The organism is Rhizobium sp. P28RR-XV (genome assembly GCF_012641385.1).
Lineage (GTDB): Bacteria > Pseudomonadota > Alphaproteobacteria > Rhizobiales > Rhizobiaceae > Rhizobium.
Genome location: NZ_JABAIG010000010.1, coordinates 166,540 through 359,909 on the forward strand (window position 1 = coordinate 166,540; position 193,370 = coordinate 359,909).

Sequence of the window (193,370 nt, forward strand, 5' to 3'; positions counted from 1 at the left end):
TGTCTGCCTGGAGGCCCTGCACCTCTATACGGAACTGTCGCAGCTCATCCGGCTCTGCATCGACGGCTCGTTCGATCCGCAGAACGCGCCCTCGGGGCTGATCGAGCTGGTCTGCCGCGCCGGCGACTGCCCGGATATCCGCACGCTGGAAGCGGAGCTGAAGCGGCTGTCAAAGGCGGTGCGGAAGATATTCCAGGCGACCGTTGAAAGCTGATCAACCCTGATCCGGGATACGGATCGCGATGACGGTGCCGATGCCTTCGCGGGAGCGGATGCGCATGCGGCCATGATGCAGCACCGTCAGCGATCTGGAAATGGCGAGCCCGAGGCCGGAGCCTCCCTTGCTCTTGGCATATTGGCTCTGCACCTGTTCGAAGGGCTGGCCGATCTTGCTCAGGGCCGATTTCGGAATGCCGATGCCCGTGTCGGCGATGACAAGCATGACAGCATCTTCGACTTTGCGCGTGCGAACCGCGATACGGCCGCCGTCATTGGTGAATTTCACGGCATTGGAGAGCAGGTTGAGGACGATCTGCTTCATTGCCCGCCGATCGGCACTCAGCTTGATCTCGGAGGAAATGTCCTGCTCGACGAGAATGTTCTTCTGAGCGGCCGGGATGCGGGTGAAACGCAGGCACTCCTCGATGAGCGGTGCGAGATTGATCCGCTCGCAGGAGAGCTTCATATGCCCGGCTTCGATCTTGGACATGTCGAGAATGTCGTTGATGACATTAAGCAGATGCTTGCCGCTGTCGTGGATATCCTTGGCATATTCGTCATAGCGGGTCGAGCCGAGCGGACCGAACATCTGGTCCTGCAGGATTTCCGAGAAGCCGAGGATGGCGTTGAGCGGCGTGCGCAGCTCATGCGACATGTTGGCGAGGAATTCCGACTTCGCTCTGTTGGCCGCTTCGGCCCGTTCCTTTTCCGCGAGATAGTTCGCATTGGCGGTCGAAAGCTCGGCCTTCTGCCGCTCCAGGATTTGCCGCGAGGCGGAAAGATCGTTGATCGTTGCCATCAGCCGGCGTTCGGACTCGCGAAGGCGCTCCTGATTGCGCTTCAGCTGCGTGATATCAGTGCCGACGGAAACGAGCCCGCCGTCGCGGGTGCGGCGCTCGTTGATCTGCAGCCAGCGCTCGTCGGCCAGCTGCACTTCCGTCGTTTGCGAATGGCTGATGCGCCCGGGATCGACGATGCGCCGCTCAATGACCGGCCGCGCTGCCGCCGCGTTGACGACGGCGCGCTCGGTGCCGGGCACGAGCACGTTGTCGGGCAGGCCATAAGCCTGCTGGAAATGCGCGTTGCACATGACGAGGCGGTCGTTCTTGTCCCAAAGCACGAAGGCTTCGGAGGTGCATTCGATAGCATCGGCCAGCCGTTGGTCGGCTTCGGCATAACGCTGGGCCAGCCGGTGCTGCTCGGTCACGTCCATGGCGATGCCGATCATGTGCACGCGGCCTGAATTGGTGCGAATGACCTGGGCGCGGGCGCGCATCCAGACATAGTGCCCCTTAGCATGGCGGATGCGCAGGATCTGGTCCACCTGGCCGGCATTGCCGCGGGTGACGGAGCGGGCGAGCAAATGAAGGCTGTTGTCATCCGGGTGCATCAGCCGCGCCGCGTCCGTGAAGGCGAGAGGCTTGTCGGCGGCAGGCATCCCCAGCATGTCGTACATCGAGCGCGACCAGAAGAACTTGCGGCTGGTGAAATCGAAATCCCAGAGACCGCAGCGGCCGCGCGAAAGTGCCGTCTCGACCCGCAGGTTCGATTCGAGGAAGATTTCGTCCGCGTCCCGGGCGCGTTTCACCTGGGTATAATAGGCGTAAAGAATGACAAGCAGGATGGAGGATATGCCGGCAAACAGCGTGACGTTCAGCGTCAGCTCGTCGCGCCAGAGCTTGTCGATCTGATCCATCGATGCCGCCGACAGGATGAAATCGCCTTTGTCGCCTATCAGGGAAATCGCCGCATAATAGGGCTCGCCGCCGATCATCGTTTCGATCACGCCGGCATGGTCGCCGAAATTGCGGATGGCCGACACTTCGGGAAAGAAATCGGAAATCAGCATGCCGATATAGCCCGAGCCGGCGGCCGACGAGCCGAACACCCGCCCGCTCGACTGCACGAGCAGCACGAATGCGCCGGTATCCAATCGATCCTGCGGCAGATAGGAGGCCAATTTCCGCTCTGCGCCGCTGCGGTCGCCGGCCTGGAACAGGCTGGCATCGTTCGAAAAGGCGGCGGATGCGGCGGCGATGGAAAGCGAAGTGGTGCGGCGGGCCGAAGCCGCCATCCGGCTATGTTCCGTGATCATGCCGAAGAAATGCGAGGCGGCAACGACCATCAGGAAGGAAACGATGAGGACCGGAATGATGCGCTTGAGAATATGTTCCGTTTGCGGAAAACGACGCGAGATCGTCTCCACACGCACCCCGGTTCGATCGGTAACGCCGCTATGCCAGGACTTCAGACCGTCGAAATTAACACGCAGCCGTCCATCGGCCGCGGTTGCCCGCCGCACGTCCACCATCGCTTTAGCCTTGTCCCTCGTGCGATTCGCTGCGCCGCTCGCCCGAATCTGCCTTAATGAATCATTCGTGATTCGGCTTGTCCAGAGGGTGCGGTAAAACTTTCTTAACCATCTGCGATTTCAGCGTATTTTGCACACGCAGCGGTAAGTTGCGCATATTCGGGACTCGCTGGAGATGAAAAGGCCGATGCAAATCAGCCTTTGAGATCGGTGCGCGAGGAGATCGCAATCACTCCTTCAGGATGCGGTCCACGATGTCGCGCACATCGGTCGAAAGGTTGTTCGAACGTTCGATCCGCATCAGCGCCGAGCGGGCATGGTCGGCACGCACTGGCTCCAGCAGGCGCCAGGAGCGCATCGATGTTAGGATACGGGCGGCGAGCTGCGGATTGCGCGGATCGATCTCAAGGATCTCGTCGGCCAGGAAATGGTATCCGGCGCCGTCTGCCCGACCGAAGCCGGTCGGGTTCGCGAAGACGAAGGTGCCGAGGACTGCACGTACACGGTTCGGATTGGTTCGCTTGAACAGCGGCGTCTCCATCAGCAGCCGAATGCGCTCCAGCGCGCCAGCGCCAGGGATTGCGGCCTGAATGGCGAACCACTTGTCGATAACGAGCGCATTGTCCGCGAAGCGGTCGCGGAAATGCGCAAGCGCCGCCGCCGTCTCGGCCGTATCAGGGAAGCGCTGCGCCAGAATGGTCAGCGCGGCGCTGAGATCGGTCATATTGTTCGCAGCATCATAGGCGGCCTTCGCTCTCGCCGGCGTCTCGTCCAGCTGCGACAGGTAGCCCAGCGCCGTATTGCGCAAGGCGCGTCGGCCGGCACTTGCCGCATCCGGCGTGAAGACGCCTGACGTCTGCATGCCGTCATAAAGCGCGGTGAAGACCTGTTTTCCGGCCTCGGCGACACGCTTGATGATCGTCTGACGCGCGGCATGAATGGCATCCGGATCGTTATTGCCGCCAAGCTCGCGGGCAATATCGGCCTCGCTCGGCAACGCAAGCGCCTGGGCACGGAATGCCGGCTCCAGGCTTTCGTCCGCCGCCGCTGCGAGCAATGCATCGGTGAAGGCCGAATCGCAGGTGATGTCGATGCCCTGGCGAGCAGCGCGCACCGCCTGCAGCAGGTTGGGCAGGCCAAGGTCGATCAGCGCCTGCCAGCGGGCGAAATGATCGGTCTCGTAGCGGGCGATCAGGGCGAGATCGCGGGCGCTCTGGCTGAATTGCAGGTTGATCGGCGTCGAGAAGCTGCGATTGAGCGACAGAACCGGCCGCGAGGGAATGCCATGGAACGTCACTGCCTGCGTCTGCTTCGTCAGGTGCAAGACATCGTCGGTAAGTTCCGCGCCGGCGACGGAGGCAGGCGTAATGACAGCGCCGTCTTCGGCAAGCAAGCCCATGCGCAGCGGGATATGCATCGGCTTCTTGGCGGTCTGGCCAGGCGTTGCCGGCACCATCTGCTCAAGCGACAGAGTGAACGTCTTGGCATCGGCATCGTAGGCGCCGGATGCGGTGACGAGAGGCGTACCCGCCTGATGATACCAGAGCGAAAACTGCGTGAGATCGCGGCCGCTGACATCCTCGAAACACCTGACGAAATCTTCGATGGTGACGGCCTGTCCGTCGTGCCGATCGAAATAGAGGTCCATGCCCGTCTTGAACAGATCGCGGCCGAGCAGCGTTGCGATCATGCGCGTGACTTCACTGCCCTTCTCATAGACTGTCGTCGTATAGAAATTATTGATTTCACGGTATTTTGTCGGGCGAACCGGGTGAGCGAGCGGGCCACTGTCTTCCGGAAACTGTTCCGATTTCAGGTGGCGGACTTCGGCGATGCGCTTGACGGGACGCGAACGCTGGTCGGCCGAAAATTCGTGATCGCGATAGACGGTCAGACCTTCCTTGAGGCAGAGCTGGAACCAGTCGCGGCAAGTGATGCGGTTGCCCGTCCAGTTGTGGAAATATTCGTGGGCGATGATCGCTTCGATATTGGCGTAGTCGGCATCGGTCGCCGTCTCGGGATCGGCGAGCACGTATTTGTCGTTGAAGACGTTGAGACCCTTGTTCTCCATCGCGCCCATGTTGAAGTCCGATACGGCGACGATCATGAAGATATCGAGATCGTATTCGCGGCCGAACCGCTCTTCGTCCCATTTCATCGAGCGCTTCAGCGCATCCATGGCGTAGGCAGCACGCGGCTCCTTGCCATGTTCGACATAGATCTTCAGCGCGACTTCGCGGCCGGTCATGGTCGTGAACGTATCCTCGACGACACCGAGGTCGCCGGCGACGAGCGCGAAGAGATAGCTCGGCTTCGGATGCGGATCGAACCAGGCGGCGAAATGCTTACCTTCGCCATAGCCGGCGCCGCCGAGGAAATTGCCGTTCGACAGCAGCAGCGGATTGGCGGCCTTGTCGGCAATGATGTTGACCGTATAGGGGGCGAGAACGTCAGGTCGATCCGGGAAATAGGTGATGCGGCGGAAGCCTTCGGCCTCGCACTGCGTGCAATAGATGCCGTCGGTACGGTAGAGGCCCATCAACTGCGTGTTGGCCTCGGGATTGATCACGGTCGTGATCGTCAGCTCGAAAGGCGTACTGTCAGGCAGATCGCGAACGGTCAGGCTTTCCGGCGTGGCGTCATATTGTTCGGCCGGAAGTTCGCCCTGGTCGAGCAGCAGCCCGGACAAAACCAGTTCGTCGCCATCGAGCACAAGTGGTGCTTTCGGATCGATGCCTCCCCGCCGATGGAAGATCAGCCGCGCTTCGACCTTGGTTTCGGTTGGATGCAGATCGAAGGTAAGGTCCACGCGTTCCAGAACGAAGTCGGTGGGACGGTAATCTGCCAGATTGACGATCTGGCCGGTGTCTGTTCGCATGGTCTATCCTGATCAGGCTAAGCTATGGCGGGTGCAGTCCGAAGCCTTCCTCGGACTGAAGGTGTCGCATCATTACATCGAAATCTGAACCAAAGTTAAAGTCATGTCACGACATCAATATGTTTTGTTATGGCACAATAAGTATTCGCCCCGCAGCCTGTCTTCGTTTCAGGTTGAATGCAACATCCTGAATGGATGTCTGATTGATCAGATGTTTCCGCCTGCATTTGCAGGCTGATGCTACAGTTGCTACCATCGCGCTCAGGGGATCATCATGGCTGCACTACTAGGGAATGCAGGCTGGAAACAATAATTTAAAGTAAATTATTTGTTTAACTTCTTGCGATATAAGGGCGATTGCATAACTATAGCGTGCTATTAAATGTCGGAATTATGATCGATTCCGGTGAATTCGTTCACAAAAATGAAACATCCTCTTTTTGTCGCTGATTTGAAATGGGCACCCCAAGGAGGCCCGATTGAGTTTTTCCATCGAGCAGCTTGCTCGTCATCCCAAATTCGTCGCGTCGTTGCGCTTTCTTTCGGAGGCGTTACGCAACCGTTACGACAATGGTCCGAGGATCGCGCGCATGCTCGCCTCGCATCAGCGCTGGCTTCTGACGCAGACGGCCTATGCGCTTCACCTTGAGCACGACGCTGCCGTTCCCGGCTCGGGGCTGACTGTCGTCGCGCTCCGCGATCTCATCACGCAGTATCGTGTCGCCAGCCGCAATACGGTCTTGAGCTTCGTCGAAGAGCTGCTGACCTATCGGTTTCTCGAACTGGCTCCCGGCCCCGTTCGCCGCCCCCGCCGTTATGTGCCGACGGAGATGAGCTTCACCGCGATGTTCAGTTGGTATCTCGCCAACCTGACCGCGCTCGATTTGCTTGACGATGGCGAGCGGGCTGCGGCTCTCGCCGCCTCGCCGGCGCTGATGGATCTTGCCCAGCCGCGTATGGCGCGCAATTGTCTGGAAATGGAAATCTGGCGTGAACCGCCCGAATGTATCGGCCTGTTTCTCTGGACGGAAGCCGGCGGCCTTGTCGTCGATTATATCATGTCGAAACTGGATCTCACCGAGGAGGGAGACAGGATCGACATCGGCCGCGTTGACGCGCGGGCGCTGGCCGCCCACTTCATGATATCGCGAACCCATCTGCAGCGTCTGTTGCGTAAATCCGCCGAGCGCGGCGACATCGGCTGGCACGACGAGGTCAAGAAGACACGTATGTGGGTGTCGCGCGATTTTCTGAATCAATATTGCGGATGGCAGGCCGTGAAGCTGGCTGCGATCGACGAGGCTTTCGCATGGGCGCGATCCACTGTGGGGCGCTCCGATCCAAGCTAGGGCATGTCGCTTAAAACCGATTTCCACTTTTCTTGGAATTGCTGCGAAGGACCAGGTCGCTGGCTTCGACCCTCAAGCCGTGGCTGCCAGGCGGGCGTTCCACCCGCGAGATCTCAAAGCGGAATGCTTGCCGAAGCCCGCGCGGTGCCTGTCTCGCGGCAATCGCCCTTGCGGAAGTTGCGCGCGTGTTCAAATTCCTCGGCAGCGCGCACCGCAGCGCCGATATGGCCGACCGAATCTAGCAAGGCGATGAGTGAACGCAAACCGCAAGACATGATGTAATTCCTGATAGTCAAACGCTATGCTGCGGCGCCATTGGCGCCTGTGTTCAGCAGGTACGGAAATCTGCAAAGATGGCCGTCGGCCGGCTGACGCGCGCCGAAACGCCGGTGCCTCGCGCAATCATCTGCTCATTGGCGGCGATGCCGAGGTTGCGATGTCCATTTATTGCGCGCACGGGCTCGACAGCGCGGCGCAGGGTATCAAACCCGCAGTGAATAGGGCGAAAACGTGCAGTCATGGCCTTGGTTCCTTTCGATTCCTCCCAAGACACCATTCTATATTGCAGTGCAGCATTGATTCTGCAATGCACAACGTGGTAAGACTGATATGCCAAAAATGCATGGCTAACGTCATTTTTCGGTAATCGTGGCGAAAATCAGCCTAATATTTCAGCGTCGATATAATTTTTGAAGGCCAGCAAGTCGTTCCAGGCCAGCCGCTTGTTGATCGGCGCGGTCAGCAATTCCTGGGGATGGAGACTGGCGATCGCCGGCACGGCCCGACCGAGAATGCTTAATTCGCGCCACTGTCCACGCAGTCCATGAATGGTTTCGCCCCCCCCGAAGAAGTAGCGGGCGGTGAAGTTACCGAGCAGCAACAGGGCCTTCGGCTCGGCAAGCGCAATCTGCCGTTCTATGAACGGGCGGCATATCTCGATTTCGGGAGCGGATGGCGCACGGTTGCCGGGCGGCCGCCACGGAATGACATTGGCGAGCAGAATCCCGTCGCGTTGCAGGCCGATGGCGGCCAGCATCTTGTCCAGCAACAGGCCGGCGCGGCCGGAAAACGGTGCGCCTTCCCTGTCGTCGTCGGCGCTCGGCATCGGGCCGATCACCATGATTCGGCCTTCCGCCGTACCGCTCGCGAAGATCGTCGAGCGGGCGCTGTTCTTGAGATTGCAGCCGTTGAAGGCTTCGATCGCGGTTTTCAGCTCGCTGAGCGACCGCGCGCTTTCGGCGGCGAATCGCGCCTGTTCCACGGCCTGCTCATCGGGAATGGCGGGCGCGGCGCGCGGCGGTGCTGCAGCAGGCGCAGCCGGCTTCGCGGCCTGGCGACGATCAGGCTGTGCCCGCGTCGCAGGTACCGGAGCTTCGGCCCGGGGCTGCGCTGCCCGCGCGCCTTGCCGCGCGGCGCGCATGGCTTCGAACTCGGCAAACCGATCCACCGGCTGCTCTTCCAGCAACCAATCGACACCGGCATCCGCATGGAAATGCAGAAGGGCGGCAAGCTCGGCCGGGGAGAGATCGCTGGCGGAAATCATGGACGAACTTTAGCCAAAGCAGCGCAGAAACGGAAGGGTCGAGGAGCCTGCTATCTTACGCCGTCCACTGGGCGATATCGTCGCGTTCGCCGATCAGGGCAAGCCCGTGGGCGATCGACAGCAGTTCGCCGCCCGTTTCGATGTGCTCCTGACCGAAGCGTTCGGTGAATATCCGCCGCACAGCCGGCACGAAGGATGTGCCGCCTGTCAGGAACACCTTGTCGATCGCGTCGGGCGATGTGTTCGTGGTCGTCAGCACGTCGTCCAGCGCGCCCTCGATGCGGGCAAGGTCGTCGGCAATCCAGCTCTCGAAATCAGCCCGGCGCACATTCTTGCGGCCGGCCTTTCCGAGCGGCGGGAAGTTGAATTCCGCTTCTTCCTCGCTGGAAAGGGCCATCTTCGTCGCCGATACGGCCTGGTAGAGCGGGTAGCCTTCGTCATGCTCGACGAGTTCGATGAAGGTCTCCAGCTTTTCCGGCTCCAGGCTGCTGCGCACCAAGGTCTTCAGGTCGGCATACTCGCGCGAGGTCTTGAAGATCGAAAGCTGGTTCCAGCGCCCGAAATTGGCATAGTAGGAGGTGGGCATTTCCAGCAGCTTGTCGAAGCTCTTGAAGAAGCTGCCCTTGCCGATCGCCGGCGAGACGATGTTGTCGATCATCCTGAAATCGAAATGATCGCCGGCGATGCCGACGCCCGAGTGGCCGATAGGGGTGGCGGTCAGCTTTCCAGCCTGCGTTTCGAAGCGGATCAGCGAATAGTCGGTCGTACCGCCGCCGAAGTCGGCCACAAGCACGGTTGCGTCCTTCTTCAGATGCTGGGCGAAATAGAAGGCGGCTGCCACCGGTTCGTAGACATAGTGGACTTCCGGAAAGCCGAAGCGCGTCAATGCCGCGTTGTAGCGTTGCGTGGCAAGAGCGGCGTTCGGATTGGCGCCGGCGAAATGAACAGGGCGGCCGGTGACGATGCGGGAAACATCGCTCGGCCAATTGTCTCCGGCATAGGCACGCAGGCGCCGCACGAAGATCTCCATCAGGTCTTCGAAGCTGTGGCGCTTGGCGAAGATCAGCGTGCCCTGGAAAAGCGCGCTTGCGGCAAAGGTCTTGATCGACTGCAGGAAGCGACAGTCGCCGGGATTGTCGATGAATTGCCGGATGGCGGCGTGCCCGGCTTCTACCTTCAATGCTGCCGCGCCAAGCCCAGGATCCTTCATGAAGGAGAGCGCCGTGCGCATGCTGTCGGCCGTGCCGGCTGCGCTATGGAAGACGACTGATTGTGTCGCGGCTCCGTCGGCCATCGCCAGGACCGTGTTCGTGGTGCCGAAGTCGAAACCAAGCGCCCGAGCCATGCCCGCACTCCCTTCCGTCGAAATTGTCTGGATTGGGGCCAAGCCCCTGTGAGGCGCATGACACGCCCTTGCCGCAAAGAGCGCGCGTCATGCCATGGCTGAACCTCAAGTTCAAGACGTGAGTTTTTTATTTTCGCTCGTCGCTGTATCCGTCGCGAGAGCTTTACGGGCGAAGCGCTTCGGCTCGCCCCAAAGGAAACGGGCGCTTTCGGCGCCCGTTGCTGTCACTCGGCTGCGATGGCCGCTGGCGGTTCCTTATGATGCGGGTCCTTATCCTTGCGTTTGCCGAGCCGCCCAAGGAAGTCGCTCAGGCGGTTCATCTCAAGGAAGATAACCGGGGTGATGAACAGCGTCAGGAGCTGCGAAACCACCAGGCCGCCGACAACGGCAATGCCGAGCGGCTGACGGAGCTCGGAGCTCGCGCCGCCGCCGACCGCGATCGGTAGGGCGCCGAGCAGGGCACAGAAGGTCGTCATCATGATCGGACGGAAACGGCGCACGCAGGCTTCGTGGATCGCTTCCGATGGCGACATGCCGGAAGACGAGCGAAGCGTTTCGAGCGCCACGTCGATCATCATGATCGCGTTCTTCTTGACGATGCCGATCAGCATCAGGAGGCCGATCAGCGCGATGATCGACAAGTCGAAGCCGAAGACCTTCAGGGCAAGCAGCGCGCCGAGAGCGGCTGCCGGCAAGCCGGAAAGAATGGTCAGCGGATGGATGAAGCTCTCATAGAGAACGCCGAGCACCACATAGATCGTCAGCACCGCGGCAAGGATCAGATAAGGCGTGCTGCCCTGCGACTGCTGGAAGATCTGGGCGGTGCCGCCATAGGACGTGAAGACGTCCGCCGGCATGTTGATATCCTTCTTGATCTGCTCGATCTGTGCCGTGGCATCGCCGAGCGCTTCGCCGGCCGGCAGGTTGAAGGATACGGTGGTCGAGACGAGCTGGCCCGTCTGGTTAATGGTGACAGGGCCTGTCTTGCGCTCGACATGGGCGAAGTTCGACAGCGGAACGAGCGCGCCGCTCGCCGACGCGATCTGGATTTCCTGAAGCTTCTGGTCGTCCCAGGGCTTGCTCGTGTCGAACTCGACGATCACGTCGTAGCTGTCGCCGGTCGACTGGATCTGCGCGGCGGTAAAGCCGCCGAAGCCTTCTTCCAGCGAGGTGCGCAGCTGGTTGTTGTTGATCCCGTATTGGGCCGCCTTTTCGGTATCGACGACGATATTGGCCTGCAGGGCGTTATTCTGCTCATCCGAGGCGACATCCGTGAAGCGTGGATCGCGGCGCATCGCGTCGAGCATCTTGTTGGCCCAGAGATTCGTCTGGTCGGCGCTCAGCGCCTGGATGACGAGCTGGTACTGGCTGGCCGTCTGGCGGCCGCCGAAGCGCAGGCTCTGCTGCGGGGTGATGTAGGCCTTCAGGCCGGCGATCTTGCCGATGCTGGCGCGCAGCTCCCGCAGGGTCTGATCGAGCGGCTCGCGCTGGTCTTTCGCCTTCAGCTCGACATACATGGTGCCGTTGTTCAGCGGCTGGCGCGCATTGCCGCCGACGATGGACATGACGTGGGCAACGGCTGGGTTCTGTTTCACCAGCGCGGCGGCCTGGTTCTGCAGGTCCTGCATCGCCGGATAGGAGATATCCTGCCGGGCCTGCGTCGAGATCGTCAGACGTCCGATATCTTCCGTCGGAAAGAAGCTTGCGGGCAGGACCATGAAGAGGTAGGCCGAAAGCGCCACCGAGCCGAGGAAGCTCAGGAGCACCGTGCCGCGATGGCGCAGGCACCAGGCAACGCCTCGGTCGTAGCCGCGCTCAATCCAGTCGAAGCCCATATTGAAGAGGCGCACCGGGTAGGGCGGCTCGCCATGGCCCGCCGACAGGCGCGAGCTGAGCATGGGCGTGACGGTCAGCGAAACGACGGCCGAAGACACGATGGCGATGGCGACGACCATGCCGAATTCGTTGAAGATGCGGCCGACGACGCCGCCCATCAAGAGGATCGGGATGAACACCGCGATCAGCGAGATCGACATCGAGATGATGGTGTAGCTGACTTCGGCCGACCCCTTCAGCGCCGCCTCGAGTACCGGCATGCCCTCTTCGACGTGCCGCAATATGTTCTCGAGCATGACGATGGCGTCGTCCACCACGAGACCGACCGCAAGCGTCAGGCCCAGCAGCGAGATGTTGTCGATACTGTATCCCAGCACATACATCATGCCGAATGTCGCAATCAGCGACAGCGGCACGGCAAGGCCTGGGATGATCGTTGCCGTGACGTGACCGGTGAAAAGATAGATCACCAGCACGACAAGGCCGATCGTCAGCATCAGCGTGAATTTGACGTCGGAAATCGCATCGCGAATCGGCTGCGCCGCATCGTTCATGACCGTCGTCTTCACCGATGCCGGTATTTCCGCATGCAATTGCGGCAGCTTGGCATTGATGGCATCGACTACGTCGACCGTATTGGCATCCGGCTGGCGCTGGATGGCGAGAATGATCGCGCGCTTGCCGTCATACCAGGAGCCGGTATTGGTGTTCTCCACGCTGTCCTGCACGTCCGCGACGTCGCTAAGATGGATCGGCGCGCCGTTTGGGTTCGCGATGACAAGCGAACGGAATTGCTCGGCACTGGTGCGCTGGGTATCGGAATTGATGGTCATGCTCTGCGAATTGTTCTGTAGAGTACCGACCGGAACCTGGCTGTTGGCGTTGACAAGCGCATTGTTGACGGTGTCGATGCCGATGCTGCGGTTCTGCAGCTTGGCGGGATCGACTTCGACGCGTACGGCATAAGTCTGGGCGCCGAAAACAGTGACTTCCGCCACGCCGGGCAGCGTCGAAAGCGACGGCGAGATGATATCTTCGGCGATCTCGTCGAGCTTGCTGCGCGGCATCGTATCGCTCTGCACGGCCAGCAGCATGATCGGCGCATCCGCGGGGTTGGTCTTGCGGTAGCTTGGCGGCACGGTCAGATTATCAGGCAGCTGTCGGGTCGCGTGCGAGATTGCCGCCTGAACGTCGGCAGCCGCGGCATCGATATCGCGGTTGAGGTCGAATTGCAGCACGATGCTGGTGTTGCCGAGCGAGTTGGTCGATGAGATTTCGCTGATGCCGGGAATCGTCTCGAACTGCTTGATCAGCGGCGTCGAAACCGATGTCGCCATGGTCTGGGGCGAAGCACCATTCAACTGCGCAGTGACGTTGATGGTCGGGAAGTCGACTTGCGGCAGGGCGGCGACGGGAACGAGCTGATATCCCGCCAGGCCAGCCATAACCACACCTAGCGCCAGAAGCGTCGTCGCGACCGGCCGCCGGATACAGAAGGCGGGAATCATTGCTTTGCTCCGACAGAAATCGTTTCGGTTTTCTGACCCGACTGATCGTCAGCCGAGGCGACTTTCTGCGGCGTGCCATCGTTGAACTGCTCGACGACGCTCTGGCCGTCGTTCAGCTGCACCTGTCCTTCGGTGACGACATGGTCGCCTTCCGAGAGGCCCTTGGCGACGGCTGTAAATGCACCGTTCTGTCGGGCAACGGTGACCGGCGTCAGATGCACCTTGTTATCCTTGACGACATAGGCAAAAAAGCCTTCCGGGCCAGGGCTGATCGAAACCGTGGGCGCGACGATGACCGGCTGGTTGTCATTGAAGTGCACGACGATGTTGACAGACTGGCCGGGCCAGATGGCGCCGTTCGCGTTGTCGAACTTCGCCTTGGCGAGAATGGTGCCGGAAGCCGCATCGACCTGATTGTCGTAGAAGCTCATGGCGCCTTGGCGCGTCTTGCCTTCGGCCGACCGCGGCACGGTGCTGACCGGCACGGCGCCAGTCTTCATGGCCTCTTCGAGTTCGCGAAGATGGCTTTCCTGCAAATGGAACTTGACGTAGATCGGGTCATATTGCGCGATCGAAACAATCGCGGTCCCGGCGCTGACATAGGCGCCGACGCTGAGCTGCACATCGCCGAGGCGGCCGTCATACGGTGCCCGGATTTCGGTATGCTCCAGAAGCACCTGGTCGGATGTGAGCTGCGCCTTGTCGCCGTTGACTGTCGCGACGGCCGTATCGCGCGCCGCAACCGCCTGATCGACCGTCTGCTGCGTGCCGGCATTGTTGAGCAGGTTCTTGGCGCGGGCAAGCGCTGCCTCCGCCTCGACGAGGGTAGCCTGATCCTTGGCGAGATTTGCCTTATCCTTGTCGACCGAGGCCTGCGCGGTGCGCGGATCGAGCTTGGCAATCAGGTCGCCTGCCTTGACCATGGCGCCATCCTGCGCCTCGATCTCGGTGATCAGGCCGGCTTCCTGCGCCGCGACGGTGGTGGTGTCCTGTGCATCAGCCCAGCCGGTGGCTGTCACGTCGTTCGGCAGCGACCTTTTTGTGACGGCAACGGTCTTGACGGCAGTGGGAGCGGCTTCGCGCTTGTGACTGCCCGCTTGCGCCGTCTTACTGGCGTCTTTGGTTTCTGCGGATGCTTGATCGACAAATGCGGAAAGGAAAGGAATACGGTCGCGATAGCCCCAGGCAACCAGGGCTGCGACGACAAGAAGGCCGAGGGGAAGCCAGAATTTTTTCATATTAAAGAACCGGTCGAGGCGAGTTGCAGGAAGCGCGATGACGTTGAAGTGTATTTATTGCGTCGCACAACAAAGACGAGCTTCGCCGCAATCCATCACATCGCTGTTACCGCTAACGTTCGGTAATTCTGTCCCTATAACGTGAATTCGTGAACGCTGATCCACCGCAATTTACCACAGTTCGCCGGCACGAAAAATTAAAGCTTGGAAAGCTTTGGAATTGCTTCCGCTTGTGCAGTGCAACAAACAGTCAATTGGCTATTTTTTGATTGCCGTTATGTAATAATTGGACGGCTGTGTGGCGGGGTACAGTATTTATAGTGGAGAAGCAGGTCGCAAACCTCATGGCAGGCGCCATCGTCGCTCACGCAAATGTGTTGTCGGGGCCGGTTTAGCCAAGCCCCTTCTTCGTTCGTGGTTGGGACTTCAAAGGGAGCGCGCAGCCCCTCCGTCGCAGCGGACCAGCGTTCCCGTGACATAGCTTGCCGGTTCGCTGCAGAGGAAGGCGGCCGTTGCAGCGAATTCTTCGACACGGCCATAGCGGCCGACGGGAATGCGCTGCTGGCGCTCGGCGCTGACGTCTTCCAGGCTCCGGTTTCCGCGTTTGGCTGCGGCGGTATCAAGCTCGGCCAATCGGTCGGTGGCGATGCTGCCCGGCAGAAGCATGTTCACCGTGATGCCATGCGCGGCCACCTCGCTCGCCAGCGTCTTGCTCCATCCGGCCAGTGCCGGCCGCAGCGTGTTGGAAAGCGCGAGGTTGGGAATGGGCTCGATGACGCCGGAGGAGGCGACCGTGAGAATGCGTCCCCAGCCTTGGGCCTTCATGTCAGGAAGCAGGGCGTTGGTGAGGGTAATGATCCGCGACACCATGGAGACGAAATAGGTCTCCAGCCGGTCCGCGGTCATATCCTCCGTCGTTCCGGGCGTCGGGCCGCCGCTATTGTTGACGAGAATGTCGATGCCGCCGAGCTTCTCGGTCGCAGCCTTAGTGACGACATCAACGAAGTTCTCGTCGTTGAGATCAGCCCAGATCCAGTCTGCCCGACCCTTGCCTTCGGCGTTGATGGCCTTGCAATTGCTTTCGAGCCTTTCGCCACTGCGGCCGCAGAGCAGGACGTTCACGCCCTCGCGGGCCAGCGCCACCGCGATTCCATGGCCGAGCCCCTTGGATGAGGCAAGCACCAGCGCGCGCTTTCCGCCGATACGAAGATCCATCTCGATCACCCTTCATGCTATCCGCAATTTCCTGATCGGCTCTTATAGAGCGCCATCGAGCGATTATGGAAGTCACGCTCCGGAGATGGCGATAAATACCTTCAGAATATTGACGTTAACGTAAGGGTAATTTAACTTGTTTTGCGCGCTGGACGAATTGGAGGATTGCCTGTCGCTTCCCGGCTCGACAATCCTCTCCCGTTTTGACAAGAGATAAACGAAACGGGGAAGACGCCCAAGGGGATAAGGCTGTGATCCGATATCATCGGACGCCGCCAAGCGGAGAAGATGAATGACTGACGCGAGCGAGCTGCCGGAACGCGAGAGCATGGAATTCGACGTTGTGATTGTCGGCGCAGGCCCTGCGGGGCTTTCGGCGGCGATCCGGCTGAAGCAGATCAACCCCGATCTGACCGTCGTCGTGCTCGAGAAGGGGGCCGAAGTCGGCGCGCATATCCTGTCGGGCGCCGTCGTCGATCCGATCGGCATCGACCGGTTGCTGCCGGGCTGGCGCGAAGAGGAGGGCCATCCCTTCAAGACCGAGGTGACGGACGATCACTTCCTGTTCCTGGGTCCCGCCGGCTCCGTCCGTCTGCCGAATTTTATGATGCCGCCGCTGATGAGCAATCACGGCAATTATATCGTCTCGCTCGGCAATGTCTGTCGCTGGCTAGCCGAGAAGGCCGAGGCTCTGGGCGTCGAGATCTATCCCGGCTTTGCCGCGACCGAAGTGCTCTATAATGACGAGGGCGCCGTCATCGGCGTCGCCACCGGCGACATGGGCATCGAGAAGAACGGCGAGCCCGGTCCGAACTATACCCGCGGCATGGCATTGCTCGGCAAATACGTGCTGATTGGCGAGGGCGTGCGCGGCTCGCTCGCCAAGCAGCTCATTGCCAAGTTCGATCTGTCGCGGAACAGCGATGTGCCGAAGTTCGGCATCGGCATCAAGGAACTCTGGGAGATCAAGCCGGAGAACCACAGACAAGGCCTCGTGCAGCACTCCTTCGGCTGGCCGCTCGGCATGAAGACGGGCGGCGGCTCGTTCCTCTATCATCTGGAGGACAATCTCGTCGCCGTCGGCTTCGTCGTGCACCTGAACTACAAGAACCCCTATCTCTATCCTTTCGAGGAATTCCAGCGCTTCAAGACGCATCCGGCGATCCGCGGCACCTTCGAGGGCGGCAAGCGCATCTCCTATGGTGCCCGCGCCATCACCGAAGGCGGATATCAGTCGGTGCCGAAGCTGACCTTCCCGGGCGGCGCGCTGATCGGCTGTTCGGCCGGCTTCGTCAACGTTCCTCGCATCAAGGGTAGCCACAATGCGGTACTATCAGGCATGCTGGCGGCCGACAGGATCGCCGAGGCGATCGCGGCCGGCCGCGGCAACGACGAAGTGATCGAGATCGAGAACGAATGGCGCGCCTCCGACATCGGCAAGGACTTGAAGCGCGTCAGGAACGTCAAGCCGCTGTGGTCGAACTTCGGCACGGCGGTCGGCGTGGCGCTCGGTGGCCTCGACATGTGGACGAACCAGCTCCTCGGCTTCTCCTTCTTCGGCACGCTGAAGCACGGCAAGACGGATGCGCAGAGCCTGGAGCCGGCGGCGAAGCACACGAAAATCGACTATCCGAAGCCGGACGGCGTCTTGACCTTCGACCGCCTCTCCTCGGTGTTCCTGTCCAACACCAATCACGAGGAAGACCAGCCGGTGCATCTGCAGGTCAGGGATATGGCGCTGCAGGTATCGTCGGAACACGATATCTATGCCGGCCCTTCTACGCGCTACTGTCCGGCGGGCGTCTATGAGTGGGTGGAGAAGGACGGCAAGGAAACCTTTGTCATCAACGCTCAGAATTGCGTCCACTGCAAAACCTGCGACATCAAGGATCCCAACCAGAACATAAACTGGGTTCCGCCGCAGGGCGGTGAGGGACCGGTCTATCCGAATATGTGAGATGCAATGACCGGGATCGGGCAAAAGACCTGGGTGATTCGTTCAGCCAGGGCCGACGAGCTGCACTTGCTCGCCGCTATCGAGATCGATGCCTTTGGGGCTCTGCACGAGGCCGGCGCGGTCGCCTGCGAGCCGACGTCGCTGCCTCTCAACGTGTTGGAGCAATCCCGAGCAGAAGACTTGCTGTTCGTAGCTGTCGACGGCGACGACCGGCCATTCGGTTTCCTCGCGGGCATCCGCAAGGACGGTTCCGTTTATATCGCCGAAATCGATGTCGTCAGGCGCTGGCAGAAGCAAGGCGTCGGGCGCCGGCTGATGGAGGCTGTGATTGCAGCGGCCAGAACACAGGGTGCTGCTGGGGTTACTCTGACGACAGATCGTCAGGTAGCCTTCAACGCGCCTTTCTATGCCTCGATGGGCTTTCGCATCCTGGAGGGTGAGGAAAGGCCGGCCGTCCTCACGCAGATTCTGGAGAATGAGGTTGCCCACGGCGCCGATCGGCTCAGGCGTGTGGCTATGGCGCTTCGTTTCTGATCCTTGTTCCAAGGCTTGCATCGGAACAAATAGAAATAGAGCGGTTCGGCATTTAGCCGAACCGCTCTATTTCTCCGCGAGAGGCGGATTAGTGCTGGGCAGCCTTCCGGGCGAGTAAGCCGGTGGAGAGGGCAACGCCGGTGCCGGTCACGATTGCTGCAGCAATGCCGGCTATTCCGATTTCTTCGCCGAGCAGGAAGCCGCCGCCGATCGTCGCGAGAACGGGGGTGATCGCGGTGAAGGCCGCGGCCTGTGTGCCACCAAGAGCCTGCACGGCAAGGCCGTAGGCGAGGGTGGCGGCAAGGCCGGACAGCAGGCCTTGGCTGACGATCTGCAGGCCGATTTCAGGCAGCGGCACCGAGGTCAGCGAGCTGCCGAAGATGGCGGCCAGCCCGACATGGATCAGGAACGACCAGACGGCGATGATGGCGCTCGATTGCACGGCGTTGAGCCCGGAGCGGCGGAAGGCATGGGTGTAGCTTGCCCAGAGTACGGCCGACAGCGGCAGCAGCGTGAAGCCCTCCCAGGAGATCTGCACGCCGTAGAGGCTGCGGGCAAGCAGGATCACGACGCCGGCGACGATGCCGCCAAGACCGAGCCAGCGGGTGATATCAAGCCGCTCGCGAAAGATCAGCACGCCGATCAGCGCGGTTGCCAGTGGCATGGAGCCGCCGAGCAGGATACCGGCTGACGAAGCGGGCGTGAATTGAATGGCGAGCGTGGTCAGCTGAAAGAAGAGGGCACCGGAGCCGCAGACCATCAGCGCCAGCAATTTCAGCGGCACGCCTTTCGGCAGCAGGCCTGTCCGCCACCAGACGGGAGCCAGCACCAGCGCCGGAACGCCATAGCGCAGCAAGCCAAGGTCGATCGTGCTCATCTGGGTCTCGGCGGTATGGCGGGTGGCCAGGATCCAGTTCGCCCAGATCAAGACGGTGACGACAGCACCCGCATAGCCGATCGCGGTAGGGGTTGCCTTGTGAGTGGAGAGAGACAAAGCGGTCATCGACATATCCTTTCCAATTATCCGGTTATCGTTCGAATGAGGAAAAGATAGCGCCGAAGGCCGAGGCATGTCCTTGCTAGTTATGGCTGAAAAATCATGCTATCAGCAATAACCTGCCAATATTGGCAACTGGATTTATTGGATATGCCAAAACTGGATAAATTCGATATTGCGATCCTCAACTGCCTGCAACAGGATGCGCGGGCGACCAATGTCGAGATCGCCGAGCGCGTAAACCTCTCGCCATCGCCCTGCCTGCGGCGCATTCGCAATCTGGAAAAATCGGGGCTCCTGCGTGGCTACCGCGCCGATATCGACCGCAAGGAGGCCGGTCTCGGCCTGACGGTTTTCGTGGAGCTCAAGGTCGGCCATCATTCGAAGGAGAATTCGGAAGCGCAGCAGGCCGCATTGCTGGCCATTCCGGAAATCGTCGCCTGTCATCTGATTTCGGGAACCGCCGATTTCCTGGCGGAAGTCGTGGTGGAGGATCTTGCCGCCTACGAAAAGGTGATGTCGGAGAAGCTTCTGGTCCTTCCCGGCGTGGTCGACCTGCGCTCGAATTTCGCGATCCGGACCCTCAAGACCAATGGCGTGCTGAAACTGCCTGCGCCGGAGTGAAAATGAAAAGGGGCCGCTGCCGGCCCCTTTGTCGTGAGAGCTTTATTATCCTCAGAGCATCGTGCCGCTGAGGATCAGCAGGGCGACCGAGAAGTAGATCACCAGGCCAGTGACATCGACCAGCGTCGCGACGAAGGGCGCCGATGCGCTGGCCGGGTCGAGCCGCAGCTTCTGCAGAACGAATGGCAGCATCGAGCCGGCGAGCGAACCGAAGGTGACGATGCCGATCAGGGCCGCAAAGACGGTAAAGGCGACCAGCTGCCAGTGCGGGCCATAATCGAACAGGCCGATATTCTGCCAAAGGACGATGCGGGCGAAGCCGACGAGGCCGAGGATCGCGCCGAGCACGATGCCCGTCGGCAGTTCGCGGAACGCCACGCGCCACCAGTCGGAAAGCTTGAGTTCGCCGAGCGCCAGCGCCCGGATGATCAGCGACGTTGCCTGGGAGCCGGAATTGCCGCCCGAGCTCATGATCAGCGGGATGAACAGCGTCAGCACGACGGCCTTTTCCAGCTCGCCCTCGAAGTGCTGCATCGCGCTTGCCGTCAGCATTTCGCCGAGGAAGAGTGCTGCGAGCCAGCCGGCGCGCTTGCGGATCATGCCGGCAAAGCTGATCTTCATGTAGGGCTGGCCGAGTGCTTCCATGCCGCCGAACTTCTGGGCGTCCTCGGTCGTATCGGCGATCATCGTGTCGATGACGTCGTCGACGGTGACGATGCCGAGCATCATGCCCTTGTCATCCACGACCGGAAGCGCCAGCAGATCGTGGCGGCGGATCAGGCGAGCGACATCCTCCTGCTTCATCAGCGGCGGCGCCGTGACCGGCGTGCCCTTCTGCGCCACGGTGAGGATACAGGCGTCGGGCTCGCCGGTGATCAGGCGACGCAGCGTCACGACATGCAGCAGCACATGCGTCTCGTCGTCGAGGACATAGATGGCATAGACGGTTTCGCGGGAGCGCTCGACCTGGCGAACGTGATCGAGCGTCTGTGCAACGGTCCAGCTGGCGAGAACGCTGACGAATTCCGTCGTCATGATGCCGCCGGCCGTGCGCGGCGGATAGCCCATCAGCCCCTGGATCGCTAGCCGGGCATGCTCGTCGAAGGTGGCGAAGAGCCGGGTGCGCGCCTCGACATCCATTTCGAGCAGCACGTCGGCGACGCGGTCGTTGGACATGCCATGCAGCAGCCGCGCGGCATCGCTGTTGCTCATGACTTCGAGGATGGCAGGCGCGTTGCGAAGTTCGGGCCGGTCGAGAATGCGCACAGCGCGCTCTTCCGGCATCTTGGCGAGGATGCGCGCAGCCTCGGATGCCCCAAGCGCATTCAGCGACTCGACACGCTCGGCGATGGTTACGGCACGGTTGTTATTGATGAATGCGCGCGCGGCATTGCCTGCCCGCACGGGAAAGCTGTTTACGTTCATTATAGCTCGCCTTTCCGGTCGATCCGCCGTCGTAGCGGATCGTGGCGAGCCGACAGGAGTCGGTTAGTGCACGAATGCTACTGACGGCAAAGGCAATCGACTACTACTGTCGCTAGGCATCGAAAGATGGCTCCGGTTGATCGGTATGGAAAACGCTGTTCCCCACGTGCGGAGAAGTCGCGCCGAAGGAATAAAAAGTCAAGAGGTGGACGCGCCTAAACGCGCGATCCTGCGATAAAAATTTGCTTAGGTGGCTGCAAATTTTTGCGATGCAACAAAACCTAGCGCAAATGCGTTAAGACAAGACGGTCGGGCGACATGCGCCCGACCTGATCTGTCGCGAATATTGGTCACTCAGAAACCGGCCAGAACGACCTTTCCCTTCATCTTGCCGGTCTCGACGAGGGCATGCGCCTTCTTGAGATTGGCGGCATTGATCGTGCCCGCGGTCTCGGTCAGCGTCGACCTGATCTTGCCGGCATCCACCAGTTCGGCGATCTTCGTCAACAGGTTATGCTGCTCGATCATGTCGGCAGTGTTATAGAGGGGGCGAGTGAACATCATCTCCCAATGGATCGATATCGCCTTCCACTTGAAGGGCACGACATCGAGCGTTTTCGGATCGTCGATGAGGGCGAACCGGCCCTGGGCCGCGATGGCCTCCGCGATCGAGGCGATGTGATCCAAGGTGTTGGTCGTGGAGAAGACGAAAGCGGGGGCGCCGATGCCAAGCGCCTCGATCTGCGGTGCAAGCGGTTTCGAATGATCGATGACGTGATGGGCACCGAGTTCCTTCGCCCAGACCTGCGTTTCCGGCCTGGACGCCGTGGCGATGACGGTGAGATCGGTCAGCGCGCGCGCGATCTGGATGGCGATCGATCCGACGCCGCCGGCGCCGCCGATGATGAGGACTGCATTCGCCGCTCCGGGGACGGGGTCCTGAACCTTCAGGCGGTCGAACAGCGTTTCATAAGCAGTGATCGATGTCAGCGGCAGAGCAGCTGCGGCCGGAAAATCGAGGCTCTTCGGCTTGGCTCCCACGATGCGCTCGTCGACCAGATGAAATTCCATATTCGAGCCCCCGCGATTGATGGTGCCGGCATAGAACACTTCGTCCCCTGGCTTGAACATGGTGACCTCGGGACCGACGGCCTTGACGATGCCGGCTGCGTCCCAGCCGATAATCTTGTATTCGCCCTCGGTGGGGGCGACGCTGGCGCGGACTTTGACATCGACCGGATTGACCGAGACGGCTTTCACTTCGACAAGGAGATCGCGGCCCTTGGCCTCGGGTGTCGGCAGATCGATATCGATCAGCGATGTCTCGGCGGAAATGGGGTGAGGATGCTGGTAGGCGACTGCACGCATGGGAGAAGCTCCTGGTTTTGTTGCACAGAGGCTAAATGCGCATTATGGTTAGAGGGCGCAAGAATGCACAAATTCTGTACGTAAGTACAAAAAGGATACTGTCGATGTCACTTCCCCGCTCCAAGCTTGTCGGGAATTTTCCAGGATGTCCGGTCGAGGCGACGCTGAGCCTTCTCGATGGCAAATGGAAGGGAGTTGTTCTTTTTCATCTGATGGAGGGAACACTGCGTTTCAACGAGATTCGTCGCAAGCTGCCGTCGGTGACACAGCGGATGCTGACGAAGCAATTGCGGGAATTGGAGGAATCCGGGCTGATCTCACGCACCATCTTTCCGGTCGTGCCGCCGCGCGTCGATTATGCGCTGACGCCGCTTGGCGCCAGCCTGGGACCGATCATCAAGGCGATGGCGGTATGGGGCGAGGAGAATGTATTCTGCCACGACGGGCGCCAGCAGCTCGCCGCACCGGGAATGTCATGCGTGTCCGGTGCGACGCTCCAGGCCAACTGAAATAGCGAAGACGGCAAGACCGCCAACGGAGAGGACCGCGCCGACATAGCCGGTCGCAGCAGCCGTGAAGCCCCAGGAGATTACCAGGCCGCCGAGCCAGGCGCCAAGCGCATTGGCGATGTTGAAGGCGGAATGGTTGGAGGCGGCGGCCAGCGTCTGCGCATCCGCCGCCACATCCATCAGGCGCGTCTGCACGGCCGGACAGGCAGCAAAGCCGCAGCCGATCAGGAAGACGCAGATGCAGAGCATGACGGGATTGGCAGCCGTCAGCGAGAAGAGCGTCATGATGACGATGTTGAAGATCATCATGCCGCCGATCGTGCCCTTGATCGAGATGTCGCCAAGTCGCGAGCCGACGATATTGCCGACATTCATACCGATGCCGAAGAGCGCAAGCACGACAGGCACCATGGCGGTGCCGAGGCCGGCGACCTCGGTCGTCGTCGTGGCGACATAGCTGAAGATGGAGAACATGCCGCCGAAGCCGACCGCGGCGACGCCAAGCGAAAGCCAGACCTGGATGCGCTTCAGCGCGCCGAGCTCGCGGGTGATGCTGGCGCCTTCCTCGACCTTGTCCCTCGGCAGGAACAGGGCGATGAGCAGCATGGTGACGAGACCGACGCCGCCGACCATCATGAAGGCAGCACGCCATTCGAGCAACTGGCCGAGGAAGGTGGCGATCGGCGTGCCGATCAGCGTCGCGATCGTCAGGCCGAGCATGACCTGCCCGACGGCGCGCACGCGGCGATGGACTGGCACCATGGAGGCGGCAACCAGCGCCGCGACACCGAAATAGGCGCCGTGCGGCAGGCCGGTGACGAAGCGCAGCGCTGTGAAGCTTTCGAAGGTCGGCGCGAAGGCGCTGGAAATATTGCCGGCGGCAAAGATCGCCATCATCAGCAGGAGCAGCGTGCGCCGAGCCATCTTGGCGGCGAGCACGGCGATAACAGGCGCACCGACGACGACGCCGAGCGCATAGGCGCTGATCACATGGCCCGCTTCCGGCGTCGTGACGCCGAAGGTGTCGGCGACGTTGGGCAGAAGTCCCATAATGACGAATTCGCCCGTACCGATGCCGAAGCTGCCGACGGCCAGAGCCAGGGTCACCAGCGCGATGGCGGTGCGCGACGGCGCTTCGATGATGGCCTGGCTATCGAGGGCCTCGACGGAAATATCGCTCACGGAAACTCCTTGGGCGGCACACCAAGGGGAAGCGCCGCGATCGGGCAGCGAACCCCGCATTCGGCGCTCAGTGCATCAGGACGAAATAAGGAACTGGAGGGGCACGAACATGCCTCGCGCGATACTATCGATGAGGCCGCCACTGCTGTCGCGTGCATTTTTTGCAGTGCAGCATGTCGCGCGGCGCATAAGTGCGCGCTGCACAATCCGACGGGAGCTAAGGATTCTTGAAATCGCCTCGTCCGGGACCATTTGTGGAAGAAGCGCACGGGGTTTCAGCCCTTATTGAGATGAAGACTACGGAAAATCCGAGAGCCCCATGAAACTGATCGGCTTTTTCAATCGAGATGGCGGTACTTTCCGCACGACTGATATGGCGGCCTATGAGAGGACAGCGGAGCAGGTCTTCCGCGACGCCGGACATGATTTCGAGGCTGTGGTCGTGGAGGGCCGCGATATCGTCTCGGCGATGGAGCGCGCGGCGCGGCGCGACGATATCGACGGTATCGTCGCCGGCGGCGGGGATGGCACGATTTCGGCCGCTGCCGCCATCGCCTGGAAGAACGGCGTCGCCCTTGGCGTCATTCCGGCCGGCACCATGAACCTCTTTGCCCGCTCGCTGCGCCTGCCGCTCGACATCTGGCAGACGCTGGGCGTACTCGCGCGAGGCGAGGTCGACAATGTCGATATCGGCAGTGCCAACGGGCGCGCTTTCGTGCATCAGTTTTCGGCGGGCCTGCATGCGCGCATGGTGCGTTATCGCAACGGCTATAGCTATCGCTCGCGCATCGGGAAGATGTCGGCCAGCACGCGGGCCGCTTTCGGCGTCATCGCCAATCCGCCGGAATTCGACGTCGATTTCGAGGCCGGCGATATTCGCGAGCGCCGGCATGTCTCGGCGATCTCCGTTTCCAACAACCCCTTCGGCGCCAACGCGCTGCTTTATGCCGACAGCCTGCGCAGCGGTGAGCTCGGCTTCTACACCGCAAAGCCCCTGCGGCCGCTCGGCGTTGCCCGTCTCGCCATCGACATGTTGCGCGGCCGCGTTCGCGAGAACAACGATGTCATGGTCATGCACGCGCCGCAGGTGCATCTGCACTTCCCGAAGCTACGCCATCTCGCCAACTGCGTCATGGACGGCGAACTCCTGCCGCTCGAGCGCGACGTGACGCTCAAGGTTCATCCCGGCGAACTCAAGGTGATGGTTCGGGAAGGGACCGCCGCCAGCATCGCCCGCGAGGGCGCCGTCGACAACGTCGCCATCTGAAGCGCTTAAATGCGGGGCAGGTAGGTCCGGTAATCGAAATCGGAAACCGTGCGCAGGTGGCGGATCGCTTCCTTATGCTTCGTCTCGCCGTAAAGCCGCTGATACCGCTCGCCGAAAATGTCGGCAATGAAGGCGGAAGCGCGGAAGCGCTCGACCGAGGTCAGAAAATCATGCGTCAGCCGCGGCGCATCGGCCGGCACATGAGACGGCGTCGTTTCCTCGCCGGGGTCCAGGTCGTTCTGCAGGCCGAGCAGCATGCCGCCGAGGATTGCCGCTAGCATCAGGTAGGGATTGACGTCGGCGCCGGCGACGCGATGCTCGATGCGCGCTCCCGGTCCATCCTTCTCGGGAATGCGTACGGCGGTGCCGCGATGGCCAAAGCCCCAGGTGAGATCGACGGGGGCAAACGAGCCCGGCTGGAAGCGGCGATAGGAATTGGCATAGGGCGCAAAGACTAGCTGTGCTTCCTGCAGCGTCTGCAGCAGTCCCGCGCAGATCGACTTCAGTCTCTTCGGCTCGCCGCCTTCCGCGTCGAGGATATTGCGGCCCCGAGTGTCGATGATACTGGCATGCACATGCAGCCCGGAGCCGGCATGATCGGTATAGGGCTTGGCCATGCAGGTCGATTTCAGGCCGTGCTTTCGCGCTGCCTGCTCGGCCACGCGCTTCAGCATGATGCAGTCGTCGGCGGCGGCAAGGGCATCCGGGCAATGCAATAGGTTGATCTCGAACTGGCCGGGGCCGAACTCCGCCGTCGTCGCATCCGCCGGCAACCCTTGCGTCCTCGCATAGCTGCGCAGCGTTTCGAGGTAATCGTCGAGGAGGTCGACGGCATCCATGTCGTAAAGCTGGAAGCCGTTCGGCTCGTCCCGATAGGTCAGCGCTGATGGCGGCGACGGGATGCCTTTTTCGCGCCAATCGCCGGCCAACAGATAGAATTCCAGCTCGGTTGCGACGACGGGCGTCAGGCCGAGCGCCTTGTAGCGATCGAGCACGGCCGCAAGAATGGCGCGCGGATCCTGAAAGCTCGGGCTGCCGTCAAGCTCATGCATGGTGGCCAGCACCTGTTTGGACCCAGATGGCGCCCAGGGCATATCGACGAGCGTGCGCGGGTCCGCAACGCAGTCCCCGTCGGGATCGCCGATCGTCAGCGACAGTCCGGTAATATCGTCATTGTCGTCGCCCCAGATATCGAGCGATTGCGTCGAGGTCGGCAGCCGCACGGCGCCGGACCAGACTTTCTTTTCGGCCGAAATCGGGATCTGCTTGCCTCTGAGCCGGCCGTTCATGTCCGAGATCAGCACTTCGATGCGCGCGTTACCTTCGGTTGCGTTGTCGGCCGCCATGCTCTTGTAAATCCCCAATGCTCACGGCATGGTCGTAAACGATGATAGCTTCCAGTCAAGTCTGGCCATGCTGCGGCTTCGTGCCAGGTCCCTCATCCTAACCCTCTTCCCGCATTTGCGGGCAGAGGGACACAACAGTGCCGGCCGTACCCAAAGCGGACAATTCGGCACTTTAACTCCCTCTCCCCGTTCGACGGGGAGAGGGCTGGGGTGAGGGGCCTGGCACATAATCGCATCGTTGGCGGATTTGCCTGACAGGCACCGATCTCAATAAGGTTACAGCCATGCCAGATACGTCCAACCGCTCCAATCTCGCCGCCCTCGATGCCGCCCATCACCTCCATCCCTTCGCGGACATGAAGAAGTTGAACGCGGACGGCGCGCGCGTCATTCAGCGGGGCGAGGGTGTCTATATTTTCGACGCAGAAGGGCGGAAGTATCTGGATGGGTTTGCCGGCCTCTGGTGCGTCAACATCGGCTACGGCCGCACTGAAATCGCCGATGCTGTTTCCAGGCAGATGAACGAGCTGCCCTATTACAACACCTTCTTCGGCACCACGACCACACCGGCGACGCTTCTCGCCGAAAAGGTCTGCGCCCATGCCGGGCCGCAATTCAACCATGTGTTCTTCACCAATTCCGGTTCCGAGGCCAACGATACCTGGTTCCGCATGGCCAGGGTCTATTGGGGCGCCATGGGTAAGCCGACGAAGAAAACCATCATTGCCCGCAGGAACGGTTATCACGGCTCGACCGTCGCCGGCGCCAGCATGGGCGGCATGAAATATATGCATGAACAGGGGGATCTGCCGATCCCGGGCGTCGTCCATATCGGCCAGCCCTATTGGTATGGCGAGGGCGGCGATCTGTCGCCGGAGGACTTTGGCCTCAAGATTGCGCGCGAACTCGAGGCGAAGATCGACGAGCTGGGCGAGGATAATATCGCGGCCTTCATCGCCGAGCCGGTGCAGGGCGCCGGCGGCGTCATCATCCCGCCATCGACCTATTGGCCGGAGATCTCGCGTATCTGCAAGGCGAGGAACATTCTGCTCGTCTGCGATGAAGTCATCTGCGGCTTTGGCCGTCTCGGCGCATGGTTCGGCCATCAGGATTTCGGTGTCGAACCCGATCTCGCGCCGATCGCCAAGGGCCTGTCGTCAGGCTACCTGCCGATCGGCGGCGTGCTTGTGAGCGATCGTATCGCCGACGTGCTGATCAATGAAGTCGGCGAATTCAACCACGGTTTCACCTATTCCGGCCACCCGGTCTGCGCGGCCGCCGCTCTCGAAAACCTCAGGATCATCGAGGAGGAAGGACTGGTGGAGCGCGTGCGCGACGACATCGGCCCTTACTTCGCCAAAGCCTGGGGCAGCCTTGCCGATCACGACATGGTTGGCGAAGCGGTCAGCATCGGCTTGATGGGGGCATTGCAGCTTGCCGCCGACAAATCGACCCGCCGCCGCTTCGAAAAGCCGGACGCAATAGGTGCGGCAGTGCGCAACCATGCCCTGGCGAACGGCCTGGTGCTGCGCGCCACCGGCGATCGCATGCTGGCCTCGCCGCCGCTCGTCATCAGCCATGAGGAAGTGGATGCGATGGTGCGCATCGCGCGCGACGCTCTCGATGCCGTCTGGACGGACGTGAAATCGTAACTAGAGCTTGGCCGTTGGTGCCGGTACTTCCCATTTGCCCGCCTTGTGAAGGGCAAGCGTCAGCGCGGCGACATGGATCATCTGGATCATTTCCCCTCCAGCGCCAGCTCGATCGCCTGCCGGATCGGCATGCGGATCAGGCGGATGCGCTCGGTCGGGTCATCTGCCGGCTTGGCGGCTAGTTCGACATTGCGGGCAATAACGATATGCGCGAGATTGGTGTGCGTGGCCGGATTGGGCGCAAGCTTGCCGACATACTCCCAATCGCGGGAGGAAAGACCGGTTTCCTCGCGCAGCTCCCGCGCCGCCGCCTCGACCGGGCTTGCATCGCTCGCATCCATGGCCCCACCGGGAAGCTCGAGCGCCACAACGCCCAATCCGTGACGATACTGCTGAACGAGATAGATGTGATCCTCGGCATCGAGCGCGATGATCTCGACCCAATCGGGATATTCCAGCACGTAAAAGGGCGCAATCTCCGTGCCCTCCGCCGTCACGCAGGTGTCGGCGCGGACTTTCAGCCAGCGATCATGAACCAGATGCGTTGAGTTCGTCGTCCGCCAGGGCGGAAGATCCGCGGTGTCGGATAGAAGGCTGGCGATCTCGTCTTTCGGGCTCACGCGCGGTTCAGCTCCTGTTTCGGATGGGTCCGGGCATAGGTGAGAGATGCCTAGAGCATGATGCCGAAAAGTGTAGGCGGTTTTCGGACGACATCACGCTCTACTTCTTTGATTCTAGAGCGGATTCAGATTTTAGGTCGAACAGACCTAAAATCATCCGGCTCTAGGCATCCTGATGATTACGGTCGAAGATCTTGCGCACGATGTAGTTCGGCGAGAGATCGTCGCGATAATAGATGCGCGCGATCATTTCGGCGAGAATGCCCGTGGTGATCATCTGCACCGACGACAGGAGCAGCACGACGCCGACCATCAGCAGCGGACGGCTGCCGATATCGTCGCCGAAGATGAACTTGTCGATGAAGAGCCAGAGCAGGATCAGGGCGGCGAGCGCGCCGAGCCCGAGCCCGAGCGAGCCGAAGAAATGCCCTGGCCGCGCCTTGTAGCGCATGAAGAACATCACCGACAGCAAATCGAGAATAACGCGGAAGGTGCGGGAAATCCCGTATTTCGACGTGCCGTGCTGGCGGGCGTGATGGGTAACGGGGACTTCGCCGATGCGCGAGCTTGGTACGACGCCGGCGACCCAGGCAGGAATGAAGCGGTGCATCTCGCCCATCAGCTTCACCTGCTTGATGATCGAAGCGCGATAGATCTTCAAGCTGCAGCCATAGTCGTGCAGCTTCACGCCGGTGATGCGGCCGATCAGGTAGTTGGCGCACCAGGAGGGGATCTTGCGCAGAAGCAGCCCGTCCTGACGGTTCTTGCGCCAGCCGACGAGCAGGTCGAGCTGCCGCCGTTCCAGCTCCTCGACCATCGAGGGGATATCCTTCGGGTCGTTCTGCAGATCGCCGTCCATGGTGGCGATCAGGCGGCCGTTGGCCGCATCGATGCCGGCCTGCATGGCGGCCGTCTGACCGAAATTGCGCTGAAGCTCAACGATGCGCAGCGTCAGCCCGTCGTGCGAAAGTGAGCGGCGCGCGTTTGCCAGCGTCGCATCCGTGCTGCCGTCATCGACCAGGATCAGTTCCCAGGATTTGGCAAAGCTCGTCATGGCGGAACAGATGCGCTCGATCAGCGGTCCGACGCTTTCTTCCTCGTTGAAGACGGGCACGACCAGCGAAAGCTCGAGGGGGCTTGCCGTATCGGCCTGGGGGAGGGTCGACTCTGCCGTTGTCTGCAACACTTCTTTCTCCTAAAAGACCGGCAGTACCTGCCGGACGAAACGAGCGAGAAGTCCGGTTTCAGCTTCCGCTCGCCTTTGGGTGCCCTAACTACATGAAGACTCCGACGGTTGCCAGCCGACAGAATTGGTTTATTCGCAACCGAATGACGCTGCTGACGCTCGCCGTCGTCCTTGCTTATGCCGGCTTCATCGAATGGTTCTGGGGCTGGAGTTCCATCCTGGCGCAATGGGCCAAGGTCGGCGCCTTGCCGATCCTTCTCGCCCTGGTGCTTCTGACAGGCACTTACTTCCTGCGCACCTGGCGCATCTACGACTATTTCCCGAAGGAAACCGCAGGCCATTTTGCGGCGTTGTTCCGCGTCACGCAGGTTCATAATCTGCTGAACATCATGATGCCGTTCCGCACCGGCGAGACCAGTTTCCCGGTACTGATGCGCTCGGAATTCGGCATTCCGCTGGCGCGTGGAACCTCGGCGCTGTTCGTCATGCGGCTGCTCGACCTGCATGCGCTGCTGGCAGCCGCAGGCATCGGCCTTGCGCTTGCCGCGCCCTATCATGTCCTGGCCTGGATCGCATGGGGTGCTTTCCTGCTGCTGCCCGTTGTGGGCTTTGCTTCCCGCCGGCCGCTGATCCGCCTTGCGGCCCACATCCTGCCGAAGAAGGCGCAAGGTCTGGTCCACGAGCTGGAACGCGGCTTGCCGATCGATATCGGCGCTTTTGCGCGCGCCTGGCTGACGACGGTGGTCAATTGGCTGGTAAAGGTCGTCGTCCTTGCCTGGGCGCTCGGCCTCATGAACGTCACCCCGCTTTCGGCAAGCTTCGGCGGCGCACTCGGCGGTGAACTGTCGTCCGTCCTGCCTGTGCATGCGCCGGGTGGTGTGGGCACTTATCCGGCCGGCATCACCGCCGGAGCCATGGCCTTCGGTGCCTCGGGCGAGAAGGCGGCGATTGAAAATCTCGCCCAGGCCAGCATCAATGCCCACCTGCTGATCGTCGTTTCGGCGCTGACGGGGACCGCGATCGGATTGCTGGTCTCGCGCAAGCGGCACTGACCCCGCTATTGCAGCGTCTTGCCCGCAAGCTCGGTCAACCGCTTGCGCAGGAATGCCTGCTCCGGCGCCTGGTGACACAGCGAAAGTGCCATTTCATAAGATTGCCGCGCCTCGTCCGACCGTCCGAGCTGCCTGAGGAAATCGGCCTTCGCGGCATGAGTGAGGTGATACCGCGCCATGCGCTCCTCCTGCAGCAGCCCATCGACGATGGAAAGTGCCGCTGCCGGACCGTCGCACATGGAGATGGCGACCGCTCGATTGAGCTCGATCACCGGGGAGGGGCTCGCCGTCAGCAGCAGGTCGTAGAGCATCACGAGCTTTCGCCAGTCGGTATCATCAGTGGTCACAGCGCGGGCATGTTCCGCCGCAATCGCGGCCTGCAACGCATAGCTGCCGACGCTTTCGGCCGCCATCGCTCTTGCCGACAGTGTCAGGCCTTCGCGGATCTGGCCGCTATCCCAAAGCGCGCGATCCTGATCGACAAGCAGCACCAGATCGCCGGCGGCATTGGTGCGGGCAAGCCGGCGCGAATCCTGCAGCAGCATGATCGCAAGCAATCCTTCGACCTCCGGATCCGGCAATAGCTGCAGCAGGAGCCTGCCGAGGCGAATGGCTTCGGCCGCAAGGTCGGCACGGACGATCGCCGAGCCTGATGATGCCGAATAGCCCTCGTTGAAGACGAGGTAGATGACATGCAGCACCTGTGCCAGACGCTCCGGCAGCTCCGTCTTGCCAGGCACTTCATAGGGAATATGGGCGGCGCGGATGCGGTTCTTGGCCCGGACGATGCGCTGGGCGACGGTCGGTGCCGGGATCAGGAAAGCATGGGCGATCTCTTCCGTCGTCAGGCCGCAGACCTCGCGTAGCGCCATCGCCATGCGCGCCTCGGAGGCAATAAGCGGATGGCAGCAGGTGAAGATCAGCCGCAGCATGTCGTCTTCGATCTCTTCGTTTTCTGCGATTTCCATCGCCTCTCCCTCCGGATAAAGGCTGTCTGTAATGTCCGGGCGGGACGCGTCGAAGCGCGTCCGGCGCCGGATATGATCGATGGCGCGGAAGCGGCCGGCAGAGACGAGCCAGGCATAGGGATTGGCCGGGATCGTCTCGTCCGTCCATTGCTGCGCCGCCGCCGCGAAGGCATCGTGAAGCGCTTCCTCGGCGCGGTCGAAATCGCCGAGCAAACGGATCAGCGTTGCCAGCACGCGGCGCGAATGGCTGCGATAGATGCTGTCGATGGTCTGGTTCAGCGACACGGCATCAACCTTCCTCCGCCAGGTCTCCCCGAAGGGTCAGGATGCGCACCGGACGAATCTCGATGGTGCCGTAGCGCGCAGAGGGAATGCGTTTGGCGATCTCGGTTGCGCCATCCAGGTCGGGAGCATCGATGAGATAGAACCCGGCCAGATATTCCTTCGTCTCCACGAACGGCCCATCGGTCACCGAAAACGTATCGCCGTCGGGGCGGATGACGATCGATTTGTTTCGGAGCTCCAGCGCATCCGAAACGATCAGCGTGCCGTCCTGCCGCAGGCCTTCGTCATAGACGAAATGCTCGCCGATCAGGTGGTTCATTTCGTTCGGCGTCAATCGTCCGTCGACATCGATGGACGTGTAGATCAGGCATAGAAACCGCATGTCTTTTTCCCTCCGCAGCTACTCGTCCGGAAAGCGGATGTCGAAGGCCGCACGAACCTCGATCATGCCGTAGCGCGCGACGGGGAAGGTAGCAGCGATATCAGTTGCTTCCTTGATATCCCGCGCCTCGATCAGCACGAAGCCGCCCAGATGCTCCTTGATCTCGGCGAAAGGGCCGTCGGTGACGATGGCGTCGCCCTTGCGCACCCGGACCGTTCTGGCGGTCTCTGGCTCGCGCAAGGCATTGGCGACGATGAGATGGCCGCTCTCGCGCAGCCGGTTGTCGTTGTCGATCGAATCCTGTGTCAGCTTTCGCCCTTCCTCTTCGGAAAGCTTGGCGATCTCGTCACTTTCGAACCACACTTGGCAAAGGAATTTCATCTGAGCCTCCTCAAACATCAGGGCCGAAGGAATAGATCGGCCGCACCTCTATGCTGCCGAGCTTGGCGAGCGGGATGCCGGCGGCGACACGGATCGCATCGTTCAGGTCTTTCGCTTCGATCAGGATGAAGCCGCCGAGATATTCCTTGGTTTCGATGAAGGGGCCGTCGGTCACCGATGTCTCGCCGTTGCGGACCCGCACCGTCACGGCCGAGCTGGGTGATTGCAGCGCCTCCGCATGGATCATGTGGCCGCTTGCCATCAGATCGCGGTCATAGCCGAGCGAATCCGCATCGAGCTTGCGTTTTTCCTCTTTGGTCATGAGATCGAGCCTCGTGCCATCGAACCAGACTTGGCAGAGATATTTCATCACAGCGTCTCCTCTTTCAATTTGCTGACAGCCATAGACGAGCGGCTGCCAAGCAAATCGACATCCCGATCCGCAGCATGACAAAATTTTTTGGCTCTGTCGAAAAAGGCGATCGCCGGTCGACCAGTTCCGTCATCTCAAAAGGAGAAACGGACATGTACAACCTGGAAGCAGCCCTCATCTATCACTGGCACAAGAAGACGCTGTCGGAGGAGGAGATACTGCAAATGTCAAATCCCCGCGAAGCGGTTCTTCGCACGGCGATCGGATTTGCCATTTTTGCCGCGATGATTCTTGGTCTGAATTTGTGGGCAACGCCAAACGACGAACGGCCGCAAGTGGCGGCCGTTTATCAGGCGCAATCGGTGTCAGCAGATAAGCAATAGGGCGAAGCCCCATTGCCTCCTGGTGCGTGGTTTATTGGAACGCCGTTTCGAAGAAGCTGCGCAGCTTGCGCGAATGCAGCGCTTCCGGCGGCATCGCGGCTAGCTTCTGGATGGCGCGGATGCCGATCTGCAGATGCTGGTTCACCTGCGTGCGGTAGAAGGCGGTCGCCATGCCCGGCAGCTTCAGCTCGCCGTGCAGTGGCTTATCCGAAACGCAGAGAAGCGTGCCGTAGGGAACACGGAAGCGGAAGCCGTTGGCGGCGATCGTTGCCGATTCCATATCGAGTGCGACCGCGCGAGCCTGGGACAGCCGCTTGACGGGGCCGGCCTGATCGCGCAGTTCCCAGTTGCGGTTGTCGATGGTGCCGACGGTGCCCGTGCGCATGATGCGCTTCAGCTCGAAACCCTCGTAGCCGGTGATCTCGGCAACGGCCGCTTCCAGTGCCACCTGCACTTCGGCGAGCGCTGGGATCGGCACCCAGACCGGCAAGTCGTCGTCGAGAACGTGATCCTCGCGCATATAGGCATGGGCGAGCACATAGTCGCCAAGCCGCTGGCTGTTGCGCAAGCCCGCGCAATGGCCGAGCATCAGCCATGCATGCGGGCGCAGCACGGCAACATGGTCAGTGATCGTCTTGGCGTTGGAGGGACCGACGCCGATATTGATCATGGTGATGCCGGCATGTCCCTTCTTCTTTAGATGGTAGGCTGGCATCTGCGGCAGCCGCGGCGGCGTGGTGTCGCCTTCCGGATGGCTTGAGCCGGCCAGTGTGATGATGTTGCCGGGCTCGACGAAGGCCGTATAGCCGTCGCCGCCCTTGACCATCACGTCGCGCGCCCAATTGCAGAATTCGTCGATATAGAACTGGTAGTTCGTGAACAGCACGAAATTCTGGAAATGTGCCGCACTGGTCGCGGTGTAGTGGGCGAGGCGGGCCAGCGAATAGTCGATGCGCTGCGCGGTAAAAGGTGCAAGCGGCGAGGGCTCGCCCGGCGGCGGAATATATTCGCCATTGGCGATCTCGTCGTCTGTCGTGTTCAGGTCCGGCGTATCGAAGAGGTCACGCAGCGGAATATCCTCGAAGATGGCCGCGGAAGCCTCGACATGCGCACCCTCGCCGAATGCGAAGTGCAGCGGGATCGGCGTATTCGATTCCGAGACGACCACAGGCACATTGTGGCTGCGCATCAGGAGCGTCAGTTGCTCCTTGAGATAATGCTTGAAAAGCTGCGGGCGCGTGATGGTCGTCGTATAGACGCCGGGCGCCGTGACATGGCCGTAGGAGAGACGCGAATCGACATGGCCGAAGCTGGTCGTCTCGATGCTGACCTGCGGATAGAAGGCGCGGTAGCGCGCCGTGATCGGCGCGCCCTTGGCAAGCTTGGTGAAATTGTCGATCAGGAACGCCGTATTGCGCTCGTAAAGCTCCGTCAGCGCCTCGACGGCTTTAGCCGGATCATCGAAGGTCCGCGGCTGGAACGGGCTGGGGGAGGAGATGTCGAGAGGTGAAAAGGGAGAGATTCTGTTGCTCATGAGCCATTATAGAGTGTCGTTGGTTACAAGCAAACGACGTCGCAAGAGGTGGCTCGGATTCTCGCAGCTATTTTTGCAGCCGCCTCAAGGCCTGCGCGGGATCGTCGCGCAGGCATTCGTCATTGCACCGTCGTGCAATAAGGCGTGCCGGTCTCCACGCAGGTGAAGCTTGCACCGAAATGCGACTGCGCTCCGCTGCGGCCGGCGTGTTCGACCGCAACCGAGAAGCTGAACGCAAAGATGGCGGCAAACAGCATAATGATGACGAAACGCCGTGCCATGATGATCGAGTCCATGTCCTTGGCCCTACCCGTGCCCTATACTGGACACCGTTTTGCCATGGTCAGGCTGAACAGGTGCTGAGATACCGGTTCATCCGGCGTTCATAAATATTGCCGGTCTCGAATTGTCGCCAGGGTCTCTCCATAGGCAAACAAGAAGAGGCCTGCCGACCAGTGGCGGGCAGGCCGATAATGTTTCCTGGATAGAAAAGTGCCTTTTATAGCCTCGTCCAGGTCTGCGACTTGCAGAATATCTTGAGAACGCAGCCCCTCATCTTGACGCTATTGCCGCTCACGGTGCCGGAGCCGCTATAGGTCTTGTTTTCGGAAGGGTCGGTGAGTTCGCCGGTATAGCTGGCGCCTTTGCCCTGCATCCTGCCGATCTGCTTGCCGGCATATTTTCCGGTCTTCAGCGTCACGCAATAGCTGTCCGCACAAGGCGCAATGGCGGCGGTATCGCCCTCGACTGTTTTCCAGTTGCCGACGATCGGCTCTTCGGCAAAGGCCGCACTCGCGCTCACGAGCAGTGCGGCAGCAAGAATGGTGGCACGGATCATGGTGTTATTATTCCTCCCCCCAAGGTGCCATCCGGCTCCATGGCCGGGAACGTGGCGAGATTATCTAACGCGAACGTAAAGGTAAATATGGTTTTCGGTGCGGAAAAACTGCGATCCCGCCGGCTGTCCACGCTTCATCAAAATACGGCATCGGACTGAACTGCGCTCATTTTGTGGTGAAGGAAGGGTTTAAATCCAAATCCTAACGGAAGGTTAAGCTCGCCCGAAAATCCTTAATTTGCAAGGGAAGCGATGTTTAACAAAATCCCAAGTTTACCAAGCGTTTGCACTTTGTTTGCATCGAATTAATCATGCATTTTAGGCGTTTTTTGAAAGCCGTCTGCGATAGTGAAGCCATCAAACGAGCGGGGCAAACCCGCCGGCCGGAAGAACCGGAAAGCCGCGAACGACGGCAAGGCTCGGACGGAAAGCAGGGCAGATACGAACGGAAGTAAAACAGGGATAAAAGCAATGGCACGCTTCGAAATGACGACGTCTGGAAATGCCATGATGGGTGGTAACAGCGCCGATGCCCTTTGCGAACTGGGCGTGAACTACGCGACCGGCAGGGGCTGCACCGCGGACCTCGTTGCCGCCCACAAATGGTTGAATATCGCAGCCATCCGTGGCAGCGAGCGCGCCGCCGAGCTTCGTGCCGACGTCGCCGCGACCTTGACCAAGATGCAGCTCGCCGCAGCGCTGCGCGCCGCCCGCGAGTGGATGACCACGCACTGAGGCGTGCCGCAAACAATACAACGTACTGACTGATCTCGAAGGAGGGGATGTCGGCGGTCGAAGGAGAGGCGAGCGCCGAAATGATGAAAACCGCGACCGGCCGGGACAAGGCAGGCGCGGTTTCGTCGTTTTAGAGCAATTCCCGGAAAAGTGCGCAGCGGTTTTCCGTCCGGAATTGCGTGAGAATATCGACGTGGAGCGATTCCGCGAAACGCTTCACGCCTCAGCCGATCGCCTTCAGCACTTTCGGCAGCGCCTCGGCCAGCAGGTCCAGATCCTGTTTGGGGCCAACGCTGATACGGATGCAGCGATTGAGCGGCGCAACGCCCGGCATGCGGATGAAGACGCCGTGCTGGATCAGCCCGTCGACGATCGCGCGCGCATAGGTGCCGTCCCGACCGCAATCGATAGCGACGAAGTTGGTGGCGGAGGTGAGCGGTAAAAGCCCGTTATCGCGGGCAATGGTGCCGATCTCCTCGCGCGCAGCGGCGATCTTGCCAACCACTTCTGTGAGATAGGCTTGATCTTTCAGCGCGGCCAGAGCCGCCACCGTTGCAAGCCTGTTCATGCCGAAATGGTTGCGGATCTTGTCGAAGGCCAGCACCGTCTCCGGCGTGCCTATGGCATAGCCGACGCGGGCGCCGGCGAGGCCATAGGCCTTGGAGAAGGTGCGGGTGCGGAGCACATTCGGCAGGTCGATCAGGTCAGAAATATCAGGCAGCGAGCTTGCGGGACCGGTCTCGCTATAGGCTTCGTCAAGGACCAGCAGGCAGCTTTCCGGCAGGGCGCGGGCAAAGGCGACGATCCTGTCCGCCTCCCACCAGCTTCCCATCGGATTGTCGGGATTGGCGAAATAGACGAGCGGCGCATTTTCGCGCTTCACCGCGTCGAGCAATCCATCGAGATCCTCGCGATCATTGACGTAAGGTGCGGTAACCAGGCGGCCGCCAAAGCCGGCGACATGGAAATTGAAGGTGGGATAGCCGCCGAGCGAGGTGACGACGGGCGTACCCGGTTCGATGACCATGCGGGCGATCAGGCCAAGCAGACTGTCGATGCCTTCACCGACGGCGATATTGGCGGATTGAACGCCGAGATGCGCCGCAAGCGCATGCTTCAGCTCGAAATTTTCCGGATCGTTGTACATCCAGATATCGCCGGCCCGCTCGCGCATGGCTGACAAGACCGAGGGCGCAGGCCCGAAGCCGTTCTCATTGGCGCCGATGCGCGCCTTGACGCCGAGGCCACGCTGGCGCTCCAGCGCTTCGGGGCCGACGAATGGAACGGTGGAGGGAAGGGCGCTGATCAGCGGCGTGAAGCGCGAGAAGGCGGACATGCTGGCTTGTTTTCCCGAATTCAGTTGCAAGGCGCCGCAGAATAGACCCTCGGTGGGCCGTTGCAAGAGCGGAAGACGCTGCTTCCGGATTGCTCCAACGGTGGTCATCTGTTCCGGTTGCTTTTGACATTTGCCAGATCGCGCTTGCCCCAATTCAACAGCTCGCTTGACAGAAATTCGGCCCGCGCGCATATACATTCTATGGGGTTGCGATCACCCCACGAGGCGACATGCCGAAGAATCGCGTCCATTGAACCGAACACCGGAGGGACGCGTTATGCCGTCATTTCTCGAAATTTCATCGGAAAAACTCAACCGCATCATCGGCACGCCGAATGCGCCCGCCATCATCGACGTGCGCACCGACGACGACTTTGCCAGCGACCCGAGGCTCGTACCTGGTTCCATTCGCCGAAACTATAAAGATTTGGGGAATTGGGCCGGCGACATTGGTGGCCCTGCCGTCATCGTGTGCCAAGGTGGCCTCAAGCTCAGCCATGGTGTTGCGGCCTATCTCCGGCAGGAGGGAACGCCGGCCGAAGTGCTGGAAGGTGGTTTCGAAGCATGGATACGCTCCGGTGGCGCGGCGGTGCCGAACGAGAAGCTGCCGCAGCGCAATCTGCAGGGGCGGACCGTCTGGGTCACCCGCTCGCGGCCGAAGATCGACCGTATCGCTTGCCCATGGCTGATCCGCCGCTTCGTCGATCCTTCGGCTGTTTTTCTATTCGTTCCGACCTCCGAGGTTTCCATGGTCGGAGATCGTTTCGGCGCGACGCCCTTCGACATAGAGCAGGTGTTCTGGAGCCACCGAGGAGAATTCTGCACCTTCGATGTCATGATCGAGGAATTTGGGCTTACCTCGGAACCTTTGTCGCGGCTGGCGACGATCGTGCGTGGCGCAGATACAGCTCGCCCGGATTTGGCGCCGGAAGTGCCTGGATTGCTTGCCGCCTCGCTTGGCCTGTCGCGGATGTTCAACGACGACCTGGAGCAGCTAGACGCCGGTATGCTCCTCTACGATGCCTTCTACCGCTGGTGCCGCGACGCCACCGACGAGACCCACAATTGGCCGAGCCAAAAGCGGGCATAGTGAGATGACGGAGTTCGTCAAAGAAGGCAGCGCTCCGGCGAGTGCGACTTCGCACGGCGTTTCCCTTGCGGAGGCGACCAAGGTCTGGGCGAGAGTGGCGGCGCTGAGCTTCGGCGGTCCCGCCGGGCAAATAGCCGTCATGCACCGCATCGTCGTCGACGAGAAGCGCTGGATCGGCGAACACAGGTTTCTCCACGCTTTGAGCTACTGCATGCTTCTGCCGGGGCCGGAGGCACACCAGCTCGCGATCTATATCGGCTGGCTAATGCACCGGACGGTTGGTGGCCTTATTGCCGGGGTTTTCTTTGTGCTTCCGGGTTTCGTCTCGATCCTGGTGCTGAGTTACATCTATGCAGCTTTCGGCAACGTCACCTTCATCGAGGGACTCTTCTTCGGCCTGAAGGCGGCGGTACTCGCCGTCGTTCTACAGGCCGTCTTCCGTATTGGAAGCCGAGCATTGAAGAACGGCGTGATGTTGGCAATTGCCGGCATTGCCTTCGTCGCGATCTTCTTCTTCCGGGTTCCGTTCCCGCTGATCATTCTTGCAGCCGCCCTTGTCGGATTTCTCGCCGGACGGTCCGGATCAGCATTGTTCAAGCTTGGCGGCGGGCACAAGGCAGGTGCGGGCGCGGCTCTCGACGACAAGGATTCGCTGCTGGGGGAGGGAACGCCTTTTCATGCGCATCCGAACCTCACATGGTCCATGAAGATTTCAGCCATATTGGTAGCGCTTTGGCTTCTTCCGGTGGCGACCCTGCTGATCACCCTCGGCGCGGATAACGTGTTCTCAAGGATCGCGGTGTTCTTCAGCCAGATGGCGGTTGTCACGTTCGGCGGAGCTTATGCCGTCCTTGCCTATGTGGCTCAGGAAGCAGTTCAGAATTTCGGTTGGCTGAAGCCTGGCGAGATGCTGGACGGCCTCGGCATGGCGGAGACCACACCAGGCCCGCTGATCATGGTCGTGCAGTTCGTCGGCTTCATGGCGGCATTTCGCGAGCCTGGCGCGCTCAATCCGATGACCGCGGCAACATTCGCAGCGATACTAACCACTTGGGTGACGTTCCTGCCCAGTTTTGTCTGGATATTCCTTGGCGCACCGTTCATCGAAAAAATGCGTGGCAATCTCGCCTTGACGGGCGCGATGTCGGCGATCACGGCCGCGGTCGTGGGGGTCATTCTCAATCTTGCGATCTGGTTGGCACTCCACGTACTCTTCCGTCAGGTCGATGAGCACGTCTTCGGTCCGCTGGTCGTCGAAGTGCCCGAATTCTTCTCCATCGACACGGCATCCCTTGTTCTCACGGTCGCCGCAGTCATCTTGTTGCTCAGGGCGAAGATATCCGTGGTTCCGACGCTCGGCCTGTGTGCATTGGGCGGAATTCTATGGACTCTTGGATCGACGATCTAGGTTCTAATATCCGCTTAAAGTCGAATGCAGCCATCGGCGGCATTCTCAGGTCTTGCAGAATTTATACCGATTGCCTCTTGCCACGCGCAGCCAGCGCTTCGGCATTGCCGATCATGAAATCGGCGCGCACGACGCGGCGCAGCGTTTCCGGTTCGATCAGGTTGATGAAGCGGACATGGACGCGGTTTTCGTTGCGGCTCACCTCGGCGCAGGCGATGCGGTAGGCGAGACCGAGAATGTTCAGATAGTAGTGGCTCGGCAGCCCGACGGTCGTGGCGACGGTAAAGCTGGCGCCGCCGCGCGAGATGTCGGTGATCTCAGCGCTGCGCACGGAAATGCCGGTCAGACAGGGACGAACCGCCACGAGACGCGCCGGCCTCTGAACGTAGAAACGTTCCCAGCTTCGTTCGTAGACCTCGGATTTGACTTTCGCCAGATGGGTTGCGCGAAGCATTGTCATTCCCTGTTGAAGAACAGACCGAATTCATCTCGGTTACGACACGAACCTTGCACGGAGATTTTGCGGAAGCGTCAATTCCATTGGTAGAATTTTAACGGGTTCGTCTTTTGTCTCGATTTGAACGCATCTTGACAGCAAATCCCGCTTCGATCATACGGATTGACGGTTCGAGGCGCCTGCCGCTCGCGGATGAAAATCCAAGGTGAAGTCCTCGCAATTTTGGTCACAGCCATATAGGGCATGCTGACTGACGGTAATGCGAGCCCCGTTTCACGGTCGTAATTGCGTGCCTTAGCAAAGGCTGATCCTATGACGACGACTTATCCGTCCATAGATGAATTGAAAGCTCAGGCCCGACGTCTGCGTCAGGCCATGGCCGAGCGCGGCAACGACATGAGCCACAGCACGGCGCTGGAACTCATCGCCAAGCAGCATGGGCTGCGCGACTGGAACACGCTGTCGGCGCTTGCGGCAAAACCGAATGACGGGCCGGATGCGCCCTTCGATGTCGGCTCCGCCATTCGCGGGCGCTATCTGAACAAGCCCTTCACGGGGAAGGTTCTGGCGATGTCGGCGAAATCTGGCGGGCTCTACAAGATCACTATCCATTTCGACGAACCGGTCGATGTGGTGGAGTTCGAGAGCTTCTCGGCATTCCGCCAGCGCATCAACGCCCAGGTCGATGCCGACGGCATTTCGCCGCGCAAGACATCGAACGGCGTGCCCCATCTGGTTCTCGACATCTGATATTCATCTTTCATCGACAGGCCGCTATCTCCGCCGATAGCGAGCATTCCCGTTCGGATTCCCCCATGACGCACAGTACTGAAACCAATATGTTCCTCACCGGCTGGCTGCCTGGCGTCTTTGCCAAAACCGCCGCGCCGATCATCGTCATCACCACGGTCAACGGCCTCTTTGCCGTCGTCGACGCCTATTTCCTTGGCGTCTATGTCGGGGCTGGCGCGCTGTCCGCGGTCAGCCTCATTTTTCCCGCGCTCATGCTGCTGATCGCGCTGCAGACGCTGGTTTCGAACGGCATGGCGAGCATTCTCGCGCGCCGCCTCGGTGCCGGAAATCGCGACGCCGCGAAGTCCGTGTTTACCAGCGCCCATACGCTGGCGCTTGCCGTCGTGGTGGCGATCAACCTCGTCTACTGGCTCGCAGGCCGGCAGTTCATTGCCGTGGTAGCGGCGGGAAACGCCGATGTTGCCCGCAGCGCCGAGGCCTTCATGGGCGTCATGGTCGCCTTCGCGCCGATCAGCTTCTTTCTTTCGATCCATCTCGACGGGCTGCGTTGCGAAGGAAAGCTCGGCTTCATGACGCTGGTGACGCTTGCCTCGACGCTGCTCAACATCCTGGCAAACTGGCTGCTGATGGCCGTTGCGCACTGGGGCGTGGTCGGCTCCGCCGGCGGCTCGATCATGGCGCAATTCATCTGCCTGGCGATCGTCGTAGGCTATCGCCTGCGTCGCCCCGGCGCGCTTTCGTTCGATATGAGGCCGCACATGCGCGAGTGGCGTGGCATCTTTGCCTTCGGCGCACCGATGAGCCTCGGCTTCATCGGCATTTCGCTGAGTTCGGCGGCGATCCTCTTCAACCTGTCGATCTGGCACGAAGGGGACTATGTCGCGACCGTCGGCGCCTATGGGATCGTCACTCGCGTGATGACCTTCGCCTATCTGCCGCTTCTGGGCCTCAGCATCGCGCTGCAGACCATTTCAGGCCATAATCACGGCGCCGCGCTTCCGGCGCGTGTCGGCCACAGCGTTGTCATCGCCATGATCTCGGCTCTGGTCTATTGCGCCGCCGTCGAGTTCATCGTCGAGCTGCTGGCGGAACACCTGGGGTCGATCTTCGTGGCCGATCCGGTGATCATCGAGGAAGTCGGTCGCATCCTGCCCTGGACGATCGGCGCCTACTTTCTCTTCGGCCAGGCAATCATCCTGTCATCCTATTTCCAGTCGATCGGTGACGCCAAGCGCGGCGCGATCTTCGGCCTGTCACGGCCCTATCTGTTCACCTTGCCGCTGACGTTCCTCTTGCCGCTCGTCTTCGGCGAGCGGGGAATCTGGATGACGCCGATCTTTGCGGAAGCGGGGATGATCCTGCTCACCTGGCTTGTACTGTCGCGCAACGCCAGGGATCGGAAGTGGCGCTATGGCCTGATGCCCGCGTGAAACGAGAAAGGCCGCGTTTTCGAGCGCGGCCTTTCCGTTTGAGCTTATGTCGGTGTCACTCAGGACTTGAGCAGCCATTCATGCTCGACGGCATTGTGGAATTTCCAGATGCGCTTCGGGCCGGCCATGACATTGAGATAGTAGAGATCGTAGCCGTGGCAGGCGGCGCAAGGGTGATACCCTTTCGGTACCAGCGTCACATCGCCATCCTCCAGCACCATGACTTCGTCCAGCGACCGGTCGTCGGTATAGACACGCTGGAAGCCGAAGCCCTGCGGCGGGTTTAGGCGATGATAATAGGTCTCCTCCAAGAAGCTTTCGTTCGGGAGATCATCCTGATCGTGCTTGTGGGGAGGATAGGAGGAGGTGTGCCCGCCCGGCGTGATCACCTCTACGACCAACAGCGAATGCGCCGCGCCATCGTCTTCCGGCATGATGTTGTTGACGTGGCGGACATTGGTGCCCTTGCCGCGCGTTAGCGCCGGATGCGTGCCCGGAGGAATGGCGCGGGCTTCATAGGAGCCGCCGCCCGGGGCCGAGCAGACGGCCAGTTCCAGATTGGTCTCGGCGGTCACCGACCAGTTCGAGCCGGCTGGAATATAGAGCGCGTGGGGGGCGCCCTCGAAGGGACTCATGCGCCCGCCGAGCGAGCCGAAATCCTTCGTACCCGCCTTGGCGCTTCCCTTGCCGCTGACCCATACGAGGCAAACCTCGCGACCACCGGTCTCGGCGGAGGCCGTTTCGCCCGGCTTCAGGCGATGGAGATCGAAGCCGACATAGGTCCAGCCGGCGCTTTCGGGCGTGACGTGAGTAACGCGGCCATGGGAGCCGTCAGGTTTGACCTTGAGATTTGGCATAGGTTCTTCCTCCATTGCTTGGAAAAACGTCCCTCGCCATCTTCCGATAGGCGAGGGCGCTCGTCTCTAGCTATCCCTTGGGAAAGCCTTCGGTTTCCACCGTGTAACCCGCTGCCGTCATGACGCGCATCAGTTCGGCATGGCCGACCTCGGCCATCTTCTGTGGCGGCGCCTTGCGCGGGTCCTGCTCGGCCTCGACCACGAACCAGCCTTCATAGCCGTAATCGGCGAAGCGCTTGACGATGGCGCCGAAATCGAGCGAGCCGTCGCCCGGCACCGTGAACGCACCAAGCGCGACGGCATCGAGAAAGGACTGCCTGCTGCGATCCAGCCCATCGACGACAGGCTTGCGGATATCCTTGACGTGGACATGGTTGATACGGGCATGGTGGTTGTCGATGGCGCGCAGAACGTCGCCACCGGCAAAGGCGAGATGGCCGGCATCGAGCAGCAGCGGAATGCCTTCGCCGGAATTGCGCATGAAGGCATCGAGTTCCGGCTCGGTTTCGACCACGGCTGCCATATGATGGTGATAGGAAAGCGGCATGCCCTGGTCTGCACACCATTCGCCGAACTCAGTGACGCGGCGGGCATAGGCCTTCATCTCGTCATCTGAAAGACGCGGCTTGGTGGCGAGTGGCTTGGAGCGGTCGCCCTGAATGGAGCGGCCGACTTCGCCATAGACGATGCAAGGCGCGCTGACGGCCTTGAACAGTTCGATCATCGGCGCGATGCGGTCCTTGTTGGCTGCCAGCTCCTCGTTGACGAGCGTGCCCGAGAACCAGCCGCCGCAAAGAGTCACATCGGCGGCGCGCAGGATCGGCAGCATTTCATCGGGGTTGCTGGGGAAGCGCCGGCCTTGTTCCATGCCGGTGAAGCCGGCGCCACGCGATTGCCGCAGGCATTCCTCGAGGGATACGTCGTCGCTAAGCTCAGGAAGATCGTCGTTCCACCAGGCGATGGGCGACATGCCGAGTTTGGCCTTCATCAATGGTCTCCTTGAAAAAGCTATTGGAGGAGCCGAAACGCTCCCCCAGAAATAGGACGGAAATCAATCAGCCGATGCGCTGGGCGGCGCGGGCCTTTTCATAGGCGGCGCGGGCCTTGTTGACCTCGGCGCGCGGGCTGACCTCGGGAACGGCGACATCCCACCAATGGCCGCCTTCGTCCGTTGTGATCAGCGGATCGGTGTCGATGACGATGACCGAGCTGCGGTCGTTCTTCTTCGATGCTTCGATGGTCTGTTCCAGCTCGGCGATGGAAGCGACCTTCACGGCAATCGCACCCATGCTGGCCGCATGCGCCCGGAAGTCGATCTCCGGCATCACTTCGAAGTGCGAGTCCTTCAAGAGGTTGTTGAAGTTCGCGCCGCCGGTCGCCATCTGCAGGCGGTTGATGCAGCCATAGCCGCGGTTGTCGAGCAGGACGATGGTGATCTTCAGGCCGAGCATGACAGAGGTCGCCAGTTCGGAATTCATCATCATATAGGAGCCGTCGCCGACCATGACGACGACATCCTTCTCCGGCCGCGCCATCTTGACGCCGAGGCCGCCGGCAATCTCATAGCCCATGCAGGAGAAGCCATATTCCATGTGGTAGCTGCCCGGTGCGGTCGCCGGCCAGAGCTTGTGCAACTCGCCGGGCAGGCCGCCGGCAGCGCAAACGAGAATGCTGTCCTTGCCGCCGAGCGTGCGGGTGACGGCGCCGATGACCTGGGCGTCGGAGGGCAGAGCGGCGTTCGTGGTTGCCATCGCCTTGGCGGCCGCCTCCATCCAGACCTGCTTTTCTCGCGTTGCCTTTTCGGCGAGCGATGCCGGCGCGCGCCAACCCGTCAGGCCGGCGGAAAGCGCCTTCAGCCCCTCGCGCGCATCCGTCACCAGAGGGTGACTATTGTGCTTGAGGGCGTCATAGGCCGCGATATTGAGGCCGATCATGGCCAGCTTTTCATTCTTGAACAGCGCCCAGGAGCCGGTGGTGAAATCCTGGCAGCGGGTTCCCACAGCGATCACCAGATCGGTCTCCTCGGCAATGGCATTGGCCGCCGATGTGCCCGTCACGCCGACAGAGCCGAGCGCGAGGGGATGCGTCTCGTCGATGGCCGATTTGCCGGCCTGCGTGACAACGACGGGAATACCATGAGCTTCGGCAAAAGCGACCAGTTCCTTCGTTGCCTGCGAATAGAGCACGCCGCCGCCGGCAAGAATGACCGGCTTTTCGGAGCGGCGGATCAATGCAATGGCATTGGCAAGTTCGTCTGCATCCGGCTGCGGACGGCGCGGCACCCAGACATGCTCCTCGAAGAAGCTTTCCGGATAATCGAAGGCTTCGGCCTGCACGTCCTGGCAGAGCGAAAGCGTCACCGGGCCGCAATCGAGCGGATCGGTCAGCACCTGCATGGCGCGCTTCAGCGCCGTCATGATCTGTTCGGGGCGGGTAATGCGGTCGAAATAGCGGGAGACCGGGCGGAAGGCATCGTTGGCGGAGACGGTACCGTCACCGAAATCCTCGATCTGCTGCAGCACCGGATCCGGCGCGCGGTTGGCGAAAACGTCGCCGGGCAGGAACAGGACGGGAATGCGGTTGACATGTGCTACGCCGGCCGCCGTCACCATGTTCAGCGCGCCGGGGCCGATGGACGTCGTGCAGGCCATGAAACGCTGACGGAAGCTTGCCTTGGCATAGGCGACGGCGGCATGGGCCATGCCCTGCTCATTGTGAGCGCGGAAGGTCGGCAGCTCCTCGCGCACCTGATAGAGCGCCTCGCCCATGCCGGCGACGTTGCCGTGGCCGAAGATCGCCCAGACGCCGCCGAAGATCGGCTGCTTCTGTCCATCGATGATGGTCATCTGCTTCTTGAGGAAATGCGCGACGGCCTGTGCCATCGTCAATCGGATCGTCTTGCCCATCGGGCGCCTCCCAAATGCTAGAGCAATTCCAGGAAAAGTGCGTAGCGGTTTTCCGTCCGGAATTGCGAAAAAAGATATAGAGCGGTTCAGAGCTTCTGTGAAAACTGAACCGCTCTGGAATTTCACAGACCGCGGGTTTTGAGCCACGCTTGTGTCAATTGCCGGAAACGGCCGGCCATGTCGGCAATCGCTTCCTCGTCGTTCATGCCGCCCGATAGCCATGCGCGGGCCGCATCGGAGAAGATGGTCCGCCCGACGGCGAAACCCTTGACCGAGGGCGCGGCCAGCGTCGCCTCGAAGCTTCGGATCAATTCCTCCGCCGGAGCCTCCAGTCCAAGCAGCACGATACCACGGCACCATGGATCATTTTTGGCGATCACGGCATCGATTTTTTTCCAGGCGGCGGTCGATTCCTGCGGTTCCAGCTTCCACCAGTCCGGCTTGATCCCGAGCGCGTAGAGCTCTTCCATCGCCGTCGGGATCGTGTCGTCGGTCAGCGGCCCGTTCTTGCCGGCGATGATTTCGACGAGAAGCTCGCGGCCGACCTTGCGTGCGGCTTCGAATAGGGTGCGCAACTTCTCCTGCTGCTCCGCCTTCAGCTCCTTCGGATCGTCCGGATGATAGAAGCACAGGCATTTGATGCAATGATGAAGCGGCCATTCCACGAGCTGTGAGCCGATGTCCTGGCTGAACTCGAATTTCAGCGGCTTCGATCCCGGCAGCTCGACCGGTCGTCCGATCCACGAGAAATTCTTGGTCGCGGCATCGAAGAAGGCGTCGCGCCCGAAGCGTTCGTCGATCAGCATGCCATAGCCTGAGCGGCCGCCGGCCACCCGCCCCGCCGCCTCGACGGCAAGCCGCTTGAAGGCGACGATCCTGTCGTGGCCGACGCCCAGTTCATCGGCGACGCCGACGAGCTGCGACCGGTGGTCGATGGCGAGCGCCATCAGCAACGGGATGTCGCCGCGCCGGGTCGTCGCCCAATGAATGTGGTTGATCGCCTCGTCCTTGCGCAGTGCCCGGTGCTTGCTGCCTGTCTTCAGGAAGAAGTCGAGCTCGGTCCAGGTCGGATATTCCGGCGAGCAGAGCAGGCGGGAAACGGCAAAGGCGCCGCAGGCATTTGCCCAGGTGGCGCAGGTCTTCAGCGGTTCGCCGCGCAGATAGCCGCGCAGGAAGCCGGACATGAACGCATCGCCCGCGCCGAGAACATTGAACACTTCGATCGGGAAGCCCTGGCCGACAATGCCGGCTTCGAGATCGTCGGCGATCGGGCCGTCATAGACGATGCAGCCCATGGCGCCGCGCTTGAGCACAATGGTCGCCGGAGAGAGGCGGCGGATTTCCTTGAGCGCGCCGAGCACGTTGTCGACGCCCGAGCCGATCATGATCTCCTCTTCCGTGCCGATGATCAGATCGCAATCCGGCAGCGTCTCCCTCATCTTCGAGGAAACGCGATCCGACTTCACATAGCGCTCGAAGCCCTCGGCATGGCCGGCAAGACCCCATAGATTTGGCCGGTAGTCGATGTCGAAGATCACCTTGCGGCCGGCAGCCTTGGCGATGCGGATCGCCTTGCGTTGCGCCGCTTCGGTATTCGGCTTGGAAAAATGCGTGCCGGAAACCAGGACCGCCTTGGAGGACTTGATGAAATTTTCGTCGATATCGTCTTCGTTCAGCGCCATGTCGGCGCAGTCGGACCGGTAGAAGATCATCGGCGAGACGCCCTCCGCCTCGACTGCCAACAGCACGAGTGCCGTCAGGCGCTCCTTGTCTGTTGCGATCCCATCGACGGCCACACCTTCGCGCGCCGCCTGTTCGCGGATGAAGCGACCCATCTGCTCGTCGCCGACGCGGGTGATGAGGCCGGATTTCAGCCCCAACCGCGCCGTGCCGATGGCGATATTGGCGGGGCAGCCGCCGACCGATTTGGCGAAGGAGGCGATGTCCTCAAGGCGCGAGCCGATCTGCTGGCCGTAAAGATCGACAGAGGAACGGCCGATGGTGATCACATCGAGTTTTGCTTCCGGCTGAGCGCCAGGATTGTCGTGTGCCATGATGTCCTCCCGTCGGGGGCATGACCTCTTTCGCTCTATAGCCTGCAGCCTGCGCCGAGATCATGCGTTATTGAAAGTGCCGGTGTTCGTTTCGTCCCGGTTGCGATGGATCGGGCGACCATCTCCCGTGGCCGTGATCTTGGTCGTAGTGAAACATTGGTTCCGAGATTTTGTCAATTCGGAATGTTTATTCCATTTTCGTTTTATCGGATTTTATTGCGCCTTTTCGCCGGCGTTCGGCAATGGCGACCGGAAAGGCCATGATCAGCGCCATCGATGCCGATAACGAGCGGAAGCCGGCAAAATCGGACTCGGCCACTTCGAACCAATGGGTCGCGCAGGCGGTGAGCGGGGAAAAGGCCGAATCGGTGATGGCGATGACGGGCACATTGCGTGCCGCGAGATCCTGGGCCTGCGCCAGACTGTCGGCGGCGTATGGCGAAAAGCTCGCGGCGATCGCTGCGTCCTTCTCCGTAGCAAAACGGGCAATCTCGCCGTCGATGCCGTTGGGTGAGGCGACGATCTGGTGGCGGATGTTCAGCTTGGAAAAGGCATAGGTCATATGTGCCGTCAGCGGATAGGAGCGGCGCTTGGCGATGAGATAGATCGTCTCGGCCGCGGCTAGGACATCCACTGCCTTGGCGAAACGGTCCGTCTCGATGGTTGCGGCGAGCTTGTTGATGGACTGGCTTGCGGCGGACAGGAAGCCGGAGAGAATGCCGGCCTCCTCGTCCTGAATGCCGGAGCGTTCCAGCGTCACCAGCCGTTCTTCGTAGCTTAGGGTGCGATCGCGCAGTCTTTCGCGAAAGATGCTCTGCAGGTCGGAGAAACCCTCGTAGCCGAGGTGATGAGCAAGTCGTACCAGCGTGGAAGGTTGAACCTCGGCGGCAGCGGCAATGCTGGCCGTCGTGCCGAAGGCGACTTCGTCGGGATTGCCAAGCGCGAAGGCGGCGACCTGCGCGAGACGCTTCGGCATGGCGTTCTTGCGCTCGATGATGATGCTGCGCAGGCTTTCGAAGTCGCGCGGAACCCTCGTCGGGGCCTCGATATTATTGTCCATGCGCCGTCCTCAAGCTCCCCCAACACCGACAATGAAACAAATATTCCATATTTGTAACGATACCGGATTTTGATTCGTTCGGCACGAAATATTTTAAGTACATGCTTTTAAATGGATAAATATGGGTCTAACACTCTGGCGAGAGTTTCGAGCCTATGATCACGCTTGTCAAAACGGTCTAAATATTCCAAAAATCCCTCGACTTCGGGAGCAGTTTGAGGAGGAAGGCCAAATGAAGCCGTTGGGCGTTGGATTGATCGGGACCGGCTATATGGGCAAATGCCATGCACTGGCATGGAATGCGGTGAAAACCGTGTTCGGCGATGTCGCGCGGCCGCGCCTGGTGCATCTGGCCGAGGCCAATGCCGATCTGGCAAGGGCGAGGGGCGATGAATTCGGCTTCGAAATGGCAACCGCGGACTGGCGAGACCTCATTGCGGACCCGGACGTCGACGTCGTCTCCGTCACGACGCCCAATCAGTTCCACCCGGAAATGGCGATCGCGGCGCTTGAAGCCGGCAAGCATGTCTGGTGCGAAAAGCCAATGGCGCCGTCCTACGGCGATGCCGAGCGCATGCTGGCCGCGGCCAAGACCTCCGGCAAGGTCGCCATCCTGGGCTACAATTATATCCAGAACCCGGTGATGCGGCACATCAGGTCGTTGATCGCGGAGGGGGCGATCGGCGCAGTCAATCACGTCCGCGTCGAAATGGACGAGGATTTCATGGCCGATCCGAACGGCCTTTTCTACTGGAAGAGCGAGCTTGCCTCCGGCTACGGCGCTCTCGACGATTTTGCGGTGCATCCGCTTTCGCTGCTTTGGTTCCTGTTCGGCCATGTGGAGGCCGTCATTACCGATATGATGAAGCCCTATGCCGAGCGGCCGCTGAAGGATGGCGGCAGCCGCGCCGTCGAAAATCATGATCTTGCGAATGTGCTGATTCGGCTTGGCGGCGGCATTTCCGCCGTTCTCATGGCCAATCGCTCGGCCTGGGGCCGCAAGGGGCGGATAGCCCTGCAGATCTTCGGCTCCAAGGGTTCGATCTCCTACGATCAGGAACGCATGAACGAATTCGAGATCTATCAGGCCGAGGGCAGGGATAGCGAGCAGGGCTTCCGCAAGGTGCTGGCCGCACCCGCCCACAAGCCTTATGACCGCTTCATCCCGGCACCCGGACACGGCCTCGGCTTCAATGATCTGAAGATCATCGAATGCCGCGAGCTGATCCGCGCCATATCAGGCGAGGCTGCGTCGGTCGTGGCTTTCAAAGATGGTCTTCGCATCGAGAAATCGGTGCATGCCATGGCGCAATCCTTCCACGAGCGGTGCTGGGTGGAAATCGAGAGCTGAGCATTTGGCCTAATTTTCTCCCGATCCGGGGTGCAGGGTCAGCTATGATTGACGCTTGCGGATGCAGGCGTTACCCCTGAAGTCCATAGGCATCCCCGTGTTGCACGGAGGATCGCTATAATAACATGGAGTGCGGATCGTGACGGGCAGATTGGTCATAGTCGGGGCCGGGCAGGCGGGTTTCGCGCTCGCGGCCAAATTGCGAGGACTGGGTGATTCGAGGCCGATCACCATCGTTGGCGCCGAGGAAAACCTTCCCTACCAGCGGCCGCCACTGACCAAGAAGTACCTGCTCGGCGAGATGATCTTCGATCGCCTGCTGTTCCGGCCCGAACATTGGTATGCCGACAACAATGTCGATATCCGCGTGTCGACCTGGGTCGAGCAGATCGATCGCGCTGCAAAGCAGATCATCATGCAGGACGGATCGAGACTGGATTACGAGATATTGGCACTGGCAACGGGCGCGACGCCGCGCCACCTGCCGCCATCCGTTGGCGGTGCGCTGGAGGGCGTCTATCTCGCTCGTGATAAGCGCGATGCCGACCTCCTTGCCGGCGAGATGCGCCCCGGACGCCGGGTGCTTATCATCGGCGGCGGATATATCGGGCTCGAAGCGGCCGCGGTCGCACGCCATCGCGGCCTCGAAGTGACCCTCATCGAGATGGGCGACAGGATCCTGCAGCGTGTCGCCGCCAAGGAAACGGCCGATATTTTCCGGGCCATTCATCAGAAGCATGATGTTGTCATTCGCGAGAAGACCGGATTGAAGCAGCTTGTCGGCCGCAATGGCCATGTTGCTGCCGCGGAACTTTCCGACGGCTCGACGATCGATGTCGATTTCGTCGTCGTCGGTATCGGCGTCGCCCCGAATGACAGGCTGGCCAAGGAGGCTGGTCTCGAGGTTGGCAACGGCATCGTCGTCGATTCGTTTGCCCGCACCTCCGACCCCTATATCTTCGCCATGGGCGATTGCGTCGAGCTGCCGTGGGAGGACGGGCGAATCCGCCTCGAATCGGTGCAGAACGCGGTCGACCAGGCGGAGGCCGCCGCCGAAATCATCGCCGGCGGCGACAAAGCCTATGATCCGAAACCTTGGTTCTGGTCGGATCAATATGACGTCAAGCTGCAGATTGCCGGTTTCAACCTGGGTTACGACGAGACGCTTCTGCGCCCCGGCACTCGCGAGGGTGCGGCTTCGATATGGTATTTCAAGCAGGGCCGCTTCATCGCCGTCGATGCGATAAACGATGCAAAGGCTTATGTGACGGGCAAAAAGCTCCTGGAAGGCGGCGCCAATCCGTCCAAGGCGATCCTTGCAGACCCGGCGGCCGATTTGAAGCAGCTATTGGCCTGATATGAGTTTTCAAGTCGGACGGACCGCCTTCCGGCCGACAACCGGCTGTTGCCGAATCTCGGAAAAGAACGCAGCCGAAGGCGAAAAAGCGCTTGCGTCGATAAATGAATGGCCCTATCAGGGCCGCACCGGAGAGGTGGCCGAGTGGTCGAAGGCGCTCCCCTGCTAAGGGAGTATACCAGAAATGGTATCGTGGGTTCGAATCCCATCTTCTCCGCCATTTCCCAAATATCAAGCAGTGATCGCCGTTAGTCCCGCAAATGGGCCGCTTCCCCCCTGGAGTACGGAGCGTTCCTTGATTCGGTCGCCGATATCCGGCCTCTGGCCCGGAGCCTCTCCGGACTATTGCAGGTGCCGCGCCGCCCGGCTGCGAATCGAACGGTGAGAATCGTTTGAGCGCCTGCTTCGATTTGGGACGGCTGCAAGCAAGGCTTGTCCACCGCACTACCGGAAGTCGTCGCCTGAAATGGCGCAGATGACTTGCCTGTTGTCGTGGAGATCCCGAAATCGCCGCGGATTGGCCATTTTGCTGCCCGTTTGCATATCGCGGGCCTCTTTAATCATGTGCCGCCTAAGTACCCGTAGATTAAAGGATTTCTTAACGAAGTCTAAATCTATGTGGCGGCCGTGTTGCCAACTTGTGTCCTTTCGGCAACAGGACTTGCGGAAGGTTCACGCAAATCCCCCTTTCGGAGAAGATGTCGATTGCGTGACAGAGCACGTCTTGTATTTTCACTCTCGGAAGCGAGGGCGATTGATCGTCCACTTCTTGAAACGCGAGAATGGGACAGGGAATACCTTCGGGTAGCTCTCATTCTCGACATAAACTTTGACTGGAGGTCAATATGAACATCAAGAGCCTTCTTCTCGGCTCCGCTGCTGCACTCGTAGCAGTTTCCGGTGCTCACGCGGCTGACGCTATCGTCGCTGCTGAGCCGGAGCCGCTCGAATACGTCCGCATCTGCGACGCTTACGGTGCTGGTTACTTCTTCATCCCGGGCACGGAAACCTGCCTCAAGATCGGCGGTAAGGTTCGTACCGAAGGCAAGTGGTACGATGCCTACAATCCCGATGCACGCGATGGTACGATCTGGCACACTCGTGCTGAGTTGAACGTCAACACCGCGACCGACACCGAATACGGTCCGCTGAAGACGGAAACCATCATCCGTTGGGACTGGAACGACGGCAACGCAACGTCCACCAACCTGCTCTGGGCTTACATCAGCCTCGGTGGCTTCACGGTTGGTAAGACGGACTCGCAGTTCAACCAGTTCACCGGTTATGCCGGCGACGTCATCAACGACGACGTGGTCTATGACGGCCCGTACGAACTGAACCAGATCACCTACAACTACGACGCTGGCAACGGCTTCACGGCTGTGATCTCGCTCGAAGACAGCAACTCCGGTTCGGGTGCTACGGGCTCCAACGGCGAAGACAGCTCCGATCACTACGCTCCTGACGTTGTCGCAGGTGTTGGCTACAAGGCCGGCGCATGGGGCTTCAAGGTCGTCGGCGGCTACGACTCGATCGTTGAAGAAGGCGCTGTCAAGGCTCGCGTTGACGCCGACTTCGGCGCATTCTCGGCCTTCTTGATGGGCGGCTGGAACACCGACGGCGACAAGCTCAACAAGTACGCTGGCGCTGGCGGCGGTGGCTCTGCCTCCGGCATCGGCTGGGGCGACTGGGCTGTCTGGGGCGGCGTTGGCGTTCCGATCAACGAAAAGCTGAAGTGGAACCTGCAGCTCGCCTACACCGACTCGAAGATCTTCGCCGCTACCACGAACGTCAAGTGGAACCCGGTCAAGAACCTGCTCATCGAGCCGGAAGTCTCCTACACCAACTGGGACTCCATCAATCAGGACCAGTGGGCTGGTATCCTGCGCTTCGAGCGTAACTTCTAATCTGATTTGACCTCGGTCTATCCGATTTTCACTTCGGTGAAGGAAAAGCCCGGCCATTGGCCGGGCTTTTTCGTGTTTGCAAGTATTAGCAAACCAGAATGCTATATCCATTACCGCCATGCAGCCGTCGTTAAATACAGCTCTCTAAATTCGGCGAATTTTTTAGCTGAGCCAGAGTAGAATTCGGCTTTTGATGCGTCTGCGATATGACAGTTTTGCGACGTGATTTTTGTGCAACGCACACTTTGAAACGCCCGTCACAATTGCTGATAGTTTATCTCTGATATTGCTCTGAAAAAAACGATCTGTAGGTTCCAGATCGGAAGCAAGACTTACTGTCTTGGTTCTCCCAGATCAGGGGTCAACTTTTAAAACTAGGTGGGTAGGGCGCGTCGATTTTTCGGCGTGATTTCTCATACCTAATTGATATTGAAACTGGAGTTACTATGAACATCAAGAGCCTTCTTCTCGGCTCCGCTGCTGCGCTGGCAGCAGTTTCCGGTGCTCATGCGGCCGACGCCATCGTCGCTGCTGAGCCGGAGCCGCTCGAATACGTCCGCATCTGCGACGCTTACGGTGCTGGCTACTTCTTCATTCCAGGCACTGAAACCTGCCTCAAGATCGGCGGCCGCGTCCGTACGGAAGGTGGCTGGTACAACGCTTACAAGGCTGGCCAGGACGCAGGTGCACGTGGTACCTACTGGCATACCCGCGCTGAACTCTCTCTCGACACCGCCACCGACACCGAATACGGTCCATTGAAGACCAATACCGTTGCTCGTTGGGACTGGAATGACGGCAATGCGACAACGACGAAGCTGCTTTGGGCCAACATCAGCCTGGGTGGTTTCCTCGTCGGTAAGGCTGATTCGGTCTACTCGACCTTCCTCGGCTATGCCGGCGACGTCATCAACGACGACGTGATCGAATACGGTATCAATGGTACCGACGAACTGAACCAGATCACCTACAAATATGATGCCGGCAACGGCTTCACGGCTGTGATCTCGGTGGAAGATTCCAACTCCGGCGCTGGCGCTACTGGTGCAAACGGCGAAGACAGCTCCGACCACTACGCTCCGGACGTTGTCGCCGGTGCTGGCTACAAGGCCGGCGCCTGGCAGTTCCGCGTCGTCGGTGGCTACGACTCCATCGTTGAAGAAGGCGCCGTCAAGGCTCGCGTCGACGCCGACTTCGGCGTTCTCACCGCTTTCGTCATGGGCGGCTGGAACACCGATGGCGACAAGCTCAACAAGTATGCCGGTGCCGGCGGTGCTGGTCTCGGCTGGGGTGACTGGGCTGTCTGGGGCGGCGTTGGCGTTCCGATCAACGAAAAGCTGAAGTGGAACCTGCAGCTTTCCTACGACGACGTGAAGACTTTCGCCGCGACGACGAACGTCAAGTTCAACCCGGTCAAGGACCTGTTGATCGAGCCGGAATTGACCTACGTCAACTACGACGCCGTGAACAAGGATACCTGGGCTGGTATCCTCCGCTTCCAGCGCACTTTCTAATTCGGTTCGCCGAATCGAATTTGACAGATCTTCCGATCAGACCTCCGATCGGAAGAGGGAAGGCCCGGTCTCCCACCGGGCCTTCTTGTTTCGTATAGAGTCCAACGATTTGAGGCTCGTCCTCAAAGCCCTGAGATGAAATCCCGGATCGCGTCCGGAATATCGCCGAAATGCAGGATTGGGGCATGCCCTTGTCCATTGGCGATCTTGACGATGGTGCCTGGATGGCGTCTTGCCATCTCATCGGTCGTGGATTGCGCAAGCAGCTTCGAATTCTCGCCGCGAATCACCATCAGCGGAATGTCCTGAAATCCTTGGAATTGCGTCCACAGGTCGGGAATCGGCGCTTCCAGGTCGAGTGCCTGCATCTGGGCAGCGATGGCGGGGTCGTAATCGGCAGCGGGTTTGCCATCGACGGAGGCGTAGATCGCTCGCGCCATGTCCTGCCAGTCCTCTTCGCCAAGCGCGGTAAAGGCATTGCCATGGTTCTCCCGCAGGATTTCGGTCGCCTCGCTCCAATTGGCGGGTTTCTTGTCACGGTTGAGATAGTCGCGAATATCCGCCAGCCCGATCTTCTCCAGGATGGGACCGATATCGTTGAAGATGACCGCTTTCAGGATATCCGGCCGGTTGGCCGCAAGCATATGCAGGACCAGGCCACCGCGCGACGTGCCGACGAAGATAGCTTGCCGAAGATCGAGGGCAGCGCAAACCGCCAGCACGTCCTGCGCTTCGACGACGAGATTGTAGTGGGATTTGTCGGGATCCCGTTCGGACAGGCCGCGTCCGCGAGCGTCGAGTGTGATCACCCTGTGTGGAGCGAGGGAATCCTGCGAGAGAAGCAGCGCCAATTGATGAAAGTCGCGTGAATTGCGTGTCAGCCCCGGCAGGCAGAAGACGGGCGGCCGGTTTCGTGTCGCGCCGGCATAATCCCGCACATGAAGCTTCAGGCCGTCCCCGGCCGGTATCGTTCTGGCAAGGAAACCGCTTTCATCGTCGCTGCGCATGCATCATCCCTCGTGCTTCGGACATTGCGAGGGATGTAACGGCATTTCTCCGACACGCACAACTGCGGTTCTCGGCTAACCGCGGCCGTTGACCAGATCCTGCACGATGTCGGCCTTTTGTCCGAGCCGCGCCTTGTAGACCTGGTAGTTTTCCATGACCCGCTGGACATAGTTCCGGGTCTCGGGGAAGGGGATGCGCTCGATCCAGTCGACCACGTCGTCGAGCGACTTGCCGCGTGGGTCGCCGTAGCGGCTGATCCATTCCGGCACCTTGTTCGGTCCGGCATTGTAGGCGATGAAGGTAAGAATGTAGGATCCGCCGAACGTATCGATCTGCTCGCCGAGGTAATGAGCGCCGAGTGTGGCGTTGTAGCCGGCATCCTGTGTCAGCTTGTCGGCGGAGTAGGCCATTCCGTGCCGGCCGGCAACCGCCTTTGCCGTCTTCGGCAGCAGCTGCAGCAGGCCCCGCGCATTGGCGGAGGAAACCGCAGCCGGATTGAAGGCGCTTTCCTGGCGGGCAATGGCGTAGGCGAGCGCCTTGCCGGAGCCGGAGATATTGGCATTGTCCGGAATGACGCCGATCGGGAAGGCCAGTGCCGCCACGTCGACGCCACGCCCATAAGCAATCTTGCCGATCTGCAGCGAAAGCTGGTGGTTACCGGAGCGCTCGGCTCGAGCCGCCAGCAGGGCGATTTCGCCGGGGCTTTCCAATTGTTTTGCCATGGCGCGATAGAGCGCCTCTCCACGCCAGCCATGCCCTGCCGCCTCGAGCTGCGAGATCGCCTGCACCGCTTCGCGCTCCTGGAAGCGTTGGCGGTCGGCAGCCGAGGGGCAGGGATAGCTGACGTTCAGCGTGCGGCGGCCGAGCTTCTCGGCGGCAAGCTGTCCATAGAACGTGCTCGGATAGGAGGCCGCCTTCGCATAGAAATCGGCTGACTTACCCGGGCCGCCCGCTTCGGCTGCGCGGCCGAGCCAATACCAGGCGCGCGATTGCGAGATCGGCCCGTTCGAGACCAGCAGGATCTTGCGGAAATGGCTTGCCGCGCTTGCGCCGTCCTGCAGACCGCGCAGAGCGTACCAGCCGGCATGGAATTCGGCTTCGCCGACATCCTGCGGGCTTTCCGCGACGCTGGCGTCGACAACGCGATAGGCTGCTTTGAATTCACCCTGGTCCACCAGGCCGCGGCTGACGATACGCTGCTCGTTCCACCATTGGCCGGGGCTGACGAGCACGCCGCGGTCACGCGGCATTTGCGCCAGAAGATTGGCCGCGTCGTCGTATTTGTTTTGGCGGCGTAGGCTTTCGATGCGCATGAAGAGATAGGCGGGATCCTTGCGCCATTGCGCGTCGACGGCTGCTATCAGCGCGTCGGCGTTCGGCGAGCGGTTATTGACCGCGGCCCAGGCCTTGTAGAGCGATTGCGCCTTGCCGAGATCGCCGAAACGTTTGGCCTGCGCAGTCTGGTCACGGTAAAGCAGATAGTCCATGCGCGCATTGTGATCGGCGGGAGACAGCAGGCTCGGGAATTCGGCGAGGATCTTGTCCTCGAGAGATTTGTCGAGCGGCTCGTCGCGCCAGATCTTGCGGATCAGCTTGCCGGCTTGAGCGGATGAGCCGCGCGCCATCAGCGCGCGTGAAAGGATGATGGCGCCTTCCACGGTTTCCGGCTGCGAGTTGCCGAAGGCGGCGAGAACCTGATCCGTCGCCGGATTTTCGTCGTAGAGCGCGCGCTCGGAATTGGCGCGCAGGCTGCCGAGCCCCGGCCATCCCACGAGTTCGCGAGCGGCGGTGGCAATCTCGCCCGAGGGAATGCCCGGCTGGCCCGACGTGGCAATCGCCCAGGTCAGGATATGACGATCAAGCGTGCCGTCGCCCATGCTGTTGCGAATGGCCAGCGCCTGCATCGGATTCTTGTTGGAAAGCGCGTCCAGGCCCGCCTTCAGATCTCCGCTCACCGGTGCGATGGCGCCGCTGCGCGGGATCGCGGCTGTGCTTATCGGATCCGTCGCCATGGCGAGATCGGTGCTGGCGCGTGTAGATGCCTGTTGGCCGGGAAGCTGCGAGGCAACGGCGCCCCAGGCCGCCGCCAAGCCCACAGCGGTCCAGATCATGACTGGTCTCTTCATCCGGCTACTCACAAAACAAACGGTCCCATTCCATTTGCCAAATGCTATATTAACGAAACCTTACCGGTGGTCCGAATTTCAATCAATTATGATATCGGAAACTGCCCTCTACCATCCAAAGCGTGCTTGTCGCGGTCAAGCCGGCGCTTTATGGTGCGCGGATTCATAACCATGGATTGCGGCCGAAGCATGAATGCCGCGCCGCTAGGAGACTTGCATGTTCCAGGGATCCATTCCCGCACTCGTTACGCCCTTTACTGACGCCGGCAAGGTGGATGAGGCGTCCTTCGCCTCGCATGTCGACTGGCAGATAAAAGAGGGTAGCAAGGGTTTGGTGCCCGTGGGCACGACGGGGGAATCGCCGACCCTGTCGCATGACGAGCACAAGCGGGTCGTCGAGCTTTGCATCGAAGTCGCCAATAAGCGCGTTCCGGTCATGGCGGGAGCGGGTTCGAACAATACCCGCGAGGCGATCGAGCTTGCGCAGCATGCCGAAAACGTCGGTGCCGACGCGGTTCTGGTCGTTACGCCCTACTACAACAAGCCGACGCAGAAGGGGCTTTACGCGCATTTCGCCGCCGTTGCCGAGGTGGTTAAGCTGCCGATCTATATCTATAATATTCCGGGCCGCTCGGTCGTCGACATGACGCCGGAGACGATGGGGGCGCTTGCGAAGACCTACGGCAATATCGTCGGCGTGAAGGATGCGACGGGCAAGATCGAGCGCGTCTCCGAGCAGCGCATCAGCTGTGGCCGCGATTTCCGCCAGCTTTCCGGCGAGGATGCCACGGCGCTCGGCTTCAACGCCCATGGCGGCATCGGTTGCATTTCCGTGACCGCCAATGTCGCGCCGCGCCTGTGTGCCGAATTTCAGGCAGCCACGCTTGCCGGGGACTATGCCAAGGCTCTCGAATATCAGGATCGCCTGATGCCTTTGCACAAGGCGATCTTCCTCGAGCCCGGTCTCTGCGGCGCCAAATATGGTCTTTCACGCCTTGGTCGCATGAGCCGCAACGTCCGTTCGCCGCTTTTGTCGACCTTGGAACCGGGCACGGAGGCTGCTATCGATGCGGCCATGCGCCACGCCGGCCTTCTGAACTGACCCATAGCAAGCATCGGCGAAACTCTCTGCAAGGCCGCTCTCTTCACAAGGGGGGCGGTCTCGCTTATTTAGGGTGCAGGAACTTGGCGCGCCGAAGGCTGCCGCCGGAATGATACAAGAAAAGAAGAACAATCATGGCCCCCAAAGGCAGCCAACGTGTAGTGAACAAGGTCGTCGCGGAAAACCGCAAGGCCCGTTTTAACTACGAGATCATCGATACCTATGAGGCAGGGCTCGTGCTGATGGGCACGGAGGTCAAGTCGTTGCGCGAAGGCAAGGCCAACATTGCTGAATCCTATGCTTCGGATGAAGGCAACGAGATCTGGCTAATCAACTCGTATCTGCCGGAGTATCTACAGGCGAACCGCTTTAATCACGAGCCGCGCCGCCGCCGCAAGCTCCTGCTTTCGAGCCGCGAAATCGGCCGGCTGCGCTCCGCCATCAATCGCGAGGGCATGACGCTGGTGCCGTTGAAGATCTATTTCAACGACCGAGGCCGCGCCAAGCTGGAATTGGCTCTCGCCAAGGGTAAGAAGCTGCATGACAAGCGCGAGTCCGAGAAGGAGCGCGATTGGAACAGGCAGAAGAGCCGTCTGCTCAAGGACAATCGGTGAGGGTGAGGGTGAGGAGCGATCGGGCAAAGCCCGAGCAATCGATCCAGTGAATCGATTGCAGCGACGAACGCCCTGAGCCTCAGCGAAGGGCCGGTGGCCGCGGCAAGCGCGCAACTACCCTCGGCGACTATACTGCGGATTGCAGCGACGAATGCCTCTTCGGCAGGCTCAGGATGCCTCAGCGAAGGGCCGGCGGCCGCGTCAAACACGAAACGCTTCCGCCGCGCACGCAATTACCCTTCGGCAAGCATCGAACGCATCTGACGCAGTGCCAATTACTCTTCGACATCCGTCGAGGCGGGCGCCGGTTCGACGGGACGTTGTGGGCGCTCCGAAGCCTCGCGGCCGATCTCTGCCTTCAGCGATACGAGATCGATGAAATGGTCGGCCTGCCGGCGCAGATCGTCAGCGATCATCGGCGGCTGGGTTGCCATGGTCGAGATGACCGACACCTTGCGGCCACGGCGCTGCAGGGCCTCCACGAGGTTCGTGAAGTCGCCGTCGCCGGAAAAGATCACCAGGTGATCGACGGTTTCGGATTGCTCCATGGCGTCGATCGCCAGTTCGATATCCATGTTGCCCTTGATCTTGCGGCGACCCATGGAGTCCGTGAATTCCTTGGCCGGCTTAGTGACGACCTTGTAGCCGTTATAATCGAGCCAATCGATCAGCGGGCGGATCGAGGAGTATTCCTGATCTTCGATAAGAGCGGTGTAATAATAGGCGCGCAGGAGATATCCGCGTTTCTGAAAAGCTTTTAGGAGCTTGCGGTAGTCAATATCGAAACCGAGGCTCTTGGATGCAGCGTAGAGATTGGCGCCATCTATAAAGAGTGCAATTTTTTCGCGTGGGTCAAACATCGCTTACATATCCGCTGTTATAAAAACGTAATGATTTCATTCAAAGTTCAGCTAAAACAATCCGTTGCAAAGCGTTGAAGAATAATTCGTAGTACTTTATGAATTATTCATATAACCGAGATGTAGGGCACGAAATGTGATATTCCAAGCAATCGCAGGTAGAAATCGCCGTTTGTCTAGGGTAATTTTAGCACTTTCCCAGGGAGTGCGAAGGCGCTCAAACAGGAAAAACTTGAATTTGCCATCGTTTGCTTGTATCGGCGTGCTACTCCGAGACATGATGACGACATCACGACCGCAAAGGACAGGCAATGGCCCGTGTCACAGTAGAAGATTGCATTGATAAAGTAGAGAACCGGTTCGAGCTCGTGCTGCTCGCCAGCCATCGCGCCCGCCTGATTTCGCAGGGCTCCTCGATCACGATCGACCGTGACAACGACAAGAACCCGGTTGTTGCGCTGCGCGAAATCGCCGACGAGACGCTGTCGCCTGATGATCTCAAGGAAGATCTCATCCATTCGCTGCAGAAGCATGTGGAAGTGGATGAGCCCGAGCCCGATCCGGCAAGCCTGCTCGCAGCCGGCGCCTCCGCCTCCAGCGACGAGGAAGAAGATCTGCCGGAGACCGTTACGTTCGACCAGATGTCGGAAGAAGAACTTCTGGCCGGTATCGAAGGTCTGGTTCCGCCGGAAAAAAGCGACGATTACTGATCGTCGAGCTTGATGCTCCGGGCAGGAGCGATATGATGGGGAAATGCGTGCGCCGGTCATATGACTGGCGCGCTTTTGTTTTTGCGGGAGTAGCCTCGGAATGATGCGGCAATACGAGCTTGTCGAGCGCGTGCAGAAATACAAGCCCGATGCCAACGAAGCTCTTCTCAACAAGGCCTATGTTTATGCAATGCAGAAGCATGGCCAGCAGAAACGTGCCAGCGGCGATCCCTATATTTCCCATCCTCTCGAAGTTGCTGCCATCCTGACCGATATGCGTCTGGATGAATCGACCATCGCGGTCGCTCTCCTCCACGACACGATCGAGGACACGACGGCGACACGGGCCGAGATCGACGAACTGTTCGGCGAAGATATCGGCCGGCTGGTCGAAGGCCTCACCAAGATCAAGAAGCTCGATCTCGTCACCAAGAAGGCGAAGCAGGCTGAAAACCTGCGCAAGCTGCTGCTCGCCATTTCCGATGACGTGCGCGTGCTGCTGGTCAAGCTTGCCGATCGGCTGCACAATATGCGCACGCTTGATCATATGTCGCCGGAAAAGCGCGCCCGCATTTCCGAGGAGACGATGGAAATCTATGCGCCGCTCGCCGGCCGCATGGGCATGCAGGACATGCGCGAGGAGCTGGAAGAGCTTTCCTTCCGCCACATCAATCCGGAGGCGAACGACACCGTCACCAAGCGCCTCGAGGAGCTGTCGCGGCGCAATGAAGGCCTGGTCAAGAAGATCGAGACCGAGCTGCGCGATCTGCTTGTTGCCAACGGCCTTGCCAATGCCATGGTCAAGGGCCGGCTGAAGAAGCCCTATTCGGTCTTCCGCAAGATGCAGTCGAAGTCGCTCTCCTTCGAGCAGCTTTCCGATATTTATGGCTTCCGTCTTCTCGTCGACGACATTCCATCCTGCTACCGTGCGCTCGGCATCGTGCACACCCGCTGGCGCGTCGTTCCCGGACGGTTCAAGGACTATATCTCGACGCCGAAGCAGAATGACTACCGCTCGCTGCACACGACGATCGTCGGCCCCTCCAGCCAGCGCATCGAGCTGCAGATCCGCACGAAGCGCATGCACGAGATCGCCGAATTCGGCATCGCCGCCCACACGCTCTATAAGGACGGTACGAATAGCAATGGCAATGGTGCGGATGGGGAGCTGCTGTCCCGCGAAAGCAATGCTTATTCCTGGCTGCGCCATACCATCGAGGCTCTGGCCGAAGGCGACAGCCCGGAAGAGTTCCTCGAGCACACGAAGCTCGAGCTGTTCCAGGATCAGGTCTTCTGCTTTACGCCGAAGGGCAAGCTGATCGCTCTGCCGCGTGGCGCAACGCCGATCGATTTTGCCTATGCCGTTCATACCAATATCGGCGACACGACCGTCGGCGCCAAGATCAACGGCCGCATCATGCCGCTGGTGACGCGGCTGAACAATGGCGACGAAGTCGAGATCATCCGGTCCGGTGTGCAGGTGCCGCCGGCCGCCTGGGAAGAGATCGTCGTCACGGGCAAGGCGCGCGCCGCCATTCGCCGCGCGACCCGGCTTGCCATTCGCAAGCAATATGCTGGCCTTGGCCACCGTATCCTGGAGCGCACCTTCGAGCGCGCCGGCAAGGTCTTCTCGCGTGATGCCCTGAAGCCGGCCCTGCATCGCCTCGGTCAGAAGGATGTCGAGGATGCGATCGCCGCCGTCGGGCGGGGGGAGATGTCGTCGCTGGATGTCCTGCGTGCCGTTTATCCCGATCATCAGGATGAGCGCGTGACCGTGAAGCCCGCCGGCGACGAAGGTTGGTTCAACGTCCGCAGCGCCTCGGGCATGATCTTCAAGATCCCCGGCAAGACCAAGGCCGATCTGGCTGACGGCACCGATGCCGAGGCGCCGCCGATCCGTGGCCTGGCAGCCAATGTCGAGGTGCATTTCGCCCCGACCGGCGCCGTTCCCGGCGATCGCATCGTCGGCATCATGGAAAAGGGCAAGGGCATCACCATATATCCGATCCAGTCGCCCGTCCTGCAGCGCTTCGATGATGAGCCGGAACGCTGGATCGACGTACGCTGGGATCTGGACGAGGCCAACAAGTCCCGCTTTGCGGCACGGATCATGATCAACGCGCTGAACGAGCCGGGCACTTTGGCCAAGGTGGCGCAGACCGTCGCCGATGTCGATGTCAATATTCGCGTGCTCAATACCGTTCGCGTCGCCGCCGATTTCACCGAAATGGCGCTCGATGTGGAAGTCTGGGATCTGCGCCAGCTCAACCAGCTTCTGGTGCAGCTCAAGGAGCTCGACTGTATTGCCACGGTAAAGCGTCTTTACGAGTGAGATCTGTCCGGCGCTATCTTCGATCCAAGGCAGACTGCATATTTTGTGATCATTTTATGACGAAATTCGAGCACCTTTCCGGATAGATATGCGCTTAGCGCATGGCTGCGTCTATTTTAGAGCGGTGGTAATTCACCTTGATCGCGCTTATCTTCTATTCATCGAAGAAACGAAACAGAGATGAGAGAAGACAATGTTTAGCCCGATCAAGAAAATCGCCCGCGCCCTGCGTGTTCCGAGTGTTGAAGACCGCGAAATGGCTTACCTGAATGGCTCGCACGACCGTTTTGACCTTGAATATCGTCAGCGTCAGGTCGACCGCGGTCTGTTCCGTCAGCGTTAACAGCCGTTAATACTTAAAAGACCAGGAGGGCGCGTCGTTATTGCGCCCTTGGAGCATCCCCGATCTCGCGGGATTGCTTCCCGCAAAAGAGAGAACGCCCATTTTCTGCATCCTGAGCAGGTGGAGTTCCAAAAAGGGCCGCACTTTCGGTTCTTAATCGGTGCGTGATACACAAGGCCGGTCTTGTCATGACGGCCCCCATTGCACTAGATAAGCCGCATGCTATTTCGTCGCCGAAAACCACTGACGTTCAAGGAAAAACTGCGGGAGCACCTGTGGCCCCGCAAGGGTTTCGTCCGCTCGTTCCAATATTTCGGTAAGCGCCTCGTTCGTCTTGCCGCATCGCCGCATTCGGTTGCGGCCGGTTTTGCTGCGGGCATCGTCGTCTCGTGGACACCCTTCATCGGCGTGCATTTCGTGATGGCGATCATTATCGCCTATCTGGTGGGCGGCAATGTCATCGCGTCGGCGCTCGGCTGCCTGGCGGCGGGTAATCCCATCACCTATCCCTTCATCTGGGCTTTCACCTGGGAAATTGGCCATCTGATCCTGGCGCGCGACAGCGGCAGTCAGGGTGGCAGCATCGATTTGCCGGCGCTGTGGCACAAGGGCGATCTCACCCAAATATGGGACCCGGTTTTAAAGCCGATGCTGATCGGCGGCATTCCTCCGGCGATCGTAACCGGCGTGATCGTCTATGCGCTCACCTATTATGGCGTGAAGACCTTCAAGACGCGCCGCAAGGAGCGCCTGATGGAGCGCGCCCGCGAGCGGCTGGCGCTTGCCGAAAACGCATCGAGCGTCTGACGGTGCCTGACATCGCCCCGGCCGCCAGGAGGGCCTTCCCATGATTATCGGCATTGGCAGCGATCTCATCGACATCCGCCGGGTGGAGAAGACGATCGAGCGTTTCGGCACTCGGTTTACCGAGCGCTGTTTTACCGACATCGAGCGCGCCAAGTCCGAAGGCCGCAAGAACAAGGCGGCATCCTATGCCAAGCGCTTTGCCGCCAAGGAAGCCTGTTCCAAGGCTTTGGGCACCGGCCTGGCGCAAGGCGTCTTCTGGCGCGATATGGGCGTCGTCAATCTGCGGAGCGGCAAGCCGACGATGCAATTGACCGGCGGGGCGGCCGAAAGACTGGCGTCCATGCTGCCGCCAAATCATCGCGCCGCCATTCATTTGACGATAACGGATGATTTTCCTCTTGCTCAGGCTTTTGTGATCATAGAGGCATTGCCGGCAGATGGCTGAATCGCAGCCATCTGTCGCTTTTGGCATCCGCGCCATTGCCGCAATGATGTGAAGCGAGTAGACAGGGCCTAAAAGCAAGTGCGCCGGTGGGGTGCGAAAAAGGAATAAGACTGCGTGTCCGAGAAAGCCGTAAAACAGCAGAACGCCCTGTGGGAAAACATCAAGGTTATCGTCCAGGCGCTCGTCCTGGCCATGATCATCCGAACGGTTCTCTTTCAGCCGTTCACCATCCCGTCGGGTTCGATGATGCCGACGCTTCTTGTCGGCGACTACATCTTCGTCAATAAATTCGCCTACGGCTATTCGAAATATTCGCTGCCGTTCTCGCCGGACCTCTTCAGCGGCCGTATTTTGGGTAGCGAGCCGAAGCGCGGCGACGTCGTCGTCTTCCGCTTCCCGCCGAACCCGGACGTCGACTACATCAAGCGCGTGATCGGCCTGCCGGGCGACCGCATTCAGGTCAAGAACGATATCCTCTACATCAACGGCCAGGCCGTTCCGCGCGAGCCGCACGGCACGTTCTCCTCGGACTACAGCCAGGAGCCGGGCGATAACATCCCCGTCTATAGCGAGCGTCTGCCGGATAGCGGCAAGGTTTATGACACGCTGGACCTTTCGCCCAATTCCCGTGGTGACAATACCCAGGAATATGTCGTGCCGGCCGCTCATTACTTCATGATGGGCGACAACCGCGACAATTCCGACGATAGCCGTTTCGACGTCGGCTACGTGCCCGCCGAAAATCTCATCGGCCGCGCCAGCGTCATCTTCTTCTCGCTGGGTCACGACACCTCGTTCCGCGAGGTCTGGAAATGGCCGACCAACATGCGTTGGGATCGCCTCTTCAAGGTTGTCGAATGACGAAGGCGCAGGCGCTCTCCCAGGCGGATCGTGCGAAGCTTGAGGTTGCGATAGGCCATGAATTCGCCGAGAAGGAGCGTCTCGACCGTGCGCTGACGCATGCCAGCGCACGCACGCACAAGACGGGCAACTACGAACGGTTGGAATTTCTCGGCGACCGGGTTCTCGGCCTGTGCATCGCGGAATTGCTCTTTAAGACCTTCGGCGCAGCGACGGAAGGCGAGCTTTCGGTTCGCCTCAACCAGCTCGTCAGCGCCGAGACCTGCGCCGAAGTCGCCGACGAGATGGAGCTGCATCTTTACATCCGCACTGGCGCCGACGTGAAGAAACTGACGGGCAAGCGCATGCTGAACGTGCGCGCCGATGTCGTCGAAAGCCTGATAGCCGCGCTCTATCTGGATGGCGGGCTTGAAGTCGCGCGCGCGTTCATCCTGCGCTTTTGGGAGCGCCGCGCCATCCGTCCGGAAGGTGCAAGGCGCGACGCCAAGACGGAATTGCAGGAATGGGCGCATGCGAAATTCGGTGTCACCCCGGTCTACAGGGTTGATGATCGCAGCGGACCGGATCATGATCCACGCTTCACCGTGACGGTGGAAGTGGCGGGAACGGCGCCCGAGACAGGAATTGAACGCTCCAAGCGTGCGGCCGAACAAGTGGCGGCGACGCGGATCCTGGAGCGTGAAGGCGTATGGCAGCCTCAGTTGACTGGGAAGTGACTGCCGGGGAATAATGGAAAAATGAGCAATCAGCAGGACACGCCCGCCGAGGACGGCGCGGTTGAACGTATCGGCCCGACGCATTCGGGCTTCGTGGCCCTTATCGGCCCCACCAATGCCGGCAAGTCGACGCTGGTCAACCGGCTCGTGGGTGCGAAGGTCTCGATCGTCAGCCACAAGGTGCAGACGACGCGCGCGATCGTGCGCGGCATCGCCATTCACAACAATGCGCAGATCGTCTTCATGGATACGCCCGGCATCTTCAAGCCTCGCCGCCGTCTCGACCGCGCGATGGTGACGTCGGCCTGGGGTGGCGCCAAGGATGCCGATCTCATCATGCTGCTGATCGACAGCGAGCGTGGTTTGCGCGGCGATGCCGAAGCGATTCTGGAAGGGCTGAAAGAGGTTTCGCAACCGAAGATCCTGGTGCTGAACAAGATCGACCGCGTTCGCCGCGAAGATCTGCTGGCGCTTGCCGCCGCAGCCAATGAGAAGATTGCCTTCGATCAGACCTTCATGATTTCGGCTGAAAACGGCTCCGGCTGTGACGACGTCATGGACTATCTGGCGAACACGTTGCCGGAAGGACCCTGGTACTATCCCGAGGATCAGATTTCGGATCTGCCGATGCGGCAGCTTGCCGCCGAAATCACCCGCGAAAAGCTGTTTCTGCGCCTGCATCAGGAGCTTCCCTATTCTTCGCATGTCGAGACGGAAAAGTGGGAGGAGCGCAAGGACGGTTCGGTGCGCATCGAACAGGTGATTTATGTCGAGCGCGAAAGTCAGAAGAAGATTGCGCTCGGTAAGGGCGGCGAGACGATCAAGGCGATTTCGACTGCATCGCGCAAGGAACTCTCCGAAATCCTGGAGCAGCCGGTACATCTTTTCCTCTTCATCAAGGTTCGCGAGAACTGGGGAGATGATCCCGAGCGTTTCCGGGAAATGGGGCTGGACTTCCCGCGTTAATGAAGCTTTGTGTTCATGAGTGCTTTATAATGCAGCGGCTTATCGGGCATGTTGCCCATGCCGCTGCCATTCAGGGAGCGTTTCATGGCGAAGGCTGCGACGATGCATGGACAGCGAACATCATGCCAGCACTGTCCGTTGAGGACTCTGCCGCATTTTCGTGAATTCGACCGCGATGAGCTGAATTTCATCAGCAGTTTCAAGAAGGGCGAGCTTCTTGTCGATGCCGGCGCCACGATTTTCCTCGAAGGTGCCCACAGCGCCCACCTCTTTACCATCCTGTCGGGGTGGGGTTTTCGCTACAAAACCCTGGAGGACGGCCGGCGCCAGATCCTCAACTATGTGATGCCCGGCGATCTCATCGGGCTGCAGGGTTCGATCATGGGAGAGATGCAGCACTCGACCGAAGCGCTGTCGCCGGTATCGCTCTGCGTTTTCGAGCGCACCGAATTAATGACCCTTTACAATTCGCACGCCTCTCTTGCCTTCGACCTGACGTGGATTGCTGCAAGGGAGGAGCGGATTCTGGATGAACATCTCCTGAGCATCGGACGCAGGTCCGCGGTCGAGCGCGCAGCCTACCTGATCGCATACCTGCACCAGCGCGCCGGAGCGCTTCGTCTCTTTAATGGCAGCAAGGTCATTCCCGTCACGCAGCAGCATGTGGCGGATACGCTGGGCCTTTCCGTTGTTCACACCAATAAGACATTGAAAAAGCTGGCTGCACGAGGATTGCTTCTCTGGCAGGAGCGAGGCTGCGAAGTTTTGGATGGGGAAGGGCTTGCCGCACTTGCCGGTTGGGACGGACTTGATTCGGGCAAGCGTCCCTTCATCTGAGTTATTCTCGATGCAAAGCAGCATGTCTTTTTTAAATGCTGACAGCAACTGTATCAGCATAGATTATTTTCACCGTCACTTTTCCACCAGTTTCACCTTTTACTAACCCCGGCGGCAAAAGCGATTGGAGCACGTCAACGAGCCCATAGTACCGCAGTGCAAAAAGTGCGAAGCGGTTTGGAGGCAAGGTCATGTTGCAAGAGACTAAGCCAGTACGAATGGGAAAATCCATTCATTCAATACGGGCCGATGATTGGCACCGGAGGGATAGATGTGGGACTTTTTACGGGGAGCGCCAACTGGCGTGCGGGTGCAAGGATGGCGCTGATATGACGGTTCAGCGCGTCCTTATTCTGGAAGACAATCTCATTATTGCCATGGAGGCGGAGGAAATTCTTCGTCTCGTGGGAATTCAACAGATCGAGATTGCTTCAAATCTGGAACAGGCGGTCAACGCCGTGCATTCCGAACACTACGATTTTGCGATGCTGGACGTGAACCTCGGGGAGTCGACGAGCTTCGGCTTTGCCCGATTGTTGATGGATCGCGGCATCTCCTTTGGTTTTGTCAGCGGTTATTCCGATACGCTCGATTTCCCGGCGGACCTGCGGCATGTGCCGCTTTTGAACAAGCCCTTCGATGAGCAAGCCATGCGCCTCTTTGTTCATACATTGGCGGCTGGCGATTCCAGTGCCATGTGACAGCGGCGGGCATTTGCCTTAAATTCGAATCGCAAAAATCTTTCGGGGCAGCTGGCCAATGCAGTGGCAGGACCACGCGATCATTCTGGGCGTCAAGCGCCTTGGCGAGACCAGCGTCATCGCCGAGGTGATGACGCATGCCCGCGGCCGCCATATGGGGCTGGTGCGATCAGGCCGCTCGCGCGCCATGCAGCCGGTGCTGCAGGCCGGCAATCTCGTCGAGGTAACCTGGCGGGCAAGGCTGCATGAGCATCTCGGCGAATTTCGCATGGAACCGGTCACACTCCGGGCCGCGCGGCTGATGGAGACCGCGACCGCCGTCTACGGCGTGCAGGCGATGGCCGCCTTGCTGCGGCTGCTGCCGGAGCGGGACCCGCATCCGCATCTCTACGACGCGCTCGACGTGATCCTTGAAAACCTGCAGAATCCCGCCGACGCTGGTGAGCTTTTCGTGCGCTTTGAACTTGCCGTGTTGAACGATCTGGGTTTCGGCCTCGATTTGGCCGAATGCGCGGCAACTGGCGTGCGCGAGGACTTGGCTTTCGTTTCGCCCAAGACCGGACGTGCCGTCTGCCGTGCGGCCGGTATGCCTTGGGCGGATAAGATGCTGGCGCTGCCGCCGTTTCTATCAACCGGAGCCGTGGTCGCCGCGGATACGGAAAGCCTCGCGGCCGCCTTCCGCCTGACCGGCTTCTTCCTGCATCGCCATGTCTACGAACCGCGCGGCATAGAGATCGCCGCGGCGCGCGAGGGCTTCATTCAGGCCGCGATGAAGGCACTGAATGCGGCGTCGCGGGAGCGGCCGACCGTTGCAGCCAAAAGATAGAGCAAGCCGCGCAAAAGTGCGCGGCAAATAGGATCGCGCTCAAGGCGTGTTCGGAGCCGGAAGACCGCTCGCTTCAAACCGCCATATTCGACGCCGCCGACATCACCTCCCGCGGGGCGGGAATACCGAACATATGACGACCGGCCTCTTCGACTTCCGTGAAACACCAGCGGATGACGCCATCCCGATCGAGCAGGAATTCGCCGACGAGCTGACCTTCGCCCGTCGCAATCATATGTTTGTCGTCCTGCGTGAATTCGTAGCCATCCGCCTTGTCGAGGAACTCCGTCGCCGCCATCGGATCCATCGGTTCGGGAAGCTCGCCCGGCATCTCGATGCGCATCGATCGCACCGCATTCATTCCGACCTTGCGCGGCCAGTCGGTCTCGTCTTCGGTGAACTGGATATTCGGCAAGCCGAAGGCCTTGTGCGATACCCGCTCCGGATCGGAAGCGGCCAGCAGGTTGGGAAGCGGATGAAACCGGAAGTAGAGCCGGGCGCGTTCGATCGGTGTGTTGACGACGGTCAGGCTGTCGATGCCTTTCTCCTGCAGAGCTCCGGTGAGTTCGGACATCGCGGCGATCTGCCGGCGGCAGAAGGGGCAATGCAGTCCACGGAACAATCCGACAAGGACCGGCCTCTGGCCGCGAAAATCATCGATGGCGATCTTGCCCTGGCGAGTGATTGCATCCAGCACGACATTCGGCGCGCGATCTCCAGGCTGCAATGGTCTTTCGGTGTGGTTCTCCTGCATGTTTCGTTCCTCCCTTTATGTATTTGAACCGGTTCTCCCAACCAATCGCCTGAGACAATGAAGACAGTCAGTCGAGAAACGGCAATACGACGAGCGTGCCTGGATCGAGGTTGTGGCGGATGCACACATCCTGTGCCAGCGTGAAATACCGTTCCGCCTCGTCCATGTCGTCATGCTCGAGGCTCAGTGTCGCCAAGCCATCATAGCACGGAAAGAGCAACTGCGGTTCATCGATCTCCTTCGCAACCTCAAGGGCTTCCTCGTAATACTTACGAGCTAGCTTCGGCTGCCCGTGGCATTGATGAATTTGTCCGAGGACGATCAGCGGTACGGAGAGATGATCGCGCTGATCGAGCGCCCGGTCGATTTCCACTGCCTTCTCCGCCGCCGGCACGCCTTCGGCGGCGCAGCGGTCGGTAAAGGTACAGCAGGAAACGGCGAGGTTGGCGAGAAGGCGCGCCTGGAAGCCGAGATCGCCGATGCGGGTCGCGACCTCAAGCCCGCGCCGGCAGATCTTGATGGCGTGGGCCGGATCCACGATGGTGTAGAGCACGCCGAGGTTGGAATAGGCGCGACAGGCAGCACTTTGCAGATCGGCCTTTTCGGCAACAGCAAGACTGCGCTCCACTTCCTGCACGGCATCGCGGCGGCGGCCGAGCCGCGCAAGTGCTGCGCCCTTGGTGTTCAGTGCCTCCGCCATCGCGCGCGCCGCCTCTCGTCCGGCTTCGGTCGTTCCGTCGATGGGGAGCGTTTCCAGCCGTTGCAGGGCCAGCGTCGCCCATTCGGCGGCCGCGGCCTGGTCGCCCATGCGGAAGGCCATATGGCCGCGCTCCTGCAGGAGATGCGCATGTTCGACCGGGGCATCGATCGTCGCGATCAAAGCCTCGGCCTCGGCGCAATGCGCTTCCGCCTGATCGCGGCGCCCCGCCTCGTGATGCAGCCGGCCGATTTTTCGCAATATCCTTGCTGCAGCGATCCGATCGTCTCTCTTGCGGTGGATCGCAAGCGCTCGTTGATAATGGTTCAGGGCCGCGTCGCGGAGACCGGCGGGACCACAGAGATCGGCAAGACGCTCCAGAAGCGCCAATTGCTCCGACGTCACCTCCGGCTCGTCTGCGAACGCGGCAAGTGCCTGACGGTAGAGGCGCATTGCATCGTCATTGGCATAGGTCATGCGTGCCAGATCGCCTGCCGCCATCAAATAGGTGGCTCCTTTGGCTTTCTCGGTGGTCAGGCTGAAGTGATGGCCGAGCTGCGCCAGATGCTCGGGGCGATCGGGCGCTGAGCCATATTGGTGTTCCAGAACCTGACCGATCCGGTGATGAAGGTCCGTGCGCCGCTGCAACAGGAGATTATGGTAGATGACATCGTGCAGCAGGGACTGGCTGAAACGATAGGTGGGTGAGGCGCCGGCATCCGGCCCGCGCAATTCCTCGACGATATCGGCATCGCAGAGATAGTCCAATGCGGCATCGATGGCAGCCGGGTCGGCGGCGATGCTGCGGAGTAGAGCGGTGTCGAACTTCGGGCCGACCACCGCCGCCTCCTGCGCCAACCGTTTGATCTCCTGCGGCAGACGATCGACACGGGCAAGCAACAGGGCCTGCAGATTGACCGGAATATCGACATCCGTGTCTTCCGCCGCAACTTGCCAGCGCTGACCGTCATTGTGCAGCCTGCCCATGTCGATCAATCCCCGAAGGATCTCCTCGATGAAGAGCGGATTGCCGCCGGCTCGATCGAGGATGCGCTGACACATCGCAACCGGCAGCTTGCCATGGCTCTCGCCGAAAAAGGCGGCGAGCAGCTTCCGGCCGTCGGCGGCGGCGAGTGGGCCGAGACGCTGCACGGTGACACTGACCCGATTGGAATCCAGCGGGTCGATCCGCGATGTCGGCCGATAGATCGCCAGCAGCATGAGCCGGCTGCGCTCCAACCGATCCATCATGAAGCGAAGCACTTCCAGCGAAGCGGCATCGGCCCAATGCAGATCTTCGATGATAAGCAGCAGGGGGCCTTGCGCCAGCCGCCGCTCGAAGACGGTGCGGACTGCATAGAAGATCTGCCGCCGCAACTGTTCAGGCTCGATGTGTCGCAACGCTCCGTTGGGATCGCCGAGGCCGAGGACATGCAGGAAAAGCGGCAGAAGCCCGTCGATATCCTCCTGGGTGAGATCGAGCGCGCGGAATCCCATTGCCAGTAATTGCCGCGTCCTGTCGAGATTGTCCCGCTCGCCGATGCCGTAGGCGCTGCGCACCACCGCGGCAAGCGTCCCATAGGATTGTTCGCCGAGAGGCGAGCAGGTCGCCTTGCGGATGGCGAGACCTGGAAAGCGGGCCGTATTGCCGGCAATGGCGATGAACTCGTTGGCCAGCCGCGACTTGCCGATACCCGCTTCGCCGATGAGGCGGACAAGTTGTGCCGCACCACCGCAGGCAAGGTCGAGGCAGGTTAAAAGCCGCGACAGCTCCGTATCTCGTCCGATCATCGGTGCCTGAAGGCCGAAACTTTCGAGCCCGCGCGCCGTATGCGGCGCTTCCAACGGTCCCGTTAGCCGATGCACAAGCACATTGCCGCTTTTGCCGCGCAAGGCTTGGGCGCCGAGGCTGTCGAAGGCGAAGGCATGGCGGGTGAGGCGATAGGTCAGCGGCCCGACGAGGATATCGTTTTCGCCCGCCATGGATTGCAGCCGTTGGGCGGTATTCACCGTGTCGCCGGTCACGGAATAGGATTTGGTACTGACCGCGCCGAAGCCGCCGGTGACGACCGGGCCGCTATTGATACCGATATGCAGACGCAGTGGCACGCCGGCGCGTGGTTGCCAGCGCTCGCCCACCTGTGTTGCCCGATCGATCATATCGAGCGCTGCGTTCAGTGCCCGCACCGGATCGTCCTCATGGGCGACCGGCGCGCCGAATAGCGCCAGCAGCGCATCGCCGACGAACTTGTCGACGAAGCCGCCATAGGCCTCGACCGCTTGGGTCATCTCTTCGAACAATTCGTTCTGCAGCATCCGCATGACTTCGGGGTCGATCTGCTCGCTCAGTGTCGTAAAGCCGCAGAGATCTGCAAAAAGCACGGTCACCGGCCGCCGGTCGGCATCATCTTCGGATTTTGCCGATGCAGCCTTGATGACCGGCTTGGCCGCGGGTTGCGCCTTGTCGGAAATCGCAGCGCCGCATTTGGGGCAGAAGGCAAAATCGGGCTGGCAAGGGTTGCCACACGCGGCACAGGAGATTGGCTGCTTTGTGCCGCATCGTGGACAGAAAGCAAAGCCGCTTTGAATATCGAAACCGCAGCCGGCGCACTCCATCGGACGCACCTCGACCAAGCCCGCGCACCACGGCTGTTTCAGCCGTGACCGCCGGGTTCAAAATGAGTGATAAGCATGCGCCTGCTGTCTTAGGTCCGCAAGCTAAACAAACGGCGGAACGACTATCGCCGCTTCAGCGCCCAGCCCTCCGGCCGCTCCTCGAGCACCGTCACCGTATCGCCGATCTTCACCGAGCCTTCGCCGCGCGGCACGGCGTTCCAGCCGAAGAGCGGGCCGGGGACGCGGCGGTCGGCCGACATGCGTATGCGGCCCATGGCGGGTATCGGGTTTGGCACGTCGCGCGAGCCGGTCTTCTGATCCTGCGTCGTCATGATGCAGCGCGAACAGGGCTTGACGAGATCGAGGCGAATGCCGCCGATCTCGATTGCCGACCAGCGATCCTCCGGCCATTCCTCATCGATATCGATGACGATGTTCGGGCGGAAGCGCTCCATGCCGACAGCGCCTTCGCCATGGGCGGCGAGATTGGCGTTGAGCGCCTTCAGCGAGCCGGTGGTGGTGACCAGAATCTGGTAGCCATCGGAAAACGTAACAGGCGTCTCCTCGCCCGCCCATTCCGGATTGGCGACGCGCTCGGCAAGCCTGTCGAAGAACACCATCCTGACTTCACGACCAAGCCAGCCGGACAGAGCCTTGTTGGTCTCCTCATCGGCAACGGAGGCGCTGACATTAGATTTCAAGACGACGATATCCATGCGATTGTCGGGGTGGGGCGGCGGTACGATGATGTCTGCCTTGCCCTCCATCTTCAGGCGCAGGTGGGAGGGCGCCGGTTGGACATCGATCCGGGCCAGCGCCTGCAATTCGCGCTGGGTGATGAACTGGCCGGCAGGATCGACCAGCATGGCGCGACGGTCGCCTGCCAGACCGAAGGCATCGATGGCGGTCGACGGGATGGCGATGCCGCGTGCGCTCTTGAGCGGGTAGATGAACAGATCGCTGACGCGCATGGAAAGTCCTCAGATTTCGTCGATGAACATTGCCAGCACGGTCTTCAGCCGGTCGTGCCGCGCCTCGGCAAACTTGGCTCCGGTCCCGGTCTGGAATCCGTCCGCCAGTTTGAACAGCTTCGTCTCGAAATGGTCAATGGCGAAGCGCTTGTCGTCAAGCGGCCGTTCGCTTGCCAGCGGGTCGAACGGGTCGTAGAGGCCGGAGCCAAGACGCCCCGCAATGTAGAAACAGCGGGCAGCGCCGACCATGCCGATCGCATCCAGCCGGTCGGCATCCTGCAGGATCTTCGCTTCCAGCGTTTCCGGCGGCAGGTTGGCGGAGAAACTGTGCGTGGTGATCGCATGTGCCGCAGCGGCAATATCCTCATCGGCCCATCCAAGTTGCCGGAGAATGCCCGAAGCCTTTTCGGCGGCAAGCCGCGAAGCCTGTACGCGATGCGGCGAATTCTTCTCCACGGCAACGCAATCATGCAGCAAGACCGCGGCGGCAAGTATCCGGGCATTGCCGCCTTCCTCGGCCTGAATGGCCACGGCGTTGCGGAAGACACGCAGGATGTGGGCGATATCGTGCGAACCGTCGTCGCCGTCGGCGGCGTGCGGAATGAGATCCGCAGCCAGGGCTTCGAACGGGGCAAAGGCCCGCGCCATCTTCTCGGTATCCATCTTCGCAGTCGCTCCGCATTGATCTGTCGGCAGGTTCCTTCGTCCTACCGGGTTGAAGGATTCGCCGCAATCACTCCGCGGCTTTCTTGCGCGTCAGGATTTTCTGGTAGAACAGGCCGATACCGATCAGCACGGCGCCAAGGCCGATGAAGGAGAGGGCGCGCAGGAAGCCCTCGAGGTTCGCCATGTCGATCAGGAAAGCCTTGACGACGGCGATGAAGACCAGCGCCGCCGAGGCAATGCGCAGGCTGCGTGCCTCGAAGCGGGTGCCGAGCCCGAGAAGCGCAATGCCGATCAACAGCCAGACCACGGAATAGGAGTAGAGCTCGCCCTGGATGAAGCCGTTCCAGAAGGGAATATATTCGCCCTGCCAGAAGCGGCGCACCGACAATGTCGCCCATGCGAAAGCCATGACGGCTGCAGCCAAAGCCAGCATGATGACATAGGGCAGGGGGCGTCGGTTGCGCGCATAGAGCGCCAGGCCGCCATAGGCGATACCAGGCAGCAGATAGGCAAGCAGCAGCAGGTTGAAGAACGGGATGCGACCCGTGCTTTCGCCTGTCATGAAAGGGTTCAGCCCTAGCAGATGCAGGGTCAGAATCATGACGACCGAAAGGACGCCGAGCGCCATGCCGCCATAGCGGAAGACCGGACTTGCCGCGCTCAGATCGAGCGCCATCAGCGTCGCGGAAGCGCCGATTGCGAGCAGCGTGTAGATCGATTGCTCGCCGAGTGTCGGAACCGCGTCGTTCAGGACGCCGCCGTTCATGGCATGGCGCACCAGAATGGCAACGGTCAGCAGCACGAGGAAGCAGGCAAGCGCTTGCAAGGCGTTGCGCAGCCGCAGGCTTGGCGCGTGGCGAGTGATGAAGGCCGCAAAGACGGCAAGGGCCGCCGGAATGCCGTGACCGGCAAGCAACATGTTGAAGACCGGCGTCGTGCCGAGCTCCGCCGGGTCGACGATCGTCGGCTGCCAGGCAATGCGCCCCATGGTGATGACCAGTGCGGCGACCATCGTCCACGGAAGAACAGGCCAATTGCGCAGGCGTCCCGCCAGCAGATAGACGATGCCAAGAACCGGCAGCAGGATCGTCGCCGTGGCATGATGTGCCAGCGCATGAAGAGCAAAGACGGCAGCGGCAAAGGAGCCGGCGGCAAGGATGTTCGTTGGCAGATCTTGCGTCTCGCCTTCGCGGCGGTATTGCCATTCGGCAAGCGCGATCAGCACGACAGCCAGCCCGATGCCATAAAGGCCATGCAGCCAGTCGAGAGTCCAGTTGCCGAAGTTGACGAAGCTGATTGCGGCGATCGCCAGCGGCGTGGCGGCCATGATAAGGCTCCAGAGAGCGGCATAGGGCTTCTCCTGCCCGGCGAAACGCCTGAGGAAAAAGGCACCGATCAGCACGAAGAGGGCGCCGAGGCCGAGTACTTCATAGAGTACCGTGCTCTGCAGGCTGACGGTTTCACCCGTGCCGCTGCTTTCGACGCCGGCGATCCATCGGGTCAGAACGCCGAATACGCCGACGACAGCGATGAGTGGGGACAGGATCGTTGCCCAGGCCGCGTAGAGGCGTCCGGCGCCGAAGGCTGCAACCGCCGCGACGATTGCCGCGAACATGAATGTGGCATCGACGACGGAATATCCCTGTTGAAGGCTGTAGGTGATGAGGCAGAGCGACACCGTGAGCGCGCCGACCGCCGCCGTCAGGGTCATGCCGAGCGGCGCCCTGGCGAGAAACGCCGTCCATTGGCCGCTTGCGGCCAGCGGCGGGGAGATGCCGTCAGCAGGCAGGGCTTCGTTATCGTGCTTTATCGGCTCCGAGACCGGATAGCGCCCGGGCCAGAGGAAGAGAGTGCCACCGATCATTGCCAACATGGAAAGCGTAACGGGCGTCAGGTCGACCACCGGGCTGAAGGTAATATAGAGCAAGGGCCAGAGGCTCAGCAGCCCATTGGCGAGGGATGGCGCAATCAGCCAGCGGCGCAGGCGCGAAGCCAATAGGGTCGCGACCCATGTCAGCACAAGGTAGCCGAAGAGAATCCAAGGTCTCGGCGCGGTCGAAGCGATGAGCGCTGGGGTTGCCATCGACGCCAGAAGACCGAGGCCGGCAAGCGCTTGCCCATGCAGCAGCGAGAGCCCGAGCGTGGCGAGCGAGATCAAAGCGAGCAGCGTGAAGGCTGTGGCCGGCCCGATGAAGCCATAAATGCCATGGGCCGCATAGGTGGAGCCGAACAGGGCGACGACGCCGGCTGCCGTCAGCACGCCGGGGATCATCGCATTCTGGAAGGTGTTGTTCAGAACTGGTGCGACGCGGCGGCGGATCACTTCGCCCGCGGCAATCAGGAAGAGGCCGAAGAGCGCTGCAAGGACGAGCCGGACGCCGGGGCTGAGAAGGCCGCTCTCGATCGAATATTTGACCATGAAGATGCCGCCGAACGCCAGCGCGATGCCACCGACCCAGACGGCCCAGCGTGCGCCGATCGTGCTCTCCAGGCTTTCCTTCGCCTGAACGGGCGTCTGGCTCCGAGCGGGTGCGGGACCGTCCCCGAACGTATCGGCGTTACCGCGCGCGGCGGCGGCGGCCTCGGCGGCTGATCCATCGTCGAATACCGCTTGCCGCTCGTCTTCGACGGGCGGTGCCATAGGATGAGCCGTCGAGTGCGGCATGGGAATCGATTCGCCCCCATCCTCCGTCAGCACCTTGCCGGCAAGGGCATTTTGCAGCTCCTGAACGCGCGCTTCCAGCTGCTTTATCCGGAGGTTGTGGCCTCGCAGCACCAGAATGCCGACGATCAGGATGACGAGTGGTAGCAATTCCATCATATCCTCTCCACGGGCGATTGGTCGCACAATATACGAAACGGCTCGCGCGGTAAGGAAAGATAGTCAGATTCGCCTATGATTCCAGGGGATTATGTCAAGCGACCCCATGCCGGAACGCAAAGAAATATTAGGAAATACGGATTTAACGCTTAAAAACTATGGTTAATACTCATTAACAATTTGTCTTTACCGACGGCGCGAAGCAGCTTAAGAGCATGTCATAGTTTAACTCCGAATGTATTGCGTGCAAACGACGTCGCATGAGGCGGCTCCTACCATAGGAGGTTTGTATGTCCCATGTTTCTTCCATATCCGGCAGCGCATACCCGTATCGTGGCACGCTCTCGCGCCTCGATTCGAATGATGACGGCGTCCTGAGCCGTGAGGAGCGCGAAGCCGACGAGCGTCCCGGCATTCTCGAAACGGATAATACCGAAGGGAATGCTGCCGATGGTTCGAACGGCGCATTGGGCAGCCTGATAGCCAAGCTCATGCAGTTGCCGAATGCCGATGCTGCCTCCGCGGCCAAAGCGCCGGAAGCCAGTGTCGCTTTCGATCTCGACCTGTTGTCGCCGATGGATGCTTACAACAGCACCTACGGCCAGTATGACGTCGACAGCGTAGCGGCCTGACAGGCGCTTTTGCCCGATGATATTGGCGGCCTGCCGGGATGCTGGCGGGTCGCCTTATCGTTTTGAAGTAAGTTCATTTTCCCGATCGCCGGAACACTCATGCCTGTCATCGCGTTGGGCAATTGCCAAACAGCACAGGGAGGGTCTTTCCGTGAAGCGGATGACGATCGTTACAATTCTCGCACTCGCAGCAGCCATGCCCGCCGCGGCGCAAACCCAAAGTCAAAACACCGCGACCGCCGATTTTGTCGGTCTCGACGGCAAGCAGGCGGGGCGGGCGACCCTGACGGAAGGCAAGAAGGGCGTGCTGATCGAAATGGAGGTTTCCGGCCTGCCCGCCAATCGCTGGGTCGCCTTCCACATTCATGAAAACAGCCATTGCGACCATGCGCACGGGTTCGAATCGGCCGGCAGTCATTTCAATCCCACCAAGGCTGAGCATGGCTTCCTCGCCGCCAACGGGCCGCATGCCGGCGATATGCCGAATCAGTACGTCGATCAGGATGGCAAGCTGCGCGCCCAGGTCTTCAACGGCATGGTTTCGCTGAACGGCAAGAACGGCATTCGTGGCCGCACGCTGATGATCCATGCCGACTCGGACGACAATCGCAGCCAGCCTGTCGGCGGCGCCGGCAAGCGCCTGGCATGCGCCGTCATTCAATAGGACAGCAAAAGCGCGATCCGAATCTCGATCAGACGGATGGGGTTGCCGCCTGATCGTGATGATCGATTGTCGTGAACGAACGGAGATTGCGAACGCAGTCTCCGTTTTTCGCAGCCTGTCGCCTATGTGGCCAGTGGCAGCATGAAAGGCGCATTGCCGTCCGCATCCGCGCCGCGGCCGATCTCCTTGACCGCGGCGACCAGGCGCCCCTGGCGTCCGAGCATGTCGTCGCCGATCGCGACCAGCCGGGCATTCGGCGTCGCAAAGGGCGAGCTTGAGCGCAAGCGGCGCGCGAGCGTCAGATCGTCTTCTTCGGGGCGAATGGCCAAGGCTGCAATCAGTGCCGCCGCTGGCGAGCGTGAAACGCCCATCCAGCAATGGATGAGCAAGGGCGCGCTACGATCCCAGCCGACGGCGAAATCGATGATAGCGCGAACATGCGCCTCCTGCGGCGCGACGAGATCGCCGGTTCCGGCAAAGCTGATATCGTTCATGTTGAGCAAAAGATGCCGATCCGCCTTGATGACGGCGGGACGGTGGAAGGCGTGCTCCTTTGCCATCAGGCTGATCATCTCGCATGCGCCATGCCGAACGGCCATTTCGGCAATGCGCGCCAGCGGCGATATGATGATCGCGGTCACGCGCCGATCCTCATGGCGGCGCGCTCGGCCTCGATTGCCTCGAAGCGTGCGAGGAACAGCCGCTGCGCCTCGATTGCCGGCACCGGATCGATCGGCAGCATCTCGCGCGTGATGTCGCGCGGCTGGCCGAAGAACTTGCGCGCCTCCTCGGGCGCGAAGCCGGCAAGCAGCGTCGCCTCGAAATAGGCCGAGATCGTATCGGCCTTCTTGATCTTTTCCTTGAGCTTTGGCGTGCAATGCGGGGGAAGGGCGAAGCGGCGGTAGATCGCTGCTTCCAGCCGCTGTTCCACAACCTTGTAGTCGCCACCGACGACGGACTTGAACGGCGAGATCATGTCGCCGATCACATATTCCGGAGCATCATGCAGCAGCGCGGCAAGACGTTCATCGGGCGTTGCCGGGTTGAGATGACGGAAGATCGCCTCCACAACGAGGCTGTGTTGCGCCACCGAAAAGGCGTGATCGCCGGAGGTTTGCCCATTCCAGCGCGCAACGCGGGCGAGCCCATGCGCGATGTCGCCGATCTCGACATCGAGCGGCGAGGGGTCCAAAAGGTCGAGCCGCCGCCCGGAGAGCATGCGCTGCCAGGCGCGCGCGGTCTTGGCCGATGTCATGCCGATGCCTCATCGGACGGCTCGGGGAACGAAAGGCCGGACCAGGCCGGGAGCGACACTGAGACCTCCACGCTACCAGCCTGTATCGGAGCGCCTTCGGCAATGGCTTCGCCGGCCCGGTCTATGCGGACGACGGCAAGGCCCATGCTGCCGGCGGTCGAACCGAGCGTGCCGATCGGCTTGCTGCCAACGGTCAGTTCCGTACCGGAAGCCGGCAGCTCGGCATTGCCCTTTATGATAACGACGCGTCTGCGCGCCGTGCCGCGATGCTGCATGCGGGAGACGACTTCCTGGCCGACATAACAGCCCTTGCGGAAACCCAGGCCGCCGTTGAGATCCATCAGCACATCGTGGGGGAAGGCATCCTGCAGCGCAAAATCGCGGCCCGAGACGGCGATGCCGTTGGCGATCCGCAGTTCGTCATAGAGGGTCTCGGCGTCGTTACCATGCTCTCCGGGCATGCGCGTCAGCGCGATGCCTGCCTTGGCGAAGCGGCTGTCCTTGGGGCCGTCTGCATCGGCATCGCCCCAGGCGACGGTGACGCCCTGAACGTCCTCCGTGCCGAAATCGACCTTGGCGCGCAGCCGATACATGATGAGCCGCTTCAGCAGGCTTTCGCTTTGTGTAGTGTCGGTTTCGAGCAAAAAGCCGGCGCCGTCCCGCCAGATCATGAAGTCGAACAGGATTTTGCCCTGAGGTGTCAGCAGGGCGCCCGGGCGCGCTTCACCGGCACCGAGTGAAACGAGATCGGTGGTGATGAGATTGTGCAGAAACGATTCCGCCTCCACGCCGGCAATGCGGATGAAGGAACGCTCTCTCAGGAATACGGCTGGCATGATGGATCCGCTGATTTGGCCTATCACGCAGAGGTAGGGCCTTCGGCGAGGAACCGCAAGTTCCCCGGCCGGATCATTCGCCCGAGGTGAAAAATTTCCAGCGGCCGTCCGGCGTGATGCCGACGCGATAGAAATTATAGCCGCCGAATTCCAGCATGTCGGCATAGTCGCCAGCCGTCACGATGCGCATCAGATCGACCTTTTCCGGCGTGGAAAGCGTCTTGATGTCCTTCTGGGCGAAGTAGGGCCAGACATAGACCTCATCAGGGGTTCCCTGGCCGATATGGGCAAAGCCGGTCGACATGATGTCGAGGAGAATCGACAGGATTTCGATGCCGTCGGGATCGCCCGAAAGATCGTGCAGGGTCTTGATCGGGTCTTCGCCGGGATCGTCGGCGGTGACCTGTGTCTGCTTCAGACCGCCGCCGACATTCATCAGCGGACGCAGGCGTTCGAGATCGCCGGAGGCGGCAGCTTCCACGATCGCCGTACGGAGCTTCTTTACCGGCTCGGGCGCCTTGTCGATGTCGAATAGGAACTCGGCCGATTTGTTGGCGTTCGAAGCGTCACCGCTGCTCTGGCTGGCCTGCTTGTTGATCAGCGGATCGGGGGACGGCAGCGTATTGTTGTTCGACGGCGCCTCCAGCGCCTGCTCGATCGGCTTCTCGTTCTTTTGCTGGGTGGATTGTGCTGCGTCCTTCGCCTGGGATGCCGGAGGATTGAGCTGGGAAAAGGCAAGGGCCGGTAACGGCAGGGCAGTGCTGCCCAAAAGCAGGGTCACGGCAGCAAGCGAGGCAATGGAACAGGAAAGCGCATTGCCCGGAAAGATACGCATAAGCAATCTCTGATTGTTATTGCAGGGTACGGTTCGGAGAGAATTCACCAGCCAGCATGCGTTCACGCAGCGATTCGAGCAAGGCTTCCGCGCCCTGTTCACCCTGATTGCGGATCGTCTCGCGAATGGCATGCGCAATGGCCGCGTCGGCGATGATCTCAGGCTCGATACCGTCAGCCATGCCGTCGGCCCACGCTTCATTCTGGTATTCCAGCGCTGCCTGCATCTTTTCATGGACGATCATGTCGTCGATTTCATTCAGGCTGGTTTCCATTGATTCTTTCCTTAAGACGTTCATGTCCTTACCACTTGCTTAACAACTTTATCAGCCTTTTCCCAAAACGACACGGCTCGCTATGAAAAGAGGTTAATAAAACGTCAATTTCCAAAGCGGGCGGTGATTTCTGTCGCCAGTGTTGCACCTTCGTTACGGTATCGCTCTTCCGCCACGAGAGCCTGCGGCGTGCAATTCGTGTAAACGGATGCGAAGGACCGATATCCACGGTTGAAAGCAGCCGTCAGCTTTTCCTTGCGTTTCTGCTCGCCCTTGGTCTCGGTATCGAGCAATTGCTGCATATCACCCCGCCATCCGTCTTCCCCTTTCGGACTGCAGAGATTGCGCAGATAGTCGATCGAGCCGAGAATTTCGGCGAGCCGGGAAAGCTGCTCGTCATAGGGTGCCGGCCGTTCGGCATTCGCTGCATCGGGCGCCTGAGCAGGTGGCGCGTTTGCTGCCGGCTGTGCCGCAGCGGGAAAGGCTGCGGCAAGCGCGGTGCAGATCAGAAGCGGTCGGCCAAGGCTGTTATGAATCATGTAACCATGTTGACCGGACAAGCATGACGTGAACAAGGCGCGGTAGGTGGTTTCCACGCCGATATTGCTCAGCATCGTTAATTTCGGGGGCCGAGCTATGCGTTTGCTGCAACAAGTCGTTCCACGCATTCGAGCACGCTGGCCGGAACAGGCAGGCGGCGCACCTCCTCCAGCGTGTACCAGCCTATGGCGGCTGCGTCGTCGGCCGCCTCTGCAACCGCATCCTCGTCGGCATCGACGAGGAAAACCGAAAGCAGAAAATGGCTCATGAGTGTTCCGTCGGCTGCATGGGAGCGCAGATCATAAGTCTCGAACAGACGTGGATTGCGGGCGGTTATGCCGGTCTCCTCCCTGAATTCGCGCAGCGCCGCATCATCAGGCGTTTCTCCTTCCTCGGCCCGTCCGCCCGGAAAGGCATACATATCGGCAGAGGGTGGCTTGCTGCGCAGCACCAGCAGGAAGCGGCCGTTGCGCTCGAGGATGGCGGAGGAGGCGGGGCGGGGTGGGGAGGTCATGGATCGCGTCGCATTCGAATGAGGAGATCGGGGCGGTGACCGGAGATCATCGGCGACCAAGCTCTACAGGAAACGACCCTTGCTGTCCTCCGGGAATGCCCCTTAACTCGCTGTCGATAGGCGCGGCGAGTCGCACGCGCCGAATGCGCGGGCGATCATCGGGATGATTTACGGACTATATGCCTTGGCTGCCTTGGCCGAAATTGCCGGCTGTTTTGCCTTCTGGGCCTGGCTCCGTCTGGCAAAGCCGGTCTGGTGGCTTGCGCCCGGCCTCGTCTCGCTGGCGCTCTTTGCCTGGCTGCTCGCATTGGTGCCGAGCGAGGCTGCCGGGCGCACCTTTGCCGCTTATGGCGGCGTCTATATCGTTGCCTCCATTCTCTGGCTCTGGTTGGCCGAAGGGCGGCTGCCGGATCGGTGGGACATATCAGGTGCCGCCGTTTGCCTCGCCGGCGCGGCGATCATTCTCTTCGGCCCTCGCGGTTGACTTGACCCGACGCCTTCAGGGTGCAAAACAAACGCCATGTGCGGACGTTTCGCTTTGACATCGACGGCAGACTACGTGGGGGAAGCGCTCGGCGTTCTGCTGAATGAGGGTTTTCCGGCGCGTTACAACATCGCGCCGACGCAGCCGATCCTCGTCGTCATCGCCGGCGACAGGCAGCTTCCGGGCAGCAACCTGCCGGATCGCCGCGCCCTGCTTGTGCGCTGGGGATTTACGCCGGCCTGGGTGAAGGATCCCAAGGAATTTCCGCTGCTGATCAATGCGCGGGCGGAAACGGCGATCGGCAAGGCCTCCTTCCGCGCCGCCATGCGCCATCGCCGCATCCTCATTCCCGCATCCGGTTTTTACGAATGGCATCGTCCTTCGAAGGAAAGCGGCGAGAAACCGCAAGCCTATTGGATCCGACCGCGCAACGGCGGCGTCATCGCCTTTGCCGGGCTGATGGAAACCTGGTCGTCGGCCGATGGTTCGGAGGTCGATACCGGCGCTATCCTGACGACAGCGGCAAACAGCGCAATCCGCTCCATCCATGACCGCATGCCCGTCGTCATCAAGCCGGAGGATTTCGCCCGCTGGCTCGATTGCAAGACGCAGGAGCCGCGTGACGTCCTCGATCTTATGACGCCGGTCCAGGAGGATTTTTTCGAGGCGATACCGGTTTCGGATCGCGTCAACAAGGTCGCCAATATGGGGCCAGACCTGCAGACACCCGTGGCGGTCGAGCCTGCCAAGAAACCGTCGAAGAAAGCAGATTCCGAGGATGGCCAGCTGAGCCTTCTCTGATCGGCCGCTATTGGGTGGCCAGAAAATGCTGCCTGCCGGCATCGGTCGGTGGCGGGCAGGGGCTCTGCGCTGTTAAGCGATCTTCTTCTTGAGAGGCTTGGTCTTCAGCATCAGATGAGCCGCAAGAACGGCTTTCAGGCCCAATGGGCGGTAATGCTTGCTGGGGTCGATCTTTGCTTGCGGTTGTGCCGCCTGATCTTTCTTCTGGGTCACGTCTCACTCCTCACCATGCTCTCCCGGAGCATTTCGTAGTTCACTATCAAGTAGTGCTATTTTCTTGAGAATCATGACAAATCGAAGGCGTTTTCCAATCAGCTTTTGTAAACAACGACCATATTTCGAGAGATTAGCGCCGAATCCTCGTGTAGAATCCGCACTGCCGCAATGTTTGAATTTGCCGAGAACCGAGGTTTTGGCCGCTCACTATTTGACGCGCGACCGATCGCCACGCCCCTGATTCGATAAGGGAAACTTACAGACTTGCGGTTGCACGGGAGCGATGCGGCCAAGACTTCGTAGCGTTTTGGCTAGATATGCCGACCGATATCGTCGTTGGAATCGTCGACGTCCGGATCGCCGGGACCATTGATGGTATAGGTGCCGTATTTCTTGGCCCAGGACCGCGCGCCGAAGGGTAGCGAGAGCAGATAGGCAACGACGGTCACCACCATGACATGCCACGTATAGCTCATCAGCATCGCGACATAGACGACAAGCCCGAGCATGATCGGCAGAACCAGGTCACGCCTTATGCGGCTGCCTTCCGATTTGCCGGACCAGACGGGCAGGCGGCTGACCAGAAGGAAGCCGATCAGAACGGTGTAGGCCGCACCCCAATAGGCGAAGGTGCGGTCCGGCGTCAGACCCAGAAAGCCGAGATAGACCGGCAACAGCACCAGCATGGCGCCGGCGGGCGCGGGCACGCCGACGAAATATTCCGACTGCCAGGAGGCCTTGTGCTCGCGCTCGGCCATGACGTTGAAGCGGGCAAGGCGAAGTCCGGCTGCGATCGTGTAGATCAGCGCGGCAATCCAGCCGAGGGAGCGGGCCTGGTCGAGCAGGAAGACATAGACGACAAGCGCTGGAGCGACGCCGAAATTGACGATATCGGCGAGCGAATCCATCTGCGCGCCGAATTTCGAAGTCGCCTTCATCAGCCGCGCCACGCGCCCGTCGACGCCGTCAAGAAAGGCGGCGACCAGCACTGCGACGACGGCAAGCTCGTAGCGGTTTTCGAACGCGAGACGAATGCCCGTCAGGCCCGCGCAGATTGCCAGAACGGTAATCATGTTCGGCACGATCAGCCGCAGCGGGATTTCCCGAAGACGCGGTCCACGCGCTTCGTCATTAGGCCCATGCGGCTCGAAAGGCGGAAAAGGCGTCTTCATCTCGTTCGTGTTCCTAGAGCAATTCCAGCAAAACTGCGAAGCAGGGTTACGTCCGGAATCGCGTGAAAACAATGATATGGAGCATTTCCGTCATTCTGTTTAGAGCGGAAATGCTCCAGGGCTCAGCTGCGGCGGCTAAGGGTTGCGCCCTTTGCCGAGCCGAATTCGGCAATGACGGTTTCGCCGGCGATCGCCCGTTGGCCGACGGCAACGCGCGCCGATGCGCCCTCGGGCAGGAAGATATCAAGGCGCGAGCCGAAGCGGATCAGGCCGATGCGCTCGCCGGCATCCAGCGGCTCGTCCGGGTTAACGAAGCAGAGAATGCGGCGTGCGACGAGGCCGGCGATCTGCACGACGCCGATTTCGCCATGCTTGGTCTCGATGACGAGGCCGTTGCGCTCGTTCTGTTCGCTGGCCTTGTCGAGTTCGGCATTGAGGAAGCTGCCCTGGCGATAGGCGATGCTGGTGATGCGGCCGCGCATCGGCGAACGATTCACATGGCAGTCGAAGACGTTCATGAAGATCGAGATGCGCAGCATCGGCTGGGTGCCGAGATTGAGCTCCGCCGGCGGTGTCACCATCTGCACGCCGGAGACCTTGCCGTCTGCCGGCGATATCGCAAGATCGTCGTCCTGCGGCGTCATGCGCTCGGGATCGCGGAAGAAGTAGGCGCACCAGAGCGTGAGGATCAGGCCGATCCAGAAGAGCGGCTTGAAGATCCAGCCCAGTACGAGCGACGCGACGAAGAAACCTGCAACGAAGGGATAGCCTTCCTTGTGTACCGGAACGATGACGTTGCGTACGCTGTTCAATAAGCTCATCTATGGCCTACTCCGTTAGGGCACCCTCCCCAAAAACCGGGTCGCGGTCACGGGAAGAGATCATGCCGGTCAAAAGAATGCGAATAAGATACGCAGTCTTGCTCTGATTACCAGTCGAGCGTGACTACAGGCAAACGCTGTCATGGGCAATGCTCTCGCACGCTCGCCCCCAGCGCAATCCCATTCTCGGCCGATACATATGTCTATCTGGCGTTTTCCAGATCTGCTCTCGTAAAAACGGGCAAGACGGGAAGTCGTGGAAGGCCTTGGATCGCAGGGGCACCCTCTCCACGCCAGATCGCACAGACAACGGCAAGAATGTGCGCCTGTGAGCCGATTGCCAGGTGATAGGCATCCTTCACCGCGCCGCCAGTCGAAATCACATCCTCGATGAACGTTACCCGGCGTCCGGCAACGTCTTGTCCCTCGATTGCCTGGCATGTTCCATAGGTCTTTGCCTCCTTGCGAACGAAGGCCGCGGGGATGCCAGTCTCCAGCGAGATTGCCGTCACGAGCGGGATGCCTCCCAATTCCAGGCCGGCAACGACTTCGGTTTCGGCCGGGATGAGATCGGCCATGGCGCGTGCCAGCGGTTTCAGCAGCGAAGGCATGCCTTCAAAGCGGTATTTGTCGAAATACCGGTTGGAAATCTGGCCGGAACGGAGTTCGAATTCGCCTTCCAACGTCGCCACCTCGGCGATGCGCCGGGCGAGATCGCTTCTGGTTCCAATTACCCCGTCTGTCATCGTTCAACTCCTTCATGCCGCAATATCCCGCGTATACGCGGGAATCATGCAGCCGCAAACCACATGATGTCTTGGAGAGGCGCGATGCAGGATGCAGATTTGCTTAGGTCTCGCATCCTTGCCCGGTTCGGGGCGAATAAGGCAAAGCCGCCGGAGGTTATCCGGCGGCTCGGGCATTTGCTGCAGTTCGGAAATCAGAGGCCGAGAGCGGCGCGCAGCTCCGCCTTGGCGCCTTCATATTCGCTCTTATAGTCGTCATGCGTCATGATGGTTTCGGCGATGACGGTGCCCGCAATATGGGCGGCTTCGATATCGGAGGCGTAGTGAATGCCGCCGACGATGCGGTTGTGGCCATATTCCCAGGCGCGGGTCATGATGACGGCGCGTTTTTCCGGCACCATGTTCGACAGCACGATGCCCATCAGCGTGCCGAGCGTGGCGTGGCCGGACGGATAGGAGCCGGACTTGGAGAGCGGCACGATGGGCTTGACCAGATCGCTGTAGAGATGCGGGCGCGGGCGCTTCCAGACATTCTTGGCCGGATCGACAACGGCGCCTTCGGTTTCGACGATGCGATCGAAGAAGGCCGAGAATTTCGGCAGGTTTTCCTTGGTGAATTTCGGATTGTCGATGACGTCGGAGAAGCGCCAGACATTCTCTTCCGCATCGGCCACGGCGCGAGCCGCCATTTCCGGCGTGCGGGTCACCTGGATCGTCAGGATTTCGCCGAGCTCCGCCTTCATCTGCGCGGAATCATTGGCGGGCGGAGGCGGCAGCAGATCGAGGAGATTGATCTCCTTGGCATCGGCGAACGGCTTGGCATCCTCGGCAAACACCGGCGAGGCAAGGCCGACGAAGAGCAATATGCTTAAAGCTTTGACAGAAGTACGCATTTTGGGGGCTCCGTTGAAAGGACCCTCGTACCTAGCAAGCTGTCATCTCAGCCTCGTGACAGCAGTCCGTGCATAATTCGTCGTACCGTTTCCGTGGCCGGAGCCTGATGGTGCGGACTTTGCGGAGGCTGGCTCAGCTTGCCGGCGCCAGCCGGTCGACCACGCCGAGATCGTCGCTTTCGCGCACCTGCTTCAGATGTTCTTCGGCCTGCGTTGCCTCGCGCTGGCGGTTCCACATGGAGGCATATAGTCCATTCTGCGCCAGAAGATCCGCATGCGTGCCGCGCTCGGCGATCACGCCGCTTTTCAGCACGATGATCTCGTCCGCGCCGATCACCGTCGAAAGGCGATGCGCGATGACCAATGTCGTACGATTCTTCGAAACGACATCGAGGGCAGCCTGTATTTCACGCTCGGTCGTCGTGTCGAGCGCCGAGGTCGCTTCGTCGAGGATCAGGACCGGCGGCGCCTTGAGAATGGTGCGCGCGATCGCGACACGCTGCTTTTCGCCGCCCGACAATTTGAGACCGCGTTCCCCGACCTTCGTATCGAAGCCCTCGGGCAGAACGCGGATGAACTCGCCGATCTGAGCGATTTCGGCTGCAGCCGTCACCTCGGCATCGCTCGCGGCCGGCCTGCCATAGCGGATGTTGTAGGCGATGGTGTCGTTGAAGAGTACGGTATCCTGCGGCACCATGCCGATGACCTTGCGCAGGCTTTTCTGCGTCACGGTGCGCAGGTCCTGGCCATCGATGGTGATGGAACCGCCTTGCACGTCGTAGAAACGATAGAGCAGGCGCGACAGCGTCGATTTTCCGGCACCCGAAGGCCCGACAACGGCGACGGTCTTGCCGGCCGGCACCTCGAAGGAAATGCCCTTCAGGATCGGCCTTGCCGGATCATAGGCAAACTGCACGTCCTTGAACGAGATCGCGCCGCTGCCGATTACCAGTTCCTTGGCGCCGGGTGCATCGACCACTTCGGGCCTGACTTCCAGCAGATCGAACATTTCCTCGATATCAGTCAGACCCTGGCGTATCTCGCGATAGACGAAGCCTATGAAATTCAGCGGCACCGAAAGCTGCAAAAGCATCGCGTTGATGAAGACGAAGTCCCCGACAGTCTGGTGGCCGTTCAGAACCGACAAGCCGGAAATGACCAGCATGACGGTCGTGCCGAGGCCGAAGATCACGCCCTGGCCGAAGTTCAGCCAGCCGAGCGACGTCCAGACGCTGGTGGCGGCCTTCTCATAGCGTGCCATCGACTGATCGAAGCGCTTGGCCTCCATCTCCTCGTTGCCGAAATATTTGACCGTTTCGAAGTTGAGGAGCGAATCGATCGCCTTCGTATTGGCGTCCGTGTCGCTGTCGTTCATCGTACGGCGGATGGAGATGCGCCAGTCGCTCGCCTTGACGGTGAACCAGATGTAGAGCCAGACCGTAACCGCCGTCACGGCGAGATAGGAGAAGCCGTAGCCGCGCCAGAAGATGATGGCGGTCAGCAGGAACTCGATGAAGGTCGGAAACGTATTGAGGATGGTGAAGCGGACAATGGTCTCGATGCCTTTCGTGCCGCGTTCGATGATGCGCGAGAGGCCGCCGGTCTTTCGTTCCAGATGGAAGCGCAGCGACAATTCGTGCATGTGCACGAATGTCTTGTAGGCGAGCTGGCGAACGGCATATTGGCCGACGCTCGCAAACAGCGCATCGCGCAGCTGGTTGAGGCCGAGCTGGATCAGGCGTGTCAGATTGGTGGCGACGATCAATGCGATGGCGCCGACCATGAAGGCCGGCAGGATGCCCTGCATGTCGAGCTTGCCGTTCAGCGCATCGACGGACCATTTGAAGAAATAGGGAACCAGCAGCAGGAAGAATTTGGAGACCAGCAGGAAGACGGTCGCCCAGACGACGCGCATCTTCAGGTCCATGCGCCCGCTCGGCCACATATAGGGCCAGAGATTGACGATCGTATTCATCGGATTGCTGGAATCCGCCGATATCGTTTTGTTGCGGTCAGCCATGTCCGTCTCCGGCAAATGATTGGGACAGCCTGGCGCGGCAACCATTGCGCGGCTGGCTGTGAAACCTTCGCATGTGGGGCAAGGCCGTTCGGCGAAGGCGATGAAGGTCGCGCGACGCTTACACTATTTTTATGACGCATAAAAGCGTTGGCCAGGCGCTGACGGCGCCTGGCCAATGACGATGGTCCCGGTGGAAGACTGTTGCCTAGAGATGTTCGCCGGACAGCCGCTTGCGGTGAAGCTCCTCGGCATTCGGCAGCGCATCCTTCGGCAGCCCGAAGACCTGGCCGGGAAGGATCCGGTCCGGATTGTTGATCTTGTCCTCGTTCGCCAGGTAGATGGTCGTATAGCGCACGCCGGCGCCATAGATGCGGCGTGAGATCTGCCAGAGCGTATCGCCACGACGGATGATGACGGCATTGGTGTCCTGCGAAAGCGGCGCCTGCTCCAGCGTTTTCGGGCCGCTTTCGCTGGAGGAAACCTCCACGTTCGGTTTTGCCGGCGATGTCTGCGCGGGGACGGTAACGGCTGCAACAAGCTGTTCGAGGCCCGGCAGCGCCGCGCCGATCGATTTCGCATCCTTCGGCAGGGCCTGCAATGCGCCCAGCGCCTTGACCGCAGCTCTTACGGCGTCGGCCGCGGCCTTTTTCAGATCCGCGGTGGCGTTGATGGACGGACGAAATTCCGAAAGCGATTTCAGCGCGATTTCCGTGCCGGAGCGAGCCGCGGCGAGCTGTTCGGCATTTGGCTGCTTGCCGTCGGTAAACAGGCCCTTGAGCAGCGCGAAGGCTTTGGCGGCACCTTCCTTGAGCTTGGCGAGCTCACCTTCGTCGAGCGGCACCATGCTTGTGGCGGCCGACTGTCCCTGGCCATTGGCGGCAGCCGGCACCTGAGCCGCCACCGTCACCTGATTGCCCTCTGGGCGCGTGAAGTTGACGCTGGTGCGAACGATGACCTTGCCGGCTCCGTCGAGCACGTCGACGCGGATCTTGTGATCGCCGACGGCTAGCGGCATCGGTCCGTCGACGACGAAATGGCCGTCTCCTTCCGCAACGTTTTCGCCGATGAGCTTCTCGTCGGCGTAGGCGCGCACCTTGGCATTCGATTTCGTGCTGCCGGCAACGAAGATATGGTCGTTTTCGATTTCGACGGCGTTGACCATGACGTCGGGACCTGCATCCATCTTCGCCGTCGGCGGCGCTGTCGTGCCGGCTGCAGGGTTGGCGGATGCGACAACCGCGCCGTCCTGTTTGGCACCTGCTGCCGCGGTGCCGTCCAGTGCTTTCGTCTGCGGGTCGGCAGCCGACGCATTCTGCTCGGTGGACGTTACGCGACCCTGCTTGGCCGAGGGAGCGGTGATGATGCGGCTTGCAGCGCCCGGCTTGGAGACCATGGCGAGAAGCTGTGTCGAATCGTCTTTCGGCACGGAGACGGTCGCTACTTCCTCGGAGGTGGCAACCTTGCCGTCCTTGCCGGTTGCCCGGAGCATCAATTCATGGTCGCCGGGCGGCAGCGGATTGTCGAGGACGGCGGCAAAGTCGCCACTGGGGCCGACATTGGTGGTCGTAACCACTTTTTCCCCGTCGACGATCTCCAGTTTCGCGTTCGGCTCGGCCGAGCCGGCAATGACGGTTGAGCCGTCCGGCTCGACACGCAGCACGTCGAATGACGGTACCTGAGACTTCCCAGCCGCGTCGGTCCCAGATGCTGTTTGGCCCGTCAGTGCCGCCGTTGCCTTGTCGATCGCGCTGCCGGCTTCGGCGGCGTTGTCGGGGAGAGATTGGGTGATGGCGAGCGCCTTGGCTGCGCCGTCCTGTATCTTCTTCACGAGCCCCGTCGTTGTCGCGTCGATGCCTTGCGGAAGGGCGAAGCCGACGATCGACTGCAGCGCCGTGATCGCCTTCGTCTTTGCGGCCGCGAAGGCGTCCTGCGCCGGGGTGGCTCCATCCTTGAATAGCGCCTTGAGATCGGTAAGCGAAGCCGTGGCAGCCCCCGTCAGGTCGGTGAGCTTTTTGGCAAGATCGGCGGTGTTAACGGCGCTCGATGCGGCATTCTGCGTGGTCTTGTTCGCGGTCTCGCCAGCCTTCTGCGCGTTTTCCTCGATCGTATTCTTCACCGCATCGCCGGCCTGATTGACGGCGCTGCCGATCGGGTTCTTGTCGCCGTTGATGCGTGGCATCACGAAAAAGACCATCAACAGGGTCGCAATTGCCAACACCAACAGAGCCAGCCAACCGGCACGGTTCTTCATCATCATTCATCTCCACGCGGCGAAGTCGTCGCAACTCCTAAAATTGCTAGCGATTTCGCCTGCTTTTACAAGCTTTCTCAGCCATTTTCGCATGTTCCGACGCAAGTTTTCCTTTGAAAAATCTTGACTGAGCATCTGCAGCATAGTTGTTTGGAACCATGACCGACGATTCTGCGCCAATTCGATCCATTTGCGTTTATTGCGGCTCAAGGCCGGGGCGCGATCCCTCCCATATGGCTGCTGGCCGCGAACTGGGCAAAAGCATTGCCGAAAACGGCCTGCGCCTGATCTATGGCGGCGGAACGAAAGGCATCATGGGCGCCGTCGCAAGCGGTGTCCTGTCGCATGGCGGCCAGGTCACGGGCATCATCCCGGAATTTCTCGTCGACATGGAAGCGACGCGCCATTCGCTCGGTCAGCTCGACGAACTTATCATAACGCCTGATATGCATGCACGCAAACATGGCATGTTCGAGCGCGCCGATGCCTTCGTGGCATTGCCCGGCGGTATCGGCACGCTGGAAGAGATCGTCGAGATCATGACCTGGGGCCAGCTCGGCCGCCACGAAAAGCCGATGGTCTTCGCCAACATCAACGGTTTCTGGGATCCGATGATGGAGCTCATCCGCCATATGACGGAAGAGGGCTTCGTCCATACCGCCCACCGCGTCCAGCCGCTGGTCATCGACAAGATCGCCGATATCATCCCGGCGATCCGCAAACACGCCGCCGAGACACATGGCGACCGCGGCGGCGAAGAGGCCGTTATCTCTAAGCTCTGATTAGCGATTTGCTAACCATACCACGCCGTTAGCGCCCTCTGCTCTGACGCAGCATCGACCAGCTATAGAGCACGAGACCGGCCCAGATCAGCGAGAATGCAATCAGCTGCGTCGTGCCGAAGGGTTCCTTGAACAGGAAGACGGCAATCAGGAAGACCATCGTCGGCACGATGTACTGCATGATGCCGATGGTCGACATTCTGAGAAGCTTCGCGCCGTTGGCGAAGATCATCAGCGGCAGCGCCGTCACAAGTCCGCAGCCGAGCAGAAGTGCGGTGTCCGCGAGGCCGGTCTGGTAGAAATGGCCTTCGCCGCGCGCCTCCAGATAGAGAATATACAGCATCGCCGGAATGCAGAGCAGCAGCACCTCGATGAAGAAGCCCTGATTGGCACCGACAGGCAGCGTCTTGCGGAAAAAGGCGTAGAAGCCCCAAGAGAAGGTCAGCGACAGGGCGACCCAGGGCAGGGTGCCGGCCTTGACGGTCAGGATGATGACGGCTGTCGCCGCCAGGCCGATCGCGACGATCTGCGTCGGTGCCAGCTTTTCCTTGAGAAGGATGGCACCGAGAGCGATGCTGAACAGCGGGTTGATGAAGTAACCGAGAGCCGCATCGAGCGAATGGCCGGCCCCGATCGCCCAGACATAAGTTCCCCAGTTGATGGTGACGAGCGCGGCCGTCAGCGACGCCATGGCGATTGTCCGCGGATTGTGAAACGCCGCCTTCACGTCACCCAGGCGTCCAAGCGCCAGCAGCACGATGCCGGCGACGGGAACCGACCAGACGATGCGATGGGCGATGACCTCGAAAGCCGGTATATGCGCCATGGCTTTCATATAGAGCGGCAGGATGCCCCAGAAGAGATAGGCCGTCATCGCGAAGCCGAAGCCCCGGACAGCATCGTTGTTCTTGATTTCCGGTTTCACCGCATCGGTGGCCATGAATTTTCCCGTCTTTCACGATTATTTGAGACGGGATTACTCCAATGCGTGCCGCGTGGCTAATTCATTTCCTTGACGGCATCGTCAAGCTTTTTGATGGGCGGCGGATCACTCCGCCGCTATTCTGCCCGCCATATGCCGGTTCTTCATCAGCTTGTAGATGACGGAATCCATCAGCGCCTGAAACGACGCGTCGATGATGTTTTCGGAGACGCCGACCGTCCACCAGCGCACGCCGCTGCTGTCTGTGGATTCGATCAGGACACGGGTTATGGCCTCCGTACCGCCATTGAGGATACGCACCTTGAAATCAGCCAGCTCCAGATCGTCGATCTCGTGCTGGTATTTGCCGAAATTCTTGCGCAGCGCCAGGTCGAGCGCATTGACCGGGCCGTCGCCCTCGGCGACCGACATGATGGTATCGCCGTCGATGATGATCTTGACCACCGCTTCCGAGACGATCTTTACTTGACCGTGGGAATCGAAACGGCGCTCGACCATGACGCGAAATCCGTCGACCGCGAAGAATTCCGGGATGGTGCCGAGCGTGCGGCGTGCCAGCAGCTCGAAGCTTGCGTCAGCTCCTTCGTAGGCATAGCCCGTCGCTTCGCGTTCCTTGACGATCTGGATCAGCCGGTCGAGCTTCGGATCATCCTTGCCGACATCGATGCCGCGACGCTTCAGAGCGTTTATGAAGTTCGACTTCCCGCCCTGATCGGACACCATGACCTTGCGGAAGTTGCCGACGCTTTCCGGCGGCACATGCTCGTATGTGCGGGGATCCTTGAGCAGCGCCGAGGCATGGATGCCGGCTTTGGTGGCAAAGGCCGAGGCGCCGACATAGGGAGCCTGATAGTCGGGTGATCGGTTCAGGAGCTCGTCGAAGGCGTGCGAAAGACGTGTAAGGCCGACGAGCCGCTCCGCATCGATCGTCGTCTCGAAACGCTCGCTATAGGCTCTTTTCAACGCCAGCGTCGGGATCAGCGTGATCAGGTTGGCATTGCCGCAGCGCTCACCGACGCCGTTCAGCGTTCCCTGGATCTGCCGGACGCCGGCTTCGACCGCGACGAGCGAATTGGCGACCGCTTGTCCGGTGTCGTTATGGGCGTGGATGCCAAGACAGTGCCCGGGAACGCCGCAGGCGATGACCGCCTCGACGATGGCGCGGACCTCCGGCGGCTGCGTGCCGCCATTGGTGTCGCAGAGCACGACCCAGCGCGCTCCGGCGTCATAGGCCGTCCTGGCGCAGGCAAGCGCATAGGTCGGATTGGCCTTGTAGCCGTCGAAGAAGTGCTCGCAATCGACCAGAGCTTCCTTGCCGGCGCCGACGGCCGCCTTGACGCTCTCGGCGATGCTTTCGAGATTCTCCTCGTTGGTACAGCCGAGAGCCACCTTGACGTGATAGTCCCAGCTCTTGGCGACGAAACAGATCGCGTCGGATTTCGCCTGCAGCAGGCTGGCGAGGCCCGGATCGTTGGAGGCGGAGACGCCGGCGCGTTTCGTCATGCCGAAGGCAACGAAGGAGGCCGATTGCGTGCGCTTCTCGCTGAAGAAAGCCGTATCGGTCGGGTTGGCGCCGGGATAGCCACCTTCGATATAATCCAGGCCGAACTCATCCAGCATGGTCGCGATGGCAATCTTGTCCTCGACCGAGAAATCGATGCCGGGGGTCTGCTGCCCGTCGCGGAGCGTCGTGTCGAAGAGATAGATTTTTTCGCGTGTCATACTGTTTCCTCCGGCGAACCGGTTTTGATAGTGGGGCGCCCCTCATCCGTCCCATCTCGGTTTCACGTTGCTAAACCGTTCGAGGCCACCTTCTCCCCGTCCTGAGCCTGTCGAAGGATGGGGAGAGGGCTAGGGTGAGGGGCCTTATTAGGCCTATTCTTTCCCTGCAAACTTATCTGTCGCTCGAATCAGCCGATCCAGGATGCCGGGCTCCGAATAGGCGTGGCCCGCACCTTCGATCAGATGAAACTCCGCCTTCGGCCAGGCCTTATGCAGTGCCCAGGCGTATTTGGCCGGGCAGGGCATGTCATAGCGGCCATGGACGATGACGCCGGGAATGTCCTTCAGTCTATGCGCGTCGCGCAGCAGCTGGCCTTCCTCGAGCCAGCCGGCATTGACGAAGAAATGATTCTCGATGCGGGCGAACGCATGCGCATATTCCGCCTCGGTGAACTTATCACTGGTGGACGGTTCCGGCAGCAGCGTGATCGTCTCGCCCTCCCAGATCGACCATGCCTTTGCGGCCTCCAGGCGGATGGCCTTGTCCGGATGCGTGAGGCGGCGGTGATAGGCGAGCATCATTTCGTGCCGCTCTTCCGGCGGGATCGGTGCGACGAAGCGTTCCCATTTGTCGGGGAACATCTCCGATACGCCGAACTGATAATACCAATCGAGTTCGGCTCTGGTCAGCGTGTAGATGCCGCGCACGACCAGCTCCGAAACCCGCTCCGGATGCGTTTCGGAATAGGCGAGCGCCAGCGTCGAGCCCCAGGAGCCGCCGAAAACAAGCCATTTCTCCACGCCGGCCATTTGCCGCAGTCGCTCGATATCGGCAACCAGATGCCAGGTCGTGTTGGCTTCCAGGCCGGCATGCGGTGTCGAGCGTCCGCAGCCGCGCTGGTCGAACAGCATCACGTCGTAAAGCGCCGGATCGAATACGCGGCGATGGCTCGGCGAAATGCCGCCGCCCGGGCCGCCATGCAGGAAGACGGCCGGCTTGGCGCCCGGCGTTCCCACGCGTTCCCAGTAGATCACATGACCGTCGCCGACATCGAGATGGCCCGAGGCGTAGGGTTCGATCTCCGGATAAAGCGTCCGCAGTATCTCCGTCATATTTTCAGCCCTTCCGCCGGCCAGACATCCGTATCGTGATCGGGATGCTGGAAGGAAATGATCTGCTCCTGCCGCGAGTAGAAGTCCGGATCCTGATGGACGGGCTTTTCGAAGATCGTCTCCACCCAGGGCAGGCGATAGGCATGGTTGACCTGGATCTGCGGCGCGAGATCGTCGCGCTCGTCGAAGGCGCCGATGGCGATTTCGAGGCCGCCCGGATGACGGTAGGTCAGCGGCGTTCCGCAGTTCTTGCAGAAGCCGCGGTCGATATTGACCGATGACTGGAAATAGGTCGGCTCGCCGCGCGTCCATTCCAAACCGTCTTCAGGTGCCGTAACGAGGGCGGAGAAGAAGCTGCCGAACTGCTTCTGGCACATGCGGCAATGGCAGATCGAGGGGCGGCCGAGCTGACCCCGAATGCGGAACCGCACCGCCCCGCATTGGCATCCTCCGCTTCTGGTGACTTCAGTCATGGCGCTTCTCCTCTGGCCAGCTTGAGGTATCGTGATCGGGATGTTGATGATTGGAGAGCTTGATCGATACCGCACGATCTGAGCTATCCTCATCTGGTTCCATCGGCAGCACATCGAGCGCATGGAACCAGGGCATCTTTCCCGCAAGGTTCGATTGCGCGACGGGTTGGACCGTCGCTGGCTCATCCAATGAACCAAGTGTCACATTGATGGAATCCGTGCCGGGAACATCATAGAACAATGGCGTCCCACAGGTGCCGCAAAACCCGCGACGCACGAGATCGGACGAATGAAACCATGAAGGTTCGCCGCGAGTGAGCTCGAAATCAGCACGTTGGACGTTCCCTAGCGGCAGGGCATAATTGCCGGAAGCCTTCTGGCACATGCGGCAATGGCAGAGATGCGGATAGCCGAGAGCGCCGGTGGCGCGATAGCGAACCGCGCCGCACTGGCAGCCACCGCTGTATCTCTCCGTGATTGTCATTTGCCGGCCTCCGGCGGCCATGCCGCCGTATCGTGATCGGGATGTTGGTAGGACACGATGTTCACCACGAAGGGCGCTTGCGCGGCATCTTCCTCCGTCGAATGTCCGGGCAGCAGATGCAGTCGGTCGACGAAGCCGATCTTGGCTTCCGTGCCATATTGCACGACGGGCGGCAGGCTTGGCGGATCGTCGAAGGCGCCAGCCGCGACCGCAATGCCATCAGGCGCTTCATAGGTCAGCGGCGTGCCGCAGTCCCCGCAGAAACCGCGCTTCACATAGTTCGACGATTGGAACAGCTTCCGCTCGCCGCGTGTCCATGTGAGTTCGGCGCCGCGCGTCGAGACCAGCGGCGCATAATAGGCGCCGAAAGCCTTCTGGCACATGCGGCAATGACAGATCGACGCGTCCTTCAATTCGCCCCGCACCCGGAAGCGAACCGCGCCGCACTGACAGCCACCGGTATAGGTCGAGACGGTCATGATCTATCCTTTCCAGCGACGAGGAAGATATGTGTGCAGACATTGTCTATGTCGTTCAGGACGTCGTCGTTCCAGAAGCGCAGGACGGCCCAGCCTTCTGCTCGGCGTGCGTTGTTGCGGATTTTGGGCGGGACTGGAGTATGCGGCAAAGTAACTAAGCTCACCGCTTGATCTCCCAAGTCGTGATGCGCTCGCCCGTTACCGGATCTTTGCCATCTTTCAGCTGGATGCCTCTTGCCGCAAGTTCATCGCGAAGCCTGTCGGCCTCGGCGAAGTTCTTGGCCTTCAGCAACTCCAGGCGTTCACGCACCTTGGCATCGATTTCCATGACAACGGCTTCGTCGACCTCCGCCTTCTTTGGCAGTAGGCCGAGAAGATCGGCGCTTGCCGCGAAGACGGGCAGGAGGCTGGCATCGGCATTGGCCGCCTGTGCCAGCGCATGTATTGCCTGAATGGCGGCAACGGTGTTGAGGTCGTCGGCGAGGGCGGCGAGGATCGTCTGATCCGGCGCGGCGGCGCCAACCTCCGCTGCCGGCCATCTGGCGATCAGCCGTTCGGCTTCCTCAAGGCGCTTCACGGAAAAGTCGATCGGCTCGCGATAATGCGTCATCAGCATGGCAAGCCGCAATACTTCGCCCGGCCAAGTCCGGCCGCCGAGCTTCTCCGACTGCAGCAACTCATGGATGGTGACGAAATTGCCTTCCGATTTCGACATCTTGCGGCCTTCGACCTGCACGAAGCCGTTGTGCATCCAGACATTCGCCATCGTATGCGTGCCATGTGCACAACGCGACTGGGCGATTTCGTTTTCATGATGCGGGAAGATCAGGTCCAGGCCGCCGCCATGAATATCGAAGATATTGCCGAGATAGCGGCCGCTCATGGCCGAGCACTCGATATGCCAGCCCGGACGGCCACGGCCCCACGGGCTTTCCCAGCCGGGCTCGTTCTCGTCCGACAGCTTCCAGAGCACGAAATCGCCAGGGCTCTTCTTGTGTTCGTCGACCGCGACGCGAGCGCCCGCCTGCTGCTCATCGAGATTGCGCTTTGACAACTGACCGTAATCGGCCATCGACTTGGTGTCGAACAGCACCTCGCCGGCTGCCCGATAGGCATGCCCCTTGGCGATCAGCGTCTCTATGATTGCGATCATCTGTGCGATATTATCGGTCGCCCGCGGCTGCACCGGCGGTTCCAGGCAGCCCAGCGCCGTCGTATCCTCGCGATACTGCCGCTCGGTCTTCTCCGTCACCAGGCGGATCGCGTCGTTCAGCGGCAGGCCGGGATGGTCGCGCAGCGCGCGCGCGTTGATCTTGTCGTCGACATCGGTGATGTTGCGGACATAGGTGACATGGCTTTCGCCATAGAGATGGCGTAGCAGCCGGAACAGGACATCGAAGACGATGGCGGGCCGGGCATTGCCGATATGGGCGAAATCGTAGACCGTGGGGCCGCAGACATACATGCGGACGTTGTTGCGGTCGATCGGCTGGAAATCGACCTTTTCGCGTGTCAGCGTGTTGTAGAACTTCAGTTGCGGCTCGGCGGCCATGTCACTCTCCCAAGGCATAAATCCGAAAAAATACCGTCGCCGGCAGGCCGGACGTTTGTCATCTTGGATTTTGGGAGACGAAAACGGCCAGGCCAGCGAAGCGCTAGCGAATAATCTTCCGGCAGATAATGCAGATAACCGTTTTCATGGGCGGCTTTATCGCGCGCCGGAAGAATTTGGTCAAGTGGGAACGCTTTCTCTGAGGTATGGGGAGGAGCTGTTTTTATTCCGGCATCCGGTAGTCGACGAGCTTGTTCTCGCGCACGACGAAGAGCTTGCCGGTTTCGGTGACGTCGGGGCCGACGAGCGGCAGGATCGCCTGGGCGACCTCACGGGGATGCGGCAGCGTATCCGGATCTTCGCCGGGCATGGCTTGGGCGCGCATGGCGGTGCGGGTGGCGCCGGGGTCGACGCTGGTGACGCGCAGCGGCGTGCTCTGCGTTTCCCCGGCCCAGGTCCGCGCCAGCGCCTCGACGGCGGCCTTGGATGCGGAGTAGGGACCCCAGAAAGGCCGGCAGCGATGTGCGGCGGCCGACGATAGGATGACCGCGCGTCCGGCCTCGGAACGCATCAGCAGTGGCTCGACGGAGCGGATCAGCCGCCAGGTGGCGGTGACGTTGATGGTCATCACCTTCTCGAATACCTTCGCCTCGACATGGCCGATCGGCGAGATCACGCCGAGAACGCCGGCATTGGCGACGAGGATGTCGAGCTTGCCCCAGCGTTCGAAGATCGAGCCGCCGAGAGCATCGATGGCGTTCATATCCGAGAGGTCGAAGGGCACCAGCGTTGCCGAGCCGCCGGCTGCCTTGATGGCGTCGTCCAGCTCCTCAAGTCCGCCGACCGTGCGCGCGCAGGCGATCACATGCGCACCCGCCTTGGCCAATTCCAATGCCGTGAAATAACCGATGCCGCGCGATGCGCCCGTGACGAGGGCGATCTTGTCCTTGAGATTGACGCTCATGCTGTCCTGATCCGAATGCGTGGAAGAGAAAAAGGGGCAAGAATGCCCCTGTCAACCGTGGCTTACGTCAGCCGTTGCTGGCGAGAACGGAAAGCTTGCGCACATTGCTGGTGCTTTCCTTGTCGAGCAGGCGGGTCGGATAATCGCCGGTGAAATAGTGATCGGTGAACTGCGGCTGCGCATTGTCGCGCGGCTCGCCGCCGACGGCGCGATAAAGGCCGTCGATCGACAGGAATTCCAGCGAGTCCGCGCCGATGAAATCGCACATGGCCTTCAGGCTGCTGTACTGGTTGGCGAGCAGCTTATCGGCGTCCGGCGTGTCGATGCCGTAAAAATCCGGATGGAAGATCATCGGGCTGGCGACGCGGATATGCACCTCGCGGGCGCCGGCCTCGCGGATCATCTGCACGATCTTCACTGATGTCGTGCCGCGCACGATGGAATCGTCCACCAGCACGACCCGCTTGCCCTCGATGATGGCGCGGTTGGCGGAATGCTTGAGCTTGACGCCGAAGGCGCGGATCTGCTGTGTCGGCTCGATGAAGGTGCGCCCGACATAATGGTTGCGGATGATGCCGAGTTCGAAGGGAATGCCGCTTTCCTGCGCGTAGCCGATCGCCGCCGGCGTACCGCCGTCCGGCACCGGTACGACGACATCGGCCTCGATGGGAGCTTCCTTGGCGAGATTGATACCCATGTTCTTGCGGGCGACATAGACGTTGCGGCCGCCGACGACGGAATCGGGACGGGCGAAATAGACATATTCGAACAGGCAGAGCCGCTCGGGCGTCGGAGCGTCGGGCTTGCGGGCGTCGATGGTGATCGAGCCGTCGGGTTGGATCTCGCAGATGACGACCTCGCCGTTTTCGACGTCGCGGACGTATTTCGCGCCGATGATGTCGAGCGCGCAGGTTTCCGAGCAGAAGATCGGCTTGCCGTCGAGCTCACCCATGACCAGCGGCCGGATGCCGATCGGGTCTCGGGCGGAGATCAGCTTCGTGCGCGTCATGGCGAGCATCGAATAGCCGCCTTCCATCTGCCTGATGGCATCAATGAAGCGGTCGGAGGAGGAGGCCTGCTTGGAGCGGGCGATGAGATGCAGGACGACTTCCGTGTCCGAGGTCGACTGACAGATCGCGCCGTCGGCGATCAGCTGCCGGCGCATGGTCAGGCCATTGGTGAAATTGCCGTTATGAGCAATCGCGATGCCGCCGACTTCAAGCTCTGCAAACAGCGGCTGGACGTTGCGCAGGATCGTCTCACCCGTGGTCGAGTAGCGCACATGGCCCATGGAACGGTCGCCGGGCAGGCGGGCAAGCGTCGCGGGATCGGTGTAATGATCGCCGACGAGACCCATCCGTCGCTCGGAATGGAAGCGCTGGCCATCGAACGAAACGATGCCGGCCGCCTCCTGACCGCGATGCTGCAGGGCGTGCAGGCCAAGAGCCGTCAGCGCGGCCGCGTCCGGATGTCCCAGAATGCCGAAGACGCCGCATTCTTCATGCAGCGTATCGCCGTCGATATCGTCCTCGATGGAAACGGAATGGTTCATGGCTGCGGGCCTTTGCTCTCAACGTGGGCGGATCGGGGCGGCGTCACGAGTGACCATTAAAATAGCTTAAAATCCGGCCGGAAAAAATATCGGGCCGGATCTTCTATTGTCACGCCGCTCAAATGGCGATTCTCGGGCGGCAGGTCAAGCCTGTAAACGCACCGTCAATTGTTTGTCTGCGGCGCAGGCGCGTCATCCGACGGCGCGGTATCGTTCGGCGCGGCGTTTTCGCCACCTCCCTGCTGCTGCTGCTGCTGTTGCTGCTGGTTCGGCGCGATCTTGTTGATGATCTCCGGCGGCAGCATGGCCTGGACATTTTCAGGAAGCGCCGACTTCAGCTTTTCGACCATCGAATCCAGGAAGGGCTTGGACTTGGCGTTGTTGACCCAGTCCGGCCGGGCGGCGGGAGCCACCAGCCAGTTCCAGAAGGCCACGACGACGACCATTAAGAGCAGGCCGCGGGCCGCGCCGAAGAGGAAGCCGAGCGTCCGGTCGAGCGCGCCGATCCGGCTGTCGATGATGAAATCGGCAATCCGGATGGTGATGAAGGAAATGATGATCAGCGCCAGCAGGAAGATGACGGCGGCCGAGGCGATCGTCGCGATCTTGGTGTCGGCCTTGTATTGCAGGGCATAGGGAACGAGCAGCGGATAAAGATAGTAGGCCGCGACTGCGGAACCGCCCCAGCTGACGATCGATAGGATTTCGCGCGAAAAGCCGCGAACCATGGCCAAAACGGCGGAGAAGAGAAGAACGCCGATAACAATACCGTCGAAAATCGTAATGGGCATCTATAATCCACTTCAAGACTTGCCAAACCTTATGGTTGGCATCGGCCTCAATCATGAGCCTCTTCCTCGCCAAGAACGGCTGAAGTAAGGCTCAGTCTTCGTCTTCCGCGCGCTTGAGCGCGCCCTTCGATCCAGCAATGCGCGCCACCAGATCCGGCAGGCTGTCGATCTCACTCCAGCGTCCGCCGTTGACCTTCGGCAGGTCGGCGGAAGCGGCAGGCAGGACGGCCCCGGAAAATCCCAGCTTCTCGGCTTCCTTGAGGCGCTGGGCGGTGTGCGCAACCGGCCGGACGGCGCCCGACAGGCTGACTTCGCCGAAATAGACGCAATCGGCGGGCAGGGCAAGACCGGCCAAGGAGGAAACCAGTGCAGAAGCGACGGCAAGGTCCGCCGCCGGCTCGGAAATGCGATAACCGCCGGCAATATTGAGGTAAACATCGTGCTGGCCGAGGCGCACACCGCAATGCGCTTCCAGAACGGCGAGAATCATCGAGAGGCGTGCCGAATCCCAGCCGACGATAGCGCGACGCGGCGTGCCGAGCGATGTCGGCGCGACCAGCGCCTGCACTTCGACCAGCACCGGGCGCGTACCCTCGATGCCGGCGAAGACGGCCGCACCCGGCGATTTTTCGTTGCGTTCTCCAAGGAAGAGTTCGGATGGATTGGGCACGTCGCGCAGGCCGGCGTCGGACATTTCGAATACGCCGATCTCATCGGTCGGACCGAAGCGATTCTTCACGGTGCGCAGAATGCGGTAATGATGGCTGCGATCACCCTCGAAATAGAGGACGGCATCGACCATATGCTCGACGACGCGCGGCCCGGCAATCTGGCCGTCTTTGGTGACGTGGCCGACCAGCACCATCGCAGTACCCGTCTGCTTGGCGAAGCGGATCATCGCCTGGACGCCGGTGCGCACCTGCGTAACGGTGCCGGGCGCGGATTCGGCAAGCTCGCTCCACAGCGTCTGGATGGAATCGATGATGACGAGATCCGGCCGCTTGCCTTCCGCGAGCGTCGCCAGGATGTCCTCGACATTGGTTTCGGCCGCCAGCAGCACTTCGGTATCAGCCGCCTTCAGCCGCTGGGCGCGCAGGCGAACCTGTGCCACGGCTTCTTCGCCCGATACGTAAACGACCTTGTGTCCCTGCCGGGCGAGCGCTGCAGCCGCCTGCATCAGCAGCGTCGATTTGCCGATGCCGGGATCACCGCCGACGAGAACGGCCGAGCCGCGCACGAAACCGCCGCCGGTGGCGCGGTCGAGTTCGGATATGCCGGTATGGATGCGCGGCGCTTCCTCGATCTCGCCGGAAAGCGTCGTCAGCGTGACAGGCTTGCCCTTCCTCGGCGTCTTGGCCGGGCCGCCGCCGATCCCACCCAACGGATCTTCCTCGACGATGGTATTCCATGCGCCGCAGCTGTCGCACTTGCCGGCCCAGCGATTGTGGACCGTGCCGCAGTTCTGGCAAATGAATTGTGTGCGGGCTTTAGCCATCGGATGCTGTTCTCAAACTTCGAATGCTTCGCTTTTTCGCGACGAATCGCGATCGGCTGTCAGATAATGTCTTTCCCGGCCTATCAAAACTAATGATTTCCGTATCAACGATGATCGTGTCAGCTTTTATGCCGGGTTTTTATGGATGATCACCGATGTTCGACTATACGCTTGCTCACTGGATCGCGTTTCTGACTGCCGCAACGCTCCTTAACCTGTCGCCGGGGCCGGATATCGCCTTCATTCTCGGTCATACGATCAGAAGCGGCATGCGCTCGGGCTTTGCGGCTCTGTTTGGGATCTGGAGCGGCGCGTGCTTGCATGTGCTGATGGCCGCCGCCGGCCTGTCGGCGATCCTGGCCGCTTCCGCGCTGGCTTTCTCGACGGTCAAATGGATCGGTGCGGCCTATCTGATCTGGCTCGGCATCCAGGCGCTGCGCTCGAAGGGCGAGGGAGCCTGGATCAAGGAAGCGGGCAAGGCCTTGTCCTTTAGCCGCATCTATCGGCAAGGCATCATGGTCTCGCTGCTCAACCCGAAGGTCGCTATCTTTTTCCTGGCCTTCCTGCCGCAATTCGTCGTCGAAGGCGCCGGTCCGGTCTGGGCGCAGCTTTTGCTGCATGGCAGCCTCATCATCGTCGTCGCCGCCTTCATCGAACCGCCGCTCATCCTGCTCGGCGGTCGTCTGAGCGAGGCTCTCCGGCGCAATCGCAGCCTCGGCCTATGGCTCGACCGCGGTCTCGGCACGCTGTTCGTGGCGCTTGGGATTAGGCTCGCAATCGGTGTTCGCTGAGGCTATTCCTCGGTCTCTTCCGAGATATACCGCCGCTCGTGCCGCAGCCCCATGCTCGTCAGCATCTCGTAACCGATCGTGCCTGCCGCCTTTGCGGCCTCGTCGACCGAGATGTTGCTGCCGAAGAGCTCGACATAGTCGCCGGCTCTGGCCAGGTTTTCCGGCAGGTCGGTGATGTCGAAGATGGTGAGGTCCATGGTGATGCGGCCGGCAACGGGCACCTTGTGACCGGCAATGAAGCCATGACCGCCGGCAATGCCGGTCTGGCGCAGCGGAACGCCGCCGCTCGACTGGCTGCGCATGTAGCCGTCGGCATAGCCTGCCGAGACGATCGCCAGCCGGCTGTCGCGGGTCAATTGAAGCGCGCGGCCGTACCCCACGGTTTCGCCTGATTTGACCGAGCGGGTCTGGATGATCCGCGCCTCCGCCGTCGCAACCGGACGCATCGGATTGGCCAGGCCTGGGACCGCCTCGCCGCCATAGGTGGCGATGCCGGGGCGAGTGAGATCGAAATGATAGTCCGATCCGAGAAAAATGCCGGCCGAATTGGCGAGGCTCGCTTCGATGCCTTCGAAAGCGGCGCTGACCTTGCGGAAGGCCTCGAGCTGCTGCCTGTTCATCGCATTGGAGGGATCGTCGCCACAGGCAAGATGGCTCATGACGAGAACCGGCGCAAAGCTTGCCGGACGAGAGACGTCATCGGCAAGCGCGATTGCATCGTCCATCGGCAGGCCGAGCCTATTGAAGCCCGTATCGACCTGCAGGGCGCAAGGATAGTCGCCATGTTCCGCCAGAACCGACATCCAGAAGGTCAGTTGTTCCTCCGAAGCGATGACGGGCACGAGGTCGTTTTCGAAGAACCGCCGCTCCATGCCCGGCCAGATGCCGCTCAGCACGAAGATGCGCGCTTCCGGAGCATAGAGCCGCAATGTCGCGCCTTCGTCGGCGGTGGCGACAAAGAAATCGCGCGCGCCGGCAGCGTAAAGCGTTTCGCCGACATCCTCGATCCCCAGCCCGTATGCATCGGCCTTGACGACGGCTGACGTGCGCGCCTTCCCCGAGCGGCGGGCCAACTCGCGCCAGTTTTCGACGAGTGCGCCGAGATCGACCGTCAGCCGCAGGCCGGCGAAAGCAAAAGCATCATCGTCATTGAAAATATCTGTCATGGAGCCGCCTGAACAAGGAAATGGCCGGAGGTGATTTTGCTCCGGCCAGGATACTGGTCATCGATGAAAAGAAAAAGTGCTGCGGCGCACATGTGCGCCGCAAAGCGCGGTCGTCAGTGTTCCTCATACTGAATGAAGGAGGAATCGGCGAGATCGGCAAAGCGGGTGAATTCCGACTGGAAGGCGAGGCGCACCGTGCCCGTCGGTCCGTGGCGCTGCTTGGCGATGATGACGTCGGCCGTGCCCTTCACGCGCTCGAACTGTGCTTCCCATTCCGCATATTTCGGATCGTTCACATCGCGTGGTTCGGCGTTCTTCACATAGTATTCCTCGCGGAACACGAAGAGCACCACGTCGGCGTCCTGCTCGATCGAGCCGGATTCACGCAGATCGGAGAGCTGCGGCCGCTTGTCTTCGCGGCTTTCGACGGCACGCGAGAGCTGGGAGAGCGCAACGATCGGAACGTTGAGCTCCTTGCCGAGGGCTTTCAGGCCCGTGGTGATTTCGGTGATTTCCTGAACGCGGTTTTCCCCGGCCTTCTTGGAGCCGGTCATCAGCTGGACGTAGTCGACGACGAGAACGTCGAGGCCGCGCTGGCGCTTGAGTCGGCGGGCGCGGGCGGCAAGCTGGGCGATGGAGATACCACCGGTCTGGTCGATATAGAGCGGCACCTTCTGCATCATCATCGAGCATGCCACCAGCTTCTCGAAATCGGCGTCGTTGATGTCGCCGCGGCGGATCTTTGACGAGGAGACTTCCGTCTGCTCCGAGATGATACGGGTCGCGAGCTGTTCGGACGACATTTCCAGCGAGTAGAAGCCGACGACGCCGCCGTTCTTTGCCTTGGTGGAACCGTCCGCCTGAACCTCGCCTTCGAAGGAGGCGGCGATATTGTAGGCGATGTTGGTGGCAAGCGAGGTCTTGCCCATGCCGGGGCGGCCGGCAAGGATGATCAAGTCGGAGCGCTGCAGGCCGCCCATCTTGCTGTCGAGCGAATGGATGCCCGTGGATATGCCCGAAAGACCGCCGTCGCGCTCCTTGGCAACGGCCGCCATGTCGATCGCGAGCGCGACGGCATCGTTGAACGCCTGGAAACCGCCATCGTAGCGGCCGTTTTCAGCGAGTTCGAACAATCGGCGCTCGGTATCCTCGATCTGCGTCTGCGGCGGCATGTCGAGCGGCGCGTCGTAGGCGATATTGACCATGTCTTCGCCGATGGTGATCAGCGCCCGGCGCAGCGCCAGGTCGTAGATGGCCCGGCCGTAGTCCTCCGCATTGATGATCGACACGGCTTCGACGGCGAGACGTGCAAGATATTGGGCGACCGTCATGTCGCCGACCTTTTCCTCCGCCGGCAGGAAGTTCTTGATGGTGACCGGGTTGGCGGTCTTGCCCATGCGGATGATGTCGCCGGCGACCTCGAAGATCTTCCGGTGCAGCGGCTCGTAAAGATGAATGGGCTTGAGGAAGTCGGAGACGCGGTAATAGGCATCGTTATTGACGAGGATGGCGCCGAGAAGAGCCTGTTCCGCTTCGATATTGTTGGGCGCTTCGCGATAGTGCTGTTCGGCGGGAGCAATGGCGGCGAGCTTGCGCGCAGCTTCGTTCATTTTCCATCTCTTCGTACTTTAGGGTGTCGACTGGTTTGCGACGATCCGATGTCATGGTCAACCAAGCAAATGCGCAGGGCAGGGCGAACGGAATAAATCGGCCTTGGCTATCAACATTGTTCCACTCGTCCACAGGGACAAGTTTCCGCCACTTAAAAAATCCCTTGTCGCCACTTTGCAACGCAAAGATCGACACACGAATCACGTAGCAAACTATCTGTGGGGAATATTTTAGCCGGGTCTTTCGCCGTGTACATCAATTGTTGCGGCTATCATGCTTGAAAAGCTACGGAAATCCGGTTATTCCCTATTAATTAGGGTAGGATGCTAATAGTATAAAGTTGCAATAATGTCCGGTGCGCCATCAAGACAAGAGTTTTTCGACGACCTTTCTGCATTCAATCGCAAGCTGAGGGCGGCCTTTGACGCGCTCGTTCGCGAACACGGCATGACTCTTTCCCGCGCCAGGGTTTTTCGCAAACTCTCCCGTCGGGACGGCATCAACCAACGGGAACTCGCCGACGAACTGGAGCTTGAAACGCCGACGCTCGTGCGCATCCTCGATGCTATGGAGGCGCAGAACTTCATCGAGCGCCGTGCCGCCCTGGCGGATCGCCGCGCCAAGCAGATCTTCATGACCGAAGCTGGAAAACTCGTCGCCGCCGAGGTCGAGGCCCTTGCCACCGGCGTGCGCGCGGATATCTTGGAAGGCATTTCGGACGAGGATGTCGGCGTGGCGCTCAAGGTTGTCCGCGCCATGACGGCGAACCTCCAGAATGTGGGCAAATCATGAGGTAGTGCATGAGCGGTGATCCGGGCCTGGTCGCCAACGCGGAAGCCAACGCCGTCCCACCCGCTCCACCGCCTATGCCGGGCTGGAAAGTGCCGCTCTATATTGCGGCATCCGTCATGTTCTTTCTGACCCAGGGCCTGGGTCTCAATCTCGCTTTCGCCAATCTGACCCAGATCCAGGGAACCATCGCGGCAACGACCACCGAATCCGCATGGCTTTCCGCCGCCTATATGGCGCCCAATGTCAGCCTCGCCATCGCGCTCGTAAAGATCCGCCTGCAATACGGCGTGCGCAATTTCGCCGAGGTCAGCATTCTCGGCTTCGTGCTTGCCTCGCTGCTCAATCTTTTCGTTTCCGACCTGCATTCGGCGATCGTCGTCCGGTTCCTCAGCGGCATCGCCGCAGCGCCGCTTTCGACGCTGGGCTTCCTCTACATGCTGGAGGCCTTCGAGCCGGCGAAGAAGATGACGATCGGCGTCAGCCTGGCGATGATGAATACGCTGCTTGCCGCTCCCATCACCCGCCTCGTCTCGCCTTCGCTGCTGGATTACGGCGAATGGCGCGGCCTCTATACGCTTGAGATGGCGCTGGCGCTGCTCGTCATGCCGATCATCTATCTCTTGCCGCTTACGCCGCCGCCGCGCGTCAAGGTCATCGTCTTAGGCGATATCTTCAGCTACCTGCTTGTCGCGATCGGCTTCGGCTGCCTGGCGGTCGCCCTATCGGTCGGGCGCCTCTACTGGTGGCTGGAAGTGCCGTGGCTGGGGGTCGTATTGGCGATTGCCGTCGCGTCCCTGACCGTCGCCATCGTCGTCGAGCTGAGGCGATCGACGCCGCTGATCGACGTTCGCTGGCTGCTCCGCCCGGAAATTCTGCACCTGACGGCGATCCTTCTGATCTTCCGCCTCATCGCCGCCGAGCAGACCTCGGTCATCATGACCTTTTATCAGAACGCCGTCGGACTGCTCTACGATCAGCTCGCAACGCTCTACTGGATCATTCTGGCCTTCTCCATCATCGGCGGCCTCATCTGTACGGTATTCATGAGTTATGGCTTCAGCTGGCAGATCCAGTTCGTCGCGCTCATACTGATGGGAACCGGGGCGCTGATGGATTCGCAGGTGACGAACCTTACCCGACCGGAACAGATGTATCTCAGCCAGGCGCTGATGGCGGGCGGCGCGGCCCTGTTCCTGCCGCCTTCCATGTCTCAGGGTTTCAAGGCGGCCATAACCAAAGGGCCGCCTTATCTGGTGACCTTCTTTGTCGTCTTCACCTTCACGCAGAGTGTCGGCGGTCTCATCGGCTCGGCCTTCTACGGCACGCTGATCACCATTCGCGAGAAGTTCCATTCGGCCGTTCTGACCGAACGTGTGCTGCTGACCGATCCGCATGTAGCTGATCGCGTCAGCCGGCTTTCGTCTTCCTATGGCAAGGTGATCGGGGATAGCGCGCTCCTGAAGGGGGAAGGGCTGGCGCTGCTCGGCGCCCAGGTGAGCCGCGAGGCTAATATGCTCGCCTATGGAGATGCCTTCTTCCTTGCCGCCGTAATCGCCTTCCTGTCGCTTGCCGGCCTCTCAATCCATGTCTTCTTCCGCTTCATCAGGGCTCGCCTGGCCGACGATCGGGCTGAGGTCGTGACATCTAACTCATGAGGATATGAAATAGCTCCATGTCGAGGCTCGTTCGCTCCCCCATCGAAGTCATCGCGGTTCTCGCCGGCATCGGCGGCGTCATGCTGGTGCTCTATGCCTGGCATCTGCCGCCATTCAAAACCTCCGTCGAAACCACCGACGACGCCTATGTCAAAGGCTATGTCACGACGATCAGCCCCCAGGTCAGCGGCTATGTCACCGACGTGCCGATCAAGGACTACAAGCTCGTCAAGGAGGGCGACGTGCTCGCCCAGATCGACGATCGCATCTACAAGCAGAAGGTGGCGCAGGCGCACGCGACACTTGCCGGACAGAAGGCGGCGCTCGCCAATTCGCAGCAGCAGGAGCAGGCGGCGAAGGCCGGCATCGTTTCAAGCCAGGCGCAGATCGATAGCGCCAATGCAGCGCTCAAGCGCGCCCAGCTTGCCGCCGATCGCGTGACGACGCTGGTCGCCAGGGGCGTATCGACGACAAGTGATTCCGAACAGGCCCAGGCGACGCTGCAGCAGGCCCAGGCCGCGCTGAACCAGGCGAAGGCAGCCCTTGATGTATCCCAGCAGAACCTGACGACCATCATTGTCAACCGTGCATCGCTCGAAGCCGGTGTCAGCGGGGCTGAGGCTGCCGTGCAGCTTGCCGATATCGATCTGGACAATACGACGATCAGGGCGCCGCAGGATGGCCGTGTCGGCGAAGTCGGTGTGCGCCTCGGCCAATATGTGACCCCCGGTACACAGCTCATGGGGCTGGTGCCGAAGGATGTCTGGGTCATCGCCAATTTCAAGGAGACGCAGCTCGACGGCATGAAGCTCGATCAGCCCGCCACCATCGCTGTCGATGCGCTCGGTCATCGCCAGATCAACGGCCGCATCCAGCGCTTCTCTCCGGCGGCGGGTTCCGAATTCGCCGTCATCAGGCCAGACAACGCCACGGGCAATTTTACCAAGGTTGCCCAGCGTATCGGGGTCAGGATCAAGATCGAAGACGGCCAATCCCTGACGGATAATCTGGCGCCCGGCATGTCCGTCGTCGTCTCGATCGACAAGGAGTCGGCTCCATTGCCGGAGCCCAAGACCAGCGATTGATCGAAAGGTGCGCTTTGTCCTTTCAAACAAAAAAAAACCTGGGCCGAAAGACCCAGGCTTCTTCATTCGCAATCCTGCGAAGGCTTGAAGATCAAGCTTCGTCTTCAGCGTTGCCGTCGGCTTCCGGATCGAAGAAGTCTTCCGGACGCAGCGCGTCTTCGTCAACGCCGTAGATGGCGTCGGCGGAGGTGAGGGTTTCGCCCTTGGACTGACGCTCGGCTTCTTCGGCGGAGCGGGCAACGTTGAGCTTGACCGTGATCTCGACTTCAGCATGAAGTCCGATCGCAACATCGTGCAGGCCGATGGCCTTGATCGGCGTGTTCATGTGAACCTGGCTGCGGCCGACGTTGAAGCCTTCGGCGGCGAGGATTTCGACGACGTCACGAGCCGCGACCGAACCGTAGAGCTGGCCGGTTTCGCCAGCCGAGCGAACGACGATGAAGGACTTGCCGCCGAGAACGTCGGCAACCTTCTGGGCTTCGCTCTTGCGCTCGAGGTTACGGGCTTCGAGCGTTGCGCGCTCGGCTTCGAAACGAGCCTTGTTGGCGGCGTTGGCGCGCAGCGCCTTGCCGAGCGGCAGCAGGTAGTTACGGGCAAAGCCGTCGCGAACCTTGACGGTTTCGCCCATCTGGCCGAGCTTGGAGATGCGTTCGAGAAGAATGACTTCCATTTTCTTGTTCCTTTCGATGTCAGATTTTCGTGTCTGTTGTTTTGGGTGTATCGGCATTCTTGTTCGGGGTCAGCGATATCGCCTTGCGGGTATCGTAGAGGCCGAGAACAAGGATGATGAGGAGTGGCAACGTCAGCAGGAATGACGTCAGATAGCAAAGGACAAGCACGGGTATGCGCCAGTCCTTGCCGCGCGTCTGGTAGTGCAGCGACGCAAAGCCGGAAGTGATGAAGCCGGCACCGAAAGCGCCGAGGACGGCGGCGGCGATCAGGCCAATCACACCGCCAAAGAACATGGCGACGATCGCCACGAGAAAGACGAAGATCGCGTTGCGATTCATGCGCAGTGACGAGGGGATATCCTCCCGTGGGCGCAGACTGTGCTTTGAAGCTGCAACGATGCGGATTGCCACGTAATAGGCAGCGAGCAGCATCATGACCCAGATGACCCCCCAGGCGATCGGGATCATGTAGAGCATCAGCGACTTCATCTTTGCGATCGCGACCGGATCGAGCTGAAGGTCGGGAGATTGCTGGTTCACCGCGTTGAGATAGGCGTCGACCACCTGGCCGACCAGATCGGCATTGTAGCCCATGACCGCGCCGGCGATGATGACGGTTACTGCCGTGAGGCCGCAGAGATGCAGCATAATGTCGGAGAGCGGATACCAGGCCATCAGGTGGTCCGGGCCGCCGAGCTCGGAAGCCGGACGCGCCAGATTGGCGAGATGGCTGAGCCAGGCCGGTATCAGCGTCAGTACGAGTGTAAACACTCCAAAATATATCGACTGCCAGACGGCGCCGATGACACTTGCCACCACGACAGCGACAATGACGGCCACGTTGCCCCAGCCGAGACCGACGATCAGGATAGGGAGGGCGGAAAGCGCGCCGAACAGGATAAACAGCAAAGGCTGAGTAGTCGCGCCATACACGAGTAGGGCGGCGGTCAGACCGGCGAGCGCGCCGATACCAAGCTCTTTTGCATTCAACTTCTTCACGTCGCTGTCCTGCTTCATGATCGAGCAGTTAGAGGATGCCTTCGCCACTCGGGCCTGAAAGCCGTCCCCAACATGGGGTTTCAAGGTTCCGATCCGCGCCCATCGCGAAAGGGAGGAGGGAAGGCATCGCTGCCTTCCCTCTAATTCATTCTGCGTCGGCCGCTATTAGGCGACGACGTAGGGCAGCAGGCCGAGGAAACGGGCGCGCTTGATCGCCTGGGCGAGTTCGCGCTGCTTCTTCTGGGAAACGGCCGTAATGCGGGAAGGAACGATCTTGCCGCGCTCGGAAATGTAGCGCTGCAGGAGACGAACGTCCTTGTAGTCGATGCGCGGCGCATTGGCACCCGAGAACGGGCAGGTCTTGCGGCGGCGATGGAACGGGCGGCGGACCGGTGCGGAGGAAACTTCAGACATTCTCAAATCTCCTTATACGCGGTCTTCGCGCGGACGGCGCGGACGGTCTTCGCGGTCACCACGATCCGGGCGCGGACCACGATCGCCGAAGCTGCGCTCCGGGCGGTCGCCATCGCGGCGCGGACGGTCGTCGCGGTCGCGCTTCTGCATCATGGCCGACGGGCCGTCTTCGTGCTTCTCGACAGCGATCGTCATGTAACGCAGGACGTCTTCGCTGATGCGCATCTGGCGTTCCATTTCCTGGATCGCGGCAGCCGGAGCATCGATGTCCATCAGGGCGTAATGAGCCTTGCGGTTCTTCTTGATGCGGTAGGTGAGGGACTTGAGGCCCCAGTTTTCGATACGCCCGACTTTACCGCCGTGAGCTTCGATAACACCCTTGTACTGTTCTACAAGGGCGTCGACCTGCTGAGCGGAAATATCCTGTCGGGCAAGGAATACATGTTCGTAAAGAGCCATGGATAGCTGTGCCTTTCTTGCGTTGGTCTGAACCCGGTATTCGGCGGCTAAGCCTCAACGACTGCTCCTGAGAGGGATAACCCCAAGCAAGAAAAGCGTTTCCGAGACGGTCGAGAGCGGAGACACGGGAGGCTGGAACGCTTCCGTTCCGACGATTCTCCCTGCGAAGAACCGGCCCTCCGTTCAGCCACCAGCCAGAAGACCGGGTTGCGAACAGGGCGGCTTATACGGATTTTTCTCCGAAAGGCAAGGGTGCGAGCGAAATTATGCCGTTTTGCCTGGGAGTGGCGTCGAAGCCCAGGTCAAATCGTGAGCTTCCGCCTGCCGCAGCGTTGCACCGGCCGTACTCTCCCATATGATGAGTGGCGAATTGCAGCAATAGGGATGGTTCATGCGCATCTTTCTCGTTCGGCACGGCGAATCCCTCGGCAATATTGACGATCGGTCCTATCGGCAGTTCGGCGATCACAATGTTCCGCTGACCGAGTGGGGATATCGCCAGGTGCTGCAGGCGGGCCAGGCGATATCAGCCTATCTGAAAGGAGTGCCGGCCGTCGAGCTGCGCAAGCTGAGCGTCTGGTATTCGCCCTTCCTGAGGACGCGACAGAGCAAGGATGCCTTGCTGGAGGTTCTGCCGGCCGATCTGATCGAGGATGCGAGGGAGGATTACCTGCTGCGTGAACAGGACTTCGGGCTCTTCACCGAAATCTACGACCGTGCCGAACAGAGGCGGAAGTTTCCCGACGAGTTCGAGAAATGGGCAAGGCTGCGCAACAACAACGGCAAGTTCTATGCGCGGCCGCCGGATGGCGAGAGCCGCGCCGATGTCGCCCAGCGCCTGCGCCTGTTCCTGCAGACCGTCATGCACGACGCCGAAAGCGGCAGAAACAATGTCATCATCGTCGGCCACGGCGTCACCAACCGGGCCTTCGAGATGAACTTCCTACATCACCCGGTCGATTGGTTCGAGCGTTCGGACAATCCGGGAAATGCCGATGTCACCTTGATCGAGGGACGGAGTTCGGAAGGCTACCGGTCGATCCTGCTGCACAAGGCAAAGGATCGGGTGAAAGGACAGGACGAGTTGCGCGAAGCCCATGGTTCCGAATTGGCGATTGCGCCGAAGACCGCGCAGTAGATGACCTGCGCGGGATGTTTCGCTCTCATATCTGGCATTCTGAGGGACTCCGCCGGCGGCGGAGCGCTTTCATGCCTCACATCGGCATCGGATACTTCCGATGCACCTGCTCGATCTCAGCGAGTGCCTCTTCCGGCAGCGTCACATAAGCGGCGGCGATATCGGTCTCAAGCTGCGGCATCGTCGTGGCGCCGATGATGACGGAAGCCATGAAGGGCTTGGTGAAGCAATAGGCAAGTGCCAGCTTCGAAGGATCGATGCCGTATTTGGCGGCGATTTCCAGATAGGCCTTTACCGGCGGTTCCTGCAGCGGCTGCAGGCGGCCGCCGATGTCGAGGTTGATCGAGCCGCGCGAGCCGGCCGGGCGGGCGCCGCCGACATATTTGCCGCTGAGGATACCGCCGGCGAGCGGCGAATAGGCGAGCAGCCCGACATCTTCGTGATGAGACAATTCGGCCAGATCGAGGTCGAAATGCCGGTAGAGCAGATTGTACTCGTTCTGCGTGGTGGCGACGCGCGGCAGGCCCTTCTGCTCGGAAATCGTCAGATATTTCTGGATGCCCCAGGTCGTTTCGTTCGACAGGCCGATGGCGCGGATTTTGCCGGCCTTTACCAACTCGCCCATCGTCGCCAAGATCTCGGTGATCTCGGCGGCCACTTTGTCGCGATCCTGGTTGAAAGGATTGTAGCGCCAGTTCTGACGGAAATGGAAATGGCCGCGGTTCGGCCAATGGACCTGATAAAGGTCGATATAGTCGGTCTTCAGCCGCTTCAGGCTGGCGTCGATCGCGGCGCGGATATTGGCCGCATCGGCGCCCTGTCCGCCGCGCAGATACTCGCGGCCAGGGCCGGCGACTTTTGTGGCGAGCACGATATCCTTGCGCTTGCCGGTCTTTTCGAACCAGGTGCCGATATACTCTTCCGTGCGGCCCTGAGTTTCCGGCCCGACCGGCGTCGTCGGATACATTTCGGCCGTGTCGAAGAAATTGATGCCCTTCTGAACAGCATAGTCCATCTGCTCGTGCGCTTCGGCTTCGCTGTTCTGCGTGCCCCAGGTCATCGTGCCCAGGCAAATCTGCGAAACGGAAATATCGGTACGGCCTAAATTCTTATATTTCATGGGAAAACCTTGGGGGATGGGAGAAAGCCAAAATGAATGAGGTCGCGAGAATTTAGGCCCGATCTGAGCGAGCGCAAGGGAAAAATCATTGCGTTTCGCAGGCGCAAAAGCCATTGGCGAAAGGGCTTGCGCTATTGACTCCGGCGCAAACAATGTCATTGGGAAGCAAAACGACCCCCAAAAGGACGCTTTATAATGACTGTTGCTTTCACATTTCCCGGCCAGGGCAGCCAGGCCGTCGGCATGGGCAAGGACCTTGCCGACAATTTCGCCGAGGCGCGCGCCGTCTTCGAGGAAGTCGATGAAGCGCTCGGTGAAAAGCTCTCCGACGTCATCTTCAACGGTCCGGAAGACAGGCTGACCCTCACGGCCAATGCGCAGCCGGCGCTGATGGCCGTGTCGCTTGCCGTCATCCGGGTGCTGCAGGCTCGCGGCTTCGACCTGAAGAGCAAGGTCGCCTATGTCGCCGGTCATTCGCTCGGCGAATATTCCGCGCTCTGTGCCGCAGGCACCTTCTCGCTTGCCGATACGGCACGCCTGCTGCGCATTCGCGGCAACGCCATGCAGGCCGCAGTCCCCGTCGGCGTCGGCGCCATGGCCGCGATCATCGGGCTCGAACATGCCGATGTCGCCGCAGTCTGTGCTGAAGCCTCCGCGCTCGGCGCTTGCCAGATCGCCAACGATAATGGCGGCGGCCAGATCGTCATTTCCGGCGAGAAAGCCCCGGTCGAGAAGGCCGCGGAGCTTGCGACCGCCAAAGGCGCCAAGCGCGCGATCCTGCTGCCGGTCTCCGCACCTTTCCATTCCGCTTTGATGACCCCGGCCGCCGAAGCGATGCGCGAGGCGCTTGCCGGCGTCGCCAAGGCCAATCCGGTCGTGCCTGTTGTCGCCAATGTCCGGGCTGCTCCGGTCACGGATGCCGAAGAGATCGCCAAGCTTCTTGTCGAGCAGGTCACCGGCCAAGTGCGTTGGCGCGAGACGGTGGAATGGTTCGCTGCCAACAATGTGACGACATTGTATGAAATTGGCGCCGGCAAGGTGCTGACGGGCCTCGCTCGTCGTATAGATAAATCGGTCAACGGCATTGCCGTCAACAATGCCGCTGATATCGACATGGCGCTCGCCGCATTGCTCGGCTGATAGATTAAGGAACGAGGGACACACATGCTTGATTTGACCGGCCGCAAGGCCCTGGTAACCGGTGCATCCGGCGGCATCGGCGAAGAAATTGCCCGGCTCCTGCACAAGCAGGGCGCGATCGTCGGCCTGCACGGCACGCGCGTCGAAAAGTTGGAGGCGCTGGCCTCCGAACTCGGCGATCGCGTCAAGATCTTCCCGGCCAACCTGTCCGAACGTGACGAAGTGAAGGCGCTCGGTGCCAAGGCGGAGGAGGAGCTCGGCGGCGTCGATATCCTCGTCAACAATGCGGGCATCACCAAGGACGGCCTGTTCGTGCGCATGAGCGACGAGGATTGGGATGCCGTGCTGGAAGTCAACCTCACCGCGGTTTTCCGTCTGACCCGCGAGCTGACCCATCCGATGATGCGCCGCCGCTATGGCCGCATCATCAACATCACCTCCGTCGTCGGCGTGACCGGCAACCCCGGACAGGCGAACTACTGCGCCTCCAAGGCCGGCATGATCGGCTTCACCAAGTCGCTTGCGCAGGAAATCGCGAGCCGCAACGTCACGGTCAACTGCGTCGCCCCCGGCTTCATCGAAAGCGCGATGACGGGCAAGCTGAACGACAAGCAGAAGGAAGCCATCATGGGCGCCATTCCCATGAGACGCATGGGCACGGGTGAGGAAGTCGCCTCGGCCGTCGCCTATCTTGCCTCCTCTGAAGCCAGCTACGTCACGGGCCAGACGATCCACGTCAACGGTGGCATGGCGATGATCTAAACGGAATTGCTCGTTGAAGGGAACTTTCCCTCCAATAGCATGTTGAGCAACCCGGAGCCGGCTATTTTCTGGCTTTGCGACGGACTTAAACCGTGTTAAGCGGGCCATGACTGTGAACAGTCGTCCCGAAAATGCAGACGGACGGCGCCGCGCTCAAGGCGGCTCGACCGGATCTCAGTGCCGGGTTGAACGGGTTTGCCAGCGGCGTCAGGACAGATGCTGCAGGCTTGAATTAGGTAGGGATGTCACAGGGCATTCTGATCAGGACATAAGGTCGAGGAAACCGACATGAGCGATATCGCAGAACGCGTAAAGAAAATTGTTGTTGATCATCTTGGCGTTGACGCCGACAAGGTTGTTGAGAGCGCAAGCTTCATCGACGATCTGGGCGCGGACTCGCTCGACACGGTCGAACTGGTCATGGCCTTCGAAGAAGAATTCGGCGTTGAAATCCCCGACGACGCTGCTGACTCGATCCTGACGGTCGGCGACGCGGTAAAGTTCATTGAGAAGGCCCAGGCCTAATCTTTCGCGCTTTTTGAAGGGGCGGGCTGAAGAGTCCGCCCTATTTCGTCCAGCGCAGCCGGACGAAGCGATTTTATACGCATATCATTATAAAAAGACGGGGGTCTGCGGGCGATGAGACGTGTCGTTATCACGGGTACCGGCATGGTATCACCTTTGGGCTGTGGCACGGAGGTGTCCTGGACGCGTTTGCTCGCTGGGCAGAACGGCGCACGCCTCGTAACCGAATTCGAGGTCGAAGACCTCGCGGCAAAGATCGCATGCCGCATTCCCGTCGGTGACGGTACCGACGGCACGTTCAACGCTGACGATTGGATGGAGCCGAAGGAACAGCGCAAGGTCGACCCCTTCATCATCTATGGCATGGCCGCGGCCGACATGGCGCTGGCCGATGCGAATTGGCACCCGGCAGCGGATGAGGATCAGATCGCCACAGGCGTCATGATCGGCTCCGGCATCGGCGGCCTCGAAGGTATCGTCGAAGCCGGCTACACGCTGCGCGACAAGGGGCCGCGCCGCATCTCGCCTTTCTTCATCCCCGGCCGTCTCATCAATCTTGTTTCCGGTCAGGTCTCGATCCGCCACAAGCTGCGCGGCCCGAACCACGCCGTCGTTACCGCATGCTCGACAGGCGCCCACGCGATCGGCGATGCTGCCCGGCTGATCATGCTCGGCGATGCCGACGTGATGGTCGCTGGCGGCGCCGAAGCTCCGGTTTGCCGTATCTCACTTGCCGGCTTCGCCGCCTGCAAGGCGTTGTCGACGGATTATAATGATGCGCCGCAGAAAGCTTCCCGCCCCTATGATCGCGACCGTGACGGTTTCGTCATGGGCGAGGGCGCCGGTGTCGTCGTTCTCGAGGAGTTGGAACACGCCAAGGCACGCGGCGCCAAGATCTATGCCGAAGTTGTGGGATACGGTCTTTCCGGTGACGCTCATCACATTACAGCACCGTCCGAGGATGGCGAGGGCGCACTCCGTTGCATGACCTCGGCTCTGAAGCGCGCTGGACTGACCCCCGACGATCTCGACTACATCAATGCCCACGGCACATCGACCATGGCCGATACGATCGAACTCGGCGCGGTCGAGCGGCTGGTCGGCAATGCCGCGTCGAAGATTTCGATGTCTTCGACCAAATCGGCGACCGGTCACCTCCTGGGGGCAGCCGGCGCGATCGAAGCGATCTTCGCTACGCTTGCCATTCGCGACAATATTGCTCCGCCGACGCTTAACCTGGATAATCCGGAACGCGAGACCGCTGTCGATCTCGTTCCGCACAAGGCCCGCAAGCGCGAGATCAATGTCGCGCTGTCGAACTCCTTTGGCTTCGGCGGCACGAATGCGTCGCTTGTCCTGCGCCGCTATGAGGCATAATAACGGCGCGTAACTTCAAAGCGGGAGCATTCGCGGCGAGCCTGCGCTCCGCTCTAAATATTGCCGTGCGTCCGTAAACCGCGGATGTCTCGTGGCGATGTCTGATCGGTCGAAGTCGGGACCTGACGGGTTCCGCCTTATCTTCTGAACCTGTTTTTTGCCGCATTGCTTGGCCAAAGAGCAGGCAATCACAAAAAGGAAGGGATTGCCGGTGAGCGATACGAACCAGAGCAACGGAACTTCGAATGGGCAGAAAGGGCCGATTATCCCGAAATCGGCTAATGAAGCCCTGCGTCCGGAGCGTGTTCCGGATCCGCCGAAGCGCTCGCGCAAGGCTCGTAGCCAGATGGTTATCTTCCTGAACTTCCTGATGACGCTGGCGGTTTTTGTCGCTGTTGTCGCGGTCGGAGGTGCCTATTATGCATTTTCGACCTATCAAAGCCCCGGCCCGCTGACGACCAATACGAATTTCATCGTGCGCAATGGCGCAGGCCTCGGCGAGATCGCCAATCGCCTGGAATCCAACAACATCATCACCAATGAGCGGATTTTCCGCTGGCTGACGGCTACCTATCTGCATGATGGCGAGACCCTTCGCGCCGGTGAATATGAGATCAAGGCCGGCGCCTCCATGAAGGACATCATGGAGCTGCTGAAGTCGGGCAAATCGATCCTCTATTCGGTCACCTTGCCGGAGGGACTGACGGTGCGGCAGATGTTCAATAAGCTGCAGGCCGATGTCGTGCTGGAAGGCGATCTGCCGTCGGCGCTGCCGCCGGAAGGCAGCCTGCGGCCGGATACCTATAAGTTCACGCGCGGCACGAAGCGTGCTGAAATCATTCAGCAGATGGCGGCGGCGCAGACGAAGCTGGTCGACCAGGTCTGGGAAAAGCGTGACCCAAGCGTGCAGCTGGCAAGCAAGCAGGACTTCATCACGCTCGCCTCCATCGTGGAGAAGGAGACGGGCCTTGCCGACGAGCGCGCCCATGTCGCCTCCGTCTTCCTGAACCGCCTCGGCAAGGGCATGCGCCTGCAGTCGGATCCGACCGTCATCTACGGTTTGTTCGGCGGCGAAGGGAAGCCGGCCGATCGTCCCATCTATCAGTCCGATCTGAAGAAGGACACGCCTTACAACACCTACGTCATCAAGGGGCTGCCGCCGACGCCGATCGCAAATCCGGGCAAGGATGCGCTGGAAGCCGTCGCCAATCCCTGGAAGTCGCAGGATCTCTATTTCGTTGCCGACGGCAGCGGCGGCCATGTCTTTGCCGCCACGCTGGATGAGCACAATGCCAATGTCCGGCGCTGGCGCAAGCTCGTTGCCGAAAAGGGTGAAGACCCTAACGCCATTGCCGTGGACGGCCAGCCGGACGACGCTGCCGTCGCCCCTGGCTCGGGTACCCAGCAGAAGAAAAAGACCAACTGATCCTTGCTGCGCCGTAGCCTCGATAAGAAGCGCGGCGCGGATTCACTTTACATTGACCCATAATGCGAAGATTTTCGGCGGATTGGGGATAGGAACTATCGGAGGCTTGCATGGCATTGCAGTCCATGACCGGCTTTGCCCGGCGTGAGGGAACCAGCGGTCGCGGTCGCTGGGCATGGGAGCTGCGTTCGGTGAACGGCAAGGGGTTGGATATCCGTCTGCGCCTGCCGCCGGGCCTGGAGCGTCTGGAGGCCGATATCCGCAAATCGATCGCCGACCGGCTTTCCCGCGGCAATCTTCAGGTCAGCCTGTCACTGTCGGTCGAGGAGAGCCGCGTCGAGGTCGTTGTGAACCAGGAAGCGCTGGCGGCGGTCCTGGCGCTGCGCGATCAGCTTGCCGGCATCGTCGATCCCGCGCCGTTGCGGCTGGAGAGCCTCATGGCCGTGCGCGGTCTCGTGGAGTTCAAGGAAGCCGAGGAAGACGAAGAGGCGCTCGCCGCGCGCGATGCCGATATCATGGCGGGTCTCGAAACAGCGCTTGGCGATCTGCGTGACATGCGTCGGCAGGAAGGCGAGGCGCTTGGCAAGGTTCTGCTGGGCCAAGTCTCGACCATCGAGACGCTGACATCGACCGTCGAGCGCGATCCGTCCCGTTCGTCGCAGGAGATTGCCGCCAGACTGGCGACCCAGGTTTCCATGCTGTTGGATGGCTCCTCGGCCCTCGACCGCGACAGGCTGCATGCCGAAGCTGCTCTTCTCGCCACCAAGGCGGATCTGCGCGAGGAAGTCGATCGTCTGAAAGCGCACGTGGCCGCCGCACGCGATCTTATTTCCAAGGGTGGCCCTGTCGGCCGCAAGCTCGATTTTCTTGCACAGGAATTTAACCGTGAATCGAATACTATCTGTTCGAAGTCGAATGCAGCGGCGGTTACCGCCGCCGGCATCGAGCTGAAGGTGGTTATCGACCAGTTCCGCGAACAGGTCCAGAATTTGGAGTAGGCCATGAAGCCGGCGACATCCACATCCATTCCGATCGCCCGCAGGGGGCTGATGCTTGCCATCTCCTCGCCATCCGGCGCAGGCAAGTCGACGATCGCGCGTAACCTGCTGGAGAAAGACGGCGAAGTCAGCCTTTCTGTCAGCGTTACGACCCGACAGCGGCGGCCGAGCGAGATCGAAGGCGTGCATTATCATTTCGTCTCGCAGCGTGAGTTCGAGCGCCTTCGCGATTCCGACTCGCTGTTGGAATGGGCCGAGGTGCATGGCAATTTCTACGGCACGCCGCGCGAGCCGGTAGAGGTGGCCATGGCCGAAGGTCGCGACATGCTTTTCGATATCGACTGGCAGGGCGCCCAGCAGCTGCAGGAGAAGATGCCGGCCGATGTCGTTTCCATCTTCGTGCTGCCGCCGACCATGACCGAGCTGCAATCGCGCCTGCATCGCCGCGCCGAGGATTCCGAAGAGGTGATCGCCAGACGTCTTGCCAATTCGCGCGCCGAGATCGCCCATTGGCGCGAATATGACTATGTCATCGTCAACGACGATCTGACCCTGGCCTTCAACGCCGTCCAGTCCATCGTCAAGGCCGAGCGCCTGCGCCGCGACCGGCGGCATGGCATGTTCGATTTCGTTCGCGACCTGCTGGAAGAGACACCGACGCTCTGATCCCGATCAGAAATTCTGATCCCGATCGGAAGCTCCGATCCAATCAAAGGCAGTTTGCCAGCCGGCAGAATTCTTCCACGGAAAGCGTTTCCGCGCGGCGCTGCGGATCAATCTCCGCCTTCAGCAAAAGCGCCTCGCCGCCGATCGGCTTCAGGCTCTGGCGCAGCATCTTCCGACGCTGGCCGAAGGCGGCCTGCGTGACCTTTTCGAGTTTGCCGACGTCGCATGGGATCGGGTTTTCTCTCGGCGTCAGATGCACCACCGTGGAGGTTACCTTCGGCGGTGGCGTGAAGGCCTGTGGAGGCACGTCGAAGGCCATGCGAGCCTCCGTCCGCCAGCCGCAGAGCACGCCAAGCCGGCCATAATGGTCATCATCCTCCTGCGCAACGATCCGTTGCCCGACTTCCTTCTGGAACATCAGGGTCAGGGATTGCCAGAAGGGAGGCCAGTGTCCGGGCAGCAGCCAATTGACCAGAAGCTGCGTGCCGACATTGTAGGGCAGGTTGGCGATGATCCTGACCGGTCCTTCCGGTGCAAGGGCCGCAAAATCGGTCTTCAGCGCATCGCCCTCGATCACCTCAAGCCGGCCGGGATAGTGATCTGAGATTTCCGCCAGCGCCGGCAGGCAGCGTGCATCGCGCTCGACGGCGATGACCTTGGCCGCGCCGAGCGCCAGGATCGCCCGCGTCAGGCCGCCCGGTCCGGGACCGACTTCGAAGACGGTTACGCCTTTCAGCGATCCGGCCGTTCTGGCGACCTTCTGCGTCAGGTTGAGGTCAAGAAGAAAGTTCTGGCCGAGCGCCTTGCGCGCATCGAGGCCGTGCCGCTGGATCACATCGCGAAGGGGTGGCAAACCATCCAGTGCGGCCATCAGTGAGCGCTTCCGGTCTTGCCGCTGATTTCGCTCGCCAATCTGAGGGCCGCGACAAGGCTGTCCTCCTTGGCGATGCCCTTGCCGGCGATGCCGAATGCCGTGCCGTGGTCCGGGGACGTGCGGACGAAGGGTAAGCCGAGCGTGACATTGACGGAATCGTCGAAGCCGAGTGCCTTGGCCGGGATCAGTGCCTGATCGTGATACATGCAGATAGCGACGTCATAGCGCTGCCGGGCCTCGTCGTGGAACATCGTGTCGGCGGGCAGGGGACCGAAAGCATCGATGCCCTCGCCGCGAAGGATGTCGATCGCGGGACGGACAATCTCATCGTCCTCCTTGCCGAGCGCGCCGTTTTCGCCGGCATGCGGATTGAGGCCGGCAACCGCGAGGCGCGGCTTGGAAATGCCGAAGCGGTGGCGCAGGTCATGGTCAGTGATCCGGCAGGTCTCGACGATCAGGTCGGAGTTCAGCGCCTGCGGCACATCCTTCAGGGGAATGTGGATGGTGACGGGGATGGCGCGGAGCTTCGGACCGGCGAGCAGCATGACCGGCATGACTGGTTTTCCGGTTGCGCGCGTCGCGAGATCCGCGAGGAATTCCGTATGGCCGGAAAAGCCGAAGCCGGCGTCATAGAGCACCGATTTGGCAATCGGATTGGTGACGACAGCGGATGCCTGGCCGCTCATGCAGAGCGACACAGCCATTTCTATGGCTGTAATCGTGCCTTTGGCGGTGGCGACATGCGGTTCGCCGGCAATGACGCTCATTCCGGCCTCGATCGGCAGGACCGGCAGCGCATCCCGAAAGATGCCGCAGGCGGTCGCCGCATCGACTACCTTCAGGGGCACGGTCAAGCCGAGCTGCGCAGCGCGCGCCGCAAGAATGCCCGCGTCGCCGAGAAACAGGAAGGGGGGGAGATCGAGCTCGCCGCGGCGCAGCCAGGCGGCGAGCGTGATGTCGGGGCCTATGCCAGCCGGATCCCCCTGCGTGAGCGCAAGGGGGTGGGAGAAGCGCGGCGGCATCGTCAATCAGCGATAGACGATCTGCGCCTTGGAGCGCAGTTCATCCACGTACTTCTTGTCGTTGGCGCTGACGCCTCCGGCCTTATCCTTGCCGATATCCTCGGCGCGGAACACGGCGGCGGCGGCGACGTCATCGTTCACCTGACGCTGGGAGCAGATGGCGACATATTCGATGCCACGGTCGGTCACGATAGGGGAGGTCGTGTTGCCGGAAGCCTTCTCCAGCAGCGGCTTCCACATTTCGGGAACTTCCGGTGCGAGCACCCGGCCAAGATCCTGAACGGAGACATCGTGCATGGTTGCGGCGAAGACCTTTGCCTGGTCACAGCCGGGGAACTTGGAACGCGATGCTTCAGCCTCGGCCTTGCGCTTGTTCAGGATGGCGTTCCGCTTTGCCGTCGGCACAACGAAAACGATCTGTTTCAGGAAATATTCCGTTGTGACCGGTTTCGTCTTGTTCTCGGTCATGCGTGTTACGAGATCGTCGTTCGACATACGGCTTCTTGCGCCGAAGCGTGCGTTGACAACGCGAGGCCAGCTCATGGAAACGGCGATGTAGGATTTGAAGTGGTCGACACCGACTCCGGCCTTGTCAAGAATTTGACTGAGCTGAGCCGGCGACATCTTGTTGCTGGCAGCGAAACGTCCAAAGGCGGCGTCGACATCAGTGGTAGAAACGGACATGCGCAGGCGGGAGATTTCCGCGCGCTTCAGCGTCTCGTCGACAAGTTGTTCCTTGGCGACCTTGCCGAGGTCGCCCTTCTGGCGCTGCAGCTTGAGGAAAGCGACGCGCTTGGCAATGTCGCCGGACGTGATCACCTGACTGTTGACGAGGACTTTCACCTCGCTGGCCGCGAAAGCGACATCGCTGCTCGGCACGGTGAAACTCGCCATAACCAAAGCTGCTGCTCCGAACAGTAGAGCGCGCATCGGTGTCTTTCCAGAAAACATCAACTACCCCTTCCCAAAGGTCTTTCCTGCCGGCCTTGCGCCATATCGGTACGCCTTGGCGCAATACGGCAACTTTTGCGCCACATGTCTACATCAAGCGCGATGAATTGCAAAATCCTTGCGGCGAAACAATGACACCGCGAATAGCGGGCCGTCTCAACGCAAAAGAGCCGGCGATGAAGCCGGCTCCTTGCAAGTTCGATCTATGTCAGAACGTTGCGTCCTGGACGCTGCCGAGATTGACGTCTCCCAACGTACGGAAGGTCAGACGAGCGCCGATCGACCAATTGCTGGCCGAGCTGGCTGTCGTATCCTTCTTGTCGAGGAATGACACGGTGAAGATCGTGCATTCGTCCTCGTAGGAAAGACCGACGCCCTGGCGAGTGATTTCATTGTTATTGAGATCATAGCTAACGGTACCGAAGACAGACCAATATTCCTTGAACCTGATCTGCGCGCGCGACTGGATTTCATCCTGATTACTGGTGAAACCATATTGCGGCTGAGCTGCAATATGCGTGTAGATCAAGGACGTCTGGAATACATCGTTCGCGAAGCCGACGGATGTATCGCCACGCTTGAAAGCGAAATCCTTCTGGTCGAAGCGATAGGATGTCGCGAGCGAGATACCCTGCGGTGTCGTCAGACCGAACATGGTGACATAGTCGGAGCGAGTCGTTTCAAGCCCCGAATCCGAACCGACACCGGCCAGATCGTCCGTCGCAAACGAGTTGCGTCCCGCGAGCTGATAGGACTGTCCGAAGATATGCTGAAGCTTGTAACCGCTGTCGAAGCTGGCCGTATAACGCCACCCAACATTCGCGCGTGTACCACCCTCGATGCGATCGAAGCCCGAGAACTTGTCACGATCGAAAAGATTGGTGGCGTCAAAAACGAAGCTCTGTGCATCTTCGTTTGGCAACCGACCAGCAAGCTGCTCGTCCGGCCGCACATAGATCTGCGCGATCGGCTCGAACACGTGCGTGCTGTTGCTTGTCGTGATCAGGAACGGGTACTTGGCTTCGAGCCCCGCCGTGACCATGCCACGGGTGGCATAGTCGCTGGTGTCGTAATTGCCGGGATAGCTGAACGATGCGCCGAAAGAGTTGGGCGAGTTCATATCCAGACCATAGACGTCACCGCGCGCCGCCGCCAATGGCGTCAGCACAAGGCCCTCATCGGTCGTAAAGGTACGCTGCCACTGCAGTTCGGTGCTGAGACGCGTATAGTCGCCGGAGAGGCCGAGGAAACGGTCGTTCAAGTTGGCGTCGCCAAGATTGACTACGTTGTCGAGTGCGGATGTCTTCTCACGCGACAGGTGCGTGAAGTTCATCGTTGCCGACAGCTCGCCGCCATAGACCGACTTCGGATCGACATAGTGATAGTCGATGCTCGGATAGACATATGCCTGCTGCTTTTGTGCAGTGGCGTTATTATCCGTGTCCTGCACGTTATAGTAGAAGGCGCGCATATCGAAGAAATTGCGCTTTCCGATACCAGTCAGATAGGCTTGGTTCGTATGGGTGCTCTGGTTGAGCCCGTCCAGTCCATAAGTGCGCGAGAAATTGTTATCGCTCTGCACCATGACATCCCAGCCGAAAGTCCAGCGAGGATTGATCCTGAAGTCGGCCTTGGAATTGATCATGCCGCGCGTTTTGTTCTCGGCATCAGTCGTACCGGCAACGAAGGAGTCCGGATTCATCTGATTGATGCCGGCAACGCGCAGGATATGCGTGCCATTCTCGAAACGCTGGCGGAATTCACCCTCGAGCAACAGCCCCTGGTTGCTGAAGCCCGTGGCGGTGACCGTCGCATCCATGCTCGGTGAGATGACGTAATAGTACGGAACCCTTACGCCAACGCCGAGACGCTGCGAAACGCTCACCGACGGAAACAGGAAGCCGGATTTGCGCTTGACCGTATTGTCGGGAACCGTGACCCACGGAACATAGGCGATCGGCAGACCGAACAGCTCGAAGCGGGCATGCTCCAGACGGATCGTGTGCGTCACGCCGTTCTGGACGACGCGCTGTGCTTTGACCTGCCAAAGCGGCGCACGGCCCTGTTCAGAGCAGGCCATGCAAGCAGTATAGACGCCCTTTGTGAGGATCAGCTGATTGCCACCGACGCGCTCGCCCTTTTCGGCGACCATTCGGGTGTTGTCAGGCATTTCAATGCGAAGGGCGTTCACGAACCCGTCGGAGAAGCTGTCGGTGACGTCCATTTTGTCACCGTACATGCGATTGCCGTCCGGAGTGATCAGCTCGACATTGCCGAGCGCCGTCATTCGTCCGGATTTCTGATTATATTCGACCTTCTGAGCGACCATCCTATAGCCGCCATAGTTGATCTGGACCGCACCGCTTGCGGTGACGATCTGCGTATCCTTGTTGTAGACCAATTCGTTGGACGAAAGGACTAGCTTCGCGCCTTCCGGCACCTTCACCTTGATAGGGGAGGTAACAGTGCCGGCACCGCCATTATTATTGTTGTTGGCCTGGGCGTAAACCACGGCCGGGCTCATAACATATGCGCATGCAGCCGTGCCCGTAACGAGGGCAGCCACAATCTTTTTAATAGTCTCGCGGTTGCCTGCCGCCACTTAGCCATCCTCCTGATGAAGCAGGATCGTTGCTCCGAATGCCAATGCGACGATCACGGGTATCCATGTCGCCACATAGGGAGGAACCACTCCGCTGCTCCCGAATGCCTTTACAAGCACGGTGACAACATAAAGCACGAAGCCGGAGAGGATTCCACCCAGAATAACGGAGCGCGATTGATTGAATCTACTGAATTTTAGGGACACGGTTGCTGCGATCAACGTCATTGCTATGAGAAGGAATGGTTGCGATAGCAGCGAATGAAACTGTGTCTCAAGTGCGTTGGTCGATATCCCGAAGGAATGTGCGATCTTTATTCGATTAGAAAGATCATAAAAAGCAATGGTTTCCGGCTGCGCCAGACGCTGCGAAACGAAATCCTGTTTCAGATTCGTACGAACCTGTACCGAACTTTTATGATCCGGTATCTCGCCTGGCCGACGCTGGACGACATTGTTAAGAAGCCAGTAACCATCTTCCAATTTTGCCGACTGCGCGTCCTGCCGCAGGACGATATTTCCCTGTGAATCGAAGTGGATAAAGACAACGCCCATCAGCGTTGTTCCATTGTCCAAAATGGCCTTGGCGCCGATGATCGTATCGTCCTTGCCGTTCGATTGACGCAGCCACGGGACCGAAAGCTTGTTGTGATAGGAAGGGTCGCCACGCAGATCGGCTTCCATCGTTTCCGCCTGGCGCTGTCCCCATGCGGCAACCGGATTGAGGGCGAGCATGGTCAGCAACCCCACGAAAAAGGCGCCCATGACGAACGGTGTCATGAACTGCCAGACGGAGATGCCGGCCGCACGCGCAATAACCAGTTCGCGACGACGATTGAGCGCGATCAACACCGTCATGCCGACGAAGAGTGCGATGAACGGCACCGTCTGCTGCAGGATGAACGGCAATCGGACTGCTGTCATCACCAGGCCGAGCGAGACAGAATAGCCGGGCAGCCCGGCCAGTCGGCCGGCTGTCTCGCTGAAATCGACGAGATAGACGATCGAGATGACGCCCAGGAAAAACCAGAACGTCGTCACGATGTAACGCGTGAAGAAATAACGCCCGAGCGTGCCGAAAATCATGCGCCGCTCCCGTTGGAGCCGCCCGGCGCCGCCGGCATGCGATCCTGAATCCGTTGCCGCCAGTTACCGAGGCGGTTTCGGATCGATACCGGTATCGACATTTTCCGGTTACGCATGAGCAGCGCGATCGCGACAACAGCGGCGATGATATTGATGGCGTAGAGAATGCCGACGAAGCGAGGCGAATTGTCGATCTGGTTGGCCGCATAGAAATCGGCCCAGCGCAGCGCGAAGGCTATCGTCAACGCCGATACCATAGGGTGCAGCCGCGCCTCGCGATGCGAGCGTGCATCGCCGGCAATCACCAGGGATATAAGCGCGAATATCGCGGGCAGTGCCCATTCGTTGAGGCGCCGATGCAACTCGGCCTGATAGCTGCCAGGTCTTGTCTTGTAATCCGGGTCGTTCGGATCCGGATTGAGGAGGAAGCCGAGGCTGCGATCGCTGGCGCGCAGGTTCGCCTGGCCGCGGCTTTGGGTCATGTCGGAGAGATCGAAGGAATAGGAATCGAATTTGATGACCGAGACATTGCCGTCGGCCGTCTTGCGGTGCACTTCGCCGTCTTTCATCAGCAGCGACGTACCGCTCGGATCGACGGCGCCTTCCTTCGCATAATAGATGAGGTCGAAGGCGGGATCGCGGGAATCGACCACGAACAACCCTTTGAGGATGCGCCCCGACATACGCTGCGAAATCTGTACGTAGAGCCCGTCTTCGATGCGCCGGAAATTCTTCTCTTCGATCACGGTGGAAAGAAGGTCGGCATAGGCCTCGGCTACCATCTGGCGGGCGGCAACGCGGGCTCTAGGCTCGACCGCGTTGTCGACGAAGAAGGAAAATGCGCTGATGGCGATGGCGAGAATCATGATCGGACGGATGATGATGCTGCGTTTTGCGCCGGCCGCCTCCATGACGGTCAGCTCCGAATCGCTGTTCATCGCCGTCAGCGTCTGCGTGATGCCGATGACCAATGCGAAAGGCAGAACGATCGGAATAATCGTCGGCAGAATGAGCGTCGCGAGCTTTGCGAACGAGCCCATCGACTGGCCGCTATCCGTCACGAGATTGATGCGTTGCAGCACCTGGGTCGTCCAGATAATGGCGAGCACCGGCAGCAACGCCACCAGGAACATCATACCGACACGCCGTACGATATATGTCTCGAATAACTTCATGCCGGCCCTTAAACGCAACAGCTGCCGGACCAGCCGACAGAGATTCACCCTCATCTACGCTGTTTAAGTTTTTTTGGCGACAACCAACTCGAAAAAAATCGTTAATTTTCCGAGATTCTTCTGTCGTGTGTCGTTTGGGATAATGCGAGGAGCGCGGCGAATATGACAAGCGATGAAAGCCAGCCGAGCACGGCATCGGAGAGGTAGTGTCCGCCAAAAGCCACCCGAAGGGCGGGAATGAGGATCGAAGCGGCTGCGATCGGCAGCGCGGCAGCCGATCGGTATGGCTGCGGGATGATGAAGATCAGGCAGAACAGCCAGCCGGCAGCCGCTGCTTCGCCCGAGATGAACGAACAGTTGCTGGCGCATTTCCCGGCGAAGGATCCGGCTTGGACGAAATCGAGCGTGCCGCCGAAGAGGTCGGTTTGCCTCGGGCGCGGGCGCCCCGAAAAAGCCTTCAGCCAGAGATTGACGATCAGCACCGGGCCGATCAGCAGCGACTCAAGCGCGATCTTCAGATTGCGCGCCCGCAGCCTGTTGAAGGTCGCTCCGTGATGCTGCCAGCACTGGAACAGCATCCAGACGAGAACGGCGGCTACGATGTAGGGGAGTTGGAAGAATATCTCCCGCAGCAGCCGCATATGCGTGTCCGCATTGTAGGGGAAGATGCCGCATATCTGGTCCAGGCGCGTGCTTGCCAGGCACTGCTGCGGCAGAAAAAACATATTCGCGACCGTGAGATCGATCTGTGGAAAAACCGAGAAGAAGCCGAGCAGTGCCCACCAGAGACAGAAGAGGCCGATGAAGGCATCGCCCGCAGTGCGCGGTCGCAAAATCTCGGGGGAGCGGTCTTCGCGATTGAAACTGTTGAAATCTATGATCAAGGCGGCTTTCCGGCAAAAGATCTGGCCGCCCCGGAGAGCGGCAAAACACCATTGCGCATAGCCTAGCTGCTCTCAATGACAGGGATTTGAAGCCACGGAGCGGGCTTCTTTAGCGAATGCTTTGCCAAACGCTTGTGTTCGCTAGTCAAACCTAGAATGATGGTTGTGCAAACTTCCCTTATTACGACGCATGTTTATCGGAGCAGAAATGTCTGTGAAATTCGAGATTTCCTTCGCCAAGTCGGCTCGCCTCAGCGGCGGTCTGGCCATTCTCCTGAAAGGCACGGACAGTGAGTTGCCGGCGGGCGCCGAGAGCGCCGATCCGGCCAATGTTTTCGCCAGGGCTGCGCCCGTAGCCGGCTTCAAGAGCAAGACGTTAAGCGCTTTGGATATCATCGCTCCCGAGGCCTCGCCCGTCGATCGGATCATTGTCATCGGTGCCGGCAAGGCAAGAGACCTGGCTGCGCACGACTGGCTGAGGCTTGGCGGCAGCGCGGCGGCGAAAATCCGCAATGTTGAGAAAGTCGCCATCTTCCTGGATGCGCCGGCAATCGAGGTCGGTGCCAGGGAAGCCGCCGATTTTGCCCTGGGCATGCTCCTGCGCGCCTATAGCTTCGATACATATAAGACGAAGAAGGGCGACGATGACGACAAGAGCCGCAAGCCAGTGAAGGTCACGATCGTTACCCAGGAGGCCGCGGCCGCCAAGAAGCTCTATGCAACGTCGGAAGCGGTCGCGGGCGGCGTCCTCCTTGCGCGCGATCTCGTCAACGAGCCGCCGAATGTCCTCGGTCCCGTGGAGTTTGCAGCCAAGGCCAAGGAGCTGGAAAAGCTTGGCGTCGAGATCGAGATCTTGACGGAGCGCGAGATGCGCCGGCTCGGCATGGCCGCTCTCCTCGGCGTCGCGCAAGGCTCTGCCCGGCCGCCGCGCCTGGTCATCATGCACTGGAAGGGTGGCAAGGCGAAGGACAAGCCCGTCGCCTTCATCGGCAAGGGGGTTGTCTTCGACACTGGCGGCATTTCCATCAAGCCCGCTGCCGGCATGGAAGAGATGAAGGGCGACATGGGCGGGGCGGCGGCCGTCACCGGCCTCATGCACACGCTTGCCGCGCGGCAAGCCAAGGTCAACGTCATCGGCGTCATCGGTCTCGTCGAGAACATGCCCGACGGCAATGCGCAGCGTCCTGGCGATATCGTCACCTCCATGTCCGGCCAGACGATCGAGATCATCAACACGGATGCGGAGGGCCGGCTCGTTCTTTGCGATGCGCTCTGGTACACGAACGACCGCTTCAAGCCGCAATTCATGATCAACCTGGCGACCCTGACCGGCGCCATCCTCGTCGCGCTCGGCAACCTGCAGGCCGGCCTGTTCTGCAACGATGACAAGCTGGCGGGTGAGCTGACCGCGGCGGGCCTCGTCACCGATGAGCGCCTGTGGCGCATGCCGCTCGGCAAGGACTACGACAAGATGATCGATAGCAAGTTCGCCGACATGAAGAACACCGGCGGCCGCCACGCCGGCTCGATCACTGCCGCCCAGTTCCTCAAGCGCTTCGTCGGTGAAACGCCGTGGGCGCATCTCGATATCGCCGGTACGGCGATGGGGTCGGTCCAGGACGAGATCAACCAGTCTTGGGGTTCCGGTTTCGGCGTGCGCCTGCTCGATCAGCTGGTCCGCGCCAACTACGAATCGTGACCAGCCGGGTTTTGTCAGATAGAAGGGACGGCATGACCGACGTTCTCTTCTATCACCTGACGGAATCGAAGCTTGAAGACGCCCTGCCGCCGTTGATCGACAAGAGTGTCGAGCGCGGCTGGCAGGTCGCCGTGCAGATGCGCGAGCCGGCGCGGCGCGATCTCCTCGATTCCCATCTGTGGACCTATCGCGAAGACAGTTTCCTGCCGCATGGCACGGATGACGGCGGGATGGCGGACCGGCAGCCGGTGCTTTTGACCATCTCGTCCGACAATGTGAATAAGGCGACGGTGCGCTTTTTCATCGACGGCGCCGAGGCTACGGATGTCGCAACGTACCAGCGCGTCGTGCTGATGTTCGACGGCTATGATCAGGAACAGCTGGAAAGCGCGCGTGCGCAATGGAAGCGCCTGAAAGGCGAGGGGCACAACCTCACCTATTGGCAGCAGACGCAGGATGGCCGCTGGGAAAAGAAAGCTTAGGGCAATTCCAGGAAAGGTACCGAGCGGTCTTCCGCCCGGCATTGCGGGAAAATAAAGAGAAAGAGCGGTTCAGAGCTTCCGTGAAAGCTGAACCGCTCAGTCGTCTTCCGCCAGAATCTTTTGGATGAAGTCCTTCTTGGCGGCGGTATAGGCTGCGCGATCATTGGCATATTTTGTCGCAAGCTCGACCTTCAGCGCCTCATAGGCATGCGCGAGGTCCGGACGCGTGCGCATCCGGTCGCGGAAGAGGATGAACTGGCGCCAATTCAGGCCGCCATGCTCCACCACATGCACCAGATGCGTGCGGGTATCCCCTTCGATATCGCGGCCGAAAATATGATCGTCCGCAACGATATTGTTGCCGGCATAGACATAGCCGATCGATGCCATCGGCTCGATACAGGCAAGGCCATCCTCGAAGCGCCGGACACCGACGGCTATGTCGATGATCGGCTTGGCCTTGATTTCGGGAATGGAGGTGCTGCCGAAATGCTGCACATCGACGGCGAGGTCTCCGAGCGCGCTGCGAATAGCAGCTTCCTCCAGCAAATAGGCCTCGCGCCAGCTCTGGTTTGGCTCTGCAAGCTTGACCGATTTATTGCCAACGCCGAGCCCGAAAGGTTGCACATTTTCCGTTGCCATCGGCAACTCCCCGATGAAGATAATGCGCCACGCTAGCATGTTGCGGGGCGCGTTGTCTCCATCGGGTAAAGCCCATCAATCGTAAAATGCTTCGACGAATTTGCGCTTGCCGAGCATGAAGGCATCGGCGACATGACGCAGCGGCGAAACGTCGACATCGGAGGTGCCGGCTTTGACGATCTCGGCAAAGCGGTGATAGAGCGAAGGATATTCGGCCTCAGGCGCGGAGAATTTCAGCTCCCCGTCGACCGAAAGCTTGGAGCCGCCTTCGGCGAGAACCATCTGGCCAGCATCGGTTTCGGCAACGATATCCCAGCTCTGCTTGCCGGTCTGGCGCCAGTCGAATTCGGCATGAACCGGAAGGCCCTGGGCGCTCTTGAAGCGCAGATCGGCGGCGATCGGCGAATCCCGGTTTTCCGGGAATTCGAGCGTCGCGCCGGTGAGGAAGAGCGGCGGCAGGATATGGGTGACGATCGACAGCGCATTGATGCCGGGATCGAAGACGCCGAGGCCACCGGCCTGCCAGATCCACTCCTGGTTCGGATGCCAATGGCGGACGTCTTCCTTCCAGATCACGTGGGCGCTGCGGATGCTGGTGTTGGCGAGGAAGGTCTTCGCAGCCTCCACGGCCGGAGCATAGCGCGAATGCCAGCTTGCAAAGAGCGAAGCACCCTTGGCTTTTGCGAGATTCTCGAGATCGGCAACTTCGCTCAGCGTCGCGCCCGGCGGCTTTTCGAGAAAAACGTGCTTGCCGGCCGAAAGCGCCTTGTAGGCAGCTTCATAGCGATATTGCGGCGGCATGCAGAGCGATACTGCATCGATCGCCGGTACGGCATCGAGCATGGCTTCGATCGTCGTGAAGGACGGGATGCCCTCGACGGTGCCATGGCGGCTTGCCGTCGCGATCAGTTTGAAATCCGCGTTGTTCGCGATGGACGGAAGATGCTGGTCGCGGACGATCTTGCCGACACCGACGATAGCGAGGTTGATGGGGGACATGGGTGTCTCTCGATTAGTATGATTATTGATGCGATCTTTATCAGAATGCCGCATGTGGGCAAGGGCGGCAAATCGCAAATGCAACGACCAGGCCCAATATACGAACATTCTACTCGAGCGTCATCACGCTTGGAAAAACCGCGCCGGCTCTTGATTCACCGTTTGAAATCGGCACTCTAGCTCCGGGCAGCAAAAAGAGCTTCGGCAAGAATCGCTGCGGGGGGAAATCATGAAAATATTGCTCGGCTTCAGCCGATTCGTTGACTATGTGACTGAGATAATTGGAAAATCAGTCTCGTGGCTCATTCTGGTCGCTGTCTTGGTCAGCGCTGGAAATGCCATCGTACGCAAGGTCTTCAACACCTCGTCGAATGCATGGCTGGAAGCGCAATGGTATCTGTTCGGCGCAGCCTTCTTGCTCGCCGCCGCCTACACGCTCCGCCAGAACGAACATATCCGCATCGATATCGTCTACGGCTCCTTGCCGCGCCGGGCGCAGCACTGGATCGACTTGCTCGGCCATTGCCTCTTCCTCATGCCCTTCGCACTCCTCATGCTCTATGACCTCGTACCCTATGTCCGCACCTCCTTCCTGTCGGGGGAGGTTTCCTCCAGCGCCGGCGGCCTGATCATCTGGCCGGGCAAGGCGCTGCTGCTGGCCGGCTTCTTTCTGCTGGCATTGCAGGGGCTCTCCGAGATTATCAAGAAGATCGCGGTCATGCGCGGCGATATGGACGATCCGACCCCCTATGTGCCGACACATGCGCCTCTTGATGTCGAAACACCTTCAGAGGAGGCGCGCTGATGATCGAATTCATTGCCGTGAACATGGCGCCGATCATGTTCGCCTCGCTGATCGTCTTTTTGCTGCTGGGTTATCCGGTCGCCTTCGCGCTTGCCGCGAACGGACTGCTGTTCTTCTGGATCGGCGTCGAGCTCGCGCCCTATTCGGGCGGCACCATCAACCTTTCCTGGCCGCTTCTCAACGCCCTGCCGGATCGCTTCTGGGGTGTCATGTCGAACGACACGCTGCTGGCAATCCCGTTCTTCACCTTTATGGGCATCGTGCTGGAGCGATCCGGCATGGCGGAAGACCTGCTCGATACGATCGGCCAGCTCTTCGGGCCTATCCGTGGCGGTCTCGCCTATGCGGTGATTTTCGTCGGTGCGCTGCTTGCCGCCACCACCGGCGTCGTTGCGGCCTCGGTCATCGCCATGGGGCTCATCTCGCTGCCGATCATGCTGCGCTATGGCTATGACCGGCGGGTCGCTTCCGGCGTCATCGCCGCCTCTGGAACGCTGGCGCAGATCATTCCGCCGTCGCTGGTGCTGATCGTCCTAGCCGACCAGCTCGGCCGTTCGGTCGGCGACATGTATGCCGGCGCACTCATTCCCGGCCTGGTGCTGACCGGTCTCTACATGCTCTACGTATTGATCATGTCGATCATCCGGCCGAACTCCATGCCGGCGTTGCCGAAGGAGGCCCGTTCGCTCGGCTCCGGCGTCACGTCTCTTTTCATCGCACTCTTGGTCTGCGCCGGCGTGGCCTATGCCGCACATGTCTACCTGACGCCGAGCTACGGCGAAAATGCCGATATTCTCGGCGCCACGGTCGGTGTCGCCTTCATCTATGCGGTTGCGGTTCTGGACAAGGGGATGAAAGTCAACCTGATGTCCCGGCTGGCGCAGCAGGTCATCATCGTCCTCATTCCGCCGCTCGCTCTGATCTTCCTTGTGCTCGGTACGATCTTCCTCGGCATCGCGACGCCGACGGAAGGCGGCGCGATGGGTGCGGTCGGCGCGCTTGCGATGGCTGCGGCCAAAGGCAGGCTGAACATGGAGGTCGTCCGCTCGGCGCTGACCTCCACGACCAGGCTTTCGGCATTCGTGCTGTTCATCCTGATCGGCTCGCGCGTCTTTTCGCTGACCTTCTACGGCGTCAATGGCCATGTCTGGGTCGAGCATCTGCTGGTGTCGCTGCCCGGTGGCGAAGTCGGCTTCCTGATTGCCGTCAACGCGCTTGTCTTCTTTCTGGCTTTCTTCCTGGATTTCTTCGAGCTTGCCTTCATCATCGTGCCGCTGCTGGCGCCGGCAGCCGACAAGCTCGGCATCGACCTGATCTGGTTCGGCGTGCTCCTCGGCGTCAATATGCAGACGAGCTTCATGCATCCGCCCTTCGGCTTCGCGCTGTTCTATCTCCGCTCGGTGGCCGCGCGCGTCCCCTATCTCGACAGGGTGACAGGCAAGCAGATCGCACCCGTCACGACGGGACAGATTTATTGGGGTTCGGTGCCTTTCGTGGGTATCCAGGTCCTGATGGTGGCGTTGACCATCATGTTCCCGCAGATGGTCATGCACTACAAGGGCGAGGGCGCGGGTGTCGATCCCAACACGATCAAGATCGAGGTTCCCGGTTTCGGCGCTCCTGGCCAGGACAACGGCGGCGGCCTCGGCCTGCCGGGTCTCCAGCCGCCGGGCGGCAATCCGCTTGACGGTAAGCCGGCCGACCAGGGTAACGGGCAGCAAAACCCGCCCGCCAACGATCTCAGTCAGCCGCCGTCTTTCAATTGAGCACGATACGGTTCGTTTTGTCTTGATTGGAGCACAATGAAAAACCCCGGAGCGCCGCTCCGGGGTTGTCTGTCTTGAACCGGGGCGTCAGATCTTCCCGGCGCGCTGCAGCGTCATCATGTAGACGTCGTAGCTGTATTCGGCGACCTGCGTATAGAGATAATGCTGGCCGCGGAAGCCCTTGATCGACCCCCAGATCTTCTTGAAGGTCGGGTTGTTGGCTTCCATTTCCGCATAGACCTCGTTGGCCTTGTCGAAGCAGGCATTCATGATCTCGGTGCTGAACGGCCTGAGCTTCGCGCCCTCGGCGACGACACGCTTGATGGCGGCCGGATTCAGATAGTCGTATTTCTGTAGCATGTTGGCGTCGGTCGCCTGAGCGGCCGTGCGCAACAGAGACTGATAGGCCTTGGGCAGGCCTTCATAAGCGGCCTTGTTGAACATGACATGCACCGTCGGGCCACCTTCCCACCAGCCGGGATAGTAGTAATAGGGCGCCACCTTGTAGAAGCCGAGCTTCTCGTCGTCATAGGGGCCGACCCATTCGGCGGCATCGATGGTGCCTTTTTCCAGTGCCGGGTAGATGTCGCCACCGGCGATCTGCTGCGGCACGACGCCGAGGCGTTCGACCACCTTGCCGGCAAAGCCGCCGATGCGCATCTTCAGGCCCTTGAGATCGGCGACCGTATTGATTTCCTTGCGGAACCAGCCGCCCATCTGCACGCCCGTATTGCCGGCCGGGAAGCCGATCAGCCCCTGCGTCGCCAGGAATTCGTTGAACAGGTCGATGCCGCCGCCGTGATATTGCCAGGCGTTCATGCCGCGCGCGTTGAGCGCGAAGGGAACGGCCGCTCCCAAGGCCCAGACCGGATCCTTGCCCCAATAATAATAGGCGACCGAATGGCAGGCCTCGACCGTGCCCGCCGAAGTCGCGTCGGCTGCCTGCAGACCGGGCACGATTTCGCCGGCCGCAAACACCTGGATGTTGAAATTGCCGTCGGTGGCTTCCGAGACATATTTCGATAGTACCTCGCCGCCGCCATAGATCGTATCCAGCGACTTCGGAAACGACGACGTCAGGCGCCAATTGATCTTCGGATTGCTCTGGGCAATGGCCGGAGCAGCAAGGGTTGCAGCAGCTGCAACCGAGCCGGCGCCGGCGACGCCGGCTTTCCTCAGAAATGAACGACGATCCATATGTTACTCCCCCCGGATACGAGCGGGCGGGCTGGCCCGCTCTTCGTGATCACGCAGCAACTAACCATGCCGCCCGGCGCGTTTCAAGCGTATCTGAACATCACGCAACCATTGATCCACCCGTCCGGGGCTGCGGTCCTCTGCAAGGCCAGCCTCAGCGCACCATCTTGGTGTCGGCCTGGGCAACCAGGTTGGTCGCCGGGGCCGGAGTAGGCTTGTATTTCAGCGTGACGACCTTGAAGCCCTCTTTCTCGAGACGGCTTAGAAGAACAGGCAGCATCCTGACCGTGCGCTGGTGGATATCGTGCATGAGGACGATGCCGCGACCGCGCTGATAGAGCTGCTTCATGGTGCGATCCACCACCGAAAGGGGTGTCGAGGTGAAGTAATCCTTGCTGTCGATATCCACGTCCATAACGATCATCTCGCGAGCGGCAATCGCGGTGCGCAGGCGCTTGGAGTCGGCAAGATAGGGGAAACGGAAGAAGGGTACATCCGTACCGATCGCCTTGGTGACGGCATCCTTGCCACGGGCGATCTCGGTCATCGCCGCGTCGAAGGTCATCTTGTCGAGATCGGGATGGCGGAAGGTATGGCTGCCGATCGCGTCGCCATGGGCGAGAACCTCGCGCGCGGTCGCCGGGTGCGCCTGCGCCATTTCCCCGACCATCATGAAAGCCGCCTTGACGCCGAATTTGTCGAGCGTGGCAAGAATGCGATTCGTCTTGCCGGGAGCCGGGCCATCGTCGAAGGTCAGAATGACCTCTTTGTCGGCGAGTTTGATGTCCTTGAGCGAGGAGACTTCAAGTGTGCGGCCTGCAAGGTCGTGCGGTCCGTTGGCGTCTTCCAGCGCGCGCGTCTCAAGATCGGCGACGAGCCATTTCTTCGGCTCCATTTCGACGGGATCATTGGCCTTCAGCGGCTTGTGACGCGGTTCTTCGGCAGCATAGCCGCTCTTGAGCGACGCGTCATTGACCGGTTTCGTGGCGCACCCTCCCAGAGCCAGGGACACGGCAAGGCCAGCCAGCAAAACACGGTAGTTCATCAGAATCGCTCAACAATTATGTCTATGAAAGTTGAGCGTATTTTCCGCAGTTATGGTTAATGATCGGTTAGGATCGGCCCCTAATTCATTGAGGCCGGTAAGGTTTCAGCCGGCCATGCCGCTTTCGTATTCCGATGAAAGCTCAAGCCATTGCTCCTCGGCGGCGGCAAGCCTCTCAGCGGCATCGGAGCGCTGCTTTGCCTTTTCCGCGGCCTTTGCCGGCGCCTTTTCGTAGAGGGCAGGATCCGCAAGTTCCGCATCAAGTGCCTGAATCAGTTTCTCAAGCTTGCCGGTCAAGGATTCGATTTCATTGATCTTCTTCTTGAGAGGCGCAAGCGACGCGCGCCGATCGGCATTGAGCTTGCGCTGATCGGCCTTGGAAACGGAATCGTCGATGCCGTTCGCTTTCGCCTTGTCGTCCCGCGACTTCGGGGTGGCGACAACGAGGTTGCGGTATTCTTCCAGGTCACCGTCGAAGGTCGTAACGGTACCGTCGCGCACCAGCCAGAGCCGGTCGACGGTGGCCTCGATCAGATGGCGGTCGTGCGAGATCAGGATGACGGCGCCGGAATAGTCGTTCAGCGCCTGGATCAGCGCATTGCGGCTGTCGATATCCAGATGGTTCGTCGGTTCGTCGAGGATCAGAAGGTTCGGCGCGTCGAAGGCGGCAAGGCCCATCAGCAGCCGCGCCTTCTCGCCGCCGGAGAGATCCTTGACCTGCGTGTCCATCTTCTCGGTCGCCAGACCCATCTGCGCGACGCGGGCGCGCACCTTCGCCTCCGGCGTTTCGGGCATGCGGCGGCGAACATGTTCGACGGCGGTCTGGTTGGGGATGAGATCGTCGAGCTGGTGCTGGGCGAAGAAGCCGATCTTCAGGTTCGGCGCCAGCTTGACGTCGCCGCTTTCCGCATCGAGCCGGCTGGAAATGAATTTCGCGAAGGTCGACTTGCCGTTGCCGTTGGAGCCGAGCAGGGCGATACGGTCGTCGGCATCGATGCGCAGGTTCAGGCGCTTCAGGATCGGCTTGCCCGGCTCATAGCCGACGGCGCCGCCACTGACTGCGATGATGGGCGAGGCAGGCTGCTTTTCGGGTTCCGGAAAGCTGAAGCCCATCACATGGTCTTCGATGACGGCGGCGACGGTGCCCATCCGCTCCAGCGCCTTGACACGCGATTGCGCCTGCCGCGCCTTCGACGCCTTGGCCTTGAAACGGTCGATGAAGCTCTGCAGATGCTTGCGGGCAGCGTCGTTCTTCGCCTTCGCCTTCATCTGCAACTCGTCGGCTTCGGCCTTCTGCCGCTCGAACTGATCGTAGGAGCCGCGATAGAAGGTGAGCTTCTTCTGGTCCAGATGCACGATGGAATTGACCGCCGTATTCAACAGGTCGCGGTCGTGCGAGATGATGATGACCGTGTGCGGATAGCGGCGGATATAATCTTCCAGCCAGAGCGTGCCTTCGAGATCGAGATAGTTCGTCGGTTCGTCGAGCAGCAGGAGATCCGGCTCGGAAAACAAGACGGCGGCAAGGGCGACGCGCATGCGCCAGCCGCCGGAGAAGGAGGAAGCGGGTCTCTTCTGCGCCTCGTGGTCGAAGCCGAGGCCGGCAAGGATGCTGGCGGCGCGCGCTTCGGCGGAATGCGCGCCGATATCGGCAAGCCGGGTCTGGATATCGGCGATGCGATGCGGGTCGGTCGCGGTTTCGGCTTCCGCGAGCAAGGCGGAGCGCTCCTTGTCGGCCGCAAGCACGATATCGGTCAGCGGATCCTCCGTACCTGGCGCTTCCTGCGCAACCTGGCCGATGCGGGCATTGCGCGGGATCGAGACCGCGCCGCTTTCGGCGGCGAGATCGCCGGTGATGATCCTGAACAGCGTGGACTTGCCAGCACCGTTCTTGCCGACGAGACCCGCCTTCGTGCCCGCCGGAAGCGTCACGTTGGCATGGTCGATGAGAAGGCGGCCGGCAATGCGGGCGGAAAGGTCGGAAATCGAAATCATGGCGCGGTTTTGGCCGAACTCGGCGCCGAAGGCAAGTGCGGAGACGCTTAGGCTTCAGCGTTTTGCGAGGACTTCGAGAGGTTGGCGCAGTTGCGCAGCCGTTCGGTCAGCTCCGTTTCGTAAAGCATGAGGTTGCTGAGCGACGCATTGAGGCTGTCGAGAGCAGGGTTGGCATCGGCTGCTGCTTCCGTCTCGCGGGCGAAGCGCTGCTTCTTCCTCAGCCCTTTGGCGAGCTGATCCGCGACTTCACGCAGCATTTCGGCCGCATCGCTTTCCGATTTGCGCGCCACCAGCCCGCAATGGCTGACAAGGCGATGCTTCAGGCCGATCTCGTCGAGCCGGCTCTGCGAGGGAAGGGTCCCAAGCGCCTCGATCTCTTCGGCAAGACAACGGTCCTGCCCATAAAGCGCCTCGTAAAAGAGCTGATAGTTGCGCGGCAGGTTCTTCACCTTCAGCCGCGTCATGAAGCGGCCGATAACCTCGAGCTCGGTTTCCGTTTCATCGTCATCGATGGAATATGCCGAAACGCTTTTGTGGGAGTTCTTCATGCCTGCCCGTGACCGTGATCTGATATATCTTATTAATCTGTAGTAGGGCAGGTTAAGGGAACATGAACAAAATGGCCGGTCCTCGCCGCAGCGCAACAAAATGAGGCATGTGGTCAACGCTCGGGCGAAAACAGGAAACCACGGCTCTCCTCTTGGCTACATCCAGTGCAGTCCTTCGCTGCGCAGGAAGTGCAAGAGGTCCAGCACCAGGGAGGGCTTGCCCATGGATGTCAGGATCATGTGGCATTGGCCGCGATGATGGGTGTGGTGATTGAACATATGCGCGATTGCCAGATGGAGAGGGTGGGTAATGGCGCTCGGCCTGAGGATAAACGTATAGGTGACGTCTGCGGCAAGGGCATCGGCATCGAGCGTCTCGATCCAGTCCATGATGCGCCGATCCTCCGCCTCGCGCGCTGTCCGAAGCCCTGCGAGATCCTCATGCAGAACGACGCCGAGTGCGGCGGGCGGCTCGCCCGTGCCGTTGAAACGATGCATCCATAGCCGGTCCGCCACCATCAGATGGTTCAGCGTTCCGTGCAACGAACCGAAGAAAGCGCCACGATCCTCGTGAAATTCCGTATCGCTGAGGCTTGCTGCGGCGTCGTAAACCTGTCCGTTGGCCCAACGATTGTAATCTGCAAGCATTCTGAAATGTCTGAGCATATGCTTCTCCTCCATGGTCATGATGATGCCGCGCGGGAAGTCCGCCAATGAACCGCCGCTTCGCCACCGTGATACTTACGAATCGGGCGCCCGGACTGTGACAGCGGCGTGAAATTGGCCGATCCCCCTTGTTTTCGGGCTTTGAGGCAGGTAAACACCGCCCACTTTTCTCTGATTACAAGGAATGGATCCATGGCGATTGAACGTACTTTCTCGATGATCAAGCCGGATGCGACGAAGCGCAACCTGACCGGCGCCATCACCAAGGTTTTTGAAGACAACGGCCTGCGCGTCATCGCCTCCAAGCGCGTCTGGATGAGCAAGCGCGAAGCCGAAGGCTTCTACGCCGTCCACAAGGAGCGTCCGTTCTTTGGCGAGCTCGTCGAAGGCATGACCTCCGGCCCGACCATCGTTCAGGTCCTGGAAGGCGAAAACGCCATCCTGAAGAACCGCGAAATCATGGGCGCCACCAACCCGGCCAACGCTGACGAAGGCACGATCCGCAAGACCTTCGCTCTGTCGATCGGCGAAAATTCCGTTCACGGCTCGGACGCTCCGGAAACGGCTGCCGTCGAAATCGCCTACTGGTTCTCTGAAACCGAAATCGTCGGCTGAATCGGCCTCTCAGCTCTGTTGCTGAACGATTTGAAATGACTCATGAAAGCCGGGACCTCGATCCCGGCTTTTCTATTATGCGGGGCAGGCGGTATCGTGTCCATAGTCGGCGCTGCCGTCGCCCTTGAAGATATCCGGATTAGCGGTGTAGACCGGGCCGACGACGAGCGGCTTCGTCGGCAGAACCGTCTGGTCAAGGTCGGATTTGACCTCGGTCTTGATCGTCTGGAGCGTCTTGTCGCTGGCATCCACCAGCTTGATGGAGACGGAATAGGGACGGTCCTTCCGCACGCAGCGCAGGTCCGGACTTTCCAGCGTGATCTTGTCCCAGAAAGTATAGATCTTCTGGTTGACGACAAGCGGATCGCCGCCGGCGGGGTTTTCGAATTCCGCAACGGCGGTTGTTCCCTCGGGGATCGGCGCGATTTTCTTCAGCGTGATCATATAGGTCGCGCTCGCCACGCGGTAGTTGAACACGAAGAGGCGGCCGGTAAGCTGTGTCGGACCTTCGTCGTTTTTCCTCTGACAGCCGGCCAGCGCCAGGCCGGCGATTAATGTTGCCAGCATGATGTTTCGCATTGTCATGGCGCAGTCTCCTCCTTTTTGCGCCGGTAGTGCCGGCTTGCCTTGGCGCGGTTGCCGCAGACCGCCATGTCGCACCAGGCGCGGCTCTTGTTCTTGCTGCGGTCGATGAAGAGCCAACCGCAGTTGCGGCAGATCTTCATCCGCTCGGGATCGGGCATCGCGATAAGCCGCAGCGTCGAATGCGCGGTCGCGGCATCGAGCTCATCGGCCGAGGCTTGCCGCAAGACCTTCGCCAAGGCGGCGAGAAGATCGGCCAGAAATAGGTCGGCGGCCTCGCCGAGAACACGTGCCCGAAAGTATCGATCGATCGTCTCGCGCAATGCGATGAAGTCGGCTCTGTTTTCCCGCCGCACCGGCAGGATATCGCCGAAGAGCATGCGCTCGGCGCAGAAATTGGCAGCGGCCTTCGGAAAGCTGTCCATCTGTCCATGAGCTTCGAAACGGTCGATCCGGCGTTCGTCGTCATGGCGCAGGATCACGCTGTTGGCGACATCGAGCGCCAGCGCGCCACCGGAAAAGCGATGTGGGGTCCAGGAAAAGCTCATGGGCAAAATTATAACTGGTAAAAATCATTTTGCCAGTTACTATTTGCTTGTTCCTCGGAGGGGTGAATGGCCTATCTTCTGCAGCAATTGGCGAATGCCGTTCCGCTCGCTGCACTCTATGCGGCGCTGGCCTTCGGCTATTCCATTGCGTTCGGGGTCATGAAGCGGGCAGATATCACCTATGGCGCGCTGTTCGCCTTTGCCGGCCAGATGCTCGTGCTCTTTACCGATGTCGGCTATACGAGACTGTATCTGATCCTGCCGGCCGCCTTTGCCTTCGGCGCCGTGACCGCCGTCGGCTATACGCTCGGCACCAGCCTCCTTGTCGGCCGCGTAATCATGCTGCCTTTGTCGCGCAAATCTCCGAATACCGTCATCGTCGCCGCGCTCGGCATGATGATCATCCTGATGGAAACCGCCCGGCTGGCCTCCAATACGCGCGGCATCTGGCTGCCGCCCTTCCTGAACGGCCCGGTCGTCTTCTGGGACAGCGGCGATTTCCGCGTGACGCTCACCGAAATCCAGCTGCTCAATACGGCGTTGATGATCGTCGTCATCTTTGCGGGCGCGTATATCCTGAAATTCACGGGATGGGGCCGTATCTGGCGGGCGGTAACCGACGACGCTCTCGCCGCCGAACTCTGCGGCGCCAGCGCCAACCGCGTCTTCCTGCTGGCCTATGTCGCCTCCGCGCTCGTCGCGACCATTTGCGGCCTGCTCGCCACGTCCTATTACGGAACCATGGATTTCGGGGCCGGGCTGATGTTCGGGCTCAAGGTGCTGATGATCGCGGCGGTCGGCGGCTATTCCGATCCATTGAAGTCTGCGGGCGGAGCGGCACTGCTCGGCCTGTTCGAAACCATGTGGGGGGCTTACGGCCCGTTCCTGTGGCGCGACTTCGTCATTTTCTCGCTGCTCGTGCTGCTGCTGGTCTTGAGCCGGCGCGAGCGCGTCGTGCCTTAATCTTATTTATTGCCGGCCCACTTTGCCCGTGCCGCATCGTCGGCATCCTTGGCGGAAACCCAGTCGCCTTGCGCGCCATCCCTACCATGCTCCTTCTTCCAGAAGGGAGCCGAGGTTTTCAGGAAATCCATGACAAAATTGGCGCCGTCGAAGGCGGCCTGCCGATGTGGCGCCGCGGCAATGACGAGAACGATGTTTTCGCCCGGCGCGATCTTGCCATAACGGTGGATGGCAGTCAGGCCAAGGAGCTCGAAGCGCTCGATGGCGAGACCGGCGATGCGGGTGATCTCCGCTTCCGCCATGCCGGGATAATGTTCGAGTTCGAGGGCTTCGAGCATTCCGCCTTCGTCGCGGCAAAGCCCCGAGAAGGTCACGACCGCGCCGATATCGCGCCGCCCGTCCGTCAGCCGGTCGATCTCCGTCTGAAGGTTGAAATCCTCGCGCTGAACACGGACAAATGGTGAAATCATCGCAATTTCCTTATCGCCCCTCAAACAGTTTGACGAGCCTCCCGGCCCTTCGCTTTGGCTCAGGGCGTTCGCCGCTGCAATCGATTCACTGGATCGATTGCTCGGCTCGGGCGTTGCCCGACCACGTCTCACCCCCCCGTCATCGGCGGGAAGAGCCCAATCTCCCGTGCTCCGGTGATGGGCTCGTCATGATCGGCATGCTCCATGTCGACGGCGACGCGAATGGCTTCGGGGAATTGAAGTGCTGCCTCGTATTCCTCGCCCAAGCCTTTCAAATGGCTGAGGAGATCGCCGACGGTGACGACATCGGCGGGAAGGGAAATCTCCTCTTCCGCTTTGCCGATTCGCTCGCGCACCCAGGCGAAATAGACGAGCTTCGTCATCATTCCTCATCCACGACATGCTTCAACCCAGCCCGAAAATAATCGTAGCCGGTATAGATGGTCAGCAGCGCCGCGATCCAGAGCAGGACGATGCCCATCTCCGTTGTGTAGGGTAGCACCTTGTCGCCCGCTGGCCCAGCCAGAAGGAAGGCGATGGCCACGAGCTGGGCAGTCGTCTTCCATTTGGCGATGCGTGTCACAGGAACGCTGACCTTCAGTGCCGCCAGATATTCACGCAGGCCGGAAACCAGGATTTCGCGGCAAAGGATGATGATGGCGGCCCAGAGCGACCAGCCGGCAATCGTACCGTCGGCTGCGACCAAAAGCAGGATCGCCGAGACCAGCAGCTTGTCGGCGATCGGGTCGAGCATGCGGCCGATATTCGAGGTCTGGTTCCAGATCCGCGCGAGATAGCCGTCTAGGAAATCGGTAAGCGAAGCGATGACGAAGATCCAGAGCGCGACCCAGCGCGCGAAATCGGAACCTTCCAGCTTGCCTTCGATGAAGAAGCACAGAACGATCAGGGGTACGCAGAGAATGCGGCCGTAGGTGAGCAGATTGGGGATGCTGTAAGCGCGCGAAGCCATGGAAATCGTTTCGTTTCGTTATCTCGGCGGACCGCGATGAGTTTCCGTTTCGGTCTCATCGTGCTCCGGGCATTTGATGATCTCGATCTTCTCCAAAAACCGCTTCGCACTTTTTGGGATCAAATCCTAGATGATGGTTTGCTTAGCTTATCGTCAATATTGTTTCTGTTTTTTCACCGCTATTGCGTGGAATTTGCGACCAGCTTTTTCTATTTCGCGGCGTCTTCGTGAAAATGGTTATAGACTTGACGCGCAACACCCTCCGATATGCCGTCCACCGCCATCAGATCCGAAAGGGCGGCGCGCGATACCGCCTTGGCGGTGCCGAAATGCTGCAGCAACGCCCGCTTGCGCGAAGGGCCGATGCCGCCGATCTCGTCCAGTGGGTTTTTCACCATCTCCTTCTTGCGGCGGGCGCGATGGGAGCCGATGGCGAAGCGGTGCGCCTCATCGCGCAGTCGCTGGATGAAATAGAGCACGGGATCGCGCGGCGGCAGCGTGAAGCTTTCGCGAGAAGGAGCAAAGAAGCGTTCGCGCCCTGCATCACGGTCGACGCCCTTGGCAACGCCGATGGCGATGACGCTGTCGGTAATCCCGAGCTCCTCGAGAATGGCGCGCACGGCCGTCATCTGCCCCTGGCCGCCGTCGATGAGGATGATATCGGGCCAGGCGGGGAAGGGGCGATCGGCGGCATCCACTGTCGCGTCCGCCATGGCAGTGCGGTCGGGCTTGCCTTCCTCCTTCAGCAGCCGGGAGAAGCGGCGGGTCATGACTTCGCGCATCATGCCGAAGTCGTCGCCCGGCGTGATGTCGGTCGATTTGATGTTGAACTTGCGGTACTGGCTTTTCACGAAGCCTTCCGGCCCGGCCACGACCATGCCGCCCACCGCATTCGTGCCCATGATGTGGGAGTTGTCGTAGATCTCGATGCGCTGCGGGGTGTAGGGAAGCTTGAACGTTTCCCTGAAGCCTTCGAGCAGCCGTGATTGCGAGGCGGTTTCCGCAAGCTTGCGGCCATGCGCCTCGCGGGCATTGGCAATGACATGCTCGACCAGATCGCGCTTCTCGCCGCGCTGTGGCACGAGGATCGTAACCTTGTGGCCGGCCTTTTCGCTGAGGGCTGCCGCCAGCAGCTCGATTTCCTCGACCGTCTCCGAAAGCAGAATCTGCCGCGGTACCGGCTTGTCGTCATAGAACTGCGCCAGGAAGGCGTTCAGTACCTCGGCGCCCGAGAGCGAGGGATCTGCCTTCGGGAAATAGGCGCGGTTGCCCCAGTTCTGGCCGGTGCGGAAGAAGAAGACCTGAATGCAGGAAATGCCGCCCTCGTGATGGATGGCGAAGACATCGGCTTCCTCGACGCCGGCGGGATTGATGCCTTGATGGCTCTGTACATGCGACAGCGCCGCCAGCCGGTCGCGAAAAATGGCGGCGCGCTCGAAATCCAGATCTTCGGCGGCGGCATTCATCGCCTCGGCCATATGCGCCTTGACGTTCTGGCTCTTGCCCGAAAGGAAGTCCTTCGCCTCCTGCACCAGCTCTCCATAGCCCGCATCGCTGATCTCGTGCGTGCAGGGGCCGGAACATCGCTTGATCTGATAAAGCAGACAGGGCCGTGTGCGTGTCTCGAAGACGCTGTCGGTACAGGTGCGGATGAGGAAGGCGCGCTGCAGCGAATTGATGGTGCGGCCGACGGCGCCGGCCGAAGCGAAGGGGCCGAAATACTCGCCCTTGCGGGCACGGGCGCCGCGATGCTTGAAGATGGCCGGCGCGCGATGGTCGCCCGTGATCAGGATGTAGGGAAAGGATTTGTCGTCGCGCAGCAGGACGTTAAAGCGCGGGCGCAAGCGCTTGATCAGATTCGCTTCCAGCAGCAGCGCTTCCGTTTCCGTGCGCGTGGTGACGAATTCCATATTGGCGGTTTCGCGCACCATGCGGGCGATGCGGTTGGAATGCACCTTGCCCAATGCATAGTTGGAGACGCGCTTCTTCAGGCTGCGGGCCTTACCCACGTAAAGCACGTCGCCGACCTCGTTGAACATGCGGTAGACGCCGGGGTTGTTCGGCAGCCGCTTGACGAACTCGGCGATCAGCTCGGCGCCGCGAAGTCCTGTCTCGTTCTTGCCGCCTTCGTTCCAATCGACGGGCGCAACAGGGGAGGCGACGGCATCGCCCTCTACCTCGATGTCGTCTTCGATATCGTCTGATTCGTCGTAGAGAATGCCGCCATCGGGCAGCTTTCTTCCATTCATTCCGCACTCTCCGACACGTCTGGCGTTTCCCAGGCAAGGTGCTGGCCGCCATCGAGCGCTATCATTTGGCCGGTGATCGACGGCGTGTCAAAAAGAAAGCGGATGGTCCGGCCGAATTCTTCGAGCCCCGGCGCTGCCTTTAATATGAGGCCGTCGATCTGCGCTTTAAAGTCTTCTTCGCTCTGCCGCACGCTGCGCACCGTCGGTCCCGGGCCGATGGCATTGACGCGGATGCGGGGGGCGAAACTCTGCGCCATTGTCTGCGTCGCGGTCCAAAGCGCTGCCTTCGACAGCGTATAGGAATAGAAGCGCGGATTGAGCGCCCAGACCCGTTGGTCGACTATATTGACGATCAGCCCCGGATGCGGCTCGGGAAGCTGCCGCACGAAATCGGCAGCCAGGATCGACGGCGCGCGAACATGCACCGCGAAATGCGCCTCGAAGGCTTCCGCGTCGAAACGATCGGCGGAATCGCCGAGGAAAGCGGAGGCGTTGTTGACCAGGAGATCGAGCGGGCCGAGGGCATCCGTGGCCCTTTCGACAAGGGCTGACGTCTCGGCCAAATTTTGCAGATCGGCCTTGATCGCAATCGCCTTTCGGCCCATTTGCCGCAATTTCGCCGCGATTTCCGAAGCCTCGGCGAAGGATTGGTTGGCGTGCAGCGCTACCGCAAAGCCGTTAGCCGACAAATCCTCGGCAATTGCCCTGCCTATTCTTTTGGAAGCGCCCGTTATCAACGCCGTGCGTAGTTTTTCCTGGCTCAAGAGATTGCCTTTTGCTCGTCGTTATCCAATCGACGCTCATATAGGGCGTCGATACACCATATGAAAAGATGCGTGAGCAAATGACGCTCTTTGAGGTTTCTTATGTAAAGCTTGAGATATATTTAGATTAAAATAAGTATACACGCTTTAACCATTGGTTATGGTTAACAATTCGTCTGTTGCGATGAAGCAACATCGAAATTCAGCCATGTCTGTGCCACAATGATATCATATTTTGGCTCTTCCAATTCCTCATTTGCATTCCAATTTCAACCTCGATCCGGGAGGGATATTTTTTAATTGCTCGTGACGCTTCGAAGTCAAAGATAGTAGCGAAGCACACGGGCCTGAAAGGAGAAAAGTATGCGTACTCTTATCACGACCCTTATGGTCTCCGCTTTCGCTCTCGGCGGTTACACCGCAGCTCAGGCTGCTGACGCTGTCGAGCAGATTCCGCAGCCGCCCGTCGCTCAGGAAGCAGCTCCGGTCGTCAACAACTGGTCCGGCTTCTACATCGGTGGTGCTGGTGACTGGCACAAGGGTCACTTCAGCCACAACGGCAACGCCTACGGCTTCGGCGGCCAGGCCTTCACCGGCTACAACTGGCAGCAGGGCCAGATCGTATACGGCGTTGAAGCTGACCTTGGCTACTCCGGCGCCGACGCGACCCGCAACGGCCTGACCGCCAAGAACGGCGTCAATGGCTCGGTTCGCGGCCGTCTCGGTTACGACTTCAACCCGTTCATGCTGTACGGCACGGCCGGTCTGGCAATCGGCCAGAACAAGCTCTCCGACGACACCTCGTCTGACAGCAAGACGGCTGTTGGCTACACGGTCGGTGCTGGTGCTGAAACCTTCATCACCAACAACATCACGGCTCGCCTCGAATACCGTTACACTGACTACGGCAAGAAGAACTTCAACCTCGACTCCGGCAACTTCTCGCGTGGTTACGACGAGCAGAGCGTTAAGGTCGGTATCGGCGTCAAGTTCTAATCATTTGACGGCACGGACAGACGAAAAAACCGGGGTTTGCGCCCCGGTTTTTTCGTCTGTCCGTATTGCCAAAATCGGGCAGCGGCATGGCTTGCGTCGCAAGCCGCTGTCGGGACGGCAAAATCAGGCTTGCGGCTTCATCGCCGGAAAATCGGGGAAATGCTTCTCGAACTTGTGCGCCCAGTCGATCAATCCCGCGTGGTCCGCCTCCCATTGCCCCTCGAAGCGGAGTTGCAGATAGCCGACGAGGGCGGCAAGCGCGAAATGTCCCGCGTGCAATTTCTTGCCGATCTTCGGCGGCTCGGCATCGAGATGGGTGAGGGCGCGGCTAACCTTGGTCCACTGCCGGTCGATCCAGGGTTGATGCTGTTTTTCGGGCTCGCGAAGGCGGCGCTCGTAGACGATCGACAGGAGGCACTCATTGGTGCCGTCGATCATCGCTTCCAGAACCTCGATTTCGGTGCGCTTTCCCTTCTTTGAAGGATAGAGCCCGCCCTCGCGACGATCGAAATAATGCATGATGGCGCGGCTGTCGAAAATGGCGCCCTCGTCGGTCAGCAATGTCGGGATCTTGCCCAGCGGATTGTTGTCGATGAGCAGCGTCGGCCCGGCATTCGTATCGACATGGATCTCCTCGAGCTTGATCCCGAGATGGCGCGCCGCCATGCGCACCTTGCTGGAGAAGGGGGAGGTGGACGAGCAGAGAAGTCTCATGAAATCACCTGTTAGGGTATGTGGAGCAAATTCAATGTTCGCCGCGCAGCCAGAAGGCACGCTGCGAGGCGAAGCGGTCTTGCGCCAGAATGTCCTTCAAAGCAGGCAGCAGCGCGTGCAGCTCGTCCTTCAGCGTGAAGGGCGGGTTGACGATGATGAGGCCGGAGCCGGTAAGTCCGGTGAAGCCGCGATCGCTTTTGACCGTCAGCTCGGCGCAGAGCATCTTTGGAATTTCCAGCGCCTGCAGCGCCTCGTGGAACTGTTTGATCGGCGCGTCCTTCTTGATCGGATACCAGAGGCAGTAGGCGCCGCCGGGAAAGCGGCGCCAGGCCTTCGCCAGGCCGTCGATCAACCGCTCATATTCGCCCTCCTCCTCGAAAGGCGGGTCGACGAGCACGATGCCACGCTTCTCCTTCGGCGGCAGATGCGCGCCGAGCGCCAGCCAGCCATCGAGTTCGGTGATGCGCGCGTGGTGATCGCCCTCGAACAGGCGGTGCAACCGATGAAAATCGTCCGGATGCAGCTCCGTGGCCGAAAGCCGGTCCTGCGGGCGAAACAGCATGCGCGCCAGCTTCGGCGAGCCGGGATAGAGCCTGACGCCGCCTTCGGGATTCAGCTGTCGAACGGCGGTAAGATAAGGCTCAAGCAGATCGGCCACCTGCGGTACGAGCTCCGCCTCCAGCAGCCTGCCGATGCCATCGCGCCATTCGCCTGTCTTCTGGGCCTCTTCGGACGAAAGATCGTAAAGCCCGATGCCGGCATGGGTGTCGAGGACGCGAAAGGCCTTGTCCTTGTTCTGCATATAGCGGACAAGGCGCGCGAGGATCGCGTGTTTCAAGACATCGGCGAAATTGCCCGCGTGGTAGATGTGCCGATAGTTCATTGTCGGTGAAGTCCGCATGAATTGTTGAGATGGGCCGGATTGTCTCTAGTGGCCGGACATTGCTTGAAATATACAAACATCATGAACATTGCGACCCCCATCCAAGCCAAATCGCGCGTCGGCCACACTGCCTGCCCGCATGACTGTCCCTCCACCTGCGCGCTGGAGGTCGATCTGACTGAAGACGGCAGGATCGGCCGGGTTCGCGGCGCCAACGATCATTCCTATACGTCCGGCGTCATCTGCGCCAAGGTCGCACGCTACGCCGAGCGGCTCTATCATCCCGATCGGCTGATGAAGCCGCTGCGCTGCGCCGGCGCCAAGGGCGAGGGGCGCTGGCAGGAGATTTCCTGGGACGATGCGCTCGACGAAATCGCCGAAGCCTTCGTCAAGGCCGAAGCCAGGGATGGCAGCGAGGCGATCTGGCCTTATTTCTATGCCGGCACGATGGGCTGGGTGCAGCGCGACTCCATCGAGCGGCTGCGCCATGCCAAGCGCTATTCCGGCTTCTTCTCGTCGATCTGCACCAATCCGGCCTGGACCGGCTTCACCATGGCGACGGGCGTGCTGCGCGGCCCGGACCCGCGGGAAATGGGGCGTACGGATTGCGTCGTCATCTGGGGCACGAATGCCGTGGCAACCCAGGTCAACGTCATGACCCATGCGATCAAGTCCCGCAAGGAACGCGGCGCCAAGATCGTCGTCGTCGATATCTATGACAATCCGACGATGAAGCAGGCCGACATGGCCCTGATCGTCAAGCCGGGCACGGATGCCGCACTTGCCTGCGCCGTCATGCACATCGCCTTTCGCGACGGCTATGCCGACCGCCCCTATATGGCCAGATATGCCGACGATCCCGCCGGGCTTGAAGAGCATCTGAAATCGAAGACCCCGGCATGGGCGGCTGCGATCACCGGCCTTTCGGTCGACGAGATAGAAGCCTTCGCAAAGCTCGTTGGGATAACCAAGAAAACCTACTTCCGTCTCGGCTATGGCTTCACACGCCAGCGCAACGGCGCGATCGCCATGCACGCGGCAGCGTCGATCGCCACCGTTCTCGGCTCCTGGCAATATGAGGGCGGCGGCGCCTTTCATTCGAACAGCGATATCTTCCGCATGGACGCAAGCGAATTGATCGGCCGCGCCATGAAGGACCTCGATGTCCGCATGATCGACCAGTCACAGATCGGCCGCGCTTTGACCGGCGATGCCGTAGCGCTTCGCCACCGCGGCCCGGTCACGGCCATGCTGATCCAGAACACCAATCCGGTAAACATCGCGCCGGAACAGCGGCTGGTGAAGCGCGGCTTTGCCCGCTCCGACCTCTTCGTCGCCGTGCACGAGCAATTCATGACCGATACAGCCGAGATGGCCGATATCGTCATCCCCGCCACCATGTTCGTCGAGCATGACGACATCTATCGCGCCAGCGGGCAGAATCACATTCTCCTCGGCCCGAAACTGGTGGAGCCGCCGCCGACCGTGCGCAGCAATCTTTTCGTGATCGAAGAGCTCGCCAAGCGCCTCGGCGTTGCGGATCGTCCCGGCTTCGGCTTCTCGGCCCGCGAGATGATCGATCGCGTTCTGTCGAGGAGCGGCCTGCCGGATTACGATTATTTCCTCGAGCACAAATGGTTCGACCGCCAGCCGGACTTCGAGGATGCGCATTTTCTCAGCGGTTTCGCTCATCCCGACGGCAAGTTCCGCTTCCGTCCGGATTGGGTCAACCAGCCGGCGCCGAACCGTCCGCCAGAGGCCATCGGCCTGCTCGGCCCCCATGTCGAGCTGCCGGAGTTTCCGGATCAGGTCGATGTCATCGAGGTCGCCGATCCAGAGCATCCATTCCGGCTCGCCACCTCGCCGGCGCGCAACTTCCTGAATTCGAGTTTCGCGGAGACAAAGACATCGCGGCAGAAGGAAGGACGTCCCGAGGTGATGATCAATCCGGCCGATGCCGAGGAGCTCGATATCATCCATGGCGATCTGGTCCACATCGGCAATATGAGAGGCGATATCCGCCTGCATGCGCGCGTGACGGCGGAAGTGAAGCCGGGCGTGCTGATTGCCGAAGGTCTTTGGCCGAACAAGGCCCATGTCGACGGCGAGGGCATCAACGTGCTCACCGGCGCCGATCCCGTCGCGCCCTATGGAGGCGCGGCTGTCCATGACAACAAGGTATGGCTTCGCAAGGACGTGGCATGAGTAAATTCGAAAAGGCGAAAGCCGAAATCGTCAGCGAAAAAACGCTGGCGGATCAATGGACGCGGCTCAGCACTTTTGAAGTCGATTACACGGATTCGCAGGGCGAAAAGCATCGACTGAAGCGCGAAGTCTATCATCGCACGCCTGCCGCCTGCATCCTGCTTTATGATCCCAGGCGGGAAACGGTGGTTCTGGTCCGGCAGTATCGCCTGCCGTCGCAGCTTGTCGGCCTGCCGGAGAGAATGATCGAGGTGCCCGCCGGCTTGCTCGATGGCGACGATCCGGAATCAGCGATCCGCCGCGAAGCCATGGAGGAGACCGGCTTTCGCGTGCGCGACGTCCGTTTCCTGTTCAAGTCGATGACGTCGCCCGGCTCCTCGACCGAGGTCATCCACTTCTTCGCCGCGGTGATCGATATCTCCGATCGCGTTGCCGATGGCGGCGGGCTTGCTGAAGAGCATGAGGACATCGAGGTCCTGGAGGTTCGTCTGTCCGACGCAATTGCGATGATCGAGAGAGGCGATATCTGTGACGCCAAGACGATCATGCTGTTGCAATGGGCGGCTTTGAATGTCGCCAGCCTAAAATAGGTTGCTGCGTGGGGAAGCTTCGTGAAAACTCTGCTCCCCCTTCATCACAATGTCACGAATCGAGCTTACCGGGGCGTGCCGGCCCGAAAACATTCGAATGTTTCCGCGCCTCCTTCGATCATGGACGCTGTTTCAGGAGAAAGCCGATGTGGCTCAGCAATTTCACGCTCGTTCTTCCCAATGAAGTCGTCGGGAGGGGCGCGGTGCGCATCGAGGATGGCGTGATTGCCGAAATCCGCTCCGAGCCGGTGGAGCAGCCGACCTTCGATGGCGGCGGCCGTTTGCTGATGCCGGGCTTCGTCGACCTGCATTGTGACATGATAGAGCGCGAGATCGCGCCGCGACCGAATGCGATGATGCCGATCGATTTCGGCATTCACGAACTGGACAAGAAACTGGCGGCGGCCGGCGTCACCACCGCCTTTGCGGCCCTCTCCTTTGCGACCGAGAGCGTCTACGGTCACGTCCGCTCGCTCGAAACCACCTCGGCGGTGATCCGCGGCATCGGCAGCCTGCGCGATGAGCTTCTGATAGATCATCGCGTCCATGCCCGCTACGAAATCACCAATCTCGGCGCGGCTCCGACCCTGGAGCAGCTGCTGGAAGAAGGCTCCGTCGACATGGTCTCGCTAACAGATCATACGCCGGGGCAAGGGCAATACAACGACATCGAAAGCTATATCCGCAGCATGTCCGAGCGCCGCTCCATGTCGCGCGAAGCGGCCGAGGAAGTCGTGGCGAAACGTATCGCACAGCGGCAGGACCCGGAGATCGAGCGCAAGCTGCACGACGTGGTCGCACTTTCGCTGAACCACAAGCTGTCGCTGGCCTCGCATGACGACGACAGCGCCGAAAAGGTCGCAGCAATGCATGAACTCGGTGTGACGATCAGCGAGTTTCCTGTGACGGGACCGGCGGCCGAAGAGGCCTGCCGCCGCGGCCTCTGGACGCTGATGGGCGCGCCGAATGCGCTGCGCGGCCAGTCCATGTCCGGCAATCTCAGCGCCCTGGATGCGGCTCGCTCCGGTCTGCTCGGCATCATCGCGGCCGACTATCATCCGGCTGCCTTCGTGCCGGCGATCTTCAAGATCGCCGATGTCGTCGGTGGTGGCCTGCCGGCCGCCGTTGCGATGGCAACGTCCAACGCTGCCCGTTCGGCCGGTCTGATAGATCGCGGCGAAATCGCCGTCGGCCAGCTTGCCGATCTGGTGGCCGTCGAGCCTGGCTCGGTCCACCGCATCCGCGCCACCTTTCGCGGCGGCCGCATCGTCTATAGTGACGGCACGCTGCATCCGCTGATGGCAATGGCAGCCTGAGGAAAATGATTGAAGGCGCAAGTTGAGGGGGCGTCTGGCGCCGGAATTCCCTATTTAACCTGCATCACCAAGCAGTGACACAACCTGCCGTCCATGGATGACAGGCGTGCTGGCAAGGCTGACGGCCCGGCCAGCTTCCATCCTGACCCTGCCTTCCGCCAGCAGCCGCAGCGATTGCGGATAGATCTGGTGCTCGACCGTGAGCACGCGAGCGGCAAGGCTATCGGCGGTATCGCCTGTTAGTACGGGCACGGCGGCCTGGCCGACGACCGGGCCATCGTCCATGCCTTCGGTGACGAAATGCACGGTGCAGCCGGCAATGCGCATACCGGCGTCGATGGCGCGCTGATGCGTATGCAGGCCGGGGAAAAGCGGTAGCAGCGACGGATGGATATTGATGATCCGGCCCTCGTAAGCCTGAATGAAGCGGCCGGAGAGCAGCCGCATATAGCCGGCAAGGCAGATGATGTCGGGCGAAAGGGCTTCCAGCTGCGAAAGGATTGCCTCTTCATGGGCTTCCTTGCTTACAAACTCCTTGCGCACGAAAGCGAAGGTCGCAGCCCCCTCGGCGGCAGCCTTTGCCAGGCCGCCGGCATCCGCCTTGTCGGAGATGACGCCGACGATCTCGGCCGGATAGTCGGGCGTTTTCGTGGCTTTCAGCAGAGCCAGCATGTTGGAGCCGCCGCCGGAGATGAAGACGACGACGCGTTTGCGCGGCGTGGTCATAGAGCCAGAGTGCCCTTGTAGACGGTGCCGTGCGCGCCTTCTTCGCGAGCGATCATGCGGCCGAGCGTAACGACTGCTTCGCCTTCCGCCTCAAGTGCGGCCCTCACGGCCTCGACGTTTTCTTGGGCGACGACGACGATCATGCCGACACCGCAGTTGAAGGTGCGCAGCATTTCCTTGGCCTCGACGCCGCCAACCTTGGCAAGCCAGGAGAAGACCGGCGGCACCGTGACGGCGGCAAGATCGATTTCGGCGGCGAGGTGCTTCGGCAGCACGCGCGGAATGTTCTCGGGGAAGCCACCGCCGGTGATGTGGGCAAGAGCCTTGAGGGCATGCGTTTCGCGGATAGCCTTGAGCAGCGGCTTCACATAGATGCGCGTCGGCGTCAGCAGCGCTTCGCCGAGCGCCTTGCCCTCGGCGAAGGGGGCCGGTGCATCCCAGCCGAGGCCGGAAAGCTCGACGATCTTGCGCACCAGCGAAAAGCCGTTGGAGTGAACGCCGGAGGAGGCGAGGCCGAGAATGACGTCGCCTTCGGCAATATCGCCCGAGGGCAGCAGCTGGCCACGCTCGGCGGCACCGACGGCAAAACCCGCCAGGTCGTAATCGCCGTCGGAATACATGCCCGGCATTTCCGCCGTCTCGCCACCGATCAGCGCACAGCCCGCCTCGCGGCAGCCGGCAGCAATACCGCCGACGATCGCCGCACCCTGGTCGGGGTCGAGCTTGCCGGTGGCGAAGTAATCGAGGAAGAACAGCGGCTCGGCGCCCTGGACGACCAGATCGTTCACGCACATGGCCACGAGGTCTATCCCGACGGTGTCATGATAATTGGCGTCGATCGCGATCTTCAGCTTGGTGCCGACGCCGTCATTGGCAGCAACCAGCACCGGATCGGTAAAGCCCGCGGCCTTGAGGTCGAAGAGGCCGCCAAAGCCGCCGATCTCGCCGTCGGCGCCGGGCCGGCGCGTCGAACGGACGGCAGGCTTGATCTTTTCGACCAGCAGGTTGCCGGCGTCGATATCGACGCCCGCGTCGCTATAGGTCAGACCGTTTTTTCCAGACTGGCTCATGCTTCCGCCTCCGATGGCCGCCTGTCCATTATGACAGGGCTTTGATGGCGTCGCCATTGCATGATAGGGGCCTTTATGCAAGGCGCAAGCGCCGCAAACCCTTCGATTTTCCCCGCTTCCCATTGCCCGAGGCAGATTTCCGGCCCCAGGCTTGACCATAAATGCGGCATCATCCTATGTCCTAAGCACACGGCAAACGGGCTGGAAGCAACGGGGAAGATGATGGAGCAAAAGGTCAGCGGGGCGAGCCTCAAGCGCCAAGTCACGTTCTGGGTGATCGTGCTCGTCGTCTTCATCGGCTTCGTCTACATCTTCAGCACGATCCTGCTGCCCTTCATCGCCGGCATGGCGGTCGCCTATTTCCTCGATCCGGTCGCCGACCGGCTGGAGCGGATCGGGCTCAGCCGCCTGATGGCGACAGTGGTCATCCTCGTTTCCTTCGTGCTGATCTTCGCGCTGGCGCTGACGATCGTCATTCCGATCATCATCAACCAGTTCAACGATTTCATTCAACACATACCGACCTATGTGCAGCAAGCGCAGCAGCTGGTCGCCAAGGCGCAGACGATGGTGCTGCCGGACTGGATCCGCAATCAGCTGGGCGCCATCAAGGATAATTTCTCCAGCATCATGTCCGACGGGCTGAGCTTCGTCGGCGGGCTGTTCGCGCAGATCTGGAGCTCCGGCAAGGCGCTGGTCAATATCATCTCGCTGATGGTCGTCACGCCGGTCGTCGCCTTCTACATCCTGCTCGATTGGGATCGTATGATCGCCAAGGTGGACGACTGGACGCCGCGCGATCATGTCGCCACCGTCCGCCAGATCGCCCGGGAGATCGATCAGGCGATCGCCGGCTTCATCCGGGGGCAGGGCTCGCTCTGCATCATTCTCGGCGTCTATTACGGCGTCGGCCTGTCGCTGGTCGGCCTGAACTTCGGCCTGCTGATCGGCCTCTTCGCCGGCATGATCAGCTTCATTCCCTATGTCGGCTCGCTGGTCGGCCTCATCTTGGCGGTCGGCGTCGCGCTGGTTCAGTTCTGGCCCGATTATCTCTGGGTCGGTCTGACGCTCGCCGTCTTCTTCACCGGCCAGTTCCTCGAAGGCAACGTCTTGCAGCCGAAACTCGTCGGCGAAAGCGTCGGCCTGCATCCGGTCTGGCTGATGTTCGCCCTTTTTGCCTTCGGCGCGCTCTTCGGCTTCGTCGGCCTGTTGATTGCGGTCCCGGCGGCTGCCGCTTGCGGCGTCCTTGTTCGCTTCGCCCTTTCGCGGTACCTTCAGAGTGATCTTTATTACGGACGCTCGGAAGCGGGCAAGGCGCGCAGAGCCAAGGCCGGCAAGCCCGAGAACAGCTAGACATGACCGACGCAAAGAACGCTGATCTGAGGCGCAAGGCCGCCGAACAGCTGGCCTTGGCCTTTACGCACGATCCCGCAAACGGGCGTGACGACCTGCTCGTCGCCGATCCGTTGAGCGCGGCGGTGAGGATCGTCGATTCCTGGCCGAATTGGCCATCGCCGGTGGTTGTCCTGGCCGGTCCCGTCGGCTCGGGTAAATCGCATCTCGCCAGCATCTGGAGCGAGCGGTGCGGCGCCGTCCACATCCACCCCGTCGCAGGTTCCGATGCCGCGGTCGCGGCCTCGAACGGTCCTGTTATCTTCGAGGATGTGGATCGCCTCGGCTTTGACGATACAGCGCTCTTTCATGTCATCAACAGCGTTCGCGAAAACGGCACCAGTCTTCTGATGACAAGCCGGCTCTGGCCGATGTCCTGGCCGGTGACGCTGCCTGATCTGCGCTCCCGCCTGAAGGCGGCAACGGTTGTCGAGATCGGCGAGCCGGACGAGGAATTGCTGTCGCAGGTGATCGTCAAGCTCTTCGCCGACCGGCAGCTTTATATCGATGACAAACTCGTCCTTTATATCGTTAATCGCATGGAGCGTTCCTTGAACGCAGCGCAGATGATCGTCGACAGGCTGGACCGGCTGGCACTTGGGCGAGGCACAAGGATCACGCGAGTGTTGGCCGCTGAGGTCTTGAATGAACTGGGCAATTCCGGCCAGCCGGATTGAGCGGATGCCGACTGTCACAGTTCCGTCGTCAAACTGATATACGTGGCACAAGATTGGAAAGAGGGTAGGTGGAACATGGACTCGGCACTCACGGAACATCAGGACGCCAACCAGGAAGCCCCAGAGGCCGCACTTCCCGTCAGCGAGCTGCTGACTAGCCCCGAGCGCTTCATCAACCGCGAATTTTCCTGGCTGCAGTTCAATCGTCGCGTCCTAGAAGAAACGTTGAACACCGTCCATCCGCTGCTGGAGCGCGTTCGTTTTCTGTCCATCTCCGCCGCCAACCTGGATGAATTCTTCATGGTGCGCGTCGCCGGCCTCGAAGGCCAGGTTCGCCAGAAGATCCTGGTGCGCACGCCCGACGGCAAGACACCAGCCGAGCAGCTCGACGACATCCTGCGCGAGATCGACAACCTGCAGATGGAGCAGCAAGCCTCGCTCGCCGTCCTGCAGCAATATCTCGCCAAGGAAGATATTCTGATCGTCCGCCCGGCGGCCCTTTCCGATGCCGATCGCCAGTGGCTCCATACCGAATTCGAACAGGCGATTTTTCCCGTCCTGACGCCGCTCTCCATCGACCCGGCGCATCCTTTCCCGTTCATCCCGAACCTCGGCTTCTCGATCGCGCTGCAGCTTAAGAGCATGAACGGCCGCGAACCCATGACGGCGCTGCTGCGTCTGCCGCCGGCGCTGGATCGCTTCGTGCGCCTGCCGGATGCAAGCAACGTCATCCGCTACATCACGCTGGAAGATGTGGTGAACATCTTCATTCATCGGCTCTATCCCGGCTACGAAGTGCAGGGTTCGGGTACGTTCCGTATCATCCGCGACAGCGATATTGAAGTCGAGGAAGAGGCCGAAGACCTGGTGCGCTTCTTCGAAACCGCGCTGAAGCGCCGCCGCCGCGGTTCCGTGATCCGCATCGAGACCGATTCCGAAATGCCGCTGGAGCTTCGCCAGTTCGTGGTGGACTCGCTGAACGTTCCGGAAAACCGCATCGCGGTTCTGCCCGGCCTGCTCGCGCTCAACACGCTCTCGGAAATCTGTAAGGCCCCGCGGGACGACCTTCGCTTCGAGCCCTACAATGCCCGATTTCCTGAGCGCGTCCGCGAACATGCCGGCGATTGTTTCGCCGCCATCCGCGAAAAGGACATGGTCGTCCACCACCCCTACGAATCCTTCGACGTGGTGGTCCAGTTCCTTCTCCAGGCTGCGCGCGATCCTGACGTTCTGGCGATAAAGCAGACGCTCTATCGTACGTCGAACGACAGCCCGATCGTGCGCGCGCTGATCGACGCGGCCGATCTCGGCAAATCGGTCACGGCTCTGGTGGAGCTGAAGGCCCGTTTCGACGAAGAGGCGAACATTCGCTGGGCGCGCGATCTGGAGCGCGCCGGCGTACAGGTCGTCTTCGGCTTCATCGAGCTCAAGACTCATTCGAAGATGTCGATGGTCGTGCGCCGTGAAGACGCCAAGCTGCGCACCTATTGCCACCTCGGCACCGGCAACTACCATCCGGTCACCGCGAAGATCTATACTGACCTGTCCTATTTCACCTGCGATCCGAAGATCGCCCACGACATGGCGAACATCTTCAACTTCATCACCGGCTATGGTGAGCCGGAGCACGACATGAAGATCGCGGTTTCGCCCTACACGCTCCGCACTCGCATCCTCGAGCATATCGAGGGAGAGATCGAGTTCGCCAAGAGCGGCCACCCGGCGGCGATCTGGATGAAGATGAACTCGCTTGTTGATCCCGACATCATCGACGCCCTCTATCGCGCCAGCAACGCCGGCGTCGAAATCGATCTTGTCGTGCGCGGCATCTGCTGCCTGCGTCCGCAAGTATCAGGTCTTTCGGAAAAGATCCGGGTCAAGTCCATCATCGGCCGCTTCCTTGAGCACAGCCGCATCTTCTGTTTCGGCAATGGCCAGGGTCTGCCGTCCGACAAGGCGCTGGTCTATATCGGCTCTGCGGACATGATGCCGAGAAACCTTGACCGCCGCGTCGAAACCCTTGTCCCGCTCACCAACAAGACCGTGCACGAACAGGTGCTTTCACAGATCATGCTGGGCAATATCATTGACAATCAGCAAAGCTACGAGATATTGCCGGACGGGACTTCACGGCGCATAGAAGTGCGCCAGGGAAAAGAGCCATTTAATGCGCAGCAGTATTTCATGACCAATCCCAGCCTGTCGGGCCGTGGTGAAGCCTTGAAATCCAGTGCACCGAAACTCATCGCTGGGCTGCTGTCGGGCCGCAACAAATAAATTGGACCTGCATGGTTGAATCAGAAGCCCAGGGGCGTCTTCCGGGTATCGCCCCTGTCTCCGTTGTCGATATCGGGTCGAACTCGGTCCGTCTTGTCGTCTATGAAGGCCATTCGCGGTCTCCGACCATCCTTTTCAACGAGAAAGTGCTATGCGGCCTCGGCAAGGGCATAGCGCTGACCGGAAAGATGGACGAGGAAAGCGTGGCGCGGGCGCTGGCCGCGCTGCATCGCTTCAAGGCGCTCTCCGATCAGGCGCGCGCCTCCACCATCTATGTGCTGGCGACAGCCGCAGCGCGCGAGGCCAGCAATGGCCCGCATTTCATTCATCAGGCCGAGGCCATCCTGCAGCGCAAGGTGCGCGTGCTGTCCGGCGAGGAAGAGGCGCGCTTCTCCGCGCTCGGCATCGTCAGCGGCTTCTTTCATCCGGACGGGATCGCCGGCGATCTCGGCGGCGGCTCGCTGGAACTGATCGACATCAAGGACCGGGACATCGGCAAGGGCATTACGCTGCCGCTCGGTGGCCTGCGCCTTTCCGAATATGCCGGCGGCTCGATCGAAAAGGCACGTAGCTTCGCGCGCAAGCATGTCAAGACGGCAAAGCTGTTGAGCAAGGGCGAAGGCCGGACGTTCTATGCGGTCGGCGGCACATGGCGAAACGTCGCCAAGCTGCACATGGAAATCCGCAAATATCCGCTGCATATGATGCAGGGTTATGAAGTGCAGCTCGACGAGATGCTGCGCTTCCTGGATCAGATCGTCGAATCGAAGGATTCAAAGGACCCGGCGTTGCAGGCGGTTTCCAAGCATCGCCGTTCGCTGCTGCCCTTCGGCGCAGTCGCCATGCGCGAAGTGCTGACGGCCATGAAGCCATCGGTTATCTCCTTTTCCGCACAGGGCGTTCGCGAGGGCTATCTCTACTCGCTGCTGACCGAAGCGGAGCGTAACAGCGATCCGCTGCTCGTCGCCGCCGGTGAGCTAGCCATCCTGCGTGCCCGCTCGCCGGAGCATGCCCGTGAACTGGCCGATTGGACCGGGCGGATGATGCCGTTCTTCGGGATCACCGAAACCGATGAGGAAAGCCGCTATCGCCAGGCCGCATGCCTGCTCGCCGATATCAGCTGGCGCGCGCATCCGGATTATCGCGGCTTGCAGGCATTGAACATCATCGCCCATACATCCTTCGTCGGCATCACCCATGCCGGCCGCGCCTTCATTGCGCTTGCCAATTACTATCGTTTCGAAGGATTGAACGACGACGGGGAGACAGAACCGCTGGCGACGATCGCCACCCCACTCTACCTTGAGCGGGCCAAGCTGCTCGGTGGCTTGCTGCGTGTCGTCTACCTCTTCTCGGCGTCGATGCCCGGTATCGTGCGCAACCTGTCGTTCCGCCGCTCGACAAATCCAGATTTGGATCTCGAATTCGTCGTTCCCGCAGAATATCACGATTTTGCCGGCGAGAGGCTGGACGGGCGCCTGCAGCAGCTCGGCAAGCTGACGAACCGCCGGCTGGCCTTCTGCTTTGAATAAATCTGGCTGTTTCCAATAGGTCTGAAGCCTCTCCCCGCATGGCAGGGAGAGGCGATTTTGTCGCGGCTCACTTCGCGTTCAGGAAATCACCGACTTCGAGAAGGCTGAATTCGTTGTCGTCGGCCTTGTCGACGGCGCGGCCCGCCGAGAAGGGCAGGTTGTTGTCGTTGCCGATGATGATATGCGTGGCATCGACGCGGTCGACATTCTCGATGGTGACGAACGGCATGTTGTAGAAGCCTTCGCCGCCGCCCTGGCGGCGCTTGTGATCGGGATCTTCGATGCGCAGCAGGTCGATGTAGCCGATCTTGCGAACGGATTTGCCGACATTGGCATCGCTGAACTCGATCTTGTAGACGCGCTTCAGCTCGGCCGGGGCCTCGAAGCAATCCGGCTTCGGCTGCTTGGGATCGGCGCAAGCCTTGTCCTTCGTGCCGGCGCCGTTGTCGCGTTCGATGACCAAGGCCGTCGTTTCGTCGAGCATGTTGAAGTCGCCGATCGAGACGCCCTTGTCCGCGAAAGGATAGAGCCAGCTGCGGCCGGTCCAGCTCTTGGAGGCGACGTTGAATTCGATGACGCGGATGGCCGTCTTGCCGTCGACGCTCTCCATCTGGCCGTCATCCTTGTAGATCGGACCTTCCAGCAGACCATAGAGCTTGGAGCCGTCCTTCGACATGGCAAGGCCCTCGAAGCCGCCCGAGCGCTTCAGGTTGAAGGCCGGCATCTTCTGCGTGGGGTTGCCGGGCAGCTGCAGCAGGGCATTGTCGGGAGACATGACCGGCTTGCCGTCGAGCGCCGTCGCGAAGACGTCGGTCAGCTGGCCGTTCGTATCGAACTTCAAAAGATAAGGCCCGAATTCGTCGCCGATCCAGAAGCCGTCGGCAACCGGCTGGATCGATTCGATATCGAAATCGGCACCGGTCAGGTAGCGCTTTTCGGCGCCTTCGAGAACGATCGGGAAGGGGGCCTTCTTGTTCGGATCGGAGAGGAACAGGTTCTTGACGACCTCGACCTTGCCGCTATCCCAGTTGAACTTGAGCTGATGCAGGAAGAGCATCGCATCCGAGGAGTTCTGCTTGGAGCCGAAGCCATTGTCGGAGAGCGTCCAGAAGGTTCCGTCCGGCATGGTCTTGATGCCGGAAAAGCCCTGGATCGGCTGACCGGCGAAGGGCAGCTTCAGGTCGGTGACACGGGCGCCGTCCTTGCCGGGCACCGTGCCGGGCGCATCAGTGCGCTTGCGGTCCGGCGTGGTGAACTTGCCGGATGTCTTCAGGAAGTCGGGCGCGTCCGCAGGCGCGTCGGCGATCGTGTTGGCCGGGAGGATGGCCTGTCCCACGAGCTTTGCCTTGAATTGCTGCTCGGCCTGGGCCGAGGCGGCAAGCAGAAGGAAGAGTGCCGTGGAGGCGGAAAGGATTCGGGTCATCATGTCACCTTGTTGGCGAGGAGTGGCGAAAACGATCCGGCTTAGCAGGCGAGCCATGTCGGCGAATTAACGCTCAGGTGAAGATTTGGTGACTGTGGACAACCTATAAGGTGTGAAGCTCAGACGAGCATCGATCTGAAAATGCAGCCAGTATTTTGCATTGCTTACAATCTGCCGCGGACCGTCTTGAGAACTTCTCGGCTCTGCGTATGAAGCGCGATCACGCCGAGAGGCTGATCGCGGCCGCGAACGGCATGCTCGCCGAGCTCTTCCTTGATGATCGCCTCGGGCAGCTCGAGCTGTCTGGCAAGATCGCTCGAAATCAGCACCTGGCGTTCCAGCGTCTTGCAGAGCGATTCCAGCCTTGCGGTGGTATTCACCGTGTCGCCGAAATAGGCGATCTTGTGATGGTCGACGCCGATTTCGCCCGTCACGATGCTGCCGCCATGCAAAGCGGCGCGCAGACGCGGCACCCTGCCATAGGATTTCAGCCACGTCTCGGCGTTCTTTTCGATATCGTCGAGGATATTAAAGACGCAGCGCACGCAATTGGCATTCTTCACGCCGCGGCGAAGCGGCCAGGTGATGATGGCGGCATCACCGATATAATCGTCGATCGCGCCCTTGTGCCGCCGTACGGGCTCCGCTATGGCGCCGAACACTGCGCCCAGGAATTCCTGTGTCTTGAGGTCGCCGTGCTCTTCCGCAAAGGCAGTGGAGCCGACGAGATCGATGAACAGAAAGACGCGTTCCTCCTGCACCGGATTGCGGTATCGGCCGGTCAGCAGGCTGAGGAAGACGTCGCGGCCGAGCAGTTCCCGCACGCGGCCGATGAAGATGATGACGGCGGTCACCAGAACGGCATAGATGTAGACGTCTATCTTCAGTACCGTCACGTCTTTCCATGACGCTTCGACCAGGCCTAGCAATTTCAAAAGACTGCCCGCCATGGCATAGCCGACGCTCATCAGGATGAAATCGACGATGAGAGCCGAAAGAATAAAGGCAGGCGTCGGCAGGCGATGCATCCAGACGTTTAGCCGCGGCAGGATCATGCGGCGTTCAAAGGCGAGCAGCGGCATGCCGCAGAACACGGCGAAGATCGCGCCGATATACATTGGCGATTGCGGGAAGAATATCTTGCCGTAGATCACGCCGGTCGAGGCGACAAGCAGCGATATCAGGATCCAGTTGCGTATCGAATGGAGAACGCCCATTCATTTTTCCGCCGAGAAGCGACGCCTGTCATCGACGCGGAATTGCGTCGGCAAACCGGAACGTCATCGAATAGAACGATTACATCAGACGTTCATTCCACGAGATTTGCGGCGCAATCGTGATTGCAGCCGCCGTAACGCTCCGCGAATCATACGCAATTGCAAGGGATTGGGGAAGGATAATGTCGCCGCTAGAGGGTGACGGTCTCGATCCGCTTGCCGACGAAGCGCAGAGCCACCTGGCCCTGGATCAGCTGCAGGGCCGTCTCGCCGAAAAGATCGCGCCGCCAGCCGGTCAAGGCCGCCACATCGGCTTTCTCTCCTTCGGCGGCGATCTTGTCGAGATCGTCGCTGTTGGCGATCACTTTCGGTGCGACGCCATGCTTTTCGGCGATGAGCTTCAGCAGCACTTTCAGCAGTTCCGAGGCGGCGGCGGTGCCTTCCGGGGCCTGCTGATGGCGCGGCGGATGCGGCATGTCCGATTTCGGCAATGCCAGCGCCGCATTGATCGCCTCGAGCACAGCCGCACCGGCGGCCGAACGCTCCCAGCCCTTGGGGATGGTGCGCAGCCGCGCCAGCGCCTCGCTGTCCTTTGGCTGCTGCTGGGCGATCTCATAGATCGCGTCATCCTTCAGCACGCGGGCGCGCGGCACGTTGCGGGCACGCGCCTCACGTTCGCGCCATGCGGCCACATATTTCAGAACTGCGAGTTCCTGCGGCTTGCGCAGCCGCATCTTCAGTCGCTGCCAGGCGTCGTCGGGATGCAGATCGTAGGTCTCGCGTGCCTCGAGGATTGCCATTTCCTCCTGCAGCCAGGATGCGCGCCCCTCGCGCTTCAGTTGCTCATCGAGCGAGAGATAGACGTCTCGCAGATGGGTCACGTCGGCCAGTGCATAGTCCAGCTGCTTTTCCGAGAGGGGACGCCGGCTCCAATCGGTAAATCGCGAGGATTTGTCGATATGGACGCTCTTGATGCGGCTGACGAGCTGATCGTACGAAACCGAATCGCCGAAGCCGCAGACCATCGCCGCCACCTGCGTATCGAAGATCGGATGCGGAATGAGGTTGCCGCGATGGAAAATGATTTCGATATCCTGGCGCGCGGCGTGGAATACCTTCAGAACCGAAGAATTGGCCATCAGCTCGAAAAACGGCGCGAGATCCAGACCCTTGGCCAGCGGATCCACCAGCACCTCGGTCGTTGGGCTTGCCATCTGTATCAGACACAGCTCCGGCCAGAAGGTCGTTTCTCGCAGGAATTCCGTATCGATGGTAATAAATTCCGACTTGGCCAGCTCTTGGCAGGCCGCCTCCAATTGGGCGGTAGTTTCGATCATCTCAACACATTCATCGGTAAAATAGTTGTTTAACTTCCTTCTCCTTTCAGCCGGATATGTCAATACTTTCGCGAGCAAAGCCTTTGCCGCATTTCGCTTTTGGCTGAAATTAATGGAAGCGAATGGCGCTTCGGTCGCAACCGGATAGGTGTCAGCGCCGTTTGTTGCTGCTTATGCCACACGCACGTAGCTGGTCATGCCCGTCTTCTGATGCTCGATGATGTGGCAATGCAGCAGCCAGTCGCCGGGATTGTCGGCGACGAAAGCGAGCTGAACCTTTTCATCCGGCTGGATCAGATAGGTGTCCGACACGAATGGCTGTACCTGCCGCGTCGAGGAGGACAGAACCGTGAAGCTCATCCCGTGCAGATGGATCGGATGGCTGTGCGGGGTGACGTTTTCCATGTCGATGACATAGCTCTTGCCGAGCTTGAGTTCGGCAAGCGGCGCAGTCGGATCGGGAGTGTCGCCGGGCCACGGCACCTTGTTAATGGCCCAGAAGCTGTAGCCGAGCGAACCGCAGATGCTGTTGTCGGCTGTATTTTCCGCCGTGGCGCTGAGAATGAGCGGGATATGTATTGCCACGCCAAGATCGGCCTTCTGCACGGGATTGTCTTCCAGCGACGCCAGATCGCGGACATCGCGCTTCAGCGAGCTGCCGACCGCGCGCAGCATTGCCAGCACCTTCGGATCGGTGCCCTTGATATCTTCGAGCTTAACGATTGCGCCTTCTCTGTCGGGCATGCGCACGGCTAGCTCCAGCCGCTGTCCCGGTCCGAGCTGCAGCAGATCGAGCGGAAAACGCTGCGGCACCGGATTGCCGTCGATCGCGATCACGGTCGCCTCTGCGCCGTCCATGCGGAAGGAATAGATGCGCGTGACGTCGGTGATCGCGATGCGCAGGCGCACCAGGCCGCCGGAAGGGGCGTCATATTGCGGCTGCTGCTGCCAGTTCGCGGTCCGGACCGTCCCGTAGGTGCCGGATTTGGCCGCATCGCGAGGCCGGAACTGCGCGATGAACTGTCCGTCTCCGCCCAGACGCCAATCGCGCAGATTGAGTACCACTTCCGAATCGAACGCCGGATCCTTGGGATTTTCGACGACGATGACGCCGGTCATGCCATGGCCCATCTGCTCCAGCGTGTTGCAATGCGGATGATACCAGAAGGTGCCGGCATCGGGCGGAGTGAAGGCGTAGTCGAAGTGATCGCCGGTATAGACATAGGGCTGGGTAAGGAACGGCACGCCGTCCATGGCATTCGGAAGGCGAATGCCGTGCCAGTGGATGGTCGTCGGATCGTCTATGCCGTTGATGAGCCGGGTCGCGAAGGCCTCGCCCTTTCTCATGCGCACGACCGGCGGCGTGCCGTTGTCGCCATAGGTGAGCACATTCCTGGTCGCGCCGCCATTCGTCAGATTAGCCTCGATCTTGGCCGTCTTCAACGTGAGCGGCTCGGCCGCCGCCGCCTTGCCCGCAAATTTCCCGGCAATGCCGAGACCAACGCCATAGGCTCCGGCAACGGCTGAAGCTTTCAGGAGATTGCGGCGGGTGAGGATCGGCATGTCATGCTCCGGGGCGAAGATCTATGGATGCCTGTTTAAAGTTGACCTCGATGTTCAGCAATAGCATCGGGGTAGCCAAACTGCCGCAGAGGCTACTTGCGGATGCCGATATGCGTGGCGGATGAAGCAGCTTTAAGCCGACTTCCGGAGTTCGAGCCTTGACAAATCGGGCGCACCATGCGCTTTTCCGCCCGATTTTCTCGTCGGCGGGCGAGGGGTCTGCGTGTCCTTGCGCCGCCGCCCGCCAAGTCCAGGATATATATTATGCATCGTTATCGCAGCCACACATGCGCCGCCCTGCGCAAGTCCGACGTCGGTTCGACCGTCCGCATTTCCGGCTGGGTTCATCGCGTCCGAGATCATGGCGGCGTGCTGTTCATCGACCTGCGCGATCACTATGGCATCACACAGGTCGTTGCCGACCCGGATTCTCCGGCCTTCAAGCTTGCCGAGACCGTTCGCGGCGAATGGGTCGTCCGCATTGACGGTCTGGTGAAGGCTCGTACGGAAGACACCGTCAACAAGAACATGCCGACCGGCGAGATCGAGCTTTATGCTCAGGAGATCGAAGTGCTGTCGGCCGCCAAGGAACTGCCGCTGCCGGTTTTCGGCGAGCCGGACTATCCGGAAGACGTTCGTCTCAAGTATCGCTTCCTCGACCTTCGCCGCGAAACGCTGCATCGGAACATCGTCAAGCGCACGCAGGTTATCTCCTCCATGCGCCGTCATATGGGCGAAGTGGGCTTCACCGAATACACCACGCCGATCCTGACAGCTTCGTCGCCGGAAGGCGCACGCGACTTCCTGGTACCTAGCCGCATTCATCCCGGCACGTTTTACGCACTGCCGCAGGCGCCGCAGCAATATAAGCAGCTCCTGATGGTTGCGGGCTTCGACCGTTACTTCCAGATCGCGCCGTGCTTCCGCGACGAAGACCCGCGTGCCGACCGTCTGCCGGGCGAATTCTACCAGCTCGACCTCGAAATGAGCTTCGTGACGCAGGAAGACGTGTGGGACACGATGGCCCCTCTGATGACCCAGGTGTTCGAAGAGTTCGCCGACGGCAAGCCGGTCACCAAGGAATGGCCGCGCATTCCCTATGACGAGGCGATCCGCAAATACGGCTCCGACAAGCCCGACCTGCGCAACCCGATCGTCATGGAAGCGGTAACCGACCATTTCGCCGGCTCCGGCTTCAAGGTCTTCGCCAACATGATCGCCTCGAACCCGAAGGTTCAGGTCTGGGCGATTCCGGCCAAGACCGGCGGCTCCAGAGCTTTCTGCGACCGCATGAACGCCTGGGCGCAGAGCCAGGGTCAGCCGGGCCTCGGCTACATCTTCTGGCGCAAGGAGGGCGAGACGCTCGAAGGCGCCGGCCCGCTTGCCAAGAACATCGGCGAGGAGCGCACGGATGCGATCCGCACCCAGCTCGGTCTCGATGACGGCGATGCCTGCTTCTTCGTCGCCGGCGATCCCGCCAAATTCTACAAGTTTGCCGGCGAAGCCCGCACCAGGGCCGGCGAGGAGCTGAACCTGGTCGACCGCGATCGCTTCGAGCTTTGCTGGATCGTCGACTTCCCGTTCTTCGAATGGAGCGAGGAAGAAAAGAAGGTCGATTTTGCGCACAACCCGTTCTCGATGCCGCAAGGTGGCCTCGAGGCGCTGCAGAACCAGGATCCGCTCACAATCAAGGCTTTCCAATACGACGCCGTCTGCAACGGCTTCGAGATTGCTTCGGGCTCGATCCGTAACCAGTCGCCGGAAACCATGGTCGCCGCTTTCGAAAAGGTCGGCCTCAGCCAGGCGGATGTCGAGGAGCGTTTCGGCGGTCTCTACCGCGCCTTCCAGTATGGCGCGCCTCCGCATGGTGGTGCTGCCTTCGGTATCGACCGTATCGTCATGCTGCTGGTCGGTGCCAAGAACCTGCGCGAGATTTCGCTGTTCCCGATGAACCAGCAGGCACAGGATCTGTTGATGGGCGCTCCCTCGGCCGCAACGCCGACGCAGCTGCGCGAACTGGCCATCCGTCCGGTACCGCCGGTCAAGAAGGACTGAGCTCCTTCAAGTTTGATGAAATACAAAACCCGGCGACCGAAATCGCCGGGTTTTTGTTTGGCATGTTAATATCAGCTAGATTGCTGCATAGATCGCATCGCGAAGATCGATGGTGAACTGGCCCCACATGCCCTCGAGCGTGGTGTTGGTAAGCGCCACGACCGTCAGCTTTTCCGCAGGGTCGACAAACCAGCTGTGGCCGTAGACGCCGCCCCATTTGATCGTGCCGGCGGAGAAGGGGGCCTGTGCCGCGACAGGATCGGTAACGACGGACCAGCCGTAGCCGAAGCCGAAACCGGCTTGCAGCGGCTGCATATGGCCGCCGGCTTGATCGGTCATCATCGTCCTCACCGTATCGGCCGACAGCAGCGGTGCGCCGCCTTTCCGTATCGCTTCCAGAATGGCAAGGATGTCATCCGCGGTTCCAGCCATGCCCGCGCCGCCGGAGTGGTAGGAGCCGGGATCGAATATCCTGTCCGGCGCAAAGCGGATCGTGCTATCGAGGATCGGCACGAGCGCCTCCTCCTCCATCCGTTGCGGCTCCGACGCGCCATTTACATAGGCGGCAGCTAGGCGACTGCGGTCGCGGACGGAGAAGGCGGTGTCGGAGAGACCGAGCGGCTTCGTGACAAGCTCCGCAACCGCATCGCCGAGAACGCCGCCGGTTTCCTTCTCGATGACGCCGCCGAGCACGTCCATTGCGAGCGAATATTCCCAGCCTTCGCCGGGTGCGAAACGCAGGGAAGCGCTCCCAAGACGGCGCAGGTTTTCCGCAAGCGGCAGGCCGGGTTGGTCGAGCCCGTCCGACACGCCGGCGCGGATGTAGGGGTCATTTTCGTTACTCGAGAATGCGTAGCCCAAGCCGGATGTATGGGACAGCAGATGCCGGATGCGGATCACCGCCTCGCCACCGTCAGGCAACCTTGGCCTGAAATCCGGAAGCCATTTGGTGATCGGATCGTCAAGCCCGATGCGGCCCTGTTCGATGAGCCGCATGGCGGTGATGGTAACGATCGGCTTGGTGACGGAGGCAAGACGGAAGATGGCGTCCTCCTGCATAGCCACCCTGTTTTCACGATCCGCCAGACCGGCGGCGCGGCGATAGACCGGTTCGCCGTCCCGGGCGATCAGGACCACAGTTCCGACCAGTCTTTTATCCGCCAAGGCGGTATCAATGGCCGCATCGATGCCTTTGGTCAGAATACCGTGGCCCGATCGGGCGGAATTTTCCAGGGCAAGACTCATGGTGCAAAACCTTCTATAATCACAATGACCGTTCCTGAATAACCCAGATCGGAGAATAATTCTAGAGTGACCATTGTGAAAAATAGCGGAGTGACCGAAAATTCCCCGCCCCGCAAGCGTGGGCGCCCGCCTGCCTTTGATCGCGAGACGGTTCTTGCTTCAGCGCGGGACACGTTTTGGAAACATGGCTACGATGGCTCATCCATCGCCGATTTGACGGCTGCGATGGGGATCACGCCACAGAGCCTCTATGCTGCTTTCGGTTCGAAGGCGGAGCTTTATCGGGAGACGCTCGAACAGTACCGCCGCATGCCGCGGCCGGAACCCGGCAATCCATTTCAGGAGAAGGTGGATACGGTGGCCGCTTTCGAGCGCTTCCTGACGAACTCCGCCAAGATTTTCACTGCCCCGGAACATCCGAAAGGCTGCATGATATCGACGGCGGTGCTGAACTGCGCCGAGGAGAACGAACCGATCGCCCACCATGTCGCATCGATGCGCTTGCAGACGCTCGATATCTTCACCGCCCGGATCGAGCGCGGTATTGCGGAAGGTGACATGCGACCGGACGCCGACGCTCGTTCGCTTGCCCGTTTTCTGGGCGCAATCGTGCAGGGCATGTCCGTCCAGGCGCGCGACGGTGCGACCACGGATGAATTGCTTGCCTTGTTGTCGCATGCTCTCAGCGAACTGCGGAAATATCAGCTCCGGCAAGAAACCTAACTCGCCGCAAAGGAAAACCCGGCGACCGAGATCGCCGGGTTTCCGAATAGTGCCGGGAGCGGCGGCTTAGTCGTTCGAGGAAACCTTGAGGCCGATGACCTGCGGGATCGAGTTCGGAGCGCCCATGGCGGCGCCGATGATCATCGGCACCGGTACCGGCTTGCCCGGAGCGGCGGTGACGGTCAGGCTCTTCGGATTGTCGAGATAGGCGCTGACAGCTGTGGACACGGCGTTCTGCAGTTCCGGAATGTTGAGCTGCGCCATCATGATCGGCGTCATCGCCTTCAGCGTATCTGCCAGCTGCTTGCCCGTGACGCCCTGCTGCTTGCCGGCGAAATCGAGCGCGCGCGCGGTAATCGAGGCGTCGTCGAAGCGGATCGCAGCGCTGTTGAAGGTCAGCTGCTGGAGGAGGCCTAGCATGGCGAGGCCAGCCGACTGTTGCGCTTCCTGCTGGTTCGGATTGGAGCGAACCGTCTTGAGCGCTTCCTGCATCGACTTCGCGAAAGCGGGCGTGTAGCCGGAAATGCTGAAGGCGAGGTTCAGCTTGCCGATATCCTTGAAGTCGAAGGAATATTCGGTGATGTCGATCGTGCCCGGACCGATCTCCCAGCTGCCCTTCATCGCGATGGTGCCATCGATCTGCTGCAGCTTGAGCGCTTCGATCGCTTCCTTGGACTTCTGGTCGTCGACCTTGCTGAGATCGGCTTTGACACCGTTGATCTTTGCGTCGAAGTCGAGGCCCGACTTGTCGTCGCGCTTGTTCATTGTCGCGTCGGCGCCCTCGATCGAGAACACTTCGGTGCCGTCCTTGGTGACGGAGACCTCTCCTGCATGGGCACTCTTGTAGTAGAGAAGCGAGGCGAGGTCGCCCTTGGTTGCGTCAGCCGGAATTTCGACGCCGCTCAGCTTGAGGTCGCTGGCGGAAACAGCCGCGCCATCTTTTTTGAAATCGACATCCGCGAAGTCGATTTCCTCGATCGTGTAACCGCCGTTGTTTTCTTCGACGCCGTCCATGGTGATGTCGCCGAGCGGGATGCTGTCTTCCATGCCGGCCGCCTTGAAGCTTGCGCCCTTCAGCGTCACGGTGCTACCGTCGACATCGATACCTCCAGCAGCAATCGAAGCGCCCTGCTGGCCGTAGATGTCGTTGATCTTCTTCAGCAGGTCGTTGCCATCAAGGGCGAAGGCCGAGCTGGCGAAGGACAGGATGGCTGCGCTGCAGAGCATCAGCCGCGTGGTCCGATAGAAAGTCATTATGGCGTTTCCTCGTTGAGCCGGTGGTATCGGCGGGGGTGTACAGATTGCGCGTGTACTGCGCCGACTTATATTGGTCTTTCTCCGAAAATCCAATGACAATGAGTGTAGGGCGCGAGTGCAGCAAAAATGTATCTGCAACCATCTCGCCGGACGCCTGAAACGCCTTCATCCACAGGTGCTTTTCGCTGATTTCTTGCCGGGAATCGCCATCTCCGATAGTCAAGGACCATGGGACAAAATCTTACACCGCCGTCCGGTGACGGCGACGACAACATCGTTCCGGTCGACCTGAAGGCCGCGCTCGAAGAGCGCTATCTGGCCTATGCTTTGTCGACCATTACGCAACGCGCGCTTCCCGACGTCCGCGACGGGTTGAAGCCGGTGCATCGCCGCATCGTTTATGCGATGAGCGAGATGGGGCTGCGTCCCAATGCCGCCTTCCGCAAATGCGCCAAGATCGTCGGCGAGGTGATGGGTAACTATCACCCGCATGGCGACCAGTCGATCTATGACGCGCTGGCGCGTCTCGCGCAGGATTTCTCTCAGCGTTACACGCTGGTCAACGGCCAAGGCAATTTCGGCAATATCGACGGCGATAGCCCGGCCGCGATGCGTTATACCGAATCCAAGATGACGGCGGTTTCCGAACTGCTGCTCGAAGGCATCGATCAGGATGCGGTCGATTTTCGCGATACCTACGACGAATCGAATTCCGAACCGATCGTCCTGCCGGGCGCGTTCCCCAATCTGCTCGCCAACGGCTCCTCCGGCATTGCCGTCGGCATGGCGACCTCCATCCCGTCACACAATGCCCATGAGCTTTGCGACGCCGCGCTGCATCTGATCAAGGATCGCGATGCCACCGTCGAGAAGCTGGTGGAACTCTATATTCCCGGTCCCGACTTTCCGACCGGCGGCATTATCATCGACGATCGCCGGAGCATCATTGAAAGCTACAAGACCGGTCGCGGCGGCTTCCGCGTTCGTTCCAAATGGGAGATCGAGGATCTCGGTCGCGGCGGCTACCAGATCGTCGTCACGGAGATTCCGTTCCAGGTGCAGAAGTCGCGGTTGATCGAAAAGATCGCGGAGTTGCTGCTGTCGCGCAAATTGCCGCTGCTTGAGGATATCCGCGATGAATCCGCCGAGGATATCCGCGTTGTCCTGATCCCGAAGAGCCGCACCGTCGATGCGACGATCCTGATGGAATCGATGTTCAAGCTCACCGAGCTGGAGAGCCGCTTCCCGCTCAACATGAATGTCCTGTCCATGGGCCGCATTCCCAAGGTCATGGCCCTGAACGAAGTGCTGAAGGAGTGGCTGGATCATCGCCGCGAAGTCCTGCTGCGCCGTTCGCGCTTCCGGCTGGCGGCAATCGAGAAGCGCCTCGAAATCCTTGGCGGTTTGCTGGTTGCCTATCTCAACATCGATGAGGTCATCGCCATCATCCGCGAGGAGGATGAGCCGAAGCCCGTGATGATGGAGCGGTTCGGCCTCACGGACAATCAGGTCGAGGCGATCCTCAATATGCGGCTGCGCTCCTTGCGCAAGCTGGAAGAGTTCGAGATCCGCAAGGAATTCGAAGGCCTGACCAAGGAAAAGTCCGACATCGAGGCATTGCTCGCCTCGGAAGAAAAGCAGTGGCAGACGGTTTCCTGGGAAATCGGCGAGGTGAAGAAGAAGTTCGCCAAGGCCACCGAAATCGGGCGCCGCCGCACGCAGTTTGCCGAAGCGCCCGAAGCCGACGATGCCGCCATTCAGCAGGCGATGATCGAGAAGGAGCCGATCACGGTCGTCGTCTCTGAAAAGGGATGGATCCGCGCGCTGAAGGGCCACATCTCCGATACCGCGGCGCTCACCTTCAAGGAAGGCGATGGACCGAAGGTTGCCTTCCCCGCGCAGACGACCGACAAGATCCTCATCATCACGACGGGCGGCAAGGCCTATACGCTCGGTGGCGATAAGCTGCCCGGCGGCCGCGGCCATGGCGAGCCGCTGCGCATCATGATCGACATGGAGAATGATCAGGATGTGCTGACCGCCTTCGTCCACGATCCGCAGCGCAAGCAGCTAATCGCATCGACGGTGGGCAACGGTTTCATCGTGCCCGAGGCGGAGCTGGTCGCCAACACCCGCAAGGGCAAGCAGATCATGAACGTCTCCCATCCCGACGAGACCAAGCTTCTCGTGCCGGTTTCCGGCGATCATGTCGCCGTGGTCGGCGAGAACCGCAAGATGGTCATCTTCCCGCTTTCGCAGGTGCCTGAAATGTCGCGCGGTAAGGGTGTGCGCCTGCAGCGCTACAAGGATGGCGGCATTGCCGACATCCGGTGCTTCGTCATCGCTGATGGCCTGACCTGGGAAGACAGCGCCGGCCGCACCTTTACCAAGACCAAGGACGAGTTGGTGGAATGGTTGGCCGAACGCGCCGGTGTCGGCAGAGCCGTGCCGAAGGGCTTTCCCAGAAGCGGCAGGTTTTCAGGGTGAAGCTTGGTTGAGCCGAGCTGAAGGCAATCGACCCGGCGGGTCGATTGCGGCGTCGAACGCTCTGAGCCTTAGCCAAGGGCCGGGTGATGCGGCGAATGGAGCGTCGTCACCCGGCAAGCGGAACGCAGAAATCTTTCAAGAATTGCATTGCGCCTATTTCATCGATTTCTCCGGCCGCAACGCCCTGCACAAAGGCGACAATGGTCCCATCGTCAGCTTCGATAAGGTAGCCATTGATGTAGAGGAACGTGAACGCCGCCAGATAGCTGGCCCGATTGTTTCCATCCGAAAATGGGTGATTCCGAACGATCCCATAGAGGTAAGCGGCAGCTAAGGCGAATAAATCGTTCGCGCCGTATGCAGCCTCGTTTAACGGGCGCGTCATAGCTGCCTCTAAGGCGTTCTCGTCCTTTAAACCCGGCAATCCACCATGTTCGGCGACCTGTTCCGCATGCATGATCTCGACGGCTTCACGGGATAGCCATTTATATTCATTCATTTTGCGAGTTCGCGCAGAGCAGCGCGATATTTCTGCATGCCAAGTCTTGCAGCCTGCAACTGCTCGGTCAGATCAGCGCGCTCGGGAACCAGTTCGATGTTGCCGTTCGCTTCACGTATTTCCAATGCATCGCCGTTTTTCAGGCCGAGCCTTTGGAGAACTTCCTTCGGGATAATCACGCCTTCGGAATTGCCGATCTTGCGGATAGTGACGTTCATATCTGAACTCCCCATGTAATAACTTGGTTATAACATGGGAAAATCATGGCTTCAATGCGCGAGGCCTTGCGCTGTCAGCGCTGCTCTCGCCTTGACCCGCGCCTGCCAGAGCGAATGGGCGGCGAGCGCCAGGATCAGTATCGCGCCGCCGGCCAGCGTCATGTTGGTGGGTGCCTCGAAGAAGATCAGCCAGACCCAGATCGGCGCCAGGATCGTTTCCAAGAGATAGAACATTGCCACTTCCGGTGCCGAGAGAAAGCGTGTGCCTGTCGCAAGGCACCAGAAGGAGAGGGGCATCAGCACGCCGCCATCGAGGAGGATCCAGCCCGGATGTTCGATGGAAAAGCCTAAGGGCGCCATGTGATAGAGACCGACTGCGGCCGGGATGACGGCGGCCAGCAAGGAAGCGAAACCCATATCACGCCCCGAGGCGCGGCTGATGGTGATGGCGCAGGCAATGGAAAACGATGCAAGCACGGAAAGCGCGTCGCCCAGCAGATGGCCACCTTCCATGCCGTCGCCAACGATGAGGCCGACGCCGATGATCATGACGGCCATGGTGATGAAGGTCGAAAGGGCAGGGCGCTCCTTGAGGAAGATCCAGGAAAGAAGCGCGGTGAACATCGGGTTCAGCGCGATGATGAACACCACATTCGCCGCCGTCGTGTAATAGACGGCAAGGAGAAAGGCGATGGTCGTCAGCCCGTAGAAGAAGCCGACGGGAAGCCCGAGCCAGCCCGGCAGCACGCTTCGCAGCGAACCCGTAACACGGCGGATAACGAAAAGTGCCGCGAGCGCCACGACGATGGTTGCAAGGCTGCGCGCCGACAGCACCGACCAGACTTCACCGCTGGAAAGCCGGATCAGCGGTATGTCCATCGACAGGGCCAGGCCGCCGAGCGTCGTCAGCAGCAGGCCCTTTTGATGATCCGAAAGACGGGAGAACATTCAGCGGAAGGTATCTTTATCGCCGTCGGCGGCGGGGTCGAAACGCTCCCAGCCGCGCGGCGTGAGATGTTCCTGCGGCTGAAAGCGCGTCTTATAGTCCATCTTGCGCGAGCCTTTGACCCAATAGCCGAGATAGACATGCGGCAAGCCGAGCGCCTTCGTCCGCTTGATATGATCTAGGATCATGAAGGTGCCGAGCGATCGCTCGTCGAGATCGGGATTGAAATAGGAATAGACCATCGACAGCCCGTCGCTCATGACGTCGGTCAAAGCCGCCGCCAGCAACTCACCTTTCGGGCGTTGTTCCAGCCCCGCCCCTTCCTCACGGCGGCGATACTCGATAATGCGGGTATTCACATGCGTGTCCTCGACCATGATCGCATAGTCGAGCACGGTCATGTCGGACATGCCGCCGTGCTGATGGCGATAGTCGAGATAGCGGCGGAAGAGCGAATATTGCTCGCTGGAAGGCTGCGCGGGAAATTCGGTGGCGATGACGTCGCTATTGGCGGCCAGAATGCGCCGCATCGAGCGGCTGGGCTCGAATTCCTGGGCGAGAATGCGGACCGATACGCAGGCCCTGCAGGATTCACAGGCAGGGCGGTAGGCGATGTTTTGCGAGCGCCGGAAGCCGCCCTGAGTCAGGATATCGTTCATCTCCGCCGCACGGGGGCCGACGAGATGCGTAAAGACTTTGCGCTCCATCTCGTGCGGCAGGTACGGGCAGGCAGCCGGTGCCGTCAGATAAAACTGCGGAGAAGGCGTTGACTGCGTGTTCATCTGCCGTTGATTGCCCTTTCTTTCGGCACCCGTTTTTTACAAGCATGGCTCAAGTTTAGAAAACGTCAACTACGTCCTTCGCTAAAGATCGAAGTTTCCTAATTCATGATGCACTCGGATGCCGCCTCGCGGCTCGTTTGTACCGCGAGGGATCGTATATTTGATATCGCAACGTGCGTGTTTTAGGCGGTACGGGCGATGACCGTGCCGAGCAGCAGGTCGTGCACCAGCCGGCTGCGGTCGGTAAACAGGCCTACCAGCAGGATCAGCGGCGTCAACACCGAGTTCAGGACCCAGAACAGCGCCAGGTGGACGATCGCCGTCAGGAAATCCATCCGGCGCCCGTCGACGCGGACCATGGTGAGGCCCATGGCCCGCATGCCGAGCGAAGCCTGGTATGGGCCGCCGAGCGTCCAGCCGAAATACAATCCGGCTACGATGACGAAGAGCGCGGGATAGAGGATGAAGCCAAGCCCCAGCGTCAGGATCGAAACGAAAAACAGTACGACGGCCGCCGGAATGCAGAGCAGCGCGACGATGATGTAATCGACGATGAATGCGAAGATGCGCCGGCTCAGCACGCCACTATAGGCGCGCCAGTCATCCGGTGCTGCATAGAGCGGGCTGGGGTTCAGGCTCATTGCTTTCCTCCTTGGGAAACATTTGCCGAACATATGGTATCAGGTCCGGCAAATACAATAAGTGAATGGTGCGGAGCTATTTTCTTGCCAGATGCTTTGCAACATCCATGGCGAAATAGGTGAGGATGCCGTCGCAGCCGGCGCGCTTGAAGGCGAGCAGGGTTTCGAGCATCACTCTGTCGCCGTCGATCCAGCCATTGGCGGCGGCTGCCTTGATCATCGCGTATTCGCCGGAGACCTGATAGGCGAAGGTCGGAAGGCCGAAAGCCTCCTTCAGCCGCCAACAAATGTCGAGATAGGGCAGGCCCGGCTTGACCATCAGCATATCGGCGCCTTCCTCGACGTCGAGGGCAGCATCGCGCACGGCTTCGGTGCCGTTGGCCGGGTCGATGTAATAGGTCTTCTTGTCGCCCTTCAGCAGGCCGCCGGTCGAAATCGCCTCGCGATAGGGGCCGTAGAAGGCCGAGCTGAATTTCGTCGCATAGCTCATGATGCCGACATTCTGGTGGCCGGCGGCATCGAGCGCCTGGCGGATTGCGCCGATGCGCCCGTCCATCATTTCCGACGGTGCGATGATGTCGGCACCCGCATCCGCCTGGTAGACGGCGGCCAGCGCCACCTGCTCGACCGTCTCGTCGTTGACGATCTCGTTGCCGCGCAGGATGCCGTCATGGCCGTGGCTGGTGAAGGGGTCGAGGGCGACATCGGTGATGACGCCGATATTCGGAACGGCCTTCTTGATCGCCGCGCTGGCGAGATTGATGAGATTGTTCTTCTCGAGGCTGTTGGAGCCGGTCTCGTCGCGCAAGCCCATTTCGATGTTCGGGAAGGTGGCGAGTGCGGGAATGCCGAGATCGGCCGCTTCCTTGGCCGCTTCCACGGCCTTGTCCACCGTCATGCGATTGACGCCGGGCATTGCGGGGATCGGCTCAAGGATGCCGGTGCCGGGGATAAGGAAGATCGGCCAGATCAGATCGTCGACCGTCAGCCGGTTTTCCTGCACGAGGCGGCGGGTCCAATCGGCCTTGCGGTTACGTCGCATGCGGCGATGCCCGGTGATCTCGTCAACGAGATGCGTCTTGTTCTCCATGATGCCGCCATCCTTCTTCGTCTATTTATGGCATTATATATAGGCCGCGTACCTATCACGCTGTCCCCAGGATTCAAAACCAGGCGAAAGGCCGCAGCCATTATATTCTGGCGAGGCCGATGCCTCCTACGTATTGTTCGCGCATGGAACCTGATTCTTCGACCGTACCCAAGAATACGCTGACGGACATCCTGTTCGTGCTGTTCCTGCGGCTGATCGCGATCGCCTGTTTCTGGCTCGGCCTGCAATATTGGGCGATGCTGGTCGGCTATTCGCTGGAAGGTCATGCCCGCTTCGATCTGCTGGCTCTGCCATGGAAGGTCGCAGGCGCCGGTCTCGCCGTCGTCTTCCCCGTTGCCGCGCTCGGATTGTGGCTCACCGTTTCCTGGGGGCCGGTCATGTGGGTGCTGGCGGCAGGCGGGCAGGGATTGATGTATGGCGCCTGGCCGGAGATATTCGGCTCCAATCCGCTGATCATGATCTTGCATGCCTGCGTCGCAGTGATCTACTGCCTTTTCCGCGTCCTGCTGTGGCAGGAAAAACGCCGGCGCCGGCGGCAGCAGGTAATGGTTGATTTACCCTGAGACACCAAGACTTCGCGGTAAGGTGCTGTTAAGCCTGCAGTTTAAGTAGAATTTTATGTGTATTCGATAGGGTCTCACTCAAGGCGGGAAGAAAACGACACCGCCAAACAAACAGTGAGGCCAAGTCATGATGAACACGAAAATCAAGCCGCAGGCAGTTGCAAACGCTCAGGGTCAGCAGGTTGACGACATCCGGGCTCTCTACATGGAATCCCTTCACCTGGTCGAGCGTCTGCACCGCCGCCTGCTTGATGTTATCAAGGACGAGTTCGACCGTCAGGGTCGCGACGACGTCAACGCCGTCCAGGCGCTTCTCCTCTTCAACATCGGCAATTCCGAACTGACGGCCGGCGAGCTGCGCTCCCGCGGTTTCTACCTCGGCTCCAACGTTTCCTACAACGTCAAGAAGCTGGTCGACCTCGGCTTCATCAACCATCAGCGCTCGCGCATCGACCGCCGCTCGGTGCGCATCAGCCTGACGGAACCGGGCCAGGACATCGCCGAAACCGTCGCCAAGCTCTATGAGCGCCATATCGGCTCGATCGACAAGGTCGGCGGCATCGGCACCGACGAATTCACCCAGATGAACAAGCTCCTGCAGCGCCTCGACCGCTTCTGGAACGACAGCATCGCTTACCGCATGTAAGTAACGGTGGCGGATCGACTATAAGACCTTCCAGTAAAAGCAAGCTGGACACGTTCCCTGCGTGTCCGGCTTGAATGCGTTGCCAAGGCAGCCGTTGTGCGCTTTTTGTCACGTCCGCGCTTCACCTTCCGTCACATGTAACGTCCTGGGCGGCTAAGCCATTGACGCCGGATCAAGACACGTTATGAACCACGCGCAGCTGTGGTATTTTAGCAAAAGCAGTTTGGCTTTTCTTCCGTCCTCGCGTGGCAAGGCAAGTTTCATGCCGGGAGACACGAATTGGCCATATTGCTATGACAGCGGAAATCGACTGCAAGCAGCGTTCTCGAAATACGATCTTCCGACCTGAAGGTCTTGGCTTCGCGATATTGTGATAGTTCGTGGCGAAGTTTTTGGTGGTGCTTTAAGGGAACGGATCGATACTGAGCTGCGTTGCTTGGCGCGAACCGCGCTATTTACTGCTTCCTCTCTAGGCTGCGCATAATTGGATCGCAGCGCTAAACGGTTGGGATATGTCGAAGAAAAACGGAATTGAACCCTTTTCGCGCCGCTCTTTCCTGCGGTCGGCCGTAACTTTTGGCGCTGCCGCATTGGCCGCGCCGGCCCTCGCGCAAAACGCGACGCCGCTGGAGGCGCTGATCAACGACCGGTCCCGCGGCAATTGGGACGACCAATTCGACGCCAAGGCCGCGGCGCGTACGGCAGCTGCCGTGCAGTCGAACACGCCAATTCTCGGACCTGATTCCGTACCGAATATCCAACAGGCAATTGCCCAGTATCAGAGCATCGTTGCAAATGGCGGCTGGCCGCAGGTTAATCCGACCAGCCAGCAGCCGCTGCAGATCGGCGTTACCGATCCCGCCGTGCAATCTTTGCGCCAGCATCTGATGGTTTCAGGCGACCTGCCGCGCGAGGCGGGCATGTCTTCGTCTTTCGATTCCTACGTAGACGGGGCCGTAAAGCGTTTCCAGGCCCGTCATGGGCTGCCGCCGGATGGCGTTATCGGCGATTTCACGCAGAAGGCGATGAACATCCCGGCCAATGTCCGCCTGCAGCAGCTCAACACCAACCTCGTCCGTCTGCAGACGTTCCCGTCCGATCTCGGCCGTCGTCATGTCATGGTGAATATCCCGGCGACCCGTGTCGAAGCCGTAGAGGACGGTCAGGTCGCTTTGCGCCACGAGGCGATCGTCGGCCGGGAAACGCGACCGACGCACATCATCAATTCGAAGATCTACGAGGTCATCCTCAACCCCTACTGGACGGCGCCGCGCTCCATCGTCATCAAGGACATCGTGCCGCTCATGCGGAAGGATCCGACCTATTTGAAGAGAAGCAATATCCGCCTGCTGGACGGCAAGGGTCAGGAAGTTTCGCCTGAGACCATCGACTGGAATTCGGACAAGGCGCCGGATCTGATGTTCCGACAGGACCCCGGCAAGACGAACGCCATGGCGTCCACGAAGATCAACTTCCATAACCCCAATAACGAATATATGCACGACACGCCCGAGCAGGGCCTGTTCAACAAGCTGATGCGTTTCGACAGCTCGGGCTGCGTGCGCGTTCAAAACGTGCGCGACCTTGCGACCTGGCTGCTGGCCGAAACCCCAGGCTGGCCGCGTCAGCACATCGAGCAGGTCATCTCCACGCGCGTCAACACGCCGATCACCTTGGCGACGGAAGTGCCGGTCTATTTCGTCTATATCTCCGCCTGGAGCGCCCGCGACGGCATCGTCCAGTTCCGCGACGATATCTATAATCTCGACGGCAATTCCCAATTGGCGCTTGACACCACCCAGGGCATGGAGCAACCGGTTCAGTAATCGGCATTCCAATCAATTCTTGTCGAAGCCGCGTCCCTGGATGCGGCTTTTTCATTGGCTGGCGGCGCTCTGCGTAGAATGCCCAGCAAATGTCGCTCGTCGTATTGCTCTCCGGCGACCCGGACGCTAATACCGTCTGCATTGCCGTTCCGGCCCGTTCAGGAGCTTTCACGATGACCAATGCGTCCACCGAACCCTTCTTCAATCGCTCGCTTGCCGATACCGATCCGGAAATCTTTGGTGCGATCGGCAAGGAACTGGGTCGTCAGCGGCACGAAATCGAGCTGATCGCCTCGGAAAACATCGTCTCGCGCGCCGTCTTGGAAGCGCAGGGCTCGATCATGACGAACAAGTACGCCGAAGGCTATCCGGGCAAGCGCTATTATGGCGGCTGCCAGTTCGTCGACATCGCCGAGGAACTCGCCATCGAGCGCGCCAAGAAGCTGTTCGGCGTCAATTTCGCCAACGTCCAGCCGAACTCCGGTTCGCAGATGAATCAGGCCGTCTTCCTTGCGCTCTTGCAGCCGGGCGATACCTTCATGGGCCTCGATCTCAATTCGGGCGGCCACCTGACGCATGGTTCGCCGGTCAACATGTCCGGCAAGTGGTTCAACGTCGTATCCTACGGCGTGCGCGAAGGCGACAACCTGCTCGACATGGATGAAGTGCAGCGCAAGGCCGAAGAAACCAAGCCGAAGCTGATCATCGCCGGCGGCACCGCTTACTCCCGCATCTGGGACTGGAAGCGCTTCCGCGAGATCGCCGACAGCGTCGGTGCTTATCTGATGGTCGACATGGCCCACATCGCCGGCCTCGTTGCCGGTGGCCAGCATCCGTCGCCGTTCCCGCATTGCCATGTCGCCACCACCACCACGCACAAGTCGCTGCGCGGCCCGCGTGGCGGCATGATCCTCACCAATGACGAGGATCTGGCCAAGAAGTTCAATTCGGCCGTCTTCCCCGGCCTCCAGGGCGGTCCGCTGATGCACGTTATCGCCGCCAAAGCCGTTGCCCTCGGTGAAGCTCTGCAGCCCGATTTCAAGGATTATGCCGCACAGATCGTCAAGAACGCCAAGGCTTTGGCCGAAACGCTGATATCAGGCGGTGTCGACGTCGTTTCCGGCGGCACGGACAACCACCTGATGCTGGTCGACCTGCGCAAGAAGAATGCCACCGGCAAGCGCGCGGAAGCAGCCCTCGGCCGCGCCTACGTCACCTGCAACAAGAACGGCATTCCGTTCGACCCCGAGAAGCCCTTCGTCACGTCAGGTGTCCGCCTCGGCACGCCGGCCGGCACGACGCGCGGTTTCAAGGAAGCCGAATTCCGTGAAATCGGCAATCTGATCATCGAAGTGCTCGATGGCCTGAAGGTCGCCAATTCCGACGAAGGCAATGCCGCCGTCGAGGCCGCCGTGCGCGAGAAAGTGGTCAAGCTCACCGACCGCTTCCCGATGTACGGCTACATGGGCTAAGGAGAGCGCATGCGCTGCCCTTACTGCGGCTCAGAAGATACCCAGGTCAAGGACTCGCGCCCGGCGGAGGACAACACGTCCATCCGCCGTCGGCGCATTTGTCCAGATTGTGGCGGCCGCTTCACCACCTTCGAGCGCGTGCAGCTGCGCGAGCTCATGGTCATCAAGAAGACGGGGCGCAAGGTGCCGTTCGATCGCGACAAGCTGGTGCGTTCCTTCGAGATCGCGCTGCGAAAGCGCCCGGTCGACCGGGACCGGATCGAGCGCGCCGTTTCCGGGATCGTGCGTCGCCTCGAAAGCTCCGGTGAGACGGAGATCAGTTCCGAGCAGATCGGGCTCCAGGTGCTGGAGGCGCTGAAGAGCCTCGATGACGTCGCCTTCGTGCGTTATGCCTCCGTCTATCGCGATTTTTCGCATGCCGAAGATTTCGAGCACGTGATCGACGAAATCAATGCGAAGATCGCCCGCGATCCGCTGGACCCTTGACCGTGGTGCCGCGGTCCGAAGACGATCGTTTCATGGCTGCGGCCATCCGTCTGTCGCGCCAGCATCTGGGACTGACTTCCACAAATCCGTCCGTCGGCTGCCTCGTCGTCAAGGATGGCGTCATTCTTGGCAGCGGCGTGACCGCGCTGGGCGGACGCCCGCATGCCGAGCCGCAGGCGCTGGCTGCAGCGGGCGAGGCGGCGCGAGGTGCCACCGCCTATGTAACGCTGGAACCCTGTTCTCACTACGGCAAGACTCCGCCCTGTGCCGAGGCGTTGATAGCCTATGGCGTGGCGCGTGTCGTCATCAGCATCACCGATCCCGATCAGCGCGTTTCCGGGCGCGGTATCAATATGCTGCGCGAGGCCGGCATCGAGGTCGATGCCGGCATTCTGGAGACGGAGGGCAGGCGGGCCTTGGCGGGTTATCTCATGCGCCAGACGAGAAACCGGCCCTATGTGACTCTCAAGCTTGCGATTTCCGCCGATGGCATGATCGGCAAAACGGGCGAGGGACAGGTTCGCATCACCGGCGACATCTCGCGGGCGCAGGTGCAGATGCTGCGCGCCGAAAGCGATGCCATTCTCGTCGGCATCGGCACGGCGATATCAGACGATCCTGAATTGACCTGCCGGCTGCCCGGCCTGGAAGACCGCTCGCCCTTGCGCATCGTCATCGATGCAGACCTTCAGCTGCCGCTTGGCAGCAAGCTGGTGCAGACGGCGCGAAAGCATCCGGTCATCGCGGTTGCCGGCCATCAGCCTCCTTTCGACGAGAATACCGATAGCTCCCTCCTGGGGCGCCGCGCCGCCCTCGATGCCGCCGGCGTCGAAGTGTTGCAGTCGAATTTGGACGAACTGGGAGAGTTGCTGGAAGCCCTGGGCACGCGGGGTATTTCTTCCCTGCTGGTGGAAGGCGGTGCCAAGACGGCACGGCGATTCCTCGATGCGGACCTGGTCGATCGCATCCTGTTGTTCCAGGGGCCAGCGGATATCGGCGCGGGCGGTATTGAATCGCCGGTCCTCAAATCCAATATCCCAGCCAGTTTCATGCATATCGGCGAAAGCCGCTTCGGCGATGATCGCTGCGACGAATTTGAAAGAGGTTTTTGATGTTTACCGGAATTGTCACCGACGTCGGCACGGTCGAATCCATTTCCCCATTGAAGGAAGGCATCAAGCTGCGCGTTGCCACCAATTACGATCCGGCAACGATCGACATGGGCGCCTCGATTTCGCATGCCGGCGTCTGCTTGACGGTCACCGGCCTGCCGGAAGAGGGCAGCAATGGACGCTGGTTCGAGGTCGAGGCTTGGGAAGAAGCCCTGCGCCTGACGACCATCGGCACCTGGGAAACCGGAGCCAAGATCAATCTGGAACGTTCCCTCAAGATCGGTGACGAGCTCGGCGGCCACATCGTGTCCGGCCATATCGACGGCAAAGCGGAAATCCTGTCCGTGACAGCCGAGGGCGATGCGACCCGCTTCCGCCTGCGCGCGCCGGAACATCTCGCAAGATTCGTGGCGCCGAAGGGTTCGGTCGCGCTCGATGGCACCTCGCTGACGGTCAACGCCGTCGATGGGACTGAATTCGACGTGCTTCTGATCCGCCATTCCCTAGAGGTCACGACCTGGGGTGAGCGCAAGGCCGGCGACTTCGTCAATTTCGAAGTCGACACGATGGCGCGCTACGCCGCGCGGCTGGCGGAATTCCCGGTCGTTCGGGAAGAAGCCTGAGTTTTACAGGAAGGCGCGGGTCGGCGCCTCGGTAGCCTACGCAAGCGTTTTTTCCATCAGGAAGTTCGACAAGATCTGGCCGTGCTTTTCCACCTGTTGCGCGGTCACGACGACAAAACCCTTGTGCTCGAAGAAGGGGCGGGCGGTCAGGCTCGCTTCGGTGAAAATCCGCTGAACGCCTTGTTCGCGCGCAGCCCTTTCGACGGTCGCAAGCAACAGGCTGGCGACGCCCTTTCCCCGATAGTCGGGCGAAACGAACATCATATCGAGGCAGCCATCCGATTTCAGATCGGTAAAGCCAATGGGCAGTGAACCATCCATCGCAAGCCAGGTCGGCCGGCTTGCGCGATGCTGCGCCCAGACTTCGGCGTCTTCGACCTTTGCCCAGGCAGCGATCTGTGCGGGGCTGTAGTCTGCCGATGCAACCTCGCGAATGGCCCTTAGGAAAATGTCGATCGTGGCTTGAGCGTCACCCGGTTCGTAAGGTTTGACCAAAAACTTATCCCGCGGAACCGGCATAATAGTCCTCTCGGCAGCGCCTACAGAAATTCCAGGAAAAGTGCGGTTTTCCGTCCGGAATTGCGTAAAAATAAAAGGATAGAGCGTTGTCACGATTTGGAGAAAAGCCGAAAGGCTCTAGGAGGTGTGGACTCTTGGGTTTCCAAGGCTGAGCGAATCAGATTCAAGACTGTCTTTTGGAGGCAGTCATGGGTGTTTTGGATCGTCTGATCCTTCGGGACGAACAGTGGGCGCGGATAGCGCA

General features: G+C 60.6%; 182 protein-coding genes, 1 tRNA gene and 1 pseudogene (1 of these 184 running past the window's edge). 75 read left to right on the top strand and 109 right to left on the bottom strand.

Annotated features, from left to right (window positions below):
• Positions 1 to 214, top strand: partial view of a bifunctional [glutamine synthetase] adenylyltransferase/[glutamine synthetase]-adenylyl-L-tyrosine phosphorylase gene (locus tag HGP12_RS21965; protein ID WP_168842032.1) — the end only. The gene continues 2,747 nt to the left of window position 1, outside the view; the window shows 214 of its 2,961 coding nt (coding positions 2,748-2,961); its start codon lies beyond the left edge, outside the window; its stop codon occupies positions 212 to 214.
• On the opposite strand, the gene HGP12_RS21970 is transcribed toward HGP12_RS21965, so the two are convergent.
• Positions 215 to 2,530 carry a PAS domain-containing sensor histidine kinase gene (locus HGP12_RS21970; protein ID WP_168842033.1) on the bottom strand — a complete coding sequence of 772 codons (2,316 nt, stop codon included), beginning with the start codon at positions 2,528 to 2,530 and terminating at the stop codon, positions 215 to 217.
• A 229-nt stretch (positions 2,531 to 2,759) separates the two neighbouring features.
• Positions 2,760 to 5,408 (bottom strand): aminopeptidase N, encoded by a 2,649-nt coding sequence (gene pepN / locus HGP12_RS21975; protein ID WP_168842034.1) that lies wholly within the window; start codon positions 5,406 to 5,408, stop codon positions 2,760 to 2,762.
• Positions 5,409 to 5,887: 479 nt separating this feature from the next.
• Between pepN and HGP12_RS21980 the strand changes: the two genes are divergently transcribed.
• On the top strand, positions 5,888 to 6,757 hold the full coding sequence (locus HGP12_RS21980; protein WP_168842035.1) for a hypothetical protein: 870 nt from the start codon (positions 5,888 to 5,890) through the stop codon (positions 6,755 to 6,757).
• Positions 6,758 to 6,870: 113 nt separating this feature from the next.
• Here the strand turns inward: HGP12_RS21980 and HGP12_RS21985 are convergent, their stop codons facing one another.
• The 7 genes from HGP12_RS21985 to HGP12_RS22015 form a co-directional block, all read right to left on the bottom strand.
• Entirely contained in the window at positions 6,871 to 7,032 is a 162-nt protein-coding gene (locus tag HGP12_RS21985) for a hypothetical protein (RefSeq protein WP_168842036.1), read from the bottom strand.
• A 53-nt stretch (positions 7,033 to 7,085) separates the two neighbouring features.
• A complete protein-coding gene (locus tag HGP12_RS21990; protein ID WP_168842037.1) occupies positions 7,086 to 7,277 on the bottom strand; it encodes a hypothetical protein in 192 nt (63 codons plus the stop codon).
• 138 nt (positions 7,278 to 7,415) lie between these two features.
• Positions 7,416 to 8,300, bottom strand: a complete 885-nt coding sequence (locus HGP12_RS21995; RefSeq protein WP_168842038.1) for a uracil-DNA glycosylase family protein — start codon at positions 8,298 to 8,300, stop codon at positions 7,416 to 7,418.
• 55 nt (positions 8,301 to 8,355) lie between these two features.
• Positions 8,356 to 9,645 carry an Hsp70 family protein gene (locus HGP12_RS22000; protein WP_168842039.1) on the bottom strand — a complete coding sequence of 430 codons (1,290 nt, stop codon included), beginning with the start codon at positions 9,643 to 9,645 and terminating at the stop codon, positions 8,356 to 8,358.
• Between the two features lie 224 nt (positions 9,646 to 9,869).
• Positions 9,870 to 12,989 (bottom strand): efflux RND transporter permease subunit, encoded by a 3,120-nt coding sequence (locus HGP12_RS22005; protein WP_168842040.1) that lies wholly within the window; start codon positions 12,987 to 12,989, stop codon positions 9,870 to 9,872.
• Complete coding sequence (locus HGP12_RS22010; RefSeq protein WP_168842041.1) at positions 12,986 to 14,227, bottom strand: efflux RND transporter periplasmic adaptor subunit; 1,242 nt, start codon at positions 14,225 to 14,227, stop codon at positions 12,986 to 12,988. The genes HGP12_RS22005 and HGP12_RS22010 overlap by 4 nt, the downstream gene beginning before the upstream one ends.
• Positions 14,228 to 14,653: 426 nt before the next feature.
• Positions 14,654 to 15,442, bottom strand: a complete 789-nt coding sequence (locus HGP12_RS22015) for an SDR family oxidoreductase (RefSeq protein ID WP_168842042.1) — start codon at positions 15,440 to 15,442, stop codon at positions 14,654 to 14,656.
• Between the two features lie 292 nt (positions 15,443 to 15,734).
• Here HGP12_RS22015 and HGP12_RS22020 point away from each other — a divergent pair, with 292 nt between their 5' ends.
• On the top strand, positions 15,735 to 17,399 hold the full coding sequence (locus HGP12_RS22020; protein ID WP_168842043.1) for an electron transfer flavoprotein-ubiquinone oxidoreductase: 1,665 nt from the start codon (positions 15,735 to 15,737) through the stop codon (positions 17,397 to 17,399).
• A 6-nt stretch (positions 17,400 to 17,405) separates the two neighbouring features.
• Entirely contained in the window at positions 17,406 to 17,933 is a 528-nt protein-coding gene (locus HGP12_RS22025) for a GNAT family N-acetyltransferase (protein WP_168842044.1), read from the top strand.
• 88 nt (positions 17,934 to 18,021) lie between these two features.
• Here HGP12_RS22025 and HGP12_RS22030 read toward each other — a convergent pair whose 3' ends face one another.
• Positions 18,022 to 18,936, bottom strand: coding sequence for a DMT family transporter (locus HGP12_RS22030; RefSeq protein WP_168842045.1), 915 nt, complete (start codon positions 18,934 to 18,936; stop codon positions 18,022 to 18,024).
• A 96-nt stretch (positions 18,937 to 19,032) separates the two neighbouring features.
• On the opposite strand from HGP12_RS22030, the gene HGP12_RS22035 reads away from it, so the two are divergent.
• Positions 19,033 to 19,554, top strand: a complete 522-nt coding sequence (locus tag HGP12_RS22035; RefSeq protein WP_409526857.1) for an Lrp/AsnC family transcriptional regulator — start codon at positions 19,033 to 19,035, stop codon at positions 19,552 to 19,554.
• Between the two features lie 51 nt (positions 19,555 to 19,605).
• Here HGP12_RS22035 and mgtE read toward each other — a convergent pair whose 3' ends face one another.
• On the bottom strand, positions 19,606 to 20,979 hold the full coding sequence (mgtE, locus tag HGP12_RS22040; RefSeq protein ID WP_168842047.1) for a magnesium transporter: 1,374 nt from the start codon (positions 20,977 to 20,979) through the stop codon (positions 19,606 to 19,608).
• A 354-nt stretch (positions 20,980 to 21,333) separates the two neighbouring features.
• Positions 21,334 to 22,347 carry a zinc-binding alcohol dehydrogenase family protein gene (locus HGP12_RS22045; RefSeq protein WP_168842048.1) on the bottom strand — a complete coding sequence of 338 codons (1,014 nt, stop codon included), beginning with the start codon at positions 22,345 to 22,347 and terminating at the stop codon, positions 21,334 to 21,336.
• 104 nt (positions 22,348 to 22,451) lie between these two features.
• Here HGP12_RS22045 and HGP12_RS22050 point away from each other — a divergent pair, with 104 nt between their 5' ends.
• Positions 22,452 to 22,856 carry a helix-turn-helix domain-containing protein gene (locus HGP12_RS22050; RefSeq protein WP_168842049.1) on the top strand — a complete coding sequence of 135 codons (405 nt, stop codon included), beginning with the start codon at positions 22,452 to 22,454 and terminating at the stop codon, positions 22,854 to 22,856.
• On the opposite strand, the gene HGP12_RS22055 is transcribed toward HGP12_RS22050, so the two are convergent.
• On the bottom strand, positions 22,821 to 24,038 hold the full coding sequence (locus HGP12_RS22055) for an MFS transporter (protein WP_168842050.1): 1,218 nt from the start codon (positions 24,036 to 24,038) through the stop codon (positions 22,821 to 22,823). The two genes, HGP12_RS22050 and HGP12_RS22055, sit on opposite strands and share 36 nt — an antisense overlap.
• 319 nt (positions 24,039 to 24,357) lie before the next feature.
• Between HGP12_RS22055 and HGP12_RS22060 the strand changes: the two genes are divergently transcribed.
• The gene (locus HGP12_RS22060) at positions 24,358 to 25,305 is read left to right on the top strand and encodes a diacylglycerol/lipid kinase family protein (protein WP_168842051.1); all 948 of its coding nucleotides are present in this window, start codon (positions 24,358 to 24,360) and stop codon (positions 25,303 to 25,305) included.
• 5 nt (positions 25,306 to 25,310) lie between these two features.
• On the opposite strand, the gene HGP12_RS22065 is transcribed toward HGP12_RS22060, so the two are convergent.
• Positions 25,311 to 26,651: a glutamine synthetase family protein gene (locus HGP12_RS22065; RefSeq protein WP_168842052.1), complete on the bottom strand. Its 1,341-nt coding sequence runs from the start codon at positions 26,649 to 26,651 to the stop codon at positions 25,311 to 25,313.
• A 284-nt stretch (positions 26,652 to 26,935) separates the two neighbouring features.
• Between HGP12_RS22065 and HGP12_RS22070 the strand changes: the two genes are divergently transcribed.
• Positions 26,936 to 28,303 (top strand): aspartate aminotransferase family protein, encoded by a 1,368-nt coding sequence (locus HGP12_RS22070; protein ID WP_168842053.1) that lies wholly within the window; start codon positions 26,936 to 26,938, stop codon positions 28,301 to 28,303.
• Between the two features lie 86 nt (positions 28,304 to 28,389).
• Here HGP12_RS22070 and HGP12_RS34680 read toward each other — a convergent pair whose 3' ends face one another.
• A complete protein-coding gene (locus HGP12_RS34680) occupies positions 28,390 to 28,923 on the bottom strand; it encodes an NUDIX hydrolase (protein WP_312862922.1) in 534 nt (177 codons plus the stop codon).
• A gap of 163 nt (positions 28,924 to 29,086) precedes the next feature.
• Positions 29,087 to 30,106 (bottom strand): glycosyltransferase family 2 protein, encoded by a 1,020-nt coding sequence (locus tag HGP12_RS22080; RefSeq protein ID WP_168842189.1) that lies wholly within the window; start codon positions 30,104 to 30,106, stop codon positions 29,087 to 29,089.
• A 95-nt stretch (positions 30,107 to 30,201) separates the two neighbouring features.
• Here HGP12_RS22080 and HGP12_RS22085 point away from each other — a divergent pair, with 95 nt between their 5' ends.
• A complete protein-coding gene (locus HGP12_RS22085) occupies positions 30,202 to 31,161 on the top strand; it encodes a lysylphosphatidylglycerol synthase domain-containing protein (protein WP_168842054.1) in 960 nt (319 codons plus the stop codon).
• Positions 31,162 to 31,166: 5 nt separating this feature from the next.
• Here HGP12_RS22085 and HGP12_RS22090 read toward each other — a convergent pair whose 3' ends face one another.
• From HGP12_RS22090 to HGP12_RS22105, 4 genes are read right to left on the bottom strand one after another with little or no spacing between them, the layout of a single operon-like run.
• Positions 31,167 to 32,408 (bottom strand): RNA polymerase sigma factor, encoded by a 1,242-nt coding sequence (locus HGP12_RS22090; RefSeq protein WP_168842190.1) that lies wholly within the window; start codon positions 32,406 to 32,408, stop codon positions 31,167 to 31,169.
• Positions 32,409 to 32,418: 10 nt separating this feature from the next.
• On the bottom strand, positions 32,419 to 32,796 hold the full coding sequence (locus HGP12_RS22095) for a YciI family protein (RefSeq protein WP_168842055.1): 378 nt from the start codon (positions 32,794 to 32,796) through the stop codon (positions 32,419 to 32,421).
• An 18-nt stretch (positions 32,797 to 32,814) separates the two neighbouring features.
• Positions 32,815 to 33,177 (bottom strand): YciI family protein, encoded by a 363-nt coding sequence (locus HGP12_RS22100; RefSeq protein ID WP_168842056.1) that lies wholly within the window; start codon positions 33,175 to 33,177, stop codon positions 32,815 to 32,817.
• A gap of 10 nt (positions 33,178 to 33,187) precedes the next feature.
• Complete coding sequence (locus HGP12_RS22105) at positions 33,188 to 33,547, bottom strand: YciI family protein (RefSeq protein WP_168842057.1); 360 nt, start codon at positions 33,545 to 33,547, stop codon at positions 33,188 to 33,190.
• A 155-nt stretch (positions 33,548 to 33,702) separates the two neighbouring features.
• Here HGP12_RS22105 and HGP12_RS22110 point away from each other — a divergent pair, with 155 nt between their 5' ends.
• The gene (locus HGP12_RS22110) at positions 33,703 to 33,933 is read left to right on the top strand and encodes a hypothetical protein (protein ID WP_168842058.1); all 231 of its coding nucleotides are present in this window, start codon (positions 33,703 to 33,705) and stop codon (positions 33,931 to 33,933) included.
• Between the two features lie 31 nt (positions 33,934 to 33,964).
• Here HGP12_RS22110 and HGP12_RS22115 read toward each other — a convergent pair whose 3' ends face one another.
• The 3 genes from HGP12_RS22115 to HGP12_RS22125 all read right to left on the bottom strand — a co-directional run bounded on the left by HGP12_RS22115 (position 33,965) and on the right by HGP12_RS22125 (position 36,305).
• Positions 33,965 to 35,467, bottom strand: coding sequence for an AMP nucleosidase (locus HGP12_RS22115; protein ID WP_168842059.1), 1,503 nt, complete (start codon positions 35,465 to 35,467; stop codon positions 33,965 to 33,967).
• Positions 35,468 to 35,586: 119 nt separating this feature from the next.
• The gene (locus HGP12_RS22120) at positions 35,587 to 35,763 is read right to left on the bottom strand and encodes a hypothetical protein (protein ID WP_168842060.1); all 177 of its coding nucleotides are present in this window, start codon (positions 35,761 to 35,763) and stop codon (positions 35,587 to 35,589) included.
• A 203-nt stretch (positions 35,764 to 35,966) separates the two neighbouring features.
• The gene (locus tag HGP12_RS22125) at positions 35,967 to 36,305 is read right to left on the bottom strand and encodes a DUF2147 domain-containing protein (protein ID WP_168842061.1); all 339 of its coding nucleotides are present in this window, start codon (positions 36,303 to 36,305) and stop codon (positions 35,967 to 35,969) included.
• Positions 36,306 to 36,776: 471 nt separating this feature from the next.
• On the opposite strand from HGP12_RS22125, the gene HGP12_RS22130 reads away from it, so the two are divergent.
• Positions 36,777 to 37,040: a sel1 repeat family protein gene (locus tag HGP12_RS22130; protein ID WP_168842062.1), complete on the top strand. Its 264-nt coding sequence runs from the start codon at positions 36,777 to 36,779 to the stop codon at positions 37,038 to 37,040.
• 223 nt (positions 37,041 to 37,263) lie between these two features.
• Here the strand turns inward: HGP12_RS22130 and HGP12_RS22135 are convergent, their stop codons facing one another.
• Positions 37,264 to 38,376, bottom strand: coding sequence for a pyridoxal phosphate-dependent aminotransferase (locus tag HGP12_RS22135; protein ID WP_168842063.1), 1,113 nt, complete (start codon positions 38,374 to 38,376; stop codon positions 37,264 to 37,266).
• A 277-nt stretch (positions 38,377 to 38,653) separates the two neighbouring features.
• Here HGP12_RS22135 and HGP12_RS22140 point away from each other — a divergent pair, with 277 nt between their 5' ends.
• Both HGP12_RS22140 and chrA read left to right on the top strand, forming a co-directional pair.
• A complete protein-coding gene (locus tag HGP12_RS22140) occupies positions 38,654 to 39,466 on the top strand; it encodes a chromate resistance protein ChrB domain-containing protein (RefSeq protein ID WP_168842064.1) in 813 nt (270 codons plus the stop codon).
• A 4-nt stretch (positions 39,467 to 39,470) separates the two neighbouring features.
• Positions 39,471 to 40,874: a chromate efflux transporter gene (chrA, locus tag HGP12_RS22145; protein WP_168842065.1), complete on the top strand. Its 1,404-nt coding sequence runs from the start codon at positions 39,471 to 39,473 to the stop codon at positions 40,872 to 40,874.
• A 61-nt stretch (positions 40,875 to 40,935) separates the two neighbouring features.
• Here chrA and HGP12_RS22150 read toward each other — a convergent pair whose 3' ends face one another.
• Complete coding sequence (locus HGP12_RS22150; RefSeq protein WP_168842066.1) at positions 40,936 to 41,334, bottom strand: PilZ domain-containing protein; 399 nt, start codon at positions 41,332 to 41,334, stop codon at positions 40,936 to 40,938.
• A gap of 309 nt (positions 41,335 to 41,643) precedes the next feature.
• Between HGP12_RS22150 and HGP12_RS22155 the strand changes: the two genes are divergently transcribed.
• Together HGP12_RS22155 and HGP12_RS22160 are read left to right on the top strand one after the other, a co-directional pair.
• Positions 41,644 to 42,081 (top strand): glyoxalase superfamily protein, encoded by a 438-nt coding sequence (locus tag HGP12_RS22155; RefSeq protein WP_168842067.1) that lies wholly within the window; start codon positions 41,644 to 41,646, stop codon positions 42,079 to 42,081.
• A gap of 65 nt (positions 42,082 to 42,146) precedes the next feature.
• Positions 42,147 to 43,514 carry an MATE family efflux transporter gene (locus tag HGP12_RS22160; RefSeq protein WP_168842068.1) on the top strand — a complete coding sequence of 456 codons (1,368 nt, stop codon included), beginning with the start codon at positions 42,147 to 42,149 and terminating at the stop codon, positions 43,512 to 43,514.
• A gap of 59 nt (positions 43,515 to 43,573) precedes the next feature.
• On the opposite strand, the gene iolB is transcribed toward HGP12_RS22160, so the two are convergent.
• The 5 genes from iolB to HGP12_RS22185 form a co-directional block, all read right to left on the bottom strand.
• Positions 43,574 to 44,371, bottom strand: coding sequence for a 5-deoxy-glucuronate isomerase (iolB, locus tag HGP12_RS22165; RefSeq protein WP_168842069.1), 798 nt, complete (start codon positions 44,369 to 44,371; stop codon positions 43,574 to 43,576).
• Positions 44,372 to 44,441: 70 nt separating this feature from the next.
• Positions 44,442 to 45,359 carry a myo-inosose-2 dehydratase gene (iolE, locus tag HGP12_RS22170; protein WP_168842070.1) on the bottom strand — a complete coding sequence of 306 codons (918 nt, stop codon included), beginning with the start codon at positions 45,357 to 45,359 and terminating at the stop codon, positions 44,442 to 44,444.
• 67 nt (positions 45,360 to 45,426) lie between these two features.
• On the bottom strand, positions 45,427 to 47,277 hold the full coding sequence (gene iolD, locus HGP12_RS22175) for a 3D-(3,5/4)-trihydroxycyclohexane-1,2-dione acylhydrolase (decyclizing) (protein ID WP_168842071.1): 1,851 nt from the start codon (positions 47,275 to 47,277) through the stop codon (positions 45,427 to 45,429).
• 122 nt (positions 47,278 to 47,399) lie between these two features.
• Positions 47,400 to 49,331, bottom strand: coding sequence for a bifunctional 5-dehydro-2-deoxygluconokinase/5-dehydro-2-deoxyphosphogluconate aldolase (gene iolC, locus HGP12_RS22180; protein WP_168842072.1), 1,932 nt, complete (start codon positions 49,329 to 49,331; stop codon positions 47,400 to 47,402).
• 187 nt (positions 49,332 to 49,518) lie between these two features.
• On the bottom strand, positions 49,519 to 50,391 hold the full coding sequence (locus tag HGP12_RS22185; RefSeq protein ID WP_168842073.1) for a MurR/RpiR family transcriptional regulator: 873 nt from the start codon (positions 50,389 to 50,391) through the stop codon (positions 49,519 to 49,521).
• A 232-nt stretch (positions 50,392 to 50,623) separates the two neighbouring features.
• Here HGP12_RS22185 and HGP12_RS22190 point away from each other — a divergent pair, with 232 nt between their 5' ends.
• The 5 genes from HGP12_RS22190 to HGP12_RS22210 all read left to right on the top strand — a co-directional run bounded on the left by HGP12_RS22190 (position 50,624) and on the right by HGP12_RS22210 (position 56,520).
• Positions 50,624 to 51,742 carry a Gfo/Idh/MocA family protein gene (locus HGP12_RS22190; RefSeq protein WP_168842074.1) on the top strand — a complete coding sequence of 373 codons (1,119 nt, stop codon included), beginning with the start codon at positions 50,624 to 50,626 and terminating at the stop codon, positions 51,740 to 51,742.
• A gap of 139 nt (positions 51,743 to 51,881) precedes the next feature.
• Complete coding sequence (locus HGP12_RS22195; protein ID WP_168842075.1) at positions 51,882 to 53,099, top strand: NAD(P)/FAD-dependent oxidoreductase; 1,218 nt, start codon at positions 51,882 to 51,884, stop codon at positions 53,097 to 53,099.
• Positions 53,100 to 53,229: 130 nt separating this feature from the next.
• A tRNA-Ser gene (locus HGP12_RS22200) sits at positions 53,230 to 53,319 on the top strand.
• A 625-nt stretch (positions 53,320 to 53,944) separates the two neighbouring features.
• Positions 53,945 to 55,006 (top strand): porin, encoded by a 1,062-nt coding sequence (locus tag HGP12_RS22205; RefSeq protein WP_168842076.1) that lies wholly within the window; start codon positions 53,945 to 53,947, stop codon positions 55,004 to 55,006.
• A gap of 446 nt (positions 55,007 to 55,452) precedes the next feature.
• Positions 55,453 to 56,520 (top strand): porin, encoded by a 1,068-nt coding sequence (locus HGP12_RS22210; RefSeq protein WP_168842077.1) that lies wholly within the window; start codon positions 55,453 to 55,455, stop codon positions 56,518 to 56,520.
• Positions 56,521 to 56,642: 122 nt separating this feature from the next.
• Here HGP12_RS22210 and HGP12_RS22215 read toward each other — a convergent pair whose 3' ends face one another.
• Positions 56,643 to 57,527, bottom strand: coding sequence for an alpha/beta fold hydrolase (locus HGP12_RS22215; RefSeq protein WP_168842078.1), 885 nt, complete (start codon positions 57,525 to 57,527; stop codon positions 56,643 to 56,645).
• 75 nt (positions 57,528 to 57,602) lie between these two features.
• Complete coding sequence (locus tag HGP12_RS22220) at positions 57,603 to 59,654, bottom strand: lytic transglycosylase domain-containing protein (RefSeq protein WP_168842079.1); 2,052 nt, start codon at positions 59,652 to 59,654, stop codon at positions 57,603 to 57,605.
• Positions 59,655 to 59,871: 217 nt separating this feature from the next.
• Here HGP12_RS22220 and dapA point away from each other — a divergent pair, with 217 nt between their 5' ends.
• Positions 59,872 to 60,756, top strand: coding sequence for a 4-hydroxy-tetrahydrodipicolinate synthase (gene dapA, locus HGP12_RS22225; RefSeq protein WP_168842080.1), 885 nt, complete (start codon positions 59,872 to 59,874; stop codon positions 60,754 to 60,756).
• Positions 60,757 to 60,890: 134 nt separating this feature from the next.
• Entirely contained in the window at positions 60,891 to 61,370 is a 480-nt protein-coding gene (smpB, locus tag HGP12_RS22230; protein ID WP_168842081.1) for an SsrA-binding protein SmpB, read from the top strand.
• Positions 61,371 to 61,645: 275 nt separating this feature from the next.
• Here smpB and HGP12_RS22235 read toward each other — a convergent pair whose 3' ends face one another.
• The gene (locus tag HGP12_RS22235; protein ID WP_168842082.1) at positions 61,646 to 62,230 is read right to left on the bottom strand and encodes an NYN domain-containing protein; all 585 of its coding nucleotides are present in this window, start codon (positions 62,228 to 62,230) and stop codon (positions 61,646 to 61,648) included.
• A gap of 311 nt (positions 62,231 to 62,541) precedes the next feature.
• Between HGP12_RS22235 and rpoZ the strand changes: the two genes are divergently transcribed.
• The 11 genes from rpoZ to recO all read left to right on the top strand — a co-directional run bounded on the left by rpoZ (position 62,542) and on the right by recO (position 71,774).
• On the top strand, positions 62,542 to 62,940 hold the full coding sequence (rpoZ, locus tag HGP12_RS22240) for a DNA-directed RNA polymerase subunit omega (protein WP_069616142.1): 399 nt from the start codon (positions 62,542 to 62,544) through the stop codon (positions 62,938 to 62,940).
• A 100-nt stretch (positions 62,941 to 63,040) separates the two neighbouring features.
• Positions 63,041 to 65,272, top strand: coding sequence for a bifunctional (p)ppGpp synthetase/guanosine-3',5'-bis(diphosphate) 3'-pyrophosphohydrolase (locus HGP12_RS22245; protein ID WP_168842083.1), 2,232 nt, complete (start codon positions 63,041 to 63,043; stop codon positions 65,270 to 65,272).
• A 193-nt stretch (positions 65,273 to 65,465) separates the two neighbouring features.
• Positions 65,466 to 65,615, top strand: a complete 150-nt coding sequence (locus HGP12_RS22250; protein WP_120663420.1) for a DUF3563 family protein — start codon at positions 65,466 to 65,468, stop codon at positions 65,613 to 65,615.
• A gap of 219 nt (positions 65,616 to 65,834) precedes the next feature.
• Positions 65,835 to 66,422, top strand: a complete 588-nt coding sequence (locus tag HGP12_RS22255) for a DUF2062 domain-containing protein (protein ID WP_168842084.1) — start codon at positions 65,835 to 65,837, stop codon at positions 66,420 to 66,422.
• A 40-nt stretch (positions 66,423 to 66,462) separates the two neighbouring features.
• Positions 66,463 to 66,867, top strand: coding sequence for a holo-ACP synthase (gene acpS, locus HGP12_RS22260; protein WP_168842085.1), 405 nt, complete (start codon positions 66,463 to 66,465; stop codon positions 66,865 to 66,867).
• 114 nt (positions 66,868 to 66,981) lie between these two features.
• Positions 66,982 to 67,728, top strand: a complete 747-nt coding sequence (lepB, locus tag HGP12_RS22265) for a signal peptidase I (RefSeq protein WP_168842086.1) — start codon at positions 66,982 to 66,984, stop codon at positions 67,726 to 67,728.
• Complete coding sequence (rnc, locus tag HGP12_RS22270) at positions 67,725 to 68,444, top strand: ribonuclease III (protein ID WP_168842087.1); 720 nt, start codon at positions 67,725 to 67,727, stop codon at positions 68,442 to 68,444. Before lepB ends, rnc begins: the two co-directional genes overlap by 4 nt.
• Positions 68,445 to 68,465: 21 nt before the next feature.
• Positions 68,466 to 69,410, top strand: coding sequence for a GTPase Era (era, locus tag HGP12_RS22275; RefSeq protein WP_168842088.1), 945 nt, complete (start codon positions 68,466 to 68,468; stop codon positions 69,408 to 69,410).
• A gap of 84 nt (positions 69,411 to 69,494) precedes the next feature.
• Positions 69,495 to 70,247, top strand: coding sequence for a Crp/Fnr family transcriptional regulator (locus HGP12_RS22280; RefSeq protein WP_168842089.1), 753 nt, complete (start codon positions 69,495 to 69,497; stop codon positions 70,245 to 70,247).
• 191 nt (positions 70,248 to 70,438) lie between these two features.
• Entirely contained in the window at positions 70,439 to 70,948 is a 510-nt protein-coding gene (locus HGP12_RS22285; RefSeq protein WP_246703504.1) for a response regulator, read from the top strand.
• A 58-nt stretch (positions 70,949 to 71,006) separates the two neighbouring features.
• Positions 71,007 to 71,774, top strand: coding sequence for a DNA repair protein RecO (gene recO / locus HGP12_RS22290; RefSeq protein WP_168842090.1), 768 nt, complete (start codon positions 71,007 to 71,009; stop codon positions 71,772 to 71,774).
• Between the two features lie 73 nt (positions 71,775 to 71,847).
• Here the strand turns inward: recO and HGP12_RS22295 are convergent, their stop codons facing one another.
• The 5 genes from HGP12_RS22295 to HGP12_RS22315 all read right to left on the bottom strand — a co-directional run bounded on the left by HGP12_RS22295 (position 71,848) and on the right by HGP12_RS22315 (position 80,299).
• Positions 71,848 to 72,528, bottom strand: a complete 681-nt coding sequence (locus HGP12_RS22295) for a peroxiredoxin-like family protein (protein WP_168842091.1) — start codon at positions 72,526 to 72,528, stop codon at positions 71,848 to 71,850.
• Positions 72,529 to 72,595: 67 nt separating this feature from the next.
• Positions 72,596 to 75,841 (bottom strand): adenylate/guanylate cyclase domain-containing protein, encoded by a 3,246-nt coding sequence (locus HGP12_RS22300; protein ID WP_168842192.1) that lies wholly within the window; start codon positions 75,839 to 75,841, stop codon positions 72,596 to 72,598.
• Positions 75,842 to 75,963: 122 nt separating this feature from the next.
• Complete coding sequence (locus HGP12_RS22305) at positions 75,964 to 76,812, bottom strand: MOSC domain-containing protein (protein WP_168842092.1); 849 nt, start codon at positions 76,810 to 76,812, stop codon at positions 75,964 to 75,966.
• Positions 76,813 to 76,821: 9 nt separating this feature from the next.
• On the bottom strand, positions 76,822 to 77,475 hold the full coding sequence (locus HGP12_RS22310) for an HD domain-containing protein (protein WP_246703505.1): 654 nt from the start codon (positions 77,473 to 77,475) through the stop codon (positions 76,822 to 76,824).
• Positions 77,476 to 77,545: 70 nt separating this feature from the next.
• Positions 77,546 to 80,299 (bottom strand): DUF2339 domain-containing protein, encoded by a 2,754-nt coding sequence (locus HGP12_RS22315; protein ID WP_246703506.1) that lies wholly within the window; start codon positions 80,297 to 80,299, stop codon positions 77,546 to 77,548.
• Positions 80,300 to 80,589: 290 nt separating this feature from the next.
• On the opposite strand from HGP12_RS22315, the gene HGP12_RS22320 reads away from it, so the two are divergent.
• Positions 80,590 to 80,931 carry a hypothetical protein gene (locus tag HGP12_RS22320; protein ID WP_168842093.1) on the top strand — a complete coding sequence of 114 codons (342 nt, stop codon included), beginning with the start codon at positions 80,590 to 80,592 and terminating at the stop codon, positions 80,929 to 80,931.
• Between the two features lie 151 nt (positions 80,932 to 81,082).
• The gene (locus tag HGP12_RS22325; RefSeq protein WP_312862923.1) at positions 81,083 to 81,595 is read left to right on the top strand and encodes a superoxide dismutase family protein; all 513 of its coding nucleotides are present in this window, start codon (positions 81,083 to 81,085) and stop codon (positions 81,593 to 81,595) included.
• A 122-nt stretch (positions 81,596 to 81,717) separates the two neighbouring features.
• Here HGP12_RS22325 and HGP12_RS22330 read toward each other — a convergent pair whose 3' ends face one another.
• From HGP12_RS22330 to HGP12_RS22360, 7 genes are all read right to left on the bottom strand, one after another.
• Positions 81,718 to 82,236 (bottom strand): tyrosine phosphatase family protein, encoded by a 519-nt coding sequence (locus tag HGP12_RS22330; protein ID WP_168842094.1) that lies wholly within the window; start codon positions 82,234 to 82,236, stop codon positions 81,718 to 81,720.
• Positions 82,233 to 82,850 (bottom strand): YfbR-like 5'-deoxynucleotidase, encoded by a 618-nt coding sequence (locus HGP12_RS22335; RefSeq protein ID WP_168842095.1) that lies wholly within the window; start codon positions 82,848 to 82,850, stop codon positions 82,233 to 82,235. The genes HGP12_RS22330 and HGP12_RS22335 overlap by 4 nt, the downstream gene beginning before the upstream one ends.
• Entirely contained in the window at positions 82,847 to 83,686 is an 840-nt protein-coding gene (locus HGP12_RS22340) for a folate-binding protein YgfZ (RefSeq protein ID WP_168842096.1), read from the bottom strand. The genes HGP12_RS22335 and HGP12_RS22340 overlap by 4 nt, the downstream gene beginning before the upstream one ends.
• Before the next feature lie 73 nt (positions 83,687 to 83,759).
• Positions 83,760 to 84,521, bottom strand: coding sequence for a hypothetical protein (locus tag HGP12_RS22345; RefSeq protein WP_168842097.1), 762 nt, complete (start codon positions 84,519 to 84,521; stop codon positions 83,760 to 83,762).
• A gap of 16 nt (positions 84,522 to 84,537) precedes the next feature.
• On the bottom strand, positions 84,538 to 84,795 hold the full coding sequence (locus HGP12_RS22350) for a hypothetical protein (RefSeq protein ID WP_068385602.1): 258 nt from the start codon (positions 84,793 to 84,795) through the stop codon (positions 84,538 to 84,540).
• A 104-nt stretch (positions 84,796 to 84,899) separates the two neighbouring features.
• Positions 84,900 to 85,334: a TIGR02301 family protein gene (locus tag HGP12_RS22355; protein ID WP_168842196.1), complete on the bottom strand. Its 435-nt coding sequence runs from the start codon at positions 85,332 to 85,334 to the stop codon at positions 84,900 to 84,902.
• A gap of 95 nt (positions 85,335 to 85,429) precedes the next feature.
• Positions 85,430 to 85,849, bottom strand: a complete 420-nt coding sequence (locus HGP12_RS22360) for an NUDIX hydrolase (protein WP_168842098.1) — start codon at positions 85,847 to 85,849, stop codon at positions 85,430 to 85,432.
• A gap of 163 nt (positions 85,850 to 86,012) precedes the next feature.
• On the opposite strand from HGP12_RS22360, the gene HGP12_RS22365 reads away from it, so the two are divergent.
• Together HGP12_RS22365 and HGP12_RS22370 are read left to right on the top strand one after the other, a co-directional pair.
• A complete protein-coding gene (locus HGP12_RS22365; protein WP_168842099.1) occupies positions 86,013 to 86,333 on the top strand; it encodes a YnfA family protein in 321 nt (106 codons plus the stop codon).
• Positions 86,334 to 86,369: 36 nt separating this feature from the next.
• Complete coding sequence (locus tag HGP12_RS22370; protein WP_168842100.1) at positions 86,370 to 87,134, top strand: SOS response-associated peptidase; 765 nt, start codon at positions 86,370 to 86,372, stop codon at positions 87,132 to 87,134.
• Between the two features lie 72 nt (positions 87,135 to 87,206).
• Here HGP12_RS22370 and HGP12_RS22375 read toward each other — a convergent pair whose 3' ends face one another.
• The 7 genes from HGP12_RS22375 to HGP12_RS22405 all read right to left on the bottom strand — a co-directional run bounded on the left by HGP12_RS22375 (position 87,207) and on the right by HGP12_RS22405 (position 95,256).
• Positions 87,207 to 87,347: a hypothetical protein gene (locus HGP12_RS22375; RefSeq protein WP_168842101.1), complete on the bottom strand. Its 141-nt coding sequence runs from the start codon at positions 87,345 to 87,347 to the stop codon at positions 87,207 to 87,209.
• Positions 87,348 to 87,661: 314 nt separating this feature from the next.
• The gene (gene pssA / locus HGP12_RS22380) at positions 87,662 to 88,522 is read right to left on the bottom strand and encodes a CDP-diacylglycerol--serine O-phosphatidyltransferase (RefSeq protein ID WP_149636749.1); all 861 of its coding nucleotides are present in this window, start codon (positions 88,520 to 88,522) and stop codon (positions 87,662 to 87,664) included.
• A gap of 122 nt (positions 88,523 to 88,644) precedes the next feature.
• A complete protein-coding gene (locus tag HGP12_RS22385) occupies positions 88,645 to 89,343 on the bottom strand; it encodes a phosphatidylserine decarboxylase (protein WP_168842102.1) in 699 nt (232 codons plus the stop codon).
• Positions 89,344 to 89,546: 203 nt separating this feature from the next.
• Positions 89,547 to 90,089, bottom strand: a complete 543-nt coding sequence (gene pyrE, locus HGP12_RS22390) for an orotate phosphoribosyltransferase (RefSeq protein ID WP_168879627.1) — start codon at positions 90,087 to 90,089, stop codon at positions 89,547 to 89,549.
• A 194-nt stretch (positions 90,090 to 90,283) separates the two neighbouring features.
• A complete protein-coding gene (locus HGP12_RS22395) occupies positions 90,284 to 90,982 on the bottom strand; it encodes a phosphatase PAP2 family protein (protein ID WP_168842104.1) in 699 nt (232 codons plus the stop codon).
• A 133-nt stretch (positions 90,983 to 91,115) separates the two neighbouring features.
• Positions 91,116 to 93,002 (bottom strand): ABCB family ABC transporter ATP-binding protein/permease, encoded by a 1,887-nt coding sequence (locus tag HGP12_RS22400; RefSeq protein ID WP_168842105.1) that lies wholly within the window; start codon positions 93,000 to 93,002, stop codon positions 91,116 to 91,118.
• A 205-nt stretch (positions 93,003 to 93,207) separates the two neighbouring features.
• Positions 93,208 to 95,256 carry a LysM peptidoglycan-binding domain-containing protein gene (locus HGP12_RS22405; RefSeq protein WP_168842197.1) on the bottom strand — a complete coding sequence of 683 codons (2,049 nt, stop codon included), beginning with the start codon at positions 95,254 to 95,256 and terminating at the stop codon, positions 93,208 to 93,210.
• Positions 95,257 to 95,411: 155 nt separating this feature from the next.
• On the opposite strand from HGP12_RS22405, the gene HGP12_RS22410 reads away from it, so the two are divergent.
• Positions 95,412 to 96,035 (top strand): TIGR00730 family Rossman fold protein, encoded by a 624-nt coding sequence (locus tag HGP12_RS22410; RefSeq protein ID WP_168842106.1) that lies wholly within the window; start codon positions 95,412 to 95,414, stop codon positions 96,033 to 96,035.
• A 28-nt stretch (positions 96,036 to 96,063) separates the two neighbouring features.
• Here HGP12_RS22410 and rarD read toward each other — a convergent pair whose 3' ends face one another.
• The 12 genes and pseudogenes from rarD to radA form a co-directional block, all read right to left on the bottom strand.
• The gene (rarD, locus tag HGP12_RS22415; protein ID WP_168842107.1) at positions 96,064 to 96,975 is read right to left on the bottom strand and encodes an EamA family transporter RarD; all 912 of its coding nucleotides are present in this window, start codon (positions 96,973 to 96,975) and stop codon (positions 96,064 to 96,066) included.
• A gap of 108 nt (positions 96,976 to 97,083) precedes the next feature.
• Entirely contained in the window at positions 97,084 to 98,700 is a 1,617-nt protein-coding gene (gene cimA / locus HGP12_RS22420; RefSeq protein ID WP_168842108.1) for a citramalate synthase, read from the bottom strand.
• 153 nt (positions 98,701 to 98,853) lie between these two features.
• The gene (gene pip / locus HGP12_RS22425) at positions 98,854 to 99,813 is read right to left on the bottom strand and encodes a prolyl aminopeptidase (RefSeq protein ID WP_168842109.1); all 960 of its coding nucleotides are present in this window, start codon (positions 99,811 to 99,813) and stop codon (positions 98,854 to 98,856) included.
• On the bottom strand, positions 99,810 to 100,286 hold the full coding sequence (locus tag HGP12_RS22430) for a GFA family protein (protein WP_168842110.1): 477 nt from the start codon (positions 100,284 to 100,286) through the stop codon (positions 99,810 to 99,812). The genes pip and HGP12_RS22430 overlap by 4 nt, the downstream gene beginning before the upstream one ends.
• Positions 100,279 to 100,770 carry a GFA family protein gene (locus tag HGP12_RS22435; protein WP_168842111.1) on the bottom strand — a complete coding sequence of 164 codons (492 nt, stop codon included), beginning with the start codon at positions 100,768 to 100,770 and terminating at the stop codon, positions 100,279 to 100,281. The genes HGP12_RS22430 and HGP12_RS22435 overlap by 8 nt, the downstream gene beginning before the upstream one ends.
• Positions 100,767 to 101,249, bottom strand: a complete 483-nt coding sequence (locus tag HGP12_RS22440; RefSeq protein ID WP_168842112.1) for a GFA family protein — start codon at positions 101,247 to 101,249, stop codon at positions 100,767 to 100,769. The genes HGP12_RS22435 and HGP12_RS22440 overlap by 4 nt, the downstream gene beginning before the upstream one ends.
• Positions 101,246 to 101,374, bottom strand: a pseudogene (locus HGP12_RS22445) (DUF559 domain-containing protein); the annotation flags it as partial. The gene HGP12_RS22440 and the pseudogene HGP12_RS22445, both read right to left, overlap by 4 nt.
• Positions 101,375 to 101,409: 35 nt before the next feature.
• Entirely contained in the window at positions 101,410 to 102,801 is a 1,392-nt protein-coding gene (cysS, locus tag HGP12_RS22450) for a cysteine--tRNA ligase (protein WP_168842113.1), read from the bottom strand.
• Between the two features lie 223 nt (positions 102,802 to 103,024).
• Positions 103,025 to 103,765 carry an SDR family NAD(P)-dependent oxidoreductase gene (locus HGP12_RS22455; RefSeq protein ID WP_168842114.1) on the bottom strand — a complete coding sequence of 247 codons (741 nt, stop codon included), beginning with the start codon at positions 103,763 to 103,765 and terminating at the stop codon, positions 103,025 to 103,027.
• Between the two features lie 67 nt (positions 103,766 to 103,832).
• Positions 103,833 to 105,317 (bottom strand): amidophosphoribosyltransferase, encoded by a 1,485-nt coding sequence (gene purF / locus HGP12_RS22460; protein ID WP_168842115.1) that lies wholly within the window; start codon positions 105,315 to 105,317, stop codon positions 103,833 to 103,835.
• A gap of 164 nt (positions 105,318 to 105,481) precedes the next feature.
• Entirely contained in the window at positions 105,482 to 106,108 is a 627-nt protein-coding gene (locus HGP12_RS22465) for a CvpA family protein (protein ID WP_168842116.1), read from the bottom strand.
• Between the two features lie 91 nt (positions 106,109 to 106,199).
• Positions 106,200 to 107,603 carry a DNA repair protein RadA gene (gene radA / locus HGP12_RS22470; protein ID WP_168842117.1) on the bottom strand — a complete coding sequence of 468 codons (1,404 nt, stop codon included), beginning with the start codon at positions 107,601 to 107,603 and terminating at the stop codon, positions 106,200 to 106,202.
• A 155-nt stretch (positions 107,604 to 107,758) separates the two neighbouring features.
• Between radA and HGP12_RS22475 the strand changes: the two genes are divergently transcribed.
• Complete coding sequence (locus HGP12_RS22475) at positions 107,759 to 108,394, top strand: LysE family translocator (protein WP_168842118.1); 636 nt, start codon at positions 107,759 to 107,761, stop codon at positions 108,392 to 108,394.
• Positions 108,395 to 108,396: 2 nt separating this feature from the next.
• On the opposite strand, the gene alr is transcribed toward HGP12_RS22475, so the two are convergent.
• Together alr and HGP12_RS22485 are read right to left on the bottom strand one after the other, a co-directional pair.
• Positions 108,397 to 109,560, bottom strand: coding sequence for an alanine racemase (gene alr / locus HGP12_RS22480; protein ID WP_168842119.1), 1,164 nt, complete (start codon positions 109,558 to 109,560; stop codon positions 108,397 to 108,399).
• A gap of 113 nt (positions 109,561 to 109,673) precedes the next feature.
• On the bottom strand, positions 109,674 to 111,170 hold the full coding sequence (locus tag HGP12_RS22485; protein WP_168842120.1) for a replicative DNA helicase: 1,497 nt from the start codon (positions 111,168 to 111,170) through the stop codon (positions 109,674 to 109,676).
• 349 nt (positions 111,171 to 111,519) lie between these two features.
• On the opposite strand from HGP12_RS22485, the gene HGP12_RS22490 reads away from it, so the two are divergent.
• Genes HGP12_RS22490 through HGP12_RS22500 form a run of 3 tightly spaced genes read left to right on the top strand, consistent with a single transcriptional unit; the run spans position 111,520 to position 114,703 of the window.
• On the top strand, positions 111,520 to 111,963 hold the full coding sequence (locus HGP12_RS22490) for a MarR family winged helix-turn-helix transcriptional regulator (RefSeq protein WP_168842121.1): 444 nt from the start codon (positions 111,520 to 111,522) through the stop codon (positions 111,961 to 111,963).
• Positions 111,964 to 111,971: 8 nt separating this feature from the next.
• Positions 111,972 to 113,618: an MFS transporter gene (locus HGP12_RS22495; RefSeq protein ID WP_168842122.1), complete on the top strand. Its 1,647-nt coding sequence runs from the start codon at positions 111,972 to 111,974 to the stop codon at positions 113,616 to 113,618.
• A gap of 17 nt (positions 113,619 to 113,635) precedes the next feature.
• Positions 113,636 to 114,703 (top strand): HlyD family secretion protein, encoded by a 1,068-nt coding sequence (locus HGP12_RS22500; RefSeq protein ID WP_168842123.1) that lies wholly within the window; start codon positions 113,636 to 113,638, stop codon positions 114,701 to 114,703.
• Between the two features lie 91 nt (positions 114,704 to 114,794).
• On the opposite strand, the gene rplI is transcribed toward HGP12_RS22500, so the two are convergent.
• The 4 genes from rplI to rpsF all read right to left on the bottom strand — a co-directional run bounded on the left by rplI (position 114,795) and on the right by rpsF (position 117,246).
• Positions 114,795 to 115,373: a 50S ribosomal protein L9 gene (rplI, locus tag HGP12_RS22505; RefSeq protein WP_168842124.1), complete on the bottom strand. Its 579-nt coding sequence runs from the start codon at positions 115,371 to 115,373 to the stop codon at positions 114,795 to 114,797.
• A 19-nt stretch (positions 115,374 to 115,392) separates the two neighbouring features.
• Positions 115,393 to 116,373 carry a DUF2232 domain-containing protein gene (locus HGP12_RS22510; protein WP_168842125.1) on the bottom strand — a complete coding sequence of 327 codons (981 nt, stop codon included), beginning with the start codon at positions 116,371 to 116,373 and terminating at the stop codon, positions 115,393 to 115,395.
• A 165-nt stretch (positions 116,374 to 116,538) separates the two neighbouring features.
• Positions 116,539 to 116,787, bottom strand: a complete 249-nt coding sequence (gene rpsR, locus HGP12_RS22515; protein WP_004122103.1) for a 30S ribosomal protein S18 — start codon at positions 116,785 to 116,787, stop codon at positions 116,539 to 116,541.
• 12 nt (positions 116,788 to 116,799) lie between these two features.
• Positions 116,800 to 117,246 carry a 30S ribosomal protein S6 gene (gene rpsF / locus HGP12_RS22520; protein WP_015339354.1) on the bottom strand — a complete coding sequence of 149 codons (447 nt, stop codon included), beginning with the start codon at positions 117,244 to 117,246 and terminating at the stop codon, positions 116,800 to 116,802.
• A gap of 391 nt (positions 117,247 to 117,637) precedes the next feature.
• Here rpsF and HGP12_RS22525 point away from each other — a divergent pair, with 391 nt between their 5' ends.
• Positions 117,638 to 118,384 (top strand): histidine phosphatase family protein, encoded by a 747-nt coding sequence (locus tag HGP12_RS22525; RefSeq protein WP_168842126.1) that lies wholly within the window; start codon positions 117,638 to 117,640, stop codon positions 118,382 to 118,384.
• Positions 118,385 to 118,460: 76 nt separating this feature from the next.
• Here HGP12_RS22525 and HGP12_RS22530 read toward each other — a convergent pair whose 3' ends face one another.
• Positions 118,461 to 119,504 carry an aldo/keto reductase gene (locus tag HGP12_RS22530; RefSeq protein WP_168842127.1) on the bottom strand — a complete coding sequence of 348 codons (1,044 nt, stop codon included), beginning with the start codon at positions 119,502 to 119,504 and terminating at the stop codon, positions 118,461 to 118,463.
• 195 nt (positions 119,505 to 119,699) lie between these two features.
• On the opposite strand from HGP12_RS22530, the gene fabD reads away from it, so the two are divergent.
• From fabD to gmk, 7 genes are all read left to right on the top strand, one after another.
• Positions 119,700 to 120,644, top strand: a complete 945-nt coding sequence (gene fabD / locus HGP12_RS22535) for an ACP S-malonyltransferase (protein WP_168842128.1) — start codon at positions 119,700 to 119,702, stop codon at positions 120,642 to 120,644.
• 24 nt (positions 120,645 to 120,668) lie between these two features.
• Positions 120,669 to 121,406, top strand: coding sequence for a 3-oxoacyl-[acyl-carrier-protein] reductase (gene fabG / locus HGP12_RS22540; RefSeq protein WP_168842129.1), 738 nt, complete (start codon positions 120,669 to 120,671; stop codon positions 121,404 to 121,406).
• A gap of 288 nt (positions 121,407 to 121,694) precedes the next feature.
• Positions 121,695 to 121,931 (top strand): acyl carrier protein, encoded by a 237-nt coding sequence (locus HGP12_RS22545; RefSeq protein WP_004122114.1) that lies wholly within the window; start codon positions 121,695 to 121,697, stop codon positions 121,929 to 121,931.
• Positions 121,932 to 122,045: 114 nt separating this feature from the next.
• A complete protein-coding gene (gene fabF, locus HGP12_RS22550) occupies positions 122,046 to 123,308 on the top strand; it encodes a beta-ketoacyl-ACP synthase II (protein WP_168842130.1) in 1,263 nt (420 codons plus the stop codon).
• Positions 123,309 to 123,519: 211 nt separating this feature from the next.
• Positions 123,520 to 124,734 (top strand): endolytic transglycosylase MltG, encoded by a 1,215-nt coding sequence (mltG, locus tag HGP12_RS22555; protein WP_168842131.1) that lies wholly within the window; start codon positions 123,520 to 123,522, stop codon positions 124,732 to 124,734.
• Positions 124,735 to 124,844: 110 nt separating this feature from the next.
• Complete coding sequence (locus tag HGP12_RS22560) at positions 124,845 to 125,732, top strand: YicC/YloC family endoribonuclease (RefSeq protein ID WP_168842132.1); 888 nt, start codon at positions 124,845 to 124,847, stop codon at positions 125,730 to 125,732.
• 3 nt (positions 125,733 to 125,735) lie between these two features.
• The gene (gene gmk / locus HGP12_RS22565; RefSeq protein ID WP_168842133.1) at positions 125,736 to 126,398 is read left to right on the top strand and encodes a guanylate kinase; all 663 of its coding nucleotides are present in this window, start codon (positions 125,736 to 125,738) and stop codon (positions 126,396 to 126,398) included.
• Between the two features lie 43 nt (positions 126,399 to 126,441).
• Here gmk and rsmA read toward each other — a convergent pair whose 3' ends face one another.
• The 7 genes from rsmA to HGP12_RS22600 all read right to left on the bottom strand — a co-directional run bounded on the left by rsmA (position 126,442) and on the right by HGP12_RS22600 (position 134,854).
• Positions 126,442 to 127,269, bottom strand: coding sequence for a 16S rRNA (adenine(1518)-N(6)/adenine(1519)-N(6))-dimethyltransferase RsmA (gene rsmA / locus HGP12_RS22570; RefSeq protein WP_168842134.1), 828 nt, complete (start codon positions 127,267 to 127,269; stop codon positions 126,442 to 126,444).
• Positions 127,269 to 128,294 carry a 4-hydroxythreonine-4-phosphate dehydrogenase PdxA gene (pdxA, locus tag HGP12_RS22575; RefSeq protein ID WP_168842135.1) on the bottom strand — a complete coding sequence of 342 codons (1,026 nt, stop codon included), beginning with the start codon at positions 128,292 to 128,294 and terminating at the stop codon, positions 127,269 to 127,271. The genes rsmA and pdxA overlap by 1 nt, the downstream gene beginning before the upstream one ends.
• Before the next feature lie 6 nt (positions 128,295 to 128,300).
• On the bottom strand, positions 128,301 to 129,245 hold the full coding sequence (locus HGP12_RS22580; RefSeq protein ID WP_168842136.1) for a peptidylprolyl isomerase: 945 nt from the start codon (positions 129,243 to 129,245) through the stop codon (positions 128,301 to 128,303).
• A gap of 208 nt (positions 129,246 to 129,453) precedes the next feature.
• The gene (locus HGP12_RS22585; protein WP_168842137.1) at positions 129,454 to 131,847 is read right to left on the bottom strand and encodes an LPS-assembly protein LptD; all 2,394 of its coding nucleotides are present in this window, start codon (positions 131,845 to 131,847) and stop codon (positions 129,454 to 129,456) included.
• Complete coding sequence (lptG, locus tag HGP12_RS22590; RefSeq protein WP_168842138.1) at positions 131,848 to 132,933, bottom strand: LPS export ABC transporter permease LptG; 1,086 nt, start codon at positions 132,931 to 132,933, stop codon at positions 131,848 to 131,850. It lies immediately after the preceding gene.
• Positions 132,930 to 134,108, bottom strand: coding sequence for an LptF/LptG family permease (locus tag HGP12_RS22595; protein ID WP_168842139.1), 1,179 nt, complete (start codon positions 134,106 to 134,108; stop codon positions 132,930 to 132,932). The genes lptG and HGP12_RS22595 overlap by 4 nt, the downstream gene beginning before the upstream one ends.
• A gap of 101 nt (positions 134,109 to 134,209) precedes the next feature.
• Positions 134,210 to 134,854 carry a phosphatase PAP2 family protein gene (locus tag HGP12_RS22600; RefSeq protein ID WP_312862925.1) on the bottom strand — a complete coding sequence of 215 codons (645 nt, stop codon included), beginning with the start codon at positions 134,852 to 134,854 and terminating at the stop codon, positions 134,210 to 134,212.
• Here HGP12_RS22600 and HGP12_RS34685 point away from each other — a divergent pair.
• The 3 genes from HGP12_RS34685 to HGP12_RS22610 all read left to right on the top strand — a co-directional run bounded on the left by HGP12_RS34685 (position 134,750) and on the right by HGP12_RS22610 (position 137,173).
• Positions 134,750 to 135,058, top strand: coding sequence for a hypothetical protein (locus HGP12_RS34685; RefSeq protein ID WP_312862926.1), 309 nt, complete (start codon positions 134,750 to 134,752; stop codon positions 135,056 to 135,058). The genes HGP12_RS22600 and HGP12_RS34685 overlap by 105 nt on opposite strands.
• Before the next feature lie 142 nt (positions 135,059 to 135,200).
• The gene (locus tag HGP12_RS22605; protein ID WP_168842141.1) at positions 135,201 to 136,691 is read left to right on the top strand and encodes a leucyl aminopeptidase; all 1,491 of its coding nucleotides are present in this window, start codon (positions 135,201 to 135,203) and stop codon (positions 136,689 to 136,691) included.
• Positions 136,692 to 136,723: 32 nt separating this feature from the next.
• Positions 136,724 to 137,173: a DNA polymerase III subunit chi gene (locus tag HGP12_RS22610; protein ID WP_168842142.1), complete on the top strand. Its 450-nt coding sequence runs from the start codon at positions 136,724 to 136,726 to the stop codon at positions 137,171 to 137,173.
• Between the two features lie 96 nt (positions 137,174 to 137,269).
• Here HGP12_RS22610 and HGP12_RS22615 read toward each other — a convergent pair whose 3' ends face one another.
• Entirely contained in the window at positions 137,270 to 137,815 is a 546-nt protein-coding gene (locus HGP12_RS22615) for a GrpB family protein (RefSeq protein ID WP_168842143.1), read from the bottom strand.
• Positions 137,816 to 137,890: 75 nt separating this feature from the next.
• Complete coding sequence (locus HGP12_RS22620; RefSeq protein ID WP_168879628.1) at positions 137,891 to 138,814, bottom strand: Gfo/Idh/MocA family protein; 924 nt, start codon at positions 138,812 to 138,814, stop codon at positions 137,891 to 137,893.
• 229 nt (positions 138,815 to 139,043) lie between these two features.
• On the opposite strand from HGP12_RS22620, the gene HGP12_RS22625 reads away from it, so the two are divergent.
• The gene (locus HGP12_RS22625) at positions 139,044 to 139,619 is read left to right on the top strand and encodes a TRAP transporter small permease subunit (protein WP_168842145.1); all 576 of its coding nucleotides are present in this window, start codon (positions 139,044 to 139,046) and stop codon (positions 139,617 to 139,619) included.
• Entirely contained in the window at positions 139,619 to 141,385 is a 1,767-nt protein-coding gene (locus HGP12_RS22630) for a TRAP transporter large permease subunit (RefSeq protein WP_168842146.1), read from the top strand. Before HGP12_RS22625 ends, HGP12_RS22630 begins: the two co-directional genes overlap by 1 nt.
• 87 nt (positions 141,386 to 141,472) lie before the next feature.
• Here HGP12_RS22630 and HGP12_RS22635 read toward each other — a convergent pair whose 3' ends face one another.
• The 5 genes from HGP12_RS22635 to HGP12_RS22655 all read right to left on the bottom strand — a co-directional run bounded on the left by HGP12_RS22635 (position 141,473) and on the right by HGP12_RS22655 (position 146,836).
• Positions 141,473 to 142,582, bottom strand: a complete 1,110-nt coding sequence (locus HGP12_RS22635) for a TRAP transporter substrate-binding protein (protein WP_168842147.1) — start codon at positions 142,580 to 142,582, stop codon at positions 141,473 to 141,475.
• Positions 142,583 to 142,736: 154 nt separating this feature from the next.
• Positions 142,737 to 143,627, bottom strand: coding sequence for a polysaccharide deacetylase family protein (locus tag HGP12_RS22640; protein ID WP_168842148.1), 891 nt, complete (start codon positions 143,625 to 143,627; stop codon positions 142,737 to 142,739).
• Between the two features lie 105 nt (positions 143,628 to 143,732).
• Entirely contained in the window at positions 143,733 to 145,622 is a 1,890-nt protein-coding gene (locus tag HGP12_RS22645; RefSeq protein ID WP_168842149.1) for an ABC-F family ATP-binding cassette domain-containing protein, read from the bottom strand.
• Positions 145,623 to 145,669: 47 nt separating this feature from the next.
• On the bottom strand, positions 145,670 to 146,170 hold the full coding sequence (locus tag HGP12_RS22650; protein WP_168842150.1) for a hypothetical protein: 501 nt from the start codon (positions 146,168 to 146,170) through the stop codon (positions 145,670 to 145,672).
• Positions 146,171 to 146,326: 156 nt separating this feature from the next.
• A complete protein-coding gene (locus HGP12_RS22655) occupies positions 146,327 to 146,836 on the bottom strand; it encodes a DinB family protein (protein ID WP_168842151.1) in 510 nt (169 codons plus the stop codon).
• A gap of 192 nt (positions 146,837 to 147,028) precedes the next feature.
• Between HGP12_RS22655 and ndk the strand changes: the two genes are divergently transcribed.
• Positions 147,029 to 147,451 carry a nucleoside-diphosphate kinase gene (ndk, locus tag HGP12_RS22660; protein ID WP_004122188.1) on the top strand — a complete coding sequence of 141 codons (423 nt, stop codon included), beginning with the start codon at positions 147,029 to 147,031 and terminating at the stop codon, positions 147,449 to 147,451.
• 75 nt (positions 147,452 to 147,526) lie between these two features.
• Here the strand turns inward: ndk and HGP12_RS22665 are convergent, their stop codons facing one another.
• Together HGP12_RS22665 and HGP12_RS22670 are read right to left on the bottom strand one after the other, a co-directional pair.
• Positions 147,527 to 148,036, bottom strand: coding sequence for a hypothetical protein (locus tag HGP12_RS22665; protein ID WP_168842152.1), 510 nt, complete (start codon positions 148,034 to 148,036; stop codon positions 147,527 to 147,529).
• Complete coding sequence (locus HGP12_RS22670) at positions 148,033 to 148,581, bottom strand: CGNR zinc finger domain-containing protein (RefSeq protein ID WP_168842153.1); 549 nt, start codon at positions 148,579 to 148,581, stop codon at positions 148,033 to 148,035. Before HGP12_RS22670 ends, HGP12_RS22665 begins: the two co-directional genes overlap by 4 nt.
• A gap of 66 nt (positions 148,582 to 148,647) precedes the next feature.
• Between HGP12_RS22670 and HGP12_RS22675 the strand changes: the two genes are divergently transcribed.
• Positions 148,648 to 149,544, top strand: a complete 897-nt coding sequence (locus tag HGP12_RS22675) for a branched-chain amino acid ABC transporter permease (RefSeq protein WP_168842154.1) — start codon at positions 148,648 to 148,650, stop codon at positions 149,542 to 149,544.
• Between the two features lie 2 nt (positions 149,545 to 149,546).
• Here HGP12_RS22675 and HGP12_RS22680 read toward each other — a convergent pair whose 3' ends face one another.
• From HGP12_RS22680 to HGP12_RS22700, 5 genes are all read right to left on the bottom strand, one after another.
• Positions 149,547 to 150,014, bottom strand: a complete 468-nt coding sequence (locus tag HGP12_RS22680; protein ID WP_168842155.1) for a molybdenum cofactor biosynthesis protein MoaE — start codon at positions 150,012 to 150,014, stop codon at positions 149,547 to 149,549.
• A 128-nt stretch (positions 150,015 to 150,142) separates the two neighbouring features.
• Complete coding sequence (gene moaD / locus HGP12_RS22685) at positions 150,143 to 150,397, bottom strand: molybdopterin converting factor subunit 1 (RefSeq protein ID WP_168842199.1); 255 nt, start codon at positions 150,395 to 150,397, stop codon at positions 150,143 to 150,145.
• On the bottom strand, positions 150,397 to 150,984 hold the full coding sequence (pgsA, locus tag HGP12_RS22690) for a CDP-diacylglycerol--glycerol-3-phosphate 3-phosphatidyltransferase (RefSeq protein WP_168842156.1): 588 nt from the start codon (positions 150,982 to 150,984) through the stop codon (positions 150,397 to 150,399). The genes moaD and pgsA overlap by 1 nt, the downstream gene beginning before the upstream one ends.
• A 209-nt stretch (positions 150,985 to 151,193) precedes the next feature.
• Positions 151,194 to 153,233, bottom strand: a complete 2,040-nt coding sequence (uvrC, locus tag HGP12_RS22695; RefSeq protein ID WP_168842157.1) for an excinuclease ABC subunit UvrC — start codon at positions 153,231 to 153,233, stop codon at positions 151,194 to 151,196.
• On the bottom strand, positions 153,230 to 153,997 hold the full coding sequence (locus HGP12_RS22700; RefSeq protein ID WP_168842158.1) for an SDR family oxidoreductase: 768 nt from the start codon (positions 153,995 to 153,997) through the stop codon (positions 153,230 to 153,232). Before HGP12_RS22700 ends, uvrC begins: the two co-directional genes overlap by 4 nt.
• A 363-nt stretch (positions 153,998 to 154,360) precedes the next feature.
• On the opposite strand from HGP12_RS22700, the gene HGP12_RS22705 reads away from it, so the two are divergent.
• A complete protein-coding gene (locus HGP12_RS22705; protein WP_168842159.1) occupies positions 154,361 to 154,993 on the top strand; it encodes an outer membrane protein in 633 nt (210 codons plus the stop codon).
• Positions 154,994 to 155,116: 123 nt separating this feature from the next.
• Here HGP12_RS22705 and HGP12_RS22710 read toward each other — a convergent pair whose 3' ends face one another.
• Together HGP12_RS22710 and HGP12_RS22715 are read right to left on the bottom strand one after the other, a co-directional pair.
• A complete protein-coding gene (locus HGP12_RS22710) occupies positions 155,117 to 155,707 on the bottom strand; it encodes a glutathione S-transferase (RefSeq protein ID WP_168842160.1) in 591 nt (196 codons plus the stop codon).
• Between the two features lie 31 nt (positions 155,708 to 155,738).
• On the bottom strand, positions 155,739 to 156,590 hold the full coding sequence (locus HGP12_RS22715) for a 23S rRNA (adenine(2030)-N(6))-methyltransferase RlmJ (RefSeq protein WP_168842161.1): 852 nt from the start codon (positions 156,588 to 156,590) through the stop codon (positions 155,739 to 155,741).
• A gap of 81 nt (positions 156,591 to 156,671) precedes the next feature.
• Here HGP12_RS22715 and HGP12_RS22720 point away from each other — a divergent pair, with 81 nt between their 5' ends.
• The 3 genes from HGP12_RS22720 to HGP12_RS22730 all read left to right on the top strand — a co-directional run bounded on the left by HGP12_RS22720 (position 156,672) and on the right by HGP12_RS22730 (position 160,701).
• Positions 156,672 to 158,795 (top strand): molybdopterin-dependent oxidoreductase, encoded by a 2,124-nt coding sequence (locus HGP12_RS22720; protein ID WP_246703508.1) that lies wholly within the window; start codon positions 156,672 to 156,674, stop codon positions 158,793 to 158,795.
• Entirely contained in the window at positions 158,792 to 159,385 is a 594-nt protein-coding gene (locus HGP12_RS22725; RefSeq protein ID WP_168842163.1) for an NUDIX domain-containing protein, read from the top strand. The genes HGP12_RS22720 and HGP12_RS22725 overlap by 4 nt, the downstream gene beginning before the upstream one ends.
• Before the next feature lie 146 nt (positions 159,386 to 159,531).
• Positions 159,532 to 160,701 (top strand): alpha-D-ribose 1-methylphosphonate 5-triphosphate diphosphatase, encoded by a 1,170-nt coding sequence (locus HGP12_RS22730; protein WP_168842164.1) that lies wholly within the window; start codon positions 159,532 to 159,534, stop codon positions 160,699 to 160,701.
• A 54-nt stretch (positions 160,702 to 160,755) separates the two neighbouring features.
• Here the strand turns inward: HGP12_RS22730 and purN are convergent, their stop codons facing one another.
• Together purN and purM are read right to left on the bottom strand one after the other, a co-directional pair.
• Positions 160,756 to 161,427, bottom strand: coding sequence for a phosphoribosylglycinamide formyltransferase (gene purN / locus HGP12_RS22735; protein ID WP_168842165.1), 672 nt, complete (start codon positions 161,425 to 161,427; stop codon positions 160,756 to 160,758).
• A complete protein-coding gene (gene purM, locus HGP12_RS22740; protein ID WP_168842166.1) occupies positions 161,424 to 162,497 on the bottom strand; it encodes a phosphoribosylformylglycinamidine cyclo-ligase in 1,074 nt (357 codons plus the stop codon). The genes purN and purM overlap by 4 nt, the downstream gene beginning before the upstream one ends.
• Positions 162,498 to 162,719: 222 nt before the next feature.
• Here purM and HGP12_RS22745 point away from each other — a divergent pair, with 222 nt between their 5' ends.
• From HGP12_RS22745 to ppx, 4 genes are all read left to right on the top strand, one after another.
• Positions 162,720 to 163,850 carry an AI-2E family transporter gene (locus HGP12_RS22745; protein WP_168842200.1) on the top strand — a complete coding sequence of 377 codons (1,131 nt, stop codon included), beginning with the start codon at positions 162,720 to 162,722 and terminating at the stop codon, positions 163,848 to 163,850.
• A gap of 2 nt (positions 163,851 to 163,852) precedes the next feature.
• On the top strand, positions 163,853 to 164,566 hold the full coding sequence (gene hdaA / locus HGP12_RS22750) for a DnaA regulatory inactivator HdaA (protein WP_168842167.1): 714 nt from the start codon (positions 163,853 to 163,855) through the stop codon (positions 164,564 to 164,566).
• A 75-nt stretch (positions 164,567 to 164,641) separates the two neighbouring features.
• The gene (locus HGP12_RS22755) at positions 164,642 to 166,843 is read left to right on the top strand and encodes an RNA degradosome polyphosphate kinase (RefSeq protein WP_168842168.1); all 2,202 of its coding nucleotides are present in this window, start codon (positions 164,642 to 164,644) and stop codon (positions 166,841 to 166,843) included.
• An 11-nt stretch (positions 166,844 to 166,854) separates the two neighbouring features.
• On the top strand, positions 166,855 to 168,375 hold the full coding sequence (gene ppx / locus HGP12_RS22760) for an exopolyphosphatase (protein ID WP_168842169.1): 1,521 nt from the start codon (positions 166,855 to 166,857) through the stop codon (positions 168,373 to 168,375).
• Between the two features lie 67 nt (positions 168,376 to 168,442).
• Here ppx and HGP12_RS22765 read toward each other — a convergent pair whose 3' ends face one another.
• The 4 genes from HGP12_RS22765 to HGP12_RS22780 form a co-directional block, all read right to left on the bottom strand.
• A complete protein-coding gene (locus tag HGP12_RS22765) occupies positions 168,443 to 169,798 on the bottom strand; it encodes an esterase-like activity of phytase family protein (protein WP_168842201.1) in 1,356 nt (451 codons plus the stop codon).
• Positions 169,799 to 169,962: 164 nt separating this feature from the next.
• Positions 169,963 to 171,015, bottom strand: coding sequence for an adenylate/guanylate cyclase domain-containing protein (locus tag HGP12_RS22770; protein WP_168842170.1), 1,053 nt, complete (start codon positions 171,013 to 171,015; stop codon positions 169,963 to 169,965).
• A gap of 191 nt (positions 171,016 to 171,206) precedes the next feature.
• Positions 171,207 to 172,352 carry a ribonuclease D gene (gene rnd / locus HGP12_RS22775; protein ID WP_168842171.1) on the bottom strand — a complete coding sequence of 382 codons (1,146 nt, stop codon included), beginning with the start codon at positions 172,350 to 172,352 and terminating at the stop codon, positions 171,207 to 171,209.
• 171 nt (positions 172,353 to 172,523) lie between these two features.
• Positions 172,524 to 173,915: a multicopper oxidase family protein gene (locus HGP12_RS22780; protein WP_168842172.1), complete on the bottom strand. Its 1,392-nt coding sequence runs from the start codon at positions 173,913 to 173,915 to the stop codon at positions 172,524 to 172,526.
• A 264-nt stretch (positions 173,916 to 174,179) separates the two neighbouring features.
• On the opposite strand from HGP12_RS22780, the gene aspS reads away from it, so the two are divergent.
• A complete protein-coding gene (gene aspS, locus HGP12_RS22785) occupies positions 174,180 to 175,970 on the top strand; it encodes an aspartate--tRNA ligase (protein WP_168842173.1) in 1,791 nt (596 codons plus the stop codon).
• 75 nt (positions 175,971 to 176,045) lie between these two features.
• Here the strand turns inward: aspS and HGP12_RS22790 are convergent, their stop codons facing one another.
• Positions 176,046 to 177,215, bottom strand: coding sequence for a serine hydrolase domain-containing protein (locus HGP12_RS22790; RefSeq protein WP_168842174.1), 1,170 nt, complete (start codon positions 177,213 to 177,215; stop codon positions 176,046 to 176,048).
• A 66-nt stretch (positions 177,216 to 177,281) separates the two neighbouring features.
• Between HGP12_RS22790 and HGP12_RS22795 the strand changes: the two genes are divergently transcribed.
• The gene (locus HGP12_RS22795) at positions 177,282 to 177,938 is read left to right on the top strand and encodes a TetR/AcrR family transcriptional regulator (protein WP_312862924.1); all 657 of its coding nucleotides are present in this window, start codon (positions 177,282 to 177,284) and stop codon (positions 177,936 to 177,938) included.
• A gap of 66 nt (positions 177,939 to 178,004) precedes the next feature.
• Here HGP12_RS22795 and HGP12_RS22800 read toward each other — a convergent pair whose 3' ends face one another.
• On the bottom strand, positions 178,005 to 179,192 hold the full coding sequence (locus HGP12_RS22800; protein WP_168842175.1) for a hypothetical protein: 1,188 nt from the start codon (positions 179,190 to 179,192) through the stop codon (positions 178,005 to 178,007).
• Between the two features lie 231 nt (positions 179,193 to 179,423).
• Here HGP12_RS22800 and parC point away from each other — a divergent pair, with 231 nt between their 5' ends.
• On the top strand, positions 179,424 to 181,682 hold the full coding sequence (gene parC / locus HGP12_RS22805) for a DNA topoisomerase IV subunit A (protein WP_168842176.1): 2,259 nt from the start codon (positions 179,424 to 179,426) through the stop codon (positions 181,680 to 181,682).
• Between the two features lie 106 nt (positions 181,683 to 181,788).
• On the opposite strand, the gene HGP12_RS22810 is transcribed toward parC, so the two are convergent.
• From HGP12_RS22810 to hemB, 6 genes are all read right to left on the bottom strand, one after another.
• Positions 181,789 to 182,181, bottom strand: coding sequence for a type II toxin-antitoxin system death-on-curing family toxin (locus HGP12_RS22810; protein WP_168842177.1), 393 nt, complete (start codon positions 182,179 to 182,181; stop codon positions 181,789 to 181,791).
• Positions 182,178 to 182,399: an AbrB/MazE/SpoVT family DNA-binding domain-containing protein gene (locus tag HGP12_RS22815; protein WP_168842178.1), complete on the bottom strand. Its 222-nt coding sequence runs from the start codon at positions 182,397 to 182,399 to the stop codon at positions 182,178 to 182,180. The genes HGP12_RS22810 and HGP12_RS22815 overlap by 4 nt, the downstream gene beginning before the upstream one ends.
• 51 nt (positions 182,400 to 182,450) lie before the next feature.
• Positions 182,451 to 183,347 carry a DMT family transporter gene (locus HGP12_RS22820; RefSeq protein ID WP_168842179.1) on the bottom strand — a complete coding sequence of 299 codons (897 nt, stop codon included), beginning with the start codon at positions 183,345 to 183,347 and terminating at the stop codon, positions 182,451 to 182,453.
• Entirely contained in the window at positions 183,348 to 184,127 is a 780-nt protein-coding gene (locus HGP12_RS22825; RefSeq protein ID WP_168842180.1) for an arginyltransferase, read from the bottom strand. It abuts the gene before it with no gap.
• A 182-nt stretch (positions 184,128 to 184,309) separates the two neighbouring features.
• Entirely contained in the window at positions 184,310 to 184,768 is a 459-nt protein-coding gene (locus HGP12_RS22830; RefSeq protein WP_168842181.1) for an RDD family protein, read from the bottom strand.
• Positions 184,769 to 184,844: 76 nt separating this feature from the next.
• Positions 184,845 to 185,858, bottom strand: coding sequence for a porphobilinogen synthase (gene hemB, locus HGP12_RS22835; protein WP_168842182.1), 1,014 nt, complete (start codon positions 185,856 to 185,858; stop codon positions 184,845 to 184,847).
• 143 nt (positions 185,859 to 186,001) lie between these two features.
• Here hemB and HGP12_RS22840 point away from each other — a divergent pair, with 143 nt between their 5' ends.
• The 7 genes from HGP12_RS22840 (at position 186,002) to HGP12_RS22870 (ending at position 192,607) form a co-directional block, all read left to right on the top strand.
• On the top strand, positions 186,002 to 186,442 hold the full coding sequence (locus HGP12_RS22840; RefSeq protein WP_168842183.1) for a DUF6163 family protein: 441 nt from the start codon (positions 186,002 to 186,004) through the stop codon (positions 186,440 to 186,442).
• Positions 186,443 to 186,572: 130 nt separating this feature from the next.
• Positions 186,573 to 187,088, top strand: coding sequence for a transcriptional regulator LdtR (gene ldtR / locus HGP12_RS22845; RefSeq protein ID WP_168842203.1), 516 nt, complete (start codon positions 186,573 to 186,575; stop codon positions 187,086 to 187,088).
• Positions 187,089 to 187,600: 512 nt separating this feature from the next.
• The gene (locus HGP12_RS22850) at positions 187,601 to 188,914 is read left to right on the top strand and encodes a murein L,D-transpeptidase (RefSeq protein ID WP_168842184.1); all 1,314 of its coding nucleotides are present in this window, start codon (positions 187,601 to 187,603) and stop codon (positions 188,912 to 188,914) included.
• A gap of 173 nt (positions 188,915 to 189,087) precedes the next feature.
• A complete protein-coding gene (gene glyA / locus HGP12_RS22855) occupies positions 189,088 to 190,386 on the top strand; it encodes a serine hydroxymethyltransferase (protein ID WP_168842185.1) in 1,299 nt (432 codons plus the stop codon).
• A gap of 9 nt (positions 190,387 to 190,395) precedes the next feature.
• Positions 190,396 to 190,872 (top strand): transcriptional regulator NrdR, encoded by a 477-nt coding sequence (gene nrdR, locus HGP12_RS22860; protein WP_015339425.1) that lies wholly within the window; start codon positions 190,396 to 190,398, stop codon positions 190,870 to 190,872.
• A 32-nt stretch (positions 190,873 to 190,904) separates the two neighbouring features.
• The gene (ribD, locus tag HGP12_RS22865) at positions 190,905 to 191,984 is read left to right on the top strand and encodes a bifunctional diaminohydroxyphosphoribosylaminopyrimidine deaminase/5-amino-6-(5-phosphoribosylamino)uracil reductase RibD (RefSeq protein WP_205926586.1); all 1,080 of its coding nucleotides are present in this window, start codon (positions 190,905 to 190,907) and stop codon (positions 191,982 to 191,984) included.
• Positions 191,984 to 192,607 carry a riboflavin synthase gene (locus HGP12_RS22870; protein ID WP_168842186.1) on the top strand — a complete coding sequence of 208 codons (624 nt, stop codon included), beginning with the start codon at positions 191,984 to 191,986 and terminating at the stop codon, positions 192,605 to 192,607. Before ribD ends, HGP12_RS22870 begins: the two co-directional genes overlap by 1 nt.
• Positions 192,608 to 192,643: 36 nt before the next feature.
• On the opposite strand, the gene HGP12_RS22875 is transcribed toward HGP12_RS22870, so the two are convergent.
• On the bottom strand, positions 192,644 to 193,126 hold the full coding sequence (locus HGP12_RS22875) for a GNAT family N-acetyltransferase (RefSeq protein WP_168842187.1): 483 nt from the start codon (positions 193,124 to 193,126) through the stop codon (positions 192,644 to 192,646).
• Positions 193,127 to 193,370: the final 244 nt, after the last annotated feature.

Bases quoted from the DNA above. Each gene is read 5' to 3' on its own strand.
- HGP12_RS21970 (WP_168842033.1), bottom strand. From the start codon at position 2,530: ATGGTGGACGTGCGGCGGGCAACCGCGGCCGATGGACGGCTGCGTGTT.
- pepN (WP_168842034.1), bottom strand. From the start codon at position 5,408: ATGCGAACAGACACCGGCCAGATCGTCAATCTGGCAGATTACCGTCCC.
- HGP12_RS21985 (WP_168842036.1), bottom strand. From the start codon at position 7,032: ATGTCTTGCGGTTTGCGTTCACTCATCGCCTTGCTAGATTCGGTCGGC.
- HGP12_RS21990 (WP_168842037.1), bottom strand. From the start codon at position 7,277: ATGACTGCACGTTTTCGCCCTATTCACTGCGGGTTTGATACCCTGCGC.
- HGP12_RS21995 (WP_168842038.1), bottom strand. From the start codon at position 8,300: ATGATTTCCGCCAGCGATCTCTCCCCGGCCGAGCTTGCCGCCCTTCTG.
- HGP12_RS22000 (WP_168842039.1), bottom strand. From the start codon at position 9,645: ATGGCTCGGGCGCTTGGTTTCGACTTCGGCACCACGAACACGGTCCTG.
- HGP12_RS22005 (WP_168842040.1), bottom strand. From the start codon at position 12,989: ATGATTCCCGCCTTCTGTATCCGGCGGCCGGTCGCGACGACGCTTCTG.
- HGP12_RS22010 (WP_168842041.1), bottom strand. From the start codon at position 14,227: ATGAAAAAATTCTGGCTTCCCCTCGGCCTTCTTGTCGTCGCAGCCCTG.
- HGP12_RS22015 (WP_168842042.1), bottom strand. From the start codon at position 15,442: ATGGATCTTCGTATCGGCGGAAAGCGCGCGCTGGTGCTTGCCTCATCC.
- HGP12_RS22020 (WP_168842043.1), top strand. From the start codon at position 15,735: ATGACTGACGCGAGCGAGCTGCCGGAACGCGAGAGCATGGAATTCGAC.
- HGP12_RS22025 (WP_168842044.1), top strand. From the start codon at position 17,406: ATGACCGGGATCGGGCAAAAGACCTGGGTGATTCGTTCAGCCAGGGCC.
- HGP12_RS22030 (WP_168842045.1), bottom strand. From the start codon at position 18,936: ATGACCGCTTTGTCTCTCTCCACTCACAAGGCAACCCCTACCGCGATC.
- HGP12_RS22035 (WP_409526857.1), top strand. From the start codon at position 19,033: ATGCTATCAGCAATAACCTGCCAATATTGGCAACTGGATTTATTGGAT.
- mgtE (WP_168842047.1), bottom strand. From the start codon at position 20,979: ATGAACGTAAACAGCTTTCCCGTGCGGGCAGGCAATGCCGCGCGCGCA.
- HGP12_RS22045 (WP_168842048.1), bottom strand. From the start codon at position 22,347: ATGCGTGCAGTCGCCTACCAGCATCCTCACCCCATTTCCGCCGAGACA.
- HGP12_RS22050 (WP_168842049.1), top strand. From the start codon at position 22,452: ATGTCACTTCCCCGCTCCAAGCTTGTCGGGAATTTTCCAGGATGTCCG.
- HGP12_RS22060 (WP_168842051.1), top strand. From the start codon at position 24,358: ATGAAACTGATCGGCTTTTTCAATCGAGATGGCGGTACTTTCCGCACG.
- HGP12_RS22065 (WP_168842052.1), bottom strand. From the start codon at position 26,651: ATGGCGGCCGACAACGCAACCGAAGGTAACGCGCGCATCGAAGTGCTG.
- HGP12_RS22070 (WP_168842053.1), top strand. From the start codon at position 26,936: ATGCCAGATACGTCCAACCGCTCCAATCTCGCCGCCCTCGATGCCGCC.
- HGP12_RS22085 (WP_168842054.1), top strand. From the start codon at position 30,202: ATGAAGACTCCGACGGTTGCCAGCCGACAGAATTGGTTTATTCGCAAC.
- HGP12_RS22095 (WP_168842055.1), bottom strand. From the start codon at position 32,796: ATGCGGTTTCTATGCCTGATCTACACGTCCATCGATGTCGACGGACGA.
- HGP12_RS22100 (WP_168842056.1), bottom strand. From the start codon at position 33,177: ATGAAATTCCTTTGCCAAGTGTGGTTCGAAAGTGACGAGATCGCCAAG.
- HGP12_RS22105 (WP_168842057.1), bottom strand. From the start codon at position 33,547: ATGAAATATCTCTGCCAAGTCTGGTTCGATGGCACGAGGCTCGATCTC.
- HGP12_RS22110 (WP_168842058.1), top strand. From the start codon at position 33,703: ATGTACAACCTGGAAGCAGCCCTCATCTATCACTGGCACAAGAAGACG.
- HGP12_RS22115 (WP_168842059.1), bottom strand. From the start codon at position 35,467: ATGAGCAACAGAATCTCTCCCTTTTCACCTCTCGACATCTCCTCCCCC.
- HGP12_RS22120 (WP_168842060.1), bottom strand. From the start codon at position 35,763: ATGGACTCGATCATCATGGCACGGCGTTTCGTCATCATTATGCTGTTT.
- HGP12_RS22125 (WP_168842061.1), bottom strand. From the start codon at position 36,305: ATGATCCGTGCCACCATTCTTGCTGCCGCACTGCTCGTGAGCGCGAGT.
- HGP12_RS22130 (WP_168842062.1), top strand. From the start codon at position 36,777: ATGGCACGCTTCGAAATGACGACGTCTGGAAATGCCATGATGGGTGGT.
- HGP12_RS22135 (WP_168842063.1), bottom strand. From the start codon at position 38,376: ATGTCCGCCTTCTCGCGCTTCACGCCGCTGATCAGCGCCCTTCCCTCC.
- HGP12_RS22140 (WP_168842064.1), top strand. From the start codon at position 38,654: ATGCCGTCATTTCTCGAAATTTCATCGGAAAAACTCAACCGCATCATC.
- chrA (WP_168842065.1), top strand. From the start codon at position 39,471: ATGACGGAGTTCGTCAAAGAAGGCAGCGCTCCGGCGAGTGCGACTTCG.
- HGP12_RS22150 (WP_168842066.1), bottom strand. From the start codon at position 41,334: ATGACAATGCTTCGCGCAACCCATCTGGCGAAAGTCAAATCCGAGGTC.
- HGP12_RS22155 (WP_168842067.1), top strand. From the start codon at position 41,644: ATGACGACGACTTATCCGTCCATAGATGAATTGAAAGCTCAGGCCCGA.
- HGP12_RS22160 (WP_168842068.1), top strand. From the start codon at position 42,147: ATGACGCACAGTACTGAAACCAATATGTTCCTCACCGGCTGGCTGCCT.
- iolB (WP_168842069.1), bottom strand. From the start codon at position 44,371: ATGCCAAATCTCAAGGTCAAACCTGACGGCTCCCATGGCCGCGTTACT.
- iolE (WP_168842070.1), bottom strand. From the start codon at position 45,359: ATGAAGGCCAAACTCGGCATGTCGCCCATCGCCTGGTGGAACGACGAT.
- iolD (WP_168842071.1), bottom strand. From the start codon at position 47,277: ATGGGCAAGACGATCCGATTGACGATGGCACAGGCCGTCGCGCATTTC.
- iolC (WP_168842072.1), bottom strand. From the start codon at position 49,331: ATGGCACACGACAATCCTGGCGCTCAGCCGGAAGCAAAACTCGATGTG.
- HGP12_RS22185 (WP_168842073.1), bottom strand. From the start codon at position 50,391: ATGGACAATAATATCGAGGCCCCGACGAGGGTTCCGCGCGACTTCGAA.
- HGP12_RS22190 (WP_168842074.1), top strand. From the start codon at position 50,624: ATGAAGCCGTTGGGCGTTGGATTGATCGGGACCGGCTATATGGGCAAA.
- HGP12_RS22205 (WP_168842076.1), top strand. From the start codon at position 53,945: ATGAACATCAAGAGCCTTCTTCTCGGCTCCGCTGCTGCACTCGTAGCA.
- HGP12_RS22210 (WP_168842077.1), top strand. From the start codon at position 55,453: ATGAACATCAAGAGCCTTCTTCTCGGCTCCGCTGCTGCGCTGGCAGCA.
- HGP12_RS22215 (WP_168842078.1), bottom strand. From the start codon at position 57,527: ATGCGCAGCGACGATGAAAGCGGTTTCCTTGCCAGAACGATACCGGCC.
- HGP12_RS22220 (WP_168842079.1), bottom strand. From the start codon at position 59,654: ATGAAGAGACCAGTCATGATCTGGACCGCTGTGGGCTTGGCGGCGGCC.
- dapA (WP_168842080.1), top strand. From the start codon at position 59,872: ATGTTCCAGGGATCCATTCCCGCACTCGTTACGCCCTTTACTGACGCC.
- smpB (WP_168842081.1), top strand. From the start codon at position 60,891: ATGGCCCCCAAAGGCAGCCAACGTGTAGTGAACAAGGTCGTCGCGGAA.
- HGP12_RS22235 (WP_168842082.1), bottom strand. From the start codon at position 62,230: ATGTTTGACCCACGCGAAAAAATTGCACTCTTTATAGATGGCGCCAAT.
- rpoZ (WP_069616142.1), top strand. From the start codon at position 62,542: ATGGCCCGTGTCACAGTAGAAGATTGCATTGATAAAGTAGAGAACCGG.
- HGP12_RS22245 (WP_168842083.1), top strand. From the start codon at position 63,041: ATGATGCGGCAATACGAGCTTGTCGAGCGCGTGCAGAAATACAAGCCC.
- HGP12_RS22250 (WP_120663420.1), top strand. From the start codon at position 65,466: ATGTTTAGCCCGATCAAGAAAATCGCCCGCGCCCTGCGTGTTCCGAGT.
- HGP12_RS22255 (WP_168842084.1), top strand. From the start codon at position 65,835: ATGCTATTTCGTCGCCGAAAACCACTGACGTTCAAGGAAAAACTGCGG.
- acpS (WP_168842085.1), top strand. From the start codon at position 66,463: ATGATTATCGGCATTGGCAGCGATCTCATCGACATCCGCCGGGTGGAG.
- rnc (WP_168842087.1), top strand. From the start codon at position 67,725: ATGACGAAGGCGCAGGCGCTCTCCCAGGCGGATCGTGCGAAGCTTGAG.
- era (WP_168842088.1), top strand. From the start codon at position 68,466: ATGAGCAATCAGCAGGACACGCCCGCCGAGGACGGCGCGGTTGAACGT.
- HGP12_RS22280 (WP_168842089.1), top strand. From the start codon at position 69,495: ATGGCGAAGGCTGCGACGATGCATGGACAGCGAACATCATGCCAGCAC.
- HGP12_RS22285 (WP_246703504.1), top strand. From the start codon at position 70,439: ATGTTGCAAGAGACTAAGCCAGTACGAATGGGAAAATCCATTCATTCA.
- recO (WP_168842090.1), top strand. From the start codon at position 71,007: ATGCAGTGGCAGGACCACGCGATCATTCTGGGCGTCAAGCGCCTTGGC.
- HGP12_RS22295 (WP_168842091.1), bottom strand. From the start codon at position 72,528: ATGCAGGAGAACCACACCGAAAGACCATTGCAGCCTGGAGATCGCGCG.
- HGP12_RS22300 (WP_168842192.1), bottom strand. From the start codon at position 75,841: ATGGAGTGCGCCGGCTGCGGTTTCGATATTCAAAGCGGCTTTGCTTTC.
- HGP12_RS22305 (WP_168842092.1), bottom strand. From the start codon at position 76,812: ATGCGCGTCAGCGATCTGTTCATCTACCCGCTCAAGAGCGCACGCGGC.
- HGP12_RS22310 (WP_246703505.1), bottom strand. From the start codon at position 77,475: ATGGATACCGAGAAGATGGCGCGGGCCTTTGCCCCGTTCGAAGCCCTG.
- HGP12_RS22315 (WP_246703506.1), bottom strand. From the start codon at position 80,299: ATGATGGAATTGCTACCACTCGTCATCCTGATCGTCGGCATTCTGGTG.
- HGP12_RS22320 (WP_168842093.1), top strand. From the start codon at position 80,590: ATGTCCCATGTTTCTTCCATATCCGGCAGCGCATACCCGTATCGTGGC.
- HGP12_RS22335 (WP_168842095.1), bottom strand. From the start codon at position 82,850: ATGACATCGGCCAAGACCGCGCGCGCCTGGCAGCGCATGCTCTCCGGG.
- HGP12_RS22340 (WP_168842096.1), bottom strand. From the start codon at position 83,686: ATGCCAGCCGTATTCCTGAGAGAGCGTTCCTTCATCCGCATTGCCGGC.
- HGP12_RS22345 (WP_168842097.1), bottom strand. From the start codon at position 84,521: ATGCGTATCTTTCCGGGCAATGCGCTTTCCTGTTCCATTGCCTCGCTT.
- HGP12_RS22350 (WP_068385602.1), bottom strand. From the start codon at position 84,795: ATGGAAACCAGCCTGAATGAAATCGACGACATGATCGTCCATGAAAAG.
- HGP12_RS22355 (WP_168842196.1), bottom strand. From the start codon at position 85,334: ATGATTCATAACAGCCTTGGCCGACCGCTTCTGATCTGCACCGCGCTT.
- HGP12_RS22360 (WP_168842098.1), bottom strand. From the start codon at position 85,849: ATGACCTCCCCACCCCGCCCCGCCTCCTCCGCCATCCTCGAGCGCAAC.
- HGP12_RS22365 (WP_168842099.1), top strand. From the start codon at position 86,013: ATGATTTACGGACTATATGCCTTGGCTGCCTTGGCCGAAATTGCCGGC.
- HGP12_RS22370 (WP_168842100.1), top strand. From the start codon at position 86,370: ATGTGCGGACGTTTCGCTTTGACATCGACGGCAGACTACGTGGGGGAA.
- pssA (WP_149636749.1), bottom strand. From the start codon at position 88,522: ATGAAGACGCCTTTTCCGCCTTTCGAGCCGCATGGGCCTAATGACGAA.
- HGP12_RS22385 (WP_168842102.1), bottom strand. From the start codon at position 89,343: ATGAGCTTATTGAACAGCGTACGCAACGTCATCGTTCCGGTACACAAG.
- pyrE (WP_168879627.1), bottom strand. From the start codon at position 90,089: ATGACAGACGGGGTAATTGGAACCAGAAGCGATCTCGCCCGGCGCATC.
- HGP12_RS22395 (WP_168842104.1), bottom strand. From the start codon at position 90,982: ATGCGTACTTCTGTCAAAGCTTTAAGCATATTGCTCTTCGTCGGCCTT.
- HGP12_RS22400 (WP_168842105.1), bottom strand. From the start codon at position 93,002: ATGGCTGACCGCAACAAAACGATATCGGCGGATTCCAGCAATCCGATG.
- HGP12_RS22405 (WP_168842197.1), bottom strand. From the start codon at position 95,256: ATGATGAAGAACCGTGCCGGTTGGCTGGCTCTGTTGGTGTTGGCAATT.
- HGP12_RS22410 (WP_168842106.1), top strand. From the start codon at position 95,412: ATGACCGACGATTCTGCGCCAATTCGATCCATTTGCGTTTATTGCGGC.
- rarD (WP_168842107.1), bottom strand. From the start codon at position 96,975: ATGGCCACCGATGCGGTGAAACCGGAAATCAAGAACAACGATGCTGTC.
- cimA (WP_168842108.1), bottom strand. From the start codon at position 98,700: ATGACACGCGAAAAAATCTATCTCTTCGACACGACGCTCCGCGACGGG.
- pip (WP_168842109.1), bottom strand. From the start codon at position 99,813: ATGACGGAGATACTGCGGACGCTTTATCCGGAGATCGAACCCTACGCC.
- HGP12_RS22430 (WP_168842110.1), bottom strand. From the start codon at position 100,286: ATGACTGAAGTCACCAGAAGCGGAGGATGCCAATGCGGGGCGGTGCGG.
- HGP12_RS22435 (WP_168842111.1), bottom strand. From the start codon at position 100,770: ATGACAATCACGGAGAGATACAGCGGTGGCTGCCAGTGCGGCGCGGTT.
- HGP12_RS22440 (WP_168842112.1), bottom strand. From the start codon at position 101,249: ATGACCGTCTCGACCTATACCGGTGGCTGTCAGTGCGGCGCGGTTCGC.
- cysS (WP_168842113.1), bottom strand. From the start codon at position 102,801: ATGGCCGCCGAGCCGCAACTGAAGTTCTACAACACGCTGACACGCGAA.
- HGP12_RS22455 (WP_168842114.1), bottom strand. From the start codon at position 103,765: ATGAGCGTCAATCTCAAGGACAAGATCGCCCTCGTCACGGGCGCATCG.
- purF (WP_168842115.1), bottom strand. From the start codon at position 105,317: ATGAACCATTCCGTTTCCATCGAGGACGATATCGACGGCGATACGCTG.
- HGP12_RS22465 (WP_168842116.1), bottom strand. From the start codon at position 106,108: ATGCCCATTACGATTTTCGACGGTATTGTTATCGGCGTTCTTCTCTTC.
- radA (WP_168842117.1), bottom strand. From the start codon at position 107,603: ATGGCTAAAGCCCGCACACAATTCATTTGCCAGAACTGCGGCACGGTC.
- HGP12_RS22475 (WP_168842118.1), top strand. From the start codon at position 107,759: ATGTTCGACTATACGCTTGCTCACTGGATCGCGTTTCTGACTGCCGCA.
- alr (WP_168842119.1), bottom strand. From the start codon at position 109,560: ATGACAGATATTTTCAATGACGATGATGCTTTTGCTTTCGCCGGCCTG.
- HGP12_RS22485 (WP_168842120.1), bottom strand. From the start codon at position 111,170: ATGAACGAAGCTGCGCGCAAGCTCGCCGCCATTGCTCCCGCCGAACAG.
- HGP12_RS22490 (WP_168842121.1), top strand. From the start codon at position 111,520: ATGTCCGGTGCGCCATCAAGACAAGAGTTTTTCGACGACCTTTCTGCA.
- HGP12_RS22495 (WP_168842122.1), top strand. From the start codon at position 111,972: ATGAGCGGTGATCCGGGCCTGGTCGCCAACGCGGAAGCCAACGCCGTC.
- HGP12_RS22500 (WP_168842123.1), top strand. From the start codon at position 113,636: ATGTCGAGGCTCGTTCGCTCCCCCATCGAAGTCATCGCGGTTCTCGCC.
- rplI (WP_168842124.1), bottom strand. From the start codon at position 115,373: ATGGAAGTCATTCTTCTCGAACGCATCTCCAAGCTCGGCCAGATGGGC.
- rpsR (WP_004122103.1), bottom strand. From the start codon at position 116,787: ATGTCTGAAGTTTCCTCCGCACCGGTCCGCCGCCCGTTCCATCGCCGC.
- rpsF (WP_015339354.1), bottom strand. From the start codon at position 117,246: ATGGCTCTTTACGAACATGTATTCCTTGCCCGACAGGATATTTCCGCT.
- HGP12_RS22525 (WP_168842126.1), top strand. From the start codon at position 117,638: ATGCGCATCTTTCTCGTTCGGCACGGCGAATCCCTCGGCAATATTGAC.
- HGP12_RS22530 (WP_168842127.1), bottom strand. From the start codon at position 119,504: ATGAAATATAAGAATTTAGGCCGTACCGATATTTCCGTTTCGCAGATT.
- fabD (WP_168842128.1), top strand. From the start codon at position 119,700: ATGACTGTTGCTTTCACATTTCCCGGCCAGGGCAGCCAGGCCGTCGGC.
- fabG (WP_168842129.1), top strand. From the start codon at position 120,669: ATGCTTGATTTGACCGGCCGCAAGGCCCTGGTAACCGGTGCATCCGGC.
- HGP12_RS22545 (WP_004122114.1), top strand. From the start codon at position 121,695: ATGAGCGATATCGCAGAACGCGTAAAGAAAATTGTTGTTGATCATCTT.
- fabF (WP_168842130.1), top strand. From the start codon at position 122,046: ATGAGACGTGTCGTTATCACGGGTACCGGCATGGTATCACCTTTGGGC.
- HGP12_RS22560 (WP_168842132.1), top strand. From the start codon at position 124,845: ATGGCATTGCAGTCCATGACCGGCTTTGCCCGGCGTGAGGGAACCAGC.
- gmk (WP_168842133.1), top strand. From the start codon at position 125,736: ATGAAGCCGGCGACATCCACATCCATTCCGATCGCCCGCAGGGGGCTG.
- rsmA (WP_168842134.1), bottom strand. From the start codon at position 127,269: ATGGCCGCACTGGATGGTTTGCCACCCCTTCGCGATGTGATCCAGCGG.
- pdxA (WP_168842135.1), bottom strand. From the start codon at position 128,294: ATGCCGCCGCGCTTCTCCCACCCCCTTGCGCTCACGCAGGGGGATCCG.
- HGP12_RS22580 (WP_168842136.1), bottom strand. From the start codon at position 129,245: ATGTTTTCTGGAAAGACACCGATGCGCGCTCTACTGTTCGGAGCAGCA.
- lptG (WP_168842138.1), bottom strand. From the start codon at position 132,933: ATGATTTTCGGCACGCTCGGGCGTTATTTCTTCACGCGTTACATCGTG.
- HGP12_RS22595 (WP_168842139.1), bottom strand. From the start codon at position 134,108: ATGAAGTTATTCGAGACATATATCGTACGGCGTGTCGGTATGATGTTC.
- HGP12_RS34685 (WP_312862926.1), top strand. From the start codon at position 134,750: ATGCGTGTCCGCATTGTAGGGGAAGATGCCGCATATCTGGTCCAGGCG.
- HGP12_RS22605 (WP_168842141.1), top strand. From the start codon at position 135,201: ATGTCTGTGAAATTCGAGATTTCCTTCGCCAAGTCGGCTCGCCTCAGC.
- HGP12_RS22610 (WP_168842142.1), top strand. From the start codon at position 136,724: ATGACCGACGTTCTCTTCTATCACCTGACGGAATCGAAGCTTGAAGAC.
- HGP12_RS22615 (WP_168842143.1), bottom strand. From the start codon at position 137,815: ATGGCAACGGAAAATGTGCAACCTTTCGGGCTCGGCGTTGGCAATAAA.
- HGP12_RS22620 (WP_168879628.1), bottom strand. From the start codon at position 138,814: ATGTCCCCCATCAACCTCGCTATCGTCGGTGTCGGCAAGATCGTCCGC.
- HGP12_RS22625 (WP_168842145.1), top strand. From the start codon at position 139,044: ATGAAAATATTGCTCGGCTTCAGCCGATTCGTTGACTATGTGACTGAG.
- HGP12_RS22630 (WP_168842146.1), top strand. From the start codon at position 139,619: ATGATCGAATTCATTGCCGTGAACATGGCGCCGATCATGTTCGCCTCG.
- HGP12_RS22635 (WP_168842147.1), bottom strand. From the start codon at position 142,582: ATGGATCGTCGTTCATTTCTGAGGAAAGCCGGCGTCGCCGGCGCCGGC.
- HGP12_RS22640 (WP_168842148.1), bottom strand. From the start codon at position 143,627: ATGAACTACCGTGTTTTGCTGGCTGGCCTTGCCGTGTCCCTGGCTCTG.
- HGP12_RS22645 (WP_168842149.1), bottom strand. From the start codon at position 145,622: ATGATTTCGATTTCCGACCTTTCCGCCCGCATTGCCGGCCGCCTTCTC.
- HGP12_RS22650 (WP_168842150.1), bottom strand. From the start codon at position 146,170: ATGAAGAACTCCCACAAAAGCGTTTCGGCATATTCCATCGATGACGAT.
- HGP12_RS22655 (WP_168842151.1), bottom strand. From the start codon at position 146,836: ATGCTCAGACATTTCAGAATGCTTGCAGATTACAATCGTTGGGCCAAC.
- ndk (WP_004122188.1), top strand. From the start codon at position 147,029: ATGGCGATTGAACGTACTTTCTCGATGATCAAGCCGGATGCGACGAAG.
- HGP12_RS22665 (WP_168842152.1), bottom strand. From the start codon at position 148,036: ATGACAATGCGAAACATCATGCTGGCAACATTAATCGCCGGCCTGGCG.
- HGP12_RS22670 (WP_168842153.1), bottom strand. From the start codon at position 148,581: ATGAGCTTTTCCTGGACCCCACATCGCTTTTCCGGTGGCGCGCTGGCG.
- HGP12_RS22675 (WP_168842154.1), top strand. From the start codon at position 148,648: ATGGCCTATCTTCTGCAGCAATTGGCGAATGCCGTTCCGCTCGCTGCA.
- HGP12_RS22680 (WP_168842155.1), bottom strand. From the start codon at position 150,014: ATGATTTCACCATTTGTCCGTGTTCAGCGCGAGGATTTCAACCTTCAG.
- moaD (WP_168842199.1), bottom strand. From the start codon at position 150,397: ATGACGAAGCTCGTCTATTTCGCCTGGGTGCGCGAGCGAATCGGCAAA.
- pgsA (WP_168842156.1), bottom strand. From the start codon at position 150,984: ATGGCTTCGCGCGCTTACAGCATCCCCAATCTGCTCACCTACGGCCGC.
- uvrC (WP_168842157.1), bottom strand. From the start codon at position 153,233: ATGAATGGAAGAAAGCTGCCCGATGGCGGCATTCTCTACGACGAATCA.
- HGP12_RS22705 (WP_168842159.1), top strand. From the start codon at position 154,361: ATGCGTACTCTTATCACGACCCTTATGGTCTCCGCTTTCGCTCTCGGC.
- HGP12_RS22710 (WP_168842160.1), bottom strand. From the start codon at position 155,707: ATGAGACTTCTCTGCTCGTCCACCTCCCCCTTCTCCAGCAAGGTGCGC.
- HGP12_RS22715 (WP_168842161.1), bottom strand. From the start codon at position 156,590: ATGAACTATCGGCACATCTACCACGCGGGCAATTTCGCCGATGTCTTG.
- HGP12_RS22720 (WP_246703508.1), top strand. From the start codon at position 156,672: ATGAACATTGCGACCCCCATCCAAGCCAAATCGCGCGTCGGCCACACT.
- HGP12_RS22725 (WP_168842163.1), top strand. From the start codon at position 158,792: ATGAGTAAATTCGAAAAGGCGAAAGCCGAAATCGTCAGCGAAAAAACG.
- HGP12_RS22730 (WP_168842164.1), top strand. From the start codon at position 159,532: ATGTGGCTCAGCAATTTCACGCTCGTTCTTCCCAATGAAGTCGTCGGG.
- purN (WP_168842165.1), bottom strand. From the start codon at position 161,427: ATGACCACGCCGCGCAAACGCGTCGTCGTCTTCATCTCCGGCGGCGGC.
- purM (WP_168842166.1), bottom strand. From the start codon at position 162,497: ATGAGCCAGTCTGGAAAAAACGGTCTGACCTATAGCGACGCGGGCGTC.
- HGP12_RS22745 (WP_168842200.1), top strand. From the start codon at position 162,720: ATGGAGCAAAAGGTCAGCGGGGCGAGCCTCAAGCGCCAAGTCACGTTC.
- hdaA (WP_168842167.1), top strand. From the start codon at position 163,853: ATGACCGACGCAAAGAACGCTGATCTGAGGCGCAAGGCCGCCGAACAG.
- HGP12_RS22755 (WP_168842168.1), top strand. From the start codon at position 164,642: ATGGACTCGGCACTCACGGAACATCAGGACGCCAACCAGGAAGCCCCA.
- ppx (WP_168842169.1), top strand. From the start codon at position 166,855: ATGGTTGAATCAGAAGCCCAGGGGCGTCTTCCGGGTATCGCCCCTGTC.
- HGP12_RS22765 (WP_168842201.1), bottom strand. From the start codon at position 169,798: ATGACCCGAATCCTTTCCGCCTCCACGGCACTCTTCCTTCTGCTTGCC.
- HGP12_RS22770 (WP_168842170.1), bottom strand. From the start codon at position 171,015: ATGGGCGTTCTCCATTCGATACGCAACTGGATCCTGATATCGCTGCTT.
- rnd (WP_168842171.1), bottom strand. From the start codon at position 172,352: ATGATCGAAACTACCGCCCAATTGGAGGCGGCCTGCCAAGAGCTGGCC.
- HGP12_RS22780 (WP_168842172.1), bottom strand. From the start codon at position 173,915: ATGCCGATCCTCACCCGCCGCAATCTCCTGAAAGCTTCAGCCGTTGCC.
- aspS (WP_168842173.1), top strand. From the start codon at position 174,180: ATGCATCGTTATCGCAGCCACACATGCGCCGCCCTGCGCAAGTCCGAC.
- HGP12_RS22790 (WP_168842174.1), bottom strand. From the start codon at position 177,215: ATGAGTCTTGCCCTGGAAAATTCCGCCCGATCGGGCCACGGTATTCTG.
- HGP12_RS22800 (WP_168842175.1), bottom strand. From the start codon at position 179,192: ATGACTTTCTATCGGACCACGCGGCTGATGCTCTGCAGCGCAGCCATC.
- parC (WP_168842176.1), top strand. From the start codon at position 179,424: ATGGGACAAAATCTTACACCGCCGTCCGGTGACGGCGACGACAACATC.
- HGP12_RS22810 (WP_168842177.1), bottom strand. From the start codon at position 182,181: ATGAATGAATATAAATGGCTATCCCGTGAAGCCGTCGAGATCATGCAT.
- HGP12_RS22815 (WP_168842178.1), bottom strand. From the start codon at position 182,399: ATGAACGTCACTATCCGCAAGATCGGCAATTCCGAAGGCGTGATTATC.
- HGP12_RS22820 (WP_168842179.1), bottom strand. From the start codon at position 183,347: ATGTTCTCCCGTCTTTCGGATCATCAAAAGGGCCTGCTGCTGACGACG.
- HGP12_RS22825 (WP_168842180.1), bottom strand. From the start codon at position 184,127: ATGAACACGCAGTCAACGCCTTCTCCGCAGTTTTATCTGACGGCACCG.
- HGP12_RS22830 (WP_168842181.1), bottom strand. From the start codon at position 184,768: ATGAGCCTGAACCCCAGCCCGCTCTATGCAGCACCGGATGACTGGCGC.
- hemB (WP_168842182.1), bottom strand. From the start codon at position 185,858: ATGGAGAACAAGACGCATCTCGTTGACGAGATCACCGGGCATCGCCGC.
- HGP12_RS22840 (WP_168842183.1), top strand. From the start codon at position 186,002: ATGGAACCTGATTCTTCGACCGTACCCAAGAATACGCTGACGGACATC.
- ldtR (WP_168842203.1), top strand. From the start codon at position 186,573: ATGAACACGAAAATCAAGCCGCAGGCAGTTGCAAACGCTCAGGGTCAG.
- HGP12_RS22850 (WP_168842184.1), top strand. From the start codon at position 187,601: ATGTCGAAGAAAAACGGAATTGAACCCTTTTCGCGCCGCTCTTTCCTG.
- glyA (WP_168842185.1), top strand. From the start codon at position 189,088: ATGACCAATGCGTCCACCGAACCCTTCTTCAATCGCTCGCTTGCCGAT.
- nrdR (WP_015339425.1), top strand. From the start codon at position 190,396: ATGCGCTGCCCTTACTGCGGCTCAGAAGATACCCAGGTCAAGGACTCG.
- ribD (WP_205926586.1), top strand. From the start codon at position 190,905: ATGGCTGCGGCCATCCGTCTGTCGCGCCAGCATCTGGGACTGACTTCC.
- HGP12_RS22870 (WP_168842186.1), top strand. From the start codon at position 191,984: ATGTTTACCGGAATTGTCACCGACGTCGGCACGGTCGAATCCATTTCC.
- HGP12_RS22875 (WP_168842187.1), bottom strand. From the start codon at position 193,126: ATGCCGGTTCCGCGGGATAAGTTTTTGGTCAAACCTTACGAACCGGGT.